Source organism: Luteimonas sp. GW821-FHT14E02, from assembly GCF_058803905.1.
Map to the genome: position 1 here is coordinate 1 of NZ_JBXAPK010000004.1, position 230686 is coordinate 230686.

Below are 230686 nucleotides of genomic sequence, written 5' to 3' on the forward strand. Positions count from 1 at the left end.
GGACGAAGGTCTTCGCTTCGCGATCCGCGAGGGCGGCCGCACGGTCGGCGCGGGCGTGGTGGCCAAGATCATCAAGTGATGTTTGGCCCTTGGGGCCAAAATCATCCCCGCGAAGGCGGGGGATCCGCTGCCTTATAAGCTTCGGCCCTCTCCCGTCAGTGGGAGAGGGGCTTGTTAGAAAAGAGTTGGGCCGAAACGCTTGCAATAGCAGCTCAAGCCCCTCTATAATGTTCGACCACTTCCCGATTCGCCTTTGGCGGCCCGGGAAACCGCGAAATGGGGCGCAGGAAGCACTTCGTTTTCGCCAGACAGGGAAAATGTCACGCGGCAGGAGCCCCGCCCGTCCCGAAGTTCTTCGGGACATCGTCGGCAGGGGCATTTTGTCGCGTTTGCAGTTCTCCGTCTGGGCGGGCCGAGCGATCGGCCTGCCTTGATTTTTGGAAGCAAAGGATACTCCCGAGGGAACTTTCCTCGGAAAGTCAATGATTTAACGGGGTCCGGCGCACCCAGTCGCCAGGCCTGTCGCTCTTTCAACCTAGGAATTCCGTCATGGCGGACCAAAAGATCCGGATCCGGCTCAAGGCGTTCGATCATCGTCTGATCGACCGTTCGGCCAGTGAGATCGTCGAAACGGCCAAGCGGACCGGCGCGCAAGTGCGCGGCCCGATCCCGCTGCCTACCAAGATCGAACGCTACACCGTCCTGGTGTCCCCGCACGTCGACAAGGACGCGCGCGACCAGTACGAAACCCGCACGCACAAGCGCGTGCTCGACATCGTCGACCCCAACGACAAGACCGTGGACGCGCTGATGAAGCTCGAACTCGCGGCTGGCGTCGACGTGCAGATCAAGCTGACCTGAGGCCGCCACCATGACCGCGAAGAAATATTCGTTGGGGCTGGTCGGTCGCAAGGCCGGCATGAGCCGCGTCTTCACCGAGGACGGCAAGTCCGTGCCGGTGACTCTGATCGAGGCCACCCCGAACCGCATCACCCAGATCAAGACCCTCGATACCGACGGCTACAGCGCCGTGCAGGTCACCGTGGGCGTGCGCCGCGCCGCGCTGGTCAACAAGCCGGAAACCGGCCATCTCGCCAAGGCGAAGGTCGAAGCCGGCCGTGGCCTGTGGGAGCTGCGCGTGGAAGCCGACAAGATCGGCGACTTCGAGATTGGCGGCGAGATCAAGGCCGACATCTTCGAGGTCGGCCAGATCGTCGACGTCCAGGGCGTGACCAAGGGCAAGGGCTTCCAGGGCACGATCAAGCGCTGGAACTTCCGCATGGGCGACGCCACGCACGGTAACTCGCTGTCGCACCGCTCGCCGGGTTCGATCGGCCAGCGCCAGACGCCGGGTCGCGTGTTTCCGGGCAAGAAGATGTCCGGCCACATGGGCGCCGTGCAGCAGAGCACGCAGGGCCTGGAAGTGGTGAAGGTCGACGCCGAGCGTGGCCTGATCGCAATCAAGGGCGCGGTGCCGGGCGCGCCGGGCGGCGACGTGATCGTGCGTCCGTCGAGCAAGGGAGTTTGATGATGGAACTCGCCATTAACAACAGTTCGAAGACGCTGTCGGTGTCCGACGCCGTTTTTGGTCGTGAATTCAGCGAAGACCTCGTGCACCAGGTCGTCGTCGCCTACCGCAACGCGGGTCGCGCCGGCACCAAGGCGCAGAAGACGCGCGCTGAAGTCAACGGCACCACCAAGAAGTCGAAGAAGCAGAAGGGCGGCGGTGCCCGTCACGGTGCGCTGACCGCGCCGATCTTCGTCGGCGGCGGCGTCACCTTCGCCGCGAAGCCGCGCAGCTTCGAGCAGAAGGTCAACCGCAAGCAGTACCGCGCCGCGATCGCGGCGATCCTGTCGGAGCTCAACCGCCAGGGCCGTCTGAAGGTCGTCGATGCGTTCGACATCGGCGAGACCAAGACCAAGGGTCTGGTCGCCAAGCTGAAGGAACTCGAGCTCGGCCAGCGTCCGCTGATCGTGACCGAGGAGGCCTCCGAGCACCTGTACCTGTCCGCGCGCAATCTGCCGTATGTGGAAGTGCGCGACGTGCAGGGCCTGGATCCGGTCGCCCTGGTCGGCGCCGACAGCGTCCTGGTCACCGCCGATGCCGTGAAGAAAATCGAGGAGTGGCTGGCATGAGCGCCAATCTCTACAGCGTGATCCGTGCGCCGCGCGTGTCCGAAAAGACCGCGCGCATGCAGGAAAGCAACCAATACGCCTTCGAAGTCGCGAAGACGGCCACCAAGGCCGATATCAAGACCGCGATCGAGAAGTTGTTCGACGTCAAGGTCGAGGCGGTCAACGTGGTCAACGTGAAGGGCAAGAACAAGTCCTTCCGTTTCCGTCAGGGCAGCCGCGGCGACTGGCGCAAAGCGTACGTGAAGCTGGCCGAAGGCCAGTCGATCGACGTGATGACGGCCAAGGTCTGAGGAATTAATCCATGGCATTGATGACATTCAAGCCCACCTCCGCAGGTCGCCGTTCGGCGGTCCGCGTGGTGACGCCGGATTTGCACAAGGGTGCTCCGCACGCGCCGCTGCTCGAGAAGCAGGGCAAGACGGGCGGCCGCAACCACCACGGCCGCATCACCACCCGCCACATCGGCGGCGGTCACAAGCAGCACTACCGCATCGTCGACTTCAAGCGCGACAAGGAAGGCATTCCGGCGCGCGTGGAGCGGATCGAATACGATCCCAACCGCACCGCGCACATCGCGCTGCTGTGCTACGTCGACGGTGAGCGCCGCTACATCATCGCGCCGAAGGGCCTGAAGGCCGGTGATCAGGTGATCGCAGGCAATGACGCCCCGATCCGCGCCGGCAACACCCTGCCGCTGCGCAACATCCCGGTCGGCTCCACGGTGCATTGCATCGAGATGAAGCCGGGCAAGGGCGCCCAGCTGGCGCGCGCCGCCGGCGCCGCGGTGCAGCTGGTCGCGCGTGAAGGCGTGTACGCGCTGCTCCGCCTGCGTTCGGGCGAGATGCGCAAGGTGCCGGCCGAGTGCCGCGCCACCATCGGTGAAGTCGGCAACGACGAGCACAACCTGGAGAAGCTCGGCAAGGCCGGCGCCAAGCGTTGGCGCGGCGTGCGTCCGACCGTTCGCGGTGCGGCCATGAACCCGGTCGACCACCCGCACGGTGGTGGTGAGGCCAAGGCCGGCCAGGGCAATCCGCATCCGGTCACGCCGTGGGGCGTGCCGACCAAGGGTTACAAGACCCGCAAGAACAAGCGGACGCAGCAGTTCATCGTGCGCGACCGCAGGAGCTAATCGACCATGGCACGTTCACTGAAAAAGGGCCCGTTCGTCGACCACCACCTGATCAAGAAGGTGGAAGCGGCGGGTAGCAGCAAGCGACCGATCAAGACCTGGTCGCGGCGTTCGATGATCCTGCCGGAGATGGTGGGCTTCACCATCGCCGTACACAACGGCAAGAACCACGTTCCGGTGCTCGTCAACGAGAACATGGTCGGCCACAAACTCGGCGAGTTCGCCATGACCCGTACGTTCAAGGGTCACGGCGGCGACAAGAAAGCCGGCAAGTAAGGAGCGCACCGTGGACAAGGCAACTCGCGAAAAACACGAAGAGCAGAAGCGGGCGCGCACCGAGCTCAACAAGCGCACGTCGATCCTCAAGACCGCGCGCATCTCGCCGCAGAAGGCCCGTCTGGTCGCCGACCAGGTGCGTGGCCTGCCTGCCGAGCGCGCCGTCAACCTGCTGAAGTTCTCTGACAAGAAAGCCGCCCACCTGATCAAGAAGGTGGTGGAGTCGGCGATCGCCAACGCCGAGAACAACGCCGGTGCGGACATCGACGAGCTGAAGATCACCAAGATCACGATCGACGAAGGTCCGGCGCTGAAGCGCTTCATGGCCCGCGCCAAGGGTCGCGGCACGCGCATCCTCAAGCGCACCAGCCACATCACCGTCGTCGTCGGCGAAGGGAAGTAATCATGGGTCATAAAGTTCATCCGACGGGTATTCGCCTCGGCATCGCCAAGGACTGGAACTCCAAGTGGTACGCCGGCAAGAAGGAGTACGCCTCCTATCTCGCCGCCGACCTCAAGGTCCGCGAGATGCTGCGCAAGAAGCTGGCCGCCGCCGGGATCAGCAAGATCCTGATCGAGCGTCCGGCCAAGACCGCGCGCGTGACCATCCACACCGCCCGTCCGGGCGTGGTGATCGGCAAGCGTGGCGAGGACATCGAGAAGCTGCGCAAGGACGTCAGCGACCTGATGGGCGTTCCGGCGCACATCAATGTCACCGAAGTGCGTAAGCCCGAGCTCGACGCGCAGCTGGTGGCCGAATCGATCGCCCAGCAGCTCGAGCGCCGCATCATGTTCCGCCGCGCGATGAAGCGCGCCGTGGGCAACGCGATGCGCCTGGGCGCGCTCGGCATCAAGGTCAACGTCGCCGGCCGCTTGAACGGTGCGGAAATCGCCCGCTCCGAGTGGTACCGCGAAGGCCGCGTGCCGCTGCATACGCTGCGCGCCGACGTCGACTACGGCTTCGCCGAAGCCAAGACCACCTACGGCATCATCGGCATCAAGACCTGGATCTACAAGGGCGAGATCTTCGATTTCTCCCAGGTCGGCCAGGAGAAGCAGGACGACACGCCGCGCGGCAACGAGCGTGGCGATCGCGGTGACCGCGAGCGTCCGCGTGGTCCGCGCCGTGAGCGCGGTGATCGTGCCGATCGCGGAGACCGCACTGGCGGTCGCGACGAGGCGAGGGACTAATCATGCTGCAACCCAAGCGAACCAAATTCCGCAAGATGCACAAGGGCCGTAACGACGGCCTGTCGTGGAACGGCAATGCCGTCAGCTTCGGCGAGTACGGCCTGAAGGCCACGCAGACCGGCCAGCTGACCGCGCGTCAGATCGAGGCCGCGCGACGTTCGATCAGCCGTTACGTCAAGCGTGGCGGCAAGATGTGGATCCGCGTGTTCCCGGACAAGCCGATCACCAAGAAGCCGATCGAAGTCCGAATGGGCTCCGGTAAGGGCAACGTCGAGTACTGGGTCGCGCAGATCCAGCCCGGCCGCATGATCTATGAAATCGAGGGCGTCGATGAGGCAACCGCGCGCGAGGCGTTCCGCCTGGCCGCCGCCAAGCTCTCGGTGACCACCCAATTCGTGACCCGGACGGTGCGCTGATGAGCACGATCAAAGAACTCCGCGGCAAGTCCGCCGACGACCTGCAGGCCCACCTGCTGGATCTGCAGAAAGAGCAGTTCTCGCTGCGCATGCAGAAGGTGACCGGCCAGCTCGCCAAGACCCACGACGTCCGCCGGGTGCGCCGCGAGATCGCGCGTGTGAGCTTCCTGCTCGGCAACAAGAAGTAAGGAATGGCTGACATGACCGAAAATACCGAAAAGAAGCTGCGCACGGTCGAAGGCCGCGTCGTCAGCAACAAGATGGACAAGACCGTGACGGTGCTCGTCGAGCGTCAGGTCAAGCACGCGCTGTACGGCAAGTACATCCGTCGCTCGACCAAGCTGCACGCCCACGACGCCGACAACGCCTGCAATGAAGGCGACACGGTGCGCGTGGTCGAGATCGCGCCGATGTCCAAGACCAAGAACTGGCGCGTGGTCGAGATCGTCGCCCGCGCGGCTGAATAAGAGGAGGGCAGACCATGATCCAGATGCAAAGCCACCTCGACGTGGCAGACAACTCCGGCGCCAAGGAAGTGATGTGCATCAAGGTGCTCGGCGGCTCCAAGCGCCGTTACGCCGCGATCGGCGACATCATCAAAGTGTCGGTGAAGGACGCCATCCCGCGCGGCAAGGTGAAGAAGGGCGAGGTCTATGACGCCGTGGTCGTGCGCACCCGCAAGGGCGTGCGTCGTGCCGACGGTTCGCTGATCCGCTTCGACGGCAACGCCGCCGTGCTGCTCAACAACAAGCACGAGCCGATCGGCACGCGCATCTTCGGGCCTGTGACCCGCGAGCTGCGTTCCGAGAAGTTCATGAAGATCGTCTCGCTCGCACCCGAAGTGCTGTAACGAGCTGTATCGAGCCGAGGACAAGACAATGGCCAATCGAATCAAGAAAGGCGATCAAGTGATCGTCACCGCCGGCAAGGACAAGGGCAAGAAGGGCGATGTGGTGCGCGTGCTCGGCGACAAGGTCGTCGTGTCGAACGTCAACATCGTCAAGCGCCACACCAAGCCGAACCCGCAGATCAATCAGCCGGGTGGTGTGATCGAGCGCGAGTCGCCGATCCATGTTTCCAACGTGATGCTGTTCAACCCTGCCTCGGGCAAGGGCGAGCGCATTGGTACCAAGGTGCTCGAGGATGGACGCCGACTGCGCGTGTTCCGCTCGAGCGGTGAGGCGATCGACGCCTGAGGAATGCTGAAATGACGACCCGTCTGGAAAAGTTCTACAAGGAAGAAGTGGCGCCGAAGCTCATGGAGAAGTTCGGCTACACCAATCCGATGCAGGTGCCGCGCCTGAGCAAGATCACGCTCAACATGGGCGTGGGCGAAGCTGCCGCCAACAAGAAGATCCTCGAGAATGCCGTTGCCGACATGGTCAAGATCGCCGGCCAGAAGCCGGTGGTGACCAAGTCGCGCATCTCGGTGGCCTCGTTCAAGATCCGTGACGGCTGGCCGATCGGCTGCAAGGTCACCCTGCGCCGTGCCAAGATGTACGAGTTCCTGGACCGCCTGATCAACATCTCGCTGCCGCGCGTGCGCGACTTCCGTGGTGTGTCCGGTCGTTCGTTCGACGGTCGCGGCAACTACAACATGGGTGTGAAGGAACAGATCATCTTCCCGGAAATCGACTTCGACCAGGTCGATGCGATCCGCGGCATGGATATCGCCATCACGACCACGGCCCGCACCAACGAAGAAGCCAAGGCGCTGCTCGAAGCCTTCCGCTTCCCGTTCCGCAACTGATCATCCGAGGACTACACAATGGCCAAGACCTCCATGGTCAACCGCGAAACCAAGCGGACCAAGCTGGCAAAGAAGTACGCCGCCAAGCGTGACGCGCTGAAGAAGATCGTCAACAGCCAGACGGCGAGCTACGAAGACAAGATGGAAGCCGCGACCAAGCTGCAGAAGCTGCCGCGCGATTCCTCGCCTTCCCGCCAGACCACGCGTTGCGTCCTGACCGGCCGTCCGCGCGCGGTGTACAGCAAGTTCGGCCTGGGCCGCAACAAGCTGCGCGAAGCCACCATGCGTGGCGATGTGCCGGGCCTGCGCAAGGCTTCCTGGTAACAGTTTTCCAACCCCAAAGATTTTCGCGAAAGCGGATATCGGTGCTACTCAAAGGTGATATTCAATGAGCATGACTGATCCCATCGCCGACATGCTGGTCCGCATCAAGAATGCGGCCGCGGTCGGCAAGCCGACGGTGAAGATGCCGTCGTCCAAGACCAAGGTGGCCATCGCCAACGTCCTCAAGGACGAAGGCTACATCGGCAACCTGCGCGTGACCGAGAACGGCGCCAAGGCCGAGCTCGAGATCGAGCTGAAGTATTTCGAAGGCCGTCCGGTGATCGAGCGCCTGCAGCGCGTTTCGCGCTCGGGTCTGCGCAACTACCGCGGCAAGGACGCGCTGCCGAAGGTGCTCAACGGCCTCGGCATCGCCATCATTTCCACGTCGAAGGGCATCATGACCGACGCGCAGGCGCGCCAGCACGGCGTCGGTGGCGAAGTCCTGTGCTTCGTGGCGTAACGAGGAGTCCAGAACAATGTCTCGTGTAGCCAAGAAGCCGATCGCCCTGCCGAAGGGCGTCGAACTGAACGTCCAGGGCGACAACATCAGCGTCAAGGGCCCGAAGGGCACGCTGTCGATCGCCAAGCCGGCCGGCGTTGAACTCAAGCAGGAGAACGGCGTCACCAACCTGTCGCCGGTCGACCTGTCGCATGACGCCATCACCGGCACCCTGCGCGCCATCCTCGCCAACATGGTGAAGGGTGTCTCGGACGGCTTCGAGCGCAAGCTCGAGCTGGTGGGCGTGGGTTACCGCGCCTCGATGCAGGGCAAGGACCTGAACCTGTCGCTGGGTTTTTCGCACCCGGTGCTGTTCAAGGCCCCGGAAGGCATCACCATCGCCACGCCGACCCAGACCGAAATCGTGGTCAGCGGCGCCGACAAGCAGCGCGTCGGTGAAGTCGCCGCCAAGATCCGCGGGTTCCGTCCGCCGGAGCCCTACAAGGGCAAGGGTGTGAAGTACGCCGGCGAAAACATCATTCGTAAGGAAGCCAAGAAGGCGTAACGCTCGACAAGAGCCCCGCGCTTTCAGCTTTCGAGGATAAGAGCAATGGAAAAGAAAATCGCCCGCCTGCGCCGCGCCAAGTCGACCCGTGCGCACATCCGCAATCTCGGCGTGCCGCGCCTGTCGGTGCTGCGCACCGGCCAGCACGTCTATGCGCAGCTGTTCAACGCCGACGGCTCCAAGGTCCTGGCCGCGGCCAGCACCACGCAGGCCGACGTTCGCGACGGCCTGAAGAACGGCAAGAACGCTGAAGCCGCCGCCAAGGTCGGTCGCATCATCGCCGAGAAGGCCAAGGCCGCCGGCATCGAGAAGGTCGCGTTCGACCGCTCGGGTTACCGCTATCACGGCCGCATCAAGGCGCTGGCCGACGCCGCTCGCGAGGGCGGTCTGCAGTTCTAAGGCTTGAAGGCGTGGGGCATCGTCCCCACGCCTAGTCTCCCCCGCCGGCGCGGGCTGCGCCGGGCGCGGTACGGAGTTCTCCGTCCCGTGAAACATCCGCGACATATCACAACCATAAGCGGCGAAGCCGCAAATTCCTCAACAACCGAGATATCGAAATGGCAGAAGAACGTGCACCGCGGGGCCGCGATCGTGATCGCAACCGCGACCGCGAGGAAATCGACGACGGCATGATCGAAAAGCTGATCGCGGTCAACCGCGTCAGCAAGACCGTCAAGGGCGGCCGCCAGTTCACCTTCACCGCGCTGACGGTGGTGGGCGACGGCGACGGCAAGATCGGCTTCGGCTACGGCAAGGCGCGCGAAGTGCCGGTCGCGATCCAGAAGTCGATGGAATACGCGCGCAAGAACATGACGTCGGTCGACCTGAACAACGGTACGTTGTGGCATCAGGTGAAGGCCGGCCACGGCGCGGCCCGCGTGTTCATGCAGCCGGCTTCCGAAGGTACCGGCGTGATCGCCGGCGGCGCGATGCGCGCCGTGCTGGAAGCGGTCGGCGTGAAGAACGTGCTGGCCAAGGCGGTCGGTTCGCGCAATCCCATCAACCTCGTTCGTGCGACGGTCAAGGGTCTGGAGGCGATGCATTCGCCGAGCAAGATCGCGGCCAAGCGCGGCAAGAAGGTGGAGGACATCGTCCATGGCTAAGAAGAACGAAGCCAACAGCGGCGGCACCGTCAAGGTGCGTCTGGTCAAGGGCCTGCGCGGTTCGCAGGCGCGTCATCGCCTGTCGGTGAAGGCGCTCGGCCTCAACAAACTCAACGACGTCCGCGAGCTGAAAGACAGCCCGCAGGTGCGTGGCCTGATCAACAAGGTGCACTACCTGGTGCAGGTCGAGGAGTAATCACATGAAGCTCAACACTCTCAAGCCGGCCGAAGGCGCCCGCACCGAGCGCGTCCGCGTCGGTCGCGGCATCGGCTCCGGTCTCGGCAAGACCGCGGGTCGCGGTCACAAGGGTTCGTTCGCGCGCGCGGGCAAGGGCAAGATCAAGGCCGGCTTCGAAGGCGGCCAGATGCCGCTGCGCAAGCGTCTGCCGAAGGTCGGCTTCCGTTCGAAGCTGAAGAACGATACCGCGCAGGTCATGCTGTATCAGCTCGATTCGCTCGAGGGCACGGTCGATTTCGCCGCGCTGCGTGCGGCCAAGCTGGTGCCGGCGACGGCCAAGCGCGCCAAGATCGTCAAGAAGGGCGACGTTTCCAAGAAGCTCGTGCTGAAGGGCGTGCTGGCCACGGCCGGTGCGCGCGCGGCGATCGAAGCGGCCGGCGGCCAGATCGAGGAGTAAGCAAGGCATGTCACGCAGCAGCAGTGCGATGGCCGGGATCGGCGGCGGCTTGGGCAAATTCACCGAGCTGCGCCAGCGCTTGCTGTTCGTGCTGGGCGCGCTGATCGTCTATCGCATCGGCTGCTACATCCCCGTCCCGGGTGTGAACCCGGACGCCATGCTGCAGCTGATGGAGCAGCAGAAGGGCACCATCGTGGACATGTTCAACATGTTCTCCGGTGGCGCCCTGCAGCGCTTCAGCCTGTTTGCGCTGAACGTGGTGCCGTACATCTCGGCCTCGATCATCGTGCAGCTGCTGGTGCAGATCGTGCCGAGCCTGAAGGCGATCCAGAAGGAAGGCGAGTCCGGACGCCGCCGCATCACCCAGTGGTCGCGCATCGGCGCGATCCCGCTGGCGGTCTTCCAGGCGGCCGGCATCGCCACCGCGCTGCAGAGCGGCGCCGGCACCGGCGTGCAGGCGGTCTACACGCCCGGCATCGGCTTCGTGCTGACGGCCGTGGTCGCACTGACCGCGGGCACGATGTTCCTGATGTGGCTGGGCGAGCAGGTGACCGAGCGCGGCGTCGGCAACGGCGTGTCGCTGATCATCTTCGCCGGCATCGTGGCTGGCTTGCCGGGCGCGGTGCTCAACACCATCGAGCAGGCGCGCAACGGCGACATGAGCCCGATCTCGGTGATCATGATCGTGGCCATCGTGCTGGCCTTCACCTTCTTCGTAGTGTTCGTCGAGCGCGGTCAGCGCCGCATCACGGTGAACTACGCGCGCCGCCAGGGTGGCCGCAGCGCGTACATGAACCAGAGTTCGTTCCTGCCGCTGAAGCTCAACATGTCGGGCGTGATCCCGGCGATCTTCGCGTCGTCGATCATCATGTTCCCCTCGACGATCACCACCTGGTTCGGCAGCCAGAGCGCCACGGGCGGCCTGCAGCTGACCTTGCAGAAGATCAGCCAGATGCTGGCCCCGGGCGAGCCGCTGCACATGATCCTGTTCGCGGTGCTGATCGCGGGCTTCGCGTTCTTCTATACCGCGCTGGTCTTCAACTCGCAGGAAACCGCGGACAACCTGAAGAAATCCGGCGCGCTGATTCCGGGCATCCGTCCGGGCAAGGCCACGGCCGACTACATCGACGGCGTGCTGACGCGGCTGACCGCCGCCGGCGCGATCTACCTGGTGCTGGTCTGCCTGCTGCCGGAAGTGATGCGCACCAAGCTGGGCACCTCGTTCTCGTTCGGCGGCACCTCGCTGCTGATCGTGGTGGTGGTGGTGATGGACTTCATCGCCCAGATCCAGGCGCATCTGATGTCGCACCAGTACGAAAGCCTGCTGAAGAAGGCGAACCTGAAGGGCGGCACGCGAGGACTCTCGCGGAGCTGAAGGATTGAACCGCCGGCGCCCGCATGAATGGGGCGGCGGCGTGAAGAACAACGGTTTCTCCCACAACCTCGGGGAGAAACAGATGGGCGACTCGCGCGGCGGTCTCGTGCGCGGGTGGGCCGATGCCAGTCCCCGCGCTTGAGTGGCGAGGGGCGGGCGGGAACCCGGGTAACCGGGGCCTCGCCCAGCAAGGGTCCGTCGCCGGAGCATGGGCACACTCCCCATGCCGGAGTCCATGGGTGGCTTGCCGCCCGGGGCTTCCTAAGAAGCCGAGACCCTGTTAGAATTTCGTGTTCACTGCGTCGGATTCCGGATTCCCCCGGATACCCGGCCGCCAAACCAGTTGGAGATCCGCGCATGGCGCGTATTGCAGGTGTCAACCTGCCTGCCCAGAAACACGTCTGGGTCGGGCTGCAAAGCATCTACGGCATCGGCCGTACCCGTTCGAAGCAGGTCTGCGAATCCGCGGGCGTGTCCTCGAACACCAAGATCCGCGACCTGTCCGAGCCGGAAGTCGAGCGCCTGCGCGCCGAAGTCGGCAAGTTCGTGGTCGAGGGCGACCTCCGCCGTGAGGTCGGCATCGCCATCAAGCGTCTGATGGACCTGGCCTGCTATCGCGGCCTCCGTCACCGCCGCGGCCTGCCGCTGCGCGGCCAGCGCACCCGGACCAATGCCCGTACCCGCAAGGGTCCGCGCAAGGCCATCAAGAAGTAAGGGGTAGACAACCATGGCCAAGCCGGCAGCAGCCAAGACCAAGAAGAAGATCAAGCGCGTCGTCACCGACGGCGTCGCCCACGTCCACGCTTCTTTCAACAACACCATCGTCACGATCACCGACCGCCAGGGCAACGCGCTGTCGTGGGCGACTTCGGGCGGCGCGGGTTTCCGCGGCTCGCGCAAGTCCACCCCGTTCGCCGCCCAGGTCGCCGCCGAGAAGGCCGGCAAGGCCGCGCTCGATTACGGCGTGAAGTCGCTGGAAGTGCGCATCAAGGGCCCGGGTCCGGGCCGCGAATCGGCCGTACGTTCGCTCAACAACGTCGGCTACAAGATCACCAACATCATCGACGTGACGCCAATCCCGCACAACGGGTGCCGTCCGCCGAAGAAGCGTCGCGTCTGAGGAGCTGAAGAAGAATGGCTCGTTATATCGGTCCCACCTGTAAGCTCGCTCGCCGCGAAGGCACTGACCTCTCGCTGAAGAGTCCGGCCCGCGCGCTGGACTCCAAGTGCAAGCTCGAGCAGAAACCCGGCCAGCACGGCGCCACCGCCCGCAAGGGCAAGCTGTCCGACTACGCCACCCAGCTGCGCGAGAAGCAGAAGGTCAAGCGCATCTACGGTCTGCTGGAACGCCAGTTCCGCAACTACTACAAGAAGGCTTCGACGAAGAAGGGCAACACCGGCGAAACCCTGTTGCAGATGCTGGAAACCCGCCTGGACAACGTCGTCTATCGCATGGGCTTCGCGGTCACGCGTCCGGCGGCGCGCCAGCTGGTTTCGCACCGCGGCGTCACGGTCAACGGCAAGTTCGTCAACCTGCCGTCGTACCAGGTCAAGGCCGGTGATGCGATCGCGCTGTCCGAGCGTGCGCAGAAGCAGCTTCGCGTGCAGGAGTCCCTGACGGTTTCCTCCACGATGGACCTGACGCCGTCGTGGGTCGAGGTCGACGCGAAGAAGTTCAGCGGCGTGTTCAAGGCGGTGCCGGATCGCGGCGATCTGCCGGCCGACATCAACGAAGCGCTGATCGTCGAGCTGTACTCGAAGTAATCGGTGTTGAGGGCGTTCCGCCCCGGTAACGACGGAACCGCCCACGGACCAGGCCGACGTGCGATGCGCGTCGGCCGCTCCCTTCCGGAGGGAGCGCCAAAAAGCGTAACGCCAAGCCATCGGCACCCCCAGCCCGATGGTTCACCGCAGGAGAAATCACAAACATGACGGCTAATGCCAACCAGGTCCTGCGCCCCCGCGGCCCCCAGATCGAACGTCTCGCCGGCAACCGTGCGAAGGTCGTGATCGAACCGCTCGAGCGCGGCTACGGTCACACCCTCGGCAACGCGCTGCGGCGCGTGCTGCTGTCGTCCATCCCCGGCTTCGCGATCACCGAGGTCGAGATCGACGGCGTCCTGCACGAATACAGCACCATCGAAGGCCTGCAGGAGGATGTGCTCGAGGTCCTGCTCAACCTGAAGGACATCGCCATCCGCATGGGCACCGGCGACAGCTCCACGCTGACCCTGAGCAAGTCGGGTCCGGGCGTGGTGACCGCCGCCGACATCAAGACCGACCACAACGTCGAGATCCTCAACGGCGAGCACGTGATCTGCCATCTCACCAAGGATGCGTCGATCAACATGCGCCTGAAGATCGAGCGCGGTTTCGGCTACCAGCCGGCCGCCGCCCGTCGTCGTCCGGACGAAGAAACCCGCGCGATCGGCCGTTTGATGCTGGACGCCTCGTTCTCGCCCGTGCGCCGCGTCGCCTATGAAGTCGAAGCCGCGCGCGTGGAACAGCGCACCGACCTCGACAAGCTCGTGCTCGATATCGAAACCAACGGCACGATCGACGCCGAGGAAGCCGTGCGCACCGCCGCCGACATCCTCACCGACCAGCTGTCGGTGTTCGGCGACTTTACGCACCGCGATCGCGGCGCCGCCAAGCCCGCCACCGCCGGCGTCGACCCGATCCTGCTCCGCCCGATCGACGACCTCGAACTGACCGTGCGTTCGGCCAACTGCCTCAAGGCCGAGAGCATCTACTACATCGGCGATCTGATCCAGAAGACCGAAGTGGAACTGCTCAAGACCCCGAACCTCGGCAAGAAGTCGCTGACCGAAATCAAGGAAGTCCTCGCCCAGCGTGGCCTTTCACTCGGCATGAAGCTCGAGAACTGGCCGCCTGCCGGTGTGTCGGCTCACGGCATGCTCGGCTAAGTAAAAAATTCATCAGGAATCACGACCATGCGCCACCAGAAATCCGGACGCAAATTCAGCCGCACCAGCGCACACCGCGATGCGATGTTCACCAACATGGCCGCCTCGCTGTTCAAGCACGAGCTGATCCGCACCACGCTGCCCAAGGCGAAGGAACTCCGCCGCGTCGCCGAGCCGCTGATCACGCTCGCCAAGCGTGACGGCGTCGCCAACCGCCGCCTGGCCTTCTCGCGTTTGCGCGACAAGGAAGCTGTCGGTAACCTGTTCACCAAGCTCGGCCCGCGTTATGCCGAGCGTCCGGGCGGCTACCTGCGCATCCTCAAGTGCGGTTTCCGCGACGGCGACAATGCGCCGATGGCCTATGTTGAACTGGTAGATCGTCCGCAGGCGTAATTGCGGATCCTGCCGCGGGAGCCCGGTTACTTCGCCACGCTGACGGCGCGGCTCGATGACCAGGCCTTCAACGAGCAAAAAACAAAGCCCCGGCCATGTGCCGGGGTTTTTGTTTGTGACGTTCGCCACGCGGGCATTACCGTCCCCTAACCGCAGCCGTGATAGAACGCCGCCTTCGAACCGGGTTGGCGCATGCAGGCGGATGCGCGACAAGGAGCAATCGAGAAGACCGCCCTTACGCGTTACGACGCAATCAATTGGAGAGTCTTTAACATGCTTACGAATTCGGAAATCTCCCAGGAGGTCTTCGACCAGCTGCTGAGCGAGAGCATCGGCGCGGCCGACCTCAACGACGACAAGCTGGTGGACAAGGCCGGCAACATGGCCACGGCCAACACCTGCTGGCGCACCTGTATCTTCTGCGATTGAGATTCGCGATGCGGGATCTGGCGGCCCTTCTCCCGCAACGGGAGAGGGGCCGCTTCGTAAGCATCCTCGTGAAACATGGCTGACGACACGGCGCTGAAGCCGCTGCTGCGCTGGGCGGAACCAATGCTCGCACCCATGCGCGGACGCGCGCTGGCGCAGTGGGCATCGGTGGCACGACGCCGGCCGGATCGCTTCGATTTCGATCAATTGCGACACGCGATCGCGGATGCCTTCGCGGAACCCGCGCTTTCATGGAGCTGCCGCACGCTATTGCTGGAGCTGGCGATCGCACGGCATCAGCAAGCGCTGCAAGGCGAAACGCCGGAGCAGCGTTTCCAACATTTCCTCGAGTGGATCGACAGCGCGGCTGGCCGTCGCGCGTTCGATGCCAGGTATCCGTTGCTGCAGGCGGACATCATTCGACAAGCAACGCAGACCGAACACTTCCTTGCCCGGCTCCTGCAACAGCTGGTCGACGACTATCCGCGATTGGCGCCGCTGCTCACCGATGCGGACACGCCCGGGCGGCTGTGTGCATTCGCGACAGGCTTGGGGGATCGCCACGATCACGGCGGCAGCGTGGTGCGGTTGCGCTTCGAGGCGGGACGCATGCTCTACAAGCCGCGCTCGCTGGCGATGGATGTGGCGTATGCGCGTTTTCTCGCCGAGCTGGCGGAGCAGGGCGTCGAGCCGTTGCAAAAGGCGGCGACGACGCTCGATCGCGGCGATTACGGGTACGCACAATGGATCGAACATGCGCCGTTGGCCGATGTCGGCGCGGCGGGCCGCTACTATCGCCGCTACGGCGGATTGGTCGCGATCGCCTATCTGCTGAGCTGCACCGATCTGCATCTGGAGAACGTCATCGCCTGCGGCGAATATCCGGTGCTGATCGATCTGGAAACCGTGTTCCAGCCCTGGCTCAGCCGGCGAGGACCGGTGACCGGCCGCCATCCGCCGCATGCGCCCTCGATCCTGTTTTCCGGCCTGCTGCCGTTCGAGCGCAACGATCCCGATGCCCATGACATGAGCGGCCTGGCCTGGGGCGAACATCGCCGCACGGTGCGGCAGGTAACGGGTGAGGGAACGGATCAGCTGCGTCTCTCGCCCACGGAAACGATGACGCAGCCGAGCGCGAATCTGCCGTTCCTAGTCGATGGAACCAGGATCGCGCCACATGAGCATGCCGGCGCGATGGTTTCGGGATTCGAGGACACCTATCGCGGCCTGCTCGCGCTGAAGCCGCGCCTGTGCGAGGAAAACGGCCCGCTGGCGCCGTTCGCGCGCCTGGAAACACGCGCGCTGGTGCGTTCCACGCACATCTACGCACGCCTGTTGAACGCGATGTCACACCCGCAGTACTTGCGTTCGGAAGCCGAGCGGGACGAGGTGTTGTCGCGGCTGGAAGTCGGCAGCCGGGAGTGGCCGTTCCTGACGCGAACGCAGGCCCTTGAGCGCGAGGCACTGCTGCGCGGGGATGTGCCGAGATTCCGCATACGCGTCGACGGCACCGACGTGCGGGATGGTGATGGGCATGTTGTTCCGAGGCTGTTCGTTCGTTCCGGCTGGAATGAAACACGGCGCCGGCTGCGTGGACTGTCGCCGCGCGATCTGGAACGGCAGCGCTACGCGCTGGGGCAATCGCTGGAAAGCATCCGGCCGGCAGTTGTGGCGGGAAAAAATGCGGCGGAGCCGCGTTCAGTCAATGTCCCTCTGCGCGCCGACGATGGGATCTTCCTCGATACGGCGATCGCGCTCGGCGATGAACTGCTGCGCCTGTCGTTCCGCGATCGCGGCGAGATCGTCTTCTTCCAGCCGGAATACCACGACAGCCCGCAGCCGGTGATCGCCGCGATGGGCGCCACGCTCTATGAAGGTTTGACGGGCATGATGTTGTTGTTCGGCGAACTGGGCGTGCAGAGCGGATTGGCGCGCTTCACCCGCGCGGCGGAGGCCGCGCTCGAATCCAGCCGGCGCATGCTGCGCGATGATCCCAAGACGATGACCGCGATCGGCCCTTACATCGGCCTGAGCGGGTGGCTCTACGTGTTGCTCGCGGCGGGCATGCGCTGGCGGCGTTCGGATCTGATCGACGAAGCGGTGGATTGGCTGCCGCGCATCGCCGAACGCATCGCGGACGACGATGCGCTCGATCTCATCGGCGGTGCGGGTGGCTGCCTGCTGGTGCTGTCGGAGATGCAACGCTGCAGGCCGGGCGCCGAGGTCACGGCGGCGATGGCCGCATGTGCGACGCGACTGGTTGAAACGGCGCAACGCGATGCCGATGGCGTTCACTGGCCGTGTCCCGCGGCATTGGGGCGCCGTCTGAGCGGCTTCGCGCATGGCAGCGCAGGCATCGGCGCGGCGCTCGCGCGCTACGCGCATGCGCGAGGCGATGCGCGCTGTCTCGCGCTCGCCATGGATGCGTTGCGCTACGAGCGCGCAGCGCACGAAGCGCGGGGCCGGCGCTGGTACGACCTCAATGATGGTCCTGACGAAGACGGGCAGGGCGATACCTATTCCTGGTGCCACGGCGCGCCGGGCGTCGGCCTGGCGCGACTGCTGTGGCCGCAGTCCTTGCGCGATGCCGCATGGCACGAGGAAACGCTTTGTTGCGTCGAGAAGACGCTGGCGGAAGGTTTCGTGGGCGGACACTGCCTGTGCCACGGCCAGCTCGGCAATCTGGAATTACCGCTGCAATGGGCTGTCCAAGCGCGCGATGCCGCGATGCTGGCGCGCTGCCGCGCTCACGGACGTGGGCTGGTCGAGCAGTCGCACGAGATGGGTTGGCGCTGCGGTGGACGCTCGATCGCGGAACTTCCGTTGGGATTGATGGTCGGTCTGGCTGGCATTGTTTACGGATGCCTGCGTCTCGCCGATCCGTGGCACGTCCCCGCGGTGCTGAGCTTGTCCCTCGGTGTCGCACCGACGTGATCCGGTGGCGCGATGTCGATCGCTGAGATTGCCGCCACCCGTCTTTGGTTTTGCTATGTTGATGCGCTCCGGATTCCCTGCCCGCGAGGAAGACGAATCCGGCCCGATGACTCCAGGTCCTTCCCGATGCCGTTGAATATTTCCCGCTGGTCTTTCCGTGCGCAATGCCTGTTCGGCTTCGCGATCTGTGCCGCGCTGATCGGGTTCGCGCTGTTCTCGCAGTTCCAGTGGGGCCTGCAGCCGTGCCCGCTGTGCATCTTCCAGCGCATCGCCTTCGCCGCGCTCGGCGTGGTGCTGCTGATCGCCGGCTTGCATGCGCCGCGCGGCGGCAAGGGGCGCGCGGCTTACGGCGTGCTCGCCCTGATTCCGGCGCTGGCCGGCATCGGCATCGCCGCCCGCCATGTCTGGATCACGCACCTGCCGGCGGACCAGGTGCCCGAATGCGGCCCGCCGCTGTCGTTCATGATGGAGGCCAATCCGCTGACCGAGGTGATCAAGAAGGTGCTCACCGGCTCCGGCGAATGCGCCAAGGTCGACTGGAGCTTCCTGGGCCTGTCGATGCCGGCCTGGAGCCTGCTCTGGTTCGTGCTGCTGACGCTGCTGGTCCTGACGGCCGCCTTCCGCCGCCGCTGAGCGGCTGAGCATCGAAAGTCCGGCCATGGGAGGCCGGCGCCTCTTGATCACGGACGATCATACGAATAGTTGCGAAAGCAAGGGTTGCAGACGGCGTTTTTCAGGCAGATGATGCTTTCGCTGCGCCGCAACAATGCGCTGCTTTCCCAACTCCCGCACTTGCCTGTGCGGATTTTTCGAATACGAATATGCCGTCCTCCGATCGCACCCTCCGCACCGTGAACCTTCCCGCCGACTGGGCACCCGATAGCTGGCGCTCGCGCAAGGCCCTGCAGCTGCCGGCCTATCCGGATGCCGTGGCGCTTGCTGGCGTGCAGGACGAATTGCGCGCGCTGCCGCCGCTGGTGACGTCGTGGGAAATCCTCGCGCTCAAGCAGCAGCTTGCCGAGGCACAGGAAGGCAAGCGCTTCCTGCTGCAGGGCGGCGATTGCGCGGAGAGTTTCAGCGACTGCACGTCCGACGTGATCTCCAACCGTCTCAAGGTGCTGCTGCAGATGAGCCTGGTGCTCGTGCACGGCCTGCGCCTGCCGGTGGTGCGCGTGGGCCGCTTCGCCGGCCAGTACGCCAAGCCGCGTTCGGCCGACCTGGAAACGCGCGGCGACATATCGCTGCCGAGCTATCGCGGCGACGTGGTCAACGGTCCCGAGTTCACGCCGGAAGCGCGCACGCCCGATCCGCGCCGCATGGTCAAGGCGCATGCGCGTTCGGCGATGACGATGAATTTCGTGCGTTCGCTGATCGACGGTGGTTTCGCCGACCTGCATCATCCCGAATACTGGGACCTGCGCTGGGTGAAGCATTCGCCGCTCGCGGACGAGTATCACCGCATGGTGTCCAACATCGGCGATGCGGTGAAGTTCATGGAGACGCTGTCCGGCTCGCAGGTGTACAACCTCAACCGCGTCGACTTCTACACCTCGCACGAAGCGCTGCTGCTGCCTTATGAGGAATCGCAGACGCGCGAGGTGCCGCGGCAGTGGGGCTGGTTCAACCTCAGCACGCACTTCCCGTGGATCGGCATGCGCACCGCCGCGGTCGATGGCGCGCACAGCGAATACTTCCGCGGCATCCGCAATCCGATCGCGGTGAAGGTCGGGCCATCGGTCACGCCGGATCAATTGCTCGAACTCATGGACGTGCTCAATCCGGACGACGAACCGGGACGGTTGAGCCTGATCCATCGCATGGGTGCGTCGCAGGTGGCGGAGAAGCTGCCGCCGCTGCTGGAAGCGGTGAAGCGCGACGGTCGCCGCGTGCTGTGGATCTGCGATCCGATGCACGGCAACACCGAGTCGACCAGCAACGGTTTCAAGACGCGCCGCTTCGACAAGATCCGCGGCGAGATCGAGCAATCCTTCGACGTGCACGCGGCGGCGGGCACGCGCCTGGGCGGCGTGCATCTGGAACTGACGGGCGAGGACGTCACCGAATGTACGGGCGGCGCGCGCGATCTGACCGACGTCGATCTCGAACGCGCCTATCGCTCCACCGTCGATCCGCGCCTGAACTACGAGCAGGCGCTGGAAACGGCGATGCTGATCGTGCGCAAGCAGTCGCAGCTGGGTTCGGCGGTGCGCGTCTAAGCGGGGCGCGACGTTCCCGTCCGCCCGCCGCGGGTATCGCTGCTCAGCTGCCCGGAATTTCCGCGCCGTCCTCCGCACGTGGTGAGCTGGGCAGCTCGGGTTCGGCCGGCGTTCGAGATGGCGCTCGCGTCGGTACCGGGGCGACGCCGGTTCGCAGCACCGGCAGGGATTGCGGATGCTCGCGCTGCAGGAAATCGATCAGGCGCTCGCGCACGGCGCAGCGCAGGTCGAAGGCGTCGCCCGAGTTGCCCGAACTGACCAGGCAACGCACCTGCATCGAACGGTTGTCGGTCTCGGTGACCTGGGCGATGCATACACGCCCGTCCCAGCGTGGATCGGTGTCGCAGATGCGCTGAAGCTCAGCGCGAAGCGCCTCCATCGGCGTGTGGTAGTCGAGCCACAGGAACACGCTGCCGATCAGCTGCGCCGAACTGCGCGTCCAGTTCTGGAACGGGTTCTCGATGAACCAGACCAGCGGCACGACCATCCGGCGTTCGTCCCAGATCCGCACTACGACATAAGTACTGGTGATCTCCTCGATGCGTCCCCATTCGCCCTCGACGATGACCACGTCGTCCAGCCGGATCGGCTGCGCCAGCGCGATCTGCAGGCCCGCGATGAGGTTGCCGAACACCGGCTTGGCGGCGATGCCGGCGACGATGCCGAGCACGCCGGCCGAGGCGAGCAGCGTCGCGCCGAGCTGGCGCACGGTGGGGAAGGTCATCAGCACGGACGCCAGTCCCAGGCACAGCAGTCCGCCCATCGCCACGCGCGCCAGCACGCGCGTCTGCGTCTGGATGCGCCGCGCGAGGAGATTGTCGGCGATGTCGACCGGATAGTGTCGCAGGATGGCGCGTTCGGCCACCGATACCAGGCGCAATCCGAGGCCGGTGAGACAGGCGATCAGTCCCAATCCGATCGCGTGCCGCGCGAGCGTCAGGTCGCGCGGACCCAGTGGGGTGTGCGACAAGGCAAGGGTGAGGAACAGCAGCGGCAGCGCCACCGCGGCCGGCATCGCGAACGCGCGCAACAAAGCCGCACGCAGCGACTGGCTCCGGCGCGTGCGCCGCGCGAGCGCGAGCAACGACTGGCGGGCGATGAAGCCGAGCAGCAGGGCTGTCGACAACGGCAGCGCCCAGCGTGCCAGTAATGCGGTGTCGATGTTTTCGAGCCACCGATCCATCGATGGCCATTTTCCGGCAGGGAGTGTTAAGACTTGTTATTGGCGTGTCTTCACGCACGGAACGGCGGTCGTGACACGCGATTCATCGGATATCGTTCCGCGTCGCGACGTCGCAATGGAGCGTCATGGCGCGATCGTCGGCACGAAGCGCGGCGGCTTGCGCGCATGCGTGCGCTGCTCAAAGGCATAGGCCAGTTCGATGAGGCGCGCCTCGCTCCAGGCGCGGCCCATGAAGATCAGCCCGAACGGCAGGCCATGGCTGTCGCCCATCGGCACGGTGATGCTGGGGGTGCCCGCGACCGCTGCCGCGCCGTAGCCGGCGCCGGTGAAGTGATCGCCGTTGACCGGATCGGTCAGCCAGGCCGGTCCGGTCGCCGGTGCGATCAGCGCATCGAGTTTGTCTTTCTCGAGCGCGGCCTCGAGGCCTTCCTTGCCGGCCAGGCGACGCGCCTTGTCGCGCGCGTCGAGGTAGGCCTTGTCGGTGAGTGGACCTTTCTTTTGCGCCTGCTCGAACAGCTCCTGTCCGAACCACGGCATTTCCAGCGCGGCGTGGTTCTTGTCGAATGCGATCAGTCCATCCAGTGTCTTGATCGGTGCATCGCTCTGGCGCAGGTACGATTCGAGGTCGCTCTTGAATTCGTACAGCAGCACTTCGAATTCGGCCTCGTCCCATTGTCCGGCGGTGGCGATCTTGGTCTCGACGATCGTGGCGCCGGCGGCCTTCAACGCATCGACCGCGCGTTCGAATGCCGCGTTGACATCGGGTTGCGCATTGACGCCGTGTTCCTTCAGCACGCCGATGCGCGCGCCTTTCAATGCATCGGGTTTCAGGTGCGTCGAATAATCGATGGATGCCGGACGCGAGGCCTGCGTCGATGCGGCATCGGCTTCGTCGCGCGCGGCGATCGCGGTGAGCAGGAGCGCCGCATCGGCGACATTGCGTGTCATCGGTCCGGCCGTATCCTGGCTGTGCGAGATCGGGATGATGCCCTGGCGGCTCACCAATCCGACCGTTGGCTTGATGCCGACGAGTCCCGCCACCGACGATGGACAAATCACGCTGCCGTCGGTCTCGGTGCCGATGCCGGCGACGGCGAGGTTGGCGGCGATCGCGGTCCCGGTGCCGGCACTGGAACCGCAGGGATTGCGATCGAGCGCATACGGATTCTTGGTCTGCCCGCCGCGTCCGCTCCAGCCGGAGGTGGAGCGCGAGGAACGGAAGTTCGCCCATTCGCTGAGGTTGGTCTTGCCGAGGATCACGGCGCCGGCTTCGCGCAGGCGCTGTACGAGGAAGGCATCGCGCCTGGGTTTGTGCTCGGCGAGCGCGAGCGATCCGGCCGAGTTGATCATCGGCGTCGCATCGATGTTGTCCTTGAGCAGGACCGGAATCCCGTGCAGCGGTCCGCGCGTCTTCCCGGCCTTGCGTTCGTCGTCGCGTGCCGCGGCTTCCTTCAGTGCGTCCGGATTGAGTTCGATCACCGAATTCAATGCCGGACCGGCATCGTCGATCGCAGCGATGCGGATGAGATAGGCGTGGGTCAGCGTCGCGCTGTCGAGTTCACCTCGTGACATGCGCGATTGCAGGGCGGCGATGTCGGTTTCTTCGAAGGCGAAGGAAGCGGCCGCTGCGCTGAAGTCCGGCTTGGGAGCGCTGTCCTGCGCTTGCACGGTGAAAGCAAACGCGCACAGCCACAACGCGTACATCGGATGGCGAGGCGAGGACATCGCGGGCTCCTGTTGGCGAAGAATCATGGCTGGGTGGGGAGGGGGCGCCGACAGGATACGGTCGTCTGAGCGTTTTGGCCCAGGCCCCATCATTTCCGTCATTCCCGCCTTCGCGGGAATGACGGAATCTTTCAGTGCGATGAGGTGGTTCAGCGCCGCCGTTTGGCGAGATCGCGCCCGAGCACCCACACCACGAGCAGGTTCAGGGCCAGCACCGCCACCGACAGCCAGCCCGGGTGCTTGAACAAGGCGTAGATATCGAGCGGCAGATACACGGCCGCGCTGATGCAGCCCAGCCACGAGGCCCAGGCCTTGGCGCGCCACAGGCCCCAGGCTTCGAGCATGCGCATCAGGCCGTAGATCAGCGCGATCGCGGCGGCGGTATGCACCGAATCGGGATTGATCGCCTGCGTCAGCCAGCCCAAGGGGCCGTGATTGGGATCGAGCTGGAAGCGAGCGGTGAGTTCGCGCAGCCAGCGCACCAGCGGGGCGGGACCGAGCAGTTCAAGACCGCTGGCGACGAAGATCGCCAGCAGCCCCTTGGCGGCTTCGAAGATCGCGATGGCGTGCAGGCCCGGATGCGCGTGCGGATCCGGGTTGTAGTGCACGTCGACTTCCATGCGGTTTTCTGTACGGCGCGATTTAAGTGACGCGATTACGCGGCGCGGCTGGCGCGCTTGCGGTCGACTTCGGTGCGCAGCTTCTTGCGCAGGCGGATCGCCTTGGGCGTGACTTCGACCAGTTCGTCATCGTCGATGAACTCCAGCGCCTGTTCCAGCGACAGCTTGATCGGCGGGATCAGGCCTTCGTCCTGGTCCTTGCCGGCGGCGCGGAAGTTGGTCAGCTGCTTGCCGCGCAAGGCATTGACGGTGAGGTCGTTGTCCTTGGAGTGGATGCCGACGATCTGGCCTTCGTAGATTTCCTCACCCGGCTCGATGAAGAGGCGGCCGCGTTCCTGCATGGCGATCTGCGCGTAGGCGGGCGAGGGGCCGGTGCCGTTGGAGATCAGCACGCCGTTGATGCGCTGGCCGATGTCGCCTTCCGCGCGCGGGGCGTAATGATCGAAGACGTGGAACAGCAGGCCGGTGCCGGCGGTGAGCGTGCGGAATTCGGTCTGGAAGCCGATCAGTCCACGCGCGGGGATGAGGAACTCCAGGCGCACGCGGCCCTTGCCGTCCGGTTCCATGTTCTGCAGTTGCGCCTTGCGCTCGCCGAGGCGGCCCATCACGCCGCCCTGGAATTGTTCTTCCATGTCGACGACGAGCTGCTCGTAGGGCTCCTGCTTCACGCCGTCGATGTCGCGGATGATCACTTCCGGACGCGACACCGCCAGCTCGTAGCCTTCGCGGCGCATGGTTTCGATCAGGATCGACAGATGCAGTTCGCCGCGGCCGCTGACCTTGAACTTGTCGGCGTCGGCGGTGTCCTCGACCTTCAGCGCGACGTTGTGCTGCGTTTCGCGCGTGAGGCGGTCGCGCAGCTGGCGTGAGGTGAGGAACTTGCCGCCGCTGCGCTCCTTCACGCCGGCGAACGGCGAATCGTTGACCTGGAAGGTCATCGAGATCGTCGGTTCGTCGACGGTGAGCACGGGCAGTTGCTCAACCGCGTCCTGTGCGCACAGCGTATCGGAGATGCCGAGGCCTTCGATGCCGCTGAAGGCGATGATGTCGCCGGCCTGTGCTTCCGGCACTTCCACGCGCTCCAGGCCCATGAAGCCGAGCACCTGCAGCACCTTGGCGTTGCGCGTCTTGCCTTCGCGGTCGATCACGGCGACGGACTGGTTGGTCTTCACCTTGCCACGCTGGATGCGGCCGACGCCGATGATGCCGACGTAGTTGTTGTAGTCGAGCGAGGTGACGCGCATCTGGAACGGGCCGTCCGGATCGACCGGCGGCGCGGGCACGTGCTGCGTGATCGCTTCGAACAGCGGCGTCATGTCGCCTTCGCGCACGTCCTCGGTGAGGCCGGCGTAGCCCTGCAGGCCGGAAGCGTAGACGGTGTGGAAGTCGAGCTGGTCGTCGTTGGCGCCGAGGCGATCGAACAGATCGAAGGTCTGGTCCAGCACCCAGCTCGGGCGCGCGCCCGGACGGTCGACCTTGTTCACCACCACGATCGGCTTGAAGCCCATCGCGAACGCCTTCTGCGTGACGAAGCGCGTCTGCGGCATCGGACCGTCCATCGCGTCGACCAGGATCAGCACCGAGTCGACCATCGACAGCACGCGCTCGACCTCGCCACCGAAGTCGGCGTGGCCGGGGGTGTCGACGATGTTGATGCGCCAGGCTTCGCCGGTCTTCGGATCGGTCCAGCGGATCGCGGTGTTCTTGGACAGGATCGTGATGCCACGTTCCTTTTCCAGATCGTTGCTGTCCATGACGCGGTCGGGGACCACGGCGCGCTCGCTGAGCGTGCCCGACTGCTTGAGCAGCTGGTCAACGAGGGTGGTCTTGCCATGGTCGACGTGGGCGACGATGGCGATATTGCGAAGGCGTTCGATGGACATGACGAGATGCGCGCACAGCGGTGGAGCGGGGCGCGGACAGGTAGTTGAAGGTAGCCCATCATTATAGCGTGTTGCGGTGCGGCAAAGGTGGCGATGGGGGCCATCCATTGAATCAGGCCGCCCCGGCCCTTATCTCCGGGACCTGTCCCATCCCAAACAGAAGGTTCCCGCATGTCCCTGCATGCCGTTTTCGACACCGACCGTGGCCCGATCAAGATCGAGCTGTACCCCGACAAGGCGCCGCTGACGGTGGCCAGTTTCGTCAATCTGGCCAAGCACGGGTTCTATGACGGGCTGAGCTTCCACCGCGTGATCCCCGATTTCATGATCCAGGGCGGCTGCCCGGAGGGCTCCGGCCGCGGCGGCCCGGGCTACAAGTTCGAGGACGAGACCCGCAACGGCGTGAAACATGAACGCGGCGTGCTCTCGATGGCCAATGCCGGCCCCAACACCAACGGCAGCCAGTTCTTCATCACCCACGTCGCTACGCCCTGGCTGGACGGCAAGCACACCGTGTTCGGCAAGGTCGTCGAAGGCCTGGAGGCCGTGGACAAGGTGAAGCAGGGCGATGCGATCAAGTCGGTCCACATCGAAGGCGACGCCGATGCCGCACTGGCCGCGAAGGCGGACCGCGTGGCGGAGTGGAACAAGATCCTGGCGGCCTGAGCCACCCTCACCCCAACCCCTCTCCCGCAAGCGGGAGAGGGGCTGAAAGCCTGCCGCGAGAGCGAACGCCCAACCCGCTCACTCCCCGCTGCCCCCACCGCCTTCGCGCTTCCCCATGATGAAGCTGCCCGGCACCCCCATTCCCATGATCCCGCCCGGCGTCGAGGCCGGCCCCGCGCGCACCACCCCGATCTGCGCGCCGGTCACCCCGCCTTGCACCATCGGCTCGCCGCCCATGCTGGTGAGTTCCAGCACGCCGCCATTGGCGCCTTTCGACAGGCTCGCGATCGCGTTGCCCTGATCGTTCCAGACCGCGACCAGCCCGCCGCCGTCGTTCTCGGCGCGCAGCGAGGCGATCGGTCGATCCGAATCACGGAACACGCTGACATTGCCGCTGCGATTGGCGTCGCTGCCGACCTTGGCCAGCAGCTTGCCGCCGGGATCGCGGATTTCAACGCCGCCTTCGTTGTCGCTGTTGCTCACACCGACGGCGGCGAGCGGATTCTTCGGCCCGGACGCGTTCGAATACAGCCGCAGCGCCACGTTTCCTTTCTCGGTGATGCCGAGGTTGGCGATGCGCTGATTGTTCTTGCGCACCTCGAAGCCCTTGTCCTCGCTCATCAATGTCTTGATGTCGTTCTCGCCGCTGTCGCCGGCGATGTAGGCGCCGAGCGTTCCGTCGTGCATTTCGCCGAACCAGCCTTGATTGCCTGAGTTCATCACGCGCATGCCGGGTTTGTCGCCGCCTTCGATGGCCACGCCCTTGGTCGTGGTACCCGCGCCATCGAGCACGTATACGCCGCGAATCGAACCGTCAGTGACCTGCATGATCGGCACGCCCTTGTCGTCCACCACCGCGAACGGCGCTTGTACCTGGTTGCCTTTCTGCTTCGATTCCAGCGCAGCGACGCGTTTGGCCAGTGCCGCGGTCTGGCTTTGCTCCTCGACTGATTGCAGGCCGCCGAGCCGCTTTTCGATTTCCTTGACGCGTTTGTTCAGCGCGTCGTATCGGGCTTGCAGTTGTTCAACCTCTCGTGCGGTGAGGCCGGTAGCGGAGGGCGGATCGGAGGGCGGATTCTGCTGGGCGCATGCCACTGCGGGAAGCAGTGACGACGCGAGGGACAACAACAGGATGGCGAGTTTGTGTCTTGGCACGGGAGTTTCCTCGGGCTTCAAAGGCCGCTGGTTGCGCGGTGGCATCATCATCTACGAGTTGCCGCCGGCAGGGATTGCAGATGGAGATGCAGGGCAGCCAGATCGGTGTCGTTGAGCTGTGCCAGCGACGCGAAGGGCATCACCTTGCTGATTTGGCTGCCGTCGGGACGCAAGCCGGTGCGCATCATCCTGGTGAAGGTGTCGGGCTGGCGATAACGCGCCATCACGCCGGTGGCGCTCGGCCTCAGATCGGCAGCGGCCGGCCAGTCCGGCGGCGCGCCGGGAATCTTGCCGCCGGACAGATCCGCGCCGTGACAGCCCATGCACATGTTGGCGACGTAGGCGCCATGCGTCGCGGTCGCGCCGACAGGCACCGGTCGCGCGGGCGGCAGCCGATGATCGATCTTCTCGGCCGCGTCCTGCATCAGACCCACGGCGTAGGCGAACTTCACCATCAGCGGCATCCGGATTTCCGCTTGTCCGCCTTGGGTCGGCGGCAGGCGGAGCACATAGGCGAGCAATGCGGCGAGATCGTCGTCGGTCAGACGGTTGTAGTCCTCGCTCGGCATGATTAGCAGGGGATGTCCTTGCGGATCGAGGCCGTGGCGGATGCTGCGTACCCAATCACGCGGCGTGTAATTCGCAGTCGGACTGCCGGCGCCGGACGTGATGTTCGGCGCTTTCACGTACAACCCGTTGGGATCGTCGATGAAGACGCGCCCGTGACCATCGGCGCCGTGGCATTCCATGCAGCCGCGCGAGCGATACAAGTATTCACCATGCGCGAGCGATTCGGGCGTGGCGGGATAGTCGATGGGCGCGACCGCCACGTCGACGACGCGTTCCTGCTTGCTTGCGGCGGAGAACGAAATGATCGCGATCGCGAGCACGGCCAGGATTGCGATCGCGACCACGGCGGTGAAGGTGATCCTGAGAGGAGTGATCTTGAGAGAACGTTCCACGAAGTAGCAGTTCCTTGGAAGGACTAAAGGTGCGTGCGGTCAGCGAACGACGGCGATGCGATCGCCACTCACGCGCACGCGCGCGCCTTCGCGGAGGCGATCGGGAAGCTCGTTGTGCCGGATCACCCGCTGACGACCATCGTTCATGCGGATGGTGATGTCGTAGTCATGCCCGTTGTCTTCGTCGGCATCGCTGTCTTTCGTCGCGGCATCGCGCGCGGCGTCCGCGACGGTGGCGACGTCGTCGTTGATGTGGTCCAGGGCGATGTCGCCGAGCGAGCCGCCCATGGCACGCAGAACAGCCTTGCCGCGACGATGCCGGCGTGCGTCGACCGGTTCGATGCGTTCGACGATGCCGCAATCGCGGCAGGTTTCGGAGGCGCGCGTCGCGAGTGCGTCGTTCGATGAAGAACGATATCGCCCGGTGGCATCGGCGAGGCCGGTACACGCGAACAGGGACGTCATCAGGAGAATGGTGTGAAAGCGCATCATCGAATGGCGGCTCGTGGATTGAACGGGAATGCGTGAGGACAACCTGACTTAGAGCTTGGCCAGCTCGACGCGACGGTTCTTCGCGCGTCCGGCGTCGGTGGCGTTGCTGGCGACCGGATCGGTGTCGCCCTTGCCTTGCGGTCGCAGGCGATCGCCGGCGATGCCGTAATCGCGAGTCAGTGCCTGGACGACGGCATTGGCGCGACGCTGCGACAACGCCAGGTTGTAGGCCGGTGTGCCCATGTTGTCGGTGTGGCCGATCACCGCGACCTTCAGCGTGCCGTCGTTCTTCAGCAGTTCGGAGATCTGATCGAGCTGCGGTTTGGATTCCGGCTTGATGTCGGATTTGTCGAAATCGAACAGGATCCCGTACACCGAGATGTTGCCGGTGCTGGCGATGGCGCTCGCCATTTCGGTGGCGCTGGAGGTTTTCACCTCCGGCGCCTTGGTTTCGAGGGGCGGTGTCGCTTCGCCGAGCGAGTCGGTCGTGGTTGTCTTGTCCTCGACGAAGACTTCCTTTACGGCCGGTGTCCGGTCCTGGATCTTCGGTTCGCGATCCTGGATGGTCGGTTCGCGATCCTGAATTGCTGGATCCTTGTGTTCGGTGATCGGCGCTTCCGGTGCCTGCTTCGCGGGCTCGACGGCCTTGACCTTGTCGGATTCCATCGACTTGGTTTCCACCACGTCCACCAGCACGCGCGGCAGGATGTGGCCTTCGTCGCTGTCGCCGGCCAGCAGCGCGACATAGGTGACGCCTTGCGGCTGCGCCGACTTGTACAGGCCGTAGCGCGTGTGATTGGCGTAGTGGCGTCCGTTGTCGGCGATGTCGAAGTTGTCGAGCAGATCGCCGAGATTGCCCGGATCCTTGTGCGCGCCGGCGAGGCAGGCATTGTCATTGCAGGCATATACCTGCTCGAAGCCGTTGGCCTTGAGTTTGGCCTCGTAGTTGCGGAACAGTTCCAGCGAAGAACGCTCGGCGGGCGCTTCGTAGCGGATCTTGGTGTGGCGACCTTCGAGCCTCAGCCATTCCGCGCCGGAACGGTCGTCGACGGCGTCGCGGTCCACCATCGATTGATAATCGACCGGCGCCTGCATCAGTGCGGCTTCGTCGAATTCGGATTGCTTGTAGGCGCGGATGCTGGCGCCTTCGTAGCGGCCAACCAGAGGGTGATCCTTGGCGCCGTCGATGTCGCGAGCGAGTGCGGCGGACGCTTCCTGTTCGGCCGCCTCCTGGGCTTGCGCCGTGGAGCAGAACAGCGCGGTGGCGAGGCAGGCAAGCGCAAGGGGGCGCAATGCGTGGCGGAAATTCATGCTGCGAAAACTCCTGTACGTGATGTGCGGGGGCATGCTGTGAGGAGAAAGGGCCAGAGCCTCTCCTTCCTGGATCGGCTCCGGCGGTGCGAGTGGGGGATTTCGGTACTCGCTTCCATGTCCGCGCAAGCGCGGGACATGCACGCGGGCCGTCCTGGCCCGCGGCTTCCGAATCCTTCCGGAAGCTTCCTTTGAGGTGATGTGGCTTCGAAGTGATGCGGTCTTGAAGTAGTGCCGACGCGGCGCGGCGTCAGCCGTCCGCGTGCAGGCTGTCCGGCAGTTCGGCCGGATGCATGACGTCCTCGCCGTAGGCCTGCGTGTAGGCGGTGCCGGGTTTCTGGTCCTGCTGGCAGTCACCGACGCGCTCGGCGAAATGACTGGCCTTCTCGCCGCTCTCGACGTCGTCCGGGGTGTGGTGGGTGATGACGTCGCGGAAATAGAGATCGTCGCCGTCGATGCGGACGCGCGTGGTGACGATCTTGTCCTCGAAGCGGCAAACCGAATTACCCAGGTAGAGGCCGGGCTTCGGCGTGCCGTGGTCGGTGGTGCATCTGGCTTGCGCGGGCGTGGGCGGGTCGATCAGTGCCGTGCTGGCGGCATCGATGCACAGGTAGACCTTGCCTCGCTCGCTCAGCGTATTGAACTCCGGTCCCTCGATCCGCCACAGGCCGGGCTTGAGCAGGGTCCTGGTGGCGCCGGCCTGGCTCGGGACCTGCGCGGCTTTCGTCGACGCTGTCGCCGGCGATGCGTGAGTGGCGGTCTTCTGATCCTGGTTGCGCTGGCTGCACCCCATGCCCGCAACGGCGGTGGCCAATAACAGGACGAGTGCGGGTGAGGGTGTGCCGGTCATGAGGTGTCTCCGAGTGGAAGCGCCGATGCGTGAATGAAAATGTCTGGACGACTGTCTTGAGTTCGCTGAATGCGCCGATGCTGGTTCATTGGCCTGATCGGGCCTGATGGGCCTTGATTCGAGGCGCTACCGTAGTGATCGCGATTGGCGCCGACCCGGAAGAAAATTTCTTTTCTTTGTGATTTTTCTTTCGTCATCGCTGAAAATGACGGCACAGGGGCGACCGGCTTCACGTTTTCGGGTAAGGCATGGCCGCGAAAGAGGCATATCGATTCGGCGGCTTTCTGCTGGAAGCCGATCAGCGCCGGCTCTGGCGCGAACAACAAATCGTCGAGCTGCCGCCGAAGGTGTTCGATACCTTGCTGTTGCTGGTGCGCCATGCGGGCGAACTGGTCGGGCGCGATGTGTTCTTCGCCACCTTGTGGCCGAACACGGTCGTCACCGATGCGAGCCTCGGCCGCCACATCTGGCAGGTGCGTCGCGCGCTCGGGCAGAGCGACGGCGAAGAGGCTTACATCCAGACCGTGCCGAAGCAGGGGTACCGGTTCATCGCGCCCGTGCAGAAGATCGCCGAGAGCGAATCCGTTGTCGTGGAAGACGGTGAGGAAGGCGGCGATGGCATCGGGGGCGTAACGACGGTTTCGTCGCGGGAAACGCCGGACAACGCAAGCGTCGATGCCGTGTCGCCGGCTCCGGCCGTCGCGGCAAGGCGGCGAAGCCGTGTGTGGGCATGGTCCGCGCTGGCGGCATTGCTGGTCGTCGCGCTGGCCGGCGCCTGGTGGTGGATGCGTCCCGCGGCCGCACCGGTGAACGTCTCCGGGACCGCGATCGACGGCTCGACCTTGGTCGCGCTGTTCGATGTCGGCCCTGCCGATGCCGGCGATCCAGGTACCGGCGGCGCATGGCTGGGCGCGGCGTTGTCGGAGTTGCTGGATCACGAGCTGGCGTTGAATGAAAGCCTGCAAATCGTCTCCGGCCGCCGTCTGTCGGAACTGGCGCCGCTCGACGCCGGCGAGGAACCCGATCGCGACTTGCTGCAACGTCTGCACAACCAGGTGGGCATCGGCCTGGCCATCGCCGGGCGCTATCGCGATCTGTCCGCGCAAGCGCCGGGAAAACTCGGTGTGGAATTGCAGGTCTTCGATGCCGTCACTGGTGCCGTTCTGCACACCATCGAGGTCGAAGGCGATCGCAGCCATCTCGGTGAACTGGCGAGCGCCGCTGGCGAGCGCTTGCGTCGGGACCTCGGTCTGCAGCGCCTGACCACCGCGTTCGCGGCCACGCGCAAGGCCACGTCTAGCGACGATGCCGAAGTGCTGGAGCACTACGCCGAGGGCGTGCTTGCCGCGCGCCGTGGCGATGGCAACACCGCGCGCACGCGCCTGGGCGCGGCGGTGGCGCGCGCGCCCGACTTCCTGCCCGCGCAGCTGGCGCTCTCGCGCACCTTGCAGGAACAAGGCTACGGCCAGCGCGCCGCCGAGGTCGCGCGTACCGCGCTCACGCGCGCGGTCGGCGCGCCGCGCGAGATGCGCCTGGCGCTGGAAGCGCAGATGTACGAAGCGGAGAAATCCTGGCCGCAGGCGATCGAGACCTATCAGGCGCTGTATCGCTTCTATCCGGAGGAAATCGAATACGGACTGGGGCTGGCGCGCGCGCAGGCCAAGGGCGACAACGTCAACCAGGCACTCGCGACCCTGGCGGCGCTGCGCCGCAACGGCAGCGGCGACGATCCGCGCGTGGATCTGTGCGCGGCCGATCTTGCCGAGGCGCGCGATGACTATCCGGCGCTGCTGGCGGCCGCCGAGAGCGCTTTGAAGAGCGCGCAGAAATTGCAGGCGCCGCATTTGATCGCGCTGGCGCTGCGCAATCGCGCCTGGGCGCAGGACAAACTCGGTCACGACGCTGCGGTCCTGGCCGATTACGGCGAGGCGGCGCGTCTATACCGGCAATTGAGAGACCCGCTGGGGCAGGCGAGCATCCACAACGAACTGGGCAGCTACTACTTCAACCATGGTGATTTCGCCCGCGCCGCGCCGCTGTATCAGCAGGCGCTGGTGCTGTTCGAGGGCGCGGGCGTGAAGTCGGGCGAAATCGCCGCGTTGTCCAATCTGGCCAACATCGCCTGGGAGCAGGACAAGCGCGGCGAAGTGAAGAACCGGCTGGAAACCGTGCTGCAGCTCGGGCGCGAGCTCGGCGATCCGGAGCGCGAAGCCTGGACGCTCAGCGCGCTGGGCACCGTGCAGGCCGACATGGGGCAGACCGCGGCGGCGCTGGCCAGCTATCGCGACGCGATCGCGGTCTCCGAACGCAACGGCCTGGAGGGGCAGGGCGCATGGTCGCGGCGCGAAATGGCGGAGTTGCTGCGCCTGCGCGGCGAATACGCGCAAGCGCGCCATCTGGCGGAAGAAGCGCTGGCGGTGGAAGGGCGGCTGAAGAATCGCAGTGGCGAAGCCGAAGCGCTGATGCGCCTGGGGCAGATACTGCGTGACAGCGGCGACTTCGCGGGCGCGCGGACACGCCTGCAAGCGGCGTTGTCGGTGTCGCGCCGCGACAAGCTGGATTACACCACCGCCTGCATCGAGATGGAGCTGGCGGTCCTGTCGCTGCGCGAGAACAGGCCGAACGACGCCTTGCCGCTGCTCCAGGGCATCGTTCCGATCCTGCAGAACAATGATTCGAAGTCGGGACTCGCGCTCGTGGAAGCGCTGCGGGCGGAAGCGCTGTCGGCGCTGCGTCGGGGAGAGGAAGCCCATGCGGCGCTGAAGAACGCGGTGGCATTCGCCGAGGCGCACCCCGACACGCTGGAGGCGTTGGCCATCCGCATGAGCGAGGTGCGCGTGCTGACGGCGGAGCACCAGCGCGACAACGCCGCCGCACGCACTGCCACGCTCGTCAAGCAGGTCAGGCAGCGCGAGCTGGGAGGGTTGCTGGCACAGATCGAGCTGTTGCAGAAGCAGGGGTTGCAGAATCCGAGCCAGGCGGCGGGCGTCACGGCGATCCGCTGAGCGCCTCGGTAGCCCGCGCCGCCGTCCGCAACTGGCGGAGAAATGCCACGGAAAGGCCCCTCGAAGGCGGCCGCGCCGTTACAATGACGGGGTTCCCACCAGGTCAAGCTCCCCCCATGCCCCCCGCACTTTCCCGGCGCATCGGTCGCGCCAAGCCCAGCGCGATCATGCAGGTGGCCGAAAAGGCCAAGCAGCTCAAGGCCGAAGGCCGCGACATCATCAGTTTTTCCATCGGCGTTCCCAACTTCCTCCCCGGTCCGCACGTGTACGAAGCCGCGCGCGCGGCGCTGGAGAAGGATTCCGGCCAGTACGGCAGCAACCGCGGCGCCGACGCGCTGCTGGATGCCTTCCTCAAGCACATCGAACAGGTCGGCCTGACCGGCTACACGCGCGCCAACTGCGCCACCGGCATCGGTGCCAAGCACGTGCTGTACAACATCTGCGACGCGATCCTGGACGAAGGTGACGGCTTCGCGTTCCCGACGCCGTACTGGACCAGCTATCTCGACATCGCCGAGATTCTCAACGCCGACATCCAGCTGCTGCCGTGCCCGCCGGAGCAGGACTACAAGCTCACGCCGGCGCAACTCGACGCCGCGCTGGCGAAGAAGCCCAAGCTCTTCCTATTCAACAACCCGTCCAACCCGACGGGCATGGTGTACACGAAGGAAGAAATCGCGGCCCTGGCCGACGTGGTGGCCAAGTATCCGGACACGTGGATCCTCACCGATGACATCTACAACCGCATGGTGTTCGACGGCATCGGCTACCACAACTTCCTGCATTTCCGTCCGGAATTGCGCGATCGCCTGATCTTCATGGATTCGCTGTCGAAGACCTACGGCATGCCGGGCTGGCGCGTCGGTTTCATGGTCGGGCCGGAATCGATCGCCAAGGCGATCACCACGCTCAACTCCAACCACATCACCAACATCCCGGAAATCGTCACCGCCGCCGCGGTCGCCGCGCTGACCGGGCCGCAGGACGTCCCGGCGCAGAAAAACGCCGAGTTCCAGGCCAAGCGCGATCAGGTGCTGGCCGTGCTCAACGCGATTCCCGGCGTGGTGTGCCCGAAACCGCAAGGTGCGTTCTACGCGTTCCCGGACATCAGCGTCGCCTTCGGCAAGTCGCACAACGGCAAGAAGATCGAGAACGATTTCGACGTCTGCAACGCGCTGCTGGAAAGCAAGGGCGTGGCCTGCGTGCCGGGCTCGGCGTTCGGCGAGCCGCGTGCGCTGCGCATCAGCTACACCTGCCCGACGCCGCAGCTGGCGCCCGGGTTGCAGCGCTTCCAGGAATTCTTCGCCGAACTCGCCTGAGTTCGGCGCAAGAACACGACGGCGGCGATCGGTATGCGCATCCTCGTCCTGCTGCTGGTGCTCGGGCTGGCGGGTGGTCTGTATCAATACTCGCGCGGGAAGCTGCCCTTCCTGCCCGGTGCCGAGACGCAGGTGCAGCTGCAGCCCGGCGATCCGCGCATGGTCACCGGCGAGACCGGCGTGGTCATGCTGATGGCGGAGTGGTGCGGCTATTGCGCGAAGCTGCGCAAGGATTTCGAACTGGCGAACGTGCGTTACCGCATGCTCGACGTCGACACGCCCGAAGGCGACCAGGCGATGCAGGCAATGGGCCTCCAGGGCGTGCCGGTGCTGATCGTCGGGCAGGACGTCGTGCATGGCTACCAGCCCAATGAAATCCGCCAATTGCTCGAACCGCTCGGGTATCGCCTCTGATTCGTCGGCCCACGGCCGCGTTGCCGCGGGCCTTGTCCCTCACTTTTGACCCTTCAGCAAAAGGAACCCCCTCATGAAGACTCCACTCCGTGTTGCCGTCACCGGCGCCGCCGGCCAGATCGGCTACGCCCTGCTGTTCCGCATCGCTTCCGGCGAAATGCTCGGCAAGGACCAGCCCGTGATCCTGCAGTTGCTGGAACTGCCGATCGACAAGGCCCAGGCCGCGCTCAAGGGCGTGATCATGGAGCTGGAAGACTGCGCGTTCCCGCTGCTGGCCGGCGTGATCGGCACCGATGATCCGAAGGTCGCGTTCAAGGACGTCGACGTCGCCCTGCTGGTCGGCGCCAAGCCGCGCGGCCCGGGCATGGAGCGCAAGGATCTGCTGCTGGAGAACGCCAAGATCTTCACCGAGCAGGGCAAGGCGCTGAACGAAGTGGCCAGCCGCAACGTGAAGGTGCTGGTGGTCGGCAATCCGGCCAACACCAACGCCTACATCGCCATGAAGTCGGCGCCGGACCTGCCGGCGAAGAACTTCACCGCGATGCTGCGCCTGGACCACAACCGCGCGCTCAGCCAGCTCGCCATCAAGGCCGGCGTCGCCGTGGGCGACATCGAGAAGCTGATCGTGTGGGGCAACCACAGCCCGACCATGTATCCGGACTACCGCTTCGCCACCGCCGGCGGCGCTTCGCTGAAGGACAAGATCAACGACGCGGCCTGGAACAGCGATACCTTCATCCCGCAGGTGGGCAAGCGCGGCGCCGCGATCATCGAGGCGCGCGGCCTGTCGTCGGCCGCTTCGGCCGCCAACGCCGCCATCGACCACGTCCGCGACTGGGTGCTGGGCAGCAACGGCAAGTGGGTGACGATGGGCGTGCCGTCCGACGGCAGCTACGGCATTCCGGAAGGCGTGATCTACGGCGTGCCGGTGACCACCGTCAATGGCGAATACACGCGCGTCGAGAATCTTGAGATCGATGCCTTCAGCCGCGAGCGCATGGACAAGACGCTGGCCGAGCTCGAGGAAGAGCGCGCCGGCGTGGCGCATCTGCTGGGCTGATCGTTTCGAGCGATGCACATGAAAACGCCGGGCGATTGCCCGGCGTTTTCGTTTCCGGCGAAGCGAGTTCGCTTCACTTCATGCGATCGGCCACCGCGCGCCAGTCCACGATGTTCCAGAACGCCTCGACGTACTTCGAGCGCGCATGGCGGTAATCGAGATAGTAGGCGTGCTCCCACAGGCAGCACGCCAGCAGCGGCGTGTCGTCGCCGGTGAGCGGTGTGGCGGCGTTGGCGGTGGCGGCGATGTTCAGCGTGCCGTCTCCGCGCTGCAGGAGCCAGAGCCAGCCCGGGCCGAACGTGCGCTCGGCGATCGCGGCGAATTGCGCCTTGAAGCGCGCGAAGTCTCCGAAAGTCCGGGTGATGGCTTCCGCCAGCTTGTCCGCGGGCTCGCCACCGCCTCCGCCGGCGGCCGGTTTCAGGCCCGCCCAGTAGAAGGCGTCGTTCCAGGCCTGGGAAGCATGGTTGAACAGGTTGCCCTGGGCCTTGCGCACGATGTCCTGCAAGGCCGCTTCGGCGAGCTCGGTGGCCTCGATCGCGGCATTCACCTGCTCCAGGTGCGCCTTCTGCAGGTTGTGATGGCTTTCCACCGTCTCGGCGGACAGATGCGGTTCGAGGGCGCTGGCGGCGTAGGGCAGGGATGGGATTTCGAGGGTCATGTTCCGGTCGGGTTGAAGAGGCGGGCCCCTGGTTTGACGGCGCCGACGATGCGGGCGTCCGGGCTTACAATATGCAATTCCACCCCCACAAGCACGACCCACGGCCCCGGCGCATGCCGCGACCGTGTTTCCAGGAGTTTTTTCACCATGGCCGTTCTCGAACGCATCCAGGCCGAAGTCGAAGGCCATCCCATCGTTCTCTTCATGAAGGGTACGCCGCAATTCCCGATGTGCGGCTTCTCCAGCCGCACCGTGCAGGCGCTGAAGGCCGCCGGCGCCACCGAGCTGCACACGATCAACGTGCTCGAGGAGCCGGAAGTCCGCGCCAACCTGCCGCGCTATTCCAACTGGCCGACCTTCCCGCAGCTGTTCATCCACGGCGAGCTGATCGGCGGTTGCGACATCACGCTGGAGCTGTACGAATCCGGCGAACTCGCGCGCATGATCTCGGAAGTGCAGAAGGCGTGAGCGCGGTGCGGACCGACGGCGAAGCCGCGTCGCAGGGCGCGCACGCCGGTTCCACGCAGGAAGGCTCTGCGCTGAAGGGCAGGGTCATTCTGGTGACGGGCGCCTATGGCGGCCTTGGCCGCGCGGCCGCGCTCGCCTGCGCGCGCGCGGGCGCGACGCTGGTGCTGCTCGGCCGCAAGGTGCCGAAGTTGAATCGTGTCTACGACGCGATCCGGCAGGAGACGACGGCCACCGAGCCGGCCAACTATCCGCTCGATCTCGAAGGCGCCGCGCCGGACGATTACGCCGAACTGGCCGCGCGCATCGAATCGGGGCTTGGTCGTCTCGATGGACTGCTGCACTGCGCCGCCGAGTTCAAGGGACTGGCGGCGATGGAGCGCACCGATCCCGCCGATTTCGCCCGCGCCATCCACGTCAACCTCACCGCGCGCTGGTGGCTCACGCAGGCCTGCCTGCCGCTGCTGAAGCGCGCGGAGGATGGCGCGGTGGTGTTCGCCCTGGATGATCCCGCGCGCATTGGTGGCGCCTACTGGGGCGGTTATGGATTGGCGCAGCAGGGCAGCGCGGCCCTGGTCGGAATGTTGCACGCGGAACTCGCCAGCACCTCGGTGCGCGTGAGTGGTCTGCAGTTGGGCGGCATGCGCACCGCGTTGCGTTCGAAAGCGTATGTGGAGGAAGACGACCGCCTCGCCCTGGATCCGTCGGCGTATGCGGATGCCTGCGTGACGTTGCTGTCGGCTGCCGGAAAGGAGCATCGCGGCACGATCTGGGCCGCGCCGCCCGCGGTGCGCGCATGACGATCGCTTCCGCCGCGCTGCTGCTGTTCCTGATCCTCGATCCGCTCGGCAACGTGCCGGTGGTGCTGAGCCTGCTACGGCCGCTCACGCCCAAACGTCAGCGCATGGTGCTGATCCGCGAACTGATCATCGCGCTCGTGGTGCTGATGCTGTTCCTGTGGTTCGGCAAGTACGCGCTCGAGCTGATGCATCTGCGCCAGGAGTCGGTGTCGATCGCCGGCGGCATCGTGCTGTTCCTGATCGGCATCCGCATGATCTTCCCGCCGCCGGAAGGCCTGATGGGCGAATTGCCCGGCGGCGAGCCTTTCATCGTGCCGGTCGCGATCCCGATGATCGCCGGACCTTCCGGCATGGCCGCGGTCATGCTGATGGGCAGTAATGACCCCGCGCGTCTGGACGACTGGAGCATCGCCCTGCTGATCGCCTGGGTGGCGACGTCGGTGATCCTGCTCTCGGCCACCATGCTCTACAAACTGCTGGGCGGTCGCGCCCTGATCGCCATCGAACGCCTGATGGGCATGCTGCTGGTGGCGATTTCCGTGCAGATGTTCCTCGATGGCATCAGCACCTATCTGCGGCTCGGGCCGACTCCCTGAACGTCGAAACGAATCGACAAGTACTTAGCGGGGATTGCTGAGGCATCCCTGCAGACAATGCCGATAGATCGCGGTCATCGGATGTCGGCATTACAAGTGCCGGAATGTCTTTTTTAGAGTCCCGGCTCCACGAAATTTCGGCGGGGATCGGGCACACTGTGATGGTTGCGAAAAACAGTCATTTGACTGTCATGCAGCCCGGCTATCGTGTTAACCTGTTGTTAACCCCGCGTGACGGCCGTGTGCAGGGACGCAAGGGGTTGGGGACATCCCATTTCGAAATTCTTCTTTGATGCGCGTCTGCGCGCGTCATTCATCCAATCGTCCAAAACTGCTTTCGAGGCCATCACCCATGAAGCAATCCCGCGTCCGACTCTCCAAGCTGTCGCTCGGTCTGATCGCCGCGCTCGCTGCAGCGCCCGCCTTTGCACAAAGCACCTCCGCCGGCGTCGGCGGTCTGGTCACCGGTGCCGATGGCCAGCCGGTAGCGGGGGCTGAGGTCACCATCACCCACGTCGAGTCGGGCACGGTCAGCCGCGCACTCACCGATGCCAACGGCCGTTACGTCGCGCGCGGTCTGCGCGTCGGCGGTCCGTACAGCATCACCATCAACAAGGCGGGTTCCGGTACCGATACCGAGGAGAACGTTTTCCTCACCCTGAACCAGATCAACACCGTCGATGGGCAGCTGAATAACGACGTCACCACGCTGGGCACCGTGCAGGCGATCGCCGCCGGCGGTTCGGAAGTCTTCAGTGCCTCGAAGATGGGCGCCGGCACCAACGTCACGCGCCAGACCATCGACGCGCTGCCGTCGATCGGCGGCAACATCCAGGACTACATGCGCCTCGATCCGCGCGTGGCCTTCGTCGATCGCGCCTCGGGCAGCATCAGCGCCGGCGGTCAGAACCCGCGCTACAACGCCATCCGCATCGACGGCGTGTCCGCGAGCGACACCTTCGGCCTGGAAGGCAACAACATGCCGACGCGCCGTCAGCCGGTGTCGATGGAAGCGATCGAAGCCATCAACATTGACCTGGCCAACTACGACGTCACCATCACTGGTGGCACCGGCGCGGTGGTCGATGCCGTGACCAAGTCCGGTACCAACGAATTCCACGGTTCGGTGTACGGTACCTACCGTGACGGCGACTGGTTCGGTGACGATCCGGAAGGCGAGCCCTTCAACGGCTTCACCAAGGAAGAAACCTACGGCTTCACCCTCGGCGGCCCGATCGTCAAGGACAAGCTGTTCTTCTTCGCCAACTACGAGAAGTTCAAGCAGGCGGCACCGGGTGCCGACATCGCCAACAGCCCGCTGGGCCTTGGCGCGATCGATCCGGCGGATGCGGGCGCGGCTGCGGACATCGCGCGCGCCGGCAACGGTAATTTCCCCGGCTTCGAAGCCGGTGGCCTGAGCAGCAACGGCGACACCGATCTCGAAGAGTATGCGATCAAGCTGGACTGGAACATCAACGACCAGCATCGCGCCGATTTCCGCTACAGCAAGCTCGAGCAGAGCAAGCTGCGCCTGAACGGTTTCAATTCCGGCATCAGGGGCGGCGCTTCGCTCAGTTCCTACTGGTACCAGCACGACAAGACCGTAGAGAGCTACGTCGCGCAGCTGTTCAGTGACTGGACCGATACCTTCTCCACCGAGTTCAAGGTGTCGTACCGCGACTACTCGGCGATCCGCAACACGCCCACCCAGGGCACGCCGGAGATCAGGATCGCTTATGGCAATCCGAACTCGGATGGCGTCGGCCAGAACCCGACGCTGTTCCTCGGCACGGAATCGAACTCGCAGTACAACGACCTGTTCACCAAGACCTGGAACTACTACGGCGCCGGCATCCTGAATCTCGGCGACCATGAAGTGAAGTTCGGCTTCGACTACGCCACCAACGAAATCTTCAATCTCTACGCGCCGTTTGTCGATGGTTCCTACACCTACAACAGCATCGACGATTTCCGCAATGGTGCCTGGAGCTATCGCCAGTTCCGCAACCCGGTCGGTGGCGACGTCAACAACATGGCGGCCGACTACACCTACAAGTCGCTGGGGCTGTTCGTCCAGGACAAGTGGTACGTCAACGACAAGCTGACCTTGACCTTCGGCGTGCGCGGCGACAGCTTCAAGATCGACAGCGACCCGGAATACAACGCTGCCGCGCAGCAAGCTTACGGTTACGACAACAGCGATACCGGCGGCGACAAGTGGCTGTGGCAGCCGCGCTTCGGCTTCAACTACACCTTCGCCACCGAGCGTCCGACGCAGTTGCGCGGCGGCGTTGGCCTGTTCCAGGGCGATTCGCCGCAGGTGTGGCTGAGCAACGCCTACAACACCACCGGTCTGAACTACACCCAGGTCGAGGAATTCGCCAGCGGCGCCACGCCGTCGACCCCGCGCCAGAACGTCAACTTCATCGCGCCGGACTTCGAACTGCCGTCGGTGTGGAAGGCGAACCTGGCGATCGATCACGAACTGCCGTGGTATGGGATCGTGTTCTCGGCCGAGTTGCTGCTGACCGACGTCAAGTCGGCGCTGTACTACCAGCGTCTGGACGTCGGCGCTCCCAACAGCGCCAGCCAGACCGGTCCGACCGCCGGTCAGGATGGCCGTCTGCTGTACTGGCGCAACTCGAATACCTTCAGCAGTGCCCGCGCCAATCGTAATTCGGGCTTCGGTGACGTGCTGCTGCTCGACAATACCGACAAGGGCAAGAGCAACCAGTTCACCGTCAGCCTGGAAAAGCCGTGGAGCGCCGAGAGCGACTGGTCCTGGTCGTTGGGTTACACCCACACCAACGCTGAAGAAGTCAGTGGTCTGACCAGCTCGACGGCCACCTCCGGCTGGAACGTCAACAACATCTTCCAGATCAACCAGGATGAAGCCGATACCGCTCGTTACGAGATCAAGGATCGCATCTCCGGCGCCCTGAACTGGAAGCACAAGTTCTTCGGTGACTACGAGACCAGCATCGGTCTGTTCTACGAAGGCCGCAGCGGCCGTCCGTTCAGCTACATCTACACCAATGATGTCAACGGCGACAGCCGCACCAACGATCTTTTCTACGTGCCCGCAGGCTTGGGTGATGTCGAGTTCAGTGGTGGCGCGGAGATGCAGCAGAAGTTCTTCGAATGGCTGTCGCATAACCCGGAACTGGCCCGTTATGCCGGCCAGGTAGCGCCGCGCAATGGCTTCCGTGGGGACTGGGTGAACACCTTCGACGTCCGCATCAGCCAGGAGCTGCCGGGCTTCTTCAAGGGGCACAAGTCCGAGATCTGGCTGGACATCCAGAACGTCGGTAACCTGCTCAACAAGGATTGGGGTCATATCTACGACTACGGCTTCTTCGCAGATGCGACGGTGCTGCGCGTCGATGGCATCAATCCTGCGACTGGCAAGTACATTTACAACTTCACGACTCCGGAAGCCCCGACCGTGGCCAATGCTGATGCCGACAGCTTCAACGTAGGTGTTTCGCAGTGGTCGGTGCAGGTTGGTTTCCGCTACAAGTTCTGAGAATCAGTACTGCAACGCTTGAGCAAGAACGGCCGGGATTTCCCGGCCGTTCTAGTGTTAGAGTCGTAAAAACAGGGGTATTTCAGCTTTAGAGGGAATTAAAGTATGAACATCCGCTCGATGTTGGTGTTATGCCTGTTGGTGGCCGCAACGATGCTTATCGCGCCCCGCGAAGCGCGCGCCAGTTGCCCCAACGATTGTGAAGCCCAGTTCCTGGAGTGTCTGAGGTACGGAGGGGATCAAAGCTATTGCGAAGACAGACGCGAAGAGTGCCTGCAGGCATGTCCTGTAAGAAGTGGTGGCACTCCGTCAGGCTTTAATCTCGCCGGGTACCAGGAGGCGAAGTGCGGGCAGGCGGAAGGTGCGAGTATCTGCCTGCGGCGCCAAGCTCTCGCGCCGTTGAAATTCGAAGGTTGATATGCACTGAATTTGAAACGGCCGGGTTTCCCGGCCGTTTTCTTTTTGGGTGGGGAGTGAGCTAAAGTCCCCTCCCAACAAGAGACGAAACGATGAAAATGACCGAGACGAGTACGGCGGCGAAGGCGCTGCCGGTGGTGAACGCCCGGATCTATCCGAAGGGCGGGCTGGATGTGCTTTCGCGCGACGAGGTCGCACGGCTGAAGGACGCGTCCAGTGGCGGCATGCACGAGCTGCTGCGCCGCTGCGCGCTGGCGGTGCTGACCAGCGGCAGCGCTTCCGACGATCCGCGCGCCGCGCAGGAGCTGTATCCGGATTTCGACATCCAGGTGCTGCAGCAGGATCGCGGCGTGCGTATCGACCTGATCAGCGCGCCGGCGATGGCGTTCGTGGATGGTGAGATCATCCGCGGCGTCGCGGAGTTGTTGTTCGCGGTCGTGCGCGACCTGGCCTATACCGCCATCGAGCTGGGGCCGGAGTACGCTGCCGATCTCGAATCTTCCGCCGGCCTCACCAACGCGGTGTTCGGCCTGCTGCGCAATGCCCGCATCCTGCAGCCGGCCGAGCCCAACCTGGTCGTGTGCTGGGGCGGCCATTCCATCAGCCGCGACGAATACGAATACACCAAGGACGTGGGCTACGAACTCGGCCTGCGCGGGCTCGACATCTGCACCGGCTGCGGTCCCGGCGCGATGAAGGGGCCGATGAAGGGCGCGACGATTGCCCACGCCAAGCAACGCAAGCGCCGCACGCGCTACATCGGCATCACCGAGCCAGGCATCATCGCGGCCGAATCGCCGAACCCGATCGTGAATCACCTGGTGATCATGCCGGACATCGAGAAGCGTCTCGAAGCGTTCGTGCGCCTTGGTCACGGCATCATCGTTTTCCCGGGCGGTGTCGGCACGGCGGAGGAAATCCTGTATCTGCTCGGCATCCTGCTGCGTGAGGAAAACGCGCAGTTGCCGTTCCCACTGATCCTCACCGGTCCAGTGGCGGCGGCGCCGTACTTCGAGCAGATCGACAAGTTCATTCGCCTCACGCTCGGCGATGCGGCGACGAATCGCTACGAGATCATCGTCGGCGACCCGGCGGCCGTGGCCAAGCGCATGACGGCCGGCATCGCCAAGGTGCGCGAATACCGCATCGCGCAGAAGGATTCGTTCTACTTCAACTGGGCGCTGACGATTCCGCTCGTCTTCCAGCAGCCGTTCGCACCCACGCATGAGGCGATGGCGGCGCTCAATCTACATCACGGACGCAAGCCGCACGAGCTGGCGGCCGATCTGCGCCGCGCGTTCTCCGGCATCGTCGCCGGCAACGTCAAGGAAGACGGCATGCGGCGCATCGAGCAGTTCGGGCCGTTCCAGATCCACGGCGACACCGACATGATGCAGGCGCTGGATGCGTTGCTGCGCGCGTTCGTCGAACAGCGGCGCATGAAGATCGCGGGCGAGTATCGTCCGTGCTACGAAGTGCTGGCCTGATCCTGATGCTTTGTTGAAGCGGGAGCGCTAGCTCCCGTTCGCTTCGCTCGAATTGAGCGGCAGCCGCACGGTGGCGTAGAAGCGCTGACCATCGCTCTGGATGCGCACGCTGCCGCGGCCGCCCGTCAGCGCTTCGATGCGTACCTGCGAAGCGCTCAAGCCCACCTGATGTCCATGCGCGTGCCCGCCGGCAGGTGGCATGGGATTGGTGATGCGCACGGTGACGGCATTGGATGTGACCGTCACCGCGATCTCGACATCGCCACCCGCGGGAATCCGCTCAATGCCGTGCCGGATGGCATTTTCCACCAGAGGCTGGATCGACAGCGCGGGCACGTTGACCGCGGGCATGGTTTGCGGAAGGTGCCAGTGGATCTTCAACCGGTTGCCGAGCCGGAACGCTTCGATTTCGAGATAGCGGCGCACCAGCGACAGTTCGTCGTCGAGCGAAATCTCGCGCGGACCGGCCAGTGCCGCACGGAACAGGTCGGCCAGATCCAGCAACACACGCTCGGCCGCCTCGGGCTGCTGATGCACCAGTGCCGCACCCGTGTTCAAGGTGTTGAACAGGAAGTGCGGACGGATGCGGGCCTGCAGTGCTTCCAGTTCCGACTGCTTGGCGCGCAGCGCCATCTGTCGCGTGCGCCATTGGTTCTGGAACGCGGCTAGCCCGAAGATGCCGACGGTGGTGATGATTCCAAGCGCACGCCACTGCGTCCACGACCATTGCTCGCGCGTGATCTGCCAGATGTCGCGGAACAGGAATCCGATCAGCTCGGTGATGCCCCAAGTGTTGAACAACAGGATGGCGAGCACGACATACGCGATGCGTTGCGGCGGGAGCTTGCGCAGTGGTTTGCGAATCAGATAGGTGGCGGCCAGCGTCCACAGCAGCGTCCACTGGATGGCGATCGACACCAGTCCGAAATAACGCAGCCGATGTTCCTCGCTGCCTGGCGCGAGCGCGAGAACGAGCGCCAGCGCTTCACCGGCGAACAGCATCCAGGCGATCGCGGGCGCTTGCCACAAGGTGTCGAGTGGACTGTGTTGCGGACTGCGTTGTGGAGAGGAAGTGGGCATTGGGTCACATGATACGAGTGGGCCTGTCGCGAGCGGGCTGGCCGCATGCGTCCGTCGGAGCCATCCGACCGCTTGTCCCGAATCCGCTTGCCCGCCGATGGCGGGCCGCTAACCTTGGCATATCGAGGGGAGGGGGTACATATGCGATTCGGGCCGGCTCGCGGTTTCACGCTCGTGGAACTGATGATCACAGTTGCCGTGCTGGCAGTCATGGCTGCGATCGCGTTCCCCAGCTTCGAGGGTGTCATGCGCTCCAATCGTCTCGCCACGGCGACCAACGAAATGATCGCCTCGCTCACGCTCGCGCGCAGCGAGGCCATCCGTAGTGCGCGACCAGCCAGCGTCTGCGGAAGCACGGACGGTACCGTCTGCGCCGACGACTGGAGCGGAGGATGGCTGGTGTGGGACGACACCAACGGCGACGGCGCGATCGATGACGGTGAAACGCTCGTGCGCTTCGTCGAGGCGAACGACAGGATGACGGTCACCGGACCGGAGGATGGCGTGATCACCTTCGACAACCGCGGCCGGCGCGCCAACGCGGACGATCAGGAAGTCGTCCTCCGGGCGAAAGAGTGCGGGAACTCCGATCTGCAGGTCAGGCTGGAGATCACGACCACGGGCCGGGCGAGTGCCGGTCCCAGGGAGACTTGCTCATGAGTTTGCAGCATCGTCGCATGAGTGCCGCGCGCGCCGTGCGCGGCTTCAGTCTGATCGAGGTCCTGATCGCGATCCTGGTGCTGTCCTTCGGACTGCTCGGTCTGGCGATGCTGCAGACCATGAGCGTGCGCTATGCGGAAAGCTCGAACTACCGTACCCAGGCCACGAACATGGCTTACGAGCTGCTCGATCAGATCCGCGTCAATCGAATCAATGTCGCGGCCTACGAGGGCACCTATACGGCCACGACCAGCGCGACGTCCTGCGTGCCGGCCGTCGGCAATGGCCTGACTACGACGCAGTACCTCACGGCGTGGCGCTGCCGCCTTGGCAGGACGCTGGGCGCGGGCGCGACGGCCACGGTGACCCACGCAGCTGACGACGCAGTCACGGTGGCCATCAGCTGGGATGACGAGCGCTGGACCGTCGGATCCGATCCTCTCACCTTTGCGGCGACGACCCGGCTATGAACATGCGGCGCAACAGTCAGGGCCTCTCCCTGATCGAACTCATGATCGCGATGCTGATCGGCACGATCCTGATGCTGGGGTTGTTGCAGGTATTCAGTGCTTCGCGTGCGTCCTATCAGTTGTCGGAAGGCTTGAGCCGCACGCAGGAGAACGGCCGGTTCGCGGTCGACTATCTGCAACGTGACATCCGAATGGCCGGCCATTTCGGCTGCGTCAACGATCAGGCGCATGCGCAGCAGTCTCCGAGTGGATTGGATACGACATTCGGTGCCGGCGCCGAGGAAGGTTTGCAGTTCGCAGTGTCGATTCGCGGCTACGAGGCCACGGGCACTGCGCCCGGCGCCACGGGCGTGGCGATCTCGGAGAACCCCACGGCGGGCAGCACGGCGTTCACTCCCGCCTTGCCGGCCGAGATCGCCAATGCGACGAGCAATCGCATCGCCGGCAGCGACATCATCGCGCTGCGCTATTTCGCTCCCGAGGGCGTGCCGATCACCGCCATCGGTGGTTCTGGCGGCGCTCCGACGTTCTCGTTCGATTCCTCGCGTTGGGACGTGCTGCGCAGCGGCGTCGACGATCCCGGCCTGTTCGGCGTGGCCGACTGCATGAACGCCACCGTGTTCGAGGCGGGCGACGAGAGCACCAACGAGATGATCGTCATGGACGATGACGCTCCGGAAAACGAAACGCCTTTCAGCAAGGTATTCACTGCGGGTCAGGCGATGCTGTATCGCGCCGAGAGCGTCGTGTACTACATCGGTCTCAACGATGATGCCGCGAACCCACGGCCTTCTCTTTATCGTGTGCGATTCCGGACCACACCTGGCGGTGTGCTCGAATCCGACCCGCAGGAATTGGTCGAAGGCGTCGAGAACCTGCAATTGCTGTACGGCCAGGATCGCGAGTTGAACGCCGCCAACCCGCCCACGGGATACGTCGATCGCGTGGGTACGGCGGCAGTTGTCAATGCGGTCGCACCCGTGGACAACAGCTGGCGCCGGGTCGGTCTGGTGCAGGTCGGTCTGCTGGCTGCGAGCGATAATCGCGCCGCGTCGGCCCAGGCGGAAGCGGCCGTCTCGCCATCTTCCCTGGGCGTGGGCTTCACGCTGCCCGACGATGGCCGCTATCGCACGGTCTATCAATCCACGGTCGCGCTGCGCAACCGGCTGTACGGGAATTGACGCGAGGCTCGCCATGAAGAATCGGAAACCCGAATCGATGGTTCCCTACAGGCAACGAGGCGCGGTGCTGTACGTGGCCTTGATCATGCTGATCCTGATGGCCCTGATCGGCATCGCCGGCATGCGCGTAATCGGCATGCAGGAACGCATGTCGTCCAACTACAACCGCGTCAATCTGGCGTTCCAGAACGCCGAGCTGGCGGCGCGAGACTCGGAAGCGGACATCAGCGACAGATTGTCGGCCACCGGCACCTTCGCCGCCGATCAGGAAGTGTGTTCGCCGACGTTCGATCCGGCGAGCTGGGCCGACGGCAACGATACCGCGCGCCCTCTCGGCGATGTCAATGAAGATACCTATATCCGGCGTGTCGATCGCTGCTTCGCGGCTTCCAGCCGCCGCATCGGCAACAAGGAAAACGAAGAGACGGGCAACATCTACGAAATCACGGCGTTGGCGAGCGACACCAACGACGATGACGACACCCCCAGCGCCAGTGCGGTCATCGACACAGTGTTCATTCCCTGAGGACCGCGGAGACAACTATGACCATCCCAACATGGTTCCGCCTTTCCGCGGTCGTACTTCTGGTGACGCTGCTGGTCACCCGTAGCGTCGATCTCACGGCCGGCAGCAACGACTACGACGTGTCGCAGGTGCCGTTGTTCTCCGGCCAGAGCGATCCGCCGTTGATGATGCTCGTGATGTCGCGCGATGAGCAGTTGTTCAACAAGGCCTACACCGACTATACGGACTTGAACGGTGACGGCCTGCTGGACATCACCTACCAGGACGCGTTCGATTACGCAGGCTATTTCGACTCGAAGCTCTGCTACAGCTACGGCAGTGGCCGTTTCAAGGCCACCGGTCCGGCGACGGGCCATTCCTGCTCGGGGCAAACGGGGCGCTGGAGCGGCAACTTCCTGAACTGGGTGACGATGAGTCGCCTCGACGTGCTGCGTTTCGTGCTTTACGGCGGACAGCGCAGTACCGACGACACGACGACGGTGCTCGAGCGCGCCAATATTCCAAGCGACCTGCATGCCTGGGTGAAGGTATACAGCGGCTCCGATATCGGCAATTACGCGCCGCTCACGGGGGTGCAATCGTTCTGCAATACGAGCACCAGCAGTACCGGCGCGCCCTTCATGCGCGTGAAGTCGGGCAACTGGTCGGAATGGGCGGCCACGGCATTGCAGCAGTGCACCGTCGGCAATGACAATCCGGATCGTCCCACTGGCGTCGACAGCACCTACACCGTTCGCGTGGAAGTTTGCGATCCGGCGGGAGCCGCCGCGAATCGCCGCGAAAGCTTCTGCCAGAAATACAGCAGCGGCACGACCGACAGCTACAAGCCGGTGGGACTGCTCCAGACATACGGAGAGACCGGGCGCCTGCGTTTCGGCATGGTCAGTGGTTCGTACTCCAAGCCGCGCAGCGGTGGCGTGCTTCGCCGCAATATCGGCAAGCTGGCGGGCAACAGCGGCACGAACACTGGTTGCATTGCCGGTGACGAAGTGGATCTCAGCAATGGCCGCTTCTGTAACCAGACCGACAACGCCGAAGGCATCATCAATACGCTGTCGCGGTTCAAGCTGACCCAGTGGAATTACAGCAGTGTCTGGAACGACTGCAACAACTGGGGTTATCTGAATCGACAGGGATATCCCGACGCGGGACAGGGCGCGCTCAACAATCCAGGCACGGGCACCAACAACTGCAGTGCATGGGGCAATCCGCTGGCCGAAATGTATGCGGAAGCGCTGCGCTACGTGGCGGGCGAAACCACGGCCACGGGAAATTTCACCGGCGGAACCGATCTGACCGGCCTGCCGTCCACGCTCACCTGGCTCGACCCGTATCGCGCCACGGCCCAGGGCGGCAACTCGTTCTGCGCGACCTGCAACATCCTGGTGATGTCCTCGGGTCTGCCGTCGTTCGACAGTGACGAGGTTCCGGGCGTACCGCGGATCGCCGGCGCCGCCACCGCGACCGATGGCCTGGGCACGCGCGAGAACATCAACGGCAATTACATGATCGGCCGTGTCGTCGCCAATCAGACGGAGCTCGCCGTCGGCAATTCCGTCAATACCCACGAAGACATCTGTACCGCCAAACCATTGAGCGAGTTGTCGAAGGCGCGAGGCATGTGCCCGGACGTGCCGTCGATCGAAGGCAGCTATCTCATGTCGGGTCTGGCATTCCAGGCGAAGATCACCGACATGCGGCCGGGCTTGCAGAATAAGCCGGCCAGCTTCAAGAACACCGTGACGACCTATGCGGTGGCGATGGCCGAGAACCTCCCGAAATTCGATATTCCGATCGGGGACGGCAAGATCACGCTGTCGCCGTTGTGCCAGGCGAACAAGTCCGGCTCCGCCTTGATCAATGGCGGCGACAGGGACCGGAACTGGCGTACCTGCTTCCTGGGATCGGTGGGCGTCGGCGCGAAGGCGTCCGCGGTCTCGCCCAATCACGTCTACGGCCGCGCACTGACGGCCAACGGAAACGCGGGCAGCTTCTCCCTGGTCTGGGAAGATTCGTTGTGGGGCAACGACCACGACAACGACGTGGTCTCGATGATGACCTACTGCGTCGGCGCGACCTGCGATGCCAACACCAATCCGAAGAACACCGGCTACACCGGCAAGGACATCTGCTGGCGCTCCGATTCGCCCGTCTGCGCGGGCGGGTCGCCGAGTGTGGCCGCCAACGAAGTGCTGGTGCGCATCGAGAACCTGTCCGCTTACGCCGGCAACGCGATGATGACCGGCTTCGCCGTGACGGGATCGAACAACGATGGCGTCTATCGCCTGGCCCTGCGTCCCGGCAGCAGCGACGGCTCCATCCTGACCGTCACCGCCGATCCGCGCACGGACTGGTACAAGCCGAAGGTGATGAAGTTCACCGTCGGCACCAGCAACGCCAAGCTGCTGGAAAGCCCGCTCTGGTACGCGGCGAAGTACGGCGGTTTCAAGGACGCCAACGGCAACAACCAGCCTGACCCGGGTGAATGGGACAAGCGCGTGGCGGGGACGCCCGACAACTACTTCCTGGCCCGCGACCCGTCCAAGCTGAAGTCGGAGCTCGATCGCATCTTCGCGGAAGCGGCTGGCAACAAGGCGCCGACGGGCGGCGCCGGCGGTGGCGCGCGCATCACCGGCAATTCGTTCACGCTGGAAGCGACATACGAACTGACCGACAAATCGGTCAACGACTGGATCGGCAACGTGCGCGGTGTCCAGGTCAATCCCGATGGTTCGGCGGGCGACGAGATCTGGAGCGCCGCGGCCAAGCTGCCGCCCGCCTCCAGTCGCGACGACATCTTCATGGTGGTCACGCCGACCGAGATCAGAGCCGACGGAACGGTGCGCACGCCTGCCGCGTCCAGGACGTTGACGGGCAGCAACATCCCGGGTGGAACCCGCGAAGCCAAGCTCGCGGCGATGGGCATGACGATCATTCCCACGTGGTTCCGCAGCACGTACACGGTCGACAATCTGGTGGCCTACATCAAGGGCGACCATGCCAACGAGCGTGGCACGGGCGGCGATCCCAACAAGACCTTGCGCAACCGCAGCTCCGCGCTGGGCGACATCATCAATTCGACGCCTGAAATCGCCTCGCCGCGCGATGATTATGGTTACGACTCCTGGGCGAGCTTCACCACGGTGGACTGGAAGCGGGAGCTGGGCGGGAGCTACAAGGATTATCTCGAAGCCAAGGCTTCCCGCGACCCGGTCATCTACGTTGGCGCCAATGACGGCATGCTGCATGCCTTCAACGCGAAGAACGACACTACGGGCGGCACCGAGCTGTTCGGCTTCATTCCTTACGGGTCGCTGGATCATCTGGCGAGCCTGGCCGATCCGAACCTGCTCCACCGCTATTATGTGGATGGCGCCATCACCACTTCCGACGTGCCGTCCACCTCGACGGGCAACTGGCGCACGCTGCTCGTCGGCGCCACGGGAGCAGGCGGCAAATCGGTGTTCGGCCTGAACGTGTCCAACCCCGGAGGCTTCACCGCCAACGATGCGCTGTGGGAGTTGAGCGGCAGCACGATCAACGACCTCGGCATGGTCATGGGCAAGCCCATCATCGTGCCGATCAAGGGCAGCAGCGGGCGGCCGCGCTGGGTGGCGATCTTCGGCAATGGCGTCAATTCGGATTCCGGCGCGCCGGTGCTGTTCGTCGTCGATGCCAACAACGGAACCGTGCTGTCACGCCTGAAGCCAATAGGCGCCGACTACGCCGTGCGCAACGGCTTGATGAGCGTCGCGCCCGTGGCGCTGACGAACAATGACGGCATCGTCGATACCGTCTACGGCGGCGACCTGCAAGGCAACGTGTGGAAGTTCAATTTGTCCGAGACGAATCCGGACAACTGGAGCGTGGCTTACAGTGGCGAGCCGCTGTTCACGGCGAAGATCGGCACCGTCGCCCAGCCGATCACCGGCGGCATCGAGGTCACCAGCGGACCGAGCGGCGGCGTCAGCATCTTCTTCGGCACCGGCCGCTATTTCGCCGTGGGCGACAACACCGTCAGCAGTAATCCGCCGGTGCAGAGCCTGTACGGCATCTGGGACAACCAGAGCAACGAGCGCATCACCGGCCGCGACATGCTGATCGAGCAGACGATCTCCAATGTCGCAACGTCCGGTGGCTACGACACACGCGATGTTTCAAACAATCTGGTCACCTACGGCACCAAGCGCGGCTGGTACATCGACCTGAAGGTGGGAACCAACGCCAAGGGCGAGCGGTTCATCGGCACACCGAGGATCCAGAACGGCAAGGTGATCTTCACCACCTACGAAGGCGTGGACACGACCTGTTCGGCCGGCGGCGGCATCAACTGGCTGTATGCGTTGAACCTGCTGACGGGCGCGGGCGGCATGTCCGGCGTCTCGAACTCTCGCGGCGGCAACCCGGTGTGCACGGGCGAGTGTGGCGCGATCTCCCTCAACAAGGACGGCAAGAACATGCCGCCCGTGAAGGATACGAACGTGTTCGTGCCGCCGACGCCGACGCTGGAAGAGTTGCAGGCCCTCTGCGACCCGACCACGCCGGGCTGCCTGCAGCAGCGCATCAACGCCAAGATGTGCACCTTCGTGCTGCGCGCGCCAGGTGCGGATCCGCTCTACTTGCCGCGACCCTGCGGCCGTCAATCCTGGCGACAGGTCCGATAGGTGGGATGATGTCCATGATCGCTTTCAAAGTGGCAAACATGCGCAAGCCCCGCCGCTTCACGTCCCGCGGGTTCACGCTGATCGAGTTGATGATCGTGGTCCTCGTGATCGCGGTCATCGTCGCGATCGCGTATCCGTCCTACGTCGAGTACGTGCGCAAGTCGCGTCGTGCGCAGGCGAAGGCGGATCTGGTGGAGCTGACGCAGCGCGCGGAACGCTTCCACACGGTCAATAACACCTACGCGGGATTCTGGGCGACCATTCCCGACGAGGAGAAAATCTCGCCTCGGAACACGGAGCGTCCCTTCTACAATCTGGCTCGTGACGGGGACGATGCGGACGCGGACGAATTCGTCCTGACCGCGACGCCGGTCGACGGAACGGACCAGACGAACGACAGGTGCAGCGAGCTGGGCATCAACAGCGTGGGCGCCAAGACTCCGACCGAGCCGGCTGAATGCTGGTGACCCCGATGCCCGTGTGCCGTGCCGCAGTCGCATGGCACGGTTGAAACGGGCATCCGGCCAGCATTAATCGCAGTCGTGGCCGCGCAATGGGTTGCGAGCGCGCGACCTCGCCATTAATATTGCGTCCCCGCCCGAATAGCTCAGCCGGTTAGAGCACTTGACTGTTAATCAGGGGGTCGTTGGTTCGAGTCCAACTTCGGGCGCCATGAATTCAAGCACTTAAGGCCGCGAAAGCGGCCTTTTTTGCGTCGGCTCCGTTCAGCGCCGGTCCCCGCAGGGACGATCGCCCGATGCGCGCCGCGATCGCACCCGGCCGACGTTGTTGACGGCTACTTCGCCGTTCAGTTTTCCATCGCTGCAGATCCGGATGATCAGATTGTTGCCGCCAGCGCGCCCGTCCGGCTGGAAGCGGACGTATTTCCGACTGGCGGTGCTCCACAGCACCAGATGGCGGTCGGAGCGCTCGACCACCTGAAGGACATCCTTGTCGCTTCGAGGCTGTCCCTTGCGCAGGCGATCGCGGAAGACCATCCAGCCGCCGTCCCAGACGCTGTCCTGACGACAGCGGCGGCTGCCGTCCGTGATCGGGCAGACGGTGACCGGCGTCGCCGCCGAAATCGCCGCCATGCGTGCCGACGCCAGCGAGGTGGAGAGCAGGGACATGCCTGAAGCCACGCGCTGGTAGGTCAGAATCCGCTTGAAAGAAGGGACGCCGGCACCCATCACGATCGCCAGGATGGCAACAGCGGCGATCGCCTCGATCAACGTGAAGCCTGTCTGACTGCGTTTCATGTCCTGCTCCGTTCCGGTCTCCATTCTTGAGACGGATTTTCCGGAGCATGTGCGGATCGCAGAATCGGCGCCCGGCGATGCGGGATGTCAGGATATCCCGGCCGAATTTGTCGGCAACGATCCCACAGCGGGTTGCTCGAAGCGGCCTTCCTGCTTGACGAAGCCCGGGCCGGGAAGCCGCTAAACTAACGAATTGACCCTTGGCGCCCGTATGAACGACGCATCCAACAGCGCGGGATTCCAGCTCATCGCGCCTTACCAGCCAGCCGGCGATCAGCCGCAGGCGATCGCACGCCTGGTCGAGGGCTTCGAGTCGGGCCTGGCGCGGCAGACGCTGCTGGGCGTGACCGGCTCCGGCAAGACCTACACCATCGCCAACGTGATCCAGGAGATACAGCGGCCGGCCCTGGTGATGGCGCACAACAAGACGCTCGCCGCGCAGCTGTATGGCGAATTCAAGGCGTTCTTCCCGCACAACGCGGTGGAGTATTTCGTCAGCTACTACGACTACTACCAGCCGGAGGCCTACGTCCCGTCATCGGACACGTACATCGAGAAGGACAGCTCGGTGAACGAACACATCGAGCAGATGCGCCTGTCGGCGACCAAGGCGCTGCTGGAGCGGCGCGATGCGATCATCGTCTGCACGGTGTCGGCGATCTACGGCCTGGGTGATCCGAGCGAGTACTTCAAGATGGTGTTGCACATGGTCAAGGGCGAGCGCATCGATCAGCGCGAGCTGATCCGCCGCCTGACCGAGATGCAGTACACCCGCAACGACACCGAACTGCGCCGCGCCACCTATCGCGTGCGCGGCGAAGTGATCGACGTGCATCCGGCCGAATCCGATACCGAGGCGCTGCGCATCGAATTGTTCGACGGCGAGATCGAGAAGCTGACGCTGTTCGATCCGCTCACCGGCGAGACGCAGCGGACGCTGTCGCGCTACACCATCTATCCGAAATCGCACTACGTCACCACGCGCCGCACCACGCTGGACGCGATCGAAGCGATCAAGCTGGAATTGCCGCAGCGGCTGGAGCAGTTCTATTCGCAAGGCAAGCTGGTGGAGGCGCAGCGCCTGCAGCAGCGCACCCAGTTCGACCTGGAGATGATGGCCGAGGTCGGCTACTGCAACGGCATCGAAAACTACTCGCGTCACCTGACTGGGCGCATGCCGGGCGAAGCGCCGCCGTGCCTGTTCGACTATCTGCCGCCGGACGCGCTGCTGGTGGTGGACGAATCGCACGCCACCATTCCGCAGATCGGCGCCATGTACAAGGGTGACCGCTCGCGCAAGGAAACGCTGGTGGAATTCGGTTTCCGCCTGCCGTCGGCGCTGGACAACCGGCCGTTGCGTTTCGAGGAGTGGGAGGCGCGTTCGCCGCGCAGCATCTATGTCTCCGCCACGCCGGGCCGGTACGAGCAGGAGAAGACGGAAGGGCAGATCATCGAACTGGTGGTCAGGCCGACAGGACTGATAGACCCCGAAGTCGAGATCCGCCCGGTGGCGACGCAGGTCGACGACCTGCTCGGCGAGATCCACGAACGCGTCGCGCTCGGCGACCGCGTGCTGGTGACCACGCTGACCAAGCGCATGGCCGAGAACCTCACCGAGTACCTCGGCGAGCACGGTGTGCGCGTGCGCTACCTGCACTCGGACATCGAAACGGTGGAGCGCGTGGAGATCATCCGCGACCTGCGCCTGGGCAAGTTCGACGTGCTGGTCGGCATCAACCTGCTGCGCGAAGGCCTGGACATGCCCGAGGTGTCGCTGGTGGCGATCCTCGATGCCGACAAGGAGGGGTTCCTGCGCTCGTCCGGTTCGCTGATCCAGACCATCGGCCGCGCCGCCCGCAACCTGCGCGGCAAGGCAATCCTGTACGCGGACACGATCACGCGCTCGATACAGGCCGCGCTCGATGAGACGGGCCGTCGTCGGCAGAGGCAGCTCGAGTTCAACGCCGAGCACGGCATCGTGCCGAAATCGGTGGCCAAGCCGATCGTCGACATCATGGAAGGCGCGCGCAGCGTGCCGGCGGCCGAGAAGCGCGCCCGTGGCCAGGCCAGGCGCGTGGCCGAGGAGGCCGCCGAATATGCCGTGCTCGATCCGGCCCAGCTCGCGTCCAGGCTCAAGGCGCTGGAGCAGGAGATGTACCAGCACGCCCGCGATCTGGAGTTCGAGGCGGCGGCCCGGGTGCGCGACCAGATCCGTCGGATCAAGGAAGCCGCGCTGGCCGGCTGAGCCGGGCGCCCATGGGAAGCGATAGGCCTCTTCAGGCGCCGCTCGCTTGTCCCTCCCCCCGCCGTCAGCTAGAATTCGCGTCCCTTCGGGCGGTTAGCTCAGCGGTAGAGCACTACCTTGACATGGTAGGGGTCACAGGTTCGAACCCTGTACCGCCCACCAATTGAATCAACGGCTTATGCCGTTTTTAATTGGTCAGTCACTCGTCAGTACGAGAAAGTACCTGCGAGACGGCCCCAGATGCAGTGGGCGCCCTTCTGCCTATCGGCTTTTTCATTGGAGCCGACATCCTTTAATCAATCCCTCCCGCCGCATCACGCGCGTCAGGAAGTGCCCTGCGGGATCGCTTTACTTGGCCGGAGTCTGCCGATCGATCGACTTCAGCAGCAGGTCGGTCATTTCTGTGAGCCTGGCGCATTTCGAGCCATAGCTATCGCGCATGGACGGATCGTCGTATTTGTCCATGGCGAGCAGCATCAGTTTCACGCGCTTCCTGTGCGGAGCGATGGCTTCCCGCTCCCAGTCGATGGCCTGGCGCTTGCCGTCCGGGTGCTTGAGTTGCCAGTCGGAGGTATAGATGCGTCGCGAGATCAGCACCGCGTTCCTGGACATGTTGCGCATGATGTCCCCGGATTGCTTCCGGCCGCTGCTCTCCTGCGAGTCGGCGATGAAATCGTAGTAGCCGGCGCATTCCGCGTAGAGCTGGGCGGTGCCGGCCTTGCCCGGTTCGATGGAATCCGGGTCCGCCTGCGCGGACGCGCCGAGGGCCAACGCGATCGTCATCGACAGAAACATAAGTCTCCTTAGGTCCCGCAGACACGGGTCCGTAATCCCTGGACGCTTCCGGATGTGTATCGCCCCTGGCCGGTACTCTAGCATTGCCGCCCCACGCGCGAGGATGGCGAGGAAGTCCGGCAGTCGCCGGCCAGACTAGGCAGCGGACTGGCCCTGCGCAGGAGTTTTGCTTGCGCGCATCACGCAGCAATCAAAAGAATCCCTATCGTTTGAATATGGCCGGGATATCCAAAATGTGATGTCTCTTGGCGCACACTCCGCGCATGACGGCGAAGCCCCATGCGTAGCAAATTGTTCGTACCGGGTGTTCGGCCGGAACTGTTCGCCAAGGCGCTGGCCGGGGAAGCGGATGCGTTGTCGCTCGATCTCGAGGATTCGGTCGCGGACGAACGCAAGGCGGAGGCGAGAGCCGCGGTGGCCGGGTTCATCCGGTCGGATGCGGCCCGCGATGCCGCCAAGCTCATCATCGTCCGCGTGAATGGACCCGACAGCGGCCATTTCGAGCAAGACGTGCAGGCCGTCGCACACGACGGCGTGGCGCTGCTGAACATCCCGAAGATCGAATCGGCCGCCGAACTGCACGCGGCGATCGACATCCTGCAGCGTGCCGAGGCCACGAACGCCGTGTCGCAGCCGATCCGGCTGCTGGTCAACATCGAAACGCCAAAAGCCATGGCGCATGCGGCGGACATCGCCGCGGCCGATCCGCGCGTGGCGGGACTGCAGCTGGGGCTGGGCGATCTGTTCGAGCCACACGGCGTCGATCGTCACGACGTTGCCAACGTGCACGCGACGATGTTCGCCGTGCGCATGGCGGCGGCCCAGGCCGGTGTGTTCGCCGTCGACGGGGCTTTCGCCGATCTGGAGGACGCGGCGGGGTTTTCGGCCGAAGCGCAAATGGCGCGCCGGCTCGGATTCATGGGCAAAAGCTGCATCCATCCGCGGCAAGTGGCGTTGGCGAATGCGGCGTTCGCGGTATCGGAAGAAGAAATGGCTGCGGCGCGTCGCATCGTGGACGCTGCACGGTCGGCGGTGGAGCAGGGGCGCGGCGTTTTCGTCGTGGACGGGAAGATGATCGACCTGCCGTTCCTCAAGCGCGCCCAGGCCATCGTTGCGGCCGCGCGATGATGCACACGATGCATAGGATGATTCGCGCGTTCGTGGCGGCGTGCCTGTTGCTGGCGACAATGCCGGCATTCGCGGAAAACCTGGCACCGATGCGCAGCGGAACGCTTCCGGCGCTCGAAGCGGATACGGCAATCCTCGGTGTCGCGCAGGTGGAGGGCCATCCGCTCGCGATCCTGCGCGATTCGGTCTGGTGGCTGTCGCCGGATGGGACGGCATGGTCGCGATTGCACTGGGGGAGCGGAGCCGCTTCCACGAATATCGCGGGTACCTTCGGTAATGAATCGCAAAGTTATGTCCTGCTGACCGCGCCGGAATCGCGAGCGGTGATCGGCATTGCCCGGATCGGCATCACCAACGATGCGGTGGATCTGCAGCCATTGCCGCCGCTTCCCGTTCCCCTGGAACACGCACGAGGAGCACTGAAGGACGACACGCTGTACGTCGTGGGCAATGAAGGTGCGCAGCCACGCATGCTGCGGATCACGATCGGAGCGGAAAACCCGCAATGGACGCGTCTGGCGGGATGGCCTTCCGGCGTGGCGACATCGTTCGCGGTGCAGACGGCGGCGGTGTTCGTCACCGTGGCGGATGCGTCCGGCGGCGGCGAGCATCTGTGGCGCTGGTCCACGCGCGAAAGCGAAAAGGGCTGGACGGAGCAGGGTCGCGTTCCTGGCGCGATCGTGGTGGGTTCAGCGCGTGCGATCGGCCAGGCGCACGTGCTTTACCTGGTGCGTGATCCGAGCCGAAGCGATGCGCTGGCGACTCCCATGACGCTCCAGATCATCACCGGTGCCTGGACGGCATTGCCCGGAGCGACCGCGACCGACCCGATCGTAACGGCCGCCTGGCGCGATGGTGTCTTCTGGGCACGATCGGCGGCGGATGGCCGACGCGTCGAATTCGCCTATGCCCAGATCCAGCCCAGCCGGCAATTGCTGAAATGGCAGGACTGGCTGGTGATCGCCGTCTATCTGGCGTCGATGCTCGGCATCGGGCTGTACTTCTATCTGCGCGAGAAACGCAATTCCACGGCGAGTTTCTTCGTCGGCGGGCGCAGCATTCCGTTCTGGGCGGCGGGCGTGAGCCTGTACGCGGCCAACACCAGTTCGATCAGCTTCATCGCCATTCCGGCCAAATCGTTCGAGAGCAACTGGCAATACCTGACCAACAACCTGATCGCCGTGCTGGGCCTGATGTTCGTCGCGGTCTGGATCGTCCCGCTCCTGCGGCGTCTCAACCTGATGTCGGTGTTCTCGTATCTGGAGACGCGCTTTCATCCCGCGATCCGGATGCTCGCCAGCGCCTTGTGCATCGTGATGCAGATCGGCAGCCGGCTGAGCGTGATCCTGTTCCTGCCGGCGCTGGCGATCGCCACCATCACCGGCATCAGCGTAGTGTGGAGCGTGATCCTGATGGGTGGCTTCACCATCATCTACACCGCGATGGGCGGGATGAAGGCGGTGATCTGGACCGATGTCGTGCAGGTCATCGTCAAGATGGGCGGCGCGATCTTCGCCATCGGCTTCATCATCTGGAAACTGCATGGCGGCTTCGACGAGTTCTACTCGACGGCGATGGCCGAGAGCAAGTTCCATCTGCTCGATTTCAGCTTCGATCTCACCAAGGCAACGGTGTGGGGCTTCATCTTCCTCGTGCTGTTCGACGTGGTGTTGACCTTCCCGAAGGACCAGGTGCTGATGCAGCGCACCTTGTCGACGAAATCCGACAAGGAGGCCGGCCGTTCGATCTGGGCCTTCGCCGCGATCATGATTCCCGGCGGCTTCGTGTTCTACATGATCGGCACCGCGCTGTTCGTGTACTACAAGGCGCATCCGGAACGCATGAATCCCTTGCTGCCGATCGATGCCACGTTCCCGCTGTTCATCGCAGCGGAGCTGCCGACCGGTGTCACGGGGCTGATCATCGCCGGCATCTTCGCCGCGGCGATGGCGACGCTGTCGAGCATCATGAACAGTGTTGCCACGCTGATCTCCGTGGACTTCTACGAGAAGATCGCGAAAAACCCGACGCCGAAGCAGAGCGTGCTGTTCGCCGAGATCATGACCGTCGTTGTGGGGTTAGTCGGCATTGGCGTAGCGCTGCTGATGTCGCGCTTCGACATCCACTCCTTGTTTGACGTGTCGATCGAACTGGCAGGCCTGCTCGGCGGCGGCTTCGCCGGCGCCTACACCCTGGGCATGTTCACGCGCCGTGCCAATTCGCCGGGCGTGGCAATCGGAATCGGCTCCAGCATCTGCCTGACTCTGATAGCGTGGTCGTTCGATCTGGTGCATCCGTACTTCTACCTGGCGATCTCGATCCTGCTCTGCATCGTGATCGGATATCTGGCGAGCCTGCTGTTCCCGGCACCGACGCGTTCGCTGCACGGGCTGACGATCTATCGCCAGGATGCCGCTCCGGATGCGCCAGCCATTGCCGGCGCAGACAAAGGGGCGCCGGAAAGCCTGTAAACTCAGTCGTCGTTTCCGCGATGGCGGAAACGGCGGATAAACGGTCCCGAAGGCCAACGTGGCCTGGAATCCTTTGCAATCACGTCCTTGCAATCATGCCCGGATCGACAACGTGGAAACCCAGTTCCTCAATACTTTCGTCACCGTAGTCGAACAGGGGTCGATGGCGGCGGCGGCGCGCGTGCTCAACATCACGCCCGCGGCGGTGGCGCAGCAGATCCGCACGGTGGAGCGCGAACTCGGCACCAGCCTGATCGCGCGCGTCGGTCGCACCGTGAGCATGACCGAAGAGGGCGCGCGCATCCTGCAACGGGCACGCGAACTGCTGCGTGGCGTCGCCGATCTGCGCAGTATCGCCAACGACAGCGCTGTGTCTGGCGAGTTGCATCTGGGCGCATGCCCGACCGCGCTCGCGGGGATGCTGCCGGACATTCTGGCGCGGATGGTGGAGCAGTTTCCGGAGATCAACGTCTTCATCCGTCCGGGATATTCCGCCGAGCTGTATCGCGCGGTGGAAACCGGCGAACTCGACGCGGCATTGGTGCTGCAGGCGCCGTTCACCCTGCCCAAGACTTGCGACTGGCAATTACTGCGCGAGGAACCGCTGGTGGTGATCGCACCGCAATCGATGGCGGGGCGCGATCCGCACGAACTGCTCGCCAACGAGCCGCTGATCCGCTACGACCGCAACCAATGGGGCGGACGATTGGCCGACGACTATCTGCGTCGCGCCGGCATCGTGCCGCGTGAGCGTTTCGAGCTCAATGGACTTAATGCCATCGCGGTGATGGTCGATCGCGGGCTCGGCGTTTCGCTGGTGCCCGATTGGGCACGGCCGTGGCCGGAAGGGTTGCGTCTTGTGCGGCTGCCCTTGCCTGACGCTGGTGAACCGCGGCGCATCGGCATCGTCTGGTCGCGTTCCAGCGTGCGTATCCGCCTCGTCAACGTGCTGCTTGAGGAAAGCCGCAAGACGATGCAGTGATCACTACGGTCAGAATCTGACGTATAGCAAACGCCTAAACGAAGTGAGCATTGGAAAGTCCGCACATGGAGGTGCGGGTTTTGCGGAAGGATCCGCATGCCATTGTTGCGTCGCAACAAAGTTTTCCTATCGGCGTAAGCAACAAAAACTAGCCTCTGAACATAGTTCACGCGGATTTCACATATTGATCGAAGCGCATAGGCTGCCGTCGGTACAGGTGTGACGCGTTGTGTCGCATCAATGCCGAATGAGCACGTTGCGTTGCCGTGCTCCCGCAGCCACCGGAACTTCGAGAGACACGACGATGATCAAGCCGCTTTCCGCAGCGATCGCCTGCCTCCTGTTCGCAGGCGTTCCTGTCGAGAACGTCCGTGCGCAGGAGAACGCGCAAAGCGCTCCGCCCGACGCGAACGCGCAGGAGGAGAAAACGCCTGCGAACAGCACGAACCAGGCGCAGGAAGCGACCGACCTCGACAAGGTGGTCGTGACCGGCACGCGCACGCCGAAGGCGGTGGACAAGATTCCCGGCGCGATCACGCTGGTATCGAAGGAAGAGATCAAGCACACGCTGCTGGTCACGGAAGATGCGACGGCGGTGCTGGCGCGCACCGTGCCGGGCTATGCGGAAGCCTCGCAGGCGATGAGCAATGCCGGCGAAACTCTGCGCGGCCGCGTCGCGCTGCGCCTGTTCGACGGCGTGCCGCAGGGATCGCCGCTGCGCGACGGCAGCCGCAATGCGACTTTCACCGACATGGGCATCGTCGACCGCGTCGAAGTGATCAACGGCCCGTCGGCGTCGGAAGGCATCGGTGCGGCCGGCGGCATCATCAACTACATCTCCGCGACACCGACCAAGGAAGGCAACGAATTCCGCCTGCTGACGCGCTATTCCACCCAGTTCGCCGACGACAGCGAAGGCTGGAAGGTCGGCCTGAACTTCATGCGCAAGCAGGACAACTACGATCTGGTGGTGGGTATGTCGGTCATCGATCGCGGCATGGGCTACGACGCCGACGGTCGCCGCCTGGGCATGAACACCAGCGGTTCGGTCAACGATTCGGTGGCCAAGAACCTGTTCCTCAAGGGTGGCTTCAACTTCGGTGAGAACGGCGAGAAGCGGTTGCAGGCGACCTACAGCCATTTCAAGATCAAGGGGAACGGCGACTACATCCAGGTGGACGGTTGCCGGGATTACGATCCGGTGGATTGCCCGAATCCGAAGCCCAATACCTCTGAACGCGGCCACATCTTCGGCAGCAAGGCCGAGTTCAACGATTTTGAACAGTTCAACCTGATGTACACCGACGGTGATGTCTTCGGCGGCACGTTCAGCGCGAACGCTTATTGGGCGGATCAGGCGATGCGCTATCCGCCGGAGAATGGCGAGGATCGGCAGGATCCACTGATTCCGCCCAACGGACCGGATGGGCTGATCTGGGACCAATCGGAAATCGACACGAAGAAAGTCGGCCTGCGGACCGCCTGGGTGCGTTCCTCGTTGTTCAACGTGGAAGGTCTGGAACTGCGCACCGGCATCGACTGGGTACGCGACGAAGCGGAGCAGCGCCTGGCGCTCACCGATCGCACCTGGGTGCCGCCGATGAAATACACCAGCGTGGCGCCGTATGCGCAGCTGAGTTATGACATCGGTCCGTTCACGATCAGTGGTGGCATACGCCGAGAGGATGGAGAACTTGAAGTCGGCGACTACACCACCACATGGTATCGCGATCGTCGTCATGTCGACGGCGGCAAGTTGTCCTATGCGGAGACGCTGCGCAACCTTGGTGCTATCTGGCGCATCAACCAGCAATGGTCGACATTCGTGGCGTACGGCGAAGGTTTCGGCTTGCCCAACGTCGGCATTCCGCTGCGAAATATCTCTTGTCCCAACGATCCCGACGATGTCAAGCCGGATGGTTGCCCGGGTGACCCGCCTGCTTCGGTGGACTCCACCTTCCGCGAGCTGAAGGCCGTGGTGGTGAACAACCGCGAGTACGGCGTGAACTGGGTCGGCGAGAGCGCTTCGTTCAGCGCGTCCTTCTATGATTCCCGCTCCGATTACGGCACGTCCTTCGCGATCGATCCGGCCACCAACGACTATGTGCTCTTCCGCGCGCCGACGCGCATCAAGGGCATCGAGATGTCCGGTGACTGGAACATCAACGACGCGTGGAAGGTGAGCGCGCTGTATTCGCGCATTCGCGGCAAGACCGCGTTCTGGACCGAAGACCCGGAAGGGCGCTGGTCCGCGGGCGGCCTGAACAAGCCGATGGGCGCGCTGGACGTCAATCCGGACAAGATCGGCCTGACGGTGCGCTGGAAGTTCTCGCCAAAAGGCGATGTCACGCTGGGATCGACCACGTTGCTTTCGCGCGATCTGTCCGGCAGCGACGTTCGCGAATACGACGGAAGGGAGTTCAGCTACGAGGAACACACCAAGGGATACACGCTGCTCGATCTCGGTGTGAACTACAAGACGGATAAATATGGCCGTTTCTCGCTGGGCGTCGAAAACCTGACCGACAAGCAATACATCCTGAGCTGGTCGCAGGTGCCGGGTTTCCGCAACTACTGGGCGGGGCGCGGCAGGATGATCTCGTTCACGCATGAGTTCACGTGGTAGGAGCGGGATCGCGGTACGGTACGGGCATGCGCTGGTTCGTTTTACTGTCTTGCGGACTGGCGCTTGCCGGGACGCAGGCGTTCGGCAAACAGGCAACCGCCGATGGGGCGGCGGTGCGTACACCGCTGCCCCTTGCCACGCCCGCATCGGAAGGATTTTCCTCTCGACGATTGCAGAAGCTTGAGCGCTTCCTGCAGAAAGCGCTGGATCAGCGAGGTTATCTCGGCGGTGTCGTTCTGATCGCGCGCGACGGCCGTATCGTCGACTGGCGGGCCTACGGCCACCGCGACATCGCGCGTCGTGAGACTCTCCCGCGCGATGCGATCTTCCGCATCTATTCGATGACCAAGACGGTGACTTCGGTCGCCGTCCTGCAGTTGGCGGAAGCGGGGAAGCTTGAAGTTGATGCTCCGGTCGCGCGATACCTGCCGGAATTATCCAAACCGCAAGTCATGGTCGGAGGCACGGCCGATACGCTGGAGCTGGCGCCGGCGCGTAGCCAGATCACGATCCGCGAATTGCTCACCCACACTGCGGGATTCCCGGCCGGCCTCGGTGGCGACGAGGAGGCGGTGAAAGCACTGGAGCGCATCGATCCGCACGGCGCCAAGGATCTGCGCGGTTTCGTCGAACGCCTGAGCCGTGCGCCGCTGGCGGCGCAACCCGGTACACGTTTCGGTTATGACGGCGCAGCGCTGGAAGTGCTGGCGCGCCTGGTCGAGGTAGTGAGCGAGGAGCCTTTCGACGCCTATCTGCACAAGCACATCCTGAATCCGTTGCGCATGCACGATACGGGTTTCAGCGTTCCGGTGGAAAAACGCAACCGCATCATCGACATCACCACGATGGGGAGGGATGGCAGGTTGGTACTGGATGCCGGTCCCAGTGCGGTGGAGCCGGGTGCTCCCTTGAATGCCTATCCCAGCGGCGCCGGCGGCTTGTATTCGACGGCGGCCGACTACGCGCGCTTCTGCCAGATGCTGCTCGATGGCGGCACGCTGGATGATGCCCGCATCCTGAAGCGCGAAACTGTCGCATCGATGCTGCGCAACCAGCTCACCATGCTGGATCCGCCGGTCACCCAGTTCAGTGCAGGCGAAGGCTTCGGCTTCGGTGGCTATGTCGTGACCGACCCCGGCAAGCGCGAACAGGGTGGAGCGCTCGGGCAATTCGGCTGGTCCGGCGCCGCATCCACGACCTACATGATCAATCCGCGGGAACATCTGGTGGCGATCCTGATGCTGCAGCATCTGCCGCACGAGGGTGTTCACGATCTGCCGCGCATCAGTCGTGATTTCTATCGATTGGTCTACGACAGCCTGGAGCGATGATGGCGGCCGCAAGCGGGACGATTCTGGTGGCGGGATCGGCGAATCTGGATTTCGTGGTGCGCGCATCGCACGTGCCCGCGCCGGGAGAGACGGTGCTCGGACGCGATTTCGCCACGTTCCCCGGCGGGAAAGGCGCGAATCAGGCGGTCGCGTGCGCGCGCGCGGGTGGTGCGCGCACACGCATGCTGCTCGCGCTCGGTGTCGATGCGTTCGCCGTGCCGATCGAAACATCGCTGCGGGAAGCCGGTGTGCAGCTTGAAATCGTTCGCTGCGAGGACCGAGCCACCGGCACGGCATTCATCTGCCTGTCCGATGATGCGGAGAATGCGATCACTGTCGCCCCTGGCGCCAATGCCGCCTTGAGGCCGGAGCATCTGCAGGATCTCGCTGGCGTCGACACCCTGCTGCTGCAATTGGAAACGCCACTGGATACTGTCGTCGGCTGGGCGCGTGCCGCAAAGGCCGCGAACGTCCGTGTGGCGTTGAATGCCGCGCCGGCGCGCGAATTGCCGGCGTCTCTGCTGGCCGTGATCGATGTGTTGATCGTCAACGAAGGCGAACTGGCGACGGTCACCGGCATCAAGGGCGATATCGGCGCCGCGCTCGCCGCAACCGGTGTGCCATGCGTGATCGTCACGCTGGGCGCGCGGGGTTGCTGCGCCTATGCGGATGGCGAGATTCGCCTACAACCCGGCTTCCGCATCGATCCGATGGACACCACGGCGGCCGGCGATACGTTCTGCGGGACGCTTGTCGCATCGCTCGCCCGGAACGGGACACTCGACGATGCCATGCGCCACGCCTGCGCCGCCTCGGCATTGGCCTGCACCCGGATGGGCGCGCAAACCAGTATCCCGGCACGGGAAGAGGTCGAAGCCTGGCTGGTCTCGGCCATGCCCGAGCCGGAAGCCGCGTACGATGCGCTCGCCACCTACTGCGGTCTTGCGCGACACTTCTCTCCACCACGCATTGCACCCTGACATGACCCGAGACTCCGACTCCTCCGACGCATCGAAGACGACATCGCCCGCGACGCCGCGACGCAAGGTGAAGACGGAGTACAAGTTCTCGCACGTCACGACAGGCCGTTACCTGCCACTGCCCGGCAAGGCGCCGGGCTGGCCGTTCGCCGAGATCGGGCACTGGAAAATCGATGTCAACAGCACCGCGGACGACTGGATCGCGGAGCTGATCGACTGGCGCCGCGAGCACCTCACCCGGATCGGTTACGACGACGCCAACTATCGCCGCCCGGAGCTGCAATGGGCACAACGCAATTTCGTGCATGCGCAGATGATGGTCGAGGATCGCTACTTCTACGATCCGGTGGCGGGGAAGTACACGGTCGACCGTTATCTCGACGATCTCGAGCAACGCTTCGGCGGCATCGACAGCGTGCTGATCTGGTTCGTCTATCCGAACATCGGCATCGACGATCGCAACAAGACCGACTTGGCTCATGATCTGCCGGGCGGGATCGAAGGTCTGCGCGGCGCGGTCGAGGATTTCCACCGCCGCGGCGTTCGCGTGTTCCTGCCCACCATGCCCTGGGACAACGGCACGCGCCCACCCGAAAAGAACGATTGGCAGAGCATCGCCGAGCTGGTCGCGGCGGTCGGTGCCGATGGTGTCAATGGCGACACCTACAACGGCGTGCCGCGTGCGTTCTTCGATGCCTGCGATGCATTGGGGCATCCGGTGGTGTTGCAGCCGGAATCGACGATCAGCGCGGAAGAGCAGCTGATCTGGAACGTGCAGAGCTGGGGCAAGAAAGTGCCGGCCGATGTCGTGCCCTCGGTCGCCAAGTTCAAGTGGCTGGAACCGCGCCACATGATCAACTACGAGAACCGCTGGGGGCGCGATCGAACGAACGACCTCCAGTACATCTTCTTCAACGGCGTCGGCTACAACGCCTGGGAGAACATCTGGGGCATCTGGAACCAGCTCACGCCGCGCGATGCCGAGGCGTTGCGCCGCATCGCCGCCATCGAACGCAAGTTCGCGGCGCTGATGGTGAGCATGGAGTGGCGGCCCTACGAGCCGACCCTGCAAGCCGGCGTTTTCGCGAGCCGCTTTCCCGGTGCCGGCGTGACGCTGTGGACCCTGGTCAATCGAAACGAGTACACGGTCAGTGGCGAACAGATCGCGATACCGCATGATGAGGGAATGCGCTATTTCGATGCATGGAATGGCGTTGCGTTGCAGCCGCGTCTGGATACGGGACATGCGGTGTTTGATTTCACGCTCGAAGGGCGTGGATTCGGTGCTTTGGTGGCGCTGGAGCCCGGGGTCGACGTCGACGGGCTGGAAACATTTCTGGCCAACATGCGCGAACGCGCCGCGACGCCGCTCCAATCACTTTCCAATGTCTGGCGTTCGTTGCCGCAGCAATCGGTGCCGATCGAGCCTGTTGCGCCGGTGGATGTGGCTCCGTCCGGCATGGTCAGGATTCCGGGAGGCGATTTTGATTTCGTCGTTGGCGGGATTGAGATCGAAGGCCAGACCTGGGAGGGCAACGACGTGCAATATCCATGGGAGGACAGCCCGCGGCGCGGTCATCGCCGGCGCATGCGGATGGAGCCGTTCTTCATCGATCGCACGCCGGTGACCAATGCGCAGTTCAAGGAATTCCTCGATGCCAGCGGTTATCACCCGCGCGATGCGCACAACTTCCTGCGTCATTGGCACGATGGTGCGCCGCAGGCGGGGCACGGGAACAAACCCGTGATCTGGGTTTCGCTCGAGGATGCGCGCGCCTATGCGCAATGGGCCGGCAAACGCCTGCCACGCGAATGGGAATGGCAGTATGCGGCACAAGGCACGGATGGGCGCCCGTATCCCTGGGGCAACGATTGGCGTGACGATGCGGTGCCCCAGGTTAATCGCGGGCGCGAGCTGATTGCTCCCGATGATGTCGATGCGCATCCGCAAGGCGCCAGTCCGTTCGGCGTGCTGGATCTGGTCGGCAACGTCTGGCAATGGACCGATGAATACAGGGACGAACACACACGCGCCGCCGTGTTGCGCGGCGGCAGTGCCTATCAGCCGCAAACCTCGCATTGGTATTTCCCGCAGGCTTATCGGCTCGACCAGCACGGGAAATATCTGCTGATGGCCCCGTGCAAGGATCGTTCCGGTTGCGTCGGGTTCCGCTGCGTGGTGGATGCGCGCCGGCCATGATCCTGCGCGAGGTGCAACTGCGAGGATTGCTCGGCGATGCGCTGGATGCGAACCGGCGTGGCCGCCTGTCGCACTTCATCGTCGACGAGACCAGCCCCGCGATCGCGATATTCGCGCCGGAGCGGCGCAAGGACAATCACGAGGGTGACTGGTACGGCGAGCACGCCGGGAAGTGGCTGATCGCGACCGCGAAGGCCGTGGCGCGCAGCGGCGATGCAGATCTTGAGGCGAACCTGCGCCAGGTCGCGGACTATCTGGTTTCGCTGCAGGAAGCGGATGGTTATCTCGGCACCTATGCGTCGGCGCGACGCTTCATGCGCAAGCAGCCACCAAAACCTGGCACTTGGGATGGCGCGCCGAGCGTGCGGACCTGGGATATCTGGACGCACAGTTATCTGATCCTCGGCTTGATCGAGACATATCGGCATCTCGGTGAGCCGCGTTATCTCGACGCCGCGCGCAAGATCGGTGACCTCTGCTGGCAGACTCTCGATGCCGAAGGGATCGACATCAACGAACTCGGCAATCATCACGGCATGTCGGCGACCGTGCTGATGGATCCCGCGGCTGAGCTGTATTTCGTCACTGGCGAACGTCGCTATCTGGATCTGGCCCTGCTTGTCTTGAGACAGGCGGATGCCAATCCCGCGCTCGCATTGCTCACGTGCGCGACGGAAGGCATCGACGCATCGGAGATCGCGACCGGCAAGGCCTATCAATTGGCCTGGAACCTAGTGGGGCTGGCCAAACTGCACAAGGCGACCGGACGCGACGATCTTCGGCTCGCCGTGGACAATCTGTGGCGCAGCATCCGCGACCATCACCTCACGCTTGGCGGCGGTCCCTGGGGCGGCGTGGCGCATCGTTCGCGTGAGGTCTTCAATCCCGCTGGCGTGTTCAGCCCGTATGGCTACGTGGAAACCTGTTCGACGTTGGCGTGGATTCAATTGAATCGCGAGCTGCTCGCGATCACCGGCGAAGCACGTTATGCCGAGGAGATCGAGCGCTCTGCCTACAACGATTTGTTGGGTGCGCAGGCGCCGGATGGCGAGGACTGGTGCTACTACGTCTTCCCGAACGGAAAGCGCGTGCACACCACGTATTGGCGTTGCTGCAAATCGAGCGGCGCGATGGCGTTGGAGGAGTTGCCCGCGATCGCTTATGGCGTATCGGTGGGGCAGGACATCGCCATCAATCTGCTCGGGCCAGGTCGTGCGTTGTACGAGGACGAGAAGGCGGGGCGGATCGTGGTCGAACAGACCACAGCCTATCCCTTTGACAGCGAGATTCGCATCGCGATCGAGCCGGAGCGTGCGGCGAGGTTCGCGGTGCGCCTGCGCGTTCCCGCATGGGCGCAAGGCGCGAAGCTGCGCGTTGGCGGCGTCGCGGCCGAGGACTATGCCGTCGAACCCGGCGGCTATGCCGTGATCGAGCGCGAGTGGCAGCCTGGAGACGCCATCTCCGCGCTTTTCCCGATGGAGCCGTGCATGCATCGCGCGATCAACCGCAACGTCCAGGAATCACGCGCGCCGGATGGCAGCCCCGTGCAACAGCAGGTGCTGCGCTTCGAATATCTCGCGATCACGCGCGGCCCGCTGGTGTACGCCAGCGAATTGATCGACGGGTTCAAGATCGAGGAAACCTTGCGGCTCCCGAAGACACCGCAGGCGCAATGGCTGCGACTGCTGCCGGCCGGGCATGACGGCGATCCGCCGCGCATCGGGCTGGATCCGGGATACCGCGCGCCGATCGTCTTCCAGCCGTATTTCGCGGTCGGTGGCCGCCGTGACGGCACCTGGCGCCTCACCTGGATGCAGCTGGCCCCGGAAGACGACGCCCAGCCACCCGCGCCGTAACGCGTTCATCGCCGCTTACGCAATAATTTGTAGCGCCAGAACATATGAAGCCAGCCTGTTTCTCAGGCGCATCATTGCGCAGAGTGAAAGGACGCAGCCATGGCGACCCTACGACCCCCACGTATGCAAACCTCTCCGCCTGATCCGGCGAAGCACGGCCAGGAGGCCCGCGGGCCGCTGAGCGGCGTGCGCGTGCTCGATCTCAGTGCCTACATCGCCGGCCCCTACGGCTGCACGCTGCTCGCCGATCAGGGCGCGGACGTGATCAAGATCGAGCCGCCGGATGGCGACAACCTGCGCCAGTATCCGTCGACGCTGTCGAGCGAGAGCCGCGCCTTCCTCGGCGTCAACCGCGGCAAGCGTGGCATCGTGCTCGACCTCAAGCAGGCGGAAGACCACGCCGCGCTACTGCGGCTGGTGCGCGAGGCCGATGTGCTGGTGCACAACTTCCGGCCGAGCGTGCCGAAGCGGTTGGGCATCGATCACGATCGCCTCAACCTGATCAATCCGCGCCTGATCTACTGCGCGGTGACCGGCTACGGCGAGACCGGCCCGATGAAGGACAAGGCCGGCTACGACCAGGTGTTGCAGACGATGACCGGCATGTGCGCGCTGCAGGGCAAGCGCGGCGGCGCGCCGGAAATCATCTACGGCTCGGTGGTGGACTACTACGCGGCCGCGCTGCTGGCCTCCGGTGTGGCATCGGCGCTATATGAGCGCGAGCGCAGCGGCCTCGGTCAATACGTCGGCGTCTCCCTGCTGCGCAGCGCGCTGACGATGCAATCGGCGCGGATGATCTGGGCCGAGGGCGAGGCGCTCGACATCGGCCGCGACATGCGCTCGGGCGGTGTCACCGGCATCCATCCGACCGGTGAGGGCTATCTCTATCTTTCCGCGAACACAGCGCGTTTCTGGAAAGCGCTGTGCGCGAAAACCGGGCTGGACGCACTCGCGGACGATCCCCGTTACGACAGCGTGCGCAAGCGCGCCGAACATGCGGCCGAGATCGTGCCCAAGTTGCACGCCGCGCTCGCCACGCGTGATGCTCAGGAATGGGAAACACTGTTCGGTGACGAGGTGCCTTGCGCCGCAGCCCGTCGCATCGAGGACATGTTCGAGCATCCGCAGGTGCTCGCCGAAGGCATCGTGGGCACGTTCGAACATCCGCTGGTGGGGCGTTATCGCGGTGTCACCCATCCGATCAAGTTCGGGCGCACGCCAGGGCCGGAGCCATCCGCGGCTCCGGCGCTCGGACAGCATGCCGAGTCGTTGAGCGCGGCGAAGGCGCCTTGGCGTGATCTTTCCGAGGAAGCTGAATCCAAGGCGTGATCTGGAAACGATCGGGGACGTGAGGATCCGTCCGACTTGCGCGATACTGAGGAAAGCTTCCCCCGCAGACGGTCACGCCGCATGAACACGAATCCTGTTTCCAGCATCGCTCCCGATACCGCCTCCAAGCTGGCGCAACTGCGCGAAATGTCGGTGGTGGTGGCCGATACCGGCGATTACGCCGCGGTCGAGCGCCTGCGGCCGGTGGATTGCACCACCAACCCGACCATCGTGCGCAAGGCGCTGGATCTGCCCGTCTACGCCGATCTGATCGAGGAACATCTGCAGTGGGGGCGCACGCAATCCGGTGATCCCGAGCGCGTCGCCGCGGAAGTGGCCGACCGCCTGACCGTCGGTGTCGGCAAGCGGCTCTCGGGCCTGATCCCGGGGCGCGTATCCACCGAAGTCGATGCCGATCTCTCATACGACACCGAGGCGACCATCGCCAAGGCTCGCCGCTTCATCGCGATGTACGACGGCATCGGTGTTCCGCGCGAGCGCATCCTGATCAAGGTTGCCGCGACCTGGGAAGGCATCCGCGCCGCCGAACAGCTGCAGCGCGAAGGCATCGATTGCAATCTCACCTTGATCTTCAATCGCACCCAGGCGCTGGCCTGCGCGGAAGCCGGCGTGTTCCTGATCTCGCCCTTCGTCGGCCGCATTCTCGACTGGTACGTGGCGCATGGCGAAAAGCCGGCCACCATCGATGACGACCCCGGCGTGCGCTTCGTGCGCGGCGTCTACGACGCATTCAAGCGTCGCGGCGTGTCGACCGTGGTGATGGGCGCCTCGTTCCGGTCCACCGCGCAGATCGAAGCATTGGCTGGCTGCGACCGTCTGACGATTTCGCCCGATTTGTTGCAGGCGCTCGAGGACGATGCCGGCACGCTGACGCGCAAGCTCGTGCCACCCAGCGCCGCCGGTGCGTCGACGGAAGCACCGATCGACGCCGAGGCATACCAGCGTGACCTCGCCGCCGATCCCATGGCCACCGAGAAGCTGCGTGACGGCATCGCCATTTTCGCCAAGGACCTGGCCGGACTGCGCACGGACCTTGCCAAGCGCCTCTAAAGACACCCGGACTACTTCTCTAGAGAACGCCCCTTTGAGTTAAGGGGCGCCGCGACAGCGGCGGGGTTGTGGAAGTCACGCACCTGGGACCCAACGTTTGCAAAGCAAACATTGGGGGTTGATCCGCCGCATGCCGGACCAACCGGTGAATACGTATGCGAAGCCGCTGACGCAGCGACTGGGAGGCTTATGCTTCGCCCCGGTTTCGACACCTCGATTCGGGCAAGCGATGAGCGATACGCAATGGTGGCGCGGCGCCGTCATCTATCAGGTTTATCCGCGCAGTTTCCTCGATACCGACGGTGACGGCGTCGGCGATCTGCCCGGCATCGTCGACAGGCTCGACTACATCGCCGGCCTCGGCGTGGATGCGATCTGGATCTCGCCGTTCTTCAAGTCGCCGATGGCCGATTTCGGCTACGACATCGCCGACTATCGCGCGGTCGATCCGCTGTTCGGCACGCTGGAGGATTTCGATCGCCTGCTGCACAAGGCGCATGCGCTTGGCTTGAAGGTGATGATCGATCAGGTGCTCAGCCACACTTCGAGCGAGCACGCCTGGTTCCGCGAAAGCCGGCAGAGCCGCGACAATCCCAAGGCCGACTGGTACGTATGGGCCGATGCCCGCGAGGACGGCACGCCGCCCAACAACTGGATGTCGCTGTTCGGTGGCGTGGCCTGGACCTGGGAACCGCGGCGCGGCCAATACTATCTGCACAATTTCCTGTCTTCGCAGCCGGACTTGAATTTCCATAATCCTGAAGTTCAAGCGGCGACGCTGGAGAACGTGCGCTTCTGGCTGGATCGCGGTGTCGATGGCCTGCGGCTGGATGCGATCAACTTCTGCTTTCACGATGCGCAACTGCGCGACAACCCGCCGAAACCGCTGGAGAAACGGGTGGGGCGTGGTTTCAGTCCCGACAATCCGTATGCATTCCAGTACCACTACTACAACAATACGCAGCCGGAGAATCTGCCGTTCCTCGAGCAGCTTCGGTCACTGCTCGATCGCTATCCAGGCACCGCTGCGCTTGGCGAAATCTCGTCCGAGGACTCGCTGGCGACCACCGCCGAGTACACGCGCGAAGGGCGTCTCCACATGGGTTACAGCTTTGAGCTGCTGACCGACGATTTCAGCGCACATTACATCCGCGACACGGTGTCGCGCCTGGAAGCAGGGCTCGATCAAGGCTGGCCGTGCTGGGCGCTATCGAATCATGACGTACAGCGCGTGGCCAGTCGCTGGGGCGGGCAAGACGCGCCGCCCGCTTTGGCCAAGCTGCTCAATGCGATGCTTTGTTCGCTGCGCGGATCGGCTTGCGTCTATCAGGGTGAGGAACTGGGCCTGCCTGAGGCGGAAGTTCCTTTCAAAGCATTGCGCGATCCTTATGGCATCGCGTTCTGGCCGAATTTCAAGGGTCGCGATGGCTGCCGCACGCCGCTGCCGTGGACCCGCGATGCCGACGGTGGCTTCAGCCATGGACAATCCTGGTTGCCGATCCCCGAGTCGCATCGCATGCGTTCGATCGCCGCGCAGGAACACGATCCGGACTCCGTATTGCAGGCATTCCAGAGGTTCCTGCGCTGGCGCCGCGAGCAGCCGGCGCTGCGCAATGGCGCGATCCAGATGTTCGAGACACCCGAGCCCGTGCTGGCTTTCCAGCGTGAGCATGAAGGAGAGCGGATGCTGGCAGCATTCAATCTGTCGGACGCGGAAGCCGAAATAAGCTTGCCACTGCAAGATCCTCTGCCGTTGGAGGGCCATGGCCTGCCTTCCGGCACGTTCGAGAACGGAGTGGTGCGTCTTCCGGCGCATGGTGTGCTATTCGCGCGTTTGAGGTAATGCAAGTCGCAATTCTCCGGATGCATCGAGTTTGTAAACGCTTTCGATCAATGCTGCGCTGCAGCGAAAATCTTGTTCATGTGTCGAAGAACGACCTCGACGCAATGAATACGTATGCATGCAATTGTTTCCGTCACGTCGGCGTAACACCATTGCCACCGCGCCGAGGGGGCGGTCATCACTGCGTAGCGCGATTGTCCTCGCATCCGCAAGCGCAGCCGAAAAATCCATATCAACGACCCGGAGGGGGTACGTCTGATGTTCAAGTCTCGCTTTCCAAGGCGTGACCTGCTGGCCGCCGCGCTGGCGTCCGCATGTGCAAGCTTCGCCTTTTCCGCCGTTGCCCAAGAGACGACGTCTGCGCCTGCGGACACGCAACCAGCCGCAGAGGCGCAACCGGCCACCGCTGGAGCATCCACGCTGGAAACCGTGCAGGTGACCGGTAACCGCCGTGTGCAGTCGATCCAGAAGTATTCCGGCACGATCCAGTCGTTCACCGCGACGCAGCTGGACAAGCTCGGCGTCAACACAGACATCCGTAATCTCTCGGCCGTCGTGCCGGCGTTGCAGATCACCAAGCAGGAAGGCAAGTACGAGATGTACCTGCGCGGTATCGGCGCCTCCGATTCCGACTTCTCCTCCGATCCCGCTGTCGCCACCTACTACAACGGCGTGTACCTGCCGCGTCCGCGTTCGATCGGCCCGATGTTCTTCGACATCGAGCGTGTGGAAGTCAACAAGGGCCCGCAGGGTACGGTGCGCGGCCGCAACGCCGCTGCCGGTTCGATCAACGTGATCCCGAACCAGCCGCAGCTGGGCGAATTCGGTGGCAACGTGAAACTCGGCGTCGGCAACTACGACTTCCGCCAATATGAAGCCGTGGTCAACGTTCCCCTGACCGAAACGCTGGCCACGCGTATCGCGCTGTTCAACGAGAAGCGCGATTCCTACATCGAGAACGGCTATCCCTTCGACTACGAGGGGCCGGGTGCGATCGACAACACAGCCGTGCGCGCATCGTTCCTGTGGCAGCCGAACGATAAGTTCTCCGCCTACATGATGCTGGACAACGTGAAGGAGAAGGGCACGGGCGATCCCGGCATGTTCACCGAGCGTGCGTTGTCCGCCGGCTACGACATCAAGGATCTCGACGACCCATTCCGCCAGTATTTCCGCCGGCCGGGTTACAGCACCAACGACATCAAGGGCATCTCGGGCACCTTCACCTACCACTTCAATGATGCGGTGGCGGTGGAGTTCAACACGTCCTATCGCAAGTACGACTTCTACAACAAGAACGCCTCACGTGAATGGCAGCTCGGCCCCGTGTATCCGGGCTCGGAAGCGGACGCTTATCACGCACCGAATCGCCTGCAGTGGTATGACACGTTCTATCAGGCCGACAAGTCCAGTTCGCGCGTCAACGAACTCCGCTTCTTCGGCGATACCGGTCGCCTGATCTGGTCGGCGGGCCTGTTCAACTACGGCGAGAAGTACGACTACGTGTCGTGGGACGTGGGCAACGGCTACTGGGGTGACTGCGACTGGTATCGCCCCGGCACCATCTGCGGTTGGCAGAACGGTCTGGGCGGCGAAAACCGTGGCAATGGTTCGAAAGTCGAATCGAATGCGGTCTACACCGACCTCAGTTTCGCCGTCAACGACAAGCTGCGCCTGATCGGTGGTGCTCGTTACACCCGCGACAAGAAGACCGCGAAGGAAACGAACGCGCAGTACCAGTTCATCGTGCCGGAAGAGCTGTTCGCAGATTTTGGCATCACGCCTTCCGATCTGGTCATCGGATCGCCCGGTTTCCGGCTCAAGGCGCCGGGCGATCGTGCGTTCGGCACGCCGAGCGTCTGCAACGCCAGCGGCTGCACGCCGGGTCCGAACTCAGTGGATTACTTCTTGGATGGCATCGCGAACTGGGGTGTCAACGACAACTGGGATGATTTCCTGCGTGCGTACCACGACCAGATCGAGGTCCGGATCACGTCTGACTTCCCCAGCGGCACGAGCAAGGACGTCTACAAGGACAGCTTCGTCGATTGGCGTGCGGGTGTGGAATACGACATCACCGACGACATGATGTTCTATGCCACCGTGTCGACAGGAACCCGCTCCGGTGGTCTCAATCGGCCACTGTTCTTAGACGATGGCACAAAACTCGCGACTACCTTCAAGCCTGAGAAGCTGACTTCTTATGAAGTCGGCCTGAAGAGCGACATGACCTGGGGTGAAGTGCCGGTGCGTCTGAATGGTGCCTTGTTCTATTACGACTATAAGGACAAGGTGCTGCAGAACATGATCGATATCCCGAACCCGAATGGCGGCAACCCCAATGCCACGAAGCGTTTGGTTTATAACGACAACGCAGCAAACGCCAGAGTGCTGGGGTTGGAGCTTGAGGGCAAGTTTGGCTTCGCCCACAACGTCGATCTCGGATACAACTTCACCTATCTGGATACGAAGTTCAAGAATTCTGACATCCTCGATACCCGCACCCCTGGATGCAGTTGTGATGATGACGGGTTGTTTGTGCCAATCGACGGAAATCGTCTCCCGTTCACTTCGAAGTACAACGTCAACCTCAATCTTTCGCAGACGGTCGATGTGGACTGGAGTGGGATTAGCTCTTTCGACTGGACCATCAATTTGTCATATCGGTCCAAGTATTATTTGACAGCCTTCAACGGCAAGGGATTCGCGGGAATATACAACGAGGCGGGGAATCGTGTCGGTGTTAGAGAAATCCCTCTTGAACAAATGAAGTTCAACAATAATAACGATGCCTTCGGACCAACGCAGTTGAACGGCCTGGCCATGCGCGACGATGTCGACGGCTTCACCACCGTCAACGTTTCGGCCGGCCTGAACTTCGGGCAGGACGAGAGCATGCGCGTCGATGGGTTCATCTCGAACCTGACCGACGAGGTCTATTCCGGCAAGGGCTTCATCAACAATTCGGTCAACATCCGCTACCTCAACACCCCGCGGATGTACGGCGTCCGTTTCAGCGCCAAGTTCTGACCGATCGCGCGGGAGCGTCGCGAACGCTCCCGCGCGAGGCCTGTATGCTGTCCGCATCGCCGACGGGTGTAGTGCATGACCGGTAAACCGCAACTGTCGTTCTGGCAGATCTGGAACATGTGTTTCGGATTCCTGGGCATCCAGTTCGGTTTCGCGCTGCAGAACGCCAACGTCAGCCGCATCTTCCAGACCCTCGGCGCCGACGTCGACGAGATCCCGATGCTGTGGATCGCGGCGCCGTTGACCGGGCTATTGGTGCAACCGATCGTTGGTTATTTCTCCGATCGGACCTGGACGCGCTTTGGGCGCCGCCGCCCGTATTTCATGGCGGGCGCGATCCTCGCCACGCTCGCACTGCTGGCGATGCCGAATTCGCCAGCCTTGTGGATCGCGGCTGGCTTGCTGTGGATTCTGGACGCATCGATCAACGTCTCGATGGAGCCATTTCGCGCCTTCGTCGGAGACCAACTGCCGCAGAAGCAGCGTCCGACCGGCTATCTGATGCAGAGCTTCTTCATCGGGATCGGATCCGTTATCGCGAGTCTGCTGCCGTGGCTGCTGGCGAAGGCTGGCGTCGGAAACACGGCAGGACCGGGCGAGGTGCCGGACACCGTGCGTTATGCATTCTATTTTGGCGGCGCCGTGCTGTTTCTCGCGATCCTGTGGACGGTGCTGCGCACGCGGGAATATCCGCCGGAAACCCTCGAAGCCTGGGATGAAGCGCCGCCATTGCCCGCGCGTGATTTCGAACCGAAACGCATCCGGCGTCATGCCGTTGCGTGGCTCGTCGCGGGCATCGCCGCCATTGCCGCGATCGTAGAGTGGAGGCTGGACAAGCAGTTGCTGATTCTCGCTGGTCTCATGATCTTCTACGGCGCCGCATTGCTGATCCGAACCTGGCTGCGCTCCACGAATGCCTTCACCAATATCGTCGACGACATGCAGGAGATGCCGTCCGCCATGCGCACGCTGGCGGTGGTGCAGTTCTTCTCCTGGTTCGCGTTGTTTGCGATGTGGATCTACACCACCTCGGCGGTTGCCGATGTGCATTTCGGCAGCACCGATGCCACGTCGGCGGCTTATAACGAGGGTGCAAACTGGGTTGGTGTGTTGTTCGCGGCCTATAACGGCTTCGCGGCGCTGGCGGCGATCGCGATTCCGTGGATGGTGCGGATGTTCGGCATTCGTTTCAGCCATCTGATCAATGCGGTGCTCGGCGGGCTCGGCCTGCTGTCGATCACGGTGATTCGCGACCCGCAATGGCTGCTGCTGTCGATGGTGGGTGTCGGCTTCGCCTGGGCATCGATTCTCTCGCTGCCCTACGCCTTGCTGTCGGACAGCGTGCCGGCGCAGAAGATGGGTGTTTACATGGGCATCTTCAATTTCTTCATCGTGATTCCGCAGCTGGTGGCGGCCAGTGTTTTGGGCGTGCTTTTGAAAACATTTTTCGGTGGAGCGCCAATCCAGGCGTTGACGATCGGTGGCATCAGCCTGGTTGTCGCGGGACTCTGCGTGCTGCGCGTTCCGCAACCCAGGCCCGTATCACAAACTTCGGTGGCGCGATGATGATGCGATTGCTGGCTGGTCTGGCATTGTTTTCGCTGGCAGCTGCGATTGCTGGTTGTCAGCCTCAGAGTGACCCTGCCGCTCCGAAGAAGAAGGCAATAGCTGACGAGTATTACGGAACGCTGGAGCCGTTCGCGGCGAACGCGGTGTACTTCGTTGTGACCGACCGCTTCGTGAATGGCGACACCGGCAACGATCATCGTGATCAAGGCGGTGAACATCGCACTTTCGATATTCCGATCTCGGGTCCGAATGGCGAGAGCGACAACATCGGTTACCTCGGCGGCGATTTCAAAGGCATCGTCGATAACGCCGACTACATCCGGGGGATGGGATTCGATGCGGTGTGGGTCACGCCCATTGTGGACAATCCCGACGAAGCCTTCACCGGTGGCAAGCCCGTCACCTGGGGTAGCTTCCTGACGGATCGCGGCAAGGCCGGCTATCACGGTTATTGGGGCGTGAATTTCTACCGTGTCGACGAACATCTACCGAGCCCGGGCCTTGATTTCGCCGGTTTCACGAAGGCGATGCACGCGAAGGACCTGAAGGTGGTGCTGGACATCGTCGGCAACCATGGTTCTCCTGCGTACACCATGCCGAAGGCACAGCCGAAGTTCGGTCAGGTCTTCGACAAGGATGGCAGGCTGGTGGCGGATCACCAGAACCTGCCGCCAGCGAAGCTCGATCCGGCACACGATTCCTTGCACGCGTTCTATAACACCAGCGGCGGGTTGGCGGAGCTGTCGGATTTCAACGAAAACAATCCGGCGGTGCTCGATTATCTTGCCGGTGCATATGAACAGTGGATCGAGCAGGGTGCCGATGCGTTCCGCATCGATACGATCGGCTGGATGCCGGATGCGTTCTGGCAGAAATTCACGAGCCGCATTCGCGCCAAGCATCCCGGTTTCTTCATGTTTGGCGAAGCCTTCGATTACGACGCGAACAAGATTGCCCATCACACCTGGCGCCGGCATGGCGAAACCAGCGTGCTGGATTTTCCACTGAAAGCGGGGCTGGCCGAGGTGTTCGGCCATGCCAATGCCGGGTTCGAAAGGCTGGTCGAGCCGCTGTATTTGGAAAACGGCCCCTTCACCAATCCGTATGAGTTGATGACGTTCTATGACAATCACGACATGCCGCGGCTGGATGCCACGGATTCGGGATTCATCGATGCGCACAACTGGCTGTTCACCACACGCGGGATTCCGGTGATCTACTACGGCTCCGAGGTCGGATTCATGCGTGGGCGTGCCGAGCACGCCGGCAATCGCAATTACTTCGGCCAGGAACGCATCGAGGCCGCACGCGGGAATCCGATCCGGTCATCGCTGGCACGCATCGCCTCGGTGCGACAGGCTTCGCCCGCGTTGCAGCGCGGCTTGCAGTTGAATGTGCGTCTAAAGGGCGATGAGGCGGTGTTTTATCGCGTATATGCGCACGGTGGCGAGCATCAGATCGCGTTTGTCATGCTCAACAAAGGAAATGCCGCGAAGCGCATGGAAGCTCGTGAGTATCTAGAGCCCGGGACATGGCGCGATGCGTTCGATGGCCGTGATTCGACGGTGCAGGAAACGCTCGCGGCGGACGTTCCGGCGCATGGTGTGCGCGTGTTTCTTTACGACGGTCCGATTACAAGGAGTGACCTGCGGGCAAAATTAGCGGAGTTGATGACGCGCAAGTCATCGCGGCCAGCGCAGTGAGCGGTGAAGTCCGGATCGCTTTCGGTTCAAAACGGCTAAGGAAGCTCTGAATAACTCAAATCGTCATCCCGGCGAAAGCCGGGATCCAGCTTTTTCAAACACGTTTCGAAGAACTGGATCCCGGCTTTCGCCGGGATGGCGGTTTTTTCAGAGCTTCCCTAAACGCCTGTCGAGGCCCGCAAGATCAGCTTCGCGGGAATCGTCTGATTCTCGACCTGTTCGCCTTGGATCAGCCGCAGCAGGCTTTCGACCAGCAGCGTGCCGGCAAGACGCGTGTCCTGTTGCACCGTCGACAATGCCGGGGTGACCAGACTGGCCATGGGAATGTCGTCGAAACCGGCGACGGCGACGTCGCCCGGGACACGCAAACCATGCTCCGCCAATGCACGCAAGGTGCCGATGGCGATCAGGTCGCTGGCGCCGAAAACGGCGTCGAAGCTTTCGCCATTCGCCAGCAGAGTGATGGCAGCCTCATAGCCGGATTGCTCGGTCGTGATCGCATCGGCTTGCAGCGATGCCACGGGCTCCAGTCCGGCCTCGCGCAAGGCGGCGGTATAGCCGCGATAACGTTCCAGGAATTCGGGATAGTGCTCGGAGGCATGTCCGAGGAATGCGATGCGGCGACGCCCTTGCGCGATCAGATGCGCGGTGATGTCGTGTCCGCCCTGCACGTTGTCGCAACCGATCGAAACGCCCGGTTGGTCCTTCGACGCCGATCCCCAGCGCACGAAGTGCGTGCCGCGCTCGGCCATCCGCAGCAGCCGGGATTGCGATTCGAGATAGTCGCCGTAGCCGAGCAGCAGGATGCCGTCGGCCTTGTGGCTGTCCTCGTATTCGGCCTGCCAGTCCTCGGACAGCTGCTGGAAGGAGATCAGCAGGTCGTAACCGCGTTGGCCACAGGCGCGGGTGATCGAGCCCAGCATGGAGAGGAAGAACGGGTTGATCTGCGAATCGTCGGGCGTGGGATCCTCGAAGAACAGCAGGGCGATCGTGCCCGAATGCTGCCGGCGCAGGTTGGAGGCGTTCTTGTCGACCTTGTAGTTCAGCTGCTCGGCGATGGCGAGGATACGGCGGCGGGTCTCCTCGTTGACCATGGGGCTGCCGCTGAGCGCGCGCGACACCGTTGGCTGGGAGACCCCGGCCAGGTGGGCGATGTCCAGCGATGTCGGTTTGCCCCGGGTCGTCATGCGGCGCGGTCGTGGTGGGGGAGCAGAATGATACGCCCGGTGCCGATGGGGCTTTCCGAACGCTAAATCCGCGTTAGAATTCGGCCATCCACCCCGGGGATAAGGTGGCCCGCGGAAACGCCGGCCGAGCGTGCGACATGAGCACTACCACCGCCCATCGCTGAACCTTCCCGAGGCTCCGAAAAACGGCGCTTCGGTGCCGTTTTTTTATGCCCATACGTTCGTCCCTGAACAAGAGGCCGACCACCTCACCACGCTGACGGCGTGGTTCGATGGCCGGACTTTTCAATGCAAAAGCCCGTCCTGCGGGCATCTGGATTCGCTCGATACCCATGATCACGATCACGCTCCCCGACGGCAGCCGCCGCGAATACGAACACCCCGTTTCCGTCATGGAAGTGGCCCAGTCCATCGGCCCGGGCCTGGCCAAGGCGACCCTCGCCGGCAAGGTCGACGGCCAGCTGGTCGATGCCAGCGACCGCATCGATCACGACGCGACGCTTTCGATCATCACGCCCAAGGACGAGGAGGGGCTGGAAATCATCCGCCACTCGTCCGCGCATCTGGTGGGCCATGCGGTCAAGCAGTTGTATCCGACCGCGAAGATGGTGATCGGCCCAGTGATCGAGGAAGGCTTCTTCTACGACATCTGGTACGAGCGCCCGTTCACGCCGGACGACCTGGCTGCGATCGAGAAGCGCATGGTCGAGCTGATCGACCAGGATTACGATGTGGTCAAGAAGATGACGCCGCGCGCGGAAGTCATCGACGTGTTCAAGTCGCGCGGCGAGGACTACAAGCTGCGCCTGATCGATGACATGCCCGATGAGACACAGATGGGCCTGTACTATCACCAGGAATACGTCGACATGTGCCGCGGCCCGCACGTGCCGAACACGCGCTTCCTGAAGGCCTTCAAGCTCACGCGCATTTCCGGCGCGTACTGGCGCGGCGATTCCAAGAACGAGCAGTTGCAGCGCATCTACGGCACCGCCTGGGCCGACAAGAAGCAGCTGGCGGCCTACATCCAGCGCATCGAGGAAGCCGAGAAGCGCGACCATCGCAGGATCGGCAAACAGCAGGATCTGTTCCATCTGCAGGAAGAAGCGCCGGGCCTGGTGTTCTGGCACCCGAAGGGCTGGTCGATCTGGCAAGTGGTCGAGCAGTACATGCGACGCGTCTATCGTGAGAGCGGCTACGGCGAAGTGCGCTGCCCGCAGATCCTGGACGTGTCGCTGTGGCAGAAGTCCGGCCACTGGGACAACTACAAGGAGAACATGTTCTTCACCGAATCGGAGAAGCGCACCTACGCGGTCAAGCCGATGAACTGCCCGGGCCATGTCCAGGTGTTCAATCAGGGCCTGCACAGTTATCGCGATCTGCCGATCCGTTACGGCGAGTTCGGCTCCTGTCATCGCAACGAGCCCTCGGGCGCGCTGCACGGGATCCTGCGCGTGCGCGGCTTCACCCAGGACGATGGCCACATCTTCTGCCGCGAGGATCAGATCGAGGCCGAGGTCACCGCTTTCCATCGCCAGGCCCTGGCGGTCTATCAGGACTTCGGCTTCGAGGACATCCAGATCAAGATCGCCCTGCGCCCCGAACCGCGCCTGGGCGATGACGCCACCTGGGACAAGGCCGAGGCCGCCCTGCGCAGCGCCCTGTCGGCCTGCGGGGTGGAATGGCAGGAACTGCCGGGCGAGGGCGCCTTCTACGGCCCCAAGATCGAGTATCACCTGAAGGACGCCATCGGCCGGACCTGGCAGCTGGGCACGATGCAGGTTGATTTCATGATGCCTGGCCGCCTCGGCGCCGAATACGTGGACGAGCACAGCCAGCGCCAGACCCCGGTCATGCTGCACCGGGCCATCGTCGGCTCGATGGAGCGGTTCATCGGCATCCTGATCGAGCACCATGCTGGTGCATTCCCGGCCTGGCTGGCGCCGGTGCAGGCAACTGTGATGAATATCACGGATAATCAGGCCGACTACGTCGAGGAAGTTCGGAAAACCCTTGTAAATCAAGGCTTCCGGGTCGAATCGGATTTGCGGAACGAAAAGATCGGCTATAAGATTCGCGAGCATACGCTCCAGCGCGTGCCGTATCTGCTCGTAGCGGGTGACCGTGAAAAGGAAAACGCGGCCATCGCTGTGCGCTCGCGAACGGGGGAAGATCTGGGCTCGATGTCTGTCGCAGACTTCGCCGCGCGCTTGCGTAGCGAGCACGTGGTCGCTTGAAGCATTGACTTCGCATGCCCATATTCGTGCGTGCGCGGTAGGCCCGGATGCGGAATGCATCCGGCATGAGTCATCTTGGAGATCGAAACATCAGTACCCCTGAAAAGCAGAATCGCCGCAACAACGAAATTCGCGTCCCACGCGTGCGCGTGATTGGGTCCGACGGCGAAATGATCGGCGTGCTCACGCGCGATGAAGCGCTGCAGATGGCCGAGGACGAAGGCCTGGATCTGGTTGAAATCCAGCCCAACGCCGATCCGCCGGTCTGCAAGATCATGGATTTCGGCAAGTTCCGCTTCGAGCAGCAGAAGAAGGCCAACGAGGCCAAGAAGAAGCAGAAGCAGGTCGAGATCAAGGAAATGAAGTTCCGCCCGGTCACCGACGAGGGCGACTACCAGATCAAGCTGCGCAACATGCGCCGCTTCCTGGAAGAGGGCGACAAGATCAAGGTCAACATCCGCTTCCGTGGTCGCGAGATGAGCCATCAGGAGCTCGGCCGTGAAATGGCCGCGCGCATCGAGGCCGATCTCGGCGAAGACATCGTCATCGAATCCCGCCCGCGCCTGGAAGGCCGGCAGATGGTGATGATGATCGCGCCGAAGAAGAAGTAACCGGCGTCCGCTCCCGGCGCCAAAGCCGGAGCGAACCCCCTGATTTGCAAGGAAAACCGGGGCAGGGCATAATGCTCGGCCCGGTTCGCCGGGTTGTTTTTGCTGTATTTGGACCTGTCGCGAGTTTCCCTTTTGGAATCAGCGACTTACAAGCCGGCACGGGCAGGACGGAAAGTCCGTCTTTTGACTTCGCGACGTAGTCGCAAAGTCAAATTAAAGGCGGCGCCCAGGCCAGTCGAAGAAAATCCCTAAGGAAATCGCTATGCCCAAGATCAAGACGCATCGGGGCGCGGCCAAGCGCTTCCGGAAGACCGCTTCCGGCAAGTACAAGGCAGGCCACGCCAACCGCAGCCACATCCTCACCAAGAAAGCGACCAAGCGGAAGCGCAATCTCCGGCAGACGAATCACATTCGTGCCGAAGACAGCGGCCGTCTGGACCGCATGCTGCCGTATCTCTGAGGAGGGCTGAACAATGGCACGAGTCAAACGTGGTGTGCAGGCACGCCGCCGTCACAAGAAAGTCCTGAAGCAGGCCAAGGGCTATTACAACGCCCGTCGCAAGGTCTTCCGCGTCGCCAAGCAGGCGGTGACGAAGGCTCTGCAGTACGCCTACATCGGCCGCAAGCAGAAGAAGCGCCAGTTCCGCACGCTGTGGATCGCGCGCATCAACGCCGCGGCCCGCATCAACGGCCTGAGCTACAGCCGATTTATGAACGGCCTGCTGAAGGCCGGCATCACCCTCGACCGCAAGGTGCTGGCGGACATCGCCGTGCACGACGCGAAGGGTTTTGCGGCCTTGGCCGAAAAGGCGAAGGGCGCGCTCGCGGCGTAATCCGCGATCTCCACAGAAGCAATACGAAGGCGGTGCGAATCGCCGAATACGTGGGGAAGGGCGCAAGTCCTTCCCCACATTTCGTTTGAGCGTTCGTTTTTGTTCGCGATTCCCGCATCGGGGTGCGCAGCCAGCGCACCGGAACGGAAATGACGAGCGAATAGATTTGCGAGAATCGAAGCAATGAGTGACGTCGAACAAATCAAGGAACAGGCGCTGGCCGACATCGCCTCGGCACAGACACCAGACGCGGTCGAAGCGCTGCGCGTGGCGCTGCTCGGCAAGTCCGGCAGCATCACCGCGCAGCTGAAGTCGCTGGGCGCGCTGCCCGGCGATCAGCGCAAGGCGGCGGGCGAAGTCATCAACCGTGCGCGCGACGCCATCGGTGAAGCGCTGACGGCGCGCAAGGCGGCGCTCGATGCCGCAGTGCTGGATGCGCGCCTGGCGGCGGAAACCATCGACGTGACCCTGCCCGGTCGCGACGCCGCGCGCGGCGGCCTGCATCCGATCAGCCGCACCATCGAGCGCATGGCCGACATCTTCGGCCGCATGGGCTACGACATCGAGAGTGGCCCGGAAATCGAGGACGACTGGCACAACTTCGAGGCGCTGAACTTCCCGCCGCACCATCCGGCGCGCGCGATGCACGACACGTTCTATTTCGAGGACGGTCGCCTGCTGCGCACGCATACCTCGAACATGCAGATCCGCTACATGCTGCAGCACAAGCCGCCGCTGCGCATGATCGCGATTGGCAAGGTGTACCGCTCCGATTCCGACCAGACCCACACGCCGATGTTCCACCAGTGCGAGGGCCTGGTGATCGACGAGCACGCCAGCATGGCGGACCTGAAGGGCACCATCGCCGAATTCGAGCGTGCGTTCTTCGAGCGCGATTTCGCCATGCGCTTCCGCCCGAGCTACTTTCCCTTCACCGAGCCGTCGGCGGAAGTCGACATCGCATGGGAGCAAGCCGACGGCAGCACGCGCTGGCTCGAAGTAATGGGCTGCGGCATGGTGCATCCGAACGTGCTGCGCAACTGCGGCATCGATCCGGAGCGCTACACCGGCTTCGCCTTCGGGATGGGCGTGGAACGGCATGCGATGTTGCGCTACGGCGTCGATGATCTGCGCAGCTTCTTCGACAACGACGTGCGCTTCCTGAAGCAGTTCGCCTGAAGACAAACGGCGAGCGGTTGGCAAGACGGCAAGAGTCGTCTTTCCGCCGGCCGCTCATCGCTGACCGGATGAGTAAGCAATGAAATTCTCAGAAAACTGGCTCCGCCAACACGTCGAGGTCAATGCCACGCGCGAGCAGCTGGCGGCGACGCTGACCGCGATCGGCCTGGAAGTCGAGGACATCACGCCGCTCGGCGCATCACTCGATGGCGTGGTCGTGGCGCGCATCGTCGAGAGTGCGAAGCATCCCGAGGCCGATCGCCTGCAGGTGTGCCAGGTCGACGCCGGCAAGGGCGAACTGCTGCAGATCGTCTGCGGCGCGCCGAATGCGCGTCCCGGCCTGGTCGCGCCGCTGGCGACGATCGGCACCAGGGTCGGCGAGATCGTCATCAAGGCGGCGAAGCTGCGCGGCGTCGAATCCAACGGCATGCTGTGCTCGGCGAAGGAGTTGGGTGTGGATGCCGATGCGTCCGGCCTGCTGGAGCTTCCGGACGACGCGCCGATTGGTGTGCCGCTCGCCGAAGTGCTCTGTCTGCCCGATGCCAGCATCGAACTGAAGCTCACGCCCAACCGCGCCGACTGCTTCGGCATCCGTGGCATCGCCTACGACGTCGCAGCGGCCTGCGGCAGCAAGGTGACGCCGTTCGACGTGACGCCGATGCCGGCGTTCAACGACGCCACCCTGCCGGTGGAACTGCATGCCGGTGCCGACGTGCCGCGCTACTGCGGCCGCGTGATCGAGGGTGTCAACGCGGCGGTGGCGACGCCGCTGTGGATGAGCGAGCGCCTGCGCCGCAGCGGCATTCGCCCGGTGTCGTTCCTGGTCGATGTCACCCAATACGTGATGCTGGAAATCGGTCAGCCGATGCATGCCTTCGATCGTGACACGCTGCGCGGGCCGGTCGGCGTGCGCCACGCGCGCGCGGGCGAGACGACCAAGCTGCTCAATGGCGAAACGGTGACGCTGGACGAACAGTTCCTCGCGATCACCGACGGTGCCGGCGCCGAGGAACGCGTGGTCGCGCTCGGCGGCATCATGGGCGGCTACGACAGCCGCGTTACCGACGCGACGCGCAACGTGTTCCTGGAAGCGGCGCACTTCACGCCGGCGGTGATCATTGGTCGCGCGCGCAAGCTCGGTCTGCACACCGATGCCGGGCATCGCTTCGAACGCGGTGTCGATCCGGAGCTGCCGCGTATCGCGATCGAGCACGCCACGCGCCTGATCGTCGAGATCGCCGGCGGCGCGCCCGGTCCGATCACCGAAGCCGTGTTGCCGGAATATCTGCCGCGCCCGCAGCCGGTGACGCTGCGACGCGCGCGGCTGGCGCGCGTGCTCGGCCTGACGGTGGCCGATGCGGAAGTCGAGCGCATCCTGCACGCGCTCGGTCTGGCCGTGGAATCGGTCGCCGACGGCTGGCGCGTGACACCGCCGACGCGCCGCTTCGACATCGCGATCGAGGAAGACCTGATCGAGGAAATCGCGCGCATCCACGGCTACGACACCATTCCCACCACGCTGCCGGGCAGCACGGCGGGCGTGGTGACGCGGAGCGAGACGCGCGTGGGCGAATCCGAGCTGCGCCGCCAGCTGATCGCGCGCGATTGCCTGGAAGCGATCAACTACGCCTTCGTGGACGCCGCGCTGTTGCAGCGCTGGGATGTCGCGCAAGGCAGCGTGCCGCTGGCCAATCCGCTCAGCGCCGAGCTCGGCATCATGCGCACGCGATTGCTGCCGGGGCTGGTGGAAGCGCTGGCGCGCAATGTGGCGCGTCAGCAGCCGCGGGTGCGGCTGTTCGAGATCGGCAACGTGTTCGTGGCGAATGAAGCGTCCGAGTTCGGACCGATCGAAACCCCGCACATCGCCGCCGCCGTGTATGGCCCCGCGGCATCCGAACAGTGGGGCGTGGCGTCGCGTGCTGTCGATTTCCACGACCTCAAGGGCGATCTCGACAGCCTGGCCGCGCTCTCCGGCGCGCAGCTCGAATATCGCCTGTCACGCGCGCCGTGGGGGCATCCGGGCCGCTCGGCGGACGTGTTCCGCGATGGCGTGCAGGTGGGCTGGATCGGCGAATTGCACCCCCGATTGCAGCGAGCCCTCGATCTCGACCACCCCGTGATCGCCTTTGAGCTGGGGCTTGCGGCATTGCAGCAGCGCGCCGTGCCGCGCGCGGGCGTGCTGTCCAAATTTCCCTCGGTACGGCGCGATCTCGCGTTCATCGTTCCGGAAAATCTTGCCTGGGAGGCGATCTCCGCGACCGTGCGCATGGCCGCGGGCGCCAGTCTGCGCGAGCTGCGCCTGTTCGATCGCTACGTCGGTAAAGGTGTCGAATCCGGTTTCAAGAGTCTCGCCATGGGCTTGATTCTGCAGGACGATTCCCGCACTCTGACCGACCGCGACGTGGATGCGGTGGTGGCCGAAGTCACGGCTGCCCTGGCTTCCGCGCATGGGGGGCGGATCAGAAGTTGAAGGAGTGGCGCTGTGCCTCCGGGCATTGCGCGATTCCTGAATGCCCGACCATGGACGGTGGGGCAGGACGTCCGGAGACAGTGTGGGCTGCGTCATGGATGGCATCAGGGTTTGTAAAGGAGCAGACATGGCGGCACTGACGAAAGCGGAAATGGCCGAGCGGTTGTATGAAGAAGTCGGCCTGAACAAGCGCGAGGCGAAGGAATTCGTCGACGCGTTCTTCGACGTGCTGCGCGAAGCGCTGCAGCAGGGGCGGCAGGTGAAGCTGTCGGGCTTCGGCAATTTCGATCTGCGCCGCAAGAATCAGCGTCCCGGACGCAATCCCAAGACCGGCGAGGAAATTCCGATTTCCGCGCGCACGGTGGTGACGTTCCGTCCCGGACAGAAGCTGAAGGAGCGCGTGGAAGCCTACGCAGGCGGTGACCATGCTTGATCCCGGCAGCAATCGCGAACTTCCGCCGATCCCGGCCAAGCGCTACTTCACCATCGGTGAGGTCAGCGAGCTGTGCGACGTCAAGCCGCACGTGCTGCGCTACTGGGAGACCGAATTCCCGAGCCTGAGCCCGGCCAAGCGCCGCGGCAACCGTCGCTACTACCAGCGCCACGACGTGCTGATGGTGCGGCAGATCCGTGGCCTGCTGTACGAGCAGGGCTACACCATCGGCGGTGCGCGCCTGCGCCTGGAAGGTGATGGCGCCAAGCAGGAATCGGCGCTGAGCAGCCAGATCGTCAAGCAGGTGCGGATGGAGCTCGAGGAGATCCTGCAGCTGCTGCGCCGCTGATCCTGTCTGCGTTCAAGGAGGAAGGAAAGACATGGGAAGTTTCAGCATCTTTCATTGGCTGATCACGCTGGGCTGCTTCGTGGTTCCCGTGGCGGTGATCGTGCTCGTGATCTGGCTTGTGGTCCGGAAGCGCGAGGCGCCGCCACCGATCGCCTTGCCGCCGGCTGTTGGGCAGGAATCCGTAGGATCGGCTGAGTCAGCCGGGTCGGCTGGATCGGGGCCGCAGACCGGAGACAGGCAGGAAGATTCCAAAGAGTGATCGACCAGAGGGTATAATCCCTCGCACCGGGGTATAGCGCAGCCTGGTAGCGCACTTGTCTGGGGGACAAGTGGTCGTCGGTTCAAATCCGGCTACCCCGACCAAATTACCGTCTCGTGACGGCTTTGAAAGTCCAAGAAACCCGCAGAAATGCGGGTTTTTTGTTGTCTCGGAGTCTTGGGGCGTCCAGTGCCGGCCCTTGCAATCTTGGGGCAACTGGGGGCAAATATGGGGGCAGATGGAGAGATGCGCCCACCTGATGCCCCCAGTGAGATGCCCCCATGCCCCTTTCCGATACTGCCATTCGCAAAGCAAAGCCCGCAGACAAGCCGTTGCGCTTGTTCGACGGCGGCGGCCTATATCTGGAAATCGCGCCCGCTGGGGGCAAGTGGTGGCGGCTGAAATACCGTTATGGGGGCAAGGAAAAGCGGCTGGCGCTCGGGGTCTATCCCGATGTCGGGCTGGCGCAAGCGCGCGCCAAGCGAGACGAGGCGCGCAAGCTGCTGGCCGCTGGTGGCGATCCCGGCGTCCAGCGCAAGGCCGAAAAGGCCGCAGGCAAAGAGCGTGCGGCCAATAGTTTTGCGGTCATCGCCGCCGAATTGATGGCGAAGCGGGCGGGGAAGCTTGCTCCCGGCACGGCGATCCGTGAGCGTCGCCTGCTGGAAAAAGACCTTGGGCCGTACATCGGGAGTGTACCCATAGCCGACATTACGCCGCCGATGCTGTTGGCTGCATTGCAGCGTATCGAGCGGCGCGGCGCTGTGGAGACCGCACACCGTGCGCGCACGCTGGCGACCCAGGTGTTCCGCTTCGGTATTGCCACCGGGCGCTTGCAGTTCAACCCGGCGGCGGAATTGGCCGGGGCATTGTCGCAGCCGCAGGGCGGACACTTTGCCAGCGTGACCGAGCCGGCAGAAGTTGCTCCCTTGCTGCGCGCGCTGCACGGATACCAAGGAACCCCGGTCGTCATGGCTGCATTGAAGCTGGCCCCGTTGTTTTTCGTGCGCCCTGGGGAGCTGCGCCGCGCGCGCTGGGCTGACATAGACTTGGATACGGGCGAATGGCGCTACACGGCAAGCAAGACCGGGATGCCGCATATCGTGCCGCTGGCATCGCAGGCCGTGGAAATCCTGCGCGACCTACATCCGCTGACCGGGCGCGGCGAATACGTCTTTCCGGGCGTACGCGGCAAGGATCGGCCGATGAGCGAGAACACAGTGACCGCTGCGCTACGTCGCATGGGCTTCGACGGCGACACCATGACTGGCCACGGCTTCCGCGCGATGGCACGCACCATTCTGGACGAGGTGCTGGGCTTCCGCCCCGACTACATCGAACACCAACTTGCCCACGCCGTCCGCGATCCGAACGGCCGCGCCTACAATCGCACAGCGCACCTGGCCGAACGCCGCAAGATGATGCAAGCATGGGCGGATTATCTGGATGCGCTGCGAAACGATGCGGACAAAGTCATTCCGATAAAGAAACCTCGGGTCGCGTGAGACAGAGGCATCGGCGGGGTTGGCGCTCTAACCGGAACGCAAACTCCTCTCATTGTTCCGCCTTGATCTCAGTCGGCGAAACGCGGCTGGCTGAGACGCCGGGATCTCCTTTTTACAGTGTCAGAAAACTCCGTCCTTGGGCACAGCCCCAGGCACATACTTTTTCTATGTCCAAAAACTCTCTTGGGTGCGCCGAACCGCATTTCACGGCCTTCTAGCGGGTGGGAGCCACCCCTATAGCGGCCAGAGTCTAGGATGGCCTTCTACCCCTGCCGGCGCACCTTCTAGGCCATCCCAGTCCGCAAAAGGCGCCCGCATCCCCAAGGTCAGGTGGGCGGACCAATTTTCGCTCACTATTAAATTCCGCAGACCGCGCGGTTTTGCCCAAAGCTGCGGCCTAGCCTGGGCGGCATGTCTATCCCCGTCTACTTTAGAGCCAGCGTCCGCTTTCGACCCAAAGCGGACGTCTGGCAATAGGAGTCCTGGGATGAAGGTGCGGCCTGCTGGGCTGGATTTCTGGTCGTGCTTGCAGTTAGGTCTGTGGACGCCGAGCGAGCGGCTCGCGCGACCACCACGGCACTGCAATCGCAGTGCGCCAATCATCCCGAGCGCAGCGTGGATTTGACCACGTTCGAACCTCACAATTCGCCAGCTTGGCTGGCCGAACTGAGTATCGAGCCGTTCTACAGCCGTAGACCGGGTGAACACTGGCAGATTGCTGCTGAGACCATAAATTAGACAGGGGTTGCGGTAACTGACGTTGGGCCCGAAGATCGGCCTGTGTGTTCGCGCGGCGATGCCGGAGCCAGGGGGGCCGACGGTGGCGGCGGACAGCACCACCACTAGCCAGCCCATATGTACACGCACGAGCGACTCGGATATTGCCAGTCAATTCCACTTGGATGGTTGCAGGCCCCAGAAGAACGGGATCGAGCCTCGCTCTTAGAGTTCGCACGGGGAACCCTTTACAGCCTCTCTAAGAGGGGCGATGGACGCTTTGGAGCAGTCCATGTTTCCCGGATCCAACACTCATTCAAGAGACTTGGCGCTCCAAGCCTATACAAGGTTGGCCTGAGGCTTCTCGAACTTCTGCGTGAAGCCGAGCCACTATTTGGCGGCTATTGGCTCCCAGCACCATTCAGGGTCGTTGAGATCGAAGGTGAGTTTGTGTTCGTTGGAGCCCTCCCCACCACGTTCGGACTCCTGGGTGAAGTGCAAGGACACGGAATCTCCAGACTTCTGACTAAGGAAGTCGCTGATCGGTTCCCGCGCCAGAATCTGGAAGGCTGGATGGGTACGTCGAATCACTCCACCGCAAGTATCGTTGCCGACTTCGCGGCGAAGCACGCACGTTCTGCAGCAAGAACATCAAGTCTACCGGACGTCGAATGCCTGAGTTTGGCGCCGAGGCTTGGTGGGAGGCCTCCCCAGCTCCGATGGGGGAGCAAGCTGATCCCGACTCTACCAGCCGAGCAAATTGCAGTCTGCAGACAGTTGTCTCGCGGCCATGCGCGCTATTTCTCTGCCGATCTGCTCGGGGGGCGCGTCTCCACGGAGGCGCCCATCGACATGGCTATTCCACGGTTGCTGTTTGCCATCGCTCGTCATATCGGAGCACCGGTCAAGGTCGAAATTGGGAATGGCTCTGATTGGACCTCGATCAGCGTGTACCAGCGTTTGCCCATCGAAGAATTCCGCCTTGCACTCCTCCTGTCGAGGGAAGTCATCCGCGCAGGTCGGTCGACCACGTTCGTCATCCCTTACAAATTCGCACCAGCACTTGGCACTCGACTTATTGCCCTCGGTTGCGCCGTGGAGACACTGAAATGACTGCATCGAGCTATTCCGTCCACGCAGTGCACCAAGCACTCCTAGAGACCTTCCATCAATATTTAAGCGCCCAATACCACATTTGGGACGAATGGCTGATTAGCGAGCGGGATCGGATTTTCGGTGAAGTCGGCAACACTTTTCAGGAGCCAAGGCTCGAGGCAACGCCGCAGTATGCGGAGGGAAAGCCCTACTCGGATCTAAGTATCCCGGAAGAAGCGATCGCGGTCCTACGCTGTGCAGCTGCCCAAGGCACCACAGGGATTCCCAAGGTTGCCTATTCCCATCAATGCCGAGCGGTTCAACACTTTATTGCTGGCATGGATTTGATTGTCGCGACAGGCACGGGCTCCGGCAAAACGGAGAGCTTTCTCATGCCTATTCTGTCCAGCTTGGCCATTGAGTCGACCAGACGGCCGAGATCCTGGGCGCTTCCCGGTGTTCGTGCCATTCTTCTCTATCCAATGAATGCGCTGGTGAATGACCAGTTGGGGCGCCTAAGGCGCCTATTCGGGAACCCGGCCGTAAAGGCTGAACTGATGGGAAAGAACAAACGCAGTGCGACGTTCGGGATGTATACAAGCCGTTCTCCTTATCCGGGGAGGCGTTCGTCGCGAAAGGACAAGGATCGCGTCGAAGGAGAGATCAGAAAGCTCTACTTTGACGACATGACGGAAAGCTACGAGGGTTTGCTAAAAGCCGAGGGTAAGTGGCCCGCAAAAGATCTGGAAGCCTTCATCGAGTTTCAACTGAAGACGGGAGCATCCGACGCGGAGCTCATCACGCGTCATGAAATGCAAGACCGCGCTCCTCATCTACTAGTTACCAATTACTCGATGCTTGAGTACATGATGCTTCGGCCGCTGGAGGCCCCTATCTTCCAGCAGACTGCGGATTGGCTCGCAGATGATGAAGAGAACCAACTGACGATCGTCCTTGACGAAGCCCATATGTACCGCGGGTCCGGTGGCGCGGAGGTGGCGTACCTTCTGCGTAGGCTGCAGTCGCGCCTTGGCGTGCCGCGCAGCAGAATTCGTTTTATCCTTACAAGTGCAAGCCTCGGCACGTCGGACGATGCCAAGACTGACATAAAGAAGTTCGCTGCGAAGTTGACGGGAGGCCATTCATCCGGGTTCGAACTCGTTACAGGGGACATTGACCGACGGCTGGGAGGGAAACCTGCCGACTTGATCACGCAGCAAAAGCTGGCGGCATTCGACTTCTCGGCGATCCTCGGGACCGCCACAGGCCTAGGCATAGCGCGAGATAACCTCACCTCTCTCGCCCAGACGCTCGAAGTTTCGCTTGATCCGCCGGGTTTGGAGCGCGAGAGTCTTCAGCAATATGCCTATGACATTCTCAATCGGCTCCCGGTAGCCTCGCTGGTATCTGAGAGGCTCACAAACAAGCCAATGACGTTGACGGAGTGTGCGGAAGTAGCCTTTCCCGCTGCCGAAGGGCGTCTATCGGCTGCCGAATCACTGCTGGCCCTTATGGCATTTGCAAATGATCGCCAGAAGAATCGGCCGTTCTGCCCCGTTCGGTCGCATCTCTTCTTCCGGGGCCTTCCAGGGTTGTTTGCGTGTACGAACGTTGAGTGCAGGAGTGATGGCACTTGCGAATCGCGTCTGCTCGGAACCTTACATCCGTCTGAGACTCTTCGGTGCGAATGCGGCTCACGCGTGTACGAGCTGCTGACGCATCGGTCCTGCGGGGCAAGCTATCTCCGCGCCTACACGCAAGGTGCCGATGGCGACTTTCTGTGGCACCAGGCATCCAATGGAACCTGGACGGAGACTCAGCTGGTGGAGTCGCAGTTCTATGTCGTTCCAGATTCCGAGATCGACATGGCTGGTGGGATGCTGGTCTGGCTACACACATTGACCGGGCAGTTAGTACCGAAACTGCCTGCCGGCGCCCCAAAGGGGCATTACCTCGCGTTGCTTCGCCCCGATGCTATGACCTGGGAGCAAGGTCGGCCGATCTTGAGCTTCAAGGGCGACTGCTCCGCGTGCGGCCAGCGAACGAGGCCAGAAGCACCGTTGGCGATGGACCTAGCAACGAAAGGTGAGGCCCCATTCGCCCATATCATCAGGGCGCAGGTCGCAACCCAGCCGATTACCAGACCGCAAACGCCGCAAGCGCCAAATGGTGGTCGGAAGACCATTGTCTTTTCGGATGGGCGGCAGAAGGCTGCGCGACTCGCGAGGGACATCCCCAGAGAGATCGAGTTGGACGTGTTCCGGCAGACGATCTTTATGGCTGCTCAGGCGCTGTTGGATATCAAAAGAGAGCCGCGGCTGAATGAGCACCTATATGTATCGTTCCTCAAATGCCTGCTAGTCCACGACCTGCGGTTCTTCGACGGCGACGATCGGGTCCACATAGAAGGCAACTTGGAAAGCTTCCTTCGCTTTTACGATGGTGACCTTGAAGCACAGTTGCAGGATAACAACTTGACGCCACCTCCTAGCTACTGGGCGATTTTGCTCAAGCAACTGGGAACTCCCTTCTACTCCATTAGTTCGCTGACGCTCGGGTATGTTGCCCCGACCGCAAAACCCATACGTGCAAAGATCCTTGCGGAGCTGCAGAACGTGCCCCCGGCTGAGGTCGATGCCATTGCCACCGTTTGGGTGCAGAGTCTGTTGTCGCGATTCGCGTTCGGCAAGGACATTCCAGACGGCGTACGAAATCAGGCATCACGATACCCAGTCAAGGCAATGGCTGCCGATGATGGGTTCTCCAGAGTGCAAAAGAAGTTCCTCGCGACGAAGGGTCTCAACGCTTCTCAGATCGCGGACTGCCTGGCAAGAAATCTATGCGAAGCCAAGCCGGACGGCTCCCTGTATCTGAGGCCATCGCACTTGCGGCTGCTTCCGGCTCTGAATGAGAAGTGGGTCCAATGCCCCCGATGCAAGACAGTCTCAGCTTCATTGATCTTCGGCCATTGCCCGAATTGCACTAGTCCGGAAGCAACTTTGGTCGATCCCAATGCGACTACCTATCTGCGGGCCCGCAAGGGCTTCTGGCGAGATCCGGTCGCCAAGGTGATGGCAGGACAGCAGTCTCCAATGAACATCGACGTTCAGGAGCACAGCGCCCAACTTTCATACAAGGATGCGGACAACCCATCTCCGACTACTGAGATCTTTGAGCGCCAGTTCCGCGACATTCTCCGAGCAGGCGAGCGCGCTGTAGACGTTCTAAGCTGCACGACGACTATGGAGGTTGGTATCGATATTGGCTCCCTTATCGCAGTATCGATGCGCAATGTCCCGCCGATGCGACAGAACTACCAGCAGCGAGCTGGGCGTGCAGGACGACGCGGTTCCGCGGTATCAACAGTCGTGACCTACGCCCAATCCGGCGCTCATGACGCCTACTACTTCCGAAATCCGGACAAGATATTGGCAGGTGATCCTCCAAAACCCGTGCTGGATACGTCAAATTCGAGGATCACGGATCGGCATCTGCTGGCTCAACTACTGCAGGACTTCTTCCGCCCGTTGGCCGCCGTCCCGGGCACGGGCGACATCTACACCGTGCTTGGTGATACTTGGAGCTTCTTCCAATCGAACACACCGTCCGGATTCGAAGCATTCAAGCAGTGGGTCCGTAGCGCTCCTGAGGGGAGGGGTTCTTTGGAGCGCGCGCAGCAATGGTTGCCAGAAGGACAGGTTGCCATCCAGGTCGCTGAGTCGATGATCGCAGAACTGGAGCAGAAGGCCCCAAATTCTCAGGAAGGCCTGGAATCGAGCTTCATCGAATTCCTGTTCGCTCTGGGACTGCTCCCGTCGTATGCGTTCCCAACCGATCTATGCTCGCTCCAGATTCAAGAAAGGGTTCCCAGCGGAGGCTTTCGTATCGTTGAGCAAGCCCAGCAGGGTCTGAATATCGCACTGTCGGAATATGCGCCTGGGCGCCTGGTTGTCGTCAACAAGAAGACCTATCGCGTCGGCACCGTGGCTGCTTCTGGTCCTGATACGGAGGTTGACCGCGCGGCTACCCTTTTCGACCAGGGCAAGGTCTATCGTCATTGTACGCAATGCTCATACACCGCTGGCTTTATTCCGAGCGACGACGGCGAGACGACGTGCCCGCAGTGTGGTGCGGAAGCACTCCGTACGATGACGGTTATTCGTCCAGAGACTGTATTCCCCAGTGGGCGCAGGGAGATCGATGAGTTCGAAGATCAGGTTTTCAGCCGCGTCACGCAGGCGCAACTGCCGCTACCGGAGGAAGATCGACGAATCGACACTCAGCCGTTTGCGCGGCGGGCGGGCCTCATCCCACGTCGGAAGCAGCGACTTATCGTAGTGAATGAGGGCGATCCAGGCTCAAACGAAGCGGGTTTTCGCATATGTGAAAAATGCGGCAAGGTGCTGACGGAGGGAGAGCTAGAAGGAGCTCACTACCGTGACTACTATGTTCGCCTCTCAGGAAAGCCGTTCTCACAACGCTGCGACGGCGAGTTTCAGCGTGTATTCCTCGGCTATGGCTTCACGTCGGACGTTCTGCTCCTCCGGATCGACCTCGTCAAACCGCTCCGGTTTGGCGTTCTTGCGCGCCGTGACAGGAAGCCTCTCGAAGACGCTCTGCAGACGCTCTGCGAAGCCCTGACCTTGTCCATTGGGCGCGTGCTCGATATTGATGCTCGCGAAGTTAGCGCTGGTTACCGGTTTGGCAACAATGGCAACTCCGATTTCGCCGACGTTTTCATCTACGACACCTTGTCCGGCGGCGCCGGTTACGCTCTCCAGGCCGGTGATTCGTTCACTAAGATCTTTGAGCAGGCTAAGGCGCTGTTGACCGATTGCACCTGCACCGCTTCGTGCGAGAACTGCCTGCGTCACTACGCCAACCGATTTAGCCACGCAGATTTGGATAGAAAGCTGGGAGAAGCCTTGACGCAATATATCGAGTTGGGGGAGGTCCCTGCGGAGTTTCCCGTTGAGCTCCAAGTGTCGGTTTTGGCGCCGCTGGTCGAGATGGTTAAGCTGGCAGGTGGGGAGGTATCCCGAGACGAGAGCGGGATCTCGGTGTCGCATGGTGGCAAGCAGTTCCGGTTGGCAGCGTGCCCCTCGTTGCGTGCCTGCAGCCCAAAGTTCGTAGCCAATGGCGCAACAGTACTTACGTTCACACCCTATGAGCTGGCACGGGATCTCCCCAGCGCCTTCGCGGAATTGAAATGAGCAAGGGAAGAGTCATCGAGCTGGCTGCAAGAGAAGCTCAGCTGAAACGCAGGGTTCGACAGCACCTGCATGACTTGGGATTTGGGCGCGATGCAGAGGGGCGGCTGCAGCCACCGAGCCTCGATAAGGACGCATATCGGCGATTCCATAAAGGGCAGCGAGAGGAAAAGCTCGTCGCGAACCTGGATTGGTTGACCAAGCGCCAGAGCTCTTTGATGAAGTGGTTCGCAGACGGAGCGAAGATATCACCGCGCGCGATCCGCCCAGAACTTGAACTAATAGAAGGCGGAACGTGGCAGTCTGACTTATTCCGAATGGCTTCGCTCCACTGGCAGGTGCCGGTTTCAGACGGCTACGGACGGCGAATGAGGTTTCTCGTTTGGGATCGAGGGCATGACAAGCTCATCGGCATCATTGCGTTGGGCGATGCAGTGTTCAATCAAGCTGCGCGGGACGCAGTGATCGGGTGGGACCACCATAGGCGCTCTGCGGCGTTAGTCAACTTGATGGATGCATACGTGCTTGGCGCGGTGCCTCCATACAATTATCTGTTGGGCGGAAAGCTCGTGGCCTCATTGATCAGATCGCGAGAGGTCGTCGATGCGTTCGACGACCGGTACGGAAATTCCGTAGGACTGATCTCCAAGAGGAAGAAGCGGGCGCGATTATTGGCGGTAACTACGACATCTGCGCTGGGGCGGTCCTCTGTTTACAACCGTCTGCAACTGCAAGGCCGAAAGATCTTCGAGCCGATTGGGTTCACTTCTGGATGGGGTCATTTCCACTTTTCAGGCCGGATCTTCGACGAACTCCGTACTTACCTCGACTTCATCCGTGATGACTATGCAGTGGGATTCGAGTTTGGATCTGGGCCAAATTGGCGCATACGAGTTATCCGTCGAGCGCTCGAACGACTTGGGATGGATACAACGCTGGCCCGCCACGGGTTCGTGAGAGAGGTATTCCTTTGCAGGATCGCAAAGAATGCGGAGGCATTGCTCCGCGGAGACAACAAACGAGTCCTGTATGGCGGTCTGCCAAGCGTTCGGGAGGCATCGGTTGCCGCGCTTGATCGTTGGGTAATTCCTAGGTCAGAGCGGGATAGTCGCTATCTGAACTGGTACGCCTCGGATCTGCTGGATTCGATCCATGGCAAGCCTGCTCGCTCGCCGGTGGTGCAGACTCAGGCATATGGACTGGGCGATTAACCCCGAAGGGAATCATGTCAGGCCTGGGACCCCCGATGCCTACGGGTATTCCCTGCGTTGTCCTGTCTGCAAAGCGAGTGTCTACCATCGGCACGGAATCTATAACCGCCCTCACTTTGCGCATTACAGCGGAAACTTCAATCGAGCTTGCGAGCTCTACAACCCTGGAACAAGCAACTTCGTAGGACCTGGTGGGACGTCCGGGCCATTCATCGCGCCACCAAGCTTCGAGTCGCCTGTTCTGATCTGGCGCGATAGCAATTCCGTGTCTCTAAGTCTCCAACTGAGGTTGCCGCGTGTCCCGCCCGGATACTCATCTACGCTGTCAATATTCTCTTCCCTCGGTCGGCGAGCATTCGCCGGAGAGGATCTGACTCGAACGTCATTCGCACAGGTCCCCCTGCAAGAGCCTCCCGCCAAGGTCGAGACGAGTCCCCGAGATCCTGCGACAGAGTTCCGGATAGAAGCCGCGCTTCGTGAGTTTCGTCTTTCCGGAAATTACTTTCGTGCAACGGTTAGTGGTGGGGTGCTCGAGAGCCCGGCTTCGGCTCTGGAACTTGGAGAGGAGTATTTTTTCGTCTCCCAACGACCACTCGCCACGCCCTATCCGCCAGCGCTCATTCTGACTCGAGAACCGAAACAGCACAGGAGCTGGATGGTTTACCGCGTTCGCCTGCGGGATGATCCTGACACGCGTGATGAAGATATCGCAAATCTAAAGGCTTACCTGGGTCGTATCATCGCTTTGCCCAGGCAGCGGGTCGATGTTGTCTGGCCGCCGCCGCACCGGTTCGATGCCGATGGCACACCGGTCTTTAGTGACACAGTAGGTCACTTGATCGTCAGATCGAAACTCACACCGCCGAAGGTTGAAACAGGGAGCAGTGCCTCGGCCACAGTCACCGAGCTTGGTCGCGGGCTATACCAGATCGCTTTTGAGGCATTTGAGGGAGAGGCTATCGTTTGGACAGCATCGGGCTCCGTTCAGCGCATACGCTTCGATGGCGCGAATTTGACATGCCCCGTTGGTGTCGTACTCAGCTCACTAGGCGAGATCACCGATCTCACGTCCCCAGTTGCGGTTGATGTCGCGGGTAGCCTCGGGCCCATCGAAGTAATAGTCCCTTCTGACCTGCTTTGGCGCAAGACGAAGCTCAATGGCAGGAAGCTGAGGCCGCTGCCGAGCGGAACAACCCACCAGTTCGAAGGTCCTTTGCAGGATATCGACGTCGGCTCATTTGGATCTGTCTCGGTTCCTCGATGTAGGGAAGCCGATGACGTCGTCATGAGCCCGTGGTGGTACATCAAAGTGGAGAGATTCGTCTCTGCGTCAGTTGGCCCGATCGCCTCGGCAAGCCTCAAATTAGTCAGGTCGAAACATCAGGCGGTTCGATGGGCAGTTGAGAGCAAGGCGATGCATCTCCTTCCACTAGTTCTGTCCGCATTCTCAGCTGAGGTGGACCGTGACATTTCGTGAGATCAATCCAAGAAAGTTTGCGCTTCTATTAACGCAAGGGGCGCACGAGGGCGAGCTGAAGAAGTTCTTCATTGAATCGAAGACCCAGCTTCTACTTAGGGGTGCGAAGGTACAAAACATCCCGCATGGTCGCGAAGAGCGCATTCGCACCATATGTGACAAGTTGTCACGGAAGACGGACGACGTCTTGCGGACTTGGTTCCAGAAGAACGTTTCGGTCGCTGCTCCAGTCTCGTTGGATGAAGTTCTGCTGTATCTGGAAGCCACCTTTGACGAGAACGAGCCGCTTCCTGAGGCAGAAGCGCAATTGGTATGCCGATCCGCGTTAATGTACTTGTTCGATGATGACCCTAACGCCGGTCTGCTCAAATTCTTGCAGAGACCTCTTGGTGCGCTAGAGGCAGAGGTGATGAGTGGCTCGCCGGCACGCGTGGAACAGCCAACAGAGCCAGAGGGTGATTCCGATGCTTCGGCCGACGCCTTGCCCGCGGACATAATCCCTGTCGTGCAGGGCTATCAACTAGCGGAATTGCTGGCGTCCATTATTGCCGGTGACGAGAGCGCGATAGATAACGCTCTGGCTCCCTTTGGTGAAGGCACACGAGTGCTGGTTGAAGCACTACTTCGGCTGCGCGATGGCGACGCGGATGCCGCAAGAGAACAACTGCTTCTTCTTCGTACGGATGGGCCAGAATCGGAGCTTGTCCAGAGCGCACTAGCCCGCGCACGCCATCAGGTCGCGACCAACGTTCCGGTAGGGATTCGCACAGTGATCCCTCAACCACTGAATGATGATTTTGAGGCCGACACCTATGAGGTTGTCGGCACTTACACGAATGAATCCGATACTGGTGCGGTTTTCGTTCAACCCTCGTTCTTGGTTTTAGGGGGGCAACTCCGACATCTGAGCAAAGAGAACCGCACTCGGCTGTTCCCTGAGAGCGGGTCGGTGATGACCCATAAACCAGCTCTGCGCAGACCACTAAAAAGAAGAGAATTCGTGCACTGGAGGGTATCGGAACGCGACGGCGCCGAGGGCAGGACACGATTCCATATGGACGCCGAGCTCAACCCACTTATCGAAGTGGTGCGAATTCCCGTCCCGAGCAGCGATGCGGACGAGGTTCGCGATCGAATCAACTCCCATGTCGCGATGGGAAGTTTGGCGTCTGGCCAACAAGTGATATTCGTGCTTTCGGATGGCGTGGCAGTTGCTTCTCCAAAGGGAGTCGATCTAGTACGAGATGAGGCTTTTGATCGCCCGTGGCAAGCGTGGGTTTCTCTTGAGACTTGGCTAGTTGAAGGACATCAGTATTGCTTGGACGTTCCGCAAGGTGTGGCATCCTATTTTGACCTCTCACCTCTCGATGCAGCGTTTAGGCGGCTGCTCAAGAATTTGGAATCCGAGCGCGGATTTACCATAAGCAAGGCTCAAAGGCGAGAACTGACGGGGCTTCTGCGGAGCCATTCGGGAGGCGAGGTCGCGCAGCGGGCCAAGCGCATCGCTGCCTCCATTGATCAGATCTCGATCAACGAAGAGGAGCTCGACGTGGTGCTGACACTTCTGGGATCTCACGCAGAGGTTCGGCGGCGGGTGGAAGAATTGGTTGCCAGAGAGCTTGAGGAGAGACAAGGCGATAAGGCTGGTCTCCAGGCAGAGATTGCTGCACTTAGGAAGAAGAAGATGGAGCTGGAGAAAGAGGGGCGTGAGATTGAGCGCCAGAATCGGGTCCGAGCAGAGTCAGTTGCGTCTTCTGTGCGCGACACGTTCAGCAGCGCGATTCGAGACGGCACTGCCACACTGGCGAATGCCGCGATCTTTCAAATGCTCGCAGGGGAAACTGGAAGTTATATTCGGCAGGAGGCGCCCACTACTCGGGCGCATCAGTCCAGCGATTGGGTAAAGCGAGGAGCACTTTCGGCTTTGGAGGTAAGGGCCCGACTCTCCGCACTCGGCATAAACGGTCGCCAAGCTTTCGTGCTGTCTACGTTGTCGGAGGTGGCTGAGCGGTCTGGAGTGGCGCTAATTCTAAAGGGGAGCTTGGCCAGGCAATGTGCGCAAGCGCTTGTTCGTCAGAATCGAGACATTGTGGCCATCGTAGACATTCCGATGGGACTTACATCCGGCGACTTCTTGCGCCAGCAGCTAGAAAGTCTGGCGGAGGCCAAGGGGGTGGCATTCCTAAACGCTGACCTCTCGCCTTTTGAGATCTACGGCGCTGAGTTGCTCGACACTCTCATGGAACAAGCAATGAGCAAAGAATCTAGTCCCAAGCTGATGCTCATGTCATGTCTTGATGGCGACCTGTCTTTGCCACTCCCCACTGCTTTACGCCGAGCATCCCTAGTGGTGGACTTGGACTCCAACTGGGACGAGGCCAGACAACTGCTCGATGAGGTCGACCCCGACGCGGTCCTATTGCTTCCGGCTCTGCGAGAAAAGGTCTCAGAAGTGATCTCCACTGTCGAGGACGACGTTCGTCATCACGTTGAGTATGCACTTGTCAAAGCGATATGTATCGAACAATGACGGGCCGGTTTCCCATGTAATGAATCGTGGCGCTGGCCATTTCGACCTATTCCGTTGAGAAACTCTGTCGAATCGGTCATCTGATGCTGGTTCACTGACGCCTCATCGAACAATGACAATGATGGGGCGTCAGGAAGGCGGGCAAGCCCCTTCAGCCTAGAAGACCAGGTTCCAGCAACCGCAACGGGATATCACCCTGCAGGAACATCTGGCTATGCTCCCTAGCGCGTACCACTAACGCTAACGGCTCTATGTACTGGTAACAATTATTAGGTGTCCAGTAGGTGGTCAAGGCAAAGTATTTTTCACCTACTCATAAGCCCACTGGCTGGTCTTGTGATCATTCCTAAGCCCAGTAGGTGGTCACACTGCATCCATCTGCTGGGCTTGCCGTTGCGCCGCTAGCCCATTGAGTGGGCATGAAGATCTGAATTTTGGCCTATAGCGGAAAGGGGCAAGGGATACATCCCACGCATTGCTGGATGTAAAAGTCGCCCCAACATCCAAGGGGCGGCCCTCAATGCGATCAATGCGTCTCCAGGTGAAGGCGTAGAGGTTTGGCCGGTTCCTGCCACCCTGCTGGGTGCGTTCTATGACCCGATAGTGCTCCAGTTCCGCGCAAGCTTTGGCTAAGGTTGTGCGGGACTTCCAGCCTCGCTCCTTCATTAGGGTCCAAGCGGCACATAGATAGCCGTTGTTGTAGCCGGTATACTGCGTAGACAGGTCTGCTACCAACTTGTGTGCCCAAGGCGACATGAGTCGCCAACTCTCATGCCGGGTCAGTTGCACCGGCACGATGAAGGCCATTCCGCCCTTGATATCGGTCCAGCGATCCGCGCCGGGCTTGGGTTTACGGCCCATTGCTGTTCCCCTGTATCCCTATAGCGGATATGGAGCTAGGTCGAGCTTCTACCCTTACCGGCGCACGTTCTGGACGGGATTGCATCCAGAAACCTTGGGCATTCGTTCGCCACCCAAGATGGGTAAGCTCGGCCGGGGTCAGACAGCGGCGTTTGTGGGTCGACTTTCCGGGCTGTGCATAGACTCTGAACCGGTGGCGGTCGAACTCTCGGACGCTGGAGAACGGCAGGCCGCAGGCAGTGCATTGGCAGCGGTTGCCGGTGAGCCGGAGACCGACCGGGACCGAAGAAAGACTCCTGTTCTCAGGAGCCGGAAGGCATACCTCCAAGAGCCGGTTCATGCGGTCCCCGTATCGCGTGCAGCGATGCGCTCAGCGATCCAGCGGTCTATCTCACGGGAGTCCCAAGCGGAAGCTCGTATGCCCAGCTTGACGGGGGCGGGGAAGGTTGCGGGACGCGCCGCAATGCGGCGGTAAATCTCAGAGCGAGACAGACCGGTACGTGCGCGGACGCTCGGGAGACGTTCTAGGGTCAATCCACTTGAAGCAGGGACGGTTGCATTGGAAAGCACTTGGCATCTCTTGCAATACCCGGATACCGTCCGGGCTTGCTGAAGATGGTCAAGCTATGCTGCGATCAGTTGTTGCAATTGCAGAGTCAGTCGTTGCAATTGCAATGGCTACGCCTTCCTGCTGGACATGGCCTCGTTAACCGCTTTCAAATGTTCGCCGATAGTGCGGGATTTGAGCGCTATTCCCTTATCCACCAGCATCGCTTCAATCTGATTTCCAGCGACAAACGGCTGAGATAGATCGATCTTTCCATGCTCGGCTAGTGCGCCGATGATGCATAAGAGCGTAACCCGCTCTCTTGTATCAATGTTCCCGCGCTTTTCTTTTGGGGGATTGGCGTTCTTGTTGAGTCCATGCACAAGGTCATTTTTCTTAAAGTAGATATCTATCAGCTCGCGAGGAGGGTTGGAATAGTTCCCCCAAGATGGAGCAATCAATCCGAAATAGAGGGCCGGATCTGCGTACGCTGTTAAGCCATATGGAGAGTCGTGGTCAAACCATTCATCGGGCGCCACACTTAGGCCGCTGAGATATCCTTCTCTGGCACTGTTTTGTACGCCGTGAAGGATTCGAAAGAAACCGCGAAGTTCATATACAGATCCAAATCCTGTGATTCCTCGTGTAGTTTCTTGCTCATCCCAATCGCAAAACTTTGCTGTTCCATATCCCTTGAATTTTTTTCCAGACTTTAGCTGCGCCTCCCTCATCAAGAGCGCATCCGCCTCATGCTGAAGTGCTTCACCCCTGAGACACGCCACCATGTAATGGCCGCGGCTTTCAACATAAGCAGGCGCGCTGCAAGCCCCTGACGCTAGCATTTGCCGAAATCCCTCTACATCTGTGTCCAACAGAGCGGCCCCTTCTGCAAATGACACGAACTCTCTCTTCACAGATACACCTTTTTCCAGAAAGACGTCGTACCTAACTGGTTAGGTAGACCAGCTCTCCATCCGTCAGGTTGATGCGGCAATGCGAGCTTGTGCCGGACCGATATCCGGAGACTCCAATTATAGAGAGCCTCGTCTCGTCGCATGAGATGCCGATACGCTTCAATACATAATCAGCTGACGATGGTGGCGAATGGAGAGGCAGAGGTTCAAGCTCGCGTAGAACGCTATTTGTTTGCCGGTCGAGCGGCCAATGCAAACACCTTGTCCAGCGAGACTCCCAAAGTCTCAGCTAGGCGCTGCATGGACTTGAGGGATGGATTCCTGACGCTGCGTTCGATCCCGCTGACATAGGTCCGATCCAGGTCAGCCTCTAGGGCAAAGCCCTCCTGACTCAAGTCCGCTCGTTCGCGGAGTTGACGGAACTCGTGGTGTGCGTAATGGCCGGGCAGGGGCACGGGGGAACCGCGCGACCGAAGTCAGTCAGGTACCCTCGCGGAAATTTGCGGTGTACATCCGGGGGGCTCTTCACCGCGTATACGGCAATGCAACGCCAGTGGGCTGCTCGACATCACGCGACCTTAGCCACGCGGGAGCTGGCAATCAGATATTGCGAGGGCTATGTACGACGATGGGAGGCCCGTATCCTATCCGTGACGACCTTAGTTACCTCCCTAATCCGCTGGAAACTTGCCCTCTATCTTCGGTTTCGTGGCCGTAGAATGGCTGCTAGAGCCCCTCGAAGAGCTTTCCGAGGGGCGTCTTCAAGGCAGCCCCGAGGATCTCAATGGCATCTACGGAGAGCCTCGCGGCCCCGGTCTCGATCCGGCTCATGTACGCGCGTGTATAGCCCGCCCGGTCGGCCAACTCCTCCTGGGACCAGCCACGGGCTTTGCGCAGATCAACGATCCGCTTGCCTAGCCGTTGGCGTAAGGGGGCCTTCATGCCCACCTTGTACCGGGTGTGTTCCAAGTGGAACACATACTAAGTGTTACATCAGGTAAGCCATTGATGGATCAAGGGCGCGGGAAGTACGGGGTAGGGAAACCGCCTGAGGGCGTGTAAGAAATCACCTACAAGATTGTCAGTTTCCGACGCGATTTTGTCTCTATGTATGAGACGGTCATCACTTAAGCTTAACGCCGTCTCCCCGAAAAAACATACGGAGATGGGTGCTGCTGGGCGCTGCTGGGCGATGCATGAGTTCGCCATTTGATAACTAAGAACGTCGTCGCTTTAGTCCATTTACAAAAGGGGTCAGCTGTAATGGAGTCCAATACTAAGATTCGCGCCTGGAAAGGCGTGGCGCTAACGCATAACGTGTCAATTCAATGCCGGTGTTTACTAATAGTCTGGTTATTCGGCTTGCTGGTGATCTCAACAGCGAGTGCGCAGTCCACACCTCCAGCCAATTTCTGTTTCTACACTCAAACGGAGGCGAAATGCTCCACCTCTAAACCGCTCGCAGAGACTGCATTGCGGACTGAGTACACCGATGAGGGATGGGGGCCTTATTTAGAATTGACGCGCACTCGGCCAGACAGTGCCGGTCTCGCGTTTACATATGCTGTGCCTCGCAGGTATCCGCCAGCGACCACTTATACGATGGGGTACCGCTTTGATTCATACGCCCCGACGCTTAGCTGCACACTCGCCAACGATCCTCAGAAGCCAAAAGCATGTGCTAATGAGACAGAGGCAGCACAAAAGCGAGCCGAACGGATGGCGGTCGATAATTTCTGCACGTTGGTGTCCTGGACACTCGACGGAACATGGAAGACTCCGTACGAATCCACAGACGGGACAACGGTAAGCCAAGACGGCAGGGTCGAGTACGGTGGTCGTGCGCTAAAGGCTACCTTGCAGTGCGGCTCTACGCAGCGCGTTGTATCGGACACAATGCGTAAGGGGAAGAGCTTCACTTGTCAAAAAGGGTTCAACGGGACCGATAGCACCTATGGCGACGCCAAGGGAGTAGTGCCGGACAATGTGTGTGAAGTCGAAGCGACGTGGTACACGATCTATGGGCCGACTCAGCAAGTCTGCAGCCCTGCGGCCAGCCCCAATCCTTGCTATCCGGCCACTGGCGACAAGGCCCGTCAAGAGACCGACTTCACGTTCGCCGGCCGTCCGTTTGTTCGCTACTACCACTCGCTCAACCAATTCCGGGGAGACACCAGTCTCGGCAGCGCATGGGCGCATTCCTACAGCGAGCAGTTGACCGGTAGCCTGATGCGGTTTAGTCCTAACGGCTACTACGACACCTTTGTGAACATAGGTGGCACCCGTTATCGGGCGCAGAATTCCAATGACCTCCTCCTTGATACCTTTTCCAGCGGCGAAGTGCGTTACCGCCTAACGAACACCAACGGGGAGATTCGAGAATTCGACGAGAGCGGTCGCCTGCTTCGCATCCGCGACCCGAACGCTCCAGATAGCGATGTGGAACTCGACTATAGCTCTGCCACTGGGCGACTCCAGCAGATTGTGGATGTCTATGGCCGCGCTTTGACATTTGCGTATGCGGCTGATGGGTTTTTGTCGAGCATTACGCTGCCGGACGGGAGCAAGGTGGGTTATGAGTACGACGCGGATAAAAATCTGATTGCTGTTGACTATGGCAATGGCCAGCGCAAGCGGTATCACTATCATGAGGCTGGGCTGGCAGGTGCCGCTTATCTCAATCACCTCACCGGCATTACAGACGAAACGAACCAGCGTTACGCCTCCTTCGGCTACGATGCCCATGGCCGGGTCACTTCCAGTCGGCTGCATGCTAATGGCGGTTATGTCAACCAGACCACAGTGCGTTATGACACCGCCGACAAGGCCACCGTCACCAGTGAGAATGGCGACACCCAGACCTACAACATGCAGCCTGACACCTACCGCCACATCCTCGATGTGAGCGATAGTTCGGGCACCGATGTTCAGACCTACGACAGTGCGGGCCGATTGGACACGAGCACTGATGCGCGCGGCAACATTTCCAAGTACGCCTATACTGACACAAGTACCAACTCCTACCTGTCTAGCGTGACTGAAGCGGTTGGCAAACCGGAGGAACGAAAGACCACTTATCTGCGCGACAGCAACAACCGTCTGACCGAGCGCAAGGTCTACGGTCTGCAGAATGGTGTGCAGACCCTCAAGCGCATTGAATCCTTGGTCTATGATGCCAATGGGCGTCATACGGTGACGTGCATGGCAGACCCGACATCCACCTATGCCTGTGGCTCACAAACGAATGCGCCAGCGGGGGTTCGCCAGATCCGGACCACCTACTGCGAGCAGGCCGACATCACGGCGGGTACCTGTCCGCTGTTGGGACAGATCATCAAGATCGACGGACCCCGAATCGATGTTAGCGACATCACCACTTACACCTACTATCCCAGCGACGACGCCACCTGCACGACAGCGCCGACCACCTGTCCGCATCGAAAGGGCGACTTGTGGAAGGTGACTAATGCACTCAACCATGTGGTCGAGACATTGAAGTACGACGGTGCTGGCCGCCCGCTGTCGGTCAAGGACGCCAATGGCGTCATCACCGACTATACGTATTCCCCTCGCGGCTGGCTGACAGCCCGTAAGGTGCGTGGCACCGACAACACTGTTGAAACCGATGATCAGATCACCCTGATCGATTATTGGGGCAACGGGCTCGTCCGGAAAATCACCGATCCGACTACGGCATCCATCCGGTTCTCTTATGACGCCGCCCAGCGCCTAACGTATCTGACGGATGCCGACGACAACAAGGTTCACTACGAACTCGACAGTGCCGGCAACCGGACCAAGGAGCGCGTGCTCAAAGCTCCTAATCTGGACGAAATCCGCCTGCTCAAGCGGACCTTTAACATTCTGGGGCAGTTGGAAAGTCAGTCCGACGCTGATACGACGCCGCATACGACAACCTTTACGTATGACGAGAACGGGAACCTGAAGACAGGGACCGATCCGCTCGCGCATCGCACGAGCCAAGGCTATGACGCGCTTGATCGTGTATCTAGCATGTTGGAGGACGAGACGGGGCTGAAAGTCGAGACGAAGTACGAATACGACGCCCTTGACAATCTGACCAAGATCACCGACCCCAGGCAGAAGGCCACTACCTATACCTACAACGCCTTCGGCGAAGTGACGCAGGAGGTCGGCCCGGATCGTAAGACCACAACCTACACCTACGACAGCGCCGGTAATCTCAAGACCAAAACTGACGCACGAGGCGACAGCGTCAAGGCGACTTACGAGTACGACACCCTGAATCGTGTCACCAAGATCACGGCAGGCGGTGAGGTGCAGACCTTCATTTACGACACACCCTGCGCCAACGGCAAAGGCCGCCTGTGTGAGACGAGGGCAACCGATGCGAATACGCAGTTTGCCTACGCTCGGGATGGTCAGATCGCAACCCGTCGCGAGATCATGACGGTCGGTGGTGTGCAGGCGAATTACCCCGCGACCTACACCTATGATGCCGCAGGTCGTCTGACCACCGTTCAGTACCCCAACGGCATGAAGGTAGGGTACGTCTATAACCGTGACAAGCCGACCTCCATGGAGGTGACGATCGGTACGACTAAAACCACGGTCATCAGTGGCGCCACCTACGAGCCCTTCGGGCCGGCCAACGGGTGGACTTATGGCAACGGCCTCAAGCGCCTGATTGGCTATAACAAGGACGGCCAGCCCAATGCGATCAGCACCAGCGACGCCAATCCGCTGCAAAGCCTGACCTATGCCTTCGATGACAACAACCGCATCGGCAAGATCACCAACTTCCCCTACAGCACCAACACGCAGGAGTATGGTTACGACGGTGTTTCGCGTGCGCAGAAGTTCATCCTTCCCGTCGATGGCACCTGGACCTACTCTTACGACAGCACGGGCAACCGGACCAAGCTGGAAGTGGCAAAAAACGGCCAGACCATTCGGACGGACACCTATGCCATCGACGGCGACAACAACCGCCTGAACACCATCGGCGGCGGGCAGACGGCAGCCTTCGGTTACGATGACGCCGGCAACACGACCAGTGCCTACGGCTTGACCCTTGCCTACAACGGCCTCAACCGCCTGCAGACGGTCAGTAGAAGCGGCACGGTCGTAGGCGAATATCGCTACAATGTCTTCAGCGAACGCGTTACCAAGAAAGCTGGAACACTGCTCACCCGCTACCTCTACAGCATGGACAGCCGGCTGATTGCCGAACACCTCGACAATGGGGATGTTTGGACGAACTACCTATGGTTCGGTGGCGAACTGGTGGGTATGGTCCGCAGCGGTCAGTTCTATTACATCCATAACGACCACCTTGGGCGGCCGGAACTCGTGACCGATGCCGCCAAGGCGGTGAAGTGGCGGGGGAACAACTATCCGTTCAATCGCACAGTTGGGCTGGACAGCATCGGCGGCCTCAATGTGGGATTTCCAGGTCAGTATTACGACAAGGAGACAGCGTTCTGGTACAACGTGAATCGGTACTACGACGAGAATAAGGGTGGATATCTGCAGGTCGATCCGATTGGATTGGCAGGGGGGATCAACCCGTATGCATATGTTGGAGGGAACCCCGTTAGTTCGATAGATCCTCTTGGATTGGAAGAATGCCAGTGCGACAAGCCTAAAGAGCCCAAGCCAACTCCGCCCCCAGAGAAGGTGAAGGATAGAATTGTGACTTATAGAAATCTCAACTATACGGTTTACTTCGCAGGGAATGTTCCAATTGGACATTGGGAGTCAAGAGTGAAGGCCACTCGAAAATCATTGCCTGGTGCTGAAGGAACGTATCACTCAGACGATGTCTATCCAGTTTCTGGCCCCTACAAAAAGAATGAAATCTCTTTTGGTCCAAACGACATTCTTAAAACAGACGACAACAGAGGACGCTGGCTCCATGGCGGCGGAACCGGCCTTCCTGATCCTCTAGCCCCTCGGCAGGGATGGAAGCCGACGCACGGTTGTACGCGTTTTCAAAACGAAGATATTCAAGAATTAGTAGACCTCGTCCGAAAAAGAAAGAAAGAAAATCCAGGGGAAGATATTCAATATGATCGAATCGATTATAAATTGCCCGAAGTTGACCCCAGTGTTGTTGAGAATTTATGGTGAGATATGAAATCGTTTATTTGCTTGATTATTTTTTCTATGCTGTCCGTTTCGGGTTCGACATCTAGCCAAGATTTGGTGGCGGATGCTTTTTCTCGTGCTGATTTTATCCCTCATGCATTGACGGATAAGCAGCTCGTAGATAGATATGGTCCCGGCATCAAAAGAATAGACGATGGAATATTGCTGCGTTCTTATGTAGACAAGTCATGCAAAGTATGGCTCATGTATAAAGCGGACACAGATGCTGTGCCGGAGTATAGGCTTGTGAGTGAGCTCACTATCACTTCCATGCCTGCATCAAAGAAAAAATCCGCATACAAGGGAGATTTATGCGGGATTAGCCTTCTCGGGATTTCGCTGGGTGATGATGAGAACAAAGCGATTTCTTTAACAAAAAAGCTTGTTGTCAAAGTAAATCATGGGATCTTTTTAAATAAAAAAATCAAAGAGTTATATATTAATAGATCAAGTGATGAATCAGATCTTTATTATAAAATTTATATTAAAGATAGCAAGGTGATTGCGTTATCAATAGGCCTAACTGAATGACTTTGGCAGAGAACCCCGTCTGATGCGGGGTTCTCTTTATTTTGAAGACAGAAATAAACCGCTCTCCACACTGCGCCTCTCAGTAAGCCCCTTGAGCACCGTCAGCTTGTTTCTGACTTTCGCCTTGTTCCACTTCAAGAACTCCTCGGCAGCCCGCGTGTAGTTCCCCTTGTTCAACTCGCGCAGCAGTGTGGATGCCGCAAATCGCGTTCTGCCAAGATTGAAGACAAACGACACGAGCGCCGCCTCCTGGTTCGCCGTCAGCGGCACCGTCACGAGCGCACGCACGTCTGCCAGGGCAACCGTGATGTCTTCCGCCAGGAACGCCTCAGCCTGTGCCTCGGTGATCACCATGCCGCAGTGACGCCGTGTGTGTGGCCGTAGCCGATGGTCCAGACACCTATCGCATCGCGATAGGCACGCAGCCGAGGTTCAAAACTGTCGTAATGGGGCTAAAGCAAAACGACAGATAAGAAAACACAAGGGCGGCTTTATGCCGCCTTCTGTGTCCATGGGGAACCTTCCTTTCTGCTCGGATTGCTCCCCGTAAGTGTCGAACCGGGTCGTGTGACAGCAGTGGACCTGTACCGATCAAGCAGCAGGACAGCTGCGGCGGGGCGACGATGGGCGAGCCGTGACGAACATCCGCAGTCGTCCCGCACTGTCTCACTGCAGTCAGGGCGTTTCGGGGGCATATTTGGGGGCAACTTGTGAGATACGAAATGGAGAATCCGCGCAGTTCCTACGCTTTTTGGCGTTATTCGGTAGAGGCTACCTCAAAGGAAGAGCCCGCCGCGTGCGGGCTCTTCCATGTGCGGGCCCTTCCATTTTCGGCACTGGCGAACCGCTACGATCGCCGCATGCATGCCCGTGCCGCTCATCTGATCCGATTGCTGGACCTGGCCCCGCATCCGGAAGGCGGGCATTTCCGGCGCATCCACGCTGCGTCCGCGCAGGTCGAATACGGCGGGCATCCGCGGCCGGCGCTCACGGCGATTCAATACCTGCTGGCGCGCGGCGAATACAGCCACTGGCACCGCGTCGACGCCGAGGAAAGCTGGCACTGGCAGGCGGGCGGCGCGCTGGAACTGCTGCAATACGATGCCGCGACCGCGAAGCTCACCCGCACCCGCCTCGATGCGCTGGCCGAGGACAGCCAGCCGCTCGTCATCGTCCCGGCCGGGACCTGGCAGGCGGCCCGACCGTTGAGCGACTACACCCTGGTCGCCTGCACGGTCGCGCCGGGCTTCGTGTGGGAGGGATTTGAACTGCTCGATAACGGCAGCGCGCTCGCTCACGAACTCGAGCGGCTGGGCGTGCTTCACTTGCATGCGTTTCCCACGCTCTGAGGACGGAACCCGAATGCGTCGAACTCTTTACGTCTGGCTGGCGGCGGTGTCGCTGGCGGTCACGGCATCGCCGGTCATCGCGCAACAATCGCCAGCCACTTCGCCGGCAACGCAGCCACAGCCACAAGTCGTCGACATGGACACCGTCGTGGTCTCCGGCGTGCAGCCCGGTCCCGGTCTGTGGAAGGTGTCGAAGGGCGATCATGTCATGTGGATCCTCGGCACGCTGTCGCCGTTGCCGAAGCGGATGGAATGGCAGTCGGCCGAGACCGAACGCGTCATCGCCGCATCGCAGGAAGTCCTGTCGGCGCCTTATCCGAAGATCGAAACGGGCATCGGCGTGTTCCGCGCGATGTTCATGCTGCCGACCTTGCTCAAGGCACCTAAGATTCCAGACGACAAGACGCTGCAGGATGTCGTGCCCGCGCAGCAATACGCGCGCTGGCAGGTATTGAAGGCGCGCTACATCGGCGGCGACCGTGGTGTCGAGCGCATGCGACCCGTGTTCGCGGCGATGGAGTTGTACGAGAAGGCGATCGAAAAGTCGGGCATGGCGCAGACGGGCGTCGTCTGGCCGGTGGTGAAGAAGGTGGCGAAGAAACACAAGATCAAGATCACCGAGCCCGTGCTCACGATCAAGGTCAAGGACGTCAAGAACGCGGCCAAGGAGTTCGCCAAGGGCGTGGTGAACGACTCCGATTGCTTCAACAAGACGCTGGACCGCATCGAAGGCGATCTCGGCAACATGGCCGCGCGCGCGAACGCCTGGGCGGTGGGCGACGTCGCCGCGCTGCGCGATCTGCCGGCGCAGAATCAGTTCACGGCCTGCACCGCGGCGATCACGGAAACGGAAGTGGCACGCAAGCAGGGCATGCACGATCTACCTGCGCAGGTGCGTGGCGTCTGGCTGAAAACCGCCGAAGCTTCGCTGAGCAACAACACCTCGACTCTCGCGGTGCTGCCGATCAGCCTGATGCTGGCGCCGAACGGATACCTCGATGCCTTGCGGGCCAAAGGGTACACGGTGCAGGCGCCCGACGAAGTCGTCGAATAGGGCGTTCTTTTTCAGCCGGCCATGCTGGCGAGCGTGGGAACGTTTCCTGCCAGCATCGGCCAGCGCGACAGCACAGCGTTGCGGATGCCAGCGGCATCGAGTCCGGCCTCGGCCAGCAGATCCTCGCGACTGGCGTGATGCTGGAACGCATCCGGCAATCCGAGATGCAGCACCGGCATCGCGATGCCTTCCGCGTTGAGCAGTTCGGCCACGCCGGAGCCGGCGCCGCCCATGACGACGTTGTCTTCGAGCGTGACGAAGCCTTCATGCGTCCTGGCCAGTTCCAGGATCAGGTCGCGATCCAGCGGCTTCACGAAGCGCATGTTGACCACGGTGAGGCCGAGTTCCTCTCCGATTTTCTCCGCCGCCGGCACGACCGCGCCGAAGGCGAGCAGAGCGATGCGCGAACCGCGCTTGCGCAGTTCCGCCTTGCCGATCGGCAGCGTGTCGAGGGTTTGGCCGATGGCGACGCCCGGACCGGTGCCGCGCGGATAGCGCACCGCGGCCGGTCCTTCGAAAACGAAGCCGGTCGAGAGCATCTGCCGGCATTCGTTCTCGTCGCTCGGCGCCATCACCACCATGTTGGGCACGCAGCGCAGGTAGGAGAGGTCGAGGTTGCCGGCATGCGTGGCGCCGTCCGGGCCGACCACGCCGCCGCGGTCGATTGCGAACAGCACGTCGAGGTTCTGGATCGCCACGTCGTGCACGAGCTGGTCGTAGCCGCGCTGCAGGAAGGTCGAGTAGATCGCCACCACGGGTTTGGCGCCTTCGCAGGCCATGCCGGCGGCGAGCGTTACGGCATGCTGTTCGGCGATGGCGACGTCGAAGTAGCGTTCCGGATATTCCTTGCTGAAGCGCACGAGACCGGAGCCTTCGCGCATCGCCGGGGTGATGCCGAGCAGCTTCGGATCGGCCGCCGCCATGTCGCAGAGCCAGTCGCTGAAGATGTCGGTGTAGGTGGGCTTCTTGGCGCCGGGCTTGGCGACCACGCCCTGGGTCGGATCGAACGGGCCGACGGCGTGATAGCCGATCTGGTCGTCCTCGGCGAGATCGTAGCCCTTGCCCTTGGTGGTGATGACGTGCAGCAGTTGCGGGCCCTTCAACGTCTTCAGCATCTTCAGCGCGCTGACCAGCGCCTTGACGTCATGGCCGTCGATCGGACCGGTGTAGTGGAATCCCATTTCCTCGAACAGCGTGGACGGCACGAACATGCCCTTCCAGTGTTCTTCCCAGCGCCGCACGAAGCGCGCCGTGCCGCTGCTGCGCTTGTCGCCGAGGAGCTTCTTGCCGCCCTCGCGGATCGCGTTGAGCGTGCGGCTGCCGGACATGCGGCCCAGCATCTTGGTCATGCCGCCGACGTTCTCGCTGATCGACATGCGGTTGTCGTTGAGGATCACCAGCATGTTCGGTTCGGGTTCCATGCCGCCGGCATGGTTGAGCGCCTCGTAGACCATGCCGGCCGTCATCGCGCCGTCGCCGATCACCGCCACCACCTTGCGCTCGTTGCCGGCGCGCGCGTTCGCGATCGCCATGCCGAGTGCTGCCGAGATCGAGGTGGAGGAGTGGCCGACGCCGAAGGTGTCGTACTCGCTTTCCTCGCGCTTGGGGAACGGCGCCACGCCGTCCTTCTGCTTGACGGTGTGGATGGTGTCGCGGCGGCCGGTGAGGATCTTGTGCGGGTAGGTCTGATGGCCGACATCCCAGACGATGCGGTCGTCCGGCGTCTCGTACAGCCAGTGCAGGACGGTGGTCAGTTCGATCACGCCGAGCCCGGCGCCGAAATGGCCGCCGCTCTTGCCGACAGATTCGATCAGGTAGGCGCGGAGTTCGTCGGCGATGGCGGGGAGTTCGGCTTCGTCGAACTTGCGCAGGTCGGCCGGGCTGTCGATGCGCGAGAGGCGCGGATAGCGGGCGGAGTCGATCATATTGCCCATTGTCCCTCCCGGCCGGGGGCAGGGGCAAGGAAACGGGATGGACAAAACGACACACCGTTAAGCCCCCGCGGACGGGCCGAAATGGAGAAAAGCCTTGGTTGACGGCGGCGCGGCGCCAGCGCGGGCGCTATTGCCGCTTGCGCTTGGGCAGATGGTTCTTCAGGAACGCCATCTGGTCCGCGAGGATGTTGCGGTTGCTCAGGATCAGGTGCTCCACCCAGCTCGGCCGGTACGGGACCGCCAGCAGCGGCATCGAGGCCTGCTGCGGCGTGCGCCCGCCCTTGCGCGAGTTGCAGTGGAAGCAGGCCGAGACCACGTTCTCCCAGGTGTCGCGGCCGCCCTGCGAGATCGGTTTGACGTGGTCGCGGGTGAGCATCTGGCGCGGGAAGTCGTGCCCGCAGTACAGGCACAGATGCTGATCGCGCGCGAACAGTGCGGCGTTGGTCAGCGCCGGCGTGGGATCGAGCGCCGAGGGGCGGGCATGCCCGCGCGCGGCGATGATCGGATGCAGTTCCATGCTGCTGCGCTCGCCGGTGACGCGGCAGATGCCGCCGCGCACGGTGAGGCAGGGATCGCCCAGGGTCCAGGCGACCGCGCCGCGGGCGTACAGGCAGGTGGCGTCCTGCCAGCTCATCCAGTCGAGCACACGGCCATGCGCGTCCAGCGAAAGCAGACGCACGGCGTCGAGGCGGGCAGGGGAGCGGGGTGGCAAGGCCGAAGCAAGATCGGCCGGTTCCGAGAAGGCCCCGGCCCGGATCAGGCGAAGATTCGCTCTGTCAGGCTCCATGGGAGGGATAGCTTATACGCCTTTGTTTACTTTTTGTGTAGATGTGGCGATGGCCGTTGAGACCCATGGCCCCGTCATTCCGGCGAAGGCGGGAATCCAGCGTCTTTCGTGTCGACGTCGCAATATCGACGGCAAAGTCACCGGATTCCCGCCTTCGCCGGAATGACGAGCAAAGGCGTTATGCCGGTCCGGTTATCGGCATCGACAACCGGGCACCTGCATCACCCGAAGCGTTCCGCATCCATCGCCATCAACGGCGCCGTGCCGCTTTCGATCGTCGCCGCGTGCGTCAGCGTGCGCGGCAGGACGCGGGCGAAGTAGAAGCGCGCGGTCTCGCGCTTGGCATCCTTGAACGCCTGCGATTGCGCGGACGCATCCGCCGCCGCCACGCTGCGCGCCCACCAGTAGGCCAGCGCCACGTAGCCGGAATAGAACAGGTAGTCGTAGGCGGCCGCGCCGATCTCTTCCGCATTGGCCATCGCTCGCTTGCCCACGCTGAGCGTCAGCGTCTGCCATTCGCCGGCTTTCGCGCGCAGCGGTTCGACGAATTCGCGCAACGCCTCATTGCCTTCGTTGGCCTTGCAGAACTCCTCGACCATGCCGAGGAACACGCGCAGTCCCGCGCCTTGCAGCTGCGCGATCTTGCGCCCCATCAGGTCGAGCGCCTGGATGCCGGTGGTGCCTTCGTACAGCGTGGTGATGCGGGCGTCGCGCGCCAGCTGTTCCATGCCGTGCTCGTGGATGTAGCCATGGCCGCCGAAACATTGCAGCGCGTGATACGTGGACTCCACGCCCCACTCGGTGAGGCAGGCCTTGACGATGGGCGTGAGGAAGCCGAGCAGGTCGTCGGCCTGCTTGCGCTCGGCCTCGTCGCTGCTGTGGTTAAGGACGTCGACCAGCGTCCCGGCGTGATAGCTCAGCGCGCGGCCGCCTTCGGTCAGCGCCTTGCAGGTCAGCAGCATGCGCCGCACGTCGGGGTGCACGATGATCGGATCGGCGGGCTTGTCGGGGAATTTCGGACCGGAGAGCGAACGCATCTGCAGACGATCGCGCGCGTAGCGCAACGCATTCTGATAAGCGCGATCGGCGAGACCGAGCCCTTGCAGGCCGACACCCAGGCGCGCGGTGTTCATCATGGTGAACATCGCCATCAGGCCCTTGTGCGGCTGGCCGATCAGATAGCCCTGCGCTTCGTCGAGATTGAGCACGCAGGTCGCCGAACCGTGGATGCCCATCTTGTGTTCGATCGCGCCGCAGCGCACACCATTGCGTTCGCCGAGCGTGCCGTCGCGCGCCACGCGCACCTTCGGCACGATGAACAGCGAGATGCCCTTGCTGCCGGCCGGTGCGTCGGGCAGGCGCGCGAGCACGAGGTGGATGATGTTGTCGGTGAGATCGTGCTCGCCGGCGGTGATGAAGATCTTGGTGCCGCTGATCGAGTAGCTGCCGTCGGCCTGTGGCACGGCCTTGGTCTTCAGCAGGCCGAGGTCGGTGCCGCAGTGCGGTTCGGTGAGGCACATCGTGCCGGTCCACTGACCACTGATCAGCGGCTTGAGGAAGATGTCCTGCTGCCACGACTCGCCATGGTGCATCAGCGCGGTGGTGGCGCCGTGCGAGAGCAACGGGAAGTTGCCCCAGGCGAGATTGGCGGCGTCGACCATTTCTTCGAGCGGGATGCCGACCAGGTGCGGCAGACCTTGTCCGCCGAATTCCTCCGGCGACACCAGCCCCGACCAGCCGCCTTCGACGAACTGTTCGTAGGCCTGCTTGAAGCCCGGCGGCGTGGTCACAGCGCCAGTGGCCTTGTCGTACTTGCAACCGACTTCATCGCCGACGCGATTCAGCGGTGTGAGCACCGTTTCGGCGAAGCGTGCCGACTCTTCGAGCACGGCATCGACAATGTCGCGCGTGGCCTCGGTCTTTCCAAGGCGCGCGAACAGTGCCTCTGCATCGAGGAGATCGAAGAGGGTGAAGCGGATGTCGTTCAGCGGTGCGTTGTAAGTGGACATGATCGAATGGGATGTCGAAGAAGAGGGGCGAAGATGGCGCCGTGCCAGTGGTGTGCACGGCGAGCAGTGGCGTGCGGTATCTGTTGCGTCAGCGCAATACGCCAGGCAGGCCGGGGACGGGGTTCAAGGCGTTGCTGCGCTTCTTGAGCGTGAAGGTCTGGGACTTCTTTTCCTCGGGCACGGCCTGCAGGGTGCCTTCCAGCGAGTAGTTCACGCCGCGCCTGTTGCTGAGCGCGTCCGCGATGGCGATCCGGGCGAGGGACGAGGGGGTCAGCGAGATGGTCACCACGTCCGCGGACTCGGGGCCGATCGAGATGCCGGGGTTGGCCTGCAGGGTGCCGGCGGGCTGGTCCTGCAGGTTCAGCGTCAGGTTGATGGCGTCGAAACGCATCGGGATGCTGCTGTAGTTCTCCAGCCGCAGGTCCACGGACCAGCCGCCGTCCGCCCGCACGGTGAGTTGCTGGATGCTCGCGGCCGGCTCCGACACGCGCCGGACCGGGCCGCCACCGCAGGCCGTCAACAACGACGCGAACACCACGAACACCAGCCAGCGCTTCATACCGGGAGTCCACCTGGGAATGGGATGCGGCGCAGGATACTACGACGATACCGCGACGTATGGGGGCGGCCTGGAATACAGCCAGTGGGCGGTCGGGCTGGCCGGATGGGGGAGAACGGGCACCAGACTTTTACCGGGGTGAGAGTACGGAGGATGGATGGATGGCCAGGCCAGTGCGGCGAACCGATCATGCATGCGTTCGAATGGGCGCGATCGATCGTGCTTGATTGCGACGCGTCCTCGGGGGGCAGGGTGTCGTCGTCGTGATGTGAAAGTCCGCTGGAGAACGCGACTTCAAACGTATGAAGTCGATGACGCGCGCATCCACACATCCAACACTAAGCGACATGCGGGCGCGAGTCCTCATTCATGAGGATTCTTTGTGTTCACGGCATGAGTTTTTCTCTTGTGCATGCGATCAATCGTCGTTCTTCTTTCACTATGTCTTGATCCTCCGTTTGTTGCTGTATCGCACGTGGAAGCATTCAACAGGGGGCCTGGTGTGGAGGGAAATCCGGCCGTTTGGAGCATCGTTTCCGATCGCGATTTCCATCCACAGAGGAAAAGAGGCATGAGTAAACAGACGACTCACGATTCGGCGGGCGTGCCCGCAAAACGAGAACCTGCCGGAAAAGGATTGATGCGGACACTCGCATCGCTCGCGCTCGGCATGATGTTGACCGTGCCCGCCATGGGGCAGGCGCAGGCATCCGGTGGCGATTCGCCGGCAGCGGCCATCGCCGCGCGCACGCAGGCCACGCTCGCGGTGCCGGCTTCCCGCAACCAGATCGTCACCAGCAGTGATGGCACCCGTATCGCGGTGTACGAGTACGGCCTGGATGCTTCGGTGGCTCCCACTGTCGTGCTGGTGCACGGCTATCCGGACACGGCCAAGGTTTGGGATCAGGTGGTCGCGCGGCTCGCGCCGGGGTATCACGTGGTCACCTACGACACGCGTGGTTCGGGCAACAGCGATCATCCTTCGACGCAGGCCGCCTACAAGCTTTCACAGCTGTCGGCGGACCTTTCCGCTGTGCTCGATGCGACAGCCGGCGGAGACAAGGTGCATCTGGTCGGTCACGACTGGGGTGCCGTGCAGAGCTGGGAATCGGTGGCCAAGACATCGTTCGCCGGTAGGATCGCTTCGTACACCAGCATTTCCGGGCCCAGTGTGGATTTGACCGCGCAGGCCATGCGACGGAATCTCCTCAATCCGTTGCAATGGGGGAACCTCGTCCAGCAGGCGATCGCATCCGCCTACATCGTGTTCTTCAATCTGCCGCTGCTGCCGGAGATCGCGTGGATGCTGGGTCTGCCGGAGGCACTGCTGCAGTTCACGGTCTTCCTCGAAGGCGGTACGCGCGAACCGTATTCGTCGGCGGACGGCGCCGCGGCGGTGAACCTGTATCGCGCCAACGTGACGGAGCGACTGCTGGCTCCGACCTACGACCGCGTCGCGGTCGAGAACGTGCAGATCATCGTTCCCACCCGCGATGCCTACGTCAAGGAATCCACCGCGACGGATTTGGGCTCGGCCGTTCGCTACCCGCTGATCAGGCGCATCGATGCCGGACATTGGGTGGAGTTGTCGCATCCGGATGATGTCGCGCAGCTGATCGGTGAGTTTGCCGACAGCCACGAGTGATCTTCCTCGCGCCCGCATGAAATATTGAAGTCAGCGGAGCGGGTCCGATTGATTGTGAAATTCCGAAGCGGCGCCTGACCAGGCGTCGCTTCGTCGAGAGTGGCGAGCAACGCCGCCGATGGCCTTCCCGGTAAGCGTCCGCGCAAAAAAAAGCCATCCGAAGATGGCATTGGGGAAGAGAAATGAAATCTAGGGCGGCCGCGGCCATGAGCGTATTCACGCCAAACGGCAGTGCCCGCGGCCAAAGATGGCGCATGAGTCGTGAAAGGGCTGTGAGGTTCGATGACGGGAAGCGACGTCCCGGTCACGGTTTCTAGCGCCAGGAGGTGACGGTTTGCGCCAGGCTGTTGGTGCGCCAGCGGCTGAGGCAGTCCTCGCACCGTTCCATCTTGTAGACGGGCTGGTCCTTGACCAGCACGATCCAGACCGTCGGATCGATCAGCGCACCATCGGCCCGTTTCTGGCTGGTGGGAAGGTTCGCCTGCAGGGTGACGTCTCCGGTCCGCTTGAGGACCGGATGCGCGAGCAGGGGCGCGCCGGTGCATTCGCTGTTGTCGCACAGCAGCACGAAATATTTGCGGTCCTTCTCGAAGTCGCCCACCCGATAGTCGATCGTGACGGACATCGGCCCGCCGCCATTCACCGGTTCGCCCTCTTCGGGCGTGTGGGATTTCACATGGATGTGGCTGTCTTCCCGATACTTGCCGGTCAGGTAGTAGTCCGCCGCGAGCATGGCGGCGCATCCGGACAAGGGAACGGCCAGCGCGGCGAGGAACAGAATCCGGCCGCGGTGGCGAAGCGTACTCATGGCGATCTCTCCTTCACCGGTTTGAGCTTAGCTTCACCCCCTGATGCCGTACAAGCAGCCTTTCGGCACGGGGCATCGTGGAAAATCCCCGGATCGAAAAACGAACGGCCCGCTTAAGCGGGCCGTTCGATGAGACATGCTGTCTCTGCTCAGTTCACCGAAACCGCACTCCAGGCACGTCCGACGGCGGCGTACTCGGCCGAGCCCGTGCCGTATAGATCGCGCGCGGCATTGAGCGTAGCCGTGCGGGCGCCGGGGTAGTTGGTGTTGGAGGTCATGTACACGGTCAGCGCGCGGTACCAGATCCGCATTGCCTTGTCGCGACCGATGCCGGTCAGGGTGGTGTCGCCGTTGCAGACCAGCTGGCTCGCCGTGTAGTTGAAACCGCTCGGCGACACCGCGCCTTCCGCCAACAGGTAGAAGAAGTGGTTGCCGACGCCGGAGGTGAAGTGCGGATCGTTGGTGCGCTGGCTATCGGCGGGGAAGCCGCCTGACGGATAGCAGTTATGGCTTTCGCCATCCGCTGCGCTCGGCAGGAACATGTAGCGCAGCGCCTTCTTGCCGTCCGCGTTGCTGCGGTAGATCTTCTCGCCGATCAGGTAATCGCCCGGATCGTTGGCGTTGTTGATGGAGAACTCCACCATCGTGCCCATGATGTCGGAGCTGGCTTCGTTCAAGCCGCCCGCGTCGCCGGAGTAGGCGAGGTCGGCGGTGGCTTCGGTCACGCCGTGGGTCATCTCGTGGCCGGCGACGTCGAGCGCGACGACCGGATAATAGGTCGCGCTGTCGCCCATGCCGTAGGCCATGAACTTGTACGGCACGCCGTACCAGCCGGCATTCACGCCGGTGGTGCCGCCGGTGGACATGCGGAACTTCACATGGACGATGCTCTTCACACCGACGCCGTCATCGAAGATGCCGGTGCGGTTGAAATTGTTCTTGTAGAAATCCCAGGTGGCTGCGACGCCGTAATGCGCATCGGAAGCTTCGCTCGCCAGCACGGACGTGGTGTTGTTGCCCCAGTTGTTGTCGGCATCGGTAAGAACCGCCGCCGAGCTGTAGATCGTGCTGATCTCGCGGCCCTTGCCGTCGCGGGTGTTGCCGCCGCCGCGGGTCGGGTCGACCATCTGGAAGCCGCTGCTGGTCGAATCGGTGGTGATCGGCACATCGCCCAGGAACAGCGTCTGGCCGGTGCCGGTGGCGGCCGCGGTCTTGATGATGTTCCAGCCATCGAGCACCTTGCCGCTGAGCGCGTCGACGAAGTAACGCATGTCGGCCTCGCCCTGCGTGTCGGAAACGCCGCGCACGCGCACTTCATAGGCCAACACCGGCTTGGCGCCGCGCGCGTAGACCACGAGGCCGCGGCTGCTGACGTCGTCGAGGGTGGTGCCGTTGAATGCCGCGCCGGCCGCGATGAGTGCTTCGTCGGCGGAGACGCGCGGCGTCACGCCCGGCCTTGCCGTGCTCTTCAACGTCAGGTTGGCCTTCTCGAAGCGCCCATTGCGCGAGTGCACGACGACGTCGCCGCCGATCACCGGCAGGCCGCGATAGCTGCGATTGAAGCGGACGTGTTCGGTGCCGTCGGCATCGATGATGGTGTCCTTGGCGGTGAAGCCGTCCTGATCGGCACGCTGCAGTGCCTTGGCGTTGGCGGGAACCTCGATCAGTCCCTTCGCGCGTTGCGTGACGGCGGAGAGGGCTGTGGGAGAAGCGGCGAACGAGGACAGCGGCAACGCAAGCGAAGCAAGAATGGCGAGCTTGAGCGGATGAACTTGCATTTACGGGACCCTGTGATGATGTGATGGGGACAACGGGCCGGCCGGAGCCGGGGTCGTGCCGTCCTTGTCGAATAACGTGCCGGTCAGGCAGCACCCCTGGGCCTTCGGCCGGTCCTCTCCTGCTGGAGAAAGAGGCCCGATCGGAGGGCGGTCGAACTTAGAGCAGATTTGTGACGCACGTCATGTTGCTAAAGCAACAAAACCGTCAGGTGCGGGTAGTCCAGGTATCTAACTGATTGTTAAAATTGACTTTTATCTGCTTCGGCTTCTTCGTCTCACTAATTTTCGAGAATGTCGACGCGCCGGAATGCGCGGAAATGAAAGTGACGTGAATCACATTTCTCTCACTTCCGAGAGATAGATTCATGGATGCCTTTCCCCCGTTTGTCGAGGCGCCCCATGGAGTTATTGGAGACGCAGAAAGCTGCGGCCTATCTGGTTGGCCGTGCGATCGCGGCCGAAACCGCCGTCAAGACATTGATGGCGGAGCGACACCGGGATGCCGCGACGCTGCGCCAACTGCTGCGCGCCAATCTCGATTACCGGCAGATGCACATGGCCGCCGATTTCGAACGCACGGGTCTGGACGCGGCACTGTTGTCCGTCGCGCAGACTGCTTTTGCGATCACGAAGAAAGCGGCGCTCCAGGCGGTCGTTCGCGGCTGCTACGTCGAGCCGGGTGTCCAAGGCGCGTCACATGCGCAAGCAGTTCGTGCAATCCCCAAGCGGCGCAAGAAATCTTGCGCGTGATACTTGAAGGCTTTGCTACGCCGCGGAAGAGAGGGGGATCAAAACAGCGTCTGTGCACTGCCTTCGCATCAGCAAGTCGACACAGGCGATTGATCGCGGTGCGATCTTCGCCGCATCGTTCCGCTCAACTCGCGATCAGGACGTAACCCACGCCGCGCACCGTGTTCAACGGCAGTTCCTCGTTGGTCGCCGACAACACTTTTCTCCGCAAGCGGTGGATCAGCATTTCGAGCCGGTGCGGATCGAACTCGTGAATATCCCGCGCGAGCCTGGAGATGATCGTGTCGCGCGCCACGGTGAGGCCGGGCGAGGCGGCCAGCAGCTCGACGACCAGTCTTTCGGGATGGGTCAGGGGCACCCGTGCTCCGGCGGGTGAGGCCAGGTTCCAGCCGTCCAGATCGAAGCGCCAGCGCGGCGGTGGCAGGACTTCCTCGCGCCGCGTGGTCCGCGGTTGCTCCATCCGCCGCAGCAGGCTGCGCAAGGTAGCGGTGAGCACATCGATATCGACCGGCTTGGTGATGTAGGCATCCGCGCCCTCGTCCAGGCCGCGGATGCGATCGGTGTTCTTCCGCTTGCGGCCGGTGAGCATCACGATGCCGGCGTCGGTCAGGGCGCGCAGATGCCGGGCCACGGTGAGGCCGTCTTCGTCGGGCAGGCCGATGTCCAGGACGAACAGTGAAAACTTGCGCGTGAGCATGCTGCGATAGGCTTCGGCCGCGCTTCCGGCGCCCACCACGTTGAAGCCCGCATCCCTCAAACCCGGTATGAGGATGTCGTCACGCATCCCGGGGTCGTCCTCGACCACGAGAATCCATCGTTCGGCGGCTCCGCCCATATTCCCTGCATCCCCCATGCACACGACAGCCTCGCGCGCGGCGCGCGCAGGCGCTTGAATCACTCAGAACTGTTCGCTTACTCCGAAATGCTATGCAGGTCACAACTTGCAAGTTGCCTGACCACACCTCGTCGGAGTCATCGATTCGGGTCCGTTCGAAGACCGCATCCCCGTTTTCATATATAGCAAAAAGATGAAGCGAAAAGATGAGTCTTCGTGAGTTTCAGAAAGTTACAGTGCGTGTAGTCCCACGATACGACTGCTTAAAGTCCGCAACGGGGAGAAGGCCTTTGCGAGAGCAGGCCTGCAGCAGTCTTAAGCAGTAGATCCGACGCCCTCTCCCGGGAGTACGCACGTGCCGGCGTACTCCGATCGGCCGCCATATCGGGCGGCGAAGCCTGGGAAGCGGTGGAATGAATCGATCGACCTATGACGTCCTAGCCTCGCATCTGCCGCGGGCGCGCCTTTTGCTGGGCCAAGTCTTTCGTAGATCCGCCTTTCTCTGTTTCCTCGCGCTGGCCGTCGTCCATCCGGCGTTCGCGCAGACTTCCGTCGACAACGTGGCGCGGATCGTCAATCCCGTGGGCCTGTCGTGCACGGACGCCGCCACGAATCCGAATTGCGCTCGCAGCGACAACGCATTGGTCTCGGTGGCGCCCGCCATTCCGGACTACGACTTTTGTCCCGCCGGCGGCAACAAACCGGTGTTCAGCCTGACCAACGGGGTGCAGGTTTCGCGCTATGAACCCGGCGCGAGCAGCGACGCATTCGTGACGCAGCTCGATTTCACCGTGGCCGGCAACGTCAACGGTTCGATGGTCGATCCGGTGCACAACCGGCTACTGTTCGTCTCGCGCTCGGGCACGAACACGATCCTGTGGGCCTACGACTCCGAGAACGGTGGCTGGTATCAGGCCACGGCGCCGTTCGCGTCGCCCGACTTCGCGCGTGCGGGCATGTCGTCCGCCGGTGTCGGTTACCTGATCAGTGGCGGCGCAACGCCGGAAGTGTGGCGGGTGACCGCGTCGGGCGGTTTCGGCTACACGGTCCAGAACATCGGCACTCTGACTTACGATTTCGCGCCCACCAGCAACACGTCGGGTGACATCGCCTTCGACGCGGAGGGCGCGGGCTGGATGTCCTCGGGACAGGATCTCTACCGGATCGATTTCAGCGCGGGATTGCAGGCGGTGCGACAGACTCGCCCGCTGCTCAATGGTTCGCCGAGCACGATCCAGTGGGCGGGCGTGGCGTTCGCCGACGACGGCACGCTGTACGTGGCCGACAACGGCGCCTCAAGCAGCTATTACGCCTACGACCCAAGGACGGGCGTAGTGACATTGGCGGCGCCGACGACGGCGGTCGCCTCGCGAGATCTGGCTTCGTGCGCATTCCCCACGCTCGGCGATCCGCAATTGTCCGTGGTCAAGTCGCTGGCGCAGATCAACGGCGCGCCGGCCGGCAGCGGCGCGAGGATCGCGCCCGGCGATGTGCTGACGTATGCGATCCAGATCACCAACAGCGGCGGCGCGGTCGCCACGCTGTTCCCGGGTGACGTGGTCGAGACGCTGCCCGCCAACACGAGCGTGGTGACGGCGGGCAACGATTTCACCTGCACCGGCAGCAATTGTCCCAATACCGCTGCGGTCAATGTCGCGGCGGGCGGTGGCATCACGCTCGATTTCGTGGTGCAGGTAGCCAGTCAGATACCGAGCGGCGTCACCTCGATCGAGAACGCGGTGCTCGTCGAGAATGTGGATTGCGCCGCCGCCGGCAACGATTGCACGGAGACGACGACGTTCGCGCCGAAGCTCACGGTGAGCAAGAGCGTGAATCCGGCCAGCGGCACCGCCGTGTCGGTCGGCGACACCTTGACCTACACACTGACGGTGGATGTGGCCAATGCCGCCACGACCGCGGACGAGGTGCTGACCGATACGCTTGGCACCGGTCTGACGATCGGGACGCTGCCGGCCGGCTGCACGGCCGCGGGACAAGTCGTCACCTGCACGCTGGCCGCAGGCGCGAGCATCGGCACGCATACATTTGTCTACACCGCGACGGTGAACACGAACGCGACGGCGTCGGTGAGCAACAGCGTCGTGCCCAGTTCCGGGACCTGCACGAACTGCACGACGACGAATCCGGTCGATCCGACGATCACGGTGAGCAAGAGCGTCAACCCGGGCAGCGGCACCGCCGTCTCGATCGGCGACACGCTGACGTACACATTGACCGTGACCGTTGCCAACGCGACCACGACCACGCCGGAAGTATTGACCGACACGCTCGGCACCGGCCTGACCGTCGGCACGCTGCCGGCCGGCTGCACATCGGCGGGGCAGGTGATCACCTGCACGCTCGCCGCCGGCAGCGCGATCGGCACCTACAACTTCGCCTACACCGCGACCGTCAGCGCCGCTGCCGAGACGTCGGTGAGCAATAGCGTCGTGCCGAGTTCCGGCACCTGCACGACCTGCACGACGACGAACCCGGTCGATCCGACGATCACGGTCAACAAGACCGTGAATCCAGGCAGCGGCACCGCCGTGTCGGTTGGCGACACGTTGACCTACACGCTGACGGTGACCGTGGCCAACGCCGTCACGACCGCGCCGGAAGTGCTGACCGACACGCTCGGGACCGGCCTGACGATCGGCATGCTGCCGGCCGGCTGTACAGCTTCGGGGCAAGTCGTCACCTGCACCCTGGCCGCGGGGGCGAGCATCGGCACGCATACATTCGTCTACACCGCGACGGTGAACACGAATGCGACGGCGTCGGTGAGCAACAGCGTCGTGCCCAGTTCCGGCAACTGCCAGACGTGCACCACCACCAACCCGGTCAATCCGACCGTCACCGTCAGCAAGAGCGTCAATCCCGCCAGCGGCACGGCGGTGTCACCTGGCGACACGCTGACCTACACGCTCACCGTGACCGTGGCCAACGCCACCACGACCGCGGCCGAAGTATTGACCGACACGCTCGGCACCGGCCTGACCGTCGGCACGCTGCCGGCCGGGTGCACGTCGGCCGGACAGGTGATCACCTGCACGCTCGCCGCCGGCAGCGCGATCGGCACCTACAACTTCGCCTACACCGCGACCGTCAGCGCCACCGCCGAGACGTCGGTGAGCAACAGCGTCGTGCCCAGTTCCGGCACCTGCACGAACTGCACGACGACCAATCCGGTCGATCCGACGATCACGGTGAACAAGAGTGTCAATCCCGGCAGCGGCACGGCCGTGTCGCCTGGCGACACCTTGACGTACACGCTGACGGTGACCGTGGCCAATGCCGCGACGACCGCCGCCGAAGTGCTGACCGATACGCTCGGCAATGGCCTGGTGGCCGGCACCATGCCCGCGGGCTGCACAAACGCCGGTCAGGTCATCACCTGCACGCTGGCTGCGGGTGCGGCCATCGGCACACACACCTTCACCTACACCGCGACCGTCGATGCGAGCGCGACCACGTCGGTGAGCAACAACGTGGTGCCGAGCAGCGGCGTCTGCGTGACCTGCACGACGACCAATCCGGTCAATCCGACCGTCACCGTCGGCAAGGGCGTCAATCCCGCCAGCGGCACCGCGGTCTCAATCGGGGACACGCTGACCTACACGTTGACGGTGACCGTCGCCAACGCCGCCACGACGACCGCTGAAGTGCTGACCGACACGCTCGGTGCCGGCCTGACCATCGGCACGCTGCCGGCCGGATGCACATCGGCGGGGCAGGTGATCACTTGTACGCTGGCCGCGGGCACGGGCATCGGCACGCATACCTTCACTTACACGGCGACCGTCGATGCCGACGCGACGACGTCGGTGAGCAACAGCGTCACCGCCAGCACAGGTTCGTGCACGAACTGCACGACGACCAACCCGGTCAATGCGACGATCACGGTCGACAAGAGCGTGAATCCGGGCAGCGGCATCGTGGTCTCGGTCGGCGACACGCTGACCTACACGCTGACGGTGACCGTCGCCAACGCAGCGACAACCGCCGACGAAGTACTGACCGACACGCTCGGCGCCGGCCTGACGGTCGGCACGCTGCCGGCCGGCTGCACGGCCGCAGGACGCGTCATCACCTGCACGCTGGCCGCGGGTGCGGCCATCGGCACGCATACCTTCACCTACACCGCGACCGTCGATACGAGCGCGACCACGTCGGTGAGCAACAGCGTGGTGCCAAGCAGCGGCACCTGCCAGACCTGCACGACGACCAACCCGGTCGATCCGACCATCACGGTCGGCAAGAGCGTGAACCCTGGCAATGGCACGGCCGTGTCGGTCGGCGATACGTTGACCTACACGCTGACGGTGACCGTGGCCAACGCCGTCACGACGGCCGACGAAGTGCTCACCGACACGCTCGGCGCCGGCCTGATCGTCAGCACAGTGCCGGCTGGCTGCACGGCGGCCGGGCAGGTGATCACCTGCACATTGCCCGCCGGTGCGGCGATCGGCACGCACACGTTCACCTACACCGCGACGGTCGATGCGAGCGCGACCACGTCGGTGAGCAACAGCGTCGCCACCAGCACCGGTTCCTGCACGAATTGCACCACCACCAACCCGGTCACGCCGACGGTCACGGTGAGCAAGAGCGTGAACCCCGGCAATGGCACGGCGGTCTCGCCCGGCGACACGCTGACCTACACGCTGACGGTCAACGTGGCCAACGCCGCCACGACGACCGCCGAGGTGCTGACCGACACGCTCGGCGCCGGCCTGACCGTCGGCACGCTGCCCGCGGGCTGCACGGCGTCGGGACAGATGATCACCTGCACGCTGGCGAGCGGTAGCGCGATCGGCACCTACACGTTCGTCTACACCGCCACGGTCGGCACGAACGCGACGACGGCCGTAAGCAACAGCGTCACCACGAGCACCGGCACGTGCACGAACTGCACGACGACCAACCCGCTCACCTCGACGGTGACGGTGAGCAAGAGCGTGAACCCCGCCAGCGGCACGGCGGTGTCGGTCGGTGACACGCTGACCTACACGCTCACCGTGACGGTGGCCAACGCCGCCACGACGGCGCCGGAAGTCCTCACCGATACCTTGGGCGATGGCCTCACCCTCGGCACGCCGCCCGCGGGCTGCACGGCGGCGGGGCAGGTCATCACCTGCACACTCGCCGCGGGCGCGGCCATCGGCACGCATACCTTCACGTACACGGCGACCGTCGACACCGACGCGACCACCTCGGTGAACAACCGCGTCACCACCAGCAACGGCACGTGCACGAACTGCACGACGACCAATCCGCTCACCTCGACGGTGACGGTGAGCAAGAGCGTGAACCCCGCCAGCGGCACCACCGTTTCCGCCGGTGACACGCTGACCTACACGCTGACGGTGACCGTGGCCAACGCCGTCACGACATCCGATGCGGTGTTGACCGACACGCTGGGCGATGGCCTGACCGTCGGCACGCTGCCGGCCGGCTGCACCTCAACAGGACAGATCATCACCTGCACACTCGCCACGGGCGCAGCCATCGGCACGCACACCTTCACGTACACCGCGACGGTCGATGCCGACGCCACCACCGCGGTGAGCAACAGCGTCACCACCAATACCGGCACGTGCACGAACTGCACGACGACCAACCCGGTCGCGCCCAAGCTGACCGTGCGCAAGAGCGCCGACCCGGCCAGCGGCGGCACGGTGCAGGCGAACCAGATCATCACCTACACGGTGACGGTGACGGTGGCGAATGCCGCCACCACCGAAATGCTGACGCTGACCGATACGCTCACCACCGGCCAGACCTTGCAGACGGGCTCGATCCAGACGCCCGCCGGTGGCGATTGCGAAACGAACGCGAACGGACTGGTCTGCACGCTGGCCGCCGGTACCGCGCCGGGCAGCTACGCCTTCGTCTACCAGGCACGCGTCGACGCCACCGCGAGCGGCAGCATCGGCAACCAGGTGGTCGCGCAAGGTGGCGGCGGCGAGGAACCCGATTGCACCGGTTGCGGTACCGAGCATCCGATCGCCGAACCGGTGGTCAACATCGTCAAGAGCGCCGACCCGAGTGGCGAGACGACCCTGCATGTCGGCGACACCATCCAGTACACGCTGACGGTGAACGTGTCGCGCGCGGCGACCACGTCGGAAGTCATCCTCGAGGACACGCCCGGCGCCGGTCTCACCCTCGGCGCGCTGCCGGCGGGCTGCAGCCCCAATGGCGCCGGTCTGCGTTGCGTGCTGCCCAGCGGCACCGTTCCCGGTACGTACACCTTCACCTATCCGGCGACGATCAATCCCAACGCCGGCGGCAAGGTGAGCAACGCCGTGGTCGCCAACGGCGGCGGCGGAGAAAACTACGAGCCCGAATGCCAGGTTTGCGAGACCGAGCACCAGGTCATCGACAGCGCGCAGCTGCGCGTGATCAAGACGAGCAGCGTGCGCGAAGCGCGGATCGGCGATCTGGTGCGCTACACGGTCACGGTCGAGAACGTTGGCACGGTCAACGTCACCGGTGCGGCTCTCGTCGACACGCCGCCGGCCGGCTTCACCTACGTCGACGGTTCGCTGTCGGTCGTGGACGGCGACAACGCCGCGACGGTCAGCGGCTACAACCCGATCCGCTTCGAGGGCCTGGACATCGAGGCCGGCAAGTCGGCGACGCTGATGTATCTGATGCGGATCGGCGCCGGTGTGCGGCCGGGCGTGCTGATCAACCAGGCGCAAGCGATTTCCGAAGGCGGCAGCCCGCTGTCGAACATCGCCACGGCGGAACTGACGCTGGCGGCGGATCCGCTGATCGACGACAGCCTGATCCTGGGCACGGTCTTCGACGACCGTGACGGCGACGGCTGGCAGGACAGCGCCGCGCTCACCGGCGTGCGCGTGCAGGGCGGCTTCGATCCATCGGCCTACGTGCCGGGTTCGACCACGATCGATCGCGGCGCGGGACCGCAGCCGCTGCCCGATGCCAGCGCGCCGCTGCTGCACGGCATCGACCTCGGCGACATCGGCGCGCGGCAATCGAACGCCGATCCGGCCGAGCGTCGTCAGATCGTGCTGCGCCAGCGGTTGACGCGCCCCGATTTCACCGGCGACTTCGTGCTCGGCACCAGGCAGGGCGTGAGCGTGCGCATGGATGCCGCCGGCACCACCACGCGCTCGCTCGAAGGCAAGGCGGCGAAGGGATTGAACGGCGCACTGCCGGAAGTGGAGCGTCGCATCGCGCAGGGCGAGGGCGGCTACGTGGTGGACTACATCATCCGCAACGTCGGCATCGACGAGCGCGGTATTCCCGGCGTGCGCATCGCTTCCGTCGACGGCCTGCTGGTCGAGACCGATCAGTTCGGCCGCTACCACCTGGCCGGCATTCCGGGCGGTGCGTGGGAGCGTGGTCGCAACTTCATCCTCAAGGTCGATCCGGCGACGTTGCCGCCCGGCACCGAGATCACCACCGACAATCCGCTGGTCCGCCGCATCACGCCCGGACTGCCGGTGCGGTTCGATTTCGGCGCGAAGCTGCCGGTCGAGTCGATCCAGGGCGGCGAACGGCGCTTCGAGCTGGAGCTTGGCGAAGTGATCTTCGCGCCCGGCAGTGCCGAAGTGCGCGAACGCTATCTGCCGACGATCGAACAGATCGCCGCGAAGATCTCCGAGTACCACGGCGGCGAGGTGGTGATCGGCGCGGATGGCGAGAGCGAGGCGCTGGCCTTCGACCGCGCCACGGCGGTGAAGACCGCATTGTTGGCGAAGCTGCCGCCGGAGACGGCGAAGACATTGCGCGTGAGCGTGCGCACCACCGTCACCGATCCGGCCAGCCTGGTCGCGGGCGTGGATGCAAGCGGCCCGCGCCTAGGCACGGTGCTGTTCGACACCGATCGTGAAGCGATCCGGCCGGAATTCGAGCCTTTGCTGGATCGGATCGCCTCGCATCTGGAAAAGGCCGGCGGCGGCACGGTCTCGGTCGTCGGCCACGCCGATGTGCGTGGCGCGGACACCTACAACCTCGCCTTGGGGATGCGAAGGGCGAAAGCCGTGTACGAAGCGCTCGCGCAACGGCTGAGCGCGGAAGTGCGCGCCCGCGTGCGCGTGGAATCCAGCAACGGACCGGCAGCCCCTGCCGGAAGCGGCAAGTGAGGGGCAGGCCATGAAGATCAAGATGAAGCTTCTCGACTACACCCTGATCGGCCTGCTCGCGGGCATGCCGCCGCTCGCTGTGGCGCAGGAAGCGCCGGCAACGCCAAAACCCGAGGCAACGCCCGGTGCGGCGCAAGACGCACCCGACTGCGCCGGCAACGAATGCAGCTCGGAAGAAGGCCTGATCTTCAAGTTGCGCAGTTTCGGTGAGCGCGATCCGGTATCCAAGGCCGGAGAAGACGCCTCGTCGACGGTGCTGCAGCCGGATCGCCGCGTCGACATCGGCATGCCGTCGTCGGGCCGCGCCACCGTTGCCGGCAGCTTCAATCTGCAGCTGGACAACGGCGGCGTGATCTGGGCCACCGAGGATCCCGCGCTGAGCGAGCCGGAGCTGTCGATCTCGGCGCCGGGCTTCGTCGCGTTCGATGGTCGTACCATCACCAAGCCGGTGCAGTTCTACGTGCGCAGCAACTACTCGTCCTTCATCGAGCGCTACGAGCTGAAGGTGTACCGCGCGGTCGACACCGATCTGGTCGAACCGCTGGCCACGGTGCCGCTGGACGTCGCCGCCGTGTCCAACGCGGATTGGGATGGTGCGCTGCCGGCCCAGCACCGCTTCCGCGCCGGCGACGAGCTGATTTACGTATTGCGCGCCTACGACAAGGAAGGACATTTCGACGAAACCCAGCCACGCACATTGCAGCTGGTAACGCCGGAAGAAGCCGAACGCGGCGGGCGACAAGTGCGCGAGAGCATCGAAAAGTCGCTCGGCACATCGCTGACCATCGATCAGGCGCAGAGCCAGGAACTGATCGACGAGGCCTTCTCCGGCAACGGCCTGCGCCAGCAGAACATCCCGATCTACGGCTCGCGCATCCGCATCCAGGGCCGCAACCTGCCACCGGGCTACACGCTGCTGATCAACGGCGACAGATATCCGGTCGATCTGGAGCGCAAGTTCGTCGCCGAATACCTGATGCCGGTGGGGAAGCATGATTTCGCGGTCGAGCTGCGCAGCGGCAGTGATGGTCTCGGCGGCAAGCCGGCCGGCGATCCGCAGGGCATTCGTCATACGCTGAGCGTCGACGTCACCGGCCGTTATCTCTTCGGCGTCGGCCTGGCCGATGTGACGGTGTGGCAGAACAAGATCAGTGGCTCGGTCGATCCGTTCACGGTCGACAGCCGCTACGCCGACGACGTGATCAGCGATGGCCGCCTCGCCTTCTACGGCAAGGCCAAGCTCAAGGGCAAGTACCTGATCACCGCGCAGGCCGATACCACCGAGCGCGATCTGGAACATCTGTTCGACGGATTCGGCCAGGCCGATCCACAGGACATTTTCCGTCGCCTCGATCCGGATCTGTATTACCCGGTGTACGGCGACGACTCCACCACCTATCGCGATGTCGACACGATGGGTCGCTTCTACCTGCGCGCCGACTGGGACAAGAACCAGGCGCTATGGGGCAATTACAACACCGGCATCAGCGGCACCGAATACGGCCAGTACGTGCGTTCGCTGTACGGCGCGGCGCTCAACTGGCGCTCGCGCGGCAGTAACGCCTGGGGTGATCCGGGCACCGAGTTGCGCGTCTTCGGTTCCGAGGCGCAGACCGCGCCCGGCCACAGCGAGTTCATCGGTACCGGCGGCAGTCTGTACTACCTGAAGCATGCCGATCTGCTGCCGGGCTCGGATGTGGTGGTGCTCGAAATCCGCGACATCACCACCGGGCGCGTCGAGAACCGGGTGACGCTGCAACGCGGCGCCGATTACGAGATCGACGAACTGCAGGGCCGCGTCCTGCTGACGCGGCCGCTGGCGATCATCACGCGTGAGAACCTGCGCACCATCACGCGCGACACGCCGCTCGACGGCTACGAGCAGCGCCTGATCGCGGACTACGAATGGGTGCCGTCCGGTTTCGATGCCGACGAGATCACCGCCGGTTTTCGCGGCAAGCACTGGTTCGGCGACCACGTCGGCGTCGGTGCCACCTACGTCGACGAGAATCGCGCCGGCGAGGATTACACGCTGGCCGCGGGCGATCTCACCCTGCGCGCCGGTCGCGGCACGTACTTGAAGGCCGAATACAGCCAGACCGAATCGTTCAGCGCCCCGGTATTCTTCTCCGACAACGGCGGTTTCACCTTCACTCAGCTCAATCCGGTCGGCCCGCGCGAAGGCGAGGCGAAAGCGATCGAAGCGCGCGTCAATTTCCGTGAGCTGGGCTGGACCGCGCGCGACATCAGTGCCGGCGCCTGGTGGCGCCGCGTCGGTGCCGGTTATTCGGTCAGCCGCTTCGATCAGGGCCTGGAAGTGGAAGAGCAGGGCGTCGAACTGCTCGGCCAGTTCACGCCCAGCTTCGGACTGTACGCGCGCTACAGCGAAGCCGATCGTGGTGGTGAATCGCTCGACCAGGCACAGATCACAGGCGAATGGCGTGCCAGCGACTTCGACACCTTCACCGCGGAACTGCGCAGGATCGAGGAAAAGCGACTGACGGGCGATGCGTCCGGCACGCTCGCGGCGTTGCGCTACGCGCACAAGGTCGGCACGGCGTTGGACTTGTACGGCACGGCGCAATTTACCATCGGCGAGGAAGGGACCTACGCCGACAACGACGCCTACACCGTCGGCGGCAAATACCTGTTCGGCGATCTGTCCACGGTCGGCGCCGAGGTCACCCATGGCGATCGCGGCGATGCCGCGCAGGTGAATGCCGAATACCGGCTCAATCCCGAGCACTCGGTGTACGGCAACTACACCTATTCGACCGACAGCACCCAATACGATTCACTGTTCAATCCGGCCCGCCAGAACGGATGGACGCTCGGCCAGCGCTGGCGGCTATCGCAGCAGGTCAATCTGTTCAACGAAAGCCAGTTCCTGAAGAGCCGGCAGGAGTCGGGGCTGGCGCACACTTTCGGCATGGATTTCTATCCGGCGCAGGGCTGGAACCTGGGCTTCACGCTGTCGGACGGCGAGCTGACCAACAGTGACGGCGGCGAAGTCGACCGCCGCGCGATCAGCATCAGCGGCGGCCGTACCTCGCCCGACACCGACTGGCAGAGCAAGCTGGAATGGCGCCGTGACGAAGGTGCCGAGCGTCGGCGGCAGTGGGTGAGCACCAATCGCCTGCTGCACAAGATCAACGAGAGCTGGCGCATCGCGGCACGCTTCAATTATTCCGACACCGACGACGAGATCGATCCGAACGCCGGCGCGAAATTCATCGAAGGCAACTTCGGCTTCGCCTGGCGGCCGTGGAACAGCACGCGCTGGGGCGTGTTCGGCCGCTACACCTATCTGTACGACCTGGCCACGCTGGCGCAGGTCAACGGCGCCACCTACGACCAGAAGTCGCAGATCCTGTCGCTGGAAGGCGTGTACAAGCTGGACCATCACTGGGAGTTCGCCGGAAAGCTGGCGCGACGCGAGGGTGAAGTCCGCTTCGGCCGTGGCACCGGTCCCTGGTTCGATTCGGCCACCACGTTCGTGGCCGGACAGATTCGCTATGAGCTGCGCCAGAAATGGCATGCGTTGGCCGAATATCGCCGGTTGGATGTCAAGGACGGCGGCGTGCGCCAAGGATGGCTCCTTGGCGTCGACCGCGATCTGGGGCGCAATCTGCGCATCGGTGCCGGCTACAACTTCACCGACTTCAGCGACGACCTGACTGATTTCGACTATGACCACAAAGGCTGGTTTCTCAACTTTGTGGGGAGCTACTGAATATGGCTGTCAACTGTGCTCGCATGGCCCATGCCTGTCCTGGCGTGGGTGTTCTTTCCCGCTCTCCATCGACGTCAGCGCAGGCGATGCCGCTGCGTGGGGCAGTGCGCTGGCTCGCGGTCGCCGCCTTGTGCGCCATCGTCGCGGTGACGGCGCTGTGGAGCAGCGACGCACGGGCGCAGATCGTCTTCCGCGAGACCTTCGGTTCGGCCAATGCCACGTTGCCGACCGCGCAGAGCACCGCCGACGGTAATTGGGTCAACACCTGCCTCAACGGCAGTATCGTCAATACCGGTGGCGATTCCGCTTCCGACGGCGCCGCGTCGACGCATTACCTGTTTCATAACACCGCGGGCGGCGGAACCTGCACCTACGCCGCGGGACAGGCAGTCTGGCGCACGGTTTCCGCTATCACGGTCGAACCGAACAAGACCTACGTGTTCTCGTACTGGACGATGGTGGCCAACCAGGTCAGCGATCCCGTGCTGACCCAGGCGATCACGCCGAACGCGGGCACGATCAGCGTCGTCAGCACCGTCAATCCTGTTTATCCCGAGACCAACAATGCCTGGATACGGCGCATGGTGATCTTCACCACGAGCGCCACGACCACGTCGGTGAACCTGCGCATCAACAATGCCAATACCACTGCTACCGGCAATGATTTCGGTGTGGACGACGTCCTGCTGGCCACGATGCCGACGGTGACGCTGACCAAGACCACGCAGAATGGATCGGGTGGCCCGTTCGGCTTCACCCTGGCCAACACGACCCGCACCACGGCCAGTGTCACGACCGCTGCCGCCGGCACGCCGGCCGTGGTGGATGGGGACCCGAACGCCGCGATCACCGATTTCACCGCTTCGGCCCTCGGTGTGGCGATCACCATCAACGAATCGTCTCTGCCCGTCTTGTGGAACTTCAGCACCGCCAGTTGCACGAACTCCGCCGGCACGCCTGTGGGAACCTTGAGCGGCCGACAGATCACGATTCCGGCCGCCGCGGTGGCGGTGGGAGAGCGATTCGAGTGTTCGTTCGTCAACGCTACGCCTCCGAGCTTTGGCTCCTGTACTTCCGACATGTATCTGGGAGTGGGGGCGCCGACGCAACTTCACAGGATCGACACCAGCACCAATCCGTTTACCTATCCCGCGATAGGCACGCCCTATTCCCCTGGCTACAACGCCATGGGCTACGACCCCGCGAGCAACTATATTTACGCGACGCGATGGGATACCGACACCAGCACTTACCGCATGCTGCGCATTGCCGCCAATGGCGTGGTGCAGGATGCGGGCGCCATCGCCGGTGGCGGGATCAATGCCAGCGGAACAGGCATCGCTTCGGGCGAAGTGGGCGCGGACGGTTTCTATTACATCAAGGACAACGGTTCCGTTAACCAGTTGTGGCGGGTCGATCTCACCACCAGGACCGCCACGCTGATCACGCTCAGCCGCGCCATCGCGTCGGCCGACCTCGCCTGGTACAACGGGCAGCTTTACGCGCACGACCAGCTCACCAACAACATCAACCGCATCAATCCCGCCACGGGCGCCGTCACCACGGTCGGGCCGTCGTTGGTCGCGAATGGCGCCGATGGCTTCGGGTCGATGATCAGCGCCAGCAACGGCATCTTTGGCCGTCTCAACAGCGGCGGTTTCTACAGGTTCGATACGACAACCGGCCGGGGCACGCTGATCTCCGATGCGCCGGCGGGGGCGGGCGACGGAACCAAGTGCCCAACCAGCCCGCTGAACTTCCCGGCCGACCTTGCCATCACCAAAACGGACAACAGCACGACGTACACGGCGGGGACCAACGTCACCTACACCATTGTTGTCAGGAACAACGGGCCGTTCGGCGTGCAGGGCGCGCAGGTGGTCGATCCGCTGCCGACCGGCATCAGTTCGGCCAACTGGACCTGTGGCAGCGCCACCGGCGGCGGTACCTGCGGCGCCGCCAGCGGCAGCGGTGCGATCAACACCACCGCCAACCTGCCCGCCAACGCGTCGGTGACCTACACATTGACGCTGTTCGTGCCGTCCACCTTCTCCGGCAGCCTGACCAACACCGCCACGGTGACCGCGCCGGCCGGTACGGCCGATTCCAATTCCGCCAACAATTCCGCAAGCGACACGGATACCCAATTCCCGCCGCCGGCCTCCAACATCGCCAACATCAGCTGCACCAGCGATGCCAGCCTGTTCAATACCGCTTACGACGGCGCTGGCGGCCGCTTGCCATCCGGCCCCGATACCTATTGGCAGGTTGCGCTGACCACGACGCCCGTCACCGGCGCACCGCCGGCCGGGTTGACCTACAACACCGCGGTGGTGGTGACGAATCCACCGCCGGTCTACGTGACCTCGCCTTACGGCAACGCCAACTGGATCTCCCACGCCGCCGATGCGATTCATCCCACGGGGGTGAACTACGACGTCTTCTATCGCTACCAGGTCAATCTACTGCCCGGCACGAATCCGGTGACTTTCGATCCCAGGCTGGATTTCTACAGTGACAACGCGGTGTACGAAGTCTGGGTCAACGGCGTGGCGCAGAACATCCATTCCAATTACGGCGCCAGCGACCCCTATTTCTATCTCGGTTACCAGGCTGGCAATCAGGCTGCGGGCACGTTGACCGGCCCATGGCAGAGCGGTCTCAACGAGATCGTCGTGCACATCAAGTCCGCGGCGTCCGCACAGGCCTTCCTGGCGCAGGTCCTGCTGCCGCAATCGGTTTGCGACCCGGCTTCGGTGAGCTTGAACAAGGTCACGCGCATCGTCGCGGGCGGACAGTTCAGCTTTGGGCTGACCAACACCACGCAGGCCAGTGGCACGATCACCACCACCGCGGCCGATACGCCCACCCAGGTGGATGGCGATGCTTCCTCGGCCGGCACGGCGGAACCCTTCACGGTCAGCACCTTCGGTACCGACGTGGTCATCACCGAAAACTCGCTGCCCACCGGCTGGCTGCTCGACGATGTGACCTGTACTTCCAGCGGTACGCCGGTGGGAAGCCGTTCCGGCAATGCGTACACGATTCCAGGCAGCTTGATCGACGCGAGCGGCGAGAGCTTCATATGCACGTTCACCAACATGCCGACGGTGAACCTGCGCATCGACAAGGCCGCCAATCCGACCACGTTGCGCAGCGGCGACGACGTGACCTACACGATCACGGTGAACAACGACGGCCCGGGACCCGGCGACGGCGCGGTGCTGACCGATCCGGCGATCACGGGTGTCGACTGCAGCGCCGGAACACTTGCGTGCGGCGCCGCGACCGGCGGTGCCGTCTGTCCGGCTTCGCCGACCGTGCCCGATCTGCAAGGGGCGGGCATCACGATTCCCACCTTCCCGGTGGGGGGCTCGATGCAGTTCACCTTGACCTGCACGGTGACCGCCAGCGGCGAGCCGTGATTCCCGAGGTCGCACGCGGCATCCGTCGCGTTCCATCGCGCCGGCACTGACGGAAGGTCAGTGCCGGCAGTCGTTCTGTCGAAGGCGGGCCGCATGGCGGCCGATGATGTTCGCTTTCTAGGAACGCGATCACATGTCTCGCGGTGTCAACTCTGCGACCAGGGGTTTATATTCCCCTCACTCAATCGCGCAGCGAAAGTCCGCGCAGTGGAAGTTCGGCGCGGTACGGAACAAATCCCATGAGCAGTCGCTCTTCCGCCCCTCTATGGCGCGCGAATCCATGGCGGGCGATCTCCGCTTGGCTGGCGCGCGTGCCGATCGAAGATCCCGTCGACCGTCGCAACGCCCCGATGCTGCAGATCGTGTTGCTGCTGCTTGGTGTGCTGCCGCCGCTGGCGTGGGCCTACCGGTTGATGAGCGGCATCCCGTGGCGTCGCGGTGAGACGTTGAGCCTGAGTTTGAGCCTGGCGCTGAGCGCGCTGGCGATTTTCAGCTTCGTCCTGATCCGCCGTGGCCGCCTGCAGTGGGCCGTGCGCCAGCTGATGGTGGTCGTGGCGGTGGCGATGATGCTGTCGTATGTGGGCAACGGGTTCGACGCGAACCGGTTCGAACATCCCGTGCAGGTGATGTGGCTGGTCATCGCCGGGCTGATGGTCAATCGCAGTGCGCTGTGGCTGATGTACGGATGGACCGTGCTGGCGTTCGCGATCGGCGTCTGGCGCGATGTGCAGGCCAAGGTGGAAGCGGCCGTGTCGGCCGTGAACCTGAGCGTGGACGCGGCGATCAGCGCGGCCATCTTCCTGTTTGTCGCGATCGTGGTCGACCGCAGCATCGCGGCGCTGCGCGAAAGCCTAGGCGTCGCCATGCGTCGCGGCGACGAACTCGCGCATGCCAACCGGTTGTTGCAGGCCGAGATCGCCGAGCGCGAACGCGTGCAGGTACAGCTGATCCATGCGCAGAAAGTCGAGACCATCGGCCGCCTGGCCAGCGGCGTGGCACATGATTTCAATCATCTGCTGGGCCTGATTCTGGGCTATTCGAATCTCGCCGGACGTGCTCCGGACGACGAAGAGTTGCAAAAGATGCTCGGCGGCGTGGATTCGGCTGCACGGCGCGCGATGGCGATCAGTCAGAAGCTGCTCAACTTCAGCCGCCGGGATCTGGCGCGGCCTGAAACGTTCGATGTCCGCCTAGCGCTGCGCGAAATGCAGCTGCCTTTGCGTCAACTGTTCGATCCGGCGGTCGAGATCGCTTTCGCGCTTCCCGAACAACCGGTTCCGATCCACTTCGACCGCACGCATTTCGAACTGGTGATCCTCAACATCGCGGCCAATGCCGACCACGCCATGCCCGAAGGTGGACGGTTCTCGATCGTGTTGAAGCAGCTGCGGGACGATGCTTCTTCCATCGTCCTCGAGCTCAGCGATACCGGCCATGGCATGAACGAAGAAGTGCGCGCGCGCATCTTCGAGCCGTTCTTCACCACCAAGCCGAACGGGGAGGGCACCGGGCTGGGATTGGCGGTGGTGCGTGATCTCCTCGTCAATGCGTCGGGTCACATCGATGTGGAGAGCGAGGTCGGCGGCGGAACCACTTTCAGGATCCGCCTGCCGGGAGACATGGCCTTGCCTGATATGGACGAGCACAGAATTGCCGCCTGGCAACCCGGATCCATTGCCGCCGAGCGGGATTAGCGCCGAAGCCGCGCGACGACCGCATCCGCCAGGCGCTCGGTCGCGCCCGACGCCAGTCCGAGGAACAGCGACGGTTCGATGAGTTCGACTTCCTGCACCCGCACCTGCCCGTCGTCATCGGTGGCGACGTCGACACGCGCATAGAGCCAGCCTTCGGGCAATGCGGCGGCCACGGTGCCGGCGATCACGACTTCTTGCGGATCGGGTATTTCAATCGCCTGCGGCTCCTCGAAGCCGCGACGCGCGGAAGCCAGCGTCGGCGGCCGCCGCACCGCATGGCTGAGCCGGCCATCGATGTAGATGTAGGAGCGCTCGCCTTCCACTTCGAACGTGCTGAGGTACGGCTGCAGCATCAGGTCGTGCTCCGACGACAAGGCATCCACGACCGGTTGCAACGCAGCGGCATTGTCGTGATCGACGATGTGCGTGCCGGTCGCCCCCGCTGAAATGGCGGGCTTGACGACCAGTCGCGACCACGCGGTTTCGCGCAGGACGCGCTCCAGATTCGGTGCGCTGCCGCGATCGAACCATTGGGTTGGCGTGATCGCGATGCCCTGGTCCGCCAGGTCGCGCAGATAACCTTTGTGCAGATTCCATACCACCAGCCGCGCGGGGTTGTGCAGCACGGAGGTCGCGTCGACTGTTTCGGCCCAGGCGCGGAAGGCAGCTGCGTGCAGGTGACTATCCCAGGTCGAGCGGATAACGACCGCGCGCGCGGAACGCCATGACGCTGCCGGGTCGTTCCAGACTACGGGGCGCGCGTCGAGTCCCCTGGCGGCGAAGGCGGTCAACAGGCCGCGATCGTCCTCGACGAGATCACGGTGTTCGGCGCTGGTGGCGATTGCGATATCCATTCGGTGTCCATGCGTTGCGAAAAGCCCGCGCCGACGTCGAACAGCAGGTGATCGATCAGGCGAGGGGCTGTCGAGCATACAGTGGCGCTGGATGTCGTGGCACATCGATGGTGGCTACGATCACAAGCATGCATGGCGAGATTCATAGTGGGCTATGCGTGTCCTCGTCTGGATGGCTGTAAAACGAAAGGGAAGGCGCGCAAGCCGATGCCGCGCGCCTTCCCGTATGCAGACGTCAGGGCACACGGACGAACTTGACGGCCCCCGCGCGCTGGCAACCGGTGTGGATGGCATTCGTGACCGACTGTCCGGCGGCGGAGCTTGCCTTGTTGAAGTAGTACTGACCGAGATCGACCCAGCCGGAGCTGCCTGTCCTGAAATTCAGCGAGGAGGTCTGGGTGCCCGATGCGGTGCGAACCGTGATCTCCGCCTGCGTGTCCGCGTTGGGATGGACCACTTTGTAGATGTAGACCTGATAGTTGCCGGACTGATTGAAGCCGGGCGCGAAGACGGCGGCATCGCCGGCGGTGCACGAGTAGCGCTGTGGCATCAGCCCGAAGCCGGCGATGGTGCTGTCTGCCCAGCCCGCACCGCTCTCGCTATAACCGTAGCGGCCGTTCATCACATATTGATCGCGTTTGTAGAAGCGGACGTTGTCGTAGATCTGAACGGTCCCGCCCGTGTCCACCGGTGCGATGTAGGCAAGCGCGGTCAGCCAGATGTTGATCGGGTCCTGGCGGTAGGTATCCGTCGGATAGCTCCGGGTGCAGTACTTGACGCCGTCGAAATAGAAGTCGATCGCGCCCTCGCGCCAGTCCGCGCCGTAGGTGTGCAGGCCATCTGCCGTGGATCCGCCATTGGGGACGGTGTAGGTCGTACAACGGCTGGGCGTGTTGTTCCCGGATCCCGCCTGGCCATCCCAGATCTGCAGACCGCTCGGTACGGAGCGCGGACTCTGCGAGTCGATTTCCGACTGGTCGATTTCGAGCCAGCGACCCGGTGCGAAGGTATTACTGCCGTCGCCGGCCATCATCCAGAACGAGTTGTGCCAGCCGCGATTGGATGTGGTGCGTGCCTGCACTTCGAAGTAGCCGTAGCCGAACTTCTGTTTGCTGACGACACCACCGCCGGTGTAGTTGTAGGTGACGCCGTTGACGACGTTGGTCTCGGCTTCCATCAGCAGGTTGAGCTGGTTGTTGACGATCACCGCGTTGTCCGGCTCCTGCACGCTTAGGCGCTTGGCATCGGTGCGAAAGTTCCAGAGCGATGTGTTGACGGCAGTGCCGGTGAAGGTGTCTTCCCACGCGATGCCGTAGAGCGGCGAGGGTGGCGCCGCGTATGCAGCTTGATCGAGTGCGGGTGCCAGAACGAGTACGGAGAGCAGTGTGAGCCGAATGCCACGAGCGTGAAAGCTAGACATGCGTTTCTCCTGTGTCGGCGCATGAAAAGATGGCGGGGGCCGACCAGCCCGCCTTCGCGCGTCACGCGCGATGCTTGGAAGATTCCTTGTGAGGGAAATCAGGGGGTGCGGACGAACTTGACAACGCCCGAGCGCTGGCAGCCGGAACGGACAGTGTTCTTGACGTACTGCGCAGTCCCGGAGTCCCCAAAGTTGAAGTAGAACTGGCCGAGATCGACCCAGCCGGAACTGCCAGTGGTGAAGTTCACGGAGGTCGTGCTGGTGCTGGTCGCGCCGTGTACCGTGATTTCCGCCTGCGTATCTGCGTTCGGGTGCACGACCTTGTAGATGTAGACCTGGTAGTTGCCGGATTGGTTGAAGCCGGGCGCGAAAGTGGCGGTATCGCCGGGGGTGCAGGAATAGCGTTGCGGCAGCTTGCCGAAACCGGTGAGCGTGCTGTCGGCCCAGCCACCGCCGCTTTCGCTGTAACCGTAGGGTCGGTCGTTCATGATGTACTGGTCGCGCTTGTAGAAGCGGACGCTGTCAAAGATCTGAGGCGTGCCGCCTGTGATCACCTGAGCAGCGTTGGCGATGCTGGTCAGCCAGATATTGACCGGATCCTGGCGATAGGTATTTGTCGGATACGCGACGGTGCAGTATTTGACGCCGTCGAAGTAGTAATCGATCGCGCCCTCGCGCCAATCCGCGCCATAGGTATGCAGATCATCGGCCGACGATGTGGTGAGAATTTTATTGGGGCAGCGTGGAGCCCCAAGGCTGGCGCCATCTTCTATGCCATCCCAGATGTTCAGGCCGCTCTGGATGACCTTGGGCGCCCCCGTCTCGATTTCGAACTGATCGATCTCGAGCCAGCGACCCGCCGCATAGGTGTCATGGCCGTCACCGGCCATCATCCAGAACGCGCTGTGCCAACCGGGGTTGGACGTGGTGCGCGCTTGCACCTCGAAATAACCGTAACCGAATCGCTGCTTGCTGATGACGCCGCCGCCTGTGTAGTTGTAGGTGACGCCGTCGACGACATTCGTTTCGTTTTTCAGAAAAATATTGAGCTGGTCGTTGACGATCACGGCGTTTTCTTTCTTCTGATAGCTTTTCAGCTTTGCGTCCCTGCGGAAATACCAGCGCGTCTCGTCGACCGATGCGCCGCTGAAGGTGTCTTCCCATGCGAGGCCGTAAAGCGGAGAAGGTGGCGCTGCATGCGCGGCCTGGTGAAGCGTGGGTGCCAGAACGAGTACGGAGAGCAATGCGAACCGAATGCCATGAGCGGGAAAGCTACACATGCGTTTCTCCTGTGCCGGCACGGGAAAGTTGGCGGGGGCCGACCAACCCGCCTGCGCGCGTCATGCGCGATGCTTGAGCAATTCCTTTTCTCGGATGGCGATTCCAAGGCCGGGCGCCTGCGGCGCGGCGAGATATCCGTGGTCGAGCGTGATCGGTTTCTCGATCACCGCATTGCCAATGGGATTGCGGCCGATCCAGTATTCGCAGACTAGGCTGTTCGGCATCGCGACCGCGAGATGCGCGCTGGCGGCGACGTGGATCGCCGAGCCGATGCTGACATGCGGCTGGAAGGCGAGTCCGAAGTCGTCGGCGAGTTCGGCGATGCGGCGGCATTCGGTGATGCCGCCGGCGCGGCAGACGTCGGGCTGGACGATGTCGATCGCACCAGCGCGGATCAGTTCGACCACCTCATGCCGCGACATGATCGAGTCGAGCGCGATCGGGATCGACAGCGCCCGCGCGAGTTCGGCATAGCCTTCCACATCCTCGGGCGGGATCGGCATCTCGAAGAAGCCGACGCCGATGGCTTCGAGCTCGTGGCCCAGCCGCATCGCGTCGGCGCGCGCGTAGACGCCCGCGGCATCGGCGTAGATGGCGAAATCCTCACCCATCGCATCGCGTATCGCGCGGATCGTGCGCAGATCGCCGCGCACGCCGCGGCCGATCGCGATCTTGACGCCGGGGTAGCCAGCCTCGCGCAGTGCGCGCGCTTCGTCGACGAGTTCGGCCAGCGCTTCATCCGGCGCATCCAGCGGCAGCGCCGGCAGCCCCGAGGCGTAGACGCGCACCGCATCGCGCATGCGTCCGCCAAGCAGTGTCGAGATCGGTGCACCGGCGGCCTGTCCGGCGAGATCCCACAACGCGATGTCGACGCCGCTGATCGCTTCGAGCCAGAAGCCCGCGCGATGTCCGCGCACGCGCATGCCGGCGTACATCCGTTCCCACAGCACCGTGGTCTCGCGCGGATCGGCGCCGAGGACGATGTCCGTGAGCAGCAGCTCGATGATCTTCGCGGTGACCTGCGGCGCGACCGGTGCTTTCGCCTCGCCCCAGCCGATGTGTCCGGTATCGGTTTCGATGCGCACGACCACGGTGTCGATCGTGCGCGAATAGACGAAGCGGCGACGCAAGGGCGGCGGGTATTCGGTCGAGAGTTCGCCGGGGCCGTGCCGTTCGCTGCCCCAGGCGCGGCTGCCCCAATAAGGTTTCGTGTCGATGGGCTGAGCCTGGATCGGAACGGCTTCGACGCGGACGATCTTCACTTCGCGCTCCTCGCGAGCATGAGCAGAAGCGGCCCTTGGCCCCAGGGAAAAATGCCGAAGGGCCGGGTCGCATAGACATGAGGTTCGCCGACCGGCGTTGCATCGCTCACCAATCCGAGCGCGCCGTTCTCGTCGACATGGCGCAGGACGGCGGCGCGCGCGCGCGAAGCGACCGTGGCGTAGGCGGGGTCAACCAGTTCGCCCGCGATCGCGACGGGCAGCGTCGCCGCGATCATCGCGGCGAGCGTGGTTTCCAGATAACTGCGTTGATCGGTGAGGATGGTGTGGAACAGTCCGGAGGAATCCTGGCGCGCGGTCAGCTCGGCGACCAGCGAGGCGAGACGGTCGCGCAGTTCGGCATACGCAGGGTGCGTTCGCGGCAGCACTTCGAGTGTTTCGACCAGACCCATCAGTGCCCAGCCGTTGCCGCGCGCCCAGTAGGCGCCGTTGCGGCCCGCGTAGTGTTCGTGGCCATGGCGAAACAGGCCGCCGGTGTCGTCCTGCAACGCGCGCGCGTAGCCGAGCAGTTCGTCGGCCGCCTGGTCGAAGTAATGGTCCTCGCCGGTCGCGATCGCCAATCGCGCGAGAAACGGGCCGTCGATGTCCATGCAGTCGACCCAGATCTGGTGACGCCAGCCGGGCGTGTCCGGTCGATGGCAACGCGCGCCGGTGGTGGCGTCAGGCGTGAAGCCGGCATTGAGCGCGGCCAGTGCGCGCGCGGCGTCGAGCATCGCCGGATCGCGCTCGCGCTCCCAGATCGCGAGCAGCTCGTGGCCGGGCGCGACATGATCTTCGTTCGTGCGCGCGGCACCACGCCCGAGCCAGCCGCGCATCAGGCCGAGTACGTATCCGTGATAAGCGGGATCGTCGAGCACGTCGCCCGCGGCGATCAGGCCACGCAATGCGATCGCCTCGCCGAAACCCCACAGCCGGAAATTCCAGCGGGCCGTCGTCGCGGCGACGCGGGCGAGCAACTGCCGTTCGGGCGCAATGGGCAGGAGCGGGCCAGCCTCTGAGCCGGCCGGCCGCCAAGATCCGGTCGCTGACGCCACCTTCACCCTCCCCACTCCCATGAGGGGGCGGACAATATCACTAAATTAGCAACATATCAATTGAAGTATGGCAGTCTTTGCCATTATATGAATTTAATGTTACTTATACAGCCACATTAGAGGTCGCCGATGAGAGAAGACAGCCCGCGCTTCGGCCAGCACCGCAATACAGCCTGCCGCCTGCGTGATTTCGTATGGCGTGGCCGTCGCTGCCTGTCGCTGGAGAACGAGACGCTCCGGGCCGTGCTGTGCGCCGACAAGGGCGGCGACATCCTGGAGTTGCTGCACAAGCCGACCGACACCGAGATGCTGCATCAGGCGCCGGCGGGGCTGCCGCATGCGCTCGATGGCGCTTCCTCGCCGCTGGCCGTTGGCGCTTTCCGCGATCAGTTCCCCGGTGGCTGGTATCTGATGCTGCCGAACGGTCCCGCACCTTGCCAGCATCGCGGCGCCGACTATGGCCAGCATGGCGAAGCGACTTTCCTCACCTGGGAGGTCACGTGCGACGAGGACCGGCCGGAGCGGATCTCGATCACGCTGCACACCCGGCTGCGGCGCATGCCGCTGGCGGTCGAGCGCCGCGTGTCGCTGGCGCAGGGCAGCGGAACACTGCGGCTCGATGAGCGCATCACCAACGAGGCGGGGCATCGGATCGAGGTTCTGTGGGGACATCACCCGACCTTCGGCGCGCCGCTCATCGAAGCCGGTACGCGCATCGACCTTCCCGTGGGTATCGAAGCCGCGGCCGATCTGTTGGTCGTGCCCGACGACGCGACGAAGCTGCATGACTTCACGCGCTTCGATCATGTGAGCGAGGGCTGGTTCGCCGTCTCCAATGCGCGTCGTGGCGCCGGCGTCGCGCTGCGCTGGGACGAGCAGCGTTTCCCGGTGCTGGGACTGTGGCGGATGCTGGGTGGAGAAGGCGACTATCCGTGGTATGGCGCGCGCAGGATGATCGCGCTGGAACCCGCCTGTGATCTGCCCTCGCTCGCGGAAGCCGCGCAGCGCGGTACGGCGATCAGCCTCGCACCGAACGAGACGGTCGCGACGCGGGTCGAGGCGACGCTGTTCGCGCCGGGCGGACGCGTTCGCGGCGTGGATTGGGATGGCGTGATCGAATTCGAGGAAGACCGGGTCGAGGAGGGCGCGGCGTGATCAGATCGAACATTCGGATGGAGCCGTGGCGATGATGACGCTGTCCGCCGCCGCGCGCCTGTGCCCGCTGATCGCCATCCTGCGCGGCGTGCGTCCCGACGAGGTGGTCGACATCGGCGGCGCATTGGTCGACAGCGGCTTCGCGATCGTCGAGGTGCCGTTGAACTCGCCATCGCCTTTTGAAAGCATCAAGGCGCTGACGGCCGCTTTCGGCGACCGCGCATTGATCGGCGCCGGAACGGTGTTGACCGCCGACGCCGCCGATCGCGCGATCGATGCAGGCGCCCGTTTGCTGCTGGCGCCGAATTTCGACAGTGAAGTGGTGTGGGCGGCACGCGAGCGCGATGTCGAGGTGATGCCGGGCGTCGCCACGATGAGCGAGGCGTTCGCGGCGCTTTCGGCCGGCGCGGCCGCGCTGAAATTGTTTCCGGCGCGCGAGCTTGGCGCGGGAGCCGTGTCGGCATGGCGCGCGGTGTTGCCGGCAGAAACGCTCGTGTTCGCCGTGGGCGGCATCGATGAAAACAATCTGGCGCCATTCCTCGATGCTGGCGTCGCCGGCTTCGGGCTGGGAAGCAGCCTGTATCGTCCGGGCGATGACGCCGCCACGGTCGCGCGCGCGGCCGAGCACGCGGTCGCAGCCTGGCGCGGCGCGGAAGCGAAGAAGAAATCACGCTGAGGAGGGGCGCGATGCATCACGAACCTTCCGTGGCATCGATCGCCGCACCGGTGTATCGCGACTTCGCAGCTTCCACGATCGAGCCGACACGGGTGCTGCCGCTCTGGCCCGATGCGATGCCCGGATTGCCGGCGCCGCCGATCACCGAATTCGTCGACGATCAGATTCTTGGAGGCGGGATTCTCGAAAACGGCTTGCGCAAGCGCGTGGCGCACCGGGTGACGTGCCCGACGCTGTCGTATTTCGCGCCGCGCGATCCCACGGGTGCGGCGGTGCTGCTGATTCCAGGCGGCGGCTATCAGCGAGTTGGCATCGATCACGAGGGAGAGGAGTACGCGCGCTGGATGACGTCGCTCGGCGTGGCGGGGTTCGTGCTCAAGTATCGGCTGCCCGTCGATCGCTGGGGCGCCGGGCCTGACGTCGCGTTGCAGGATGCACAGCGCGCGATGCGATTGATCCGTCAGGGCGGACAGGGCCGATGGACGATCGATCCCAGGCGCGTGACGGTTTTCGGTGCTTCGGCTGGCGGGCATCTCGCGGGCAGTCTTGGCATCCGCTTCGATGATCGCGTCTATCCCGCCGGCGATGATGCGGACGGCTTACCGGCGCGTCCCGATGGGCTGGTGCTGCTCTATCCGGTGATCTCGATGGTCGAGCATGCGCATGCGGGCAGCCGCGAAGCGTTGTTCGGCGGCGCGCCGACGATGGCGCAGCTGACGGCCTATTCGCTCGAACGCAACGTGCCCGCAAACATGCCGCCGGTGCTGCTGATCCACGCGGCGCAGGACCGCGAAGTCTCCGTCGAGCAATCCGTGCGGATGTACCAGGCGGTGCGTGCGGCCGGTGGCACCGCCGATCTGCATCTGTTCGAGGAAGGTGATCACGGTGTCGGACTGCGCGCCGATCCATCGCTGCCGATCGCCGACTGGCCGGGACTGGCGCGACGCTGGCAGGTGCGTCATGGATTGGCGTGAAGAACGGCACGGTGCCCGCGATGCTCTAGCCGCGCGCAGGCGGCACGGCTAATCTGCACACATGCGCGTCAAGCCGAATGCCCAACCGAACCAGAGCCTGATCGACGGAATCCTGACGCTGCAGGCATTGGCCTCGGCGCCAGAACCGATCGGATGCCGCGAACTGGCGCGCCAGCTCGGCGCCAATGCGACGCGCGTCAACCGGCTGCTGAAGACGCTGGCCTACATGGGCATCGTGCGTCAGACCTCCGATCGCAAGTACACCTCCGGCCCCGGCATGCACGTGCTGGCCGCGCAAAGCCTGTTCGCGTCCGGCCTGATCCAGCGCGCGCTGCCGGTGCTTGAGCGGCTGCGCCGGTTCGGCCACACGGTGGCGATGGGCGTGCTCTGGAACGACAGCGTGAGCTACCTGTTCCACGCGCCGCCCGGCATCGAGGCGGCACGCGGACTGGGCCGCATCGGCCTGCTGCCGGCCACCACCAGCGGCATCGGCATCGTGTTGTTGTCGCAACTGCAGGACGAGGACGTGCGCGAGCTGTATGCCGGTCGCGAGATCCCGCGGTTCCCGGCGGGCATCGACAGCCTGCTGGAATTGCTCGTGCGCACCCGCGAGCAGGGCTACGCGCGCGTGCACGTGGCAGACGATCGCGATCACCACATCGTCGCCGTGACGGTCGGGACGCCGGTGTATGCCGGGATCGCGATGTCCGGCTGGATTCCCGAGTCGGCCACGGCCGAGCTGGTCGACGCCTTGCGTTCGGCGGCGCAGAGCATTGGCTGAGAGCGCCTCGCCGCGACTTCATTTGCTTTGTTGCTAATTTAGTAATACTTTCCCGGTCGTTCTGGCGGGGAGTGTGGGCATGGCGATGACAGAGGGGGGCAGCGGAGGCCGCGGCTGGTTGCGTTGGACCCTGCTTGCCCTGCTGTTCTTCTCGACAATCCTCAACTACCTCGACCGCCAGGCGCTGTCGATCCTCGCGACCACCATCCAGGCCGATCTCGATATCAGCGACCTGGAATACGCGCATATCGTCCAGGCATTCCTGCTCGCCTACGCGGTGGCCTTCCTGGCCGCGGGGCGGATCACGGACTGGCTGGGCTCGCGCTGGGCGCTGACGTTGTTCGTGACGTGGTGGTCGATCGCCAATCTGCTCACGGGCATGGTGCGCAACGCCTGGCAGCTCGGCGCCGCGCGTTTTGCACTTGGCCTGGGCGAGCCGGGCAACTACACGGTCGGCGCCAAGGTGGTGTCCGAACGCTTTCCGCCCGCCGAGCGCGGCCTCGCGATCGGCATCTATACCGCCGGCGCGATGATCGGCGCCACGCTGGCGCCGCCGCTGATCGGCGGCGTGGCGATGGCCTACGGCTGGCGCTCGGCATTCTTCGTCACCGGCGCGGCTGGCCTGGTGTGGCTGATCGGATGGCTGTGGCTGCATCCGCGCGAAGCGCGCCCGCCGCAGCCGGCCGACGCGCGTGGCGAACGCGCGCTGTGGGGCGATCTGCTGCGCGATCGCTCGCTATGGCTGTTCGCGCTCTCGCGCGCGGTGGCCGATCCGGTCTGGTACTTCTACCTGTTCTGGTTCCCCAAATATCTCAACGATCAACGCGGCATGACGCTGACCGCGATCGCGGCGTCGGCATGGCTGGTCTACCTCGCGGCCGACATCGGCAGCATCGGCGGCGGTGGCATTTCCAGCGCGATGATCAAGCGCGGGATGGCGCCGGTGCGCAGTCGCCTGCTGGCGATGTCCGGCGCGGCGATGCTGGCGCCGATCGGCGTGTTCGCGGCGTTCCATCCGAGCTTGCCGCTGCTGTTCGCGATCGCCTCGCTGGTGGTGTTCGCGCACCTGGTGTTCCAGATCAACATCGGCGCGCTTGCGGTGGATCTGTATCCGAGCCGTTACATCGCCACGGCATTCGGCATCATCGGCGCTGGCAGCGCGTTCGGTGGCATGTTGTCGGCGCAGGTGGTGGGCAGCCTCGTCGCGGGAGGCCATTTCGATCGCAGCTTCCTGATCATGGCGACCTTGCATCCGGTCGCGCTGGGCGTGGCATGGCTGGCGGTGCGATCGGCGCCGCGCTCGCGACTGATCACGAATGCCGCGGCGTCAGATCAGGACACCGGTTCGGCGTAATCCCAGAAGCGCTTGCCGGGACGCACGCCAAGCCCTGGTCCGCTGGGCAGGCGATAGCTCCGGTCGGCGTAGGCCATGTCGGTGTCGAGCAGTTCCAGCGCGCGCGCGAACACCGAGTGTTGCCACTCGTGCCGCCACAAACCAGGGAGGGTGACCGAGGCATGCAGGCTCGCGGCGAGGAACAGCCCCGTGCCGATGGTCGCGTGCGGCGCCGTCTGCACGCCGTCGGCTTCGGCCAGTGCGTTGATGCGGAGGAACTGGGTGATGCCGCTATGTCCCATCTCCGGCTGGATGAAGCGCACCGACTGATGCGACAACCGCAAGCGCACTTCGTATTCGGTGTACCACTCTTCGCCGGCGGCGATCGGTGTGGGTGAGTGCGCCGAGAGCCAGGCCAGGCCGGCGACGTCCTCCGGTTTCACCGGCGCCTCGACGAAATGCAGGCGGTACGGCGCCAATTGCTCGATCAGGGCAAGTGCTTCGTCGGCCGAGAATTTCCAGTGCAGATCGGCCATCAGCAGCGCGTCGTCGCCGAGCGCCTCGCGCAAGGCGGCGACTTCCTCGACGATCCCTTCGCTGCTGATCACCGCGTGGATCTTGAACGCGTCGTGGCCTTGTTCGTGAAATCGACGCGCCATCTCGACGCGTCCTTCCAGCGTGGCGGCGGGCAAGCCCGACAGGTAACCCGGCACGCGCTCGCGTTGCCGCGAACCAAGCATCTGCCAGAGCGGCAGGCCATGCGCGCGGGCGCGCAGGTCCCACAGCGCGATGTCCAGCGCCGTGATCGCGTCGACATGGAATCCCGAGTTGCAGCCGCGCACGCGCATCAGGCCGTACAGATCGTCCCAGATCCGCTCGACGTCTTCCGGATTGCGGCCGATCAGTTCGGGCGCGAGCAGGTCGTTGATGATCTCGCAGGTCGCGCGCGGCGCGCAGATGCCATAGGTTTCGCCCCAGCCCTCGCTGCCGTCGGCGCACGTCACGCGTACCGCCACCGAGCGGTCGAGCGACGGATAGAGCGTGCCGTTGCCCTTGCGCACCACGTAGCCGCGCGCGTTGACGTGTTCGCCCGGACCGAACGGGCCCAGGTAGGGCGTGTCGCGCGGCACGGTGACGATGAAGGTTTCGACCTTGGTGACGAGAGGGTTCATGCGGGCATGCGGGCGCGGCGTTCGGGCGCGCCGTCGATGGGGACCAGATCGGCGATGCGTGCGAGCAGGGCATCGAGTTCGTGCTGATCGTACCTGTCCAGCGCCGGTCCGGGCGCGCGGACGTGATCGCTGTCGATCAGGCCGCGCCGCAGCAGCACCGCCTTGGTCAGCCGCCAGCGGAACACCGCCTGCATGTTGAGCAGGGGCAGGGTGCGTTCGAACAGATCGCGCGCGCCGCCGACGTCGCCGCGCTGGAAGCGCGCCAGCATCTCCACGTGGATCTCGGTGATCTCGCAGGCGGGCATGGTGCCGATGGCGCCGCGCTGCAGCTCGTCGATCACGTGACGCGCGCCGGCGCCGCCGAACACCGCATCGAGCGCGTCGCCGGCTTCGGCTGCGAGCGCGGTGATGCGATGGCCCGATGGCGCGGTTTCCTCCTTGACGTAACGGATGCCCTCGACCGCTCGCACGAGCGCCGCGATCTGCGCCACGCCCAGCCCGATCCCCATCGGCGCGGGCGCGTTCTGCAGCATGATCGCGATGCCGGATGCGGCATGGATGTCGCAGAAGTAGCGCGCCATGGCTTCGGGATCGCCCGCATGCGCGTGCGGCGTGAGCACCATGGTGGCGACGGCGCCGACGTTGGCACCGGCGCGCGCCAGACGCGCCGCCACCTCGGCATCGGGATGACTGGCGCCGACGATCAGCGGAGCGCGCCCCTGGATCCAGTCACCGAGTGCCGCCGTCACTTCCAGCCGCTCGTCGACCGACAGCATGTCGTATTCGCTGGCGAGGCCCGGGAAGACGACGCCCGCCGCGCCGGCGGCCAGGATGTATTCGAGCACGTTGCGGGTGCCGTCCGGATCGAGCGCGCCCGAGGACGTGAAAATCGTCGGGAGTATGGGAAATACGCCAGCCAGCCTCGTCATGCGCCGTGTCCTTGAACTTGCAGGTGGAATCGATGAAACCGGCCTGCGGAGCGGCGAAGCTCCGGCGGACCGTTTTGCGTGGGCCTTGCTCTGCGGACTATTATTGCTATAATAGCGACAAATGGCAACGGGAGCGCCCGAGCGGACGGGCGGTTCCGAACGACAAATCCGTAGAGGTAAAGAGCGACCGGGAGGGAGCGCTCTGATCAGCCAGCCGGATGCCCGCGGTACCGTGCGCGTGGCATGTCGGGTGGCGGACGCCCCGGTTCGCTCCCCATTGAGGGAGGACACCGTAATGCGCAATACCCGCCGTACGATCCTGTCATCGCTGCTCGCGCAGGTGCTGTTCGCCTCGCTGCCGGCAACCGCTCAATCCACTGCTCCGGACACAACGGGACAGGCGCCGACGCCGCAACCGCAAACCGACAGCACCCCGCAGGACCAGAACCAGGCCGGGCAACCGCAAGCCGCCGCGACACAACAAGGTTCGGACGGCGTCCAGACCCTGGACCGGATGACGGTGCGCGGCATCGCCGGCAGCCTGGAAGCCTCGCGTGACATCAAGCGCGATTCGCCGCAGATCGTCGACGCGATCGTCGCCAACGACATCGGCAAGCTCCCGGACACCAACGTCGCCGAATCGCTGGGACGCGTCGCCGGCGTGCAGCTCGAACGCGGCATGGGGCAGGGCAGCGACGTGCTGGTGCGCGGTTTGCGCGAGAACGTCTATCTCTACAACGGCCGTCCGATCTATGACGCCACCGGACGCGGCGGCAACGGCCTCGACCAGCTCAACACATCGACTTACGGCCTGCTGACCCTGGTGCCTTCCGAACTGATCTCGCGCCTGTCGGTCACCAAACTTGCCGGCGCCGACCAGATCGCGGGCGGACTGGGCGGCATCATCGACATCGAAACGCGCATGCCGCTGTACGGTGACGGCACGCAGAACGTCGCAAGCTTCTCCGGCAGCTACGACGAGCTGGCACGCAAGAGCGGCGGACAGGGCTTCGCGCTTCTGTCCCTGCGCTCCGAGGATCAGCGCTTCGGCGCCATGCTCGCCGCCACCTACAGCCAGCGCGAAGTAGTGCAGCAGGGGCTCGACACCTTCTCCGGCTACGCGGCCTTCAAGGACAACAACAACGATCCGACGCGCACGCGCTTCGGCAGCACCGACATGCGCGCGCAGGCCATCGACGATGATCGCAAGAAGGTCGGCGCCAGCATCATCCTGCAATGGCGTCCCGTCGACGGTGTCGAGATCACCGCCGATACCTTCTACTCGAAGCAGAACGCCAATCGCGACCGCTACTGGCTGGCGTTCAATCCCAGCGCCAACATCAGCAATGCGGTCTACTCGAGCAACGACATCCTGGTCGCCGGACGCTCCACCGGCCCGGTACAGGCCAATACCGAGATCGCCGACATCGACAGCGACATCTGGTCGACGGCGCTGAAGGCCACCTTCAACGCCGGGGATCATCTGGACGGCTCTGTCGAGGCGTCCTACGGCCGTTCCAGCGCCCGATACCACCAGCGCTACATGCGCCTGCAACCGATGGCCGGCATCACCTCGGTGGTCGATTTCGATCTGCGGGATGGCGACTTCGGCAGCTTCAACATCAGCGGCGTAGATTTGACCGATCCGTCGCAGATGCGCCTGTCGATCCTGTTCGACAACGACTACCGCTCACAGACCGACAACCGTGGATTGCGCACCGACTGGACCTGGAGCTTCGACTCGGGGACATTTCGCGCCCTGGATTTCGGCGTCCGCTACAACAAGCTGGAGAGCGAGCAGAATCCATCGCGTGCCGACATTCGTCCCGCCGGCGGCATTCCGGCCACCGCGCTCGGCGACTTCCTGCGCACGTACAGCAACAACAACTTCATGCGCGGCGAGTTCGACGGGCTGCCGCGCAGCTTCCTGGCCAGCTACCGCGAAGCGTTCAGCGGCTGCGCGGCGTTCGGCGCATTGCCTCAGATCAGTCGCGATCCGCAGTGCTTGGATGGCGTCAACAATCCGCAAGCCTATGCCAGCACCTTCGACATCAACGAGGATTTCTTCGAGGGCTACGCCAAGCTCGACTGGGATACCGAAGTCGGCGGCATGCCGCTGACGGGCAATGTCGGTGTGCGTTATGTGCAACGCGAATTGGATTCGCGCGGCTATCTGCTCGGCACCAATAACGTGCCGCAATCCATCGACTACACCCGCACCGACCGCGAGTGGTTGCCTTCGGCGACCGCCAAGCTCGACATCACGGACAAGCTGGTGCTGCGCGGCGGCGTGGCGCGCGTGGTGGCGTTCCCCAACACCGAGGATCTCAACAATGGCGTGATGCTGTACAACAACGCCGTGTTCGAGGGCGGCGTGCAGATCACGCCCGGCACCGGTGTCGGTGGCGCACCGGCGCTCGATCCGTTCAAGGCAGACCAGTTCGACTTGTCGCTGGAGTACTACTACGACGAGGGCGCGCTGCTCTCGGCCGGTCTGTTCTACAAGGACGTATCGACCTTCATCGTGCAGCGCCAGAACGCCGAGACATACGGTGGCGTCAACTATCTGATCAATCGCAAGGTCAACGGCGACCAGGCCAGCATCCAGGGCGCGGAATTGCTCGCGCAGGTGCCGTTCACTTTCCTGCCGGGCGCGCTGAGCAATTTCGGTGTCGTCGCCACGTACACCTATATCGACTCCAAGACGCCGATCAAGGATGTCACCGGGCGTTCGCTGACTTTCCCGGGCCTGTCGAAGAACAACGCCAACCTGATCCTGTACTACGAAACCGGCCCCTTCAACGCCCGCCTCGCGTACAACTGGCGCGACAAGTATCTGGTGGGCTTGTCGGCCGCAGCCACCGGCATCTACAACGATACCTATTCGGACCTGGCGGCCTCGATCGGCTACGATTTCAGCGACCGGCTGTCGCTGCAGGTGGAAGCGAGCAATCTGCTCGACAGCCAGCAGCGTACCTACGATGGCAGTGACGAAGGGCTGCGCACCAATGTCGTATATGGCCGGAACTACATGGCGACGATGACCTGGCGTTTCTGAGGACAGGTATGCAGAACTGGAAGGCGTGGAGGTGAGCGGCGCATCGTTGGCCGGTCGTGCGGCGATCGTCACCGGCGCGGCGAGCGGTATCGGCGCCGAGGTGACACGCCGGCTGCGCGAGCAGGGTGTGCGCGTGGGCGGCATCGACCTGCGGCCGGCGCCGGAAGCCACATTGCCGTTGCAGGCCGACTTGCGCGATAACGCAGCCCTGGCGGCAGCGGTGCAGGCCGCTACGGCGGCGCACGGAGCGGCGACGATCCTGGTGCACTGCGCCGGAGTCTGTCCGCCGGGATCGGTGCTCGATTCGGAGGATGCGCTGTATCTGGACACCTATGACAGCAATGTCGTGTCCGCGGTACGTCTGCTGCGTCATTGCGTCCCCGGCATGCGTGATCTCGGCGGCGGTTCGGTGGTGGTGGTGTCTTCGATCAACGCACGCTTCGCGACGCCGAACCTGGCCGCCTATGCGGCCAGCAAGGCGGCACTGGAATCGCTGGTGCGCACCGCGGCGCTCGAATTCGCGCCGTGGCAGGTGCGCATCAACGCCGTGGCACCGGCGTCGATCGATACGCCGATGCTGCAAGCCTCGTTCCAGCGTGCCGATGATCCTCAGGCCGCGCGTGCGCGCAATGTCGGCCGGCATCCGCTTGGGCGCCTTGGTACCGCTGAGGATGTGGCGGAACTGGCGCTGTTCCTGGCGGGCGAGGGAAGCCGCTGGATCACGGGCGGCGTTTTCCCCATTGACGGCGGCGCGAGTGTGACGCGGAGCTGAGGACGGCGAATGGGGCAGGATTTCATCGCGATCAACTGGGGAAGCTCCAATTTCCGCGCGTATTTGTTGAACGAAACCGGTGTCGTGCAAGACGCCTGGATCGAAGCGTCCGCCATCGCCGCGCTCGATCGGCAAGGCATGGAAGCAAGAATCGAGCAGCTTGGTCAGCGCTGGCCCAACGTGGGAAGTCTGTATGCCTGCGGCATGATCGGTTCGAATATCGGCTGGGAGGAAGTCGCCTACGCCGACTGTCCGATCGGCCTCGATGGACTCGCGTCACGGCTGCATTCCACGCGCATCGCCGGGCGCATCATGCGCATCGTGCCGGGATTGGCTTGCCGCCGCGCCGTCGACGGTGCGCCGGACATCATGCGTGGCGAGGAAACCGAACTGTTCGGCTTGCTGTGCGCGGGCCGTCTGCCGCGTGACGGGATGGTCGCCTTGCCGGGGACGCACAGCAAATGGGTGCAGATCGTGGACGGCCGTGTCGAGGAATTCATGACGGCGATGTCCGGCGAGATCTTCGATCGGCTCACCGCCGCGGGTTTGCTCGCATCCATCGTCGGCGCGCCGGCGACACCCGGCCCTGCGTTTCATGCGGGCGTGGATGCGGGCGCGCGCGGTGCGCTCGGGCTGGGCACCTTGCTGTTTGGTGCACGCGCGCGTGTGATTCGCAAGGAACTCGCCCGTGACGATGCGGCCTCGTACCTGCGCGGTTTGCTCATCGGCGCGGAAATCGCCGATGTCCAGGCCACGTACCCGTTCACGGCCGATCAAACGGTCACGCTGATTGGCGCGGGTCCGGTCTGCGTGATGTATGCGGAAGCGTTGGCGCGCCTGAATCTGAATTCGACAACTGTCGACGCCGCTGACGCCACGGCGAGGGGATTTTCCGCACTGCATACGGCTGCGATTTCGGCGGCTTGATCTGCAGCTGCTGCGAGAGAACTCCTTGCAAATCGCGGGATTTCCAAAAACATCCTGATCGCGCTTCATCCTCGTTCCCGACAGTATTCCGCCGATAATGAAATGCGGCTGAATATGCCCTAATTAAGCCTATTTGAATCGAAAAGTATCCATTCGTATGCTGATGATGCGGGGCGTGCGGCGGGCTTTTTTTGATTGCATCAGATGCTGTCGCTTGCCCATCGATAAATATCATTTCAATCATGAGGGATTGCCATGGGTTTGCGATTTGGTCCGGATTTTCCTAAAGAAACTTACATTCCACATGCCTTCGAGGAGAAAACGATCGATCTCGGCGAGGTCGTGATGAACTACGTCGTGGCTGGCGAAGAATCGGCCCCGGCACTTCTCTTGGTCCCCGCACAGGCTGAATCCTGGTGGGCCTACGAGGCTGCGATGCAGCAACTGTCAGCCGATTACCGCGTTTATGTGGTCGACTTGCGCGGCCAGGGGCGAACGACACGGACGCCGGGCCGCTATACCGTCGATAACATCGCCAATGATGTGGTTCGCTTTATGCAGATGGTCATCGGGCGTCCGGCCATCGTTGCTGGCAATTCGTCTGGTGGCGTTGTGGCCGCATGGCTCGCCGCTTACGCACCGCCAGGTTTGGTGCGTGCGGTGTATCTGGAGGATGCGCCGATCTTCAGTTCCGAGCTCACTCCCGCTTGCGGCAATGGCTTGCATCAATCGGCGGTCAGTAATCTGTTCTGGCTTTTCAGTACCTATTTGGGCGATCAATGGTCCATTGGCGACTGGGACGGCATGATCGCCGCGGCACCCTCGAGAATTCCACCGTGGGTGCTGGCATGGATTGCAAAATCGGAAGGCCCGCCGCAAAACCTCAAGGAATATGATCCGGAATGGGGGCGGGCGTTTCTTTCCGGAACCGCGACGGCCGGCTGCAGTCACAAGGAGATACTGCAATCGACCAAGGTCCCTATGCTTTTCACTCATCATCAGCGTGGGACCGACCCCGTGACGGGCGGGCTACACGGGGCGGCATCGGATCTTCAAGTCAACTACGCACGTACTTTGGTTGAAAAGGCGGGACAGCGCTTCGACTACCAATCTCTGCCGGACAAGGCACATAACATGCATGAGGCAGAACCGGAGTTGTACGTTTCCATTCTCAAAGAATGGGCGAATGGTTTGACCTAGACAGTTGTTTTGATGCCGTCTGCATTCCGGCACGATGCCCAGATGGGCAAGCGCTGCGTTGAGCACGCAGCGCTTGCGAGTCACATCAGTTTCAATGCACTGGGTGCTTAAGGGAGAGGCGTCGGCTCCACCGGATTCCCGACCGGAATCTGCGAGCAATTCTGCGGCGCCGAGAAACCCGCGAACCGGCCGTTGACCCAGAGCAGCATCTCCGAAATCCATTGCAAGGTGGTCGGAGTATGGCTCAGCAGCGGGTTCTCGTTGTATTGGACCTTGACTCCGCGCGAACAATAGTCGCGCGCCAGCGTCCGCACGTCACCGGCGATCATGACGCCGTCGCCGCGGCCGATGCCCGGCTTGTTGCCCAGCGATCCTTCGAGTTCTCCCGCGGCACCCTGCAGGATATGCAGGGGCATTGACGGCGTGCCGCCCGTGCCCATGATCAGGTCGTTCGCGGCTTCCACGAGCACCGGGACCTTCTCCGGGACTTGATATTCCGGCTTGGCGATCGCGCTCCACGTCAGTCCGGGATACTGATACAGGACGTTGATGATCGAGGCCTTCTGCAGCCGGTCGTTGAGCGTCAGACCGTAATCGTTGAGATAGGGCTTCAGGTCGATATCGAACGAACGCGCGATACCGATGAGCGCCGCGGGCATGATCCCGGCCCATCCCAGGCTGCCTTCGACGTAGTGCAGGTTGTGCATCGGCTGCACCAGCACGCCGCCCATCGACGCTCCGATGATGCGCTTGTTCATATCGGGCGCGTAACCGGGCGCGAGCTCGGCAGCCCATTCGGTCGCGATCGCGCCGCCGGAGTAGCCGACCAGCGCCACCTTGGTATAGCTAGGCAGGCCGACTTCCCGCGAGTTGAACGTTGCCCGCAGGGAATCCAGGGTGTTCATGCCGTACTCCGGCCCAGCCGCGAAGTTCGCCTGCTGGCCCTGGGTGTCGGGGATGGTGATGCTGTAGCCCTGGGTCAGAAGGGGCGCGAGCAGGATCGATTCGACATTCGGGATCAACCCGCCGAGCGTCACCCCGCCCGAGATCGCATACGAGGGCTCATCGTCGGGATTGAGCGAGTCGTAGAAGGACTGGTAGGAGACCAGCTTCTTCGGACCGAAGTACAAGACCGGCTGGACCACGGAGGTGACATTTACCGTTGCCTGCCCGAGCTGTCCCGTCGAGCGATACAGCAGCTGCGTGGTCTTGATCGGCAGTGGGAACCCGATGACGTGATAGGGGAGGGTGCGGGTCTTCAGCACCGTGCCGGGCGCGATGTCTTCCAGTGGCGTGCTGCCGTCGTACTTGTAGAACGGATCCTCGCCGGGAGGAAGCCGCGCCTCGGCCGAAGTGGTTGCCCCTGCGATCGCCAGCGTCGCGGCAATCAGGGCCGCGCGTTTACGCGCGACGGCACGCCAACGATTCTTCGCATGCTTCTTCTCGGTCATTTTTTCTGCTCCCCGTGGGTTGGACAGGTGGTGAATCCGGCACCACAGGCGATGCCGGTCGAGGGGAACGGTCATCGGGGACATTGCCGGGCTCACGCCGCAATGCAGCACAGCCAATAAAAATGTGACGTAACGCACATTTTAATCGAGCGTTTGATGTGGCCTTCACGGGGTGCTGGTGCGTTGCACAAAGCTTTCGCGCAAAACCATCGCTTCGATCGTCGCGCGACAGGGGAGGCGCCGACAGCCGGCACGAGGCTGTGGGCTGGAAATGTAATCGTTTCCATGCTGCCCTCGTGAGCACGATACATGGATACAAGGAGCCACGATGGCCGAAGAAAAATCTGTCATGGAGGACGTCGCAAGGGCGGCGGACCGGCTTTGCAGCCCCTCCGCCGATGAAACCTCCCGCGGGCTGGTCGAATATGCCAAGAGCGTCGAGGCGAATGGCCGCCTCAATATCGACACCCTGACCATGGCATATCGAAGGAAGTTATCCGGGCAGCCGCGCGTCCATCGGCCTGGCGGCGCCTGCGCAGGACGTTTCGGACACGGTTGAGAAATTGCAGGCGAAGTCCCGGGAGCCGGCGCCGTCGCACGCGGCGCCCGTGTATGGCCGGTAGGCCTGATCGATCGGTGATCGGTCAGGCTACAGCTGCCATGCGATCTTGAACTGATCGAGCCCGCGAAAACTGAAAGTCTTTCGCCATGCCAGGCTACCGGGGACGAGGCGGAAGCGTTGTTTGGTGAGCGCAAGAAAGACGCGCTGCAATTCCAGCCGCGCCAGCGATGCGCCCAGGCAGTAATGAGCTCCGTGCGAGAACGCGACGTGGTGCTTGGCGGATCGCCCGATGTCGAGACGGTCAGGATTCGGGAAGATCGCGGGATCGCGATTGGCCGCGCCCAGCATGAAGATGACCGAGCTTCCGCGCGGGATGGCCTGTCCGGCGACTTCGGTGTCCTGCATCGCGAAACGCGCGGTGAAGAGCACCGGGCAGTCGTAGCGGAGCAGCTCTTCCGCGGCGGATTCGGCGAGCGATGGATCGTCCCGCAGCCTGGCGAACTGATCCGGGTGACGCAGCAACGCGAGTGCCCCGTTGCCGATGACATTCGTCGTGGTTTCGAAGCCGGCGAAATAAGACATGGCGATGTGCGCGACCAGTTCATCGGCGTTGATGCCTTGCCTGATCACCTCGTCTACGTTCAATTGCGTAGCGTTCGATAGGGACGAAGTCTCCCTGCGCAGACGCTCGACATGATCATGCAGGTAGCGCGTGAAATCTTCGGCGCTTCGTTCGGCCTTCTGCATGGTCTGCAGGGACATCCCGGTATCCAGCCCCATGGCGAGATCGCGCGCCCATTGCGCGACGAATGTCGCGTCCGCTTCGGGGACGCCATAGATCATGGAGATCACGCCGACGGGCATCGGTAGCGCCAAGTCGCGGATGAGATCAGGTTGAGGATGCTCCCGCATCCCGGCGATGAGCGTCTCGACACGCTCGTCGATGTATTCCGTCAGATTCCGCACGTGTTCCTGCGAGAACAGGGGCGAGAATGCCTTCCGGAGCAAGGTGTGCCTTGGCGCATCGAGGAACAGCAGGAAATCATTGTAGAGACGCGCCAGAGGAGAATCCTTCTGGTTGCGGAACCAACTGCTCAGCGCGGATGGCTTGGCGCTGCTGCCTCCTATGTCGCGGGTGTGGTCCAGCGGGCGAGGGTCGACCGAGAGCAGCTTGTTGCGAAGTCCGGTAGAAACATCCGCGTGCCGCGATACCCACCACTGCGACAAGGCATCTTGAAAAATCGGCGTGTGATCGCGCATCTGATTCAAGAACGGGTAGGGGTCTTCACGGAAATCAGGATGATGCGGGTCGAAGTGGACGTGCGCGCTGTCGATCAGCAATGCGCGCCTGTCCGTATAGGCTGTGTTGGCGGGCTGCAGGCGATCGAATCCGATCACCATGTTGACGCGAGGCTCGAGTGCTTCCTGCAAGCTCGTTACGAGCGTCTCGGCTTGAGGGGGCATCACCATGGTGAAATGATCGCCAGGTGTCTCGATGATGCGCAGGTCGGAACAAAACTTGTCCCAGCCAAGCGCGGGTGTTCCGAACTCATGGCGCACTCGGCGGCCCGGGTGCACGGCTTCGGCCGGGAACCCTTCGACGGAGCGATACAGGATCACCGGCCCGGCATAGGGGCGTGGCCGATACCGCAGCATCGCGATCATGTTCCTGCGATAGACCTCGATGACGTTGGCTGCCGCGGGATTCGATCCCAGCATCGACCAGAGCGTCTGACGCTGCTGGTCAACAGGAAGCCCCAGCAAGACCTCCGCGGATATCGGAGGTTGCCCGGAGAAGCGGCAAAACACGCCGATGAACTCGAACAGGGCCATGACTTCATCACCCTGATCCGCGCCGTCCACGGATTCGCTGACGGTGGTATCCAGCAGCACGAGCGGTTCGACAATCTGCGCCTGCTCAGTCAATCGCTGCGCCATTTCGTAAGCGATCAGACCGCCAAAGGAATGACCGGCGATGGCATAGGGGCCTTGTGGCTGGATGGAGCGCATCTCTTCGATGTAGCGGTGCGCCATTTCCTCGATCGAACCCAGCGGGGCTTCGAGACCATCGACCCCCGGCGCTTGAAAGGCGATGCAGGCACGATCCATGTCGAAAGCCTTGCAAAGCGGTGACAGATAGTAGGCCGTGCCATTGAGGCCGGGAATCAGGAACAACGGGGCAGGGACGCGCCAATCACGCAGCAAGGACGTATGTGTTTTTTGCGCTTGAGATCTTGCGTGGAGCGATGCCGTGGGAGATGGGGCGCCGTCGTGGCTGCCCAGCGCTATCTGTGCCACCAGGTCATCGAGAGTCGCCGAGCCCAGCAGGGTGCTGATGGGGATCACGACATCGAATTGCCGTTCGATGGCGCCGATCAACTCCATGCCGCCAAGCGAATCGATTCCCGTATCGGCCAATCGGGTCTCGGGCGATAGCGCGATCTCTTCCGTCTGAGTCAGCCGCCTGACTTCGAGCGCGATGTACTCGGCGAGCATCCGCCGGCGCTCGATGGCGTTCAATTGACGCCAGTGATTCGCGGTCGTGGTGCCAGGTTCGCTCGCGAGACTTTCCATATCCACACAAATGCCCCCGCAGGCGATTCACTTCCCGGCATCCGCCGCTATCGACGCCGCATGTCGATGGATGAGGGAAAAGTAGGTTGAGGGCGGAGGGCAAACCGTGCGGGGGAGCACGGGCCGTGAAAATTCAAAGAGCGGCGGGTTGCGGATATGCGATCTTGTTCTCAGCCCTAATGCCAAAACGGTCTTGGGCGGTGACATGAGCCGGATGTGGCGGATGGCTGTCATTCAAGAGTCGCGCTTGCATCCCGGCAAGGATTCGCCTGTCGTTTTCGTTGGCGTGCGAGGGTCGGCAGGCCGTATCTGCAGTCATAGAGCCCGAGGCGCGCCTGGCCGGTTGGCGGAATCCAGGCGCATGATCGGTGGAACCCTGCTGAACCGTCATCAACTTGTCATCTGGACGAGGTAGAGCGCCGCGGCCGCCTGCGTTACGGTGCGCGGCCGTTTTTTGTTCCTCTCCCTCCATGATCCGCCTGCTTCTGCTGGCGCTGGTCGGCCTGTGCTTGGCCGGTCACGCCTGGTCCAATGCCTCCACGTCCCTGAGCGAGCGCCTGGTTGCGCCCGGTGGTGTGTCGCCACTGATTCCGCAAGAGCGTCTGGAGGCGATGATCGCCACCCTGCATAGTCGCAGCGGTCATGTGGTGACCACGCAGGGTATTCCGTTGTTCTGGCGCGCGATCGATCCGGGTGATTACCACCTGCGCTTCGACTACCGAGCCCCTTCGAACGATCACAACGCCGATTTCTCGCTGGATTTCGTCACGCCACAGGGGCCCGCGTCGGCACCGCGCGGCACCGTGATTTTGTTGCACGGTTGGATGATGGATGGCGATTCGCTGCTGCCCTGGTCGCTGCAACTGGCCCAGGACGGTTATCGCGCCATCAGTATCGACCTGCGCAATCATGGACGCTCAGGCGGCGGCCCCGCCGGTTACGGAACGCGTGAAGCGGACGATGTCGCGACAGTGATCGCGTCGCTGCGCGCGCGTGGTGAAGTGCAAGGTCCGCTGTACCTGTTCGGCGTGTCTTACGGCGCGGCCACCGCCTTGTTCACCGCGCAGAAACTGGGGGATGCGGTGACGGGCGTGGTGGCGATGGAGTCGTTCGCCAACGCCGGACGCGGCATTCGCGACATGGTGCCGCACATGCTCCATGGCCGGCCGCAGGGGTGGAGCGCGCAGATGAAGACGCAGCTGGCGCGCTTGCGCTACGGCGGTCAGGATCTGGATGCGGTGATCGCGGCGGCCGACAAGCAGTTGGGTCTGGATCTGGATGCAGTGGACGTGGCTGGTGCCGCCCGCGAAGCCAAAGCCTGCTTATTGCTGATGCACGGTGCCGATGACCAGCATATCCCCGTAACCCACGGCCGTGCGCTGGCCGCCGCCGTGCCACGCGCGCGTTATCTGGAAATCGCGGGCGAGAATCACATCAGTCTACCGATGCGATTGGATCGTTTGGCGCCGACAGTGGAAGGCTGGCTGGATGCACTGCAATCATCGCGTCACATGGGGTGTCCCGGGCAAGTGACTTGGGCAGTCGAGAGCGCGTCGAATCATCGCGCTGCCGGATAACGTGTTGCTGATGATTGGTGATGGCCCCGCTTCGCGGGGTGTCATGCCCGGCCAGGCCAGAGCAGATCATTAGCTTCCTAAAGGGAACTCCTGGCCTCGGCGGAATCTTCCTTAGGGATTCGGCCCGCCTGACTTGAACGCATCTGTGATTCCGGAAAAAAGCACAGCGTTTCATCGAACTTCTGCGGAAGTTCTGTCAGCCTCCAGTACGCATCCCGAGCTTGAATTTGCGTTCATTCTTCATATCTACAAGCGCTGCCGCGCCAGTCTGGCGTGCGGTTATCGTAACGTCATGATACCGAGCGTGCGCTAGCGCGAGTACACGACTGTCTTGCTCACACTGCTGTCACTGATGCTTATCAAGTGCTTCGAGAAAATGGCCGCATTCAGCAGGAGGTGAGCAATGAAAATCATGATTCGGCATTCCGCGATCACCCTTCTTGTGGCAACGCTGATGTACTCGTCTTTTGCAGGTGCCGCAGGCAGGGACATCGATTGCAAACTCGATTACACATTGGATGGATGGTCGGCTGTCTATGGGCAGGCGACCGGTAGCGGCACGGTGAGTTGCTCCAACGGGAAATCCATGCCGATCAAGATTTCCGCGAAAGCCTTGGGTCTAAGCATCGGCAAATGGCAGATCGACAAAGGCAAGGGCCGCTTTACGGACGTGCGCAAGATTGACGATGTGCTGGGCACGTATGCGAAGGCGGAAGCCAACGCCGGCCTCGTGAAATCAGGATCGGCGCAGGTATTGACCAAGGGCAATGTCTCGCTGGCGCTTGCCGGCAAGGGCGAAGGCATCAATCTTGGCGTCGATGTGGGTGGTTTTGAGATCAAGAGGCCGTAAGTAGCCAGTACAGGTGGATGGCACAGTCGCTTCATTCCTCGATTGCCTCCACGCCGCGTCGTTTGAGGTCTTCGAGGTGATCAAGCATGCCCTGGATCTGATCCAGGGAGTGGCCCTTCCAATCCGTAACCTCATCGGCGATGCGAAGTGGATTGCGAGAACGGTATGACTTTGTAGGATTGCCCGGGAATCTTTTATTCGTCAGGTTTGGGTCATCTTCGATGGGGCCTGTCGGCTCCACGATGTAGATCCTGCCGCGCCCTGCACCAACGGCCAGTTCGGCTCCCCAGATGGCTGCATCCAGTGTGGCAGTCAGGTAGACGAAAGCCGCCCGTTTCCGTTTGCCGTAGTTGGAGGGACAGCCTGGCTCTATGAGATCACCTATCCTCAGGTCGGCCTTTGTGCCGTGGTAGTACGTTTGCGAATCTGCCATTTCGCCACTCCGGTTGCCTGCCAATTCGACAGGTGGGCGATGCTGCATTACGCACACGGCCTTGCCGCAAGTCCCCCTGTCCTGTATAAATTCATTGTGGGGAGGCGCAGGCGCCTCCCTTTTTGTTTTCAGCGCTCCTGGCATGGAAGCTGACCCGATCGCCGCCTGGCTCGGCGAGATCGCGATCAGGACTCGGGGTCGTACATGATCTCGCGCACTTCCTGGGCACAACGACAGGACGAGGCGATCTTCGCCGCCCACATCAGTGCTTCGTCTCGGGTTGGCACCTCAATGATCGAAAAGCCGCCGATCACCGCCTTGGTCTCCGGGTATGGTCCATCGGAGACCGAGCCATCAGTAGCGACGATGCGTGCCTGCTGGCTCAGGATGCCACCACCGAAGATCCAGACTCCGGCCGCCTTGGCCTCACGCACAACTGCATGCGACGCCTCGGCCACGGCGGGGAAATCCTCTTCGGGGAATGTCATCGATCCATCATCGAACGAGATCAGGTATCTCGGCATCTCTGCTCTCCTCTGATCAATGGTCAGCTACCAACAAACCGGATGCTTCTGTGGCCATTCCTGGCCCGCCTGAAGCAGGCCATAAGCACACCCGGCCCATTCTCAGAATAGTATCGTGAACTCTGGTCTTTGAAGCCCGATGAGTGTCGTTTGGTCGTCGAGTGCCCGCTCAGGATCGAAAGCTGCCGCTAAAGTCAGTGTCTAGCTTCAGAACGCATTGCACACCAACTCCCTCTATTAAGAGTGCGCAACGCATCGGGAATTTCTACAGGTCGATGCGTTTGTGCTGACTCGCAGACTTGTGTGAGCGATTTTTCTCCGCACATAGCCGATGACAGAGTATTTGATGGCATGCGTGAGAAGCTCCAAAGCCTGATGCATGCCTTTCAATTTCGTCGTCCCGCGAGGGCGGTTTCATGGGCTCTATGAGTGATGCTCGGGCGGGAGGCAGATGCCAATTGCCAAAGTGGATCTCCGGCGGGCCGCCTTGCGTTGGATGATCTGCTTGGCACCGCCAGCGCGTCATGCTTCCGCCGTCGACTAAGTGATGTGATATTTATCACGAAAGCAGGCGCGTCATGGATCTATCGAAGGAGGCGATGCTACTTTGATCTGAGCGGAGTGCGGAAGAAGTGTTTGCCTGTTTTTTGGGGAGCCGACTCAGGTTTCCTTGGAGGAAATAATGTTGGACGCTCGCTTGATGGAGGCCGCACGTCGGCTGCCCACGCTTGCGGTAGTGGAAGATGATCAGACATTCAGAGAAGAAGTTCTTTTGCCGGTGCTGGCGCATTCCGGGTTCTCCGTCGTCGGGATGTCTGGAGCGCTCGATCTGTACAGATCGATGACCCTTCGCTCCTACGATCTGGTCCTGCTGGATATCGGCCTGCCCGACGAAGATGGTTTCAGCATCGCCGCGCATCTGCGCAGGCTGTCTCCCCGCGTCGGGATCGTCATGCTGACTGGATACGATTCCGGCCAGGATCGGATGCGTGGGTTGCGTGCGGGTGCGGACGCCTATCTGTCCAAGCCGGTCGATATGGAAGAGGTTGTAACGACGTTGCACAACCTGGCCCGATGGGTCGTTCCGGATTCGAACGGGACGCATGCGCGAACGAAGTGGCGTTTGGACGAGCGGGGCTGGTGCATCCTGACTCCCGGCGGCGTCGAAATCGAGATGAATCTGGCTGAGAGGCAGGTCATGGCGATGATGGCCGCGTCAGCCGGAATTCCGGTGCAGCGCGAGACGTTGATCGCGAGCCTGGTCAAAAATGCCTACGACTTCGATCCGCATCGGCTGGAGGTGCTGATTCACCGCTTGCGCAAGAAATGCCAGAGGATGGCGGAAGAAGAACTTCCTCTGCGCGCTGTGCGTGGCATTGGTTATGTGCTCAATTGGTAGTCGATTGCGTCGGTGCCATGCTGACGGTGGGGAAAAAGCAGTGTGAGAGCCATCGAAGTCTGGTTGCGGTTGATGCTGTCGATCGTTGGCCTGTTTGTCATGTGCGGTCCCGCTTCGGCGTTGCCCAAGGTGCAACCCGACTATCGGGTGGGCGTGCACGTTTTCACCGGCGACGACGGGCTCCCGCAGTCAGGCGTGAATGCTGTGGTCCAGGCCAGCGATGGTTACCTCTGGATCGGCACGTTTGGCGGGCTTGCGCGTTTCGACGGCCTGACGTTCACGGTATTCCGGGGAAAGACTTCACTCGATACGCCTGATTCTGAAAGCGAACCGCAAGCGGGGCCCGCCAGCGATCGCATTCTGGCGATATACGAGGACGACAGGAAGCAGCTCTGGATCGGGACGCAAGATGCCGGGTTGAGCGTGTATCGGCAAGGGATGTTCCGTCACTTGTCGATCTGCGGCGGTACGTGCCAGGTCAACGACATTCTGCAAACGTCAGACCGGACCTTGTGGATTGCAAGTACCGCGGGATTACTCACGCTGGATGCCGAGCATCAGCGCGAGACCTGGATCGATTCCGAAAGAGGCGGCCATATGCACCTGGCTCGTGATGGGCAGGGACGCATCTATGCAGGAGGATCTGACGGTTTCTTTGTCGTATCCGATCGGCGGCTTCGCCGCATTCCGCTGCCCGCTGGCGACGGTTGGGTGCGAGTGTTGAAAAACAGCGGGAGCGACTTGCTTGTCGGTACCGATCATGCTCTTTATCGCTACAACCCCGACAATGGGCAATGGTCGCCCCTGGATGTAGTGAGTCCCACGGCGGCGGTGAAGGATGCGGATGGCCTATGGTGGGTGGCGACGGCATCAGGACATCTGGTTCAGGAGAGCGGCTCCGGAAAATGGCGGGACATTCCCGAACTGTTTGGCATCGGCGTCACCAGCCTGGCGAGGGACGATGCGGGCAATCTATGGATAGGCAGCGGCAGCAAGGGATTGTCGCGTGTGCGCAAGTCTTTATTTGGACTGGTGCCTGTTCCCAGGAAGGGAATGAACATGGCCGGCCGCGCCGTCATCGCGGATGGACGTGGCGGTCTATGGCTCGGATCGGCGTGTGGAGGACTGCGTCATTGGCAGCGTGACGGCACGATGCTGCAGCAGCCGGTCCAGGAAGAAGCGGGGAGTGAATGTGTTAGCAGCCTGTCGTTGGGCCACGAAGATACGCTTTGGTTGGGAACCACAGAAGGACGCCTGATACGGATTGTGGAAGGCAGGCCGAAGCCTGTTGGCGCCAGGTTGACGGAAGGATCCATCAATGTCTGGCAGCGGGGCGATGGCCGTCTTCTTGTCAGCTCAGGGCATTCCATGTTCGAGATCAGGGTCGATGGGGAAGGGCGCATCACGGAGAAACGCCGCATCGGCATCCTGCAGGGCATGAGCGTCAACAACATCGTTCCAGCTGCGGGTGCGGGCGACTGGTTTGTCGGCGATCGTGGCGTATGGCGGGTGGTCGACAACCAGATCGTCGAGCGATGGACGCCTCGGGAAGGATTGTCCTCCCGTTTTGCACGAGCGCTGTACGAAGACAAAAAAAGCGGAACGCTTTGGGTGGGCACCTATGGCGGTGGCCTCAATCGAATCCGTAACGGCCAGGTGCATCATTACGACAGCCGCAACGGTCTGTTCGACGATACGGTGTCATGCATCCTGCCGGATGACCAGGGGCGCTTGTGGCTGGGAGGAAATCGCGGCGTCACCTTGTTGCCGGCACCACAAGAAGCCGCAGCCATGATCGAATCCATCGGCTACGCGGCAGGTGACGGGCTGATCCCAGCCGAAATCAATGGAGGTCATTCGACCTCGTGTCATCGAGATACGCAAGGCCGGCTTTGGTTTTCACTGGTAGAAGGGTTTGCCGTTGTCGATCCGAAGGATTTTCCCGATGTCCAGCCGGCCCCGCTCAGGACACGCATCGAGGAGGTGGCGGTCGCCGGACGCACGCAGAAGATCGCAGGATCGCAATTGACGCTAGAGCCTTTCGCGCGAAATCTGGAAATTCACTATACCGCCATCAATCTGAGTCGACCTCGGGAAACCTATTTCCGCTTCCGTCTTCTTGGGTTCGATCATGATTGGGTGGATGCGGGGCAGAACCGGAGCATTCTCTACGCTTCGGTTCCCTGGGGAGAGCACGTGTTCGAAGTTCAGGCGCGTACCCTGGGCGGCCGATGGCCGCCGGTTTCGGCAAGCCTGAGGATTCTCAATCTGCAGCCGTGGTATCTGCGGCCATGGATCCTGATTCTGGCGACATCGCTGGGTCTGCTGCTCCTGATCGGCGGCACCCAAATCGGTACGAGCCAAGAGAGGGTTTGGGGACGCAAAAATCTGCGGGCAAGCGAAGCGTCCGCTTTGTCATCGCGATCAAGAACCGGCGAGACGACAACCGATGACGGTCGGTTCCGCGATGACGGAAGGTGAAGGCGCGTGGTCGCTCGTAATCAAAGGCGCCCGCGGAATTTCCGGGCTGGCGTCAGTCCGGATCGCAGCTTCGGATTCAGCCAGCGGCAATCGGATGCGAATACGCGTGCCTTCACCGGGCGTGCTTTCGGCATCGATGTCGCCTCCATGTTCGGTGACGAAGCGGTGCACGGTCGCCATGCCGATGCCAGTTCCCTTGTCCTTGGGTTTGGTCGTGAAGAACGGCTCGTACAGGCGTGCGAGTACTTCCGGCCTCATCCCGATCCCGGTGTCCTCCAGCCTGAGGGACGCATAGGCGCCATCCGCTTCGATCGACAAGAAAAACCGGCCGCCCTGCGGCATGGCATCGCAGGCGTTGCTGGCGATGTTCAGCAGCGCCAGCACCAATTCGTCCCGATCCGCATTGACCAGCAGTCCGGAAGCGGATGTATCCAGTGAGACTTGGATCCCGCGAGGGAACATCGGCAGAATCAATGGCCGCACTTCGTCGATGGCCTCGGCGAGATCGAATGTGGATACCTGTCTGATATGCGTTCGGCTGAGGCTGAGCAGGCGCCGGGTGAGCGTGGCCCCGCGCCGCGCCGCCTGACGGATCCCAGGCAGGACCGCATCGATGGAGCCACCTCGCATGTCCACGGATGTCGCGTGGCCCAGGATCACGCTGAGGATGGAGTTGAAGTCGTGTGCGATGCCGGTCGAAAGCCGGCCTATGGTTTCCATCTTCTGCGTTTGCAAAAGATGCTCGTATGCGCGTTCCTTTTCTTCCACCTGGCATTTGAGCTCCAGGCAGAGTGCATTCAGTTCTTCGCTGCGATGAATCGCCCGTTGCGACGAGAGGATCAGGCGATCCAGGATCGTCACCAGGACAAGAAAATTCATGCCGGACAGAAGCAGGTTGGAGAGCGCTTCCGAGGCCTGCACGGAATCGATCGCGAGACGCAGGTCGGTATGCGCGCCAATTGCCAGCACGGCCGCATTGGCCAGGGCCGTCCACCAGATTGCGGCCCTTCCCAGGAACAATCCCGAGAACAGAAGGGGGAGCAGAAGGGTGATCTGCAGCCCGGACTGCGCCTGCAATCCATAGGCTTGATAGCTCATGCCGATCAGGATCAGGCCACCGATGACGGTGAGGCTGGTCGACAGTCGAAAAAATCCGCTGCGCAACAGATAGAAGCATGACCATGCATAGGCACTGACGGCCAGCGTCATCTCGTTTTCGGCGATTCCCGCCATGTCCGCCGTGGCCATGCAGGAAGCGATCGTCATGCACAGGGTTGTTGTGCCGGTGACGACAAGTATCGCTTGCAGAGTCAATGCGTTGCGTCTGTCGCGCTTCGCGTGAGTGGGCACGCGGTTCATCCAGCTGATGAAGCTTTGCCAGAGGGACAAGGGTGATTCGCGGGCGGTCATCGTGATCGACAGGGACAGTGCTGATGGCTAAGGAACTGGCCTGCATCGCGACGGCGGGCTGCCGAGGAGTCTGTGGACCCATTCCCCCTCTAGCGCTCGTGCGGTCGATGAACTGCGCGGTGTGACGTGGTCCCTGCCTTGAATGACCACCGGTGGTCAGCGTAGCACCGCGATTCGGGACGGTAAGGGCAGATTTCGTGCATCGGCAGGGAGTCGTGATGGCCATCACTTTTGTGTGGTTCACCTGGTCAAACAAGCTCTGCGAGCTCTTCGATTTCTCACTTCCGGTGAGCATGGGGAAACTTTGCGCGCGGGTACATGCCGAGGCGCGGCGCATGACGCTACGCATGCATGCGTGCTCTGCAGGAGCTGGCGATGGAAGCTTGGAGGCGTGGCGTGTTGTCGACGCAATGCGTCTGCCAGGCCGTGAGCGATCTCCACACGACGACTAGTCGCCGTGATCATCATGCGCATTCTCGACAAGCATGCCGTCGGCACGATCGGATGACGGAGATTCAAGCCTGCAGTTGCCGGGTCGACGATTCGGCATGCACCTGTGCTTCGCGATGCAAGCGATGGAGCATGAATTTGATCTAGTCAGGTCGAAGCCGACGTTATCTTCTCCATCATCCGGCTACGCAGCGAATTGCGACTTGGTTTTCATGGCGGGCAGAAGACCTATCAGTCGCTGCCAGGAGCGAGCCGGGAAAATGCCCCGGATACATGATGAATGCGACGCCAGTCGCCAGAAATTATTCGTGAGCGTCCGTGCGTGTAATCGCAGATTCCAGTCACTAGTGTTCGTCGCGAATGACCAGTGCGCGACTCCGTACAACAGAGCATTGGTCGCACGGTCGGCGCGATTTCTATCGAAAGGTTGATCAGCAACGCTAGACCACCCTCATCCCAAAACCCGTTGGGTTGGCTAATCACTGGGGAGCCATGTCATGAATAAAATTTACAGCGTTGTCTGGAGTCGGTCACTCAATCGGCTGGTGGTCGCTTCGGAGCTGGCCACGACGCGTGGCAAGGCATCCGGGGGCGGGAGACGGGCTTCACGTTCGGCGGGAGCATCGTGCGTGGGGCTGGCCGCGCTGCTGGCCCTGGGCTGGGTCGGATGGGCTCCGTCGGCGCAGGCGCAATCGGTGGACTGCACTGCAGCGCCGTACAACTACTACAGCGGCAGCGCGATGTGCGCGGGTTTTCAGTCCCAAGCGACTGCAGGCGGAGCCACTGCTGTAGGTTATAACGCCATCAGTTCGGGGCTGAATGCGACGGCTGTCGGCTACCAAGCCATTGCTTCTGCGGTTAATTCCATTTACCTGGGTGCGCGCAGCGCTGGAGGAACCGGTGCACTCGGGGAGTCATCGATTGCCATCGGTACGGATGTCACCTCCAGTGGCTCAGGGGCCATCGGTATCGGCGTGCAGTCGAAAGCGACTGGACTTAGCAGCGTTGCCATGGGGGTGCGAGCCAATGCCGCAGCGGAAGGCGCGGTCGCAGTGGGCAGTGGTGCCACGAGTTCTGGGTTCAATGGTGTATCTGTTGGTGCCGGAGCCAGTGCAGCCGGAGTCAACTCGATATATCTAGGCGCTCGCACCGCTGCTGGGACCGGCGCGCTGGCCGACAGCGCCATCGCCATCGGCACGGATGTGGTGGCCAGCTCTACCAGAACCGTTGCCATCGGCTTTCAAACCAGGGCAGTGGGCAACCAATCCATCGCACTCGGCCAGGGCGCACTCGCAGGCGTTGTCGGCACTCCGGCCGTCCCCAACGCCATCGCCATCGGCGTTAACTCGCGTTCTCTCGCCAACTCCAGCGTCGCGGTCGGCACTGCCGCCAATGCGAGCGCCGATGGTGGTGCAGCCATCGGCAACACCGCTGCAGCCAGCGGGATCAACTCCAGCGCATTCGGAAGTGGCTCGGTCGCGAGCGGCACCAATGCGACCGCAGTTGGCGCATCCGCCAATGTCACCGGGGTCGGCGCCAGCGCACTGGGGTCTTTCGCCAATGCCAGTGGCGGGAATTCCGCTGCGATAGGTTCTGGCTCCAATGCCAGCGGCGTCAATACGTTTGCCGGCGGCCGTTTGGCAGCGGCAACCAATGACGCAGCCACCGCTCTCGGGAACGCGGCTCGGGCGGAAGGGAATAGTTCACTTGCGCTCGGAGCGGAAGCGGTTGCTTTCGGGACCAGCACAGTCGCTGTCGGCCAGGGCGCCGGTGCGGGTTCGACCACCGGCAATACGGGCTCGATCGCAATGGGTGTTGCCGCCGGCACGCTGGTCAGTGGTGCGCAGAACACCGCCGTGGGCGGAGGCATTGCGAGCCAGATGCGGGGCGCGGGTTCTGGCGTCACGGGAACGCGCAATGTCGCCTTCGGCACCGGCGATGGCACGGTCGCCTACGATGGGACCTTGGATGCTGCGGCAGGCAGCCTGGTCAGCGGCAACGACAATATCGCCATCGGCACCAACGCAGGCATCGGCGTCGCGAGCAATGCAACGACGTCGATCGGCCTGAACGCGATTGCGAGTATGGGCAACGCGATCGCCATCGGTTCCCAGGCAAACGCTTCCGCGTTGGATGCCGTCGCGCAAGGCACCAGCGCCAGCGCAGGTGGCCGCAACGCGATCGCCATCGGCTTCCAGTCGATCGCGTCCGAAATCAACTCCATCAATCTTGGCGCGCGCACGCTTGCGGGATCGGGCGCCACTGCGGCGGGTGCTATCGCCATTGGTACCGATGTGACGGCGTCGCAGGATCGCGCTGTCGCAATGGGGATCGCGAGCCGGGCAACCGGCGAGGACGCGGTGGCGGTCGGAACCCGGGCTGCCGCGGAGGCCAACTACGCGACAGCGCTCGGCTCAGGCGGTAACAGCGCAGCAACAGCGGTGCGCGCCACCGGCATCGGTTCGATCGCCATTGGCGGCAATGCCACCCTGGGCGCCCTCGCATCGGGCGCCAATGCGATCGCCATTGGCGGTGAATCCGTCGCCGATGCCGATGACGCAGTCGCCATCGGCCGAGGCTCCACCGCCACCGGTGGTCGGGCAGTCGCCATCGGCTCGGGCAACTTCGCCAGTGGCGATGGCGCCGTGGCGATCGGCGATCCCAATACCGCCACCGGCAATGGCGCGATCGCGAGCGGCCTGGACAACACCGCCACTGGCAACGGTTCGGTGGCGATGGGCAACACGAACATGGTCGGCGGCGGCGGCCAGGCAGTCAGCACGCCAGGCACGCCGGCGCAGGGTGCGGTCGGCATCGGTTACCAGAACACCGTGATCGGGCAGGGCAGCGTCGCCATCGGCAGCACCAGCCGCGCGCTGGCGGCGGGCGCGGTCGCCTTCGGCGATACCGCGGTGGCCAACAATGCGGGCGACGTGGCGCTGGGTTCGGGTTCGGTGACCGATATTGTGGTGGCGACTCCCGGCACCACGATCGATGGCGTGACCTACAACTTCGCCGGCATCGCACCGACCAGCACGGTCAGCGTGGGCACGGTCGGTAACGAGCGGACGATCACCAATGTGGCGGCGGGCCGAATTTCCGACGCGTCGACCGATGCCATCAATGGTTCGCAGCTATTCGCGACCAATCAAGCGGTCGAGCAGGTGGCCGCAACCGCCAATGCGGGTTGGAACGTCACCGACGGCACCAACAGCGGCAACATCGCACCGGACGAGACGTTGACGGTGGCGGCCGGCAGCAATGCCACCGTCAACTATGACGACGCCACCGGCACGCTGACGGTGGGCGTGGTGGCCGACCCGAGCTTCAACAGCATTACGGTGGGCGATACCGTCATCAACGATGGCAGCATTAGCTTCACCAGCGGCGGTCCCAGCATCACCAACATCGGCATCGATGCCGGCGGTACGACCATCACCAACGTGGGCGCCGCGGTCGATGGTGACGACGCGGTCAATCTGGAGCAGGTGACCAATCTGGTGGACGGTGCGAAGACGCGCTATTACAGCGTCAACGACAACGGCGTTCAGGGCGGCAACTACAACAACGATGGCGCCACCGGATTGAATGCGCTCGCAGCGGGCGTGAATGCCAGTGCCACGGTGGCCAGCGGTACGGCTCTGGGCGACGGCGCGGTTGCGGGTACCCAGGCCGGTGACGTGGCGCTTGGTTCGGGATCCGTCACGGGAACAGTGGTCGTCACGACCGGCGATACGATCGACGGCGTGGCCTACAACTATGCGGGCACCGCACCGACCAGTACGGTCAGTGTCGGTGCGGTGGGCGCTGAACGCACCATCACCAACGTCGCGGCGGGGCGGGTGTCGGATTCTTCGACCGATGCGATCAACGGTTCGCAGCTGTTTGCGACCAACCAGGCCGTGGGCGCGCTGGGCGTCAATCTGGATCAGTTGGGCAACAGCACCGCGACCTCGTTGGGAGGCACTTCGGTCTACGATCCGACCACGCATACCGTGACGGCCGGCCTGGCGGTGGGTGGCAACACCTATACCAACGTGCAGGACGCATTGAATCAGGTCAACAGCAGCGCCACCGCCGGCTGGAACATCACTGACGGCGCCAACAACGGCAACATCGCTCCCGGCGAAACCCTGACCGTGGCCGCCGGCAGCAACGCGACGGTCGCGTATGACGACACCACCGGTACATTGACGGTGGGCGTGGTGGCGGATCCGAGCTTCAACAGCGTAGTGGTGGGCAATACCACGATCACGACCAATGGCCTGACCATCGCCGGCGGACCCAGCATCACCAATGTGGGCATCAACGCCGGCGGTACGACGATCACCAACGTGGCCGCCGGCGTCAATGGTACCGACGCGGTGAACGTGGACCAGTTGAATCTGGCGGTCTCGTCCGGCACGGCGCATTACTACAGTGTCAATGACGGCGGCACCCAAGGCGGCAACTACGCCAACAACGGCGCCACCGCGACCGGCGCGATCGCTTCGGGTGTCAACGCCAGCGCCACCGCCGCCGATTCGGTGGCGATCGGTACCGGCGCCGCTGCGGGCGACGCCAACAGCGTGGCACTGGGCGCGGGTTCCACCACCGCACCGGCGGTGGGCACCGCCAGCGCCACGATCGCGGGCACGACCTACGACTTCGCCGGCGCCACACCGGTCGGAACGGTGAGTGTGGGCAGCGTTGGCGCTGAACGCACCATCACCAACGTCGCGGCAGGACGGCTGTCGGAAACCTCGACGGACGCGGTGAACGGCTCGCAGCTGCACGCCACCAACCAGGCGGTGAATGCACTGGATGGACGTGTGACCAATATCGAGAACGACATCGCTGACCTGAGCGACACCGTCGGTAATTTCGACGGCCGCATCACCGAGGTGGAAGGCGACGTCGCCAACCTGACGAACACCGTCAACACCTTCGACGATCGCATCACCAATGTGCAGAACGGTGGCGACGGCATGTTCCAGGTCAGCCAGGAGGGCAACATCGTCAAACCGAAGCCGACCGGCACCAACTCGTCGGCGGGCGGCAACGGTGCGGTGGCCAGCGGCGACAATGCGCTGGCGGTGGGCAATCAGAGCACGGCCAGCGGCGACAACAGCACTGCGGTGGGCACCGGCGCGACGGCCAGTCACGACAACAGTGTGGCGCTGGGCGCCGGATCGACCACCACGGTGGGCGCGCAGACCGACTACAACGCCGCCTACGTCGGCAGCAGCACATCGACCGGCGAAGTGAATGTTGGTGGGCGCACCATCACCGGCGTGGCGCCTGGTGTCGCCGGTACCGATGCGGTCAACGTGAACCAGCTCAACGCCGGCGTGAATTACGCCATCGATCAGTCGAAGGCCTACACCGACGCCCGCTTCCAGCAGTTCGACGAGGACATGGGGAACTTGCGCAAGGATTTCCGCGCCGGTACTTCTTCGGCGATGGCGATGGCGGGCCTGCCGCAGGCCTATCTGCCCGGAAAGAGCATGCTCGCGGTCGCGGCGGGTGGCTATCAGGGCGAATACGGCATGGCCGTAGGACTGTCGGGCATCACCGAGAACGGCCGCTGGGTCTACAAAACGCAGGCCAGCGGAAACAGTGCGCGCGACTGGGGCTTCTCGATCGGTGCCGGTATCCAGTGGTGATGCAATGCATGTTCCGCCTTCGGGCGGAACGCGACATTCGGTGGTGAACGGCATGTCCAATGCCGTCTTCATCGCAGAAACGAATCAGAACTCTGTCCGGCGGCGCGGGTTCACGCGTGCCGACCGGTGGTCATCAGTCAAAGCGAGGAGTCTCCAATGGAAGCCAAACGGTTCGCTGGCGTAGCGATCGCATGCAGTATCGCGATGGGGCTATTGTCCGCTTGCGGTACACGGCACGTCAGCCGCGATATTTCCGCCGACGGGGTGCCGGGCGAGGTGGTGTTTCCAGCGATGGAGCGCGCGGTCCTGAAAGAAGGGACGTTTCCCAACGTGGACAACCTGCGCCAAGTCGCGCCCGGCGTTACCAAGGAACAGCTCTATCACCTGCTGGGACGCCCACACTTCCGCGAAGGCTATGCCGGCGTGCGGGAATGGGACTACATCTTTCATTTCCGTCGCGATGGTGGTGTGACCACTTGCCAATACAAGGTGATCTTCGACCAGAGCTATCTGGCACGGAGCTTCTACTGGCAGCCGCAGGATTGTGGCGACGTGCTGCGCGAGCCCGTCGCTGTGGCGCCGTCGCCGGCAGCGCCCACGGCGGCGGCTCCCCGCAATTTCTCGGTGTCCGCGGATGCGCTGTTCGCGTTCGGTCGGGCTGGTTCCAGCGATCTTCAGGCGGGCGGCCAGGCCGAGATCGCGCGCATCGCGGGGGAACTGCGTGATTCCAAGGGACTGCAGAGGGTACGGGTCATCGGGCATACCGACATCATCGGCGGTGACCAGGCCAATCAGGCTCTGTCGCAAAGACGCGCCGAAACGGTGCGTCAACTGCTGATCGTCGAAGGTGTGCCGGCGCGGCTGGTTTCAGCGGAGGGCCGGGGCGAATCAGAGCCGGTCGTCAGCAATTGCGACGCTTCGACGGAGCGGAGCGCATTGATCGCATGTCTGCAGCCGAATCGTCGCGTCGAGATCAAGGCCGACGTGGAGCAGTGAATCGCCACGGAATCGAACGCCGTCACGTCGCGCGTGCGCTCATCGTTTTCACCCATTACGCAACAACTGAGGCAAGGCCATGAAATACTTCACAACGACGATAGTAATAGTGTTGTGCATCTTGTTCGGAACGGCGATCGCACAGGTGCAAGGACAAGCGCCACGACAGGCTGCGGCGCCGCAACAATCCGTCGCACGCGATATCGATCCTGGCACCTTGGCCAACGCCGCACTGCAGCTGTTGCAGGCAATCGATCGCGGCCAGGCCGGCGTGCTATGGGACAACTCGTCGAACGTGACTAAACGTTCCGTCAAGCGCGAGGATTTCATCGGTCATGTCGGAAAGACCCGAAAGCCTCTGGGCGCAACCAGTTCGCGCAACTGGATAACGGTGCGGCGTGAAGCAGTGGGGAGTGGCGCTCCGCTTCCGGCGGGCCTGTACGCCAGCATCGAATTTTCCAGCCAGTTCCAGGGCAACCGATCAGCAACAGAATTGGTTTCCCTCCGCCGGGACGAGGACGGCATGTGGCGATTCTCCGGCTACGTCATCCAATGAGGAGCGGCGTTACCGCGGCGATCGCTGTCGTGCATGGTCGCAGTGCTTGAGCGTGCGCAGGGGGGGGCACATGGGCAACGCTTGGGATCGAAGTACAGGACGCCAGCAGCGACGTGCGTTGCCCTTATAACGTCTCGGACTGATCCGAACGCAGTCCGATCAGGGTGACAATCGTGGCGACCAGCAAGACCAGCGTGGCTGCGATCAGAGTGCCCTGGGCTCCGTTCCGGTCGAATACTATTCCGCCCGCCGCCCCGCCGATGGCGATGGACAATTGCGACGTGGCAACCAGCAGTCCGCTGCCACTTTCGACCTCATCAGGAATCGTTCGAGTGATCCAGAAGGACCAACCCACGGGCGCGCCGCCGAAAGCCATGCCCCAGAGAGCGATCAATACGGCCGTAGTGGTCGGCATGCCGCCGACGACAGCCAGTGCGAGCCCGGTCAACACCATGATCGACGGGATCGCGACCAGTGTCAGATACACGTTTTTTGCCAGTTGCCATCCCGCAAGCGGAGTGCCGATGAATCCGGCGATGCCGAAACCCAGCAAGACGGTCGAGATTCCATTGACTCTCATCTTGGTCACGTTCTCCAGGAACGGGCGCAAATAGGTGAAGAACATGAAATGGCCGATGTAGAGAAGAATGATCGCTGCCAGACCTGCCCGCATGAGCGGGCTCTTCGTTATCTTCATCATGGTGCTCAATCGGGCCGCATGAGAGGCCGCTATCGAGGGCAGTGCGCATGCCTGCCAGAACAGCGCGACCAAGCCGATGCCGGCACCGAGGAGAAACACGTTGCGCCAACCGACCAGATCGCCGACATAGCTGCCGAAGGACATCGCAGCAATAGTGGCGACGAAAACTCCGCTGAAGATGATCGACAAGGCTCGCGGCACCGAGGTCGCAGGCACAAGTCGTGTGGCGGCAGCGGCTGCCATGCTCCAGAATCCGCCAAGCGAAATCCCGAGCAAAGCGGCTCCGACCAGCACCACGGTCAGATTGGGAGCGTATGCGATGCACAGATTCGAGCCAACCTGTAGTGCCGTAAAGGCCATGATCACCCAGCGACGGTCAACAGTTCGAACGGCGGCCGTGGCCACGAGTGCGATGATCGTTGCCACTGCCGCGGTAGCGGTGACGGCTTGACCTGCCTGCCCCCCGGTGACACCTAGCCCCTGGGCCATAGGCGTCAACAGGCTGATGGGCAGAAATTCTGCGGTGACTATCGCCAGCGCGCCGCAAGCTATGGAAAAGATCGCGTTCCAGGACGCACTTTGTGGGCTAAGCGAGTCATCACTCATGTCTGCCTTCACTTCATGTGGTGGAGCGTTTGCGCTGCAGGGATGGCCCAATCTGATGGCGCTCTTTACAGACAGACAGCCCCGGTGGAATTTTTTGGCGAAGGCTGCGTGCAAGACGTCAGCTCCGTGGTGCTACGCGTCTATTTCGTCAAAAATGCGGCGGATGGGCGCTGCGGAGAGAAGCGGGATGATTCGATCAGTGGCGCCCATTTCATGGCGCCACGCCGAATATCTGTCGAGATGTTCTATCGATTCCCAACGTGAGAAGACGATCAGGTTGTTTGGCATGTCTTGATCGATGCGGACAGTTGCTTCGAGACACCCTTTGTAATTCCTGGTATCTGGCAAAATGTCCCTCAGATAAGCAACAAGTTCGTCGCGCATCGCCGGGTTTACTTCAAATTCGACCATCGCGGATATGCTCATGACTCGGGTCCTGCCAGAAGTGATGCAAGCACCTGCACGATCAAGCGACCGGACAGTACAGTCGGGTGGGGAGCCGAATGATGGCGGCCAGGCGATTTGCTCAGCCGACGATCAATCGATTTCTATGACGACCTTGCCGAAATGCTGGCCGGATTGGAGATGAGCGAACGCGTCCCTCGCCTGGGCGAATGGAAACACGCGATCGATAACGGGACGGATTCTGGTCAATTCCACGAACCGGGCGAGATCCTCAGCCATGTGCCGGCTGCCCACGGTAATTCCCACCAGGCTTTTGCTGCCGGTGATCAGATCGCCAATGGCGAAGTCGGGAGTGCCACCTCCGCCCACTGCGCCGACCACCACGACCGTTCCGCCCATGGCAGCCGAGGCGATCGAGCGGGGCAGGGTGCCTGGCCCACCGACTTCAACCACGATATCGGCACCGTGTCCGTCCGTTTCCTTCAACACGGTCTCCTCCCATTTCGGATTTTTCCGATAATCGATGGTGATTTTGGCGCCCAATTTCCGCGCGTGCTGCAGTTTGCTTTCGCTTGAAGATGTGATGATTGTTTTCAGTCCCGCCGCTACGGCCAGCTGCAGTGCCCAGATCGATACGCCGCCGGTGCCCAGCAAGAGCACGGTTTGGCCCGGGCGGGCCTTGCCGGCGCCGAACAGGGCGTTCCAGGCCGTAAGGGCCGCGCACGGCAGGGTCGCCGCCTCGGCGAAACTCAAATGATCGGGTATGGCGACCAGACCTTCCTCATGGAACACAACCTCTTCGGCGAGCACGCCGTCGACAGACCCTCCCAAGTGGTTTTTCAGCTTGTCGGGAGTCGGTGCACCCTCGATCCAGTCGGGATAGAAATTGGAGCTCACGCGGTCGCCGACCCGGAAGCGGACGACGGCTGCTCCCACTTCAATGACCTCGCCCGCGCCATCCGAGACTGGAATCACGGGAGTCTTCAGGGGAACGGGGTATAGCCCGCCGGCCACCACGAATTCACGGAAATTCAAGGAGACCGCACGGATTCGTACACGGACTTGATGTGCAAGCAGAGGCTCCCGGGGTTCCTCCACGATCTGGAGTCCATCCAGACCCTGGCCTGGAGTTAGCTGATAGGCTTTCATGAGATTTGTTCCTTGAAAAAGATAAAGATTTGGCGCGAAACTGCTTCGCGGCGTCCTGATTAAATTACCCGAATCCAGTCGGGGCATCTGTACAAGTTTTTCCCTTTGTTGTTGCGAAAATTGAACTAATCCACAGACATGAATCATCGCCTCGAAGGTGTTGCTGTGTTCGTGCAAGTCGTCGAAGCCGGCAGCCTGGTTCTGGCCGCTGACCGCATGCGTGTGACGCGTTCGACGGTGAGCCGAACGATCGCCAAGCTGGAGCGTCGCTTGGGGACACGGCTTTTTCATCGCACGACTCGTCGTCAAAGCCTGACTGAGGATGGCTTCGCCTATTACAAATATTGTCTGCGTGCGTTGTCGGAACTGGACGCTGCGGAAGCCGCTTTGGAAAGCGGCCGTCGGGAGCCTCGTGGGCGACTGCGGGTCAGCATGCCGACCCTGTTCGGCAGACATTGCGTGGCGCCCGTCCTCGTCTCGATGGCTCGCAAGTATCCGAAGCTGGAAGTGGAACTGTCCTTCAATGATCGCGCCGTGGATCTGATCGACGAAGGGTTCGACCTGGCCGTTCGCATCGGGCCATTGCCAGACAGCACGAGTCTGGCCATGCGCAGCCTGGGAGCTCAGAGGTTGGGTATCGGCGCTGCTCCTTCCTATCTGGCCGCTCACGGGACGCCGCAACGTGCCGAGGACTTCGCCGATCATCAAGGCATCATGTATTCCCATCGCGGAGAGGACGCGCCTTGGCAAATTCTCGACGAAAAGGGAAATCCGCGAGAGGCTCAAGTCCAGGCATGTCTGCGGCTGGACGATCTGCAGACCATGGCGGACATGGCAGTCAAGGGGCTTGGGCTGGTCTGTTTACCTTGCTGGTTGCTCGAGCATTACGTGCGAACCGGGCAATTGGCGATGGTGATGGCGGCTACCCGCCCCATCTCCATGGGGATCCATGTCATCTGGCCACAGACCCGTTACTTGCCGTCGAAGACACGCATCTCCATTGATGCACTGGTGGCGGAGATTCCCCCGTTGCTGTCGCCGACCTGATGGCCTGTCTGTCAGGGTTCGCTCTGCAACGATAAACGCACCGCGTTCAATGGTGGTACGAAGTCATGAGTGCTTTGGGGTTGATGTCGACGAGAGCCTGATGCCACGACATTGAGTCGTGGTGCTCTAGGGGTGAGTGCAGAGAGAACCACGCCATGTTCGAAGTGGTGGTTCTTCATGTTGTCATTTCTATCGAGGTGTTCGAAATTCGGCCCCGTCTTTCGCCCATGGCATCAAAGATGCCTGTCGTCTGAACTACCGTGCCACGCGTTGTGTGTGAAACGCGCGACGCATTTCCTCCGCGAACAGCGCGGGTTGCTCGAATGCGGCGAAGTGTCCTCCCTTGGCGACCTCATTCCAGTAGATCAGGTTGGGCCATAACGCCTCGGCCCAGGCCCGGGGTGGGCGATACAACTCATGCGGGAAGATCGAGGCTCCCATTGGAAGTTCGATCCTCGGGGTCGAGTTGAACTTGCCTTCACGGGCACCCTCCCAGTAGAGACGTCCCGAGGAGGTCGCGGTATCGGTCAGCCAGTAGAGCGTGATGTTGTCGAGCATCGCATCCATCGACAATGCATCTTCCGGATTCCCTTGATTGTCCGACCAGGCTTGAAACTTCTCGTAGATCCACGTCGCCTGTCCGACCGGGGAATCCGCAAGTGCATACCCGATCGTCTGTGGGCGCGTGGCGAGCAGACTGAAATAACCAGCGCCATCCTGTTCGAACCGAGCCGCGTCGGCATACACCTCGACCTCGGCAGGCGTCGGGTGGGTGGGGTGTTCGCCACGAAATACGAAGTAGGGGAAGTTCACGTGCGCGGCGACGAGTCCTTCGGGTCGCGCTACTGCCAATTCGCGGGTAATTCCCGCCCCCCAGTCTCCACCTTGCGCGACCCACCGCCGATAACCCAGCCGTTGCATCAGGCTCGCCCATGCGCGGGCGATCCTGGCTGTGTTCCAGCCTTGCTCCGTCGGCTTGTCCGAGAATCCGAATCCGGGAAGTGAAGGGATGACGACGTGGAAGGCGTCATCCGCGGAGCCGCCGTAGGACGTCGGGTCGACGAGAGGGCCGATGACGTCGAGGAATTCGCGGAACGAGCCGGGCCAGCCATGTGTGAGGAGGAGCGGCAATGCATTTTCATGAGCCGAACGCACATGGAGAAAATGGATGCCCAGACCATTGAGCCGTGTCCTGAATTGCGGCAGCGCGTTCACGCGTGTTTCGAACTTGCGCCAGTCGTATCGATCGTGCCAGTGGGCAACCAGCGCCTGCGCTTTCCGCAGCGGAACGCCTTGCGACCAGTCCTGGACCGTTTCTGCTTCCGGCCAACGGGTTTGTTCCAGTCGACGCTTCAAGTCGTCAAGCGCAGCCTGTGGCACACGGATTTCGAACGGGGTGATCTCTTCGGTAGCGGGAGGCATATCCAATGCTGGCATACGGCTGCTCATCGGGGAGGCGCTCAGCTCGATTGCGGGGAGTAGTGCGGCTCCAGCGGCAACGCCGGAGGCTCTCAATAGGTCTCGACGATTCATGTGGAAAGCCTGAAAGACGGGGCGTCGGAAAGGGCCGGTAAAGGTTTATAACGCCATGGGTGTAGTCAAATGGCGAATAGCCCGGTACGACGCTGACCGTTTGATTGAAGGTCCCTCAATTTATGTGTCTCTATGCGTCAGGTAAATTAGTTATAATTGAATTCATGGTCATTTATTTTGACATGGCATGAATTTCAAGCTTCTCCAATCGTTCGTGACGCTGGTTGAAGAGATGCACTTCGGTCGCGCAGCGGAGCGCCTGCACATCGTCCGTCCGGCCTTGAGCATGCAGATCCAGGCGCTCGAGAATGAAATGGGAGGGCCGCTGCTGGTGCGTTCCAAGGAGGGCCTGCGGCTGACCGAGGCGGGCGCCTTGTTGCTCTCGGAGGCAAAACGGATATTGGCTCACGCACGGCATACCAAAGATGTCGTGCGGCGCTCCATTCGTGGAGAGCAGGGGGTGGTCAGAGTCGGCTTTGACGGCGCCGCTGTGATGACCGGTTGTCTGACGCAACTGCTGCGTCGGTTTCGTTCCAGCTGTCCCGACGTGGAACTGTCGCTTCAAGAGGCGCCGCCTGATAAGCAGTGCGCAGCGATCGTGGATGGCGAATTGGATGTTGGCCTTAGCCCAAACTACAAGCCGGGGTTGCCATCTGGCTTGACTTCGGTGCCCGTGGGGTTCTGGCCTTTAAGTTTGGCAATGGCGTCCGATCATCCGATGGCGAGTGCCAAGCGCTTTCAATCCAAAGCATTGGCTGCGGAGCCATTCATCGTATATGCGCTTGATCGGGATGATGCAATTGCCAGCGCGCTAACAGAGATTTTGGGTGCGCCACCTAACATCGCCCATCGCGCGCAGAGCATGTTGGCCGCCTTGGCGATGGTGGCTGCCGGAGAAGGCATCGCTCTGGTACCTGCCTCTTTCACGGAGATAAACATACCAGGGCTTATCTATCGAAAGATCCCAGGGGCGCCGTCGAAAAGCGTGATGTTGATGAGCCGCAGGGATGAGACCAGCGGGGCAATATTGGCCTTTGTCCGAGAAGGCATCACTGATTAGCTTGCGCAGCCATCATGCCAATGCGGTGGTAGCGCGCCGCTGTTCGTTCAATCCTGATGACGAATCTTCCTGCACGATTTCGGGCGGACTGACCGAGGGTCAATGGGGGACTTGGCCGCTGGACAGGGTGCGGCATGAATACCCTGGACTCGCCGGACAACGTTCGCCTCTCCGATGGTCAGTCTGCTCTGTGATATCGAGTGCGTGTTGATCGGGGATTCCGGTAGCGATCATGGCTCCTGAAATCACAACGACTTCACGTTTAGAGTGATTGCATGCTCAAATAGTTCTGATGCGACTTGCATTAAAGCTGTCCTTGAAGGCTTCGCTAGCCAGGGATTAGTGGCAGTGCAGAGGCTGGCGCTTGGTGTGTGCGAGCAGGATTAGGAGCCTTTGCGAAAGAGAAAGAAATCATTTTGGAGGCGATCTTTAAGATGCCTCGAAGGGGTTCTATGTCTCAATAAGTTCTAACCCTTGATTGATTTATTAATGCGCAGAAATGAGCGCCTTGACCCGGCAATTGCTGCTTTAACCCGAAAACTCTCGATAAAGCATAGCTCCACTTTGAATCTGGTGCGCCCAGACGGAGAACAACAAAAACGCGAATCGATGGCGCGAAAGCACACGGTTGCGCGCCGGGATACCGAAGGGAATCGCGCATTAGTGGTTACAAACGCCATTGCGACGCTACGAATACCGATGCGCGCGAATCCCCGTTCATGCCAGGTGGCTGCTGGCCGGTTCTGCCACTTTGGTTGTGACATCGTCAGCCAAAACCGAAATGCACGATAAAAAAGACGGCGGGTGAGATCCAAGATCATGCAGTCCAGAACTGGATTGTAAAAATCTCACTCACCTTATTCGACATGCATACATCAAAGTAGGCAAATCAATGAATCTCCAATTTTCTGTGCGCCAAAGGCGTTATCTGCCAAAGCTGGCGCTTTCGGTGCTGCTGGTTGCCATGTTGTCGCAGTTCGCGTTTCCTCGCGTAGCACGAGCCAGCTTACTCGATGATCTTCTCGTCATCATCGCGGATGCCGCGAACAGCTTCTTCAATGTCACCGGGCTTGTGCTCGATGCTCTTGAGGATATTGTCGTGCCAGACGACACTCACGTCGTGAAAGTGGTAGCCGCCAAGGCTGCGTGCGGCTTTGGATCGAATCCCGAGACAGGTTTGCAAGGGCAGGTACCCGAGATCGATCGTTCCAGCGGGCGGAGCAAGCAAGGCTATAACTGTAACTTGGAGCTGGTGGGCCAGTATCAGGGGCAGGGTGCAATCGCTGTCAATTCCTCTAGTGACAGCTGTGTCTACAACGCCACCAGTGCTCTCAATCCCAATTTCATGCAATGGGGCGTACAGGTGATCGAGGCCTCCGATCCAACCAGGCCGGGGCTGTCAACCAAGCTTACCAGTCCTGCCATGTTAAGCGGTACTGGCGAATCTCTGAGAGTCAACGAAAAGCGGAAATTGCTGGCAGGCGTTTCGGTCGCCGTCATCCCCTCTATTGAAGGCGGCCTATTCTTCGATCTTTACGATATTTCTGATTGTGCGCACCCGAAGCTATTGAATGGGGTGGCGAATGCGACCACGCCCCTCAATCTGACGCAGCCAGTGCTTGTGCTGGGTCACGAAGGCATCTTCAGTCCGGATGGGAATACCTATTGGTCAGCAGGGAACGCCGGCGGACCACTTGCCGCGATCGATGTGAGTGCTACGGCCCATCCGAAGGTCGTATGGAACGGTTTATCCGGCTTGCCGGCTACGCACGGTATGTCTCTCAATGCGGATGGCAATCGCCTCTATCTTGCTTCGACTTTCCTCGGAGGCGTAGAGATTTTTGACGTTAGCGAGATCCAGGCGCGTAAACAGATCCCGAAGATCTATCTGAAAGGTAATGTGTTCTGGCGCGATAAGTTGCTTGGTGCCGACTCGCCGGTCAGCGGCACGATCACCCAACACACCATCCCGGTGACCTACGATGGCAAGCCGTATCTCATCGCGCCTGACGAGGCCGGCGCGATGGGTATCCACGTGGTCGACATCAGCGACGAGACCGACCCCAAGGAGGTCGTTCGTTTCAACCTGGAGATCATGAAAAAAGAGAACGAATCGATTGCGCAAAACGATATGTTCGGAGTGCGCTACGACGCGTGGGACAAACTGCATTTGTTTCCGAAGCACTACGTTCACGATTTTTGGACCTATAACGCCCATTACTGCACCGTCGATCGCGCAGAGAATCCGACCGCGCTGGCTTGTGGATTCATGCAGTCGGGGATCCGTGTCTTCGACATTCGTGACTTCAAGAGTCCACGCGAAATTGCTTACTTCAACCCGCCGGCTCAGACGAATGATTCGTTGAGCATAAAAGCCAGCACACTGCAGGGTTCCTATCACGCCAATCTCGCGATGATAGGCTTGCCCGGTCTCCCGGATGCGAGCAGCAGGCTCAGTCTGACTGATCTTAGTGCAGACTGGTGCATGTCACCGCCGCGTTTCGTTGGTAGCGATCAGCTTTGGGTGAGTTGCATGGATAATGGCTTGATGGTGTTGAAGTTCACCAATAACGTCTATCCGATCAAAGCGAACTAATGTCAGTTCTAGGGGATGCTGCCCCGCTAGCCCAGAGACATTGGCGCAGGGCGAGGTTTGCACTGGTCTTTGTTCTTGGCGCCTTCGTAGGTGCTTTGGGCTTGGCGTTCGCCCTGCATCTGGCCGGCCTGGGTCGAATCACTGGTGGGCGCGTGGATGTCGGCTTCAGTCAGGCCATGATCGTTCATCACGATCAGGCAGTCGCTATCGCACGCATCGCCAGTACCAACACGTCGCCGCAGCAAAAGAATACTGCCGCGGCGATCATCAATAGTCAGCTGGTCCAGATCGGACAGCTGCGGGGGTGGTTGGAACTATGGGGGCGGAGCACCATGCCCAGGGATTACGCGATGGCCTGGATGTCACCGCATGGGAAGGGTGATCAGGTGCTCTGGGAACAGTTCCGCTCACTATGCAGTCCCAGCCGTGGCATGCCGGGATTGGCTAGCGTCGAGGAAATGACGGTGCTGCGTCAGTCCAAGGGTAGGCAGGCAGATGTGTTGTTCCTGCAGCTGATGATTCGCCATCACCAAGGAGGATTGCCCATGTTGCGCTATGCCGCGCTCAATGCCGAATCCTATCTGGTGCGTTCGCTTGCCTATTCGGAGCAGGTCGAGCAGGCTCAGGAGATCGGCTGGATGACCCGGCAGCTGGCCTTGCTTGGTGAAAAACCTCTTCCCTTTGTGCTGGCGGAACGGACTTCTCTTGGTCCTTGAAGACATCGCATGCACTTCACGGCGGCTTGAAAAAGTCTCGTTGGAAGAGGTCTTCGAAAGATTTGAAGGCGGTGGCGTGAGAGGGCCTTTGTTTGAACGTCTGTGTTGGTAAATGCAGGTCCATGCAGGCATGCTGCAGCTGGATTTTGGTCTGACGTCCAGGTGTCAATTGAGCGCCAGCAAAAGGCTGCTCTTGCGCGTAGCGGATAGGATGGCGTTTGTTTCCGCAGGGCTGGGTGCTGATCGAGCGATTTGAATGGCCCCCATCAGCATTGCGAAGATCGAATGCGCGCGATTCCTTCGTTCGATAGCATCAAGATGCGACGGAAGTTGTTCCGAGAGCAATAGAACGATGCGTTCAATCCCTTGATTGAATGCATTGCGCACGGTTTTATTCTCACGTGCGATCTCCGGGGCTAGGCTGGCACCAGCACATCCCTTGTCCGGTCTCGCACAATGACGAGGGTCGAGATAAGAGTCGATAAAGGCCTCTAGCCCCTTTCCGGGTTTTGACGCAGCAACGGCAGCGGTCAGCGACGACAAGGTTTCCATGAGGGCGATCTCCATCGCCTCGCCAATAAGTACATCGCGCGATGTGAAGTGGCTATAGAAACCGCCGTGAGTCAGGCCGGCATCGGTCATCAGTTGCCGAACCCCTACCGCCGCAAGACCATCTTTTCGAAAGCGTGCCGCTGCCTGCCGCACGATCGTATCGTGGATCTCTCTTTTATGATTTTTGTCGTATCTCAATCTGGGGTTTCCAGTTGCTATGAGTGCTCAGTCTGGCCGATATCTGGATTACTTGACTGGATTCTGTAATTATATTACATATGTAATGCAATGGGAAAATCCAAGGCGAGACTGCAAATGCTCGAATGCCAATCCATCAACCCGACGACTGGCGTATGCAAGGAGGGATTTCCATAGACGACGGTCGACTCAAGGACTCTCTCGCTGCGATTGAGGCCGCTTGCCAGCAATGCGGTAGGCGAGCGGCCGCTGCAACCCTGCTTGGTCTGGGAGCATTGCCCCAGTCAGACGTCCTCGCCGCGGCGCTTGGAATTGCGGCAAGGTCTGAACGTAGCATGGTCTTCATCAATGAACCGTCTTTCAAGCGCGAGATTTCTTGGCTTGGTCTCGCCAAGTTTGTCAAATTTCATCTGGTCACTACAGTTCCAATACGGAAGCTTGCAGTCTGAGCAGATAGCACTTCCCATTTGATTACCGAGAAAGGACCTGTCATGCCGTTGTGGAATATTTATCACCCCGCGGACGCGTATAGCCACGAAGACAAGCAGCAGATCGCATCGACAATCGTTCCGCTCTATCCGATCCTGCCAAAATTCTACGTGGGGGTCCTGTTTCATGAGGTCGAGAGATCGAACTTCTTCATTGGTGGTGTGGCGAATGAAAAATTCGTCCGCATCTCAGTCGATCACATTGCTCGGCAGTTTCCTGATGATGAGATCCGTGGACGTTGGCTCAAGATGGCGGCGATCGCTCTCACGCCTTTCACAGTCGGACGCGGTTTCGATTGGGAACTGCATGTTGACGAGACACCATTCAATATCTGGCTGATCCAGGGCATGAGGCCGCCGCTTCCAAACACAGATGCGGAAAAGACCTGGATCAGAGAGAACAGGCCAGTGCCATATCAGACCGCAATGGATGGTCTCTGATATCAACAAGAGACTGAGGCGGTGGAGGAGTGCGCCGAGTGCCTTTGACAGCCACATCAAACTAGCTGGTTCAGCCTCTCCCGTTCAATCAGCGCGATCAAGGTATCGAGGCGGCTGTCGTCGAAAGACACCGCCTGCCGTTCGGGGAATACTTCCGTTGCGAGCCGGGTCAGACTTCCGCCTCCGGGCATCTCGACCATCAGGCGCGCGCCGCGCTCGCGTGCAAGGCGCACGCTGTCGCGCCAACGCACGGGCGAGGCCATGTTGCGAGCCAGGTCGGTGGCGATCGCGCGTGGATCGGAGATCGGCCTGGCGAGGTTGCTGCTGAGGTAGGTCGAAATCGGTGGCGACAGGATGACATCGTCGAAGGCACGCGACAGGGAATTTGCGGCGTCCGCCAACAGGGGACAGTGCGAGGGCACGGCGACGTCAAGACGCAGGCATTGCCGCGCACCGTGTTCTCGGGCGAGCGCCGCGACGGCGCGCATGGCGGCTTCACTACCGGCGATGGTCATCTGTGTGTCGCTGTTGATGCCGGCAAGAAAGACAGGAAGCTGCTCGTTTCGAACGTGCTCGATCAGGCGTCCCAACGTGCGCTCGTCGAGACCAATGATCGCGGTGAGGCCGTAGCCATCGGGATACGCTTCTTCCATTAGCCGTGCGCGCAGGGCCACCAATCGCAGCGCGTCGGAATAGGCGAGCGCGCCGACTCCCACGGCGGCTGCGAATGCACCGATCGATAGCCCGCACATCATGTCGGCGGTCGCGCCTCGCGCGGCGAGGATGCGAACGCCAGTGACGCCGGCGATCAGGAGGCAGAGTTGTACGGAAACTGTCGAGCGCAATGCATCGATATCGTCGAGTTCGAGCACGTGCCTGCCGAGAATGTGGCTTGCTTCCTGCAGTGTCAGCTGCGTTTCGATGCAATCGGGAAGCCGGTGCAGCAGTCCGGGACGCTGACTGCCCTGGCCCGGAAAGACGAACAGGACGCTCATGGCGGCGGGTATGGTCCATCGAGATGTTCCGCCCATGGATCGCGTACGAGGCGAGGGCCATGATTGGTCTTCAGCAAGATTTCGCCGTCATCACGCATCCATTCCGCCAGAGCAAAGCCTCCACGACCGGTATCGATCTGCATATCGATGCGAATAGGGGCGGCGGCAAATGCTTCGGTCAAGATCACGAAGTATTCCTGAGTTGTCGCTTTGGGTACACGCAGAAGCAGATCGAGGTCGCTGTTGTTACTGAGGACTGTGGCACCGCAAGCCAATGCGAAGCCGGCGCCGCCCGTCACGCCCCAACGCCAGGGGGTTGCATCGAGAAGTGGGGCGAGTTCGCGCAAAGCGAATCGGATCGTCGGCGTGAGTGCAGCGTCTTGCCGCTCCCAGGCGCGTGCATCTGCCAATGCTTCCGGAGTAAGACAGTAACGGACTCGCGAAGGCGGAACGTAACTCGCATGACGTTGATGACGATGCGGGCCACGCATGCCGATGGCGATCAAGCCAGGTCGACTGTCGTCGCGCCTCACCACGACGGGCCACGCGGCATTTGCCCACGCAGGCATGGGGCCCGGGCCAACATCGTGATCGTCAAGCCATAAAAGGTCGTGAGGACGTGGCGAAGGGATGCCGGCACGATTCTCGTGCCACGCCGGGCATGCGACTGCTGTATCGCCTTGCGTCTGAAAGCTCATGCAAGAAATCAGTTCATCACAGCCTTGGTGGCCAGGAACAACAGCGAAGGTCCGAGCAGGCAGCCAAGTCCGGTATGGAAGGTGGCGATGAGAGTGCCGTAGGGCACGAGACGTCGATCGGTGGCGGCGAGGCCGGCACTGACGCCGCTGACCGTTCCTGCCAGACCACCGAAGATCATCGCCGATCGCGGCGTGCGTAGTCCGAGCAGTCGAGCCGCGACCGGCGTGCCGATCATGACGATAATCGCCTTCAACAATCCTGTCGCGATGCTGAGTGCCATCACGTCGGAGCTGGCGCCGATCGCCGCTCCCGTCACCGGCCCGACGATGTAGGTGACCGCACCGGCGCCGATGGTGGTCATGCTGACGGCATCGTCGTAACCCAACGCGTATGCGACCGTGGCACCCACCAGGAATGGCAGCAGCGTGCCGAGCACCAACGCGACGAATCCAATCAGGCCGGCCTTGCGCGCTTCTTCCACCTGCACCTCGAACGCCGTGGCGACGATGGCGAAGTCACGCAGCATCGCGCCGCCCATCAGGCCGATGCCGGCGAACTGCGAAAGATCCGCCAGCCCATGGCGTCCGCCGGTGCGCGTGCCACCCCAGTACGCCAGCAGCAGGCCGATCAGGATCGCGATCGCCGAGCCATGCACGCGGCCGAACGTGAGCCAGCGCGAAAGCTTGGCCGACACGCACATCACGATACCCACAACGGCGAATGCGGCGACCAGACCGTTGCTTTCGAGCAGTTTCGAGAGGGTTTCGTTCATGGCGAGGTCGCCGCAGCGTTATGAGCCTGGGTGGCTGCGGAGTTTTTCTCCGGCAGCGGCGGCAGCGAGGTGGCGTCGGTCCCCAACCGTGTCATCGCCGCGATGCACGCGCCGCAGACCAGGACCGCGCCGATCGCGGAGAGCAGGGCCACCGGGCCGCCGCGCAACGCGGTGACCACGTCCTGCTGCACGGCCATTGCGACCACGACCGGGATATACATCGCGCCCCAGTAGCCGACGCCGGATTCGGTGTCGCGTCCCAGCAGGCCACGTTTGTGCAGGAACAGGCGCGCCGCGATCAACAACAGCATCGCGATACCGACGCCGCCGACATTGGTTTTCACGCCGATGAGGCGGCCGAGCAGATCGCCGAGCAGCACGCCAATCAGATAACAGACCGCCAGTAGCGTGGTTCCATAGACAGCCATGAACTCTTCCTCCCAGAAGGCATCACGGTGCGGCGCGAGCCGCTTGCCAAAATCGTTATTGATCTTCTGCAGATATCTTTTGCGAAATGCTCCTTACCACTCCGCGCGCAGCCGTGCGCGCACCTCGCGCGATGCCGCGCGCAGCGGGCTGTGCAGGCGACTTTCCAGGCCTCGCGAAGCATCCTGGCGGATGTCGTGCAAGGCCATGCGCAGAACGCTGGCGACGTGTTCGATGTCGGTGGCGTCCGGCGTGTCCGGTGCGGCGACATCGATCAACTTCCATAACAATCCGAGTGAGGCATAGCTGCGAATGTCGTAGGCCATCGGTGGGACGTCGACAGTGAGAGCATCGAGCTCGTCGATGCCGCGCGCGGTGATCCGCGCGGCAGCGGCCTTGCCCATTGCATGTACGACGACCTGCGGGTCGTTGAAGGCGATGATGCGATTGGCCTGATAGCCATGGGCCAGCAGGGCACCCGACATGGCGTGACCGACGAGCAGTGCGATCACCGGATGACCTTGCAAGCGCGCGGAGGCGTAAGCATCGACGGCGGCGGCAAGCGACTGATGCAGGCCGTAAGCTTCTTCGCGATGTCCGTAGGCCTGGCTGGGTACATCGACGATTGCGACGATCGGTCGTTTCAACGGCGCATCGGAATCCGCATCGATCACGCCACGTACCGCTTTCGCCAGTTCCCAGCCTTCGAGCAGGCCAGTTTCGCCATTGCGTGCGCGTGGGAACGGATTGTCGGCGTCCGGAACAATGGTGATAAAGCGAGCCATCTCGCCGCCGAGTGGAGCATCCTGTACCCAGACGGAGCGCGAACTGTCCGGCGATTGCGGTGCGTTGCCGCAAAGCGCCTGTAGCCAGGATGCCCCACGGGTCTGATGCGCGCTGCTTGAGCGGGGCGAGGCATTCATGCGCGAAGCTCCGGGCCATAGAGCGCGGCGACGGCCGCAGGTTCGGCCTGCGTGGCGCCGTCGACACGCGCCAGCCGTGCCAGGAAATCCTCGATGCGTTCGCTGCGATGGTGGGCGGGGATGCCGTGTTCTAGGCAGTCGAGCATCGCATCGCGAACGGCTTCCACGTCATCGTCCACGTGACGATCGACCAGGCCAGTCCGATAACGTTGCTCTCCGCCGGTCAATCCCCAGATCATCGATCGATCGCGCGAATCGAACTCGTCGATGCCGGCCTCCTGTTCGATCACCGCCGGTCCGTTCAGGCCGAGGCGTGCTTCACGCGTGACGATCAGGTAGCTGCACAAGCCGGCCGCGATCGACATGCCGCCGTAGCAGCCGACCGGTCCGGCGCTGATGCCGATCACCGGCTGGTAGCGGCGCAGATCGACAATCGCCGACTGGATCTCGGCGATCGCGGCCAGGCCGAGATTGGCCTCCTGCAAACGCACGCCGCCGGTTTCGAACACGATCACCGCGCGCGTCGGAATGCCGCGACGATTGTCCTCGGCGGCAAGTTCGAGGCTGCCGGCGATCTTGCCCGCCGAGACTTCGCCCATGCTGCCGCCCTGGAAAGCGCCTTCGATCGCGAGCACCACCGCGGGCTCACCTTGCAGCGTGCCACGCGCGACCACCACGCCGTCGTCAGCTTGCGGCACGATGCCTTGGCGTGGCAGCCATGGCGAGACCAGCCGTTCAAATGGGCCGACCAGTTCGCGGAAGCTGTGTGGGTCGAGAAGCGCGCGGGCACGGGCACGCGCGGCGAGTTCGATGAAGCTGCGACGTTCGAGCAGCGCCTGAATATCCATGGTCATGCTCCGTGCGCTTCGCCATGCGCGAGTTCGGCGAAAACTTGCGACAGGCGCAGACGGACCACGCCTGGCGTCGCGCCGAAATCGTGGATCTCGATGTGGCTGGCTGGCAGTGCGGCGGCTTCGAAGATGCGTTCCAGCAACGCGCGCCAGGTTGGTTCCATGCCGTTGACGGAGGTAGTGATCGACACCGTGGTGCGTGCCTCGTCATTGGGTTCGAGCAACACCTCGAGGTCGCCCGAGGCGACGACGCCGGCCAGCGCACGACTGCGTGCCGGACGGCCAGCGGGGAATTCGTAGACGAGGGTTTCCATCTAGTCCTCCGATGTGGATTGGGAAGCGGTGGCTTCCAGACGATCGAGCAACAGCGTCGCCGCGAGCAGATCGGCGGCGCCGCCGGGAGAGATGTTGGCGGCGAGCATGTCGCGGTCCAGCGTTTGCAATGCGCGGCGCCCGGACAGCGTTCCGGTTCCGCCTTCGGCGAGGATGCGGCGTGCGCCGGTCTGGACAGAGCGCAGACCTTCCAAACCTGCCCGCGCGAGCACGCAGGTATCGTCGAGCGACGCCATGATCGCGAGCAGTGCATCCAGACGGGCCGAGGTTTCGCTCGCACCGCGCATGCGGGCGCGTTGCAGTGTCGGCAGGCCATGGTGGATCACATGTGGAAAGCCGGCGAATGCCTGTCCGCGCGCGCCGCCCACGCCGTATTCGCGGCGGGCACGTTCACCCTTGTGTCCCGTGTGCGTGGGGGCGTGTGGATCGTGCAGGCGCGCGAGCGCGCCCGCGCGTTGCGCGATCGCTTGCGGGTTGGTGTCGTCATGCGATTGGGCGGCCGCGGTTACCAGCAGGCCCAGGGCCCAGATCGCGCCGCGATGCGTATTGACGCCCCCCGTGGCGTACAACATCGCGCGTTCGCCTTCACGGCCGATCTCGCCAATGCGCGCGCGTAACGTCGGGGAGAGCGGCATGCGTGCGCCAGTCTCGGCGAGCCGGCGAAACATTGGACGCAGCGCCTGCGCCGAACGGCACATCAGCGCATAGTCCATGTCGCTGTGCGCGCCGCGATGTCGGCGGTCGACCAGTCCGGGCTTGGGGGTCAGTTGCGCTTCCTCGATCAACGCCAAGACGGCCTGTTCGCCCAGCCATCGCGATGCATCGGCCGTGATCTCGAAGACGGTGGACGTGTGCGTGGACATCACCAGCTCCTGAAACGAACCGGCGGGCGATACAGCCCACCGGACCAGGTCACCAAATCGGCCATGTTCTTCGCCGCGAGCAGGGAACGGTCGGCATCGTTGGGATCGATGCCGAGATCCTCGGGAAACGCGACCAGCCCGTCGCGCCGCAGTTGCGCGGTCGTCTTCGCGTCGCTGTGCAAACCGACAGGCGTGATGCCGGACACCGCCGCGATCATCGCCTTGCGCTGCTCGATCGAATCGGCCTTGTAGAGATAGGCGATGCCTTCCTCGGTGAGCACGTGGCTGACGTCATCGCCGTAGATCATCACCGGTGCCAGCGGCATCTTCGCCTCGAAACCGACGTCGATGGCGTCGAGTGATTCCACCACCGTCGGTTTGCTGGCGGACTGCCAGGTTTCCACCATCTGCACGACCAGCTTGCGCCCGCGTCCAAGTGGATTGTCGTCGCGGCGCAGATCGAGCCATGCCGGCGAGGCGTGTCGGCGACCGTGCGGGTCGTGCCCGAGATTGGGCGCGCCGCCGAAACCGGTCAGGCGGCCGTGGGTCACGGTGGAGGAGTTGCCGAGGCCGTCCATCTGCAGCGTCGCGCCGATGAACAGGTCGGTGGCGAACTGTCCGCACAACTGCGCCAGCGTGCGGTTCGAGCGCAAGGAGCCGTCGCGACCGGTGAAGAACACGTCCGGCCGCTGCGCGACGTAATCCTCCATGCCGAGTTCGCCGCCAAAACAGCACACGCTCTCCACCCAGCTGGTTTCGATGGCGGGAATCAGTGTCGGATGCGGATTGAGCGCCCAGTGCCGGCAGATCTTGCCGCGCAGGCCGAGGCGTTCGCCGTAGGTAGGCAGGATCAGTTCGATCGCCGCGGTGTTGAAGCCGATGCCATGGTTGAGCGACTGCACCTGGTGGCGTTCGTAGATGCCGCGGATCGCCATCATCGCCATCAGGATCTGCACCGGCTTGATCTGGCGCGGATCGCGGGTGAACAGCGGTTCGATGAAGAACGGTTGATCGGGGACGACGATGAAATCGACCCATGAGCCGGGGATGTCCACGCGCGGCAGGTCGGCCGGATCGTCGACGATTTCGTTGACCTGCACGATCACGATGCCGTCGCTGAAGGCGGCGGCCTCGATCAGGGTCGGGGTATCCTCGGTGCTGGCGCCGGTGTACAGGTTGCCGTGACGATCGGCCTTGTAGGCGGCGGCAAGCACGATATGCGGCCGCAGATCGATGAACAGGCGCGAATACAGTTCGAGATAGGTGTGGATCGCACCGACTTCGAGCGCACCGTCTTCCAGCAGCTGCGCCACGCGCAGGCTCTGGCCACCGGCGTAGGCGAAGTCGAGCTTGCGGGCGATGCCGCGTTCGAACAGATCCAAGTGCTCGGTACGGCCGGCGCTGGGAATGATCATGTGCAGGTCGTGCACGCGCGCCGGATCCACCTTGGCGAGATTGCGCGAGAGGAAGTCGGCCTGTTTCTGGTTGTTGCCCTCGACCACGACGCGGTCATCGGGGGCGATCAGGGTCTCGAGCGCTTCGACGATGCGTTCGGACGGCAGCACGATGCCGTCGGCCCATCCGCGCACACGCGCGAGGCGTTCCTGTTTGGCGGTCCGGCGGGTGGTCCAGCTGCGCTGCTGCGGGAGGAGGGGCGTGTCCATGCGGTCTGGGAGCGGAAGGCCTCGGCGTCGGTCCCGGGCACACTGCGCTGCGTCGTGGCGCACTTCAATCAATCCAGACGTAATTACATTACTATCAGGCTAATGATTGGTGCGGTCCCGGACCGGATGGAGGCGGTATGGCGATCGAAGACGGCCTGACCCTGAAGAAGCTCGAGGTATTCCTGGTCTTCATGCGGCTGGGCAACATGGCGCGCGTGTCGGAAGTCCTCGACACCAGCGTGGTGAGCGTGCACCGTGCGTTGCATTCCCTCGAAAGCGCGATCGGCTGTCCGCTGTTCAAGCTCGATGGCCGAAAATTGATCCCGTTACAGACCGCGTATGCGCTGGCCGATCATGCGCAGCGTGCCATCGACGGAATCGAGGAAGGGCTGCGGCGCACGCGTGAGATCGGTGGCCTGGTTTCGCCGCGGCTGAAGATCGGTTCCCTGTATTCGCTCACCGCGCAAATCATTCCGGAATTATTGGCGCGGATGAAGCTGCGAAATTCCGCGCTCGACGTCGATCTGACGCTGGGTTCCAACCGCCTGCTGCTGGAGCAGCTTGGCACGGGGCGCCTGGACGCGGCCGTGATTGCATTGAGCGAACCGAACACGGACGAGCGGCTGCTCGCGATTCCATTGTTCGACGATGTGATCTATCTCGCCGCGCCTGCTTCGTCACGTTACAGCCGGCGCAAGTCAGTTGACCTGGACGACATGCGCGAGGAGAAGTTCGTGCGCCTCCAGGATGGATTCGCGACCGCCGGAAGCTTCGATCGTGTCTTCGCGTTCGCCGGATATGAGCCCGAAGTGGTGATGCGCGTCGGCGATATCTTTTCGCTGGCCAATCTGGTCGGTGGCGGTGTTGGCTACAGTTTGCTGCCGGGGCGGGCCGGACATTTCAATCCGCATGTGCGATTGGTGCCGCTGGCCGAGCGCTACACCCTGCGACAGACCATCACGCTTCTGATGCCGCGCCGGCTCGAACAGCATCCGCATCTGGTGACACTGGCGGAAGAGTGCAGGGCATTGCAGCCTCTTGCATCGTCACCATCCCGGGCCCTTCACCATGCATCTCAGAACAAAGGGACGTATCTGTAAAAGCAAGAAACGAGATAGGGCACGACCAGGAAGAAGAGGATGGCGAGCTTGTACGCACCTAGCAGAAGATAGATGCAGCCATCGAATCCGGCGGTGGTCAGAGCAAACCACCGGTGATGTAAACGGTAAAGGGAGTCGTGCGCAAAAATGAATGCAGCGAATGCAAGGAGAAGAAAACCGTAGTTCACCAGGGCGCACCACAGCAGGATGGTGGGGATGTATCCAGTATCCATTGCGACGCCTTGTTGAAATGCTTTTTTTCGTGAGCTGTCGGGATATGCAGGAGATTTCGATACTCATCCGCAACGGACGACATTGATCCGATCGTCAACGGACCGAACGCCCGGCGCCGCCAAAGCGGCCTGATAGATCTCGTAGCGCCGGCTCCACGAGTCGACATTGCCTTCCAGCGTGACGCAGCCCTGGTCGTTCGCCTGCACCAGGATTCTGCGGGCCTCGAATTCCGCGCCGCGCCGAAGCGCCTGCTCGATGCAGCGGTGGACTTCGATGCCCTGTGCAACCGTCTTCAGCGTCAGATGATTGGTGACGCCATTCACGCCGGATATCCCCCTGAGCGCTTCCTCGGCGCGCTCTCGCTCGCTATTCCAGTCCGCGTTTCCCTCAAGGGTCACCCAGCCGTTCTGTACGGTGAGATGGATGGCGCCCTTGATGCTCTTGGCGCTCATGACTTCCAGCGCATGCAAGGCCAATGTCTCGTCGCGGCGCGTATCCATCACGGAGTTGATCATCAGATTCGGCACCAGCGCCCGGATGCCGCCGACACGCCAAGCGGCGGATTCGGCCGCGCACTTTTCCGCATAACTGCGCACGTGGCCGATCATGGAAACGACCCCGTTCGTCACGCGGACCAGAATGCCCGCTGCATCGACCTTCTCGGCGAAATCCAGTTCGTTCAGGATATCGGTCCGGATCCGCTCGTCGTCCATGCTTTCATCGCGTTCGGGAACCGAGCGCGTAGCGGGTTTGGGGAGCCATGGAGATGGCCGGCGCGAAGTGATGGCATTTCGCATCCGGTTGCGGCGCTTGCCGCGATGTGGTTGGACGTCGGCACCACCGTGGACCAACGTATCCACCGCACTGTCCGCCAGTTCGCGGGCTTGGTGGTGGAGGTCGGCGATGACCGACAGATCATCGGGGTTTTCGAGGGCGGACATGATGGCTTCCAGGTTATGGGTCAGTGCGAATAGAGCACCGGGAGGGAGGTGCCGATCAGCAGTTCGCGGGTGGCGCCACCCAACGCCCACTCGCGCAGGCGGGAATGGCCGTATCCTCCGGCAACGATCAAATGCGCATACGACTCACGTGCGTAATCGAGAAGAACGTCGCTCACGGATCGCGCTCCGCTATCACGCTGCACGAGCGTGGTCTTGATGCCGTGACGCGCAAGATGGGTCGTGATGCCAAGACCGGAGGCATCGTCGTTAGCGACTCCGCTGTCGCTTGGATTCACGGTCAGTACGTCGACCTGTTCGGCCATGCGCAGGAATGGCATGGCATCGTGCAATGCTCGTGTCGCTTCGGGCGAGGATTTCCACGCAACGAGAATCTTTCGGGGAAGCGCCGTCAGACGATATCCAGGTGGCACAACCAAAACAGGTCGTCCCGATTCGAACAACAAGCTGTTGAAATAGATGTGCATGGCGGTCGCTTCCAGCGTGTCGCCAACGGCGCCGGCAAGGATCGTGAGGTCGGCCCGCCGTGCGTGCTGCGCGGCCACCCGGTCTGCGACAGCGAACAAAGCTTTGACGGTTTCCGCTTCGCCCAGGACGCCTTCCCGGTCCATGCGGGCCTTGAGTTCCTTCATGCGCGCTTCGCTGCTGGCGCACTGCTCGTCGTAGACATCGCTCATGCTGCTTTCGAACATGGCGCCCCACGGGGAGCCCATGGGAAGCGGCATGGACACCACCTCGATGGCATTGAGATGGGCTTCAAAGGCTTTGGCGAGGGTCAGGGCGGCATCCAGGGCATTGTCGTCCGCGGGCATGCCGGTGATGGGGATAAGGAGATCTTTGAACATGACGCTTCCCTGGGTGATTGGCTCCAGGGCATTACAAAGCGGAGGCATGGGGCGAACACTGATCCAGATCAAGTGAATTGATCAGGGCTTGTCCGGCCATCCGGCCGCCCGTTTCGGGCATTTTTTGTTGGTGGAAATTGACTCAGGTCAAGGTGGGGCTGGGATCGCTTCGGATACTGCGGGCACGTCGAAACCCCGGAGCTTGCCATGACCAGTATCAACCCCGCTTCCGCTTACGTTGGACCTGATTACCCATCCTGGAAGGAACGTCTGAATGACGGGAGCGAGGTGCTGATTCGTCCGATCCGGCGTCAGGATGCGGCGGCTGAACGCCGTTTTCTGCGATCCTTGTCGCCGGAATCGAAGCGCTTTCGCTTTCTCGGAGAATTCGAAAGTCCAAGCGAGGCTTTCGTCGAAAAACTCACCGATATCGATTATGTCAACGATGTCGCATTGGTCGCCTTGACTGGCGAGGGTGAGAAGGAATGCATCGTCGGCGTCAGTCGCTATGCGGTCGATGGCACGCGTGACAACTGCGAATGCGCTGTCGTGGTGGCGGATGCCTGGCAGGGCAAGGGGCTGGGAACCTCGCTGATGCGGCATCTGATCAGGATCGCGCAGGACCGCGGATTGCATCGGATGGTGTCGATGGATCTCGCCGACAATATCGAGATGAAAGAATTGGCGGGCTATCTCGGTTTTCTATGCCATCCGGATCCGGACGACAGTCATCAAGTGATCTATTCCCTCACCTTGGATGATTGAAGCCGGAAATCTCCTGGAAGGCGCCGTCCTGCCCAGCGATAGGCGATCACGGAGATCAATGCTCCCAGACCGGCCAACGCCGTGTCTTTTTGTGAATCCCAGGTATCGCCTTGCGTGCCCAGGTAAGCCTGGCCGAGATCGCTGCCGAAGAACTCGGCGGCGCCCCATTCGATGGTCTCGTATAAGGTCCCGTGCGAAATCATGAACAGCCACGGCACCAGGAATCGCCAGATGCCACGCTGCGGCGCATAGGTGTCCAGGACTTCGATCGCCGCCGGCGTCACCAGCAAACCGTAGCTCAGATGCACCAGTCTGTCGAAATGGTTGCGTTGCCAGCCGAAGACATCATTTATGTCGAAACCGAGGACCGCCTTGCTCCATTGCTGATACGGAACTTCCGAGTAAGTGTAATGGGCGCCAATCGCGTGCAGGGCAAAAAATACGAATAGCAGCGTATAGGCGAAGTTGGACAGGCGCAGCTTGGAATACGTCAGGATCAGCAAGGGCAGGGAGACAAAGACCAGGGCGTTCTCCAGCAGCCAGTCCTCCCGGTAGAGCGGGGCGATCGCCAGCCACAGCCACCAGAGCAGGAACAGCGACAACAGCATGGTCGGGTAGCGGGAGGACATGTCTGATTGAAATTTGGCGTTGGCGCTGAAGGTATCCCGAATCGACGGGCAATTTCACCGCTCGGGCTCCTATTCTTGCCGTAATCGCGGAGTTCCTTGATCTGCCTCAATCTTTGCGGGCGCAACGGCTACAAGCATTTCCCATCGTCCCGGGACATTGCCGCCATGCATGTAGACAGCGCCGATGCTTGCATCATTTCGGCCAGTAATTCGGCAAATTCCGCCGATGCGGCGCCTGCCCTGGTCGCTTCCGAGATGAGTCCGGCTGTCGATGCGGCACATGGCAACGGATTGTCTTCCCAGGAGGCTTCGCAAAGGCTGCTTCGCGATGGGCCCAATGCACTTCCTCAACACGAACGCAGGCGTTGGCCGCGACTGTTATTCGATGTGCTGCGTGAGCCGATGTTGGCGTTGCTCATCGGTGCGGCGTTGCTGTACGCCGTGCTGGGAGAGCGTCACGACGCCATCATTCTTTCGCTATCGGTGGTATTGGTTGTTGCGTTGACGCTCTATCAGGAATTGCGCGCCGAGCATGCGCTGCAAGCGTTGCGGGAGTTGAGCAGCCCTCGTGCCAACGTGGTGCGAGGCGGTGTCATGGGGTCAATTCCCTCGGCTGATTTGGTTGTCGGTGATGCGATCATGCTCGCCGAGGGAGATCGCGTACCGGCGGATGCGCAGCTGATTACGGCCGACGACCTGTTTCTCGACGAGTCGTTGTTGACCGGCGAATCTGTGCCGGTTGGCAGGCAGGCGCAGAAGGACGAATCGGCTTCCCTCATCCGGGCGGGGACATTGGTTGTACGAGGGCGCGCTACCGCAGAAGTGACGGCGACGGGGCCGAGGACTGAACTTGGTAGGATCGGGGCGACGCTGAGCGCAACGGTGGATGAGATTACGCCGCTGCAACGCGAGATCCGCAAACTGGTGGGCCGGTTTGCCGTGGTGAGTATCGTTTCCTGTCTTTTCGTGGCGGTGCTGTATTTCGTGTCACATGGCGACGTGCTGCAGGCGCTGCTGGCGGGAGTCACTCTGGCGATGGCCAACATCCCGGAGGAATTTCCGGTGGTGCTCACAGTCTTCCTGGCATTGGGCGCGTGGCGCATGGCACGGCATCGGGTGCTGGTGCGACGGCCACCGGCCATCGAGGCGCTTGGTGCGGTCACGGTGCTTTGCACAGACAAGACAGGGACGCTCACGTGGAACAGGATGTCGCTGGCGAGTGTCTGCGTCGAGCGGGAAATCGCATGCGATGACGGCGAGCGTCTGGATGATGCCTCCGAGGCGCTGCTCCGCTGTGCCAATCTGGCCGGTGACAGTGAAGGATACGATCCGATGGATCGTGCCATCCGGGTCGCCGCCGAGCACTTGCCCGAAAATTCGTCGGCAGGTGCGTGGCTACGGCGTTATCCGGTCAAGCCTGCGCTTCCGGTCTATGCCAATGCCTGGCGCGGTCCCCATGCGATGGACGTCTATCTGACCTGCAAAGGCGCACCGGAAACCGTGGCCGGATTGTGTGGCCTGTCGCCAGAAGCAAGCAGCCGGATGTTGTCGCAAGCTGCGGCGATGGCGGCGCGTGGCTTGCGCGTTCTCGCGGCGGCGGACGCCATGTTGCCGGATCATGGCATGGCTCCGCCCGACGCCATCGGCGGCATTCGATTCTGCTGGCGTGGGTTGCTGGGATTGGCCGATCCATTGCGTCCGGAGGTTCCTGCCGCGGTTGCCGAAGCACGCGCGGCGGGCGTGCGGGTGATCATGATGACGGGGGATCATCTGGAGACCGCCCGGGCCATCGCGATCGCCGCGGATATCGATGCGCATCCGGAGGCGGTGACCGGGTCGGAGCTGGAGGATATCGACGGCAAGCATCTGCAATCGCTATTGGCACAAACGGACGTCTTTGCGCGGGTCCGCCCAGAACACAAGCTGCGGCTGGTGCATGCGCTGAAGGCGCAGGGTCACGTCGTAGCCATGACCGGTGATGGGGTCAATGATGCGCCGGCACTGGCCGCTGCGCATGTTGGCATCGCGATGGGCGGGCGGGGCACTGATGTCGCCCGGGAGGCTGCGTCGATCATTCTGCTCGATGACGATTTTGCCTCCATCGTGCGGGCGATCCGAATGGGCCGATCCATCTACGATAATCTTCGTCGCGCAGCGCGCTATGTGATCGCAGTGCACGTGCCGATCACCGGGTTGGCGATTCTGCCGTTGCTGTTCGGCTTTCCCCTGATCCTGATGCCGTTGCATGTCGTGCTGCTGGAAATGGTGATTGACCCGGCCAGCGCCATCGTTCTTGAACGTGAACCTGCCGCTGCCGATCTCATGCAACGTCCGCCGCGTTCCGCGAGTGCGCGGCTGATCAGCCTGCAAATCTTTCTGTCAAGCCTTATGCGAGGCGTGGTCGTCCTGGCCGCAGTGGTGGCGGTCTATGCGCTGGCTCATGCAATGGATTTGCAGTCCCGTCAAAGCGCCTGCTTGGCCTTCGTGGCACTGGTTGTCGGCAACGTATCGCTGATCATCCTGCATCGCACACGGCAAGCCGGGAAGTGGCGAATCATGTCGAGGAACCCTGTCTTCCTGCCGTTTACATCAGCCGTGCTGTTGGTTGTGGCGGCTATCGCGATGCTGGAAGTGCCGGCATCATGGTTCGGCTTCCTGCCCGTCACGCCGCTTCAGGCACTTTTCGCAGCACTTATGCCCGTATTGGCGCTTCTCATTGTGCGTGGCTGTAGTGCGATCCGGAGTCGATATCTGTAGCCCGGTCATGCGGACATTTTCGAAGCATGGTTGATATCGATCAAATCTGACTTGCGGGCAAGGAAGTCTAATCCCTTCGTCTATTTCGATGGGGCCTGGCGATCATGTCCTCACTTTCCGCCGATGCTGCGTGCTTCCGGCTTACATTCCTCGGTGCCAATGCCACCGTCACCGGATCACGCCATCTGGTAGAAACCGGGCACGCACGGTTGTTGGTGGATTGCGGGCTGTTCCAGGGGTACAAGGCATTGCGGCTGAGGAATTGGGCGCCATTTCCGGTCGCGCCGGACTCGATCGACGCGGTCATCCTGACCCACGCGCATCTGGATCATGCTGGTTACCTGCCGCGGTTGATACGCGAAGGGTTTCGAGGACCGGTGTGGTGCACGGACGCCACCCGGGCTCTGTGCGGCGTCCTGCTGCCCGATTCCGGGCGCTTGCTGGAAGAAGAAGCAAGCTACGCGAACCGCGTCGGCTCTTCGCGCCACCATCCGGCGTTGCCGCTGTATACAGAGCGCGAGGCGCAGCTCAGTCTGGAACGATTGCGTGCGGTGCCTTTCGACCAACCTTTCACGCCGGTACCGGGTGTGCGTGCGCTGCTGCGCCGTCAGGGGCACATCCTGGGCGCCGCCGCGGTCACGCTCGATCATGGCGGAACACGCATCACCTTCAGCGGGGATATCGGCAGGCCGCAGGACCCGATCATGCCGCCGCCGGCCGCACCCGCGGAATGCGACTGGATCGTTTGCGAATCCACCTACGGGGACCGTCGACATCCACCCGGAACGCTCAAGGAGGATCTGCAGAAGGCCCTTGTGCGCGTGCTCGCGCGTGGTGGCGTGGCTGTCATCCCGGCATTCGCGGTCGGGCGTGCGCAGCTGTTGCTGCACCTGATCACAAGCCTGCAATTGGAGGGCGAGATTCCGCAGGTGCCCGTCTACCTCAATAGCCCCATGGCCGCCGAGGTAACAGCGCTTTACGAGCGTTTCCCGACGCTGCACCGTCTGGATGCGGCCGCGCTGGATGTCATGCGACGGACGGTTCGACCAGTCCGTACTGTCGAAGAGTCCAAGGCGCTCAACCGCCGCAAGGGGCCGATGATCATCGTGTCGGCATCCGGAATGGCGACGGGCGGACGCGTATTGCACCATTTGATCGAATTCGCCCCCGATCCGCGCAATGCCATCCTGCTGAGTGGCTTCCAGGCCGCCGGCACTCGCGGTGCCGCGCTGGCGGCGGGCGCCAAGTCGATCCGCATCTTCGGACAGGACGTGACGGTCAATGCCGAAGTGGTCGCGCTGTCCAGCGCGTCAGCGCATGCCGATGCCGATGAAATCATCGCCTGGCTGGACGCCATGCCCCGCAGGCCCCGCGCCGTCTTCCTCACGCATGGCGAACCTGATGCCGCGGATGCCTTGCGCAAGCGCATCGAGCGGGGTCTGCATTGGGACGCGAGTGTTCCGGAGTATCGCGAAAGCGTGGATCTTCTGCAGATGAACCGGGACTCCCTTGACTCAGATCAAAGCCGCCCCGTCGCCGCTGTGGCGCAATGATCATCGATCCATCTATCCCGGCAGGAGAGAGGCAATGAACGACAAAGAGTTGCGCCAGTTCGTCATCGACGAGCTTGAGTTCGAGCCGAGCATCGACGCAGCCGACATCGGCGTTGCCGCTGAGAGCGGCGTGGTCACATTGAGCGGCTTCGTCAGCAATTACGCGCAGAAAATGGCAGCCGAACGCGCGGCCTGGCGGGTGAAAGGCGTGAAGGGCATCGCACAGGAAATCAAGGTGCGCCTGCCGAGCGACAAGAAGCAGAACGATGATGAGATCGCGCAGCGGATCCTCAATATCCTCGCCTGGAACACCATGGTGCCTCATGACGCGATTCGCGTCAGGGTATCCGATGGCTGGGTCAATCTGTCCGGGCAAGTGAACTGGAACTACCAGAGAGCTTCGGCGGAATCCGAGGTGCGAAAGCTCGGCGGGGTGAAGGGCGTCACCAACGATATTCAGCTCGCGCCGATCCCTCAGGTCGTGAACATCAAGCAGCACATCGAGGATGCCTTGAAGCGGCATGCCGAGGTCGAAGCCAGCCGGATTCGTATCGAAGTCCTCAATAACGGTGTCGTGCGTCTCGATGGGGATGTCGACAATTGGGACGAACGGCAGGCGGTTGAGAATGCCGCGTGGTCCACGCCCGGTGTTCGCATCGTGGATGGACATCTGCGCATCCGCTAGCGCCGCGGGCAGCTGGTTTTCGATTCGGACAGACAGCAGGAAACAACATGAACAGCGAAAAATTGAAGCAATACGTCATCGACGAGTTGAGCTTTGATCCCAAGGTCGATGCGACGAATATCGAGGTCTCGGTCCATGACCGTGTCGTGACTCTGTCCGGGCATGTGCGCAGCTTCGCGGACAAGATGGCCCTGGCCGACGCCGTTGCCAGGGTCAGAGGCGTGCGTAACATCATCCTCGATGTCGATATCTCACACGCCAACGGTGCCTCCATCAGCGACGAGGAGATTGCCAAGCGTGCCGTGGCCTTGCTCGACTGGAGCAATCGCCTGCCGCAGGGGGCGATCAAGGTGGCGGTGAAGGATGGCTGCCTGACGCTGTCTGGAACTGTCGATTGTGATTACCAGCGCTCCGAGGCCGAGCAGGAATTGAAGCATCTGGCTGGAATTACGGACCTGCACAACGGCATCGTCATTCGCAGTGCCGAGAAGAAAGAGGCCGTCCAGGAGTCCATCGAGGAAGCGATCCACAGGCACGCCAATCTCGACAACCCGAGAATCCGTGTCGACGTGGATGAGGACGGCAACGTGACGCTCAAGGGCAAGGTCGACGACTGGCTTGCCCGCCAGATCGTCGAAGACACGGCGTGGCTGGCAGCGGGGGTGAAGACTGTTGATAACCTGGTCAAGGTGCGCTGAGTCCTGCTCTAGCCGAGCCCTGTTCCAATCACTTGGCCGCCCTTGGAGGGCGGCCATCTGTTTTTCAGCGCTCTCCGGTGGTCGTGGTCACGAATCCGGCACCTGCTCATTCCCTCGATCTCGATGCTTTATCGACCCAAGCCTTCGATGGGGCAATCCAGATAGGGCTGCATCGCTGTCAGCAAGACGCCTCGCGGGGCGCCAGCGCCCCCCTCCTGGTGCGCCGCCGGTGCGGCGGTGAGATCGGCCATGACGTTGGCCAGCTGCGAAAGCCGGGGGTAAGGACGAAACGCCGTCAGCACGTCGTAACGCAACCCGAATTTTTCCGCCTGCGCGATCAGCGCTCCCGGGACTCCCCGCCTGCGCCAGATTTCCAGCAGCGTGTTTAGCCGCTCGCCGTGCACGGTCGCGCCGCGTTCCTCGGCCAGGTCGACCGATCCGCGCAGGCATCCTTCCGCCAGCGCGGCGGCGATCGTTTGTACCTGCAGAACGGCCTCGGCGGAGCCGTTGGGGAGTCGCAACAGGCGTAGTGCATCGTTCAGGCCAATGATGCCCACACGTAAACCGGAGGTCCTGGCGTTTGGGTCGAAGGTCTCCAGCGCATCGTCCAGAAAGCGTACCGACAGCGCTGCCATATCCAGGAAGAGATCGCGGTCGAAATAGGTATAAGTCTGCAAGGGCATCCGCACAAAGGCGGCGGCGTTGAGGACGGCGACCGGGGCTTCCAGGTTCTCCACGGGCACGGATGTGCCGGCATGGCAAAGCAGCCTCTCGTCCGGCAACATGCGCCAGCGGCTGAACGCGCTGAAGAAGCGATGTGCCCAGAGCAAGCCCTGTTGCGTCTCGGCGGCTGCGGCAGTCTTTGCGACCCGCCACCAGGTGTCGTCAACGGTCACATCGCGAAGGGCGGCGTCCTCGCGCCAGCGATACCAGGCGTCCCAGACCTCGACGGATCGAGGGTGGGCGAACTCGGTGGTGAAGCTCATGAGAATCCCGAATGCCGATGCGATGATGGCGACACTGTCGCCCGCATTGCCCTCTCAGGACTTGACCCGCATCAATGAGAGCTCTCATGACCGGGTGTTCTTCCCCGGCCTTCGTGGTCGAGGTTGCGGCGCAAGGCGGCCGCCAGATCCTCCAGGCGATAGGGCTTGCGCAGCAGTTCGAAGGCTTCGGATTCGGTGCCGTTGGCGGAATCCTCGTAACCTGAGGTCAGCAGAACGGCGAGTTCCGGATGCCGCTCTCGCGCGGACTGCGCCAGCTCCTTCCCGTTCATTCCGACGCCCAGCATGACATCGCTGAAAAGCAGGGCGACCGTGTCATCGGTCGCGAGGACGTCCAGGGCCTGCTGCGCGTCGCCGACCGCCTGCACCCGGTAGCCAAGGGAACGGACGAACGCGGCGGCGATCTCGCGAACGCCTGCCTCGTCTTCCACGATGAGGACGGTTTCGCCCGATCCGGCGGACAGCGGGCGGGGTGCCTCGGCCGGCTTCGTCTCTGTTTTGTGGGCGATCGGCAGGAACAGTTCCGCACGCGTTCCGTATCCGAGCCGGCTGTCGATGTGCAGGTGGCCGCCGCTCTGTTCGACGAAGCCGTACACCATGCTCAATCCCAGTCCGCTGCCGCGGCCGATGCCCTTGGTCGTGTAGAACGGTTCGACCGCTCTGGACAAGGTTTCCGGTGCCATGCCGACCCCTGTGTCGGCCACCGAGAACACGACATAGCGGCCGGCCGGCAGATCCTGCCTGGCATCCCGTTCGGGAATTCGCCGCTCCTCGGCCATCAGCGTGATGTCGCCGCCCCGCGGCATTGCGTCCCTTGCATTCAAGGCCAGGTTCAGCAGCGCCGAATCCAGCTGCGAGGCGTCCACGTATGCCGCTGGCACCGTATCGGCGCAGGTGACCTTCAGGCGGATCGTATCGCCCAGCGTCCGCCGCAACATCTGTTCCATATCGTGCAGGAGCCGCTGCGGGGCGACCGCGCTGGGGACCAGTCGTTGCCGCCTGGCGAAGGCCAGGAGCTTGCCCGTCAACTCGGCCCCGCGCGTGACCGAGCGCAGGGCGCTGGCGATCAGGTCAGCGGCCTCCGGTTGTTGTCCGTATTGCAATTCCAGCAATTGCAGGCTGCCGGACATGACGGTCAACAGATTGTTGAAATCGTGCGCGATGCCGCCGGTGAGCTGTCCGATCGCATCCAGACGCTGTGAGTGTGCAAGCTGGTCCTCGGTGCGTCGGCGTAGCAATAGGGCTGAGAGCAGATTGGCCACCGATTGCATCAGATGCAGGGCATCGTGGTCGAAGCGGTGCTTCTTGCTCGACCAGGCGAGCACCGCACCGATGGGGCGGTCCCGGTTCAGCAACGGGACGACGGCACCGCTTCCTGCCTTGGCGCCGGTCAGTGGAAATGTCTGCGGCTCTCGCGTCAAATCCTCCACGATCCAGGCTTGGCTGGTGACCGTGAAAGAAGCTGCTTTCCCTCGCGCTCCCGGCGTGCCAAGAATCTCATCCTCGGCTCCATGTGAGGCATGGATTTCCGATTGTCCATCTTCGCGCAACAGCACCACCGCCACCGTTTCCACGCCCAGGGCGTCTTCGAGCAGCTTGGGAATACCGGCTACGACGCCCTGTTCATCAGTCAACTCCAGCGCTTGCTGGCCGATGCGCGCCACCAGGGCATCGTAGCGTGCCCGCACGAGCGCCTGGCGGGCGCGCTGTGTTTCGGAGATGTCGCGGATGGACGCCAGATACTGCAGGCCATTCTCGGTCTGTAGCGGGCTCAAAGCGATCTCGACCGGGAACGTCGCGCCGTCCTTGCGCAATCCGATCAGCGCCATGCCTCCGTCGCCCATCGGGCGGATGCGCGGCGATGCCATGTAGCCCGCGCGATGCCCGCGATGGCGTGTGCGCACGTCCTCCGGAATCAGGTGTTCGACGCTCAGTCCGGTCAGTCCGTCAGGCGGGTAGGCGAACAGGGCTTCGGCCTGGTGATTGGCAATGATGATGCGCCCGGATGTGTCGACCACGATCAGGGCGTCGGGAACCATCTCAAAGAGTTGGGGAAACATGAGGCCCTCAGCGCGGCTTGACCGCGGCGGCGAACAGATAGCCCGCGCCGCGCACGGACTTGATCAGCAATGGATTCGCCGGATCGATCTCCAGCTTGCGGCGTAGTCGCCCGATCTGCACGTCGATCGCCCGATCGTAAGGGCCGGCGTCGCGGCCGTGGAGAGCGGTCATCAGCTGGTCGCGGGAGAGAACCTGTTGAGGTCGTTGCAGCAAGGTAAGCAGGAGATCGAATTCGCCGCTGGTCAAGGCGATCTCGACACCATCCCGACCGGTCAGGCGGCGTGCCGGCACCTCAAGATGCATACCATCGAACTCGAGCCCTTTGCCGGCGTGGCCCTTCGGCTCCTCGGCGGGCGCGCGCGCCCGGCGCAGGACCGAGCGGATCCGCGCGAGCAATTCGCGAAGGTCGAACGGTTTGGTTACATAGTCGTCCGCGCCCAGTTCGAGGCCGACGACGCGTTCGACGGATTCGCCCCGTCCACTGACGATGATCACAGGCCCCTGCCAGCGGTCACTCAGCTCGCGCATCAGGCTCAGGCCGTCCGCATCCGGAAGCCCGAGGTCGAGCAGGATCAGATCGTAATCCGGAGACTGCATGGCTACGCGCAGGTGCGCGGCGTCTTCGGCGAGGCTGACACGCAGTCCCTGCGAGCCCAGGTAGCGGGAAAGAATCGCGCCGATTTCGACGTCGTCGTCAACCACGAGGACGTGCGGTTGCCTGGGAAGCTGGCGGTTTTGCGTGGTATCGGAAGCCGACATCAGGCTGATGCACCCGGATGATTAGGGGCATGTTAGCCTCTTTGCCGGTCATGAGAGGTTCCGCTGTCCGGTCTTGTTCCGAAACGGGGGAATTCAGCGGGCGACCACGACCGGGATATCGCACTCGGCGAGCACTTTGGCTGTCACGGAGCCCAGGAACAGGTTCTGCAGCGCGCTATGCCCCTTCGAGCCCATGATGATCATGTCGCAGCGTTCAGCCCTGGCGGCTTTGACGATACTGGGCGCGGGCTCGCCGACCACCAGCTTCGTCACGAAGGCGGTCCGGGCGCGTTTGAGCCGCGCGCGTGCGGCCTTGGTCGCGTAGTTGCCATTTTCCTCGTGATAGCGTTTCACCGCCTCCAGCCCCAGCTTGACCGCCACCGCCTGCAATAACGGCGGGTCGGCATGGAACAGGATCAGTTCCGGCGGCTGCGCGAATTGCGATGCCAGCTTCGCGGCGAAACCGGCGGCGCGGGTGCTGATCGGGCTGCCGTCGACGGCCAACAGAATCTTCATGGTGCGGCTCCTGCCGTCGTTGCCGACTGCGACGGGAATGTACGGGGAATGTCTTCGGCGCCGGCAGCTTCCGACATCGGCCCTGGATCCCCATTGATCTGCATCAAGGCCCAACCGGCAAGCGCTGCTGCCGTGTCCTGTCGCGGGGCGTCGCGTATTGTTACAAACCGTTACACGATCAACACTCGCGCGTTTCGTTCCTCCCATAGCCTGCAGTCAGGCTCGATGAGGACACGGTCATGTTGGATACCCGCACGGCATACGAAGAAAGTTCACTCACTCCGGATATCGTCGTCACGCGGGATGCCCCGGTGCCTGCGATGCCGCAAGGGCTGGAAGCGCTGTTGCAGCCGCTGACATTGTCGCGCCGCCGGCTGCAGCGCAAGCAGACCCTGTTCCGCGCCGGACAGCCCTGCCATTCGCTGTTCTTCGTGCACGCCGGTTTCTTCAAGACCTGCGTCCTGAGCGAGGACGGCCGCGAGAAGATCACCGGATTCCATCTGCGCGGCGATCTCCTGGGCATCGATTCCTTCGACATGCCTACTTATGCCTGCGATGCCGTCGCCCTGGACACCAGCGAAGTGTGGGAGCTTCCGCTGACGGTGTTGCAGGAACGCAATATGGATTTGCTTCCCGCCGTGACCGCCACCCTGGCCAGCGAATTGCGCCGTGACGGGCGATGGATGCTGGCGCTAAGCACCCTCAACGCCGAGCAGCGGGTGGCCATCTTCCTGCTGGACCTGGCCGCGCGCTTCACCGCGCTGGGTTTCAGCGCCCGGCATGTGATGCTGCGCATGACCCGGGCCGAACTGGGCAGCTTCCTGGCGCTGCAGCTGGAGACCGTGACGCGGGCGCTTTCGCGCCTGGCGGGCTCGGGCATGATCGAAGTGGGGGGCAGGGAAATCCTGATCAAGAACCCGGTTGCCCTGCGTGCAATGCTGATGGTTTGAACCCGCGTCTTTTCGGATCGCGGGCCGGTGGAATTGAACCGGCCCGGTCACACGGACACCGTCGCCTCGGGGTGTGCTAGGGTCTGCGGGCCGGATTGAAATCCGGCCGCGAGTCCCACACGTCTACAGTCCGAGTTTGTCCGCGGAGCCGGAAGTGACGCTTCAGCCCATCGTTTGTTGGCAGGGACGCCGACGTCATGTCGCGCATCTCCGCCACGTGGTGGGCAGTGCGCTGTTGTTGCTGTCCGCCTCGATCGCGACGGCAGCCACCCCCACGCCGGAAAATCCGAAGGCGGGATTGATCGGCGAGACCGTGACGCTCGCCTCGCTGCACAAGGCGGCGCCCGACGCAGATCCCGACATCCTGGCCATGGCGCTGGAAGCGCGCACCTGTGCGCAATCGAGCGGGCAGGCTGTGCAGGCGCAGCGATTGGCGGTCATCGATTACACGCGTCCTTCCACGCAGCGCCGGCTATGGATTTTCGATCTGGCCAGCGGCCGCCTGTTGTTTTCCGAGTACGTCGCCCATGGCCGCGGAAGCGGCGACAACTTCGCGGCCGTATTTTCCAACGCGGACGGCAGTCACGCATCGAGCCTTGGCCTGTTCGAGACCGCGGAAACCTACATGGGTGGCAACGGCTATTCGTTGCGCCTGGACGGGCTGGAGCCGGGCTTCAACGATCATGCGCGTGACCGGGCGATCGTGATGCATGGCGCCTGGTATGTCGATCCGACCCTCGCGCAACGACAAGGCCGGCTTGGACGAAGCTACGGCTGTCCGGCGATTCGGCAAGCCGTGGCACGGCCGGTCATCGATGCCCTCAAGAGCGGGCAACTGTTGTTTGCCTACTATCCGGACGCGGCGTGGCTGAAAAGTACGCGCATGCTCGGATGCAAGAACCCGCTCGCCATGAGGTCCGGCGCACGCGCTGAAAAGTAGGTTCCGGCCCGCACACAGGATTGATCCCGATCAAGACCGCCTGTGGCGGTCGCGCCATGCTGCGCAATAACGCAGCTGGTGGAGTGCATCGTTGTCCTTGAAGTGTCTCGTCATCGTCTTCGCGATCCTGTGCGGCGTGGCGACGGTGACGTCGGCAAGCCCGGCCACGCAGGCCGAGTCCCTGCGGCCGGGCGAATATGTCTGGACTCCGCAACTCGCGCCATCCGGCCCGATGGTCGTAGTGGTGAGCCTGCCGAGGCAGCAGGCCTACGTGTATCGCAACGGAGTGCGGATTGGCGTGTCCACCGTCAGCACCGGCAAGTCCGGTCATGAGACGCCCGCGGGGGTCTATACGATTCTGCAGAAACATCGCGAGCACTATTCCAATCTCTACAACAACGCGCCGATGCCCTACATGCAACGGTTGACCTGGAGTGGCATCGCGCTGCATGCCGGCCGGGTGCCAGGCTATCCGGCCTCGCACGGCTGCATAAGATTGCCGAAGGGATTCGCCGAACGACTGTTCGCGGAGACGGCGCCGGGGACAGTCGTGGTCGTGGCCGCATCCGGAATCTCTCCGCCGTCGGTCACGTCTCCCGGTCTATTCGCGCCGATAGACACCTCGACGGGTGTGGTATGGACAGAGGATTCACCGGCAACAGCCGACTACGTCTGGAATCCGGAACTGGCCCCTGAAGGCCCCATCACGGTTCTGCTCAGTACCAGCGATCGCAAAGTGGTGGTGATCCGCAATGCGGTGCAGATCGGGCAGGCGTTGCTCAAAGTGGAAGGCGCCCCGCTGCAAGGCACGCATGCTTATGTCCTGCTCGAGGGAATGGGAGACGGGCCGAGCAGAGTCATTGCCGGCCGTCCGGCGCTGCGCTGGATGTCACTCTCCGTTCCCGATGGGGAGGCGGACTCTTTCGCCTTGCGAGATGCCGTGTCGTCGGGCCGCATCTCCCTGTCGCAGGATTTCCTGCAATCGCTCTATGACGCACTTCGCCCTGGTGCGACCATCATCGCCACCGACGAGCCATTGTCTCCGCGCGAAACCGAGCGGACTGTCATGGAGGCTGTGCCATCGATCGGCGTGGATCCGAAATGATTCCACTTCTTGTCAGATCGGCAGTCGCTTCTTGATCTGAATCAATACTCGCTGCAAGGGCACGTGTTCCCATCACTTCAAGCCCCGTGGCAGGAAGGCGATGACAGGCCCGACGCGACGACACCGCGATTCCGAACTCCAGGCGCCGGCGAGAACCGGTTCCTCGCGCCGACCGATATCGAGCCGGAAGTCGCGATCGGAATTCGCGGGTGCAACCGCATTTCCCGTCAGAACGCGCCTGCTGCGGGGTGTTTTCATGACGGTAGTGATCAAGCTTCTAGCGTTGGTCGCACTTTATCTTTTGTTCTTTTCTCCATCGCATCGCGCATCGCCGGATGACGCCGATGTCGCACGGCGCATCCTTCCTTCCAGGTGAAATTCCATGCCTGACCTGCATGTCGTAGATCTGTCCCGCCTGCAGTTCGCCTTGACCGCGCTATATCACTTCCTGTTCGTGCCATTGACACTTGGCCTGGCGCTGATCATCGCCATCATGGAGAGCGCGTATGTGATGTCGGGGCGCGAGATCTGGAAGCAGATGACCCGCTTCTGGGGCGTGCTGTTCGGCATCAACTTCGCCATGGGCGTGGCGACAGGCATCACCATGGAGTTCCAGTTCGGCACCAACTGGGCGTACTACTCCCATTATGTCGGCGATATCTTCGGTGCGCCCCTGGCGATCGAAGGGCTGATGGCGTTCTTTCTGGAAAGCACCTTCGTGGGCCTGTTCTTCTTCGGATGGGAACGCCTGAGCCGGCTGCAGCACTTGACGGTCACCTGGCTGATGGCGATCGGCGCGAATCTGTCGGCACTGTGGATCCTGATCGCCAACGGCTGGATGCAGAATCCGGTCGGTGCGGAATTCAACTTCGAAACCATGCGTATGGAAATCGTCGATTTCTCCGCGGTGCTGTTCAACCCGGTGGCGCAATCCAAATTCGTGCACACGGTCAGCGCCGGCTATGTCACAGGCGCGATGTTCGTGCTGTCGATCAGTGCCTGGTATCTGCTGCGCAACCGGAATGTCGAGATGGCGCGCAGATCGATGACGGTCGCGGCCAGTTTCGGATTGGCGGCCGCGCTTTCCACGGTGGTTCTTGGGGACGAGAGCGGCTACACGGCTTCGGAAAACCAGAAAATGAAGATCGCCGCGATCGAGGCCGAGTGGCACACGCAACAGGCGCCGGCGTCCTTCACGCTGTTCGGCATGCCCAGCATGGAGCGACGGCGGACCGATGCGGCAGTCCACATTCCATGGGCGCTGGGTTTGATCGCGACGCGTTCACTGGACGAGCAGGTGCCGGGCATCCATGAACTGGTCGAAGAGAATCGGGCGAGGATTCGGAGGGGACTGGAGGCAATGCAGGCGCTGGATGCGTTGCGTGCCGATCCGAAGGATGTAGACAAGCGCGCCCGCTTCCTGGCCGTGCGCGAGGACCTCGGATTTGGTTTGCTGACCTTGCGGTATGCGGCCGATGCTGCGCAGGTCGACGAGGCCATGATCGAGCGGGCCGCATGGGACACGGTGCCCAACGTGCCGGTGTTGTTCTGGTCGTTCCGTGTGATGGTGGCGCTGGGGTTCTTCTTCATCGTGCTGTTCGCCTATGCGTTCTATCTCGCCAGCAGGCGCAGGTTCGAGCGGCGCGTGTTCTTGCGCGTGGCCTTGTGGAGCCTGCCATTGCCTTGGATCGCGGCCGAGCTCGGCTGGATCGTCGCCGAGTATGGACGACAGCCCTGGGCGATCGATGGCGTGCTGCCGACGTTTTTGGGCGTGTCTTCCACCAGTTCCTCGCAGGTGGCCGCGAGCCTGGTCGGCTTCATGATTCTGTATACCGGCTTGGCGGTGGCGGACGTGCTACTGATGGTTCGGGCGATCAAGAGCGGCCCGGATCGCATGGGGCTATGGCCTCTCTCTTCCGCTTCGCGTCGCGATGCGGCGCATCAGGAGTCCCCGCGATGATTGATTACGACACCCTGCGTCTGGTGTGGTGGGGGCTGCTGGGCGTGCTACTGATCGGTTTCGCTGTCACCGACGGATACGATCTGGGGCTTGGGGCGATCCTGCGCCTGATCGCGCGTGACGACGTCGAGCGCCGGATGGCGATCGAAGCGATCGAGCCGAATTGGGAAGGCAACCAGGTCTGGTTCATCCTCGGCGGCGGTGCGGTTTTCGCCGCTTGGCCGTTGTTATACGCGGCTTCGTTCTCCTGCTTCTACTTCGCGATGCTGTTGGTCTTGCTGGCGCTGATCCTGCGGCCGGTGGGGTTCGCTTTTCGCAACCGCCTCCCACAAGCGCGTTGGCGTGGTGCGTGGGACTGGGCGTTGACTGTGGCAGGCGTCGTACCGCCACTGGTGTTCGGCGTAGCGTTCGGCAATCTCTTCCTGGGCGTGCCGTTCCACTTCAGCGAGCGGATGCTGCCGATGTACGACGGGACTTTCCTGGGGCTGTTCCATCCCTTCGCGTTGCTGGTGGGCGTGCTAAGCCTCGCCCTGTTCGTCATGCATGGCGCCACGTTCGCATCCATGAAGGTTGAAGGAGTCGTTGGCGAACGAGCACGGAGCATCGCGCATACCGCCAGCCTGTTCGCGGTCGTCAGCTTTGCCGCATGTGGCGTATGGCTGCTGGCGATTTCGGCGCCCGTCATCACCGGTGGCATCGCAGCCGATGCTCCATCCAATCCTTTGGGTAAACAAGTATTGCTGTCCAGCGGCGCTTGGCTCGCACATCATCGGCAACATCCCTGGAGCATTGTCATTCCCCTGGCCGCATTGCTTGCCATGGTGGCGGTGGCGTGTGTACGCGGCTCACGTTTGCGTTTCATCGCCAGCGGTGTGGCGGTGGCCGGTGTGATCCTGAGCGCGGGATTCGCGTTGTTTCCGTTCCTGTTGCCGTCTTCGACCGAACCCAGCCACGGCCTGACCGTGTGGGACGCCTCATCCAGCCAGAAAACGCTCGGCATCATGCTGGTGGCGACGCTGTTGCTATTGCCGATCGTGATTGCATACACGGCCTGGGCGTTCCGGGTGATGCGTGGTCAGGTAACCCGGGCGCATATCGAAAAGCAGGAGGTGACGTGATGTGGTACTTCAGCTGGATTCTGGGATTGGCGCTGGCCTGCAGTTTCGCCATTCTCAATGCGCTCTGGCACGAACTGCACGTGGACGAGGTGGGCGAGCGTTGATGGCGCGGGCGTTCTCGTTGATGCTCGCGGCGGCGAGCGCGATTGGGTTGTTGTTCTTGCCCGCGATGCGCGGGGGCGCCCTGACGAGCTTCGAGCATGGTCTTCTGATGCCCATGCTGCTAATCGTATCTGGATTGTTCATCCATGCCGTCGGATACGTGCCGGAAAACCCATGGTTGCGATCGATCTTGCGGCCAGTGTGGTTGTGGACGACATGGGTCCTCCTTGTTCTTGTGTGGAAATTTTCCACGTAGATGGCGGAGCAGGGGGCGTCTCGTTCCCCGAGTGCCGGATTGATCGAAATCAATACGTATTCGACGTGGGCACGGACACTGGCAAGACGCAATGAAGAGGAATGCCCCTGTGCCCCCCAAGGATATCGTCGTCTTTCTCGAACAATACTCAACCGGAAATCGGGAGCGCCTGTCCTCCGCCGTGACGCTGGCGAAGCATTGGCAGGCTCACCTGATCGCCGTTTTTGTGGCACATCCTCTGGCGATGGAGATTTATGCGGGCTTTGCGATCGGGGCGGGCTTCTCCAGCATGCTGGACGAGCATCAGGCGAACTTTCTTGAGGAAAGCCGATGCATGCGCAAGGAGTTCGACGCATTGACGGATCGGCGAAGTTTCACCTCGGAGTGGAGGATTTCAGAAGAGGAATCCGGCGATGAGCTGATGCTCCATGCGCGGCATGCCGACCTGGTCATCCTCGGGGCACCGGCGGCGCAGCAGGCCGATCGCTCCATGCTGAGTCTTTCCGAAAGATTGATTCTCGCATCCGGTCGTCCTTGCATTCTGATGCCGGATGGTTGCGCGCTCGACGGAATTCCACGCCGTATTGTGGTCGGATGGAATGGAAGCCGTGAAGCAACGCGTGCGATCTCGGATGCGATACCTTTCTTGGTTGCTGCCGAGAGGGTGGTTCTGGTGGTAGTGCCGGAGACGGGAGGCAAACGAAAGTTAAGCGCAGAACCGGGTGCCGACATGGCCGCGCATCTGGCGCGTCATGGCGTGAATGTCGAGCTTCAGCAGCATCAAGGAGACGACGCAGGCAAGGTTCTGCTGGAGCAGTGCGCGACACACGATGCAGACTTGCTAGTGATGGGGGCGGTGGCCCGACCGAGAATCGGGGAGATCATCTTTGGCAGTGCCAGCAAGATGGTGTTGTCAGCAGCCAATTTACCGTTGTTGCTGTCCAGTTGATGGTTTGACAAAGGGGTGTCTCGATTGAGACAAAATTGTACCAATTGAGCCAGCTCCCGCTTGAACTCACGCGCAAACGACATCTGTTCAGGCATTGCTTCCTATGCTCGAATCATAGGCTTGGGGTACTGATCGGGCTTGGCGAGCCATTTCGTCAGTACACTTGGATACTCAACGGGAGTCCCGGGCTTCCCGCATAGAACACGATCAGTGTGGCCGATTGTTCTGCAGTGCGTCCACGATGCGTGATATCAACGGTTTCGGTAATGGCCTCTCCAGCGTGGAAAGTGCGTTGTTGCCCGCTGTCGCGCTTCTCCAGCGTGAGGTTCCCAGCGAGAAGATAGGCGGCGCTTATCGTGGGATGCTGGTGCCAGGACAGAACACTGTGCGGGGGGATGTAAATCCGCAACACGCTGATCTGTGGTTGGCCGCTGGGATATCGGAAGTATGGCGTCCCGTCCCACGAACCAGTGGTTTGCAGCAGTGTCTCGGAATAGGAGGCTGGATTGTCGGCCGGCCGCTTCAATGCGATCGGTGACGAGAGTGCCTGTGCGGAGCTTTGAGCTGCCGTCAGGCAAAGGGCTGCGGATGCGAGGCAACGATAGAAGAGGCGCATGCTTGTCTCCGGGTGGTGATTGATGGTGTGGCGCGAGGATCAAATCAGGTGCAGTGCCTTGGCAGCGTCACGAAGTTCATCGCGGAAGCGTGGGTCGGCCAATGCGATCAGGGCATGAGCGCGCTCTGTAGATGGCTTTCCCTTGAGATCGATCCAGCCATGTTCGGTGACACCACACCGACTAGAGCGACTCGGCGTTGCTTAATCTGAGGATACATCCTTGGCGTAGGTCGCCATGTGGCGCGTTTGAGCAGGTCCCGAAGTGGAGCCTTGATCGATCATCGGCCTTGGATGTCGTTGAAATGTCGCGGACGGCGATAGCGTCCAAAATTCAGATGGGCCAGCGTGTCTCTATCGCATAGCTACCATCGCTGTCTTTTGCGCGGGAAAGAAGTTTCAGAAAGCTCTCGAGATCGATCCCGCATGATCGGGAACGCGCGGCGAAGAACGCCGCGCGGGTATCTGGCTCCTTCTTACGACAGGCTTTGTTCCATGACCTAGAGACCAATGATTGGAGCCAGCGAATTGCCGGCCGGGATCTCCGAGCAGTTTTGCGCAGCCGGGCGGCCTGCGAATCGATCGTCTACCCAGGGAATTGTCTCGGCAGTCCACAGAAACGTAGTCGGGATATGGCTGAGGCCATCGGCCTGTCTGTACTCAACCTTGACTCCGCGCGAGCAGTAATCACGTGCCAGCGTCCGAACGTCGCCAGCAATCATGACGGCATCGCCGGGACCAATTCCAGGCTTGTTGCCCGGTGTGCCTTCAGCTTCACCGCCGGCCCCCTGGCGGATCAGCATCGGAGCCGACGGCGTGCCACCAGTTCCCATGATCAGGTCGTTTACGATTTCCACGTAGACCGGAATCTTTTCCGGCGTCGGGTACTCGGGCTTGGCGATCGATTGCCAGGTGAGTCCGGGATATTGGAACAGGATGTTGAGGATCGAGGCCTTCTCTAACCGTTCGAAAACAGCCTTGCCGTGATCGTTTAGGTAGGGCTTCGGATCAATGCCATACGATCGGAAGATTCCGAGAAAAGCTGCTGGCAGAATTCCTGCCCACCCCAGGCTTCCATCGACGTAGTGCAGGTTGTGCGCCGGATGCACCAGGAGTCCTCCCGTCGAGAATCCGATGATCCGCTTGTCGATATCAGGAGCATAGCTGGGAGCCAGTTCGGCAGCCCACTCCGTTGCGATCCCTCCGCCGGAATAGCCGATCAGCACGATTTTGGTGTCGGTGGGTAAGCCGACCGTTGGGGAGTTGAATGTTGCGCGCACGGAATCCAGGGTGTTCAAGCCGTACTCCTGTCCAGCTCCGAAATTCGCCTGCTGGCCCTGGCTATCTGGGATCACGATGGTGTAACCCTTCGACAAAAGCGGGGAGAGCAGGATCGATTCGACATTCGGGATCAGTCCGCCGAGCGTCACTCCGCCGGAGATCGCATACGAGGGCTCATCGTCGGGATTGAGCGAGTCGTAGAAGGACTGGTAGGAGACCAGCTTCTTCGGACCGAAGTACAAGAGCGGCTGGACCACGGAGGTGACATTCACCGTTGCCTGCCCGAGCTGTCCCGTCGAGCGATACAGCAGCTGCGTGGTCTTGATCGGCAGCGGGAACCCGATGACGTGATAGGGGAGGGTGCGTGTCTTCAGCACTGTGCCGGGTGCGATGTCTTCCAGTGGTGTGCTGCCGTCGTACTTGTAGAACGGATCCTCGCCGGGAGGAAGCCGTGCCTCGGCCGAAGTGGTTGCCCCTGCGATCGCCAGTGTCGCGGCAATCAGGGCCGCGCGTTTACGCGCGACGGCACGCCGACGATTTTTCGCAGATTTCTTCTCAGACATCTCATGCTCCCGTGGGTTTGGTTGACAACGCATTGGGCCGGCATCATCAGAGATGTCGGCAAAGCGAATAGTTAATGGGGACTATTCCTGCCCTCTCTTCTAAGCATATTAAGGAGGAGTTTGGAGCAGCATCATGTGAAATCCTGTGAGGACATTGGACAGAATAGGAGGTGCCAACAGAAGTTCAGTTCGCAATTCGATCTTGTTAGAAACATCATGCTGCCGAGGTGGCGAGGGTGTGCCCTCTCGCGTCAGAGACGCCTTGCAGTCCGCTGCCCATGGCCGATACAAGATCTGTCTTTGAGTCGTTCACGCACAGGAAAACCAGGATGGCCTGGGAGAGACGTGTGGGGTTGGTCATCCGTTATGTTCGATACGATGCCGGAACAAGTCGCACGATTTCTGATCCAAGAGGGGGGCGAAACGGTTAGAACAGGGCGCGGCATCGATCTAGCGCCAAAAGTCTCTTGTGGCGTTAGCCGTGCGCCACGTTGCCTAGATGCCCGTGATTGCAATGTATTCTCGCGGCGGGATGGCTCATCTTCTTGAGAGCACTTCATCCGAATGATCGCGTGATGTCCCCTGAGCCGTTCAGATAGTGGCCGAGACTCAACTCAATCTTGCTGTGATTTTCTGCCATCAGGACGAGTAGTTTGGAAACGTGAGCTGCTACTCCCGGTCGGCGATAGGTTCCGAAAAATTCACTGAGTGATTCGTTAGTTAAGGCGACTGTCGATGCGCTGGTGTGCGCGTTGAGTAGACATGATGAATGGGTGAATTGCCCGGCATCGAATTCGAGCGGTCGCCTGCTCGATAACCTGTTGATGTCGTCTTGACGTGCTTTCTGAAAGCATCCCGGGTGTCGCTTATCGTGTGCTGCATCTGTTGGTTGCGGACACCGCCTTGGAGTGGTGTTGTTCCGCACATCATGGGTTATGTAAACGCCATTCTCTGGAGAGTGGTTCATTGTTTCCCGCGACGCCGGTTTTCAACGTCATCATGTGCCCGTGGAGAGAATAAATGTCCGAGATGAGAGATATGATGAGCCGCCGGCTTGCTGCTGCGCATGGGCGATTGGTCGTATTTGTTGTATCGCTGGTGCTCCTGGGATCAGCGACTTCGGCGGAGGCTCGACTCCCTCCGAGTCAAGATCCGTTCTATCAGTATGATGGCAGTACGCCGCTCGAGGGCATCTTGCCCGGCACAGTGTTGAAGAGCCGCTCGGTTCCTTATCACGTCGTCGGGTTTCCGCTGCCGGTCAAGACCACGCAGCTGTTGTATCGCTCGACAGGGCAGCTTGGGCAGGCGACAGTAAACGTCACTTCAGTTGTCCAGCCGGCCTTCAATTTCGGTCGCAAGAAAGTGGTCTCATACCAGTCAGCCTACGATTCGCTGAATCCGGATGACGAGCCGTCCTATGCGATCTCCGGCGGGGTGACGCTCGGTGGATTGATCCCGAACATCGAGGCGGTATTGATCCTTCCGCTTCTGTCGAAGGGCTACACCGTCGTGGTTCCCGATATCCAAGGTCAGCAGGCGAACCTGGTGGCTGGGCAAGAATACGGCATGAACACTTTGGACTCGCTGCGGGCGGCGTTCGCCTCTTCAGAGATCGGTCTTCCCAGTGATACTAAGGTCGCGTTGATCGGTTACTCCGGTGGCGCGATCGCGGCGGAGTGGGCGGCCGAACTTGCCCCGGGTTACGCACCCGAGATGGACAAGCGAATCATCGGAACATCGATTGGCGGTGTGTTCGCACATCCAGTCAACAACCTGCACTACATTGATGGAAGCCAGCAATGGTCCGGCGTCATGATGATGGCGTTGATCGGCCTTGCGCGCGCATACGAAATCGATTTGGGGCCTTATCTCAATGACTATGGCAAGAGTCTGTACGAGCGTATACGCGAGGCTTCGATCTTAAGCGTTTTGAATCAATATCCAGGACTCACATGGGCATCAGTCACTAAGCCGGAGTACCAGACTCCCGAGCAGATTCCAGAGCTTGTAGAGGCATTGAACGACACAATCATGGGGACTGGTGGTACGCCGTCGGCGCCCTTGCAAATCCGGCAGGGTGCCGGTGGTGAATCGGAAGGTACGCCGGGCGACAAGCCAGGCATTGGCCCTGGAGACGGCATCATGGTAGCCGGTGATGTCCGGAGCCTGGCCCGTGAATATTGCTCACGCGGAGTCAACGTCCAATACGGACAGAGTGACTCTCTCGGTCATACGCTTGCTGCGCTTGTATGGATTGCCGAGATGCTGCCCTGGGTAGACGAGCGGTTCGCTGGCCATGCGGCATCGCAAAACTGTTTGCAAATTCAGTCAGGAAACCCGCGAAACCCAATCCCTTCTCTTTGAGAAAGCCGTCCTGCTTCATCGCCCCGGACTCGAGAATGAGCCGGTTGACCACGTCCGGAGGGCGGATGGCGGTCTACAGCGCGACGCCGGCGCCTAACGAGTAGCCCATGACGTCGGCCTCGCCGAGGTTCAGATGGCCGATCAGAGCGGCAACGTCGTCGCCCATCGTTTCACTGTACAGTGGCCCGTTTGTGTCTGGCGTTCGCCCATGCGCCTGAAGATGGAAGGTGATCACCAACCGGCTCTTGGCAAGTTCGGCCAGATTGCTCCCAAAGCTGTCTGGGTCAATGTCCCGTGAAGAAGGGTGAGCGGCTTGCCGGCGCCATGCACGTCGTAGAAGGTGTGCTGGTCGTTGAGGTCAGCAAGGTCCCGTTCTGCAGAGCGGATGGCTCCTTTCGTCCTCACGTGGCGCCAAACTAGCCAGCGCGGCGGTGATCGTGCGTTTCATCGTCATCCCTTCCATGCACCGGTGCCTGCCGCGTGGTCACGATCTGCCTGCGAGCAACTCATCCAGTTGCGCAAACTGCTCGGGCAGGGCTTCCGCTGAACCGGC

Annotated in this window: 190 protein-coding genes, 3 tRNA genes and 4 pseudogenes (1 of these 197 cut by a window edge); 130 read left to right on the top strand and 67 right to left on the bottom strand. The window is 62.5% G+C overall.

From position 1 onward, the window contains the following. The 32 genes from AC1RNP_RS07680 to AC1RNP_RS07835 all read left to right on the top strand — a co-directional run. Positions 1-79: EF-Tu C-terminal domain-related protein (locus tag AC1RNP_RS07680; protein WP_454651434.1), on the top strand; the 79-nt coding region annotated here is incomplete at its 5' end. Between the two features lie 470 nt (positions 80-549). Continuing rightward, entirely contained in the window at positions 550-861 is a 312-nt protein-coding gene (gene rpsJ / locus AC1RNP_RS07685) for a 30S ribosomal protein S10 (protein ID WP_005408208.1), read from the top strand. A gap of 10 nt (positions 862-871) precedes the next feature. After that, positions 872-1528: a 50S ribosomal protein L3 gene (gene rplC / locus AC1RNP_RS07690; protein ID WP_493050680.1), complete on the top strand. Its 657-nt coding sequence runs from the start codon at positions 872-874 to the stop codon at positions 1526-1528. Between the two features lie 2 nt (positions 1529-1530). Then, positions 1531-2136 carry a 50S ribosomal protein L4 gene (gene rplD / locus AC1RNP_RS07695; RefSeq protein ID WP_493050681.1) on the top strand — a complete coding sequence of 202 codons (606 nt, stop codon included), beginning with the start codon at positions 1531-1533 and terminating at the stop codon, positions 2134-2136. Then, on the top strand, positions 2133-2426 hold the full coding sequence (gene rplW / locus AC1RNP_RS07700) for a 50S ribosomal protein L23 (RefSeq protein WP_493050682.1): 294 nt from the start codon (positions 2133-2135) through the stop codon (positions 2424-2426). The genes rplD and rplW overlap by 4 nt, the downstream gene beginning before the upstream one ends. Before the next feature lie 11 nt (positions 2427-2437). Continuing rightward, on the top strand, positions 2438-3265 hold the full coding sequence (rplB, locus tag AC1RNP_RS07705) for a 50S ribosomal protein L2 (protein WP_493050683.1): 828 nt from the start codon (positions 2438-2440) through the stop codon (positions 3263-3265). Positions 3266-3271: 6 nt separating this feature from the next. Beyond that, a complete protein-coding gene (gene rpsS / locus AC1RNP_RS07710) occupies positions 3272-3541 on the top strand; it encodes a 30S ribosomal protein S19 (RefSeq protein WP_226470185.1) in 270 nt (89 codons plus the stop codon). A gap of 82 nt (positions 3542-3623) precedes the next feature. Then, complete coding sequence (rplV, locus tag AC1RNP_RS07715) at positions 3624-3944, top strand: 50S ribosomal protein L22 (protein WP_493050989.1); 321 nt, start codon at positions 3624-3626, stop codon at positions 3942-3944. A 2-nt stretch (positions 3945-3946) separates the two neighbouring features. Continuing rightward, positions 3947-4732, top strand: coding sequence for a 30S ribosomal protein S3 (gene rpsC / locus AC1RNP_RS07720; RefSeq protein ID WP_493050684.1), 786 nt, complete (start codon positions 3947-3949; stop codon positions 4730-4732). Positions 4733-4734: 2 nt separating this feature from the next. Further along, positions 4735-5148, top strand: a complete 414-nt coding sequence (gene rplP, locus AC1RNP_RS07725; protein WP_493050685.1) for a 50S ribosomal protein L16 — start codon at positions 4735-4737, stop codon at positions 5146-5148. Then, positions 5148-5336: a 50S ribosomal protein L29 gene (gene rpmC, locus AC1RNP_RS07730; protein WP_493050686.1), complete on the top strand. Its 189-nt coding sequence runs from the start codon at positions 5148-5150 to the stop codon at positions 5334-5336. The genes rplP and rpmC overlap by 1 nt, the downstream gene beginning before the upstream one ends. A gap of 12 nt (positions 5337-5348) precedes the next feature. After that, positions 5349-5615, top strand: coding sequence for a 30S ribosomal protein S17 (gene rpsQ / locus AC1RNP_RS07735; protein ID WP_226470181.1), 267 nt, complete (start codon positions 5349-5351; stop codon positions 5613-5615). A gap of 14 nt (positions 5616-5629) precedes the next feature. Continuing rightward, positions 5630-5998: a 50S ribosomal protein L14 gene (gene rplN / locus AC1RNP_RS07740; RefSeq protein WP_146387447.1), complete on the top strand. Its 369-nt coding sequence runs from the start codon at positions 5630-5632 to the stop codon at positions 5996-5998. Positions 5999-6026: 28 nt separating this feature from the next. Beyond that, positions 6027-6344 carry a 50S ribosomal protein L24 gene (rplX, locus tag AC1RNP_RS07745; RefSeq protein WP_493050687.1) on the top strand — a complete coding sequence of 106 codons (318 nt, stop codon included), beginning with the start codon at positions 6027-6029 and terminating at the stop codon, positions 6342-6344. Between the two features lie 11 nt (positions 6345-6355). Then, positions 6356-6898 carry a 50S ribosomal protein L5 gene (gene rplE, locus AC1RNP_RS07750; protein ID WP_493050688.1) on the top strand — a complete coding sequence of 181 codons (543 nt, stop codon included), beginning with the start codon at positions 6356-6358 and terminating at the stop codon, positions 6896-6898. Positions 6899-6916: 18 nt separating this feature from the next. Next, positions 6917-7222: a 30S ribosomal protein S14 gene (gene rpsN, locus AC1RNP_RS07755; protein WP_226470178.1), complete on the top strand. Its 306-nt coding sequence runs from the start codon at positions 6917-6919 to the stop codon at positions 7220-7222. Positions 7223-7286: 64 nt separating this feature from the next. After that, positions 7287-7682 (top strand): 30S ribosomal protein S8, encoded by a 396-nt coding sequence (rpsH, locus tag AC1RNP_RS07760; RefSeq protein WP_226470177.1) that lies wholly within the window; start codon positions 7287-7289, stop codon positions 7680-7682. A 16-nt stretch (positions 7683-7698) separates the two neighbouring features. Beyond that, positions 7699-8226: a 50S ribosomal protein L6 gene (rplF, locus tag AC1RNP_RS07765; protein WP_493050689.1), complete on the top strand. Its 528-nt coding sequence runs from the start codon at positions 7699-7701 to the stop codon at positions 8224-8226. A 45-nt stretch (positions 8227-8271) separates the two neighbouring features. Continuing rightward, positions 8272-8625, top strand: coding sequence for a 50S ribosomal protein L18 (gene rplR, locus AC1RNP_RS07770; RefSeq protein ID WP_226470175.1), 354 nt, complete (start codon positions 8272-8274; stop codon positions 8623-8625). 158 nt (positions 8626-8783) lie between these two features. Then, a complete protein-coding gene (gene rpsE / locus AC1RNP_RS07775; RefSeq protein ID WP_493050690.1) occupies positions 8784-9329 on the top strand; it encodes a 30S ribosomal protein S5 in 546 nt (181 codons plus the stop codon). Then, entirely contained in the window at positions 9322-9525 is a 204-nt protein-coding gene (gene rpmD / locus AC1RNP_RS07780; RefSeq protein ID WP_493050691.1) for a 50S ribosomal protein L30, read from the top strand. Before rpsE ends, rpmD begins: the two co-directional genes overlap by 8 nt. 4 nt (positions 9526-9529) lie before the next feature. Beyond that, the gene (gene rplO / locus AC1RNP_RS07785) at positions 9530-9964 is read left to right on the top strand and encodes a 50S ribosomal protein L15 (protein ID WP_493050692.1); all 435 of its coding nucleotides are present in this window, start codon (positions 9530-9532) and stop codon (positions 9962-9964) included. Positions 9965-9971: 7 nt separating this feature from the next. After that, entirely contained in the window at positions 9972-11339 is a 1368-nt protein-coding gene (secY, locus tag AC1RNP_RS07790; RefSeq protein ID WP_493050693.1) for a preprotein translocase subunit SecY, read from the top strand. Positions 11340-11696: 357 nt separating this feature from the next. Continuing rightward, positions 11697-12053 (top strand): 30S ribosomal protein S13, encoded by a 357-nt coding sequence (gene rpsM / locus AC1RNP_RS07795; RefSeq protein WP_226470171.1) that lies wholly within the window; start codon positions 11697-11699, stop codon positions 12051-12053. Between the two features lie 13 nt (positions 12054-12066). Then, positions 12067-12459, top strand: coding sequence for a 30S ribosomal protein S11 (rpsK, locus tag AC1RNP_RS07800; protein WP_226470170.1), 393 nt, complete (start codon positions 12067-12069; stop codon positions 12457-12459). 14 nt (positions 12460-12473) lie between these two features. Next, on the top strand, positions 12474-13103 hold the full coding sequence (gene rpsD, locus AC1RNP_RS07805) for a 30S ribosomal protein S4 (protein WP_226470169.1): 630 nt from the start codon (positions 12474-12476) through the stop codon (positions 13101-13103). Positions 13104-13267: 164 nt separating this feature from the next. Then, positions 13268-14266 (top strand): DNA-directed RNA polymerase subunit alpha, encoded by a 999-nt coding sequence (locus AC1RNP_RS07810; protein ID WP_226470168.1) that lies wholly within the window; start codon positions 13268-13270, stop codon positions 14264-14266. 27 nt (positions 14267-14293) lie between these two features. Continuing rightward, on the top strand, positions 14294-14659 hold the full coding sequence (gene rplQ / locus AC1RNP_RS07815; protein ID WP_226470167.1) for a 50S ribosomal protein L17: 366 nt from the start codon (positions 14294-14296) through the stop codon (positions 14657-14659). A 273-nt stretch (positions 14660-14932) separates the two neighbouring features. Beyond that, a complete protein-coding gene (locus AC1RNP_RS07820; RefSeq protein WP_493050695.1) occupies positions 14933-15088 on the top strand; it encodes a hypothetical protein in 156 nt (51 codons plus the stop codon). Between the two features lie 75 nt (positions 15089-15163). Then, positions 15164-18022 (top strand): type 2 lanthipeptide synthetase LanM family protein, encoded by a 2859-nt coding sequence (locus AC1RNP_RS07825; protein WP_493050697.1) that lies wholly within the window; start codon positions 15164-15166, stop codon positions 18020-18022. Between the two features lie 132 nt (positions 18023-18154). Further along, positions 18155-18655, top strand: a complete 501-nt coding sequence (locus tag AC1RNP_RS07830; RefSeq protein ID WP_493050699.1) for a disulfide bond formation protein B — start codon at positions 18155-18157, stop codon at positions 18653-18655. A gap of 188 nt (positions 18656-18843) precedes the next feature. Next, positions 18844-20238 carry a class II 3-deoxy-7-phosphoheptulonate synthase gene (locus tag AC1RNP_RS07835; RefSeq protein ID WP_493050700.1) on the top strand — a complete coding sequence of 465 codons (1395 nt, stop codon included), beginning with the start codon at positions 18844-18846 and terminating at the stop codon, positions 20236-20238. Positions 20239-20281: 43 nt separating this feature from the next. Here the strand turns inward: AC1RNP_RS07835 and AC1RNP_RS07840 are convergent, their stop codons facing one another. The 4 genes from AC1RNP_RS07840 to typA all read right to left on the bottom strand — a co-directional run bounded on the left by AC1RNP_RS07840 (position 20282) and on the right by typA (position 25649). Then, positions 20282-21421 carry a mechanosensitive ion channel family protein gene (locus AC1RNP_RS07840; RefSeq protein ID WP_493050701.1) on the bottom strand — a complete coding sequence of 380 codons (1140 nt, stop codon included), beginning with the start codon at positions 21419-21421 and terminating at the stop codon, positions 20282-20284. A gap of 123 nt (positions 21422-21544) precedes the next feature. Continuing rightward, positions 21545-23146, bottom strand: a complete 1602-nt coding sequence (locus AC1RNP_RS07845) for an amidase (protein WP_493050702.1) — start codon at positions 23144-23146, stop codon at positions 21545-21547. Between the two features lie 149 nt (positions 23147-23295). After that, a complete protein-coding gene (locus tag AC1RNP_RS07850) occupies positions 23296-23766 on the bottom strand; it encodes a DUF2127 domain-containing protein (protein ID WP_493050703.1) in 471 nt (156 codons plus the stop codon). Positions 23767-23801: 35 nt separating this feature from the next. Beyond that, positions 23802-25649, bottom strand: coding sequence for a translational GTPase TypA (typA, locus tag AC1RNP_RS07855; protein WP_493050704.1), 1848 nt, complete (start codon positions 25647-25649; stop codon positions 23802-23804). 171 nt (positions 25650-25820) lie between these two features. Between typA and AC1RNP_RS07860 the strand changes: the two genes are divergently transcribed. Then, positions 25821-26315 carry a peptidylprolyl isomerase gene (locus AC1RNP_RS07860; RefSeq protein WP_493050705.1) on the top strand — a complete coding sequence of 165 codons (495 nt, stop codon included), beginning with the start codon at positions 25821-25823 and terminating at the stop codon, positions 26313-26315. 78 nt (positions 26316-26393) lie between these two features. Here the strand turns inward: AC1RNP_RS07860 and AC1RNP_RS07865 are convergent, their stop codons facing one another. From AC1RNP_RS07865 to AC1RNP_RS07885, 5 genes are all read right to left on the bottom strand, one after another. Next, entirely contained in the window at positions 26394-27470 is a 1077-nt protein-coding gene (locus AC1RNP_RS07865; RefSeq protein WP_493050706.1) for a hypothetical protein, read from the bottom strand. Positions 27471-27517: 47 nt separating this feature from the next. Next, positions 27518-28432, bottom strand: a complete 915-nt coding sequence (locus AC1RNP_RS07870) for a c-type cytochrome (RefSeq protein ID WP_493050707.1) — start codon at positions 28430-28432, stop codon at positions 27518-27520. Positions 28433-28471: 39 nt separating this feature from the next. Beyond that, positions 28472-28897: a hypothetical protein gene (locus AC1RNP_RS07875; RefSeq protein WP_493050708.1), complete on the bottom strand. Its 426-nt coding sequence runs from the start codon at positions 28895-28897 to the stop codon at positions 28472-28474. Between the two features lie 75 nt (positions 28898-28972). After that, entirely contained in the window at positions 28973-30235 is a 1263-nt protein-coding gene (locus AC1RNP_RS07880) for an OmpA family protein (RefSeq protein WP_493050709.1), read from the bottom strand. 250 nt (positions 30236-30485) lie between these two features. Then, positions 30486-31085, bottom strand: a complete 600-nt coding sequence (locus AC1RNP_RS07885) for a DUF3617 domain-containing protein (protein WP_493050711.1) — start codon at positions 31083-31085, stop codon at positions 30486-30488. A 248-nt stretch (positions 31086-31333) separates the two neighbouring features. Here AC1RNP_RS07885 and AC1RNP_RS07890 point away from each other — a divergent pair, with 248 nt between their 5' ends. The 4 genes from AC1RNP_RS07890 (at position 31334) to AC1RNP_RS07905 (ending at position 36883) form a co-directional block, all read left to right on the top strand. Then, on the top strand, positions 31334-34090 hold the full coding sequence (locus AC1RNP_RS07890) for a tetratricopeptide repeat protein (RefSeq protein ID WP_493050712.1): 2757 nt from the start codon (positions 31334-31336) through the stop codon (positions 34088-34090). Positions 34091-34206: 116 nt separating this feature from the next. Next, on the top strand, positions 34207-35409 hold the full coding sequence (locus AC1RNP_RS07895) for a pyridoxal phosphate-dependent aminotransferase (RefSeq protein ID WP_493050713.1): 1203 nt from the start codon (positions 34207-34209) through the stop codon (positions 35407-35409). Positions 35410-35442: 33 nt separating this feature from the next. Then, positions 35443-35823, top strand: a complete 381-nt coding sequence (locus AC1RNP_RS07900; protein WP_493050714.1) for a glutaredoxin family protein — start codon at positions 35443-35445, stop codon at positions 35821-35823. A gap of 73 nt (positions 35824-35896) precedes the next feature. After that, complete coding sequence (locus AC1RNP_RS07905) at positions 35897-36883, top strand: malate dehydrogenase (protein WP_493050715.1); 987 nt, start codon at positions 35897-35899, stop codon at positions 36881-36883. A gap of 73 nt (positions 36884-36956) precedes the next feature. Here AC1RNP_RS07905 and AC1RNP_RS07910 read toward each other — a convergent pair whose 3' ends face one another. Continuing rightward, entirely contained in the window at positions 36957-37541 is a 585-nt protein-coding gene (locus AC1RNP_RS07910; RefSeq protein ID WP_493050716.1) for a superoxide dismutase, read from the bottom strand. Between the two features lie 147 nt (positions 37542-37688). Here AC1RNP_RS07910 and grxD point away from each other — a divergent pair, with 147 nt between their 5' ends. The 5 genes from grxD (at position 37689) to ppnN (ending at position 44832) form a co-directional block, all read left to right on the top strand. Further along, a complete protein-coding gene (gene grxD / locus AC1RNP_RS07915; protein ID WP_226470147.1) occupies positions 37689-38009 on the top strand; it encodes a Grx4 family monothiol glutaredoxin in 321 nt (106 codons plus the stop codon). Between the two features lie 5 nt (positions 38010-38014). Next, entirely contained in the window at positions 38015-38806 is a 792-nt protein-coding gene (locus AC1RNP_RS07920; protein WP_493050990.1) for an SDR family NAD(P)-dependent oxidoreductase, read from the top strand. Continuing rightward, a complete protein-coding gene (locus AC1RNP_RS07925; RefSeq protein ID WP_493050717.1) occupies positions 38803-39402 on the top strand; it encodes a YhgN family NAAT transporter in 600 nt (199 codons plus the stop codon). The genes AC1RNP_RS07920 and AC1RNP_RS07925 overlap by 4 nt, the downstream gene beginning before the upstream one ends. A 352-nt stretch (positions 39403-39754) precedes the next feature. Then, positions 39755-42928, top strand: a complete 3174-nt coding sequence (locus tag AC1RNP_RS07930) for a TonB-dependent receptor (RefSeq protein ID WP_493050718.1) — start codon at positions 39755-39757, stop codon at positions 42926-42928. Between the two features lie 515 nt (positions 42929-43443). Beyond that, positions 43444-44832 (top strand): nucleotide 5'-monophosphate nucleosidase PpnN, encoded by a 1389-nt coding sequence (gene ppnN / locus AC1RNP_RS07935; RefSeq protein WP_493050991.1) that lies wholly within the window; start codon positions 43444-43446, stop codon positions 44830-44832. A 27-nt stretch (positions 44833-44859) separates the two neighbouring features. Here ppnN and AC1RNP_RS07940 read toward each other — a convergent pair whose 3' ends face one another. Further along, entirely contained in the window at positions 44860-45912 is a 1053-nt protein-coding gene (locus AC1RNP_RS07940; protein ID WP_493050719.1) for a sensor histidine kinase, read from the bottom strand. 141 nt (positions 45913-46053) lie between these two features. Here AC1RNP_RS07940 and AC1RNP_RS07945 point away from each other — a divergent pair, with 141 nt between their 5' ends. The 7 genes from AC1RNP_RS07945 to AC1RNP_RS07975 all read left to right on the top strand — a co-directional run bounded on the left by AC1RNP_RS07945 (position 46054) and on the right by AC1RNP_RS07975 (position 54086). Beyond that, entirely contained in the window at positions 46054-46572 is a 519-nt protein-coding gene (locus AC1RNP_RS07945) for a GspH/FimT family pseudopilin (protein WP_493050720.1), read from the top strand. After that, positions 46569-47042, top strand: coding sequence for a type IV pilus modification protein PilV (gene pilV / locus AC1RNP_RS07950; RefSeq protein ID WP_493050721.1), 474 nt, complete (start codon positions 46569-46571; stop codon positions 47040-47042). Before AC1RNP_RS07945 ends, pilV begins: the two co-directional genes overlap by 4 nt. A gap of 2 nt (positions 47043-47044) precedes the next feature. Next, positions 47045-48223 carry a PilW family protein gene (locus AC1RNP_RS07955; protein ID WP_493050722.1) on the top strand — a complete coding sequence of 393 codons (1179 nt, stop codon included), beginning with the start codon at positions 47045-47047 and terminating at the stop codon, positions 48221-48223. Positions 48224-48236: 13 nt separating this feature from the next. Continuing rightward, positions 48237-48749, top strand: coding sequence for a pilus assembly PilX family protein (locus tag AC1RNP_RS07960; RefSeq protein WP_493050723.1), 513 nt, complete (start codon positions 48237-48239; stop codon positions 48747-48749). A gap of 17 nt (positions 48750-48766) precedes the next feature. Then, positions 48767-53413, top strand: a complete 4647-nt coding sequence (locus tag AC1RNP_RS07965; RefSeq protein WP_493050724.1) for a pilus assembly protein — start codon at positions 48767-48769, stop codon at positions 53411-53413. A gap of 14 nt (positions 53414-53427) precedes the next feature. After that, complete coding sequence (locus AC1RNP_RS07970; protein ID WP_493050726.1) at positions 53428-53880, top strand: type IV pilin protein; 453 nt, start codon at positions 53428-53430, stop codon at positions 53878-53880. A gap of 129 nt (positions 53881-54009) precedes the next feature. Next, a tRNA-Asn gene (locus AC1RNP_RS07975) sits at positions 54010-54086 on the top strand. A gap of 52 nt (positions 54087-54138) precedes the next feature. Here AC1RNP_RS07975 and AC1RNP_RS07980 read toward each other — a convergent pair. Next, complete coding sequence (locus tag AC1RNP_RS07980; protein WP_493050727.1) at positions 54139-54696, bottom strand: GspH/FimT family protein; 558 nt, start codon at positions 54694-54696, stop codon at positions 54139-54141. Positions 54697-54883: 187 nt separating this feature from the next. Between AC1RNP_RS07980 and uvrB the strand changes: the two genes are divergently transcribed. Next, a complete protein-coding gene (uvrB, locus tag AC1RNP_RS07985) occupies positions 54884-56917 on the top strand; it encodes an excinuclease ABC subunit UvrB (RefSeq protein ID WP_493050728.1) in 2034 nt (677 codons plus the stop codon). Positions 56918-57004: 87 nt separating this feature from the next. Continuing rightward, positions 57005-57079, top strand: a tRNA-Val gene (locus tag AC1RNP_RS07990). Positions 57080-57265: 186 nt separating this feature from the next. Here the strand turns inward: AC1RNP_RS07990 and AC1RNP_RS07995 are convergent. After that, the gene (locus AC1RNP_RS07995; RefSeq protein WP_493050729.1) at positions 57266-57700 is read right to left on the bottom strand and encodes a hypothetical protein; all 435 of its coding nucleotides are present in this window, start codon (positions 57698-57700) and stop codon (positions 57266-57268) included. A gap of 291 nt (positions 57701-57991) precedes the next feature. On the opposite strand from AC1RNP_RS07995, the gene AC1RNP_RS08000 reads away from it, so the two are divergent. The 14 genes from AC1RNP_RS08000 to AC1RNP_RS08065 all read left to right on the top strand — a co-directional run bounded on the left by AC1RNP_RS08000 (position 57992) and on the right by AC1RNP_RS08065 (position 81831). Beyond that, positions 57992-58840: an HpcH/HpaI aldolase/citrate lyase family protein gene (locus tag AC1RNP_RS08000; protein ID WP_493050730.1), complete on the top strand. Its 849-nt coding sequence runs from the start codon at positions 57992-57994 to the stop codon at positions 58838-58840. Between the two features lie 8 nt (positions 58841-58848). Then, a complete protein-coding gene (locus AC1RNP_RS08005) occupies positions 58849-61311 on the top strand; it encodes a sodium:solute symporter family protein (protein WP_493050731.1) in 2463 nt (820 codons plus the stop codon). A gap of 112 nt (positions 61312-61423) precedes the next feature. Then, positions 61424-62293 carry a LysR family transcriptional regulator gene (locus AC1RNP_RS08010; RefSeq protein ID WP_493050732.1) on the top strand — a complete coding sequence of 290 codons (870 nt, stop codon included), beginning with the start codon at positions 61424-61426 and terminating at the stop codon, positions 62291-62293. Between the two features lie 304 nt (positions 62294-62597). Further along, positions 62598-64919, top strand: a complete 2322-nt coding sequence (locus AC1RNP_RS08015) for a TonB-dependent receptor (RefSeq protein WP_493050733.1) — start codon at positions 62598-62600, stop codon at positions 64917-64919. A gap of 26 nt (positions 64920-64945) precedes the next feature. After that, positions 64946-66250 (top strand): serine hydrolase domain-containing protein, encoded by a 1305-nt coding sequence (locus tag AC1RNP_RS08020; protein ID WP_493050734.1) that lies wholly within the window; start codon positions 64946-64948, stop codon positions 66248-66250. Continuing rightward, positions 66247-67230, top strand: a complete 984-nt coding sequence (locus AC1RNP_RS08025; protein WP_493050735.1) for a ribokinase — start codon at positions 66247-66249, stop codon at positions 67228-67230. Before AC1RNP_RS08020 ends, AC1RNP_RS08025 begins: the two co-directional genes overlap by 4 nt. A gap of 1 nt (position 67231) precedes the next feature. Then, positions 67232-69430: a formylglycine-generating enzyme family protein gene (locus AC1RNP_RS08030; RefSeq protein ID WP_493050736.1), complete on the top strand. Its 2199-nt coding sequence runs from the start codon at positions 67232-67234 to the stop codon at positions 69428-69430. Further along, positions 69427-71286 carry a glycoside hydrolase family 127 protein gene (locus AC1RNP_RS08035; RefSeq protein ID WP_493050737.1) on the top strand — a complete coding sequence of 620 codons (1860 nt, stop codon included), beginning with the start codon at positions 69427-69429 and terminating at the stop codon, positions 71284-71286. The genes AC1RNP_RS08030 and AC1RNP_RS08035 overlap by 4 nt, the downstream gene beginning before the upstream one ends. A 123-nt stretch (positions 71287-71409) precedes the next feature. Beyond that, entirely contained in the window at positions 71410-72615 is a 1206-nt protein-coding gene (locus AC1RNP_RS08040; protein ID WP_493050738.1) for a CaiB/BaiF CoA transferase family protein, read from the top strand. A gap of 81 nt (positions 72616-72696) precedes the next feature. Continuing rightward, positions 72697-73686, top strand: a complete 990-nt coding sequence (locus AC1RNP_RS08045) for a transaldolase (protein ID WP_493050739.1) — start codon at positions 72697-72699, stop codon at positions 73684-73686. A gap of 229 nt (positions 73687-73915) precedes the next feature. Continuing rightward, positions 73916-75529, top strand: coding sequence for an alpha-glucosidase (locus AC1RNP_RS08050; protein WP_493050740.1), 1614 nt, complete (start codon positions 73916-73918; stop codon positions 75527-75529). Positions 75530-75787: 258 nt separating this feature from the next. Beyond that, entirely contained in the window at positions 75788-78559 is a 2772-nt protein-coding gene (locus tag AC1RNP_RS08055; protein WP_493050741.1) for a TonB-dependent receptor, read from the top strand. 75 nt (positions 78560-78634) lie between these two features. Next, positions 78635-80125 (top strand): MFS transporter, encoded by a 1491-nt coding sequence (locus AC1RNP_RS08060; protein ID WP_493050742.1) that lies wholly within the window; start codon positions 78635-78637, stop codon positions 80123-80125. Beyond that, a complete protein-coding gene (locus AC1RNP_RS08065) occupies positions 80125-81831 on the top strand; it encodes an alpha-amylase family glycosyl hydrolase (RefSeq protein ID WP_493050992.1) in 1707 nt (568 codons plus the stop codon). The genes AC1RNP_RS08060 and AC1RNP_RS08065 overlap by 1 nt, the downstream gene beginning before the upstream one ends. Positions 81832-81989: 158 nt before the next feature. Here the strand turns inward: AC1RNP_RS08065 and AC1RNP_RS08070 are convergent, their stop codons facing one another. After that, the gene (locus AC1RNP_RS08070; protein ID WP_493050743.1) at positions 81990-83018 is read right to left on the bottom strand and encodes a LacI family DNA-binding transcriptional regulator; all 1029 of its coding nucleotides are present in this window, start codon (positions 83016-83018) and stop codon (positions 81990-81992) included. A gap of 332 nt (positions 83019-83350) precedes the next feature. On the opposite strand from AC1RNP_RS08070, the gene thrS reads away from it, so the two are divergent. The 17 genes and pseudogenes from thrS to AC1RNP_RS08155 all read left to right on the top strand — a co-directional run bounded on the left by thrS (position 83351) and on the right by AC1RNP_RS08155 (position 105131). Further along, positions 83351-85255: a threonine--tRNA ligase gene (gene thrS, locus AC1RNP_RS08075; protein WP_493050744.1), complete on the top strand. Its 1905-nt coding sequence runs from the start codon at positions 83351-83353 to the stop codon at positions 85253-85255. 65 nt (positions 85256-85320) lie between these two features. Beyond that, positions 85321-85866, top strand: coding sequence for a translation initiation factor IF-3 (infC, locus tag AC1RNP_RS08080; protein ID WP_226470119.1), 546 nt, complete (start codon positions 85321-85323; stop codon positions 85864-85866). Positions 85867-86128: 262 nt separating this feature from the next. Then, positions 86129-86326, top strand: coding sequence for a 50S ribosomal protein L35 (rpmI, locus tag AC1RNP_RS08085; protein WP_226470118.1), 198 nt, complete (start codon positions 86129-86131; stop codon positions 86324-86326). Between the two features lie 13 nt (positions 86327-86339). Beyond that, positions 86340-86699 (top strand): 50S ribosomal protein L20, encoded by a 360-nt coding sequence (rplT, locus tag AC1RNP_RS08090; RefSeq protein WP_226470117.1) that lies wholly within the window; start codon positions 86340-86342, stop codon positions 86697-86699. A 183-nt stretch (positions 86700-86882) separates the two neighbouring features. After that, the gene (gene pheS / locus AC1RNP_RS08095) at positions 86883-87878 is read left to right on the top strand and encodes a phenylalanine--tRNA ligase subunit alpha (RefSeq protein ID WP_493050745.1); all 996 of its coding nucleotides are present in this window, start codon (positions 86883-86885) and stop codon (positions 87876-87878) included. Between the two features lie 79 nt (positions 87879-87957). Next, positions 87958-90348 carry a phenylalanine--tRNA ligase subunit beta gene (gene pheT / locus AC1RNP_RS08100; RefSeq protein WP_493050746.1) on the top strand — a complete coding sequence of 797 codons (2391 nt, stop codon included), beginning with the start codon at positions 87958-87960 and terminating at the stop codon, positions 90346-90348. A gap of 127 nt (positions 90349-90475) precedes the next feature. Beyond that, positions 90476-90781 (top strand): integration host factor subunit alpha, encoded by a 306-nt coding sequence (locus AC1RNP_RS08105; RefSeq protein ID WP_226470114.1) that lies wholly within the window; start codon positions 90476-90478, stop codon positions 90779-90781. Continuing rightward, entirely contained in the window at positions 90774-91130 is a 357-nt protein-coding gene (locus AC1RNP_RS08110) for a MerR family transcriptional regulator (protein ID WP_226470113.1), read from the top strand. The genes AC1RNP_RS08105 and AC1RNP_RS08110 overlap by 8 nt, the downstream gene beginning before the upstream one ends. A 31-nt stretch (positions 91131-91161) precedes the next feature. After that, entirely contained in the window at positions 91162-91389 is a 228-nt protein-coding gene (locus tag AC1RNP_RS08115) for a hypothetical protein (protein WP_493050747.1), read from the top strand. Positions 91390-91416: 27 nt separating this feature from the next. Then, positions 91417-91493: transfer RNA gene (locus tag AC1RNP_RS08120), tRNA-Pro, on the top strand. Between the two features lie 177 nt (positions 91494-91670). Next, positions 91671-92891, top strand: coding sequence for a tyrosine-type recombinase/integrase (locus AC1RNP_RS08125; RefSeq protein ID WP_493050748.1), 1221 nt, complete (start codon positions 91671-91673; stop codon positions 92889-92891). 855 nt (positions 92892-93746) lie between these two features. Beyond that, positions 93747-94721, top strand: coding sequence for a hypothetical protein (locus AC1RNP_RS08130; protein ID WP_493050749.1), 975 nt, complete (start codon positions 93747-93749; stop codon positions 94719-94721). Next, on the top strand, positions 94718-99916 hold the full coding sequence (locus AC1RNP_RS08135; protein WP_493050750.1) for a DEAD/DEAH box helicase: 5199 nt from the start codon (positions 94718-94720) through the stop codon (positions 99914-99916). Before AC1RNP_RS08130 ends, AC1RNP_RS08135 begins: the two co-directional genes overlap by 4 nt. Further along, entirely contained in the window at positions 99913-101124 is a 1212-nt protein-coding gene (locus tag AC1RNP_RS08140) for a Druantia anti-phage system protein DruA (protein WP_493050751.1), read from the top strand. The genes AC1RNP_RS08135 and AC1RNP_RS08140 overlap by 4 nt, the downstream gene beginning before the upstream one ends. Next, a pseudogene (locus tag AC1RNP_RS08145) lies at positions 101108-101245 on the top strand (hypothetical protein); the annotation flags it as partial. The gene AC1RNP_RS08140 and the pseudogene AC1RNP_RS08145, both read left to right, overlap by 17 nt. 405 nt (positions 101246-101650) lie before the next feature. Then, positions 101651-102601: a hypothetical protein gene (locus AC1RNP_RS08150; protein ID WP_493051005.1), complete on the top strand. Its 951-nt coding sequence runs from the start codon at positions 101651-101653 to the stop codon at positions 102599-102601. After that, the gene (locus AC1RNP_RS08155) at positions 102588-105131 is read left to right on the top strand and encodes a hypothetical protein (protein WP_493050752.1); all 2544 of its coding nucleotides are present in this window, start codon (positions 102588-102590) and stop codon (positions 105129-105131) included. The genes AC1RNP_RS08150 and AC1RNP_RS08155 overlap by 14 nt, the downstream gene beginning before the upstream one ends. Positions 105132-105494: 363 nt before the next feature. Here AC1RNP_RS08155 and AC1RNP_RS08160 read toward each other — a convergent pair whose 3' ends face one another. The 5 genes from AC1RNP_RS08160 to AC1RNP_RS08180 all read right to left on the bottom strand — a co-directional run bounded on the left by AC1RNP_RS08160 (position 105495) and on the right by AC1RNP_RS08180 (position 108395). After that, a complete protein-coding gene (locus tag AC1RNP_RS08160; RefSeq protein WP_493050753.1) occupies positions 105495-105992 on the bottom strand; it encodes a hypothetical protein in 498 nt (165 codons plus the stop codon). 336 nt (positions 105993-106328) lie between these two features. After that, positions 106329-106562, bottom strand: a complete 234-nt coding sequence (locus AC1RNP_RS08165) for a helix-turn-helix transcriptional regulator (protein ID WP_493050754.1) — start codon at positions 106560-106562, stop codon at positions 106329-106331. Positions 106563-106670: 108 nt separating this feature from the next. Further along, on the bottom strand, positions 106671-107438 hold the full coding sequence (locus AC1RNP_RS08170) for a hypothetical protein (protein WP_493050755.1): 768 nt from the start codon (positions 107436-107438) through the stop codon (positions 106671-106673). A 239-nt stretch (positions 107439-107677) separates the two neighbouring features. Beyond that, complete coding sequence (locus AC1RNP_RS08175) at positions 107678-107908, bottom strand: helix-turn-helix transcriptional regulator (RefSeq protein ID WP_493050756.1); 231 nt, start codon at positions 107906-107908, stop codon at positions 107678-107680. A gap of 271 nt (positions 107909-108179) precedes the next feature. Then, complete coding sequence (locus AC1RNP_RS08180) at positions 108180-108395, bottom strand: helix-turn-helix domain-containing protein (RefSeq protein WP_493050993.1); 216 nt, start codon at positions 108393-108395, stop codon at positions 108180-108182. A 954-nt stretch (positions 108396-109349) separates the two neighbouring features. Between AC1RNP_RS08180 and AC1RNP_RS08185 the strand changes: the two genes are divergently transcribed. Continuing rightward, positions 109350-113567, top strand: coding sequence for an RHS repeat-associated core domain-containing protein (locus AC1RNP_RS08185; protein WP_493050757.1), 4218 nt, complete (start codon positions 109350-109352; stop codon positions 113565-113567). A 3-nt stretch (positions 113568-113570) separates the two neighbouring features. Next, a complete protein-coding gene (locus AC1RNP_RS08190) occupies positions 113571-114116 on the top strand; it encodes a hypothetical protein (RefSeq protein ID WP_493050758.1) in 546 nt (181 codons plus the stop codon). 36 nt (positions 114117-114152) lie between these two features. Here AC1RNP_RS08190 and AC1RNP_RS08195 read toward each other — a convergent pair. Then, a pseudogene (locus tag AC1RNP_RS08195) lies at positions 114153-114541 on the bottom strand (lysozyme). 435 nt (positions 114542-114976) lie between these two features. On the opposite strand from AC1RNP_RS08195, the gene AC1RNP_RS08200 reads away from it, so the two are divergent. Next, positions 114977-115465, top strand: coding sequence for a cupin domain-containing protein (locus tag AC1RNP_RS08200; RefSeq protein WP_493050994.1), 489 nt, complete (start codon positions 114977-114979; stop codon positions 115463-115465). 13 nt (positions 115466-115478) lie between these two features. Then, on the top strand, positions 115479-116519 hold the full coding sequence (locus AC1RNP_RS08205) for a TraB/GumN family protein (protein WP_493050759.1): 1041 nt from the start codon (positions 115479-115481) through the stop codon (positions 116517-116519). An 11-nt stretch (positions 116520-116530) separates the two neighbouring features. Here the strand turns inward: AC1RNP_RS08205 and dxs are convergent, their stop codons facing one another. From dxs to AC1RNP_RS08225, 4 genes are all read right to left on the bottom strand, one after another. Continuing rightward, positions 116531-118444, bottom strand: coding sequence for a 1-deoxy-D-xylulose-5-phosphate synthase (gene dxs, locus AC1RNP_RS08210; protein WP_493050760.1), 1914 nt, complete (start codon positions 118442-118444; stop codon positions 116531-116533). Positions 118445-118580: 136 nt separating this feature from the next. Beyond that, complete coding sequence (locus tag AC1RNP_RS08215) at positions 118581-119240, bottom strand: HNH endonuclease (RefSeq protein WP_493050761.1); 660 nt, start codon at positions 119238-119240, stop codon at positions 118581-118583. Positions 119241-119461: 221 nt separating this feature from the next. Continuing rightward, positions 119462-121249, bottom strand: coding sequence for an acyl-CoA dehydrogenase C-terminal domain-containing protein (locus AC1RNP_RS08220; protein ID WP_493050762.1), 1788 nt, complete (start codon positions 121247-121249; stop codon positions 119462-119464). An 88-nt stretch (positions 121250-121337) separates the two neighbouring features. Beyond that, the gene (locus AC1RNP_RS08225; protein WP_493050763.1) at positions 121338-121808 is read right to left on the bottom strand and encodes an LEA/WHy family protein; all 471 of its coding nucleotides are present in this window, start codon (positions 121806-121808) and stop codon (positions 121338-121340) included. A 640-nt stretch (positions 121809-122448) separates the two neighbouring features. On the opposite strand from AC1RNP_RS08225, the gene AC1RNP_RS08230 reads away from it, so the two are divergent. After that, the gene (locus tag AC1RNP_RS08230) at positions 122449-123453 is read left to right on the top strand and encodes an alpha/beta fold hydrolase (RefSeq protein WP_493050764.1); all 1005 of its coding nucleotides are present in this window, start codon (positions 122449-122451) and stop codon (positions 123451-123453) included. 313 nt (positions 123454-123766) lie between these two features. Here the strand turns inward: AC1RNP_RS08230 and AC1RNP_RS08235 are convergent, their stop codons facing one another. Together AC1RNP_RS08235 and AC1RNP_RS08240 are read right to left on the bottom strand one after the other, a co-directional pair. Further along, the gene (locus AC1RNP_RS08235) at positions 123767-124261 is read right to left on the bottom strand and encodes a hypothetical protein (protein WP_493050765.1); all 495 of its coding nucleotides are present in this window, start codon (positions 124259-124261) and stop codon (positions 123767-123769) included. A gap of 149 nt (positions 124262-124410) precedes the next feature. Next, positions 124411-126039 (bottom strand): M4 family metallopeptidase, encoded by a 1629-nt coding sequence (locus AC1RNP_RS08240; protein WP_493050766.1) that lies wholly within the window; start codon positions 126037-126039, stop codon positions 124411-124413. A gap of 399 nt (positions 126040-126438) precedes the next feature. Here AC1RNP_RS08240 and AC1RNP_RS08245 point away from each other — a divergent pair, with 399 nt between their 5' ends. Next, positions 126439-126789, top strand: coding sequence for a hypothetical protein (locus AC1RNP_RS08245; protein WP_493050767.1), 351 nt, complete (start codon positions 126439-126441; stop codon positions 126787-126789). Between the two features lie 124 nt (positions 126790-126913). Here the strand turns inward: AC1RNP_RS08245 and AC1RNP_RS08250 are convergent, their stop codons facing one another. Further along, entirely contained in the window at positions 126914-127624 is a 711-nt protein-coding gene (locus tag AC1RNP_RS08250) for a response regulator transcription factor (RefSeq protein WP_493050768.1), read from the bottom strand. 413 nt (positions 127625-128037) lie between these two features. Between AC1RNP_RS08250 and AC1RNP_RS08255 the strand changes: the two genes are divergently transcribed. From AC1RNP_RS08255 to AC1RNP_RS08270, 4 genes are all read left to right on the top strand, one after another. Further along, a complete protein-coding gene (locus AC1RNP_RS08255; RefSeq protein WP_493050769.1) occupies positions 128038-135744 on the top strand; it encodes an isopeptide-forming domain-containing fimbrial protein in 7707 nt (2568 codons plus the stop codon). Between the two features lie 10 nt (positions 135745-135754). Then, the gene (locus tag AC1RNP_RS08260) at positions 135755-139477 is read left to right on the top strand and encodes a hypothetical protein (protein ID WP_493050770.1); all 3723 of its coding nucleotides are present in this window, start codon (positions 135755-135757) and stop codon (positions 139475-139477) included. An 86-nt stretch (positions 139478-139563) separates the two neighbouring features. Then, positions 139564-142902 (top strand): DUF6923 family protein, encoded by a 3339-nt coding sequence (locus AC1RNP_RS08265; protein ID WP_493050771.1) that lies wholly within the window; start codon positions 139564-139566, stop codon positions 142900-142902. A gap of 239 nt (positions 142903-143141) precedes the next feature. Further along, entirely contained in the window at positions 143142-144596 is a 1455-nt protein-coding gene (locus tag AC1RNP_RS08270) for a sensor histidine kinase (protein ID WP_493050772.1), read from the top strand. Here AC1RNP_RS08270 and AC1RNP_RS08275 read toward each other — a convergent pair. The 5 genes from AC1RNP_RS08275 to AC1RNP_RS08295 all read right to left on the bottom strand — a co-directional run bounded on the left by AC1RNP_RS08275 (position 144593) and on the right by AC1RNP_RS08295 (position 150387). Continuing rightward, complete coding sequence (locus AC1RNP_RS08275; RefSeq protein WP_493050773.1) at positions 144593-145450, bottom strand: ATP-grasp domain-containing protein; 858 nt, start codon at positions 145448-145450, stop codon at positions 144593-144595. The genes AC1RNP_RS08270 and AC1RNP_RS08275 overlap by 4 nt on opposite strands. A 235-nt stretch (positions 145451-145685) precedes the next feature. After that, a complete protein-coding gene (locus AC1RNP_RS08280) occupies positions 145686-146870 on the bottom strand; it encodes a family 16 glycosylhydrolase (RefSeq protein WP_493050774.1) in 1185 nt (394 codons plus the stop codon). A 98-nt stretch (positions 146871-146968) separates the two neighbouring features. Beyond that, complete coding sequence (locus tag AC1RNP_RS08285; RefSeq protein ID WP_493050775.1) at positions 146969-148114, bottom strand: family 16 glycosylhydrolase; 1146 nt, start codon at positions 148112-148114, stop codon at positions 146969-146971. A 96-nt stretch (positions 148115-148210) separates the two neighbouring features. Beyond that, entirely contained in the window at positions 148211-149413 is a 1203-nt protein-coding gene (locus tag AC1RNP_RS08290) for a mandelate racemase/muconate lactonizing enzyme family protein (RefSeq protein WP_493050776.1), read from the bottom strand. Next, positions 149410-150387, bottom strand: coding sequence for a glycoside hydrolase family 88 protein (locus tag AC1RNP_RS08295; protein ID WP_493050777.1), 978 nt, complete (start codon positions 150385-150387; stop codon positions 149410-149412). The genes AC1RNP_RS08290 and AC1RNP_RS08295 overlap by 4 nt, the downstream gene beginning before the upstream one ends. Positions 150388-150594: 207 nt before the next feature. Here AC1RNP_RS08295 and AC1RNP_RS08300 point away from each other — a divergent pair, with 207 nt between their 5' ends. From AC1RNP_RS08300 to AC1RNP_RS08320, 5 genes are all read left to right on the top strand, one after another. Further along, on the top strand, positions 150595-151620 hold the full coding sequence (locus AC1RNP_RS08300; protein ID WP_493050778.1) for a DUF4432 family protein: 1026 nt from the start codon (positions 150595-150597) through the stop codon (positions 151618-151620). A gap of 31 nt (positions 151621-151651) precedes the next feature. Then, positions 151652-152296, top strand: coding sequence for a 2-dehydro-3-deoxy-6-phosphogalactonate aldolase (locus tag AC1RNP_RS08305; RefSeq protein WP_493050779.1), 645 nt, complete (start codon positions 151652-151654; stop codon positions 152294-152296). 11 nt (positions 152297-152307) lie between these two features. After that, entirely contained in the window at positions 152308-153270 is a 963-nt protein-coding gene (locus AC1RNP_RS08310) for an alpha/beta hydrolase (RefSeq protein ID WP_493050780.1), read from the top strand. 61 nt (positions 153271-153331) lie between these two features. Beyond that, positions 153332-154051, top strand: coding sequence for an IclR family transcriptional regulator (locus tag AC1RNP_RS08315; RefSeq protein ID WP_493050781.1), 720 nt, complete (start codon positions 153332-153334; stop codon positions 154049-154051). A 79-nt stretch (positions 154052-154130) separates the two neighbouring features. Beyond that, positions 154131-155405 carry an MFS transporter gene (locus AC1RNP_RS08320; protein WP_493050782.1) on the top strand — a complete coding sequence of 425 codons (1275 nt, stop codon included), beginning with the start codon at positions 154131-154133 and terminating at the stop codon, positions 155403-155405. Here the strand turns inward: AC1RNP_RS08320 and AC1RNP_RS08325 are convergent. Both AC1RNP_RS08325 and AC1RNP_RS08330 read right to left on the bottom strand, forming a co-directional pair. Continuing rightward, complete coding sequence (locus AC1RNP_RS08325) at positions 155384-156556, bottom strand: mandelate racemase/muconate lactonizing enzyme family protein (RefSeq protein ID WP_493050783.1); 1173 nt, start codon at positions 156554-156556, stop codon at positions 155384-155386. The two genes, AC1RNP_RS08320 and AC1RNP_RS08325, sit on opposite strands and share 22 nt — an antisense overlap. Next, positions 156553-157485, bottom strand: coding sequence for a dihydrodipicolinate synthase family protein (locus AC1RNP_RS08330; RefSeq protein WP_493050784.1), 933 nt, complete (start codon positions 157483-157485; stop codon positions 156553-156555). Before AC1RNP_RS08330 ends, AC1RNP_RS08325 begins: the two co-directional genes overlap by 4 nt. Positions 157486-157780: 295 nt before the next feature. Between AC1RNP_RS08330 and AC1RNP_RS08335 the strand changes: the two genes are divergently transcribed. From AC1RNP_RS08335 to AC1RNP_RS08350, 4 genes are all read left to right on the top strand, one after another. Further along, complete coding sequence (locus AC1RNP_RS08335) at positions 157781-160543, top strand: TonB-dependent receptor (RefSeq protein WP_493050785.1); 2763 nt, start codon at positions 157781-157783, stop codon at positions 160541-160543. 31 nt (positions 160544-160574) lie between these two features. Then, positions 160575-161315: an SDR family NAD(P)-dependent oxidoreductase gene (locus AC1RNP_RS08340; protein WP_493050786.1), complete on the top strand. Its 741-nt coding sequence runs from the start codon at positions 160575-160577 to the stop codon at positions 161313-161315. A 9-nt stretch (positions 161316-161324) separates the two neighbouring features. Continuing rightward, on the top strand, positions 161325-162242 hold the full coding sequence (locus AC1RNP_RS08345) for a 2-dehydro-3-deoxygalactonokinase (RefSeq protein WP_493050787.1): 918 nt from the start codon (positions 161325-161327) through the stop codon (positions 162240-162242). A 255-nt stretch (positions 162243-162497) separates the two neighbouring features. Beyond that, entirely contained in the window at positions 162498-163442 is a 945-nt protein-coding gene (locus tag AC1RNP_RS08350; protein ID WP_493050788.1) for an alpha/beta hydrolase, read from the top strand. Positions 163443-163549: 107 nt separating this feature from the next. Here AC1RNP_RS08350 and AC1RNP_RS08355 read toward each other — a convergent pair whose 3' ends face one another. Beyond that, complete coding sequence (locus AC1RNP_RS08355; RefSeq protein ID WP_493050789.1) at positions 163550-164893, bottom strand: lipase family protein; 1344 nt, start codon at positions 164891-164893, stop codon at positions 163550-163552. Between the two features lie 328 nt (positions 164894-165221). Here AC1RNP_RS08355 and AC1RNP_RS08360 point away from each other — a divergent pair, with 328 nt between their 5' ends. Then, the gene (locus AC1RNP_RS08360; protein WP_493050790.1) at positions 165222-165452 is read left to right on the top strand and encodes a hypothetical protein; all 231 of its coding nucleotides are present in this window, start codon (positions 165222-165224) and stop codon (positions 165450-165452) included. Positions 165453-165542: 90 nt separating this feature from the next. Here AC1RNP_RS08360 and AC1RNP_RS08365 read toward each other — a convergent pair whose 3' ends face one another. Continuing rightward, positions 165543-168029, bottom strand: coding sequence for a cytochrome P450 (locus AC1RNP_RS08365; protein WP_493050791.1), 2487 nt, complete (start codon positions 168027-168029; stop codon positions 165543-165545). Positions 168030-168499: 470 nt separating this feature from the next. Between AC1RNP_RS08365 and AC1RNP_RS08370 the strand changes: the two genes are divergently transcribed. Both AC1RNP_RS08370 and AC1RNP_RS08375 read left to right on the top strand, forming a co-directional pair. After that, positions 168500-169606, top strand: a complete 1107-nt coding sequence (locus AC1RNP_RS08370) for an alpha/beta fold hydrolase (protein ID WP_493050792.1) — start codon at positions 168500-168502, stop codon at positions 169604-169606. Between the two features lie 412 nt (positions 169607-170018). Continuing rightward, positions 170019-170456: a hypothetical protein gene (locus AC1RNP_RS08375; protein ID WP_493050995.1), complete on the top strand. Its 438-nt coding sequence runs from the start codon at positions 170019-170021 to the stop codon at positions 170454-170456. Between the two features lie 31 nt (positions 170457-170487). Here the strand turns inward: AC1RNP_RS08375 and arr are convergent, their stop codons facing one another. After that, entirely contained in the window at positions 170488-170889 is a 402-nt protein-coding gene (gene arr / locus AC1RNP_RS08380; RefSeq protein WP_493050793.1) for an NAD(+)--rifampin ADP-ribosyltransferase, read from the bottom strand. Positions 170890-171074: 185 nt separating this feature from the next. Further along, complete coding sequence (locus AC1RNP_RS08385; RefSeq protein ID WP_493050794.1) at positions 171075-171413, bottom strand: YciI family protein; 339 nt, start codon at positions 171411-171413, stop codon at positions 171075-171077. A 682-nt stretch (positions 171414-172095) separates the two neighbouring features. On the opposite strand from AC1RNP_RS08385, the gene AC1RNP_RS08390 reads away from it, so the two are divergent. Both AC1RNP_RS08390 and AC1RNP_RS08395 read left to right on the top strand, forming a co-directional pair. Further along, positions 172096-172812, top strand: a complete 717-nt coding sequence (locus AC1RNP_RS08390) for a response regulator transcription factor (protein ID WP_493050795.1) — start codon at positions 172096-172098, stop codon at positions 172810-172812. Between the two features lie 42 nt (positions 172813-172854). Then, positions 172855-175293, top strand: coding sequence for a ligand-binding sensor domain-containing protein (locus AC1RNP_RS08395; protein ID WP_493050796.1), 2439 nt, complete (start codon positions 172855-172857; stop codon positions 175291-175293). Here the strand turns inward: AC1RNP_RS08395 and AC1RNP_RS08400 are convergent. Then, positions 175237-176703 carry a sensor histidine kinase gene (locus AC1RNP_RS08400; RefSeq protein WP_493050797.1) on the bottom strand — a complete coding sequence of 489 codons (1467 nt, stop codon included), beginning with the start codon at positions 176701-176703 and terminating at the stop codon, positions 175237-175239. The genes AC1RNP_RS08395 and AC1RNP_RS08400 overlap by 57 nt on opposite strands. A 947-nt stretch (positions 176704-177650) precedes the next feature. Between AC1RNP_RS08400 and AC1RNP_RS08405 the strand changes: the two genes are divergently transcribed. The 3 genes from AC1RNP_RS08405 (at position 177651) to AC1RNP_RS08415 (ending at position 184350) form a co-directional block, all read left to right on the top strand. After that, the gene (locus AC1RNP_RS08405; protein ID WP_493050798.1) at positions 177651-182798 is read left to right on the top strand and encodes a YadA-like family protein; all 5148 of its coding nucleotides are present in this window, start codon (positions 177651-177653) and stop codon (positions 182796-182798) included. Positions 182799-182924: 126 nt separating this feature from the next. Continuing rightward, positions 182925-183794 (top strand): OmpA family protein, encoded by an 870-nt coding sequence (locus tag AC1RNP_RS08410; RefSeq protein WP_493050799.1) that lies wholly within the window; start codon positions 182925-182927, stop codon positions 183792-183794. A gap of 79 nt (positions 183795-183873) precedes the next feature. Next, positions 183874-184350 (top strand): DUF4019 domain-containing protein, encoded by a 477-nt coding sequence (locus tag AC1RNP_RS08415; protein WP_493050800.1) that lies wholly within the window; start codon positions 183874-183876, stop codon positions 184348-184350. 124 nt (positions 184351-184474) lie between these two features. Here the strand turns inward: AC1RNP_RS08415 and AC1RNP_RS08420 are convergent, their stop codons facing one another. From AC1RNP_RS08420 to AC1RNP_RS08430, 3 genes are all read right to left on the bottom strand, one after another. Next, positions 184475-185770 (bottom strand): MFS transporter, encoded by a 1296-nt coding sequence (locus tag AC1RNP_RS08420; RefSeq protein WP_493050801.1) that lies wholly within the window; start codon positions 185768-185770, stop codon positions 184475-184477. Between the two features lie 18 nt (positions 185771-185788). Continuing rightward, positions 185789-186082, bottom strand: a complete 294-nt coding sequence (locus tag AC1RNP_RS08425; protein WP_493050802.1) for a putative quinol monooxygenase — start codon at positions 186080-186082, stop codon at positions 185789-185791. Between the two features lie 111 nt (positions 186083-186193). Then, positions 186194-187210 (bottom strand): zinc-dependent alcohol dehydrogenase family protein, encoded by a 1017-nt coding sequence (locus tag AC1RNP_RS08430; RefSeq protein WP_493050803.1) that lies wholly within the window; start codon positions 187208-187210, stop codon positions 186194-186196. A gap of 138 nt (positions 187211-187348) precedes the next feature. Here AC1RNP_RS08430 and AC1RNP_RS08435 point away from each other — a divergent pair, with 138 nt between their 5' ends. Further along, the gene (locus AC1RNP_RS08435) at positions 187349-188257 is read left to right on the top strand and encodes a LysR family transcriptional regulator (protein WP_493050804.1); all 909 of its coding nucleotides are present in this window, start codon (positions 187349-187351) and stop codon (positions 188255-188257) included. Between the two features lie 255 nt (positions 188258-188512). Here the strand turns inward: AC1RNP_RS08435 and AC1RNP_RS08440 are convergent, their stop codons facing one another. Together AC1RNP_RS08440 and AC1RNP_RS08445 are read right to left on the bottom strand one after the other, a co-directional pair. Beyond that, on the bottom strand, positions 188513-189706 hold the full coding sequence (locus AC1RNP_RS08440; RefSeq protein ID WP_493050996.1) for an epoxide hydrolase family protein: 1194 nt from the start codon (positions 189704-189706) through the stop codon (positions 188513-188515). A 27-nt stretch (positions 189707-189733) separates the two neighbouring features. Then, positions 189734-189790 (bottom strand): annotated as a pseudogene (locus AC1RNP_RS08445) (twin-arginine translocation signal domain-containing protein); the annotation flags it as partial. A gap of 187 nt (positions 189791-189977) precedes the next feature. Between AC1RNP_RS08445 and AC1RNP_RS08450 the strand changes: the two are divergent. The 3 genes from AC1RNP_RS08450 to AC1RNP_RS08460 all read left to right on the top strand — a co-directional run bounded on the left by AC1RNP_RS08450 (position 189978) and on the right by AC1RNP_RS08460 (position 194162). Continuing rightward, positions 189978-190850: a LysR substrate-binding domain-containing protein gene (locus tag AC1RNP_RS08450; RefSeq protein ID WP_493050805.1), complete on the top strand. Its 873-nt coding sequence runs from the start codon at positions 189978-189980 to the stop codon at positions 190848-190850. A gap of 892 nt (positions 190851-191742) precedes the next feature. Then, the gene (locus AC1RNP_RS08455; protein ID WP_493050806.1) at positions 191743-193446 is read left to right on the top strand and encodes an LVIVD repeat-containing protein; all 1704 of its coding nucleotides are present in this window, start codon (positions 191743-191745) and stop codon (positions 193444-193446) included. Between the two features lie 101 nt (positions 193447-193547). Beyond that, positions 193548-194162 carry a DUF305 domain-containing protein gene (locus AC1RNP_RS08460; RefSeq protein WP_493050807.1) on the top strand — a complete coding sequence of 205 codons (615 nt, stop codon included), beginning with the start codon at positions 193548-193550 and terminating at the stop codon, positions 194160-194162. Positions 194163-194327: 165 nt separating this feature from the next. Here the strand turns inward: AC1RNP_RS08460 and AC1RNP_RS08465 are convergent, their stop codons facing one another. Beyond that, positions 194328-194912: a TetR/AcrR family transcriptional regulator gene (locus AC1RNP_RS08465; RefSeq protein WP_493050808.1), complete on the bottom strand. Its 585-nt coding sequence runs from the start codon at positions 194910-194912 to the stop codon at positions 194328-194330. 491 nt (positions 194913-195403) lie between these two features. On the opposite strand from AC1RNP_RS08465, the gene AC1RNP_RS08470 reads away from it, so the two are divergent. Continuing rightward, positions 195404-195841 (top strand): tautomerase family protein, encoded by a 438-nt coding sequence (locus AC1RNP_RS08470; protein WP_493050809.1) that lies wholly within the window; start codon positions 195404-195406, stop codon positions 195839-195841. A 56-nt stretch (positions 195842-195897) separates the two neighbouring features. On the opposite strand, the gene mdcH is transcribed toward AC1RNP_RS08470, so the two are convergent. From mdcH to mdcA, 9 genes are all read right to left on the bottom strand, one after another. Beyond that, entirely contained in the window at positions 195898-196872 is a 975-nt protein-coding gene (gene mdcH / locus AC1RNP_RS08475) for a malonate decarboxylase subunit epsilon (protein ID WP_493050810.1), read from the bottom strand. Beyond that, a complete protein-coding gene (locus AC1RNP_RS08480) occupies positions 196833-197534 on the bottom strand; it encodes a malonate decarboxylase holo-ACP synthase (protein ID WP_493050811.1) in 702 nt (233 codons plus the stop codon). Before AC1RNP_RS08480 ends, mdcH begins: the two co-directional genes overlap by 40 nt. A gap of 8 nt (positions 197535-197542) precedes the next feature. Continuing rightward, positions 197543-198307, bottom strand: coding sequence for a malonate transporter subunit MadM (gene madM / locus AC1RNP_RS08485; RefSeq protein WP_493050812.1), 765 nt, complete (start codon positions 198305-198307; stop codon positions 197543-197545). Next, positions 198304-198735, bottom strand: a complete 432-nt coding sequence (gene madL, locus AC1RNP_RS08490) for a malonate transporter subunit MadL (RefSeq protein ID WP_493050813.1) — start codon at positions 198733-198735, stop codon at positions 198304-198306. The genes madM and madL overlap by 4 nt, the downstream gene beginning before the upstream one ends. 93 nt (positions 198736-198828) lie before the next feature. Beyond that, on the bottom strand, positions 198829-199656 hold the full coding sequence (gene mdcE, locus AC1RNP_RS08495; RefSeq protein WP_493050814.1) for a biotin-independent malonate decarboxylase subunit gamma: 828 nt from the start codon (positions 199654-199656) through the stop codon (positions 198829-198831). Then, a complete protein-coding gene (locus AC1RNP_RS08500; RefSeq protein WP_493050815.1) occupies positions 199653-200504 on the bottom strand; it encodes a biotin-independent malonate decarboxylase subunit beta in 852 nt (283 codons plus the stop codon). The genes mdcE and AC1RNP_RS08500 overlap by 4 nt, the downstream gene beginning before the upstream one ends. 2 nt (positions 200505-200506) lie before the next feature. After that, on the bottom strand, positions 200507-200821 hold the full coding sequence (locus AC1RNP_RS08505; protein WP_493050816.1) for a malonate decarboxylase subunit delta: 315 nt from the start codon (positions 200819-200821) through the stop codon (positions 200507-200509). Next, positions 200822-201703, bottom strand: coding sequence for a triphosphoribosyl-dephospho-CoA synthase (locus tag AC1RNP_RS08510; RefSeq protein WP_493050817.1), 882 nt, complete (start codon positions 201701-201703; stop codon positions 200822-200824). It lies immediately after the preceding gene. Next, complete coding sequence (gene mdcA, locus AC1RNP_RS08515; RefSeq protein ID WP_493050818.1) at positions 201703-203367, bottom strand: malonate decarboxylase subunit alpha; 1665 nt, start codon at positions 203365-203367, stop codon at positions 201703-201705. The genes AC1RNP_RS08510 and mdcA overlap by 1 nt, the downstream gene beginning before the upstream one ends. A 137-nt stretch (positions 203368-203504) precedes the next feature. On the opposite strand from mdcA, the gene AC1RNP_RS08520 reads away from it, so the two are divergent. After that, complete coding sequence (locus AC1RNP_RS08520) at positions 203505-204467, top strand: LysR family transcriptional regulator (protein WP_493050819.1); 963 nt, start codon at positions 203505-203507, stop codon at positions 204465-204467. Here the strand turns inward: AC1RNP_RS08520 and AC1RNP_RS08525 are convergent. The 3 genes from AC1RNP_RS08525 to AC1RNP_RS08535 form a co-directional block, all read right to left on the bottom strand. After that, positions 204443-204700, bottom strand: coding sequence for a DUF6868 family protein (locus AC1RNP_RS08525; RefSeq protein ID WP_493050820.1), 258 nt, complete (start codon positions 204698-204700; stop codon positions 204443-204445). The two genes, AC1RNP_RS08520 and AC1RNP_RS08525, sit on opposite strands and share 25 nt — an antisense overlap. A 63-nt stretch (positions 204701-204763) precedes the next feature. Continuing rightward, on the bottom strand, positions 204764-205642 hold the full coding sequence (locus AC1RNP_RS08530; RefSeq protein ID WP_493050821.1) for a BON domain-containing protein: 879 nt from the start codon (positions 205640-205642) through the stop codon (positions 204764-204766). Between the two features lie 20 nt (positions 205643-205662). Next, positions 205663-206505, bottom strand: a complete 843-nt coding sequence (locus AC1RNP_RS08535) for a universal stress protein (protein WP_493050822.1) — start codon at positions 206503-206505, stop codon at positions 205663-205665. A gap of 207 nt (positions 206506-206712) precedes the next feature. Between AC1RNP_RS08535 and AC1RNP_RS08540 the strand changes: the two genes are divergently transcribed. After that, complete coding sequence (locus tag AC1RNP_RS08540) at positions 206713-207270, top strand: GNAT family N-acetyltransferase (protein ID WP_493050823.1); 558 nt, start codon at positions 206713-206715, stop codon at positions 207268-207270. On the opposite strand, the gene AC1RNP_RS08545 is transcribed toward AC1RNP_RS08540, so the two are convergent. Beyond that, positions 207246-207878: a DUF2238 domain-containing protein gene (locus tag AC1RNP_RS08545; RefSeq protein WP_493050824.1), complete on the bottom strand. Its 633-nt coding sequence runs from the start codon at positions 207876-207878 to the stop codon at positions 207246-207248. The genes AC1RNP_RS08540 and AC1RNP_RS08545 overlap by 25 nt on opposite strands. A gap of 186 nt (positions 207879-208064) precedes the next feature. On the opposite strand from AC1RNP_RS08545, the gene AC1RNP_RS08550 reads away from it, so the two are divergent. The 4 genes from AC1RNP_RS08550 (at position 208065) to AC1RNP_RS08565 (ending at position 213592) form a co-directional block, all read left to right on the top strand. Continuing rightward, entirely contained in the window at positions 208065-210656 is a 2592-nt protein-coding gene (locus AC1RNP_RS08550) for a cation-translocating P-type ATPase (protein ID WP_493050825.1), read from the top strand. Positions 210657-210760: 104 nt separating this feature from the next. Next, positions 210761-212209, top strand: a complete 1449-nt coding sequence (locus AC1RNP_RS08555) for an MBL fold metallo-hydrolase RNA specificity domain-containing protein (RefSeq protein ID WP_493050826.1) — start codon at positions 210761-210763, stop codon at positions 212207-212209. A gap of 49 nt (positions 212210-212258) precedes the next feature. Beyond that, complete coding sequence (locus AC1RNP_RS08560) at positions 212259-212894, top strand: BON domain-containing protein (RefSeq protein WP_493050827.1); 636 nt, start codon at positions 212259-212261, stop codon at positions 212892-212894. A 47-nt stretch (positions 212895-212941) separates the two neighbouring features. Then, on the top strand, positions 212942-213592 hold the full coding sequence (locus tag AC1RNP_RS08565) for a BON domain-containing protein (RefSeq protein ID WP_493050828.1): 651 nt from the start codon (positions 212942-212944) through the stop codon (positions 213590-213592). A 128-nt stretch (positions 213593-213720) separates the two neighbouring features. On the opposite strand, the gene AC1RNP_RS08570 is transcribed toward AC1RNP_RS08565, so the two are convergent. From AC1RNP_RS08570 to AC1RNP_RS08585, 4 genes are all read right to left on the bottom strand, one after another. Next, positions 213721-214578 carry a ribonucleotide reductase N-terminal alpha domain-containing protein gene (locus tag AC1RNP_RS08570; protein ID WP_493050829.1) on the bottom strand — a complete coding sequence of 286 codons (858 nt, stop codon included), beginning with the start codon at positions 214576-214578 and terminating at the stop codon, positions 213721-213723. A 71-nt stretch (positions 214579-214649) separates the two neighbouring features. Beyond that, on the bottom strand, positions 214650-216656 hold the full coding sequence (locus AC1RNP_RS08575; protein ID WP_493050830.1) for a PAS domain S-box protein: 2007 nt from the start codon (positions 216654-216656) through the stop codon (positions 214650-214652). A gap of 7 nt (positions 216657-216663) precedes the next feature. Then, the gene (locus AC1RNP_RS08580) at positions 216664-217416 is read right to left on the bottom strand and encodes a response regulator (protein ID WP_493050831.1); all 753 of its coding nucleotides are present in this window, start codon (positions 217414-217416) and stop codon (positions 216664-216666) included. 93 nt (positions 217417-217509) lie between these two features. Next, entirely contained in the window at positions 217510-217932 is a 423-nt protein-coding gene (locus AC1RNP_RS08585; RefSeq protein ID WP_493050832.1) for a universal stress protein, read from the bottom strand. 239 nt (positions 217933-218171) lie between these two features. Between AC1RNP_RS08585 and AC1RNP_RS08590 the strand changes: the two genes are divergently transcribed. The 9 genes from AC1RNP_RS08590 to AC1RNP_RS08630 all read left to right on the top strand — a co-directional run bounded on the left by AC1RNP_RS08590 (position 218172) and on the right by AC1RNP_RS08630 (position 225312). Beyond that, the gene (locus tag AC1RNP_RS08590; protein WP_493050833.1) at positions 218172-218882 is read left to right on the top strand and encodes a helix-turn-helix domain-containing protein; all 711 of its coding nucleotides are present in this window, start codon (positions 218172-218174) and stop codon (positions 218880-218882) included. Positions 218883-219099: 217 nt separating this feature from the next. Beyond that, complete coding sequence (locus tag AC1RNP_RS08595; protein WP_493050997.1) at positions 219100-219822, top strand: murein L,D-transpeptidase catalytic domain family protein; 723 nt, start codon at positions 219100-219102, stop codon at positions 219820-219822. Between the two features lie 91 nt (positions 219823-219913). Further along, positions 219914-220927, top strand: a complete 1014-nt coding sequence (locus AC1RNP_RS08600; RefSeq protein ID WP_493050834.1) for a L,D-transpeptidase — start codon at positions 219914-219916, stop codon at positions 220925-220927. A 256-nt stretch (positions 220928-221183) separates the two neighbouring features. Further along, the gene (cydP, locus tag AC1RNP_RS08605) at positions 221184-221303 is read left to right on the top strand and encodes a cytochrome oxidase putative small subunit CydP (RefSeq protein WP_493050835.1); all 120 of its coding nucleotides are present in this window, start codon (positions 221184-221186) and stop codon (positions 221301-221303) included. A 6-nt stretch (positions 221304-221309) separates the two neighbouring features. Next, complete coding sequence (locus AC1RNP_RS08610) at positions 221310-222887, top strand: cytochrome ubiquinol oxidase subunit I (RefSeq protein ID WP_493050836.1); 1578 nt, start codon at positions 221310-221312, stop codon at positions 222885-222887. Continuing rightward, positions 222884-224005: a cytochrome d ubiquinol oxidase subunit II gene (gene cydB / locus AC1RNP_RS08615; protein WP_493050837.1), complete on the top strand. Its 1122-nt coding sequence runs from the start codon at positions 222884-222886 to the stop codon at positions 224003-224005. Before AC1RNP_RS08610 ends, cydB begins: the two co-directional genes overlap by 4 nt. Beyond that, positions 224005-224109, top strand: coding sequence for a cytochrome bd-I oxidase subunit CydX (gene cydX / locus AC1RNP_RS08620; protein WP_493050838.1), 105 nt, complete (start codon positions 224005-224007; stop codon positions 224107-224109). The genes cydB and cydX overlap by 1 nt, the downstream gene beginning before the upstream one ends. Then, entirely contained in the window at positions 224109-224363 is a 255-nt protein-coding gene (locus tag AC1RNP_RS08625; protein WP_493050839.1) for a cyd operon YbgE family protein, read from the top strand. The genes cydX and AC1RNP_RS08625 overlap by 1 nt, the downstream gene beginning before the upstream one ends. A 109-nt stretch (positions 224364-224472) precedes the next feature. Then, positions 224473-225312 carry a universal stress protein gene (locus AC1RNP_RS08630; RefSeq protein WP_493050840.1) on the top strand — a complete coding sequence of 280 codons (840 nt, stop codon included), beginning with the start codon at positions 224473-224475 and terminating at the stop codon, positions 225310-225312. Positions 225313-225466: 154 nt separating this feature from the next. Here the strand turns inward: AC1RNP_RS08630 and AC1RNP_RS08635 are convergent, their stop codons facing one another. The 3 genes and pseudogenes from AC1RNP_RS08635 to AC1RNP_RS08645 all read right to left on the bottom strand — a co-directional run bounded on the left by AC1RNP_RS08635 (position 225467) and on the right by AC1RNP_RS08645 (position 227769). After that, complete coding sequence (locus AC1RNP_RS08635; RefSeq protein ID WP_493050841.1) at positions 225467-225928, bottom strand: cupin domain-containing protein; 462 nt, start codon at positions 225926-225928, stop codon at positions 225467-225469. A gap of 39 nt (positions 225929-225967) precedes the next feature. Further along, a pseudogene (locus AC1RNP_RS08640) lies at positions 225968-226108 on the bottom strand (acetyl-CoA hydrolase/transferase C-terminal domain-containing protein); the annotation flags it as partial. Positions 226109-226425: 317 nt separating this feature from the next. After that, complete coding sequence (locus AC1RNP_RS08645; protein WP_493050842.1) at positions 226426-227769, bottom strand: lipase family protein; 1344 nt, start codon at positions 227767-227769, stop codon at positions 226426-226428. A gap of 1020 nt (positions 227770-228789) precedes the next feature. On the opposite strand from AC1RNP_RS08645, the gene AC1RNP_RS08650 reads away from it, so the two are divergent. Then, positions 228790-230133, top strand: coding sequence for a lipase family protein (locus tag AC1RNP_RS08650; RefSeq protein WP_493050843.1), 1344 nt, complete (start codon positions 228790-228792; stop codon positions 230131-230133). A gap of 73 nt (positions 230134-230206) precedes the next feature. On the opposite strand, the gene AC1RNP_RS08655 is transcribed toward AC1RNP_RS08650, so the two are convergent. Beyond that, positions 230207-230299 (bottom strand): alpha/beta fold hydrolase, encoded by a 93-nt coding sequence (locus tag AC1RNP_RS08655; RefSeq protein ID WP_493050844.1) that lies wholly within the window; start codon positions 230297-230299, stop codon positions 230207-230209. Between the two features lie 318 nt (positions 230300-230617). Further along, a protein-coding gene (locus AC1RNP_RS08660; protein WP_493050845.1) for an SRPBCC family protein crosses the window boundary here: on the bottom strand, positions 230618-230686 show its end. Its footprint extends 399 nt past the window's final position; only the last 69 of its 468 coding nucleotides appear in the window; the start codon falls outside the window, past its right edge; its stop codon occupies positions 230618-230620.

What these genes read in the sequence shown, in the direction of transcription:
- AC1RNP_RS08345 (WP_493050787.1), top strand. Translation starts at nt 161,325, where the DNA reads ATGGGGCAGGATTTCATCGCGATCAACTGGGGAAGCTCCAATTTCCGC.
- AC1RNP_RS07955 (WP_493050722.1), top strand. Translation starts at nt 47,045, where the DNA reads ATGCGGCGCAACAGTCAGGGCCTCTCCCTGATCGAACTCATGATCGCG.
- AC1RNP_RS08535 (WP_493050822.1), bottom strand. Translation starts at nt 206,505, where the DNA reads ATGTTCAAAGATCTCCTTATCCCCATCACCGGCATGCCCGCGGACGAC.
- pilV (WP_493050721.1), top strand. Translation starts at nt 46,569, where the DNA reads ATGAGTTTGCAGCATCGTCGCATGAGTGCCGCGCGCGCCGTGCGCGGC.
- cydP (WP_493050835.1), top strand. Translation starts at nt 221,184, where the DNA reads ATGACGGTAGTGATCAAGCTTCTAGCGTTGGTCGCACTTTATCTTTTG.
- AC1RNP_RS08360 (WP_493050790.1), top strand. Translation starts at nt 165,222, where the DNA reads ATGGCCGAAGAAAAATCTGTCATGGAGGACGTCGCAAGGGCGGCGGAC.
- AC1RNP_RS08545 (WP_493050824.1), bottom strand. Translation starts at nt 207,878, where the DNA reads ATGCTGTTGTCGCTGTTCCTGCTCTGGTGGCTGTGGCTGGCGATCGCC.
- AC1RNP_RS08655 (WP_493050844.1), bottom strand. Translation starts at nt 230,299, where the DNA reads ATGGGCGACGACGTTGCCGCTCTGATCGGCCATCTGAACCTCGGCGAG.
- AC1RNP_RS08565 (WP_493050828.1), top strand. Translation starts at nt 212,942, where the DNA reads ATGAACAGCGAAAAATTGAAGCAATACGTCATCGACGAGTTGAGCTTT.
- AC1RNP_RS07895 (WP_493050713.1), top strand. Translation starts at nt 34,207, where the DNA reads ATGCCCCCCGCACTTTCCCGGCGCATCGGTCGCGCCAAGCCCAGCGCG.
- AC1RNP_RS07885 (WP_493050711.1), bottom strand. Translation starts at nt 31,085, where the DNA reads ATGACCGGCACACCCTCACCCGCACTCGTCCTGTTATTGGCCACCGCC.
- cydB (WP_493050837.1), top strand. Translation starts at nt 222,884, where the DNA reads ATGATTGATTACGACACCCTGCGTCTGGTGTGGTGGGGGCTGCTGGGC.
- AC1RNP_RS08315 (WP_493050781.1), top strand. Translation starts at nt 153,332, where the DNA reads ATGCGCGTCAAGCCGAATGCCCAACCGAACCAGAGCCTGATCGACGGA.
- AC1RNP_RS08255 (WP_493050769.1), top strand. Translation starts at nt 128,038, where the DNA reads ATGAATCGATCGACCTATGACGTCCTAGCCTCGCATCTGCCGCGGGCG.
- uvrB (WP_493050728.1), top strand. Translation starts at nt 54,884, where the DNA reads ATGAACGACGCATCCAACAGCGCGGGATTCCAGCTCATCGCGCCTTAC.
- AC1RNP_RS07845 (WP_493050702.1), bottom strand. Translation starts at nt 23,146, where the DNA reads ATGTCCTCGCCTCGCCATCCGATGTACGCGTTGTGGCTGTGCGCGTTT.
- AC1RNP_RS08025 (WP_493050735.1), top strand. Translation starts at nt 66,247, where the DNA reads ATGATGGCGGCCGCAAGCGGGACGATTCTGGTGGCGGGATCGGCGAAT.
- AC1RNP_RS08320 (WP_493050782.1), top strand. Translation starts at nt 154,131, where the DNA reads ATGGCGATGACAGAGGGGGGCAGCGGAGGCCGCGGCTGGTTGCGTTGG.
- AC1RNP_RS08635 (WP_493050841.1), bottom strand. Translation starts at nt 225,928, where the DNA reads ATGCGCCTCTTCTATCGTTGCCTCGCATCCGCAGCCCTTTGCCTGACG.
- AC1RNP_RS08055 (WP_493050741.1), top strand. Translation starts at nt 75,788, where the DNA reads ATGTTCAAGTCTCGCTTTCCAAGGCGTGACCTGCTGGCCGCCGCGCTG.
- rplQ (WP_226470167.1), top strand. Translation starts at nt 14,294, where the DNA reads ATGCGCCACCAGAAATCCGGACGCAAATTCAGCCGCACCAGCGCACAC.
- rplD (WP_493050681.1), top strand. Translation starts at nt 1,531, where the DNA reads ATGGAACTCGCCATTAACAACAGTTCGAAGACGCTGTCGGTGTCCGAC.
- AC1RNP_RS08645 (WP_493050842.1), bottom strand. Translation starts at nt 227,769, where the DNA reads ATGTCTGAGAAGAAATCTGCGAAAAATCGTCGGCGTGCCGTCGCGCGT.
- AC1RNP_RS07900 (WP_493050714.1), top strand. Translation starts at nt 35,443, where the DNA reads ATGCGCATCCTCGTCCTGCTGCTGGTGCTCGGGCTGGCGGGTGGTCTG.
- AC1RNP_RS08470 (WP_493050809.1), top strand. Translation starts at nt 195,404, where the DNA reads ATGCCGTTGTGGAATATTTATCACCCCGCGGACGCGTATAGCCACGAA.
- AC1RNP_RS08325 (WP_493050783.1), bottom strand. Translation starts at nt 156,556, where the DNA reads ATGAACCCTCTCGTCACCAAGGTCGAAACCTTCATCGTCACCGTGCCG.
- AC1RNP_RS08530 (WP_493050821.1), bottom strand. Translation starts at nt 205,642, where the DNA reads ATGTCCGCCCTCGAAAACCCCGATGATCTGTCGGTCATCGCCGACCTC.
- AC1RNP_RS08140 (WP_493050751.1), top strand. Translation starts at nt 99,913, where the DNA reads ATGAGCAAGGGAAGAGTCATCGAGCTGGCTGCAAGAGAAGCTCAGCTG.
- AC1RNP_RS08350 (WP_493050788.1), top strand. Translation starts at nt 162,498, where the DNA reads ATGGGTTTGCGATTTGGTCCGGATTTTCCTAAAGAAACTTACATTCCA.
- rplB (WP_493050683.1), top strand. Translation starts at nt 2,438, where the DNA reads ATGGCATTGATGACATTCAAGCCCACCTCCGCAGGTCGCCGTTCGGCG.
- AC1RNP_RS07820 (WP_493050695.1), top strand. Translation starts at nt 14,933, where the DNA reads ATGCTTACGAATTCGGAAATCTCCCAGGAGGTCTTCGACCAGCTGCTG.
- AC1RNP_RS08510 (WP_493050817.1), bottom strand. Translation starts at nt 201,703, where the DNA reads ATGTCCACGCACACGTCCACCGTCTTCGAGATCACGGCCGATGCATCG.
- rplX (WP_493050687.1), top strand. Translation starts at nt 6,027, where the DNA reads ATGGCCAATCGAATCAAGAAAGGCGATCAAGTGATCGTCACCGCCGGC.
- AC1RNP_RS08225 (WP_493050763.1), bottom strand. Translation starts at nt 121,808, where the DNA reads ATGAAGCGCTGGCTGGTGTTCGTGGTGTTCGCGTCGTTGTTGACGGCC.
- AC1RNP_RS08390 (WP_493050795.1), top strand. Translation starts at nt 172,096, where the DNA reads ATGTTGGACGCTCGCTTGATGGAGGCCGCACGTCGGCTGCCCACGCTT.
- AC1RNP_RS08440 (WP_493050996.1), bottom strand. Translation starts at nt 189,706, where the DNA reads ATGAGCAGCCGTATGCCAGCATTGGATATGCCTCCCGCTACCGAAGAG.
- rplR (WP_226470175.1), top strand. Translation starts at nt 8,272, where the DNA reads ATGGAAAAGAAAATCGCCCGCCTGCGCCGCGCCAAGTCGACCCGTGCG.
- mdcE (WP_493050814.1), bottom strand. Translation starts at nt 199,656, where the DNA reads ATGAATGCCTCGCCCCGCTCAAGCAGCGCGCATCAGACCCGTGGGGCA.
- pheS (WP_493050745.1), top strand. Translation starts at nt 86,883, where the DNA reads ATGAGTGACGTCGAACAAATCAAGGAACAGGCGCTGGCCGACATCGCC.
- AC1RNP_RS07940 (WP_493050719.1), bottom strand. Translation starts at nt 45,912, where the DNA reads ATGCCCACTTCCTCTCCACAACGCAGTCCGCAACACAGTCCACTCGAC.
- AC1RNP_RS08520 (WP_493050819.1), top strand. Translation starts at nt 203,505, where the DNA reads ATGGCGATCGAAGACGGCCTGACCCTGAAGAAGCTCGAGGTATTCCTG.
- AC1RNP_RS08000 (WP_493050730.1), top strand. Translation starts at nt 57,992, where the DNA reads ATGCGTAGCAAATTGTTCGTACCGGGTGTTCGGCCGGAACTGTTCGCC.
- rpsK (WP_226470170.1), top strand. Translation starts at nt 12,067, where the DNA reads ATGGCCAAGCCGGCAGCAGCCAAGACCAAGAAGAAGATCAAGCGCGTC.
- AC1RNP_RS08355 (WP_493050789.1), bottom strand. Translation starts at nt 164,893, where the DNA reads ATGACCGAGAAGAAGCATGCGAAGAATCGTTGGCGTGCCGTCGCGCGT.
- AC1RNP_RS08385 (WP_493050794.1), bottom strand. Translation starts at nt 171,413, where the DNA reads ATGCCGAGATACCTGATCTCGTTCGATGATGGATCGATGACATTCCCC.
- AC1RNP_RS08625 (WP_493050839.1), top strand. Translation starts at nt 224,109, where the DNA reads ATGGCGCGGGCGTTCTCGTTGATGCTCGCGGCGGCGAGCGCGATTGGG.
- AC1RNP_RS08280 (WP_493050774.1), bottom strand. Translation starts at nt 146,870, where the DNA reads ATGTCTAGCTTTCACGCTCGTGGCATTCGGCTCACACTGCTCTCCGTA.
- AC1RNP_RS07875 (WP_493050708.1), bottom strand. Translation starts at nt 28,897, where the DNA reads ATGACGTCCCTGTTCGCGTGTACCGGCCTCGCCGATGCCACCGGGCGA.
- AC1RNP_RS08190 (WP_493050758.1), top strand. Translation starts at nt 113,571, where the DNA reads ATGAAATCGTTTATTTGCTTGATTATTTTTTCTATGCTGTCCGTTTCG.
- rpsM (WP_226470171.1), top strand. Translation starts at nt 11,697, where the DNA reads ATGGCGCGTATTGCAGGTGTCAACCTGCCTGCCCAGAAACACGTCTGG.
- rpsQ (WP_226470181.1), top strand. Translation starts at nt 5,349, where the DNA reads ATGACCGAAAATACCGAAAAGAAGCTGCGCACGGTCGAAGGCCGCGTC.
- AC1RNP_RS08405 (WP_493050798.1), top strand. Translation starts at nt 177,651, where the DNA reads ATGAATAAAATTTACAGCGTTGTCTGGAGTCGGTCACTCAATCGGCTG.
- AC1RNP_RS07970 (WP_493050726.1), top strand. Translation starts at nt 53,428, where the DNA reads ATGATCGCTTTCAAAGTGGCAAACATGCGCAAGCCCCGCCGCTTCACG.
- AC1RNP_RS07860 (WP_493050705.1), top strand. Translation starts at nt 25,821, where the DNA reads ATGTCCCTGCATGCCGTTTTCGACACCGACCGTGGCCCGATCAAGATC.
- AC1RNP_RS08020 (WP_493050734.1), top strand. Translation starts at nt 64,946, where the DNA reads ATGCGCTGGTTCGTTTTACTGTCTTGCGGACTGGCGCTTGCCGGGACG.
- AC1RNP_RS08270 (WP_493050772.1), top strand. Translation starts at nt 143,142, where the DNA reads ATGAGCAGTCGCTCTTCCGCCCCTCTATGGCGCGCGAATCCATGGCGG.
- AC1RNP_RS07905 (WP_493050715.1), top strand. Translation starts at nt 35,897, where the DNA reads ATGAAGACTCCACTCCGTGTTGCCGTCACCGGCGCCGCCGGCCAGATC.
- AC1RNP_RS08375 (WP_493050995.1), top strand. Translation starts at nt 170,019, where the DNA reads ATGATTCGGCATTCCGCGATCACCCTTCTTGTGGCAACGCTGATGTAC.
- AC1RNP_RS08450 (WP_493050805.1), top strand. Translation starts at nt 189,978, where the DNA reads ATGAATTTCAAGCTTCTCCAATCGTTCGTGACGCTGGTTGAAGAGATG.
- AC1RNP_RS08180 (WP_493050993.1), bottom strand. Translation starts at nt 108,395, where the DNA reads ATGAAGGCCCCCTTACGCCAACGGCTAGGCAAGCGGATCGTTGATCTG.
- AC1RNP_RS08205 (WP_493050759.1), top strand. Translation starts at nt 115,479, where the DNA reads ATGCGTCGAACTCTTTACGTCTGGCTGGCGGCGGTGTCGCTGGCGGTC.
- AC1RNP_RS08550 (WP_493050825.1), top strand. Translation starts at nt 208,065, where the DNA reads ATGCATGTAGACAGCGCCGATGCTTGCATCATTTCGGCCAGTAATTCG.
- AC1RNP_RS08500 (WP_493050815.1), bottom strand. Translation starts at nt 200,504, where the DNA reads ATGGATATTCAGGCGCTGCTCGAACGTCGCAGCTTCATCGAACTCGCC.
- rpmC (WP_493050686.1), top strand. Translation starts at nt 5,148, where the DNA reads ATGAGCACGATCAAAGAACTCCGCGGCAAGTCCGCCGACGACCTGCAG.
- AC1RNP_RS07960 (WP_493050723.1), top strand. Translation starts at nt 48,237, where the DNA reads ATGAAGAATCGGAAACCCGAATCGATGGTTCCCTACAGGCAACGAGGC.
- AC1RNP_RS08305 (WP_493050779.1), top strand. Translation starts at nt 151,652, where the DNA reads ATGATGACGCTGTCCGCCGCCGCGCGCCTGTGCCCGCTGATCGCCATC.
- AC1RNP_RS08480 (WP_493050811.1), bottom strand. Translation starts at nt 197,534, where the DNA reads ATGAGCTTTCAGACGCAAGGCGATACAGCAGTCGCATGCCCGGCGTGG.
- rpmD (WP_493050691.1), top strand. Translation starts at nt 9,322, where the DNA reads ATGGCTAAGAAGAACGAAGCCAACAGCGGCGGCACCGTCAAGGTGCGT.
- AC1RNP_RS08050 (WP_493050740.1), top strand. Translation starts at nt 73,916, where the DNA reads ATGAGCGATACGCAATGGTGGCGCGGCGCCGTCATCTATCAGGTTTAT.
- AC1RNP_RS08135 (WP_493050750.1), top strand. Translation starts at nt 94,718, where the DNA reads ATGACTGCATCGAGCTATTCCGTCCACGCAGTGCACCAAGCACTCCTA.
- AC1RNP_RS08650 (WP_493050843.1), top strand. Translation starts at nt 228,790, where the DNA reads ATGTCCGAGATGAGAGATATGATGAGCCGCCGGCTTGCTGCTGCGCAT.
- AC1RNP_RS07910 (WP_493050716.1), bottom strand. Translation starts at nt 37,541, where the DNA reads ATGACCCTCGAAATCCCATCCCTGCCCTACGCCGCCAGCGCCCTCGAA.
- AC1RNP_RS08570 (WP_493050829.1), bottom strand. Translation starts at nt 214,578, where the DNA reads ATGAGCTTCACCACCGAGTTCGCCCACCCTCGATCCGTCGAGGTCTGG.
- AC1RNP_RS08005 (WP_493050731.1), top strand. Translation starts at nt 58,849, where the DNA reads ATGCATAGGATGATTCGCGCGTTCGTGGCGGCGTGCCTGTTGCTGGCG.
- AC1RNP_RS07995 (WP_493050729.1), bottom strand. Translation starts at nt 57,700, where the DNA reads ATGACGATCGCGTTGGCCCTCGGCGCGTCCGCGCAGGCGGACCCGGAT.
- AC1RNP_RS07880 (WP_493050709.1), bottom strand. Translation starts at nt 30,235, where the DNA reads ATGAATTTCCGCCACGCATTGCGCCCCCTTGCGCTTGCCTGCCTCGCC.
- AC1RNP_RS07890 (WP_493050712.1), top strand. Translation starts at nt 31,334, where the DNA reads ATGGCCGCGAAAGAGGCATATCGATTCGGCGGCTTTCTGCTGGAAGCC.
- AC1RNP_RS07850 (WP_493050703.1), bottom strand. Translation starts at nt 23,766, where the DNA reads ATGGAAGTCGACGTGCACTACAACCCGGATCCGCACGCGCATCCGGGC.
- AC1RNP_RS08555 (WP_493050826.1), top strand. Translation starts at nt 210,761, where the DNA reads ATGTCCTCACTTTCCGCCGATGCTGCGTGCTTCCGGCTTACATTCCTC.
- AC1RNP_RS08060 (WP_493050742.1), top strand. Translation starts at nt 78,635, where the DNA reads ATGACCGGTAAACCGCAACTGTCGTTCTGGCAGATCTGGAACATGTGT.
- AC1RNP_RS08505 (WP_493050816.1), bottom strand. Translation starts at nt 200,821, where the DNA reads ATGGAAACCCTCGTCTACGAATTCCCCGCTGGCCGTCCGGCACGCAGT.
- rplF (WP_493050689.1), top strand. Translation starts at nt 7,699, where the DNA reads ATGTCTCGTGTAGCCAAGAAGCCGATCGCCCTGCCGAAGGGCGTCGAA.
- AC1RNP_RS08240 (WP_493050766.1), bottom strand. Translation starts at nt 126,039, where the DNA reads ATGCAAGTTCATCCGCTCAAGCTCGCCATTCTTGCTTCGCTTGCGTTG.
- rpsD (WP_226470169.1), top strand. Translation starts at nt 12,474, where the DNA reads ATGGCTCGTTATATCGGTCCCACCTGTAAGCTCGCTCGCCGCGAAGGC.
- madM (WP_493050812.1), bottom strand. Translation starts at nt 198,307, where the DNA reads ATGAACGAAACCCTCTCGAAACTGCTCGAAAGCAACGGTCTGGTCGCC.
- AC1RNP_RS08215 (WP_493050761.1), bottom strand. Translation starts at nt 119,240, where the DNA reads ATGGAGCCTGACAGAGCGAATCTTCGCCTGATCCGGGCCGGGGCCTTC.
- AC1RNP_RS08125 (WP_493050748.1), top strand. Translation starts at nt 91,671, where the DNA reads ATGCCCCTTTCCGATACTGCCATTCGCAAAGCAAAGCCCGCAGACAAG.
- rpsS (WP_226470185.1), top strand. Translation starts at nt 3,272, where the DNA reads ATGGCACGTTCACTGAAAAAGGGCCCGTTCGTCGACCACCACCTGATC.
- AC1RNP_RS08610 (WP_493050836.1), top strand. Translation starts at nt 221,310, where the DNA reads ATGCCTGACCTGCATGTCGTAGATCTGTCCCGCCTGCAGTTCGCCTTG.
- AC1RNP_RS08245 (WP_493050767.1), top strand. Translation starts at nt 126,439, where the DNA reads ATGGAGTTATTGGAGACGCAGAAAGCTGCGGCCTATCTGGTTGGCCGT.
- AC1RNP_RS08370 (WP_493050792.1), top strand. Translation starts at nt 168,500, where the DNA reads ATGATCCGCCTGCTTCTGCTGGCGCTGGTCGGCCTGTGCTTGGCCGGT.
- AC1RNP_RS08035 (WP_493050737.1), top strand. Translation starts at nt 69,427, where the DNA reads ATGATCCTGCGCGAGGTGCAACTGCGAGGATTGCTCGGCGATGCGCTG.
- rplT (WP_226470117.1), top strand. Translation starts at nt 86,340, where the DNA reads ATGGCACGAGTCAAACGTGGTGTGCAGGCACGCCGCCGTCACAAGAAA.
- AC1RNP_RS08250 (WP_493050768.1), bottom strand. Translation starts at nt 127,624, where the DNA reads ATGGGCGGAGCCGCCGAACGATGGATTCTCGTGGTCGAGGACGACCCC.
- pheT (WP_493050746.1), top strand. Translation starts at nt 87,958, where the DNA reads ATGAAATTCTCAGAAAACTGGCTCCGCCAACACGTCGAGGTCAATGCC.
- secY (WP_493050693.1), top strand. Translation starts at nt 9,972, where the DNA reads ATGTCACGCAGCAGCAGTGCGATGGCCGGGATCGGCGGCGGCTTGGGC.
- AC1RNP_RS08580 (WP_493050831.1), bottom strand. Translation starts at nt 217,416, where the DNA reads ATGTCGGCTTCCGATACCACGCAAAACCGCCAGCTTCCCAGGCAACCG.
- AC1RNP_RS08265 (WP_493050771.1), top strand. Translation starts at nt 139,564, where the DNA reads ATGCCGCTGCGTGGGGCAGTGCGCTGGCTCGCGGTCGCCGCCTTGTGC.
- AC1RNP_RS08435 (WP_493050804.1), top strand. Translation starts at nt 187,349, where the DNA reads ATGAATCATCGCCTCGAAGGTGTTGCTGTGTTCGTGCAAGTCGTCGAA.
- grxD (WP_226470147.1), top strand. Translation starts at nt 37,689, where the DNA reads ATGGCCGTTCTCGAACGCATCCAGGCCGAAGTCGAAGGCCATCCCATC.
- dxs (WP_493050760.1), bottom strand. Translation starts at nt 118,444, where the DNA reads ATGATCGACTCCGCCCGCTATCCGCGCCTCTCGCGCATCGACAGCCCG.
- AC1RNP_RS07945 (WP_493050720.1), top strand. Translation starts at nt 46,054, where the DNA reads ATGCGATTCGGGCCGGCTCGCGGTTTCACGCTCGTGGAACTGATGATC.
- typA (WP_493050704.1), bottom strand. Translation starts at nt 25,649, where the DNA reads ATGTCCATCGAACGCCTTCGCAATATCGCCATCGTCGCCCACGTCGAC.
- rplE (WP_493050688.1), top strand. Translation starts at nt 6,356, where the DNA reads ATGACGACCCGTCTGGAAAAGTTCTACAAGGAAGAAGTGGCGCCGAAG.
- infC (WP_226470119.1), top strand. Translation starts at nt 85,321, where the DNA reads ATGAGTCATCTTGGAGATCGAAACATCAGTACCCCTGAAAAGCAGAAT.
- rpsH (WP_226470177.1), top strand. Translation starts at nt 7,287, where the DNA reads ATGAGCATGACTGATCCCATCGCCGACATGCTGGTCCGCATCAAGAAT.
- AC1RNP_RS08275 (WP_493050773.1), bottom strand. Translation starts at nt 145,450, where the DNA reads ATGGATATCGCAATCGCCACCAGCGCCGAACACCGTGATCTCGTCGAG.
- AC1RNP_RS08220 (WP_493050762.1), bottom strand. Translation starts at nt 121,249, where the DNA reads ATGTCCACTTACAACGCACCGCTGAACGACATCCGCTTCACCCTCTTC.
- madL (WP_493050813.1), bottom strand. Translation starts at nt 198,735, where the DNA reads ATGGCTGTCTATGGAACCACGCTACTGGCGGTCTGTTATCTGATTGGC.
- AC1RNP_RS08330 (WP_493050784.1), bottom strand. Translation starts at nt 157,485, where the DNA reads ATGACGAGGCTGGCTGGCGTATTTCCCATACTCCCGACGATTTTCACG.
- AC1RNP_RS08310 (WP_493050780.1), top strand. Translation starts at nt 152,308, where the DNA reads ATGCATCACGAACCTTCCGTGGCATCGATCGCCGCACCGGTGTATCGC.
- rpsJ (WP_005408208.1), top strand. Translation starts at nt 550, where the DNA reads ATGGCGGACCAAAAGATCCGGATCCGGCTCAAGGCGTTCGATCATCGT.
- AC1RNP_RS08030 (WP_493050736.1), top strand. Translation starts at nt 67,232, where the DNA reads ATGACCCGAGACTCCGACTCCTCCGACGCATCGAAGACGACATCGCCC.
- mdcA (WP_493050818.1), bottom strand. Translation starts at nt 203,367, where the DNA reads ATGGACACGCCCCTCCTCCCGCAGCAGCGCAGCTGGACCACCCGCCGG.
- rplC (WP_493050680.1), top strand. Translation starts at nt 872, where the DNA reads ATGACCGCGAAGAAATATTCGTTGGGGCTGGTCGGTCGCAAGGCCGGC.
- AC1RNP_RS08430 (WP_493050803.1), bottom strand. Translation starts at nt 187,210, where the DNA reads ATGAAAGCCTATCAGCTAACTCCAGGCCAGGGTCTGGATGGACTCCAG.
- AC1RNP_RS07965 (WP_493050724.1), top strand. Translation starts at nt 48,767, where the DNA reads ATGACCATCCCAACATGGTTCCGCCTTTCCGCGGTCGTACTTCTGGTG.
- arr (WP_493050793.1), bottom strand. Translation starts at nt 170,889, where the DNA reads ATGGCAGATTCGCAAACGTACTACCACGGCACAAAGGCCGACCTGAGG.
- AC1RNP_RS07925 (WP_493050717.1), top strand. Translation starts at nt 38,803, where the DNA reads ATGACGATCGCTTCCGCCGCGCTGCTGCTGTTCCTGATCCTCGATCCG.
- AC1RNP_RS08235 (WP_493050765.1), bottom strand. Translation starts at nt 124,261, where the DNA reads ATGAGTACGCTTCGCCACCGCGGCCGGATTCTGTTCCTCGCCGCGCTG.
- AC1RNP_RS08040 (WP_493050738.1), top strand. Translation starts at nt 71,410, where the DNA reads ATGCAAACCTCTCCGCCTGATCCGGCGAAGCACGGCCAGGAGGCCCGC.
- AC1RNP_RS08365 (WP_493050791.1), bottom strand. Translation starts at nt 168,029, where the DNA reads ATGGAAAGTCTCGCGAGCGAACCTGGCACCACGACCGCGAATCACTGG.
- AC1RNP_RS07840 (WP_493050701.1), bottom strand. Translation starts at nt 21,421, where the DNA reads ATGGATCGGTGGCTCGAAAACATCGACACCGCATTACTGGCACGCTGG.
- AC1RNP_RS08400 (WP_493050797.1), bottom strand. Translation starts at nt 176,703, where the DNA reads ATGACCGCCCGCGAATCACCCTTGTCCCTCTGGCAAAGCTTCATCAGC.
- AC1RNP_RS08130 (WP_493050749.1), top strand. Translation starts at nt 93,747, where the DNA reads ATGTACACGCACGAGCGACTCGGATATTGCCAGTCAATTCCACTTGGA.
- rplO (WP_493050692.1), top strand. Translation starts at nt 9,530, where the DNA reads ATGAAGCTCAACACTCTCAAGCCGGCCGAAGGCGCCCGCACCGAGCGC.
- AC1RNP_RS08415 (WP_493050800.1), top strand. Translation starts at nt 183,874, where the DNA reads ATGAAATACTTCACAACGACGATAGTAATAGTGTTGTGCATCTTGTTC.
- ppnN (WP_493050991.1), top strand. Translation starts at nt 43,444, where the DNA reads ATGACCGAGACGAGTACGGCGGCGAAGGCGCTGCCGGTGGTGAACGCC.
- AC1RNP_RS08160 (WP_493050753.1), bottom strand. Translation starts at nt 105,992, where the DNA reads ATGGGCCGTAAACCCAAGCCCGGCGCGGATCGCTGGACCGATATCAAG.
- AC1RNP_RS08590 (WP_493050833.1), top strand. Translation starts at nt 218,172, where the DNA reads ATGTTGGATACCCGCACGGCATACGAAGAAAGTTCACTCACTCCGGAT.
- AC1RNP_RS08200 (WP_493050994.1), top strand. Translation starts at nt 114,977, where the DNA reads ATGCATGCCCGTGCCGCTCATCTGATCCGATTGCTGGACCTGGCCCCG.
- mdcH (WP_493050810.1), bottom strand. Translation starts at nt 196,872, where the DNA reads ATGGGCGGAACATCTCGATGGACCATACCCGCCGCCATGAGCGTCCTG.
- AC1RNP_RS08110 (WP_226470113.1), top strand. Translation starts at nt 90,774, where the DNA reads ATGCTTGATCCCGGCAGCAATCGCGAACTTCCGCCGATCCCGGCCAAG.
- AC1RNP_RS07810 (WP_226470168.1), top strand. Translation starts at nt 13,268, where the DNA reads ATGACGGCTAATGCCAACCAGGTCCTGCGCCCCCGCGGCCCCCAGATC.
- AC1RNP_RS08300 (WP_493050778.1), top strand. Translation starts at nt 150,595, where the DNA reads ATGAGAGAAGACAGCCCGCGCTTCGGCCAGCACCGCAATACAGCCTGC.
- AC1RNP_RS08105 (WP_226470114.1), top strand. Translation starts at nt 90,476, where the DNA reads ATGGCGGCACTGACGAAAGCGGAAATGGCCGAGCGGTTGTATGAAGAA.
- AC1RNP_RS08540 (WP_493050823.1), top strand. Translation starts at nt 206,713, where the DNA reads ATGACCAGTATCAACCCCGCTTCCGCTTACGTTGGACCTGATTACCCA.
- rplW (WP_493050682.1), top strand. Translation starts at nt 2,133, where the DNA reads ATGAGCGCCAATCTCTACAGCGTGATCCGTGCGCCGCGCGTGTCCGAA.
- rpsC (WP_493050684.1), top strand. Translation starts at nt 3,947, where the DNA reads ATGGGTCATAAAGTTCATCCGACGGGTATTCGCCTCGGCATCGCCAAG.
- cydX (WP_493050838.1), top strand. Translation starts at nt 224,005, where the DNA reads ATGTGGTACTTCAGCTGGATTCTGGGATTGGCGCTGGCCTGCAGTTTC.
- AC1RNP_RS08525 (WP_493050820.1), bottom strand. Translation starts at nt 204,700, where the DNA reads ATGGATACTGGATACATCCCCACCATCCTGCTGTGGTGCGCCCTGGTG.
- AC1RNP_RS08335 (WP_493050785.1), top strand. Translation starts at nt 157,781, where the DNA reads ATGCGCAATACCCGCCGTACGATCCTGTCATCGCTGCTCGCGCAGGTG.
- AC1RNP_RS08015 (WP_493050733.1), top strand. Translation starts at nt 62,598, where the DNA reads ATGATCAAGCCGCTTTCCGCAGCGATCGCCTGCCTCCTGTTCGCAGGC.
- AC1RNP_RS08045 (WP_493050739.1), top strand. Translation starts at nt 72,697, where the DNA reads ATGAACACGAATCCTGTTTCCAGCATCGCTCCCGATACCGCCTCCAAG.
- AC1RNP_RS08585 (WP_493050832.1), bottom strand. Translation starts at nt 217,932, where the DNA reads ATGAAGATTCTGTTGGCCGTCGACGGCAGCCCGATCAGCACCCGCGCC.
- AC1RNP_RS08260 (WP_493050770.1), top strand. Translation starts at nt 135,755, where the DNA reads ATGAAGATCAAGATGAAGCTTCTCGACTACACCCTGATCGGCCTGCTC.
- AC1RNP_RS08070 (WP_493050743.1), bottom strand. Translation starts at nt 83,018, where the DNA reads ATGACGACCCGGGGCAAACCGACATCGCTGGACATCGCCCACCTGGCC.
- AC1RNP_RS07980 (WP_493050727.1), bottom strand. Translation starts at nt 54,696, where the DNA reads ATGGAGACCGGAACGGAGCAGGACATGAAACGCAGTCAGACAGGCTTC.
- AC1RNP_RS08230 (WP_493050764.1), top strand. Translation starts at nt 122,449, where the DNA reads ATGCGGACACTCGCATCGCTCGCGCTCGGCATGATGTTGACCGTGCCC.
- AC1RNP_RS08185 (WP_493050757.1), top strand. Translation starts at nt 109,350, where the DNA reads ATGCGTAAGGGGAAGAGCTTCACTTGTCAAAAAGGGTTCAACGGGACC.
- rpmI (WP_226470118.1), top strand. Translation starts at nt 86,129, where the DNA reads ATGCCCAAGATCAAGACGCATCGGGGCGCGGCCAAGCGCTTCCGGAAG.
- AC1RNP_RS08115 (WP_493050747.1), top strand. Translation starts at nt 91,162, where the DNA reads ATGGGAAGTTTCAGCATCTTTCATTGGCTGATCACGCTGGGCTGCTTC.
- AC1RNP_RS07825 (WP_493050697.1), top strand. Translation starts at nt 15,164, where the DNA reads ATGGCTGACGACACGGCGCTGAAGCCGCTGCTGCGCTGGGCGGAACCA.
- rplN (WP_146387447.1), top strand. Translation starts at nt 5,630, where the DNA reads ATGATCCAGATGCAAAGCCACCTCGACGTGGCAGACAACTCCGGCGCC.
- AC1RNP_RS08065 (WP_493050992.1), top strand. Translation starts at nt 80,125, where the DNA reads ATGATGCGATTGCTGGCTGGTCTGGCATTGTTTTCGCTGGCAGCTGCG.
- thrS (WP_493050744.1), top strand. Translation starts at nt 83,351, where the DNA reads ATGATCACGATCACGCTCCCCGACGGCAGCCGCCGCGAATACGAACAC.
- AC1RNP_RS07835 (WP_493050700.1), top strand. Translation starts at nt 18,844, where the DNA reads ATGCCGTCCTCCGATCGCACCCTCCGCACCGTGAACCTTCCCGCCGAC.
- AC1RNP_RS08455 (WP_493050806.1), top strand. Translation starts at nt 191,743, where the DNA reads ATGAATCTCCAATTTTCTGTGCGCCAAAGGCGTTATCTGCCAAAGCTG.
- AC1RNP_RS08425 (WP_493050802.1), bottom strand. Translation starts at nt 186,082, where the DNA reads ATGAGCATATCCGCGATGGTCGAATTTGAAGTAAACCCGGCGATGCGC.
- rpsE (WP_493050690.1), top strand. Translation starts at nt 8,784, where the DNA reads ATGGCAGAAGAACGTGCACCGCGGGGCCGCGATCGTGATCGCAACCGC.
- rplP (WP_493050685.1), top strand. Translation starts at nt 4,735, where the DNA reads ATGCTGCAACCCAAGCGAACCAAATTCCGCAAGATGCACAAGGGCCGT.
- AC1RNP_RS07930 (WP_493050718.1), top strand. Translation starts at nt 39,755, where the DNA reads ATGAAGCAATCCCGCGTCCGACTCTCCAAGCTGTCGCTCGGTCTGATC.
- rpsN (WP_226470178.1), top strand. Translation starts at nt 6,917, where the DNA reads ATGGCCAAGACCTCCATGGTCAACCGCGAAACCAAGCGGACCAAGCTG.
- AC1RNP_RS08575 (WP_493050830.1), bottom strand. Translation starts at nt 216,656, where the DNA reads ATGTTTCCCCAACTCTTTGAGATGGTTCCCGACGCCCTGATCGTGGTC.